The organism is Pseudoxanthomonas indica (genome assembly GCF_900167565.1).
GTDB lineage: Bacteria > Pseudomonadota > Gammaproteobacteria > Xanthomonadales > Xanthomonadaceae > Pseudoxanthomonas_A > Pseudoxanthomonas_A indica.
The window spans coordinates 737,213-961,287 of record NZ_FUZV01000001.1 but is presented as its reverse complement, the minus strand read 5'-3'; the positions used below and the strand labels follow the sequence as shown (position 1 = coordinate 961,287).

The window sequence follows — 224,075 nt, the reverse complement described above, 5'->3', positions numbered from 1 at the left end:
TATTCGTTCACCGAGAAGAAGCGCATCCGCAAGGACTTCGGTAAGCAGCGCTCGATCCTTGAAGTTCCCTTCCTGCTTGCCATCCAGGTCGACTCCTACCGCGAATTCCTGCAAGAGCACGTTGATCCCGCCAAGCGCGAGGACCGTGGCCTGCACGCTGCGTTGAAGTCGGTGTTCCCGATCTCCAGCTACAGCGGCAACGCGGCGCTGGAGTACGTGGGCTACAAGCTGGGCGATCCCGTGTTCGACGAGCGCGAGTGCCGCAACCGTGGCCTGAGCTACGGCGCACCGCTGCGCGTCACCGTGCGCTTGGTGATCTACGACCGCGAGTCGTCGACCAAGGCCATCAAGTACGTGAAGGAGCAGGAAGTCTACTTGGGCGAAATTCCGCTCATGACCGACAACGGCACCTTCATCGTCAACGGTACCGAGCGCGTCATCGTCTCGCAGCTGCACCGTTCGCCGGGCGTGTTCTTCGACCACGATCGTGGCAAGACCCACAGCTCGGGCAAGTTGCTGTACAGCGCCCGCATCATTCCTTACCGCGGCTCATGGCTGGACTTCGAGTTCGACCCCAAGGATGCGCTGTTCACCCGTATCGACCGTCGCCGCAAGTTGCCGGTGACGATCCTGCTGCGTGCGCTGGGCTACTCCAACGAGGAGATGCTCAACGAATTCTTCGACATCAACACCTTCCACATCCTGCCGGAAGGCGTGCAGCTGGAGCTGGTGGCCGAGCGCCTGCGCGGCGAAACGCTGAACTTCGATCTGGCCGATGGTGACAAGGTCATCGTCGAAGCCGGCCGCCGCATCACCGCGCGTCACGTCAAGCAGCTGGAACAGTCGGGCATCGCTGCCCTGGCCGTGCCGGACGAATACCTGGTGGGCCGCATCCTGTCGCACGACGTGATCGACGGCAACACCGGCGAACTGCTGGCCAACGCCAACGACGAAATCACCGAAGAGCAACTGGCCAAGTTCCGCAAGGCCGGCGTTGATGCGGTGGGCACGCTGTGGACCAACGATCTGGATCGCGGTCCGTACCTGTCCAACACGCTGCGCATCGATCCCAGCCGCACCCAGTTGGAGGCGCTGGTCGAGATCTACCGCATGATGCGTCCCGGCGAACCGCCGACCAAGGATGCCGCGCAGAACCTGTTCCACAACCTGTTCTTCACCTTCGAGCGCTACGACCTGTCCAATGTCGGCCGCATGAAGTTCAACCGTCGTGTCGGCCGCAAGGAAGTCACCGGCGAAGCCGTGTTGTACGACAAGAAGTACTTCGGTGCCCGCAACGACGAAGAGGCCAAGCGCCTGGTCGCCGAACTGGGCCAGACTTCGGACATCCTGGAAGTCATCAAGGTCCTGACCGAGATCCGCAATGGTCGCGGCACCGTCGACGACATCGATCACCTGGGCAACCGCCGTGTGCGTTCGGTCGGCGAAATGGCCGAGAACGTGTTCCGCGTGGGCCTGGTCCGCGTCGAGCGCGCGGTCAAGGAACGCCTGTCGATGGCCGAGTCCGAGGGCCTGACCCCGCAGGAACTGATCAACGCCAAGCCGGTGGCCGCCGCGATCAAGGAGTTCTTTGGCTCCTCGCAGCTGTCGCAGTTCATGGATCAGAACAACCCGCTGTCGGAAGTCACCCACAAACGCCGCGTTTCCGCGTTGGGCCCGGGCGGCCTGACCCGCGAACGAGCCGGCTTCGAAGTGCGCGACGTGCACCCGACCCACTACGGCCGCGTCTGCACCATCGAAACGCCGGAAGGCCCGAACATCGGCCTGATCAACTCGCTGGCCGTGTACGCCCGCACCAACAGCTATGGCTTCCTCGAGACGCCGTACCGCAAGGTCGTGGATGGCACGATCACCGACGAAATCGAATACCTGTCGGCGATTGAAGAGAACGAGTACGTCATCGCCCAGGCCAACGCCCTGCACGATGCCAAGAGCCGCCTGACCGAGCAGTTCGTGCCGTGCCGTCACCAAGGCGAATCGCTGCTCAAGCCGCCGGGCGAAGTGGACTACATGGACGTCTCGCCGATGCAGACCGTGTCGGTCGCCGCGGCGCTGGTGCCGTTCCTGGAACACGATGACGCCAACCGCGCACTGATGGGCGCCAACATGCAGCGCCAGGCCGTGCCGACGCTGCGTGCGCAGAAGCCGCTGGTGGGTACCGGTATCGAGCGCGCCGTGGCGCGTGACTCCGGTGTGACCGTCAACGCCCGTCGTGGTGGCTCGATCGTGCAGATCGACGCCGGCCGCATCGTGGTAAAGGTCAACGAAAGCGAAATCTCCGGTGAGCACGATGCCGGCGTGGACATCTACACGCTGATCAAGTACACCCGCTCCAACCAGAACACCTGCATCAACCAGCGCCCGCTGGTCAATGTCGGTGACGTGGTGGCGCGTGGCGACGTGCTGGCCGACGGTCCGTCGACCGACATCGGTGAGCTGGCCCTGGGCCAGAACATGCTGATCGCCTTCATGCCCTGGAACGGCTACAACTTCGAAGACTCCATCCTGCTCTCCGAGCGTGTGGTGGAAGAGGATCGCTACACCACGATCCACATCGAAGAGCTGACCTGCGTTGCGCGTGACACCAAACTGGGTCCGGAAGAAATCTCGGCCGACATCCCGAACGTCTCCGAACAGGCGCTCAACCGCCTGGACGAGAGCGGCGTGGTGTACATCGGTGCGGAAGTGCGCGCCGGCGACATCATGGTGGGCAAGGTCACGCCGAAGGGCGAAAGCCAGCTGACCCCGGAAGAGAAGCTGCTGCGCGCCATCTTTGGCGAGAAGGCTTCGGACGTTAAGGACAGCTCGCTGCGCGTGCCCCCGGGCATGGACGGCACCGTCATCGACGTGCAGGTCTTCACCCGCGACGGCATCGAGAAGGACAAGCGTGCGCGTCAGATCGAAGAGAACGAGATCAAGCGCGTCAAGAAGGACTTCGACGATCAGTTCCGCATCCTGGAAAGCGCCATCTACGCGCGCCTGCGTTCGCAGCTGCTGGGCAAGGTCGCCAACGGCGGTCCGAACCTGAAGAAGGGCGATGCGATCAGCGACGAGTACCTGGACAGCCTGAAGAAGGCCGACTGGTTCACCCTACGCATGAAAGACGATGACGCCTCTGACGCCATCGAGCGCGCGCAGAAGCAGATCCAGGCGCACGAGAAGGAATTCGAGCGTCGCTTCGCCGACAAGCGCGGCAAGATCACCGCGGGCGACGATCTGGCTCCGGGCGTGCTGAAGATGGTCAAGGTCTACTTGGCCGTGAAGCGTCGCATCCAGCCGGGTGACAAGATGGCCGGCCGCCACGGCAACAAGGGTGTGGTGTCGACGATCGTTCCGGTCGAAGACATGCCCTACATGGCCAACGGCGAGACCGTGGACATCGTGCTCAATCCGCTGGGCGTGCCTTCGCGTATGAACATCGGCCAGGTGCTGGAAGTGCATCTGGGCTGGGCTGCCAAGGGCCTGGGTCGCAAGATCCAGAACATGCTCGAAGCCCAGGCCAAGGTGGCCGACCTGCGCAAGTTCCTGGAGCAGATCTACAACCACGATCTGAAGCTGGGCGAAGACCGCGTCGACCTGTCGCAGTTCAGCGATGACGAGCTGATTGCCCTGTCGCACAATCTGACCGACGGCGTGCCGATGGCCACCCCGGTGTTCGACGGCGCGGCGGAAGCCGAAATCAAGCACATGCTTGAGCTGGCGGACCTGCCGACCAGCGGCCAGACGCAGTTGTACGACGGTCGCACCGGCGAAGCCTTTGATCGCCACACCACGGTCGGCTACATGCACATGCTGAAGCTGAACCACCTGGTGGACGACAAGATGCACGCCCGTTCGACCGGTCCGTACTCGCTCGTTACCCAGCAGCCGCTGGGTGGCAAGGCGCAGTTCGGCGGCCAGCGCTTCGGTGAAATGGAAGTCTGGGCGCTGGAAGCCTACGGCGCGGCGCACACCCTGCAGGAAATGCTGACGGTCAAGTCGGACGACGTGCAGGGCCGCAACCAGATGTACAAGAACATTGTCGACGGCGAACACGAGTTGGTCGCGGGCATGCCGGAATCCTTCAACGTGCTCGTGAAGGAAATCCGCTCGCTGGCCATCAACATGGAACTGGAAGAGTAAGCCGACGGACGGGCAGGGGAGATGGCTGGCGAATCGCTGCCATCTCCGCCCGGACTGCTTGCACCTTCCGCCACCGACAAGAATTTCCTCCTGACGGAGAAACAAAATGAAAGACCTGCTCAACCTCTTCAATCAGCAGCGCCAGACGCTGGATTTCGACGCGATCAAGATCGCGTTGGCATCGCCGGACCTGATTCGTTCCTGGTCCTACGGCGAAGTGAAGAAGCCGGAAACCATCAACTACCGTACCTTCAAGCCCGAGCGTGACGGCCTGTTCTGCGCCGCCATCTTCGGACCGATCAAGGACTACGAGTGCCTGTGCGGCAAGTACAAGCGCATGAAGCACCGCGGCGTGGTCTGCGAGAAGTGCGGCACCGAAGTGACCCTGGCCAAGGTGCGCCGTGAGCGCATGGGCCACATCGACCTGGCTTCGCCGGTCGCGCACATCTGGTTCCTCAAGTCGCTGCCCTCGCGCATCGGCCTGATGCTGGACATGACCCTGCGTGACATCGAACGCGTGCTGTACTTCGAAGCCTACGTCGTCACCGAGCCGGGCCTGACCACGCTCGAACGCCGCCAGCTGCTCACCGAAGAGCAGTACATGCAGGCGCGCCAGGAGCATGGCGACGACTTCGACGCCGCGATGGGCGCCGAAGCCGTCTACGACCTGCTGCGCACGATCGACCTGCAGGCCGAGATGGTGAACCTGCGCGAGGAAATCGCCAGCACCAACTCCGAGACCAAGCTCAAGCGCCTCACCAAGCGCATCAAGCTGATGGAAGCGTTCCTGGAATCGGGCAACCGTCCGGAATGGATGGTCATGACCGTGCTGCCGGTGCTGCCGCCGGATCTGCGTCCGCTCGTTCCCCTGGATGGTGGCCGTTTCGCGACCTCGGATCTGAACGACCTGTACCGCCGCGTCATCAACCGCAACAACCGTCTGCGCCGCCTGCTGGAGCTCAATGCTCCGGACATCATCGTGCGCAACGAAAAGCGCATGCTGCAGGAATCGGTTGACGCCCTGATGGACAACGGCCGTCGCGGCCGCGCCATCACCGGCACCAACAAGCGCCCGCTCAAGTCGCTGGCCGACATGATCAAGGGCAAGCAAGGCCGCTTCCGCCAGAACCTGCTCGGCAAGCGCGTCGATTACTCCGGCCGTTCGGTCATCGTGGTCGGTCCGTACCTCAAGCTGCACCAGTGCGGCCTGCCAAAGAAGATGGCGCTGGAGCTGTTCAAGCCGTTCGTGTTCGCCAAGCTGCAGCGTCGTGGCCTGGCCACCACCATCAAGGCCGCCAAGAAGCTGGTCGAGCGCGAAGAAGCCGAAGTCTGGGACATCCTGGAAGAGGTCATCCGCGAGCATCCGGTGTTGTTGAACCGTGCGCCGACCCTGCACCGCCTGGGTATCCAGGCGTTCGAGCCGGTGTTGATTGAAGGCAAGGCGATACAGCTGCATCCGCTGGTCTGTACTGCGTTCAACGCCGACTTCGACGGTGACCAGATGGCCGTTCATGTGCCGCTCTCGCTGGAAGCCCAGCTGGAAGCGCGTGCGCTGATGATGTCGACCAACAACATCCTGTCGCCGGCCAACGGCGAGCCGATCATCGTGCCGTCGCAGGACGTCGTGCTGGGTCTGTACTACATGACCCGTGCGTTGGAAAACAAGAAGGGCGAGGGTATGGCCTTCGCGAACATCGCCGAAGTCAAGCGCGCCTACGACAGCCGTACCGTCGAACTGCACGCCAAGGTCAAGGTACGCATCACCGAAACCGTGACCGACGACGACGGCAGCAAGCGCAAGCAGGCGACCATCGTCGAGACCACCATCGGCCGCGCCTTGCTGGCGGAAATCCTGCCGGACGGCCTGCCGTTCGCGCTGGCCAACACCGAGTTGAACAAGAAGGCCATCAGCCGTCTGATCAACTCCAGCTACCGCATGCTGGGCCTGAAGGACACGGTCGTGTTCGCCGACAAGCTGATGTACACCGGCTTCGCGTTCGCAACGCGCGCCGGCGTCTCCATCGGCATCGACGACATGCTGATCCCGGCCGAGAAGAAGGGCATCCTGGGCGAAGCCGAACAGGAAGTGCTGGAAATCCAGGAGCAGTACCAGTCGGGTCTGGTCACCGCCGGTGAGCGCTACAACAAGGTGGTCGACATCTGGTCGCGCACCAATGAGCGCATCGCCAAGGCGATGATGGACACCATCGGTACCGACAAGGTGCAGAACGCCAAGGGCGAGACCATCAACGAGAAGTCGATGAACTCGCTGTACATCATGGCCGACTCCGGCGCCCGTGGTAGCCAGGCACAGATTCGCCAGCTGGCGGGTATGCGTGGCCTGATGGCGCGTCCGGACGGCTCGATCATCGAGACGCCCATCAAGGCGAACTTCCGCGAAGGCCTGAACGTGCAGGAGTACTTCAACTCCACCCACGGTGCCCGTAAGGGTCTGGCCGATACCGCGTTGAAGACCGCCAACTCCGGTTACCTGACCCGTCGCCTGGTCGACGTGGCGCAGGACGTGGTGATCACCGAAGTCGATTGCGACACCCGCGAAGGCCTGATGATGGCCCCGATCGTGGAAGGCGGCGACGTCGTCGAACCGCTGCGCGAGCGCGTGCTGGGCCGCATCGTGGCCGAAGACGTGTTCCTGCCGGGCAACGACGAAGATCCGATCGTCACCCGCAACACCCTGCTGGACGAAACCTGGGTGCAGAAGCTGGAAGACGCCGGCGTGCAGTCGATCAAGGTCCGTTCGACCATCACCTGCGAATCCAATTTCGGCGTCTGCGCGCACTGCTACGGTCGCGATCTGGCCCGTGGCCACATCGTCAACATCGGTGAAGCGGTGGGCGTCATCGCCGCGCAGTCGATTGGTGAGCCCGGCACCCAGCTGACCATGCGTACGTTCCACATCGGTGGTGCGGCTTCGCGTGCGGCGGCGGTGGACAACATCACCGTCAAGACCACCGGCTCGATCAAGTTCAACAACCTCAAGTACGTTGAGCACGCCAATGGCAGTCTGGTCGCGGTTTCGCGCTCGGGCGAACTGTCGGTGCTCGATGGCCATGGTCGCGAGCGCGAGCGTTACAAGCTGCCCTACGGCGCCACCATCAACGTCAAGGACAGCGACCAGATCACTGCTGGTCAGGCCGTGGCGAACTGGGATCCGCATAACCACCCGATCGTGTCGGAAGTGGCGGGCTTCGTACGCTTCGTGGACTTCGTCGACGGCGTCACCGTCATCGAGAAGACCGACGAACTGACCGGCCTGGCATCGCGTGAAATCACCGATCCCAAGCGTCGTGGTTCGCAGGGCAAGGATCTGCGCCCGATCGTCCGCATCGTCGACAAGGACGGCAAGGATCTGAGCATCCCGGGTACCGATCTGCCGGCGCAGTACCTGCTGCCGCCGCGTTCGATCGTCAACCTGCAGGATGGCGCGCCGGTCGGCGTGGGCGACGTGGTCGCCAAGATCCCGCAGGAAGCCTCCAAGACCCGCGACATCACCGGTGGTCTGCCGCGCGTGGCCGACTTGTTCGAAGCGCGCAAGCCGAAGGATCCTGCGATTCTGGCCGAGCGCTCGGGCATCATCAGCTTCGGCAAGGACACCAAGGGCAAGCAGCGCCTGATCATCAAGGACACTGATGGTTCGGAGCACGAGGAGCTGATTCCGAAGTTCCGCCAGATCATCGTGTTCGAAGGTGAGCACGTGACCAAGGGCGAAACCGTGGTGGACGGCGAGCCGAGCCCGCAGGACATCCTGCGTCTGCTGGGTGTCGAGCCGCTGGCGGCTTACCTGGTCAAGGAAATCCAGGACGTCTACCGCCTGCAGGGCGTGAAGATCAACGACAAGCACATTGAAGTGATCACCCGTCAGATGCTGCGCAAGGTGGAAATCACCGATGCCGGCAACAGCAAGTTCCTGTCGGGCGAGCAAGTCGAGAAGCAGCGCTTCATCGAAGAGAACGCCAAGCTGCTTGCGCGCAATGAACTGCCGGCCAAGTACGATCCGGTCCTGCTGGGCATCACCAAGGCCTCGCTGGCAACCGAGTCGTTCATTTCGGCGGCTTCGTTCCAGGAGACCACCCGCGTGCTGACCGAGGCTGCCGTCCGCGGCACCCGCGACAACCTGCGCGGTTTGAAGGAAAACGTGATCGTGGGTCGCCTGATTCCTGCCGGTACCGGCCTGGCGTACCACAACCAGCGCCGCCGCAACGCCTCGGGTCTGACCGAGGCGGAAGTGGATGCCCTGGCAGGCCCCGCAGCAGTTGCAGAACCGGCGGCTCCGGCCACCACCGCGGCCATCATTGAAGACGTCTCGGGCGAGGGGTCCAGCGCCAGCTAAAAACGGCACTACGGCGAGCCTTCGGGCCGCCCCAGACCACGAAAAGAGGGGCAGGGAGCCCCTCGTTTTCGGCCCAAGGATGGGCGGGATCGCAAAACCATACTGGCCCCGACGAAACCGTGTTTGACGGTATCGCCGGGTGCCAGCTATACTTTTCCGTCTCGGTGGGCCCGTTTTCGGCCTACCGTTCGTTTTTCACGAATCCAGGCCTCGGCCTTACATCCAAAGAATCCAAACATGGCAACCATCAACCAGCTGGTCCGCAAGCCGCGGCAGGCAACCACTTACAAGAGCGCCTCGCCGGCGCTGGACAAGTGCCCGCAACGTCGTGGCGTGTGCACGCGCGTCTACACCACCACCCCGAAGAAGCCGAACTCGGCCCTTCGCAAGGTCGCCAAGGTGCGCCTGACCAACCAGGAAGAGATCATCAGCTACATCGGTGGCGAAGGTCACAACCTGCAGGAGCACTCCGTGGTCCTGGTGCGTGGCGGTCGTGTCAAGGACCTGCCGGGTGTGCGCTACCACACCGTTCGCGGCTCGCTGGACGCCTCGGGCGTCGCCAAGCGTCGCCAGGGTCGTTCCAAGTACGGCGCCAAGCGTCCGAAGGCATAAGGGAGAAGAACTATGTCGCGTAAAGGCTCAACTCCCCAGCGTGAAGTCCTGCCGGACCCCAAGCACGGCAGCCAGACGATCGCCCGTTTCATCAACATGGTCATGCTGAGCGGCAAGAAGTCCGTCGCCGAGAAGATCGTGTACGGCGCCATGGACGTCATCGGTGAAAAGAATCCGAACGCCCTGGAACTCGTCGAGAAGGCACTGGACAACGTATCGCCGACCGTCGAAGTGAAGTCCCGCCGCGTCGGCGGTGCGACCTACCAGGTGCCGGTTGAAGTGCGTTCGACCCGTCGCCTGGCGCTGGCCATGCGCTGGCTGATCGAATCCGCGCGCAAGCGTGGTGAAAACTCGATGCCGCGTAAGCTGGCAGCCGAGCTGCTGGACGCCTCGGAAAATCGTGGCGGCGCCATCAAGAAGCGTGAAGAAACCCACCGCATGGCGGAAGCGAACAAGGCGTTCGCGCATTACCGCTGGTAATAGCCTGGCCCCCTTGTTTCCGGGGGCCTTCGGCACCATCTAGGTGCCCTTGGCGGCCGGCCCGCCATCCACCGAAGGCCGCCGAAAGGCGGCGTTCGGCCATATAGATTGCCCTCCACGGGACACCTGAGGCTCAGCCCGGTTTCCCCACCAGAAAAGAGAGACTGTCGTGGCTCGCACCACTCCCATCGAGCGTTACCGCAACTTCGGCATCATGGCCCACATCGATGCTGGCAAGACCACCACTTCCGAACGCATCCTGTTCTACACCGGCGTGAGCCACAAGATCGGCGAAGTGCATGAAGGCGCTGCGACGATGGACTGGATGGAGCAGGAGCAGGAGCGCGGTATCACCATCACTTCCGCCGCCACCACGGCGTTCTGGAAGGGCATGGACAAGTCGCTGCCCGAGCACCGCTTCAACATCATCGACACCCCCGGACACGTCGACTTCACCATCGAAGTCGAGCGCTCGCTGCGCGTGCTCGACGGCGCGGTGTTCGTGCTGTGCGCCGTCGGTGGCGTGCAGCCGCAGTCGGAGACCGTGTGGCGTCAGGCCAACAAGTACTCCGTGCCGCGCATGGCCTTCGTCAACAAGATGGACCGTACCGGCGCCAACTTCGACAAGGTTGTGGAGCAGCTGAAGTCGCGCCTGGGCGCGTACGCCGTGCCGATGCAGGTGCCGATTGGCGCCGAAGACGGCTTCGAAGGCGTGGTCGACCTGCTCAAGATGAAGGCCATCCATTGGGATGTGGCTTCGCAGGGCACCAAGTTCGAATACGGCGACATCCCGGCTGACCTGCAGAGCAAGGCCGAGGAAGCGCGCAGCTTCATGATTGAAGCGGCTGCCGAAGCGTCCGAAGAACTGATGGACAAGTACCTCAACGAAGGCGAGCTCAGCGAAGCCGAAATCGTTGCGGGTCTGCGCGCGCGCACCCTGAAGGTGGAAATCGTGCCGGTGTTCTGCGGCTCGGCGTTCAAGAACAAGGGCGTGCAGGCCATGCTGGACGGCGTCATCAACCTGCTGCCGTCGCCGGCGGATCGTCCGCCGGTGCAGGGCATCAATGACGACGACAAGGAAGACAGCCGCAAGGCGTCGGATACCGAGCCGTTCTCGGCGCTGGCGTTCAAGATCATGACCGACCCGTTCGTGGGTTCGCTGACGTTCTTCCGCGTCTATTCGGGCGTGTTGAATTCGGGTGACCAGGTGTACAACCCGGTCAAGTCGAAGAAGGAGCGCGTGGGCCGCATCCTGCAGATGCACGCCAACCAGCGCGACGAAATCAAGGAAGTGCGCGCTGGCGACATCGCAGCTGCGGTCGGCCTGAAGGACGTCACCACCGGCGACACGCTGTGCGCGCAGGACCACATCATCACGCTGGAACGCATGGTGTTCCCGGAGCCCGTCATCTCGATGGCGGTGGAGCCGAAGACCAAGTCGGATCAGGAAAAGATGGGTATCGCCCTGGGCCGTCTGGCGCAGGAAGATCCCTCGTTCCGCGTGCGTACCGACGAAGAATCCGGCCAGACCATCATCGCCGGCATGGGCGAGCTGCACCTGGACATCCTGGTTGATCGCATGAAGCGCGAGTTCAACGTGGAAGCCAACGTCGGCAAGCCGCAGGTGGCCTACCGCGAGACCATCCGCAAGGCGGTCAAGCAGGAAGGCAAGTTCGTGCGCCAGTCGGGCGGTCGCGGCCAGTACGGCCACATCGTCATCGAGATGGAGCCGCAGGAACGTGGTGGTGGCTTCTCGTACGAGAGCGCCATTGTCGGCGGCGTCGTGCCGAAGGAATACGTGACGGCTGCGGGCAAGGGCATCGAAGAAGCGCTGAAGAATGGCGTGCTGGCCGGCTTCCCGGTCGTGGACGTCAAGATCACCGCTGTCGATGGTTCGTTCCATGATGTCGACTCCAACGAAATGGCGTTCAAGGTCGCCGGCTCGATGGCGTTCAAGGAAGCTTTCAGCAAGGCCAGCCCGGTCCTGCTTGAGCCGATGATGAAGGTCGAGATCGTCACTCCGGAAGACTATCTGGGTGACGTGATGGGTGACGTGAGCCGTCGTCGCGGCATCCTGCAAGGTCAGGATGACAGCCCGTCGGGCAAGGTCATCAACGCGATGGTGCCGCTGGGCGAAATGTTCGGCTACGCCACCACGCTGCGTTCGATGTCGCAGGGTCGCGCCACCTTCACGATGGAATTCGATCACTACGCAGAGGCACCGGCCAACATCGCCGACGCCGTCGTCAAGAAGGGCTGAGCCTCGCTCAGCCCCACCCCTGATTACAAACTTTTAAGGTAGAAGAACATGGCAAAGGGTAAATTCGAACGCACCAAGCCGCACGTCAATGTGGGCACGATTGGTCACGTTGACCACGGCAAGACGACGCTGACCGCGGCGCTGACGAAGGTGGGTGCCGAGCGCTTTGGTGGCGAGTTCAAGGCGTACGACGCGATTGACGCGGCGCCGGAAGAGAAGGCGCGCGGCATCACGATTTCGACGGCGCACGTGGAGTACGAAAGCCCGACGCGTCACTACGCGCACGTGGACTGCCCGGGTCACGCCGACTACGTGAAGAACATGATTACCGGTGCAGCGCAGATGGACGGCGCGATTCTGGTGTGCTCGGCCGCTGACGGCCCGATGCCGCAGACGCGCGAACACATCCTGCTGTCGCGCCAGGTGGGCGTGCCGTACATCGTGGTCTTCCTGAACAAGGCGGACATGGTGGACGACGCCGAGCTGCTGGAACTGGTGGAAATGGAAGTTCGCGAGCTGCTGAGCAAGTACGACTTCCCGGGCGATGACACCCCCATCATCCACGGTTCGGCGCGTCTGGCGCTGGAAGGTGACCAGTCCGAGATTGGCGTGCCGGCGATTCTGAAGCTGGTCGAAGCGCTGGACTCGTTCATTCCGGAACCGCAGCGTGACGTGGACAAGCCGTTCCTGATGCCGGTGGAAGACGTGTTCTCGATTTCGGGCCGCGGCACCGTGGTGACCGGTCGTATCGAGCGCGGCGTCATCAAGGTGGGCGAAGAAATCGAGATTGTCGGTATCCGTCCGACCCAGAAGACGACGGTGACGGGCGTGGAAATGTTCCGCAAGCTGCTGGACCAGGGCCAGGCGGGCGACAACGCCGGTCTGCTGCTGCGCGGCACCAAGCGTGACGACGTGGAGCGCGGCCAGGTGCTGTGCAAGCCGGGTTCCATCACCCCGCACACCGAGTTCGAAGCCGAGGTGTACGTGCTATCGAAGGACGAGGGCGGCCGTCACACGCCGTTCTTCAAGGGCTACCGTCCGCAGTTCTACTTCCGTACCACCGACATCACCGGTGCGGTGACCCTGCCGGAAGGCGTGGAAATGGTGATGCCGGGCGACAACATCAAGATGGTGGTGGCGCTCATCAACCCGGTGGCGATGGACGAAGGCCTGCGCTTCGCCATCCGCGAAGGTGGCCGCACCGTCGGCGCCGGCGTGGTTGCCAAGATCATCAAGTAAGTCCATAATGTCGGGCTCGGGCGGCCTTTCTGGTCGCCCGAAGTTTCGATAGACGCCGGCGCCCCCTGGGAGGATTGCCGGCGATACCGCGAAAAGAAGCACAGGATGTGCTTCGTGTTCGCCAGACACGGATAGTCGCGTGCCAGCCTGCTGTTTATCAGCAGGGCCGGGCCCCGCTTGACGGGGCTGGTCACGCGTCCTATACTTTTCTGTCTGGGCGGGCCGGTTTACCGGCCTGCCCAGTCTTTCAGGATGAAACCCCAGGCCGACAGGCTCATCGGTATTTCGCCGATACGGGGCTGAACGTCTGGACCCACCAGGGGCAAGGCATCCCAGAGGCCGCGCCCGTCGCTCTTTAACGAAGGAAATTTCCGTCATGGCGGACCAAAAGATCCGAATCCGGCTCAAGGCGTACGATCATCGCTTGATCGACCGCTCGGCCAGCGAGATCGTCGAAACGGCCAAGCGGACCGGCGCGCAAGTGCGCGGCCCGATCCCGCTGCCCACCAAGATCGAGCGCTACACCATCCTGGTTTCGCCGCACGTCGACAAAGACGCTCGCGACCAATACGAAACCCGCACGCACAAGCGTGTACTCGACATCGTCGACCCCAACGACAAGACCGTGGACGCGCTGATGAAGCTCGAACTCGCGGCTGGCGTCGACGTCCAGATCAAGCTGACCTGAGGCACACGACCATGACCGCGAAGAAATATTCGTTGGGTCTCGTTGGCCGCAAGGCTGGCATGACCCGAGTGTTCACCGAAGATGGCAAGGCCATTCCGGTGACGCTGATTGAAGCCACCCCCAATCGCATCACCCAGATCAAGACCCAGGAGACCGACGGCTACAGCGCCGTGCAGGTGGCCGTGGGCAACCGTCGCGCCTCGCTGATCACCAAGCCGGTCGCCGGCCACCTGGCCAAGGCCAAGGTCGAAGCCGGTCGCGGCCTGTGGGAACTGCGCGTTGAAGCCGACAAGCTGGGCGACTTCGCCGTCGGCGCCGAAATCAAGGCCGACATCTTCGAAGTGGGCCAGATCGTCGACGTCCAGGGTGTGACCAAGGGCAAGGGCTTCCAGGGCACCATCAAGCGCTGGAACTTCACGATGGGTGACGCCACCCACGGTAACTCGCTGTCGCATCGTTCGCCGGGTTCGCTCGGTCAGCGTCAGACGCCGGGTCGCGTGTTCCCGGGCAAGAAGATGTCCGGTCACATGGGTGCCGTGCAGCAGAGCACGCAGAACCTTGAAGTGGTTCGCGTCGATGCCGAACGTGGCCTGATTGCAGTCCGCGGCGCCGTGCCGGGTGCAGCCGGTGGCGACGTGATCGTGCGTCCGGCGAGCAAGGGTTAAGGAGTAAACAATGGAACTCGCCATCACAGGTAGTGCCAACAAGCTGTCGGTTTCCGACGCCGTGTTTGGCCGCGAATTCAGCGAAGACCTGGTTCACCAGGTTGTCGTTGCCTATCGCAACGCCGGTCGTGCCGGCACCAAGGCGCAGAAGACGCGCGCCGAAGTCAACGGCACCACCAAGAAGTCGAAGAAGCAGAAGGGCGGCGGCGCGCGTCATGGCGCATTGACGGCCCCGATCTTCGTCGGCGGCGGTGTGACCTTCGCGGCCAAGCCGCGCAGCTTCGAGCAGAAGGTCAACCGCAAGATGTACCGCGCTGCGGTCTGCGCCATCCTGTCCGAGCTGAACCGTCAGAACCGCCTCACGGTGGTTGACTCGTTCGACCTGGACAGCACCAAGACCAAGTCCCTGATTGAGAAGTTGAAGGGTCTTGAAGTCGGTCAGCGTCCGCTGATCGTGACTGAAGAAGCCTCCGAGCATCTGTATCTGTCCGCGCGCAATCTGCCCTACGTGGAAGTGCGCGACGTGCAGGGCCTGGACCCGGTCGCTCTGGTCGGCGCGGACAGCGTCATTGTCACCGCCGATGCCATCAAGAAGATCGAGGAGTGGCTGGCGTGAACAACGAGAAAATCTTCAGCGTACTGCGTGCCCCGCGTGTCTCCGAAAAGACCGCGCGCCTGCAGGAAGTTTCCAATCAATACGTCTTCGAAGTTGCGAACGACGCCACCAAGGCCGATGTGAAGGCCGCCGTGGAGAAGTTGTTCGACGTCAAAGTCGAGGCAGTCAATGTGGTCAACGTCAAGGGCAAGAACAAGTCCTTCCGTAACCGCAACGGCCGCCGCGGCGACTGGCGGAAGGCGTACGTGCGTCTGGCTGAAGGCCAGGCCATCGACGTAACGGCCAAGGCCTGAGGTAGACCCACATGCCATTGATGAAATTTAAGCCCACTTCGCCCGGTCGCCGTTCGGCGGTCCGTGTGGTGACGCCGGACCTGCACAAGGGTGCCCCGCACGCTGCGCTGCTCGAGAAGCAGAGCAAGACGGGCGGTCGCAACCACCATGGCCGCATCACCACCCGCCACATCGGCGGCGGTCACAAGCAGCACTACCGCATGATCGATTTCAAGCGCGACAAGGAAGGTATTCCTGCCCGCGTCGAGCGAATCGAGTATGACCCGAACCGCACCGCGCACATCGCGCTGCTGTGCTACGTCGACGGTGAGCGCCGCTACATCATCGCCCCGAAGGGCCTGAAGGCTGGCGACCAGGTCATCGCCGGCAGCGACGCGCCGATCAAGGTCGGCAACACGCTGCCGCTGCGTAATATCCCGGTCGGTACCACGGTCCACGGCATCGAACTGAAGCCGGGCAAGGGTGCCCAGATCGCCCGCGCCGCCGGCGCCGGCGTGCAGCTGGTCGCTCGTGAGCAGGGTTTCGCGACCCTTCGCCTGCGTTCCGGCGAAATGCGCAAGGTGCAGGTTGAATGCCGCGCCACGGTGGGCGAAGTCGGCAACGACGAGCACAGCCTGGAGAAGTTGGGCAAGGCCGGTGCCAAGCGTTGGCGCGGTGTGCGCCCGACCGTTCGCGGCGCCGCCATGAACCCGGTTGACCATCCGCACGGCGGTGGTGAGGCGAAGGCCGGCCAGGGCAACCCGCATCCGGTCACCCCCTGGGGTGTTCCGACCAAGGGTTACAAGACGCGCAAGAACAAGCGCACTCAGCAATTCATCGTCCGCGATCGTAGGGGCTAATCGACCATGGCACGTTCACTCAAGAAGGGCCCGTTCGTCGATCACCACCTCGTCAAGAAGGTGGAAGCTGCGGGCGGTAGCAAGCGACCGATCAAGACCTGGTCGCGTCGTTCGATGATCCTGCCGGATATGGTGGGTTTCACGATCGCCATCCACAACGGCAAGAACCATGTTCCTGTACTCGTTAACGAGAACATGGTCGGCCACAAGCTCGGCGAATTTGCCGTCACCCGTACCTTCAAGGGTCACGGTGGCGACAAGAAAGCCGGCGGCAAGAAGTAAGGAGAGATGACCATGGAAGCGAAAGCCATCCTGCGCACCGCGCGCATCTCCCCGCAGAAAGCCCGTCTGGTCGCTGACCAGGTGCGTGGCTTGTCGGCCGAACGCGCCGTCAACCTGCTGAAGTTCTCGGACAAGAAGGCCGCCCACCTGATCAAGAAAGTGGTCGAGTCTGCCATTGCCAATGCCGAGAACAACCAGGGCGCCGACGTCGACGAGCTGAAGGTCAAGACCATCATGGTCGACGAAGGTCCGGTGCTGAAGCGTTTCATGGCCCGCGCCAAGGGCCGTGGTACCCGCATTCTTAAGCGCACCAGCCACATCACTGTGGTCGTGGGCGAGGGCAAATAAGTATGGGTCACAAAGTTCATCCGATCGGAATCCGCCTCGGCATCGCCAAGGACTGGAATTCCAAGTGGTTCGCCAACAAGCGCGACTACGCCGACTACCTGGCTGCCGACCTCAAGGTGCGCGAAATGCTGCGCAAGAAGTTGGCGCAGGCAGGTATCTCCAAGATCCTGATCGAGCGTCCGGCGAAGACCGCCCGCGTGACCATCCACACCGCCCGTCCGGGCGTGGTGATTGGCAAGCGTGGTGAGGACATCGAGAAGCTGCGCAAGGAAGTCAGTGACCTGATGGGCGTCCCGGCGCACATCAACGTGACCGAAGTGCGCAAGCCCGAGCTCGATGCACAGCTGGTGGCCGAGTCGATCGCCCAGCAGCTGGAGCGCCGCATCATGTTCCGTCGCGCCATGAAGCGCGCCGTCGGCAACGCGATGCGCCTGGGTGCCCTGGGCATCAAGGTCAACGTCGCTGGCCGCTTGAATGGTGCGGAAATCGCCCGTTCCGAGTGGTACCGCGAAGGTCGCGTGCCGCTGCACACCCTGCGTGCGGACATCGACTACGGCTTCGCTGAAGCCAAGACCACGTACGGCATCATCGGCATCAAGGTGTGGGTCTACAAGGGCGAAATCTTCGATTTCAGCCAGGTCGGCCAGGAAAAGCAGGACGATACGCCGCGCAGTGACCGCAATGAGCGCAACGACCGTCCGCGTGGTCCGCGCCGTGATCGTGAGGCGAGGGAATAATCATGTTGCAACCCAAGCGAACCAAATACCGCAAGATGCACAAGGGCCGCAACGACGGCCTGAGCTGGAGCGGCAACCTCGTCAGCTTTGGCGAGTATGGCCTGAAGGCCACGGCGCACGGTCAGCTGACCGCGCGCCAGATCGAAGCGGCTCGCCGCTCGATCAGCCGCTACGTGAAGCGCGGCGGCAAGATGTGGATCCGCGTGTTCCCGGACAAGCCGATCACCAAGAAGCCGATCGAAGTCCGAATGGGCTCCGGTAAGGGCAACGTGGAGTACTGGGTTGCCCAGATCCAGCCCGGCCGCATGATTTATGAAATCGAAGGCGTCAGCGAAGACATCGCGCGCGAGGCGTTCCGCCTGGCCGCCGCCAAGCTGTCCGTCACCACCCAATTCGTAGCCCGGACGGTGCGCTAATGGAACTCAAGCAACTCCGCGAGAAGTCGGCTGACGAGCTGAAGGCCCATCTGGTCGACCTGCACAAGGAGCAGTTCTCGCTCCGCATGCAGAAGGTCACTGGCCAGCTGCCGAAGACCCATGAAACCCGTCGGGTGCGCCGCGAGATTGCTCGCGTCAAGACCCTGCTCGGCAGCAAGAAGTAAGGAGCGCCCAAGATGAGCGATAACAAAGACAAAGCGCAACGCACCATCGAAGGTCGTGTCGTCAGCAACAAGATGGACAAGACGGTCACCGTGCTGGTGGAGCGTCAGGTCAAGCACGCGCTGTACGGCAAGTACATCCGCCGCTCGACCAAGCTGCACGCCCATGATGCTGAAAACAGCTGCAAGGAAGGCGACGTGGTGCGGGTGGTGGAAATCGCCCCGCTGTCCAAAACCAAGAACTGGCGTGTGGTGGAAATCGTCACCCGCGCGGCTGAATAAGAGGAGATCTGAATCATGATCCAGATGCAGAGCTACCTTGACGCGGCCGACAACTCCGGCGCCAAGGAACTGATGTGCATCAAGGTGCTGGGCGGCTCGAAGCGCCGTTACGCAGGCATCGGCGACATCATCAAGGTGACCGTGAAGGACGCCATTCCGCGTGGCAAGGTCAAGAAGGGCGAAGTCTATGACGCCGTCGTCGTGCGTACCCGCAAGGGTGTGCGTCGTCCGGACGGTTCCTTGATTCGCTTCGACGGCAACGCTGCCGTGCTGTTGAACAACAAGCAGGAGCCGATCGGCACCCGCATTTTCGGACCCGTGACCCGCGAGTTGCGTTCCGAGAAGTTCATGAAGATCGTTTCGCTCGCGCCTGAAGTGCTCTGAGCGGAGGACATAGAAATGGCTAATCGAATCAAGAAGGGCGACCACGTGGTCGTCACCGCCGGCAAGGACAAGGGCAAGCAGGGCGATGTAGTGCGTGTGGACGGTGACCGCGTGGTCGTCTCCAACGTCAACATCGTCAAGCGCCACACCAAGCCGAATCCGCAGGCCGGCGTGGCTGGCGGCGTGGTCGAGCGTGAATCCTCGATCCACATTTCGAACGTTGCTCTGTTCAACCCGGCTACCGGCAAGGGCGAGCGCATTGGTTTCAAGGTCCTGGAGGATGGACGCAAATTGCGTGTGTTCCGCTCCAGTGGTGAGGCGCTCGACGCCTAAGGAATGTTATGACCACCCGTCTCGAAAAATTTTACAAGGAAGAAGTGGCGCCGGCTCTGATGAAGAAGCTTGGCTACACCAATCCGATGGAAGTGCCGAAGATCACCAAGATCACCATCAACATGGGTGTGGGTGAAGCGGCTACCAACAAGAAGATCCTGGAAAACGCCGTGGCCGACCTGGCCAAGATCACCGGCCAGAAGCCGATCACGACCAAGTCCCGCGTGTCGGTGGCTTCGTTCAAGATCCGCGACGGTTGGCCGATCGGCTGCAAGGTGACCCTGCGTCGCGCCAAGATGTACGAATTCCTGGATCGCCTGGTCAACATCTCGCTGCCGCGCGTGCGTGACTTCCGTGGTCTGTCGGGTCGTTCGTTCGACGGCCGTGGCAACTACAACATGGGCGTGAAGGAACAGATCATCTTCCCGGAAATCGACTTCGACCAGGTCGACGCGCTCCGCGGTATGGATATCGCCATCACCACCACCGCCAAGAGCGACGCCGAAGCCAAGGCGCTGCTGGAAGCGTTCAAGTTCCCGTTCCGTAACTGATACGCCAGGAAACCAATAATGGCCAAGACCTCAATGGTGAACCGCGATATCAAGCGGGCCAAGCTTGCCAAGCAGTTCGCCGCAAAGCGTGACGCGCTGAAGCAAATCATCTCCGGCACCACCGCTTCGTACGAAGAGAAGCTGGAAGCCGCGACCAAGCTGCAGAAGCTGCCGCGCGACTCGTCGCCGAGCCGCCAGCGCAACCGTTGCGAGCTGTCCGGTCGTTCGCGCGGCGTGTACCGCAAGTTCGGCCTGGGTCGCAACAAGCTGCGCGAAGCCACCATGCGTGGTGACGTGCCGGGCCTGCGCAAGGCCAGCTGGTAATAAAGAAGGCGTCCCGGGCGTGAGTCCGGGGCCAATTCAGACAAGTCCGGCACTCGCCGGACTTGTTGCTGTATACTTTCCAGTTCCCGCGGGCAACCGTGGCCCTGGTCCCGGACGGGACTGCCTCCCTGGGGGTTCTCCAGGAACAATCAGATTTTCGCGAAAGCGGATATCGGTGCTACTCAAAGGTAAACACTATGAGCATGACTGATCCCATCGCCGACATGCTGGTCCGCATCAAGAATGCGGCCGCTGTCGGTAAGCAGACGGTGAAGATGCCGTCGTCCAAGATCAAAACGGCCATCGCCAACGTGCTGAAGGCCGAAGGCTATGTCGGCGACGTCCGCGTGACGAAGACCGAGAACAACAAGGCCGAACTCGAAATCGTGCTGAAGTATTTCGAAGGCAAGCCTGTCATCGAAAAGCTGTCGCGCGTTTCCCGCTCGGGTCTGCGCCACTACCGCGGCAAGGCCGAACTGCCGAAGGTTCTCGGCGGTCTGGGCATCGCCATCATCTCCACTTCCAAGGGCATCTTGACTGATGCGCAGGCGCGCCAGCAGGGCGTCGGCGGTGAAGTCCTGTGCTTTGTGGCCTAACGGAGTAAACCCATGTCCCGTGTAGCCAAAAAGCCGATTTCCCTGCCGAAGGGCGTTGAGTTCAAGCAGCAGGATGACACCCTGACCGTCAAGGGCGCCAAGGGCACCTTGTCGATCGCCAAGCCGGCCGGTGTGGAAGTGAAACTTGAGGACGGCGTCCTCAATCTGTCGCCGGAAACCATCGAGCACGACGCCATCACCGGCACCATCCGCGCGATCCTGGCCAACATGGTCAAGGGTGTGTCGGACGGTTTCGAGCGCAAGCTGGAGCTGGTCGGCGTGGGTTACCGCGCTGCCATGCAGGGCAAGGACCTGAGCCTGTCGCTCGGTTTCTCGCACCCGGTCGTGTTCCAGACGCCGGAAGGCATCACCATCGCAACCCCGACCCAGACCGAAATCCTGGTGCAGGGCGCCGACAAGCAGCGCGTGGGTGAAGTTGCCGCCAAGATCCGCGGTTTCCGTCCGCCGGAACCCTACAAGGGCAAGGGCGTGAAGTACTCCGACGAAACCATCATCCGTAAGGAAGCGAAGAAGGCGTAAACACGCCTTCGGCTTCGAGGAACCAGATCATGAGCATCAAGAACACCGCCCGCCTGCGTCGCGCCAAGTCGACCCGTTCGCACATCCGCGTTCTCGGCGTGCCGCGCCTGTCGGTGCTGCGCACCGGCCAGCACATTTACGCCCAGCTGTTCACCGCCGACGGTGGCAAGGTCATCGCCTCCGCCAACACCCTGCAGGCCGACGTCAAGGAAGGCCTGAAGAATGGCAAGAACAGCGACGCCGCCGCCAAGGTCGGCAAGTTGATTGCCGAGCGTGCCAAGGCTGCCGGCATCGAGAAGATTGCGTTCGACCGTTCGGGTTACCGCTTCCATGGCCGCATCAAGGCCCTGGCAGAAGCGGCTCGCGAAGCCGGCCTGCAGTTCTGATTCACGCGCCGCCGGGCTCAGGCCTGGCGGCGTCTTTCCGCCGGCGCGGTGATGCGCCGGACGTCCAGCATCTTTTGCATGCTGATGCGGAACACCGAAGTACTCCACAACCATAAGTGGCGAAGCCACAAATTCCCATCAACCAAGGATTTATCGAAATGGCAGAACAACGTGAACCGCGGGGCCGCGATCGCGACCGCAACCGCGAAGAGAAAGTCGACGACGGCATGATTGAAAAGCTGGTCGCGGTCAACCGCGTCAGCAAGACCGTCAAGGGCGGTCGCCAGTTCACCTTCACCGCTTTGACGGTGGTCGGTGACGGCGCTGGCCGCATTGGCTTCGGCTACGGCAAGGCGCGTGAAGTGCCGGTTGCCATCCAGAAGTCGATGGAATACGCCCGCAAGAGCATGTCCACTGTCGAACTGAACAACGGCACCTTGTGGCACCCGGTGAAGGCCGGTCACGGCGCAGCACGTGTTTACATGCAGCCTGCCTCGGAAGGTACCGGCGTCATCGCCGGCGGCGCCATGCGTGCCGTGCTGGAAGCCGTGGGCGTCAAGAACGTGCTGGCCAAGGCCGTCGGTTCGCGCAACCCGATCAACCTGGTTCGCGCTACCCTGCGTGGTCTGACCGACATGCAGTCGCCGACCCGCATTGCGGCCAAGCGCGGCAAGAAGGTGGAGGAACTCCTCAATGGCTAATGAGTCCAACAAGACCGTCAAGGTCCGCCTGGTGCGTGGCCTGCGTGGCTCCCAGTCCCGTCACCGCCTGTCGGTGAAGGCGCTGGGCCTGAACAAACTCAACGATGTGCGTGAACTCAAGGACAGCCCGCAAGTGCGCGGCCTGATTGCCAAGGTTCACTACCTCGTCAAGGTCGAGGAGTAATCAACATGCGTCTGAATTCTTTGAAGCCCGCTGACGGCGCCCGTACCGAACGCACCCGTGTTGGTCGCGGTATCGGTTCCGGCCTGGGCAAGACCGCGGGTCGCGGTCACAAGGGCTCCTTCGCCCGTTCGGGCAAGGGCAAGATCAAGGCGAAGTTCGAAGGCGGCCAGATGCCTTTGATCAAGCGCCTGCCCAAGGTCGGCTTCCGTTCGAAGCTGAAGGGCGACACCGCTGAAGTGCTGTCCTACCAGCTGGACAAGCTGGAAGCCGGTGAAATCGACTTCGCAGTGCTGCGTGCGGCCAAGCTGGTTCCCAGCACCGCCAAGCGCGCGAAGATCGTCGTCAAGGGCGAGCTGACCAAGAAGTTCGTGCTCAAGGGCGTGCTCGCTACCGCGGGTGCCAAGGCTGCCATCGAAGCTGCTGGCGGCAGCGTCCAGGAGTAACGACGGATGGCGCAGGGGAATGCCGCTGCCGCACTGGCAGGCGCAGGCAAGTTCACGGAACTTCGTCAGCGCCTGCTGTTCGTTCTGGGTGCACTGATCGTCTACCGGATTGGCTGTTTCATTCCGGTGCCGGGCGTCAACCCGGACGCGATGCTGAAGATGATGGAAAGCCAGGGCGGCATCGTGGACATGTTCAACATGTTCTCCGGTGGCGCGCTGCACCGTTTCAGCCTGTTCGCGCTGAACGTGATGCCGTATATCTCGGCCTCCATCGTCATGCAGCTGGGCGTGCACATCTTCCCGAGCCTGAAGGCGATGCAGAAGGAAGGCGAGTCCGGTCGCCGCAAGATCACCCAGTACTCGCGCATTGGCGCGGTGTTGCTGGCGGTCGTGCAGGGCGGCAGCATCGCGGTCGGCCTGCAGAACCAGATGGCGCCGGATGGTTCGCCGGTGGTTTACGCACCGGGCATGGGCTTCGTGCTCACGGCCGTGGTTGCGCTGACGGCGGGCACCATCTTCCTGATGTGGCTGGGCGAGCAGGTGACCGAGCGGGGCGTCGGCAATGGCGTTTCGATGATCATCTTCGCTGGTATCGTGGCCGGCTTGCCGGGCGCCGTATTGAGCACGCTGAAGGCGTTCCAGGGCGGCTCGTTGAGCCCGATCGCGCTGATCATCATCACCCTGGTCGTGCTGGGCTTCACCTATTTCGTGGTGTTCGTGGAACGCGGGCAACGACGAATTACCGTGAATTACGCGCGCCGCCAGGGTGGTCGCAGTGCGTACATGAACCAGACCTCGTTCCTGCCCCTGAAGCTCAACATGGCGGGCGTGATTCCGCCGATCTTTGCCTCGAGCATCCTGGCGTTCCCGGCCACCCTGGCCATGTGGTCGGGGCAGGGCAGTGGCGCCAGCACGTGGCTGCAGCGCATTTCGCAGGCGCTGGCGCCGGGTGAACCGCTGCACATGATCGTGTTCGCTGCGATGATCATCGGCTTCGCGTTCTTCTACACGGCGCTGGTATTCAATTCGCAGGAAACCGCCGAGAACCTGAAGAAGTCGGGCGCGCTGATTCCGGGCATCCGCCCGGGCAAGGCCACCGCCGACTACGTCGATGGCGTACTGACCCGTCTGACGGCGGCTGGCTCGCTCTACCTGGTGGCGGTGTGCTTGCTGCCCGAGGTGATGCGGACCCAGATGAACACCTCGTTCTACTTCGGCGGCACGTCGCTGTTGATCGTGGTCGTGGTGGTGATGGACTTCATTGCGCAGGTCCAGGCCCACCTGATGTCCCATCAGTACGAGAGCCTGTTGAAGAAGGCCAATCTGAAGGGCGGTTCCCGCGGCGGCCTTTCGCGCGGATAATGCATGACCTGGCGCGGACCTTTCCCGCGCCCCCGGCCTGAAGGGCCGGACTACCAGAAAGGGCGGCCTGGGCGGCGATCTCGCGCACAGGTGTGAAGCGGTTTGTCCTGCGCCAGAGTAGCGCGGGCGGGGTCGGCACCGGGGTAACCCGGGGTTGGCACCAGACGGCTTCCGGCGCCGGAGCATGGGCACACTCCCTATGCCGGGCTTCGTGTCAGTCCCCGGACTGGCACGGGCTTCCCAGTAACCCGAGATCTTTGCTAAAATTTCCAGTTCACTCTGTCCGTCTGCCCGTTCCCCGTAGGGGGAGGGGGCTTGCCGGACCATCAAACACAGTTGGAGACCGCGTCATGGCGCGTATTGCAGGTGTCAACCTGCCTGCCCAGAAGCATGTCTGGGTCGGTTTGCAAAGCATCTACGGCATTGGCCGTACCCGTTCCAAAAAGGTCTGCGAAGCCGCTGGCGTCGTTTCGACCACCAAGATCCGCGACCTGTCGGAGCCTGATGTCGAGCGTCTGCGTGCCGAAGTCGGCAAGTATGTCGTCGAAGGCGACCTGCGTCGTGAAATCGGCATCGCGATCAAGCGCCTGATGGACCTGGGTTGCTACCGCGGTCTGCGTCACCGTCGCGGCCTGCCGCTGCGTGGTCAGCGCACCCGTACCAATGCCCGCACCCGCAAGGGTCCGCGCAAAGCCATCAAGAAGTAAGGGGCGAACCACATGGCCAAGCCAGCTGCTACCAAAGTCAAGAAGAAGATCAAGCGCGTCATCACGGATGGCGTTGCCCACGTCCACGCTTCGTTCAACAACACCATCGTCACCATCACCGACCGCCAGGGCAATGCACTTTCCTGGGCGACCTCGGGTGGTGCCGGTTTCCGCGGTTCGCGCAAGTCGACTCCGTTCGCTGCACAGGTTGCCGCCGAAAAGGCTGGCCGTGCCGCTCTGGATTACGGCGTGAAGTCGCTGGAAGTCCGCATCAAAGGCCCGGGTCCGGGCCGCGAATCGGCCGTGCGTTCGTTGAACAACGTCGGCTACAAGATCACCAACATCATCGACGTGACGCCGATTCCGCATAACGGCTGTCGTCCGCCGAAAAAGCGTCGCGTCTGAGGAGCTGAAGAGAGATGGCTCGTTATATTGGTCCCACCTGTAAGCTCGCGCGCCGTGAAGGCGCCGACCTGTCCCTCAAGAGCCCGGCCCGTGCGCTGGACTCCAAGTGCAAGCTGGAGCAGAAGCCCGGCCAGCACGGCGCTGCCCGCAAGGGCAAGCTGTCGGATTACGCCACCCAGCTGCGTGAAAAGCAGAAGGTCAAGCGTATCTACGGCTTGCTGGAGCGTCAGTTCCGCAACTACTACAAGAAGGCCTCGACCAAGAAGGGCAACACCGGCGAGAACCTGCTGCAGCTGTTGGAAACCCGTCTGGACAACGTCATCTACCGCATGGGTTTTGCGGTGACGCGTCCGGCTGCCCGCCAGCTGGTTTCGCACCGTGGCGTGTTGGTCAATGGCAAGCCGGTGAATCTGCCGTCCTACCAGATCAAGGCCGGTGACGCGATTGCGTTGTCCGAGCGCGCCCAGAAGCAGCTGCGTGTGCAGGAGTCGCTGACCCTGTCCGAGCAGCTGGATCTGAGCCCGTCCTGGATCGAAGTCGACTCGAAGAAATTCAGCGGCGTCTTCAAGGCCGTGCCGGAACGTTCCGACCTGCCTGCAGACATCAACGAAGCGCTGATCGTCGAGTTGTACTCGAAGTAATCCATTCACGCACCCCCGATGCCCCCGTCGGGGGTCTGCAGGAGAAAAAGCAACATGACGGGAATTACTCAGCAAGTGCTGCGCCCGCGCGGCCCGCAGATTGAGCGCCTGACCGAAAACCGCGCCAAAGTGGTCATTGAACCGCTGGAGCGTGGTTACGGCCACACGCTCGGTAATGCGCTGCGCCGCGTGCTGCTCTCGTCCATCCCGGGCTTCGCGATCACCGAAGTAGAGATCGACGGCGTGCTCCACGAGTACAGCACCATCGAAGGTCTGCAGGAAGACGTGCTCGAAGTCCTGCTGAACCTCAAGGATGTGGCCATCCGCATCCACACCGGCGACTCGTCCACCCTGACCCTGAGCAAGCAGGGCCCGGGCGTGGTGACCGCCGCTGACATCAAGACCGACCACAACGTCGAAATCCTCAACCCGGACCTGGTCATCTGCAATCTGACCAAGGACACCGCGGTCAACATGCGCCTGAAGATCGAGCGTGGTTTCGGCTACCAGCCGGCGGCCGCGCGTCGTCGTCCGGACGAGGAAACCCGCAGCATTGGTCGCCTGGTGCTGGACGCCTCGTTCTCGCCGGTCCGTCGCGTCGCGTATGCGGTGGAAGCCGCCCGCGTCGAGCAGCGCACCGACCTGGACAAGCTGGTCCTGGACATCGAAACCAACGGCACCATCGACGCTGAAGAAGCCGTCCGCACTGCGGCCGACATCCTCAGCGACCAGCTGTCGGTCTTCGGTGACTTCACCCACCGTGATCGCGGCGCGGCCAAGCCCGCCAGCAGCGGCGTGGATCCGGTCCTGCTGCGTCCGATCGACGATCTGGAACTGACCGTGCGTTCGGCCAACTGCCTCAAGGCCGAGAGCATCTACTACATCGGCGATCTGATCCAGAAGACCGAAGTGGAACTGCTCAAGACCCCGAACCTCGGCAAGAAGTCGCTGACCGAGATCAAGGAAGTCCTGGCGCAGCGCGGTCTGTCCCTGGGCATGAAGCTTGAGAACTGGCCGCCGGCCGGTGTCGCCTCGCACGGCATGCTCGGCTGATAGCCAAGTCAAAGTGTCAAAGGACCCGCCTGCTTCGGCAGGCGGGTTCGATTCAGAGAAACGCAGTACCCGCAACACAGTGCCGACGAGTTGAAACTCGCGGACAGTCCGGCCACGGATGCCGGTCAAGGGCCAACGCAGTCCAAGTTTCAACGCCAGGATGGCGACAGCGAAATCCAGCAGTTCCAACATTTCATAAGGAATCCAACCCATGCGTCACCAAAAAGCCGGCCGCAAGTTCAGCCGCACCAGCGCTCATCGCCAGGCGATGTTCAGCAACATGGCCGCCTCGCTGATCAAGCACGGCCTGATCCGTACCACCCTGCCGAAAGCCAAGGAACTGCGCCGCGTTGCCGAGCCGCTGATCACCCTGGCCAAGGTCGACGGCGTTGCCAATCGCCGCCTCGCTTTCTCCCGCCTGCGTGACAAGGAAGCCGTCGGCACCTTGTTCACCACGCTGGGTCCGCGTTACCAGTCCCGTCCGGGCGGTTACCTGCGCATCCTGAAGTGCGGCTTCCGCGCCGGCGACAACGCTCCGATGGCCTACGTCGAGCTGATGGATCGCCCCGAAGCGGCCGAGTAATCGCCGGCTCAAGCGTCCCCAGAAACCCCGGCCCAGGCCGGGGTTTTTGTTTTTTGCTTTCACGTGGCGATAATGCGGGCTGACTCCGTCTTTCCCCATCCCATGAATCCTTCCCGTTGGTCGTTCCGCACGCAGTTCCTGCTGGGTTTCCTGGCCTGTGTCGCTTTACTGGCGTATGCGCTGTATCTGGAGCATGTGCAGGGCCTGATACCTTGCCCGCTCTGTACGTTTCAGCGTGGCGCCTTTGCGCTGCTCGGCATCGTGTTCCTGGTGGGGGGCCTGCACGCGCCGGGGAGCAAGGGCGGGCGCGGCTTCTACGGCTTGCTGGGCCTGGCTGCCGCAGGTTTGGGCATCTCCATCGCCGGTCGCCACGTGTGGTTGCAGAGCCTGCCGCCGGACCAGGTGCCCGCCTGCGGTCCCGACCTGGGCTACATGATGGAAGCCTTCCCGTTGGGCGACGTGGTCCGCAAAGTGCTCACCGGCTCCGGCGAATGCGCCAAGGTCGATTGGACCTTTCTGGGCGTCTCGATGCCGGGCTGGGCGCTGGCCTGCTTCGTCGTCTTCGCGGTGTGGTCCTTGTACGCCGGGTTCAAGCGGCGCAAGTCGCGTTACTACTGAGTTTGACGCGGCGCAGCATTCTGTCACCATGACGCTCCGCAAGAGGAAGTCCCCATGAGCGATCGCAAACTGCAGGCAGTGAGCCTGCCGGCCAACTGGGCTCCGGAATCGTGGCGCGAGCGACCCGCTCTGCAAATGCCCACGTATCCGGATTCGGATGCGCTGGATACGGCGTTGACCGAGCTGCGTTCGTTGCCGCCTCTGGTCACCTCGTGGGAAATTTTTGCGCTCAAGAAGCAATTGGCCGAGGCGCAGGAAGGCAAACGTTTCCTGCTGCAGGGTGGCGACTGCGCCGAGAGTTTTTCGGATTGCGAGTCCGGGCTGATTTCCAACCGGCTCAAGGTGCTTTTGCAGATGAGCCTGGTGCTGGTCCACGGGCTACGCCTGCCGGTGGTGCGCGTCGGCCGGTTTGCCGGTCAGTACGCCAAGCCGCGCTCCACTGACACCGAGACGCGGGACGGCGTGACGCTGCCCAGCTATCGCGGTGACCTGGTCAACCAGCCCGAATTCACCGCGCAGGCCCGAATCCCGGATCCGCGTCGCATGATCAAGGCGCACGCCCGATCGGCGATGACGATGAACTTCGTACGTGCGCTGATTGATGGTGGTTTTGCCGACCTGCATCATCCGGAGTACTGGAACCTGAGCTGGGTGGGTTACTCGCCGCTCGCCGCCGAATACCAGGACATGGTGCGCTCGATCGGCGACGCCGTGCGCTTCATGGAGACGCTGTCCGGCTCGGAGGTGCACAACCTCAACCGCATTGATTTCTACACCTCGCATGAAGCCTTGCTGCTGCCCTACGAAGCGGCATTGACCCGCGAGGTGCCGCGGCAGTGGGGCTGGTTCAATCTCAGCACGCACTACCCGTGGATTGGCATGCGCACCGCGGCCATCGATGGCGCGCATGTGGAGTACCTGCGCGGCGTGCGCAATCCCATCGCCATCAAGATTGGTCCTTCGGTCAGCGCGGATCAGCTGCTGCGACTCGTCGACGTCCTCAATCCGGAAGACGAACCCGGGCGTTTGACGTTCATCCATCGCATGGGCGCCGCGCATATCGCGGAAAAGCTGCCGCCGTTGCTGGAGGCGATGCGTCGCGATGGCCGGCGTGTGCTGTGGGTCTGCGACCCTATGCACGGCAACACCGAAAGCACGGCGAACGGCTTCAAGACGCGCCGCTTCGACAATGTCCGCAGCGAAGTCGAGCATTCGTTCGACCTGCACGCCGCCGCCGGAACCCGCCTCGGTGGCGTCCATCTGGAACTAACTGGTGAAGATGTCACCGAGTGCACGGGCGGCGCACGTGAACTGACGGACGCGGATCTCGAGCGTGCCTACCGTTCCACCGTCGATCCGCGCCTGAACTACGAGCAGTCGCTGGAAATCGCGATGTCGATTGTGCGCAAGCAGAACCAGGTCAGTCCGCCCGCGCTGAGTTGATGCGGGCGGGCGATGGGCGCGGACGGGCGATGCAGACGCCCGCTCACGACCAATGCATGTGCATGCCGCGAGGCGGCTCCGGCATCGGCCAATGCGGTTGCTTGGCCATCATCTCGGCAAAGTCGCTGGCAGGCATCGGGGTACTGAAAAAGTTGCCCTGCAACTCGTCGCAGCCATTGGCCACCAGCCACGCCAGCTGCGCTTCCGATTCGACACCCTCGGCGACGGTGCGGCACTGCAGCTGCGCGGCCAGGCTGATGATGGCACGGGTGATCGCGCCCTGGTTGGGTTCCGTCACATCGCGCACGAACGACTGGTCAATCTTGAGCACATTGAAGCCGTAGTTGCCCAGGTAGCTCAGGCTGGAGAAGCCAGTGCCGAAATCGTCGATGGCGATTCGCACGCCCAGGTTCTTGAGCGCACGCAGGATGCGATCGGTGCGCTGCACATCGCGCATCAGGGTGGTTTCGGTCACTTCGAGCTCGAGCAAATCGGGCGGCAGGCCACTTTCGTGCAAGGCAGCCGTCACCGTTTCCACCAGTGAATCGGTGTCGAAATTGGCGGCTGCCACGTTGACCGATACCCGGATCGGCGGCAAGCCTGCATGCTGCCACTGCCGACTCTGACGACATGCCTCGCGAATGGCCCACTGATCGATATCCACGATCAAGTTGGTTTCCTCGGCGATCGGCAGGAACTCACCCGGCAACATCAGGCGCTCGCCACGCCGCCAGCGCACGAGTCCTTCCACGCCCACCACGTTGCCGGTGCTGCGGTCGATCTGCGGCTGATAGAACAGGGTCAGATCGCCATTGCGCAGACTGCGGCGCAGGGCGCTTTCCAGCTCGATGCGTGCATCCACGCTGGAGGCCAGTTCGTGGGTGTAGAAGCGGAATGCATTTCGACCGTTGCGTTTGGCCAGGTACATGGCGGCATCGGCGCGCATCATCAGGGTCGAGGCGTCGTAACCGTCTTCCGGAAACAGGCTCACGCCGATGCTGAAAGCCTGATGCAACTCGTGCGAAGCGACCGGGTAGGGCGTACCCGCTATCGCCAGCAGGCGCTCGGCCACTTGCGCCACGCTGGCACGGGTGACCACGTTGTCCAGCAGCACCACGAACTCATCGCCGCCCGTGCGGTAAACACTGCCCAAGTTGCCGATGTTGCGCTGGATTCGACGCGCAACCTGCTGCAACAGCTGATCGCCAATGTGATGGCCGAGGGCGTCGTTGACGTGCTTGAACAGGTCCAGATCGATGAACAACACCGCCACCCCGGTGCCGAGGTGAGTGGCCTTGGCGATCAGCTGCGCCAGCGTTTCGTTCAACTGCAGGCGATTGGGCAGGGCGGTCAGCGAGTCGTGATGGGCCAGATAGGCCATGCGCGCGCTCAGCACGCGCGCCTCGGTGATGTCGCGCAGCACCATCACCGAACCGATGGCGGTTTCGGCGCGGTCATACAGTGGCGATAGCGAACGCTCGACGACGATGCGGTGACCATCGTGCCGGGTCAATTCCAGATCACCGGCCACCACGGCCAGGACCGGGCTTCCATCCTCTGCGGGCGACTCGCGTCCGGGTCCGACCGGTACCACCACGTCCAGCGGCAAGCCGCGCGCATCGTCCAGCCGCCAGCCGCTGATCGCTTCGGCGGCCGGATTCATGTAGTTGACCCGGGAGTCGATGTCGGCCGTGATCACCGCCTCGTTGATGGAAGACAGCGTGACCTCGGCGCGTGCATTGGCGTCGAACAGCGCATTTTCCAACCGGGCCTTCTCGCTGATGTCGATCGACATCACGAAGAAGCCCACCACCGCCCCGGTTTCGTCCACGTCGGGCGTGTAGTACGTATGCATCCGGCGTGGTCCGTCCGGAGTGGGGAAGGTGGTTTCGAAGTCGACATCCCGGCCGGCCAGCACCGCATCGATGTACGGCTTGCGGCGGCCGTAGCGCTCTTCGCCGAACAGGTCACGGATATGGATGCCGGCGCGGTAAGGTCGTTGCCAGATGACCAGCTCGGCGCAGGCGCGATTGAAGAACACGGCGCGCTGGTTGCGATCGTACTGTGCGATCAGCGCCGGCAGTTTGTCGGTGACCCTCTGCAGGTGATCACGCGCCATCGCCAGGTCGCGCTGGGCGCGTTTCTGCTCGCTGTTGTCGGTGATCATCAAGTACCAACCGGCGATGCTGCGGTCGGTTTCCACGTCCGGAACCAGGTGGACCTGGACCGAACGCTCGGGTCGGCCGAGGACCGTCTCCCAGACGGTCGCATGATCGGCGCTGGCATCGCGCATGGCCTGCTTCAACTCGGCCAGGAAGTTCGGGTCTTCGGCGTGGACTTCCTCGATGCCACGTTCGTTCCAGGCCTTGCCGGCGCTGAACCAGTCGCGTGTGGCGCGGTTGGCGAAGCCGTAGCAACCATCCTTGTCGAGGTAGGCGATCAGCGCGGGCAGATGATCGGCCACCGCGTCGAGCAAGGCGCGGCTGCGCCGGTCGGTACGCGCCACGTTGCGCAACAGAAAAAACAGCAGCAGTCCAAAGGCGATGCCTGCCGCGGTGAGACCCAGGATCGGCAACAGCCCGGGTATCGCCACCCGCGCCGGCGGCGAGCTCATGCTCAGTTCCCAGCTGTTGCCGAGGAAGCGGATCGGAACGCTGTGGCGGAACGCCGGCCGCATGGACGGGCCGTAGCGCGAGATCACCGGCGTGCGTTCGTAAATCGTCTGCAAGGTGTCACGGTCGACCCGCGCCACCAGACGCACGTCAAACGCCGATGCTTCCGACTCGCCCATCGCTTCTTCCATCACCCGGCTCCAACCGAAGCCGGCCGACGCGTAGCCGCGCAACGCGGCGCGACGGGTCCGCACATCGGCGTCGGCCGTCAGCGGAGTGGCGTAGACGGGCGCGTACAGCAGGAAGCCCGGCAAGCCCGGTTGACCACGCGAGCTGTCGGTCAGCGAAACGCGCGCCGCACTGGTGAGTTGTCCGGTGTCGCGTGCCCGTTCCATCGCCGCGCGTCGCTGTGGTTCGGCAAAGACATCCTTGCCCAGCAGACTGAGCATGCCCCGGCGTTCCGGGTAGATCAGATCGATGATGGCGTATTCGCTGCGCACGCCGCTCGGGTACACATGGAACTCGGCACCGTAGTCCGCCTGGCGCTCCAGTTCATAGGCGCCCAGGTCCGCGGCCATCACCCGGCGGGCAAAACCCAGACCGTGCACACCGGCCGGCCGACTGGGAATCCGCAGTTTTTCCACGAAGGCGCGGAAGCCGTCGCGGTCAATGCGCGGATGGGCTTCCAGCACGGCCGCCGCCGAACGCACGGTGTCTTCATAGGCGTTCATGTGCGTGACCAGCGCGGTCGCGACGGCATTGGCGTGCGCGGAGAAACGCGCTTCGGCGCTGGATTGCGCCTGTTGCCAGGACGCCACGCCAAACCACAATGACAGCAGCAATGACAGCAGCAACACGACCCAGGCCATGACATCCAGGCGCCGCCGCCGGTCTGCGGCGGATGAGCGCGAGCCGCTCAATGCGCGGCGTTCGGATGCACGCTCCAAATCAAACTCCATCGACTCTTCCCCAGTACTGCCTGCGCAGTCTTGGCCGCCATGCTACGCCGCCGATCCGGCTGCCGCCATGACAGCGTCAGCGTTTCGACCAAGGTCTGACTCACTCGCGCGACTTGCGTGCAGGACGGGCCTGCAGCGACGGCCAGTACTCCGGCGGCTTGCGGGCGCGGGTCAGCTGCTCGTAGGCATAACCCAGTTCGATCAAGCGACCTTCACTCCATGCCGCGCCCATGAAGACGATGCCCAATGGCAGGCCGTCGCTGTGCCCCATGGGCACGGTCAGGCTGGGGTAGCCGGCCACCGCGGCCGCACCATATCCGGCGCCCGGAAAATGATCGCCGGCCTTGAGATCGGTCAGCCAGGCGGGTCCGGTGGCGGGTGCGATCAACGCATCCAGCTGTTGCGCCTTGAGCGTCGCATCGATGCCTTCGGGTCCGGCCAGTCGCCGCGCCAGGCTGCGTGCGCTGATGTAGCTGCTGTCACCCAGGCCGCCCTTGGCATTGGCCTGCTCGAACAATTCCTGGCCGAAGTAGGGCATCTCCGATGTCGTGTATTGCTGGTTGTAGCCAATCAGTTGGCTCAGCGTCTTGACCGGTGCATCGTGGCGGGCGAGATAGCGCTCCAGTCCGGCCTTGAATTCGAACAGCATCAGTTCCAGTTCGGCATCGTCCCACTGGCCATCGGTGGGGATTTGCGCATCGACGACGGTGGCGCCCGCATCGCGCATCACCTTGATCGCCCCTTCCATGGCCGCCGCCGCATCCGGATGGATGGCGAACTTGCTGCGTAACACGCCAATGCGTGCGCCTTTGAGGCCGTTGGCCTTGAGCCGGGTGTGGTAATCCAGCGTGCTGTTCCAGGCCGCGTTGGTGGTGGCCGGATCAGCAGGATCGCGACCGGCCAGCGCAGTCAGCAACAGCGCTGCGTCGGAGACGCTGCGGGTCATCGGGCCCGCGGTGTCCTGGCTGAAGGAAATCGGGATGATGCCGTCTCGGCTGACCAGTCCCACCGTGGGCTTCAGTCCCACGACGCCGTTGACCGCCGCCGGACAGATGATGCTGCCGTCGGTTTCGGTGCCGATCGTGGCAGCCGCCAGGTTGGCCGACACGGCCACGCCGCTGCCGGCGCTGGAACCGCAGGGATTGCGATCCAGCACATAGGGATTGCGCGTCTGGCCACCGCGCGCACTCCAGCCGGAAGTGGAATGGGTGGAGCGGAAATTGGCCCATTCACTCAGGTTGGTCTTGCCGAGGATCACGGCGCCGGCTTCGCGCAGCCGGCGTACCAGGAAGGCATCGGTGGCGGGGCGAAAATCCTTCAGCGCCAGCGAGCCGGCCGAATTGACCATCGGCGTGGCGTCGATATTGTCCTTGAGCAGGATCGGTATGCCGTGCAGCGGACCACGCACTGCATTGTTCTTGCGCTCGGCGTCGCGCAAGGCGGCTTCCTTGATGGCATCGGGATTGAGCTCGATGACCGAATTCAGCTGGGGGCCGCCCTGATCGATGGCCGCGATGCGGTCCAGATAGGCTTGCGTCAGCGTCCGGCTGTCCAGTTCACCGCGCTGCATCCGCGCCTGCAGGTCGCTGATGTCCATTTCCGCGTAGGCGAAATCGGTGGGCGCATCGGCGGGGGCGTTGCTGGACGAATCATCTGCGCGCTGGCAGGCCACCAGGGGCAGGCACAGCAGCAACGCAAGCGACAACGGCAACCGGTACGAACGATTCATGGCAATCCCCGAAAGCGTGTCCGTGAGGCTAGCAGGCCTCCGGCGGCTGTCAATTACGCCGGCGCTTGATCAGGTCACGTCCAAGAATGGCCACCACGGCCAAGTTGATGACCAGCACCGTCCAGGTATGCCAGCCCGGGTGGTGGTAGAGCGCGTACAGGTCCAGTGGCAGATATGCGGCCGAGCCGATGCAGCCCAGCCATGAGGCCCAGGCCTTGGCGCGCCACAGACCCCAGGCCTCGGCCAGGCGCATGGCCGCATAGACCAGCACGACCAGCACCGCCAGGTGTACGGCCTGCGGATTGATGGATTGCAACAGGCCGGGCAGGACCCCGTGTTGGGGATCGAGGTGGAAGCGCGATATCAACGCTTCCACCCAACGCCGCAATGGCAGCGGACCGACCAGGACCAGCCCGGTCGCCGCAGCCAACGCCAGCACGCCCTTCAGACCTTCGAAGATCGCAATGGCGTGCAAGCCCGGATGCGCTTTGGGATCCGGGTTGTAAGGCGCGTCCGTCATGGACGATTAGGCAGCTCGCGAGGCGCGCTTGCGATCGTTCTCGGAACGGTACTTCTTGCGCAGGCGGATGGCCTGCGGGGTCACTTCCACCAGTTCGTCGTCGTCGATGAATTCCAGCGCCTGTTCCAGCGACAACTTGATCGGCGGAATCAGGCCTTCGTCGTCATCCTTGCCGGAGGCGCGGAAGTTGGTCAGCTGCTTGCCGCGCAGGGCATTGACGGTCAGGTCGTTGTCCTTGGAATGGATGCCGACGATCTGGCCTTCATAGATTTCTTCGCCCGGCTCGATCATCAGGCGGCCGCGCTCCTGCATGGCCATCTGCGCGTAAGCCGGCGAGGGACCGGTACCGTTGGAGATCAGCACGCCGTTCTGGCGCTGGCCGATGGTGCCGTCAGCCTTCGGACCGTAGTGGTCAAAGACGTGGAAGAGCAGGCCGGTGCCGGCAGTCAGGGTGCGGAACTCGGTCTGGAAACCGATCAGGCCACGCGCCGGAATCATGAACTCCAGGCGCACGCGGCCCTTGCCGTCCGGTTCCATGTTCTGCAGCAGGCCCTTGCGCTCGCCGAGGCGACCCATCACGCCGCCCTGGAAGTTTTCTTCCAGGTCCACCACCAGCTGCTCGTACGGCTCCTGCATGATGCCGTCGATTTCCTTGATGATGACTTCCGGACGCGACACGGCCAGTTCATAGCCTTCGCGACGCATGGTTTCGATCAGGATCGACAGGTGCAGTTCGCCACGGCCGCTGACCTTGAACTTGTCGGCGTCTTCGGTGTCTTCCACCTTCAAGGCGACGTTGTGCTGGGTCTCGCGGGTGAGGCGATCGCGCAGCTGGCGGCTGGTCAGGAACTTGCCGCCCGAACGATCCTTGACGCCGGCGAACGGCGAGTCATTGACCTGGAAGGTCATGCTGATCGTCGGCTCGTCCACGGTCAGTACCGGCAGCTGCTCGACAGCGGCGGGATCGCACAGGGTGTCGGAGATACCCAGGCCTTCGATGCCCGAGATCGCGATGATGTCGCCTGCGCGTGCTTCCTTGACCTCATGGCGCTCCAAGCCGTGGAAGCCCAGCACCTGCAGCACTTTGCCGTTGCGGGTCTTGCCGTTGCGATCCATGACGCTGACATTCATGTTGGTGCGGATGGTGCCGCGCTGGATGCGGCCCACGCCGATGATGCCGACGTAATTGTTGTAGTCCAGGCTGGTGATGCGCATCTGGAACGGGCCGTCCAGATCCACCGGCGGCTCCGGCACGTGCTTGATGATGGTTTCAAACAGCGGGGTCATGTCGCCCGAGCGCACGTCTTCGGTCAGGCCGGCATAGCCGTTCAAGCCCGAGGCGTAGACCACCTGGAAATCCAGCTGCTCATCGGTCGCGCCCAAGCGATCGAACAGGTCAAAGGTCTGGTTGAGCACCCAGTCCGGACGCGCGCCCGGACGGTCGACCTTGTTGATCACCACGATCGGCTTGAAGCCCATCGCAAAGGCCTTCTGGGTGACGAAGCGGGTCTGCGGCATCGGGCCATCCATCGCGTCGACCAGGATCAGCACCGAATCGACCATCGACAGCACGCGCTCCACTTCGCCGCCGAAGTCGGCGTGTCCGGGGGTGTCGACAATGTTGATGCGGAATTCCTCGCCTTCCGGCGACTTCCAGCGGATGGCGGTGTTCTTGGACAGGATCGTGATGCCACGTTCCTTTTCCAGGTCGTTGCTGTCCATGACGCGCTCGGCGACAACGGCACGATCGCTGAAAGTGCCCGACTGCTTGAGCAGCTGGTCGACGAGGGTGGTCTTGCCATGGTCGACGTGGGCGACGATGGCGATATTGCGAAGGTTCTGGATGGACATGCGGAAAGGCGCGCCGGATGCGCGCAAGGGACCATGGGGAAAGGCGCGTATTATAGCCGGCCAACCCCGCCTGGCGGGCTCGCCGGTCAGCAAAAAAAGCATGAAAATGAACGCGCGAGCCACCCGGAGACCCGCTTGGGGCATTCCGGGGCGGTCATCGACAGGTCCAGCCGGCTTGGATTGGCTGTCCGTGCCCTCATCCAAGGGGGGCCACCGCCCGGTGACGGCACCCGTCCGGCCCGGTGCGGCCCAGCTTCCCACCCGATTTTTCACCAGGAGTTCCGTTCCATGTCCCTAATTGCCACTTTTGACACCTCGCGCGGCCCGATCAAGATCGAGCTGTACCCGGACAAGGCGCCGCTGACCGTGGCCAACTTCGTCAACCTGGCCAAGCGTGGCTTCTACGATGGCCTGAATTTCCACCGCGTGATCGCCGACTTCATGATCCAGGGCGGTTGCCCGGAAGGTTCCGGCCGCGGCGGCCCGGGCTACCGTTTCGAAGACGAGACCAACAATGGCGTGCGCCACGAGCGTGGCGTGCTGTCCATGGCCAATGCCGGTCCCAACACCAACGGCAGCCAGTTCTTCATCACCCACGTGGCCACCCCGCACCTGGACGGTCGCCACACCGTGTTCGGCAAGGTCACCGAAGGCCAGGACATCGTTGATTCGGTCAAGCAGGGCGACCTGATCAACCGCATCACGATTGAAGGCGATGCCGATGCCGCGCTGGCCGCCAAGGCCGACCGCGTGAGCGAGTGGAACCGCATCCTGAGCGCCTGACCTGCGCCTGCCGGCGGTCCGGCCAGGACCGCCGGTGCAGACCAAAGGTGTAGCGCCACGACCCGGCCGGGTGGTGGCGCCGTGATAAAATCGCGCGCCGCATTTGGCGCACGTACCCCTCCCGCACACGTTCACTTGCGAGGTTCTGCAATGCCCCAGCTTGCCCGGCGCATCGGTCGCGCCAAGCCCAGCGCGATCATGGCGGTCGCGGAAAAGGCGAAGAAGCTCAAGGCCGAAGGCCGCGACATCATCAGTTTCTCGATTGGTGTGCCCAACTTCCTGCCCGGCGACCATGTCTACGAAGCCGCGCGCAAGTCGCTGGACCACGACTCCGGCCAGTACGGCTCCAACCGCGGCACCGACGCGCTGCTGGATGCCTTCCTGCACCACCTGCAGGGCAGCGGTCTGGACGGCTATACGCGCAAGAACATCGTGGTGGGCGTGGGCGCCAAACACGTGCTCTACAACCTGGCCGAAGCGTTGCTGGATGAAGGCGACACCATCGCCTATCCCACCCCGTACTGGACCACCTACCAGGACATCGCCGACATCGTCGGCGCGGTGTCGCTCAAGTTGCCGTGCCCGCCGGAGCAGAACTACAAGCTCACCCCGGCGCAGCTGGAACAGGCCCTGGCGCAGAAGCCGAAGGTGTTCCTGTTCAACAATCCATCCAATCCGACCGGCATGGTCTACTCGCAGGACGAAATCGCCGCCCTGGCCGATGTGCTGGTGCGTTACCCCGATACCTGGATCCTGCTCGACGACATCTACAACCGCCTGGTGTTTGATGGCGTGGGTTACCACAACTTCCTGCACGTGAAGCCGGAACTGCGCGAGCGCACCGTGGTGATCGACTCGCTGTCGAAGACCTACGGCATGCCGGGCTGGCGCGTGGGCCTGATTGCCGCGCCCGAAAACGTGGCGCAGGCCTTGGTCGCGCTCAACTCCAACCACATCACCAACCTGCCGGAAGTGGTCACCGCCGCCGCCGTGGCCGCGTTGACCGGGCCGCAGGACATCCCGCAGCAGAAGTGCGCTGAGTTCGCCGGCAAGCGTGATCGCGTGCTGGCCGCGCTCAACGCCATTCCGGGTGTGGTTTGCCCGCGACCGCAGGGCGCCTTCTATGCCTTCCCGGATATCTCGGTGGCATTCGGCAAGCGCCATGGTGAAGCCGTGATCGGCAACGATGTCGACTTCTGCAATGCGCTGCTGGAAGCCAAGGGCGTGGCCTGCGTGCCGGGTTCGGCATTTGGCGAGCCGCGCGCGCTACGCATTTCCTACACCTGTGCCGACGCCCAGCTCAGCGAAGGGCTCTCGCGCATCCAGGCCTTTTTTGCCGAACTCGTCTGAGTCCGGCCTTCATTCCATCGGAGAACGACCATGAAAACCCCCGTCCGTGTTGCAGTGACCGGCGCCGCCGGCCAGATCGGTTACGCCCTGCTGTTCCGCATCGCCTCGGGTGAAATGCTCGGCAAGGATCAGCCGGTGATCCTGCAGCTGCTGGAATTGCCCATCGACAAAGCCCAGGCCGCGTTGAAAGGCGTGATGATGGAGCTGGAAGACTGCGCATTCCCGCTGCTGGCCGGCATGGTCGGCACCGATGATCCGGAAGTGGCGTTCAAGGATGCCGACGTCGCCCTGCTGGTCGGCGCGCGTCCGCGCGGCCCGGGCATGGAGCGCAAGGACCTGCTGCTGGAGAACGCCAAGATCTTCACCGCCCAGGGTGCTGCACTGAACAAGGTCGCTTCGCGCAACGTCAAGGTGCTGGTGGTCGGCAATCCGGCCAACACCAATGCTTACATCGCGATGAAATCGGCGCCGGATCTGCCGGCCAGGAACTTCACCGCCATGCTGCGCCTGGATCACAACCGTGCGTTGAGCCAGCTGGCCAACCAGGCCAACGTGGCCGTGGGCGATATCGAGAACCTGATCGTGTGGGGCAACCACAGCCCGACCATGTATCCGGACTACCGCTTTGCCACCGCCAAGGGCAAGTCGCTGAAGGATGCGATCAACGACGCCGACTGGAACGCCAATACCTTCATTCCGCAGGTCGGCAAGCGTGGCGCGGCGATCATCGAAGCGCGCGGCCTGTCGTCGGCGGCGTCGGCGGCCAACGCCGCGATTGACCATGTCCGTGACTGGCTGCTGGGCAGCAATGGCAAGTGGGTGACCATGGGCGTGCCTTCCGATGGCAGCTACGGCATTCCGGAAGGTGTGATCTATGGCGTGCCGGTCATCACCGCCAATGGCGAGTACACCCGCGTCGAGGGCCTGGCCGTGGACGACTTCAGCCGCGCCGCCATGGACAAGACCCTGGCCGAGCTGGAAGAAGAACGCGCCGGCGTGGCCCACCTGTTGGGTTGATCAAAACCGCCAACGCTGTCAGAAGAAACGCCGGAGATTCTCCGGCGTTTTTTTATGCGCTTGCTGCGCATTTCTGGAACGATTTCAATCGTTCGCGTTGATGGAACCTGCCGCGCATTCCTCAACTTTGCATGCATTGCGCCAAGACCTTCACTTTTCCGTCGATTGCTTAAGTGCATGCCGGCGATTGAGTTCGATCATGGTGGACGCTCTGGAACGGGTACTAGGTTTTCGCCCACTAGCCTACTTGTTCAAAGTTTGAGATCACTATGAAACAACAGAAGTGTGGCGCGAGCACGTTGCACGTTACGCGCATTGTCTGGTTCGTCTCCCTGTCTGGCATGACACTCCCGGCGTTCGCTGCTGGCGCAGGTGTCCAGGGCGTCATCGCGGAAGTCATTTCCTGGGTCGTACTCATTGTCAGTCCCGTGTTCACCCTGTGGGCGTTCTGGAAGGTTCACATCGTTCCCGAACTGATGGCCGAGAAGCGCCAACACCCGCAGAAGGAAGCGATCAAGGTGCTGTGCCTGCTGTCGCTTTTCTTCGGCGGCCTGCTTTGGCCTTTGGCCTGGCTGTGGGCCTACACGAAACCGGTGTTTTACCGCGCCTCGTACGGCCGGGATAAACACGATGACTACTACGCCGAGGAATCCCACTTGAGCGATACCGACAAACAACAAGCCGCTCTGGTGATGCGTGATCAGATCGCGGACCTGCAGCGCAAGCTGACCGCCATCGAGGGAGCAGGCGCCTTGAATGTTTCAGTTGCAGGGGGGGGCGCGTCATGCTTGAGCTCATTGCCATCATCTATGCGCTTATCGTCTGGCTGATCTTCATCAAATTCAAACTGCTTCCCTGGAACATCAAGAGTCAAGTTGCCTGTGTGGCCGTGGGCCTGGGTGGAATTGCCGTGTTGGTCTTCACAATCAACATCACCACGCCCCAGTCCAATGACATCCGGGTGATGAACTACGTTGTCGAGGTCATTCCACGTGTGAATGGACGAATCATCGAAGTGCCCATCGAAGGAAACAAACTGATTCACAAGGGTGACGTGCTGGTTCGCATCGATCCCGCGCCGTTCGAGATGAAAGTGCGCGAACTGACCGCCAAGCTGGTGGATGCAGAAGGTACAGCCGCCACGCTGCAGTCCGAGGCCGCCGTTGCCAAGGGCGCTACGGGACAGGTATTGGCGCAGCTGCAGCTGGCGCAAACGCGGCTGAAGGAAGCCAGGGATTTGGCGCGCCACGGAGCCGGGCCGGAATACGACGTGCAGTCGTTCGCCGCCCAGGTGGCACAGCTGGAATCCAGTCTGGCCTCGGCCCGCGCGGCCGAAGCCAAAGTCCGGACCCAGCTGGATGCCAAGGTGGGCGCGGATCGCGCTTCCGTTGCCGCGGTGCGCGAGCAGCTGGCGCAGGCCAAATGGGAACTTGAACAGACCGTCATCTATGCGCCCTCCGATGGCTACGTGGTCAACCTGCAGGTCAGGCCAGGCTCGTACGCCGTGTCCTTCCCGCTGCGTCAGCTCATGAGCTTTGTCGAGCTGGAACAGCGTGTCATCGGCTTCTATGACCAGAACCAGCTGATCAAGGTCAAGGAAGGCGACCGCGCTGAAATCGTCCTGCGTTCGCGCCCGGGCAAGGTGCTGTATGGCCACGTGGAGTCGATCATCTGGGCAAACGCGTCCGGGCAACTGCAAGCCAGCGGCGTCATTCCCACGATGGCGCCGGAAGGAACACGCGCGCCTCCCCTCAAGTATGCAGTTCGCTTCAAGATGGAAGATTCGCAACAGCTGAAAATGGCGATGGGTTCATTCGGTGAAGCCGCCATCTTCACAGACAGCATGAAGATGTTCTCCGTTGTCCGCATGGTGATCATGCGCATCAAGACGAAGATCAACTATCTCGTCTTCAAGTTGGAGTAATACGATGCGAAATGCACAACTCCACGCGGTGTCCGAATCGCGCGCGGCTTCTGTCGCCAAGCCCTTGCGCGGCATGCTGCTGGCCTGCAGCATCGCCGTCGCACTGTCTGCTTGCGCGCACCTAGACGCCCCGGATCCGGGCACGACGTATGAAAAGGCGATGCGGGGTACGGAAGTACCCTCGAGGTGGGCCGCGAGTGATGAAAGTCAGCAGGCAGCCTTTCAGCCCAGTTGGATTGGCTTTGGCGACAGCGGCGAATTGGCTGCCTTGATTGCGGAAGCGCTCGAACACAATCGCGATCTGCAGGCGGCGGCAACGCGCGTGGAATCCGCGCGGTTGTTGTCGGAATTGGCCGGTGCCCGACTGAAACCCAACGTCGATCTGAACGGGCGTTACTCCACCGACGCAACCGAGCTGCCGCAAGCCCAGGGCTATCTCAGCATGAGCATGGTCCAGATGAGTTGGGAGCTGGACCTGTGGGGCATGGCGCGTGCGGGCATCAAGTCCGAGGAGGCGAATCTACGGTCGGTCTCTGCAGACTACGCCTACGCACGCGAGTCCATTGCGGCAGCGGTGGCGCGCGCGTGGCTGCTCGTGATCGAAGGTCAGCAGCAGCAGGAATTGGCCCAGCGGTTGGAAGACGATGCACGCGAGTACGCCAAGTTGCTCGCGACCAGCCAGCGCATCGGCAAGGCGTCGGAGTTGGACGTGGCCCAGGCCGAGGCGCAGGTGCATGCCTATGCCGGCGCCGTTCGCCGCTGGGAACAGACGCAACTGCAGGCACGTCGTGCACTTGAGGTTCTCCTAGGGCGCTACCCTTCCGCTTCGATCGCCACACGCGAAGAACTCCCGGAACTGGATTCCAGCCTGCCGGCGGGCCTGCCGCTGGCGCTGATCGAGCGTCGGCCCGATCTGGTGGCCGCGCGGCAGCGATTCGAGTCTGCGTTCTTCAAGTCAGAGCAGGCACGTGTGGCCAAGCTTCCCAACGTGATGATGACGATGGGGGCCGGCAACGTGTCGTCTGACTATGCGCTCTTCAAGGGCGGCATGGACAAGTTCGTTTCACCCATCGGCCTGCGCTTCTCGTTGCCCATCTTCGATGGTGGTCGTCGTCAGACAGTCCTTGAAATTCGCAACTCGGAACAGGAACAGGCCAACGTCCTGTATGCGCGGACCATACTCCGCGCCATGCAGGAGGTGGAGAACGCCATGTCCGCAGAGAACCTGCTTGCCCTGCGCGCCAATGAACTGTCCGAACAGGTTGGCGATGTCGAGCGCACAATCGGATTGGCGAAAGTGGCGCACGAAGTGGGCAAGGTGGATCGATTCGAGATCCTGCAGCGTGAGATGAGCTTGTATCAGGCACGTTCAACCTTGCTGGGCGTGCGCTCGCAGCGCTTGGCGGAACGTGTGAATCTCCATCTGGCACTGGGTGGCAGTTTCTCGGCCAGCACACCGGGCTGACGCAGACCGTCGGGTTGTACCCGTCGTTGCCCCAGCGACTGCATGCGCGTCGCTGGGACTGGGCCAGCCAGCCATGGTGCCCGAGGCGGGGCGGGCCATGCGACCAAGGTCGCAGGGAGTCCGCACGGACGCGGATCTATGCTCCGGATGTCGCTACGGCTGGAGAGGGCCGCCCATGGCCTACGAAGAAGTCTATCGCCGCTCAATCGAGCAACCAGAAGCCTTTTGGGGTGAAGAGGCACGTGCCATCCATTGGCACGTGCCCCCGCAGCAGATCCTCGACTATTCGCGCCCGCCGTTCCGACGCTGGTTTGTCGGCGGGCAGACCAACCTCTGTTACAACGCGGTCGACCGACATCTGGATGCGCGCGGCGACCAGCCTGCCTTGATCGCGATCTCCAGCGAAACCCGGGAAAGCCGCAGCATCAGCTTCCGGCAGCTGCACACCGAGGTGAATGCGTTCGCGGCCGTGCTGCAGCGCCTGGATGTGGGCCGGGGCGACCGCGTGGTGATCTACATGCCAAACATGGCCGAGGCGGTGTTCGCCATGCTGGCCTGCGCACGTATCGGCGCCATCCACTCGGTCGTGTTTGGTGGGTTTGCGGCGCACAACCTGGCGCTGCGGATCGATGATGCGCAGCCCAAGCTGCTGATCGCCGCCGATGCAGGCATGCGTGGCGGCAAAGTCATTCCCTACAAGCCGCTGGTGGACGAAGCCTGCAGCAAGGCAGCGACGCCGCCGCCCAAGGTATTGATTGTCTCGCGTGGTCTGGACGCGGCGGAGCCGCGCGTGGCCGGTCGCGATGAGGACTACGCCGCGCTGCGCGCCAGCGTGGGCGATGCGCATGTGGAGGTTGCCTGGCTGGAATCCAACGAACCCAGCTATCTGCTTTACACCTCCGGCACGACCGGCAAACCCAAGGGCGTGCAACGCGACGTGGGCGGGTATGCCGTGGCGCTGGCGCTGTCGATGCGCACGGTCTTCGACGTGGGTCCGGGCCAGGTGATGTTCTCCACCTCGGATGTGGGCTGGGCGGTCGGCCATTCCTACAACGTCTACGGGCCGTTGATCGTGGGCGCGACCTCGTTGCTGTACGAAGGATTGCCCATCAATCCCGATCCCGGTATCTGGTGGTCGCTGTGCGAGCGCCATGGCGTGCGCACGATGTTTTCCTCGCCCACCGCCATTCGCGTGCTCAAGAAGCACGATGTGGACTTCATTCGCCGACATGATCTTTCGGTGCTGAAATATCTGTTCCTGGCCGGCGAGCCATTGGACGAGCCCACCGCGCACTGGATCACCGACGCACTGGAGAAACCGGTCATCGACAACTACTGGCAGACGGAGACCGGCTGGCCTGCGCTGACCCTTTTGCCGGGTCTGGACATGAAACCGGTGCGCTTTGGTTCACCGGGATTCCCGAACCTGGGCTACAAGATGAAGGTGATCGACGAAACCACCGGCGAAGAAGTGGGGCCGCATCAGAAGGGCGTGCTGGTGATGCAGCCGCCCCTGCCGCCAGGGTGCATGACCACGATCTGGAATGACGATCAGCGCTTCCTGTCCAGCTATTTCGGGCATTTCAAGGAGCTGCTCTACAGTTCGCTGGACTGGGCGATTCGCGACGAGCAGGGCTACACGTTCATCCTCGGGCGCACGGACGATGTCATCAATGTGGCGGGCCATCGCCTGGGCACGCGCGAAATCGAAGAATCGGTGTCCGCATTTCCGGCGGTGGCCGAAGCGGCCGTGATCGGCGTCAGTGATGAACTCAAGGGGCAGGTGCCGGTCGTTTTCGCCACGCTGCGCCAATCCACCGACGAACCGCACGAACGCGTGCGCGCGGCCGATGGCATGCGCCGCACGGTGGAGCAAAGCCTGGGCGCCGTGGCGCGGCCGGCCCGCGTCTATATCGTCAACGCCCTGCCCAAGACCCGTTCGGGAAAACTCTTGCGCCGCTCTCTGCAGGCGCTTGCGCAGGGCTCGGATCCGGGGGATCTATCCACGCTGGACGATCCCAATGCGCTGGAAGAAGTGAAGCGCGCGCTGACCCGCGGGCCTGACGTGGGCAGCTGACGCTCATTCCAGCGCGGGCGGTTCGCCCGCATACGACGCGCGTGGTCGAATCAAGCGGCCCTGCGCCTGTTGCTCCAGTGCGTGGGCCAGCCAGCCCGCCAGGCGGCCGGCGGCAAACAGGATCAACGCCGGGGCTGCGGGCAGCTCATGGACCCGGCAAATCGCGGCCAGCATCAGATCGACATTGGGTCTGAGTCCGGTGATATCTTCGGCCGCACTGATCAGGGCTTCGAGCCGTTGCATTGCTGCGGCATCAGCGGAGGGGGACGCACTCAAGCGCAGCCACAGTTCCGCCGCCCGCGCATCGCCATGGGGATAGAGCGCGTGACCAAAGCCGGGCAGGTCGTCGCCACGTTGCCAGCGCTCGGCGATCACGTCGCGGGGTGAAGCAGCCAAGTCGGCCGACTCGATCAGAGCGTAGGCGCGAGCAGTAGCGCCGCCGTGACGCGGCCCGGACAAGGCAGCCAATCCGCTGCAGACAGTCGCGTGCAAGTGGGCGCCGGTGGAGGCGACGACGCGCGCGGCAAAGGCCGAGACATTCAACTCGTGCTCGGCGCACAGCACCAGCGCGGCGCGCACCAATTCGGCAAATTCGTAATCGTCGGGACGCCAGGTACCCGCCAGCAAGTGGTGGACCGGTCCGCGAAACGGAGGCTGCGCGACCAGCAGGGCTGCGTTGTGCCGTAGCAGGGCAGCGGCGATTTCATGCCGCACGGGCGCCGAAGGAGCCGGGGCCTGGCGCGTTTCCAGGCCCAGCAGCGGCAGCGCCGCCATGGCGCGCACCAGCGGGGGCAGTTCGGCGTTGTTCGCGATCGGGGCCACGCTGGTCGGCCAGTGAGCGGGCAGGGTGGTGGCGAAGGGATCGGTGTCGCCGCAGTCCCACAGCAGGCGCGCCATGTCTTCCAGAGTGGCGCCGGCGCGAACCGCCGCAATGGCCGACTGGCCGCGATAGTAAGGGCCGTCTGGACGGATCAGCGAGATGCGTGTTTCCAGTACCGGCAGGCCGCGGTCCAGGCTTTGCGCCGCACCACGCGCCGCGCCGCGACCCGCGCGTTTGCGCTGCGCCAGCCGTTCCACATCCTGACGCGGATACAGGCGGCTGCGATGGTCGGCTCCGGGACGCGACTCCAGCAGGCCCCGGCTGACGTAGGCGTAGAGCGTGGCCTGGCTGATGCCCAACAGGCGGCAGGTCTCGGCGGCGGAAAGCAGGTCGGTATCCATGCCAATAGATTGATTGATTTGATCAAGATTGATCAACTGGTCGGACGGTGCCAGATTGTGCGCACCGGAGGCGTACCATTCGCGCACCTCTGGACCCGGCGGGCGCTCGCCCGCGGGATGCATGCCCCAAGCAGGAGAACGCTGCATGAGCCAGAACACCGCAGGCGCCCGATTCCGCGCCGCGCTCGCCGAAGAATCACCCTTGCAGGTGATCGGCGCCATCAACGCCAACCACGCGCTGCTCGCCCAGCGTGCGGGTTATCGCGCCATCTATCTGTCCGGAGGCGGCGTTGCCGCTGGCTCGCTGGGACTGCCGGACCTGGGCATCAACACCCTGGAAGACGTGTTGATCGATGTCCGTCGCATCACCGATGTCTGCGACCTGCCGTTGATGGTGGATATCGACACCGGTTTCGGGCCCAGCGCCTTCAACATCGCACGCACGGTCAAGTCGTTGATCAAGGCCGGCGCCGGCGCCTGCCACATCGAAGACCAGGTGGGCGCCAAGCGTTGCGGTCATCGTCCCGGCAAGGAAATCGTCTCGGCCGGTGAAATGGTCGACCGCGTCAAGGCGGCGGCCGATGCGAAGACCGACCCGGACTTCTTCTTGATTGCCCGCACCGATGCCATCCAGGTGGATGGTGTGGACGCCGCCATCGAGCGCGCCATCGCCTGTGTCGAGGCTGGCGCCGACGGCATCTTTGCCGAAGCGGCCTACGACCTGCCGACTTACCGCCGCTTCGTCGATGCAGTGAAAGTGCCGGTGCTCGCCAACATCACCGAGTTCGGCAAGACGCCGCTGTTCACCGTCGAAGAGCTGAAGACGGCAGGCGTGGGCATCGTGCTGTATCCGCTGTCGGCCTTCCGCGCCATGAACAAGGCCGCCGAGGCCGTGTACACCGCGATCCGCCGCGACGGTCATCAGAAGAACGTCATCGATCACATGCAGACGCGCGAGGAACTGTACGAGCGCATCGGCTACCACGATTTCGAGCAGCGGCTGGATGCGCTGTTCGCGTCGAAGAAGTAACGACTCCGATCATCCCGAGGTTCCTGCAATGTCCGAATCCGCTGTCACCTTCAAACCCAAGAAATCCGTTGCGCTCAGTGGCACGGCCGCAGGCAACACTGCGCTGTGCACGGTCGGCCGTACCGGCAACGATCTGCACTACCGTGGCTACGACATCCTCGACTTCGCCAAAGCCAGCGAGTTCGAGGAAATCGCCTATCTGCTGGTGCACGGCAAGCTGCCCAACCGCGCCGAACTGGCTGGCTACAAGGCCAAGCTCAAAGCCCTGCGCGGAGTCCCGGCGGCGGTGAAAGCCGCGCTGGAGCAGCTGCCGCCGTCGGCGCACCCGATGGACGTGATGCGTACCGGTGTATCCGTGCTGGGCTGCGTCGCACCGGAAAAAGATGATCACAACCATCCGGGTGCGCGCGACATCGCCGACAAGTTGATGGCCTCGCTCGGCTCGATGCTGCTGTACTGGTACCACTACAGCCACAACGGCAAGCGCATCGAGGTCGAAACCGATGACGACTCCATTGGTGGCCACTTCCTGCATCTGCTGCATGGTGAGAAGCCGCGCGATTCCTGGGTCAGCGCCATGCACACCTCGCTGATTCTGTATGCCGAGCATGAGTTCAATGCGTCCACCTTTACCGCCCGGGTGATCGCCGGCACCGGCAGCGATCTGCATTCGTGCATCGCCGGCGCCATTGGCGCATTGCGTGGGCCCAAGCACGGCGGCGCCAACGAGGTGGCGTTCGAAGTGCAGAAACGCTACGAAACGCCGGATGAGGCCGAGGCCGACATCAAGGCACGGGTGGAGCGCAAGGAAGTGGTCATCGGCTTTGGCCATCCGGTCTACACCGTGGGCGATCCGCGCAACGATGTGATCAAGCAGGTGGCCAAGGAACTGTCCGACGAGCAGCGCAGCACCAAGATGTACGACATTGCCGAACGCCTGGAAACGGTGATGTGGGACATCAAGAAGATGTTCCCCAATCTGGACTGGTTCAGCGCCGTGAGCTATCACATGATGGGCGTGCCGACCGCGATGTTCACGCCATTGTTCGTCATTGCCCGCACCAGCGGCTGGAGCGCGCACATCATCGAGCAGCGCATCGACGGGAAAATCATCCGTCCGAGCGCAAACTACACCGGACCGGAAAACCTGGTCTTCGTCCCCATCGATCAGCGCGGTTGAACCGTTCTGGCGGGGCCGGATACGGTCCCGCCGGCTCCCGATTCTCGCCACGCCCACGTCAGCACCACGTCGCGCAGCCATGAATACCCAATACCGAAAACCCCTGCCGGATACGTCTCTGGACTACTTCGACGCGCGTGCCGCTGTCGAAGCACTCGCGCCCGGCGCCTACGACGCCTTGCCCTACACCTCGCGTGTGCTGGCGGAGAACCTGGTGCGCCGTTGCGACCCGGTCATGCTCGATGCCGCCTTGCTGCAGCTGATCGAACGCAAACGCGACCTGGACTTCCCCTGGTTTCCGGCGCGCGTGGTATGCCACGACATCCTGGGGCAGACCGCGCTCGTGGATCTGGCAGGTTTGCGCGATGCCATCGCCGATCAGGGTGGTGACCCGGCGCAGGTCAATCCAGTCGTGCCGGTGCAGTTGATCGTCGATCACTCGCTGGCCGTGGAATGTGGCGGCTACGATCCCGATGCGTTCGCCAAGAACCGCGCGATCGAAGACCGGCGCAACGAAGACCGCTTCCATTTCATCGAGTGGACGCGACATGCCTTCGAGAACATGGAGGTCATTCCGCCAGGCAACGGCATCATGCACCAGATTAACCTGGAGAAGATGTCGCCGGTGATCCAGGTACGGCAGGGCGTCGCCTTCCCCGACACCTGCGTGGGCACCGACAGCCATACGCCGCATGTTGACGCGCTGGGCGTGATCGCCATCGGCGTGGGTGGGCTGGAGGCGGAGAACGTGATGCTCGGACGCGCGTCCTGGATGCGGTTGCCCGACATCGTCGGCGTCGAGTTGACAGGAAAACCGCAGCCCGGCATCACCGCAACCGACATCGTCCTGGCGCTGACCGAGTTCCTTCGCAAGCAGAAGGTGGTGGGCGCCTATCTGGAGTTTCGCGGCGAGGGCGCGGCGGCGCTTACCCTGGGTGACCGGGCCACGATTTCCAACATGGCGCCGGAGTATGGCGCCACGGCGGCGATGTTCTTCATCGATCAACAGACCCTGGACTATCTGCGCCTGACCGGTCGTGAAGAACAGCAGGTGCAGTTGGTGGAGCACTACGCCAAAACCACGGGACTGTGGGCATCAGCGCTGGAAGGCGCGAAGTACGAGCGCAGTCTGCATTTCGACTTGAGCAGCGTGGGGCGCAACATGGCGGGCCCTTCTAATCCGCACGCACGTGTGGCGACCGCCGATCTGGCGGAGAAGGGCATTGCCGGCAACCTTGAAGCAGCCCGTCAGCAGGAGGCCGACGGCCTGATGCCTGACGGCGCCGTGGTCATCGCCGCCATAACCAGTTGCACCAATACCAGCAATCCCCGCAATGTCATCGCCGCTGGCTTGCTGGCGCGCAACGCCAATCGCGCGGGGCTGACGCGCAAGCCTTGGGTCAAGTCGTCCCTGGCTCCCGGGTCCAAGGCCGTCGCGCTGTACCTGGATGAGGCGCAACTAACCAGTGAGCTCGAACAACTGGGGTTCGGCGTCGTGGCGTTTGCCTGCACAACCTGCAACGGGATGTCGGGAGCGTTGGACCCTGCCATCCAGCAGGAAATCATTGATCGCGATCTCTATGCCACCGCCGTGCTGTCAGGCAATCGCAACTTCGATGGGCGTATCCATCCCTATGCCAAGCAGGCATTCCTGGCTTCGCCGCCGTTGGTGGTGGCCTACGCGATTGCCGGCACCATCCGTTTCGACATCGAGAAGGATGTGCTGGGCGTTCACCAGGGACGCGAAATCCGCCTGAAGGATATCTGGCCCAGCGATGCCGAGATTGATGCGGTGGTCAAGGCAGCGGTCAAGCCCGATCAGTTCCGTCGCATCTACAACCCGATGTTCAACGTGCGCGTGGAAACTGGTGCGCGGGTCGAACCCCTGTATGCCTGGCGCCCGCAGAGTACCTACATACGTCGCCCGCCGTATTGGGAAGGCGCGCTTGCGGGCGAGCGGACCCTGCGGGGGATGCGCGCGCTTGCGGTGCTGGGTGACAACATCACTACCGATCACCTGTCTCCTTCGAACGCGATCTTGCCCGGTAGTGCCGCAGGCGAGTACCTGGCCAAGATGGGTTTGCCGGAGGAAGACTTCAACTCCTATGCCACCCACCGCGGCGATCACCTGACCGCGCAACGCGCCACCTTCGCCAACCCGAAGCTGTTCAATGAAATGGTGCGCAATCCGGACGGCAGCGTGAAGCAGGGTTCGCTCGCGCGCGTCGAGCCGGAGGGCCTGGTGATGCGCATGTGGGAGGCGATTGAACTCTACATGGAACGCAAGCAGCCTCTCTTGATTGTCGCCGGGGCAGACTATGGCCAAGGTTCCTCGCGTGACTGGGCGGCAAAGGGTGTGCGATTGGCGGGTGTGGAGGCCATCGTCGCCGAGGGCTTCGAACGCATCCACCGCACCAACCTGATCGGCATGGGCGTGTTGCCGCTGGAGTTCAAGCCGGGCACCACGCGCAGCACTCTGGGCATTGACGGTACGGAGACCTTCGACGTTCTGGGCGCACGCACGCCGCGCGCCGACCTGGAACTGGTCATTCTTCGACGCGATGGCAGCCGCTTGGAAGTCCCCGTCACCTGTCGCCTGGACAGCGACGAAGAAGTATCCATCTACGAAGCCGGAGGAGTCCTGCAGCGCTTCGCGCAGGACTTCCTGGAATCCTCCTCACAGGCGGCGTAATCGGCCGTGCACGGAAATCTGTCATGACGCGTCTGCCTCAACTTCGCGTACCCGCCACCTACATGCGGGGCGGTACCAGCAAGGGCGTGTTCTTTCGCCTGCAGGATCTCCCCGAACAGGCGCAGGAACCCGGCGCACTTCGTGACGCCTTGTTGCTGCGGGTCATCGGCAGTCCGGACCCTTATGGCAAGCAGATTGATGGCATGGGAGGCGCGACTTCCAGTACCAGCAAAGTGGTGATCGTCTCGCCGAGCCTGCGTGCCGATCACGATGTGGACTATCTTTTTGGACAGGTCTCCATCGACACGGCGTTTGTGGACTGGTCGGGCAACTGCGGCAACCTGTCGGCAGCCGTGGGATCTTTCGCCATTGCCGGCGGCTTGGTCGACCCGGCCGGAGTTCCGCTTGAGGGGCACTGCACGGTCCGAATCTGGCAGGCCAACATCGGCAAGACCATTGTTGCCCATGTTCCGATGAAGGGCGGACAAGTCCAGGAGTCCGGTGATTTCGAACTGGACGGGGTGACGTTTCCCGCCGCGGAAGTGCAACTGGAGTTCCTCGACCCCGCGGACGAAGGGGAGGGTGACAGCGCCGGCGCGATGTTTCCGACAGGCAACGTGGTCGATACGCTGGACGTGCCTGGCGTAGGCAGTTTCCGCGTCACGATGATCAATGCGGGGATTCCGACCATCTTCCTCAATGCGGAAGATTTGGGCTACTCCGGCAGTGAGCTGCAGGAGGACATCAATGGGGACCCCGCAGCATTGACCCGCTTCGAACTGATTCGTGCAAGCGGGGCAGTCCGCATGGGTCTCATTGATCATCCGGCCGAGGCGGCGCGACGACAGCACACGCCCAAGATTGCCTTCGTCGCACCTCCCGCGCCCTACCGGGCATCCAGCGGAAAGGAAGTGGCAGCATCGGATATCGACCTGCGCGTACGTGCGCTATCGATGGGCAAACTTCATCACGCCATGATGGGAACCGCCGCCGTGGCCATCGGCACAGCGGCCGCCATTCCCGGCACCCTGGTCAACATCGCCGCCGGTGGCGGCGAGCGACAGGCCGTGCGTTTCGGACATCCCTCCGGGACACTGCGCGTGGGCGCGGAGGCTCAACTGAACGACGGACAGTGGCGCGTCAGCAAAGCCATCATGAGCCGCAGTGCGCGCATCCTGATGGAAGGAAACGTGCGTGTTCCCGCGGAGACGCTGGATTCGGCTTGAGGCCTAGCGTCCGTCGTTCGGGTGTGCAACGTCGCTGCGCGCCTGCGACGATGAGGCCATGCCGACCAGCAGGCTGTCCGGCCTTAGCGTGCGTCGGCGCATGGCGCCTTGCGGGCTTCGCGTGTTTTCCAGACGAAACCGCGAAGCCGTCATTCCGAAGTTCGCTCGAAACGCCCGTGCGAAACTGCAGCAGTTCTCGAACCCTGCAGCCAGCGCCACGCTGGCGACAGGATCCGCCGTCATGACCAGCAATTCAGCGGCGTATTCCAATCGTATCCGTGCTGCCGTAGCCTGGGGCCGCTCGCCATACACCGCAGTGAATGTGCGCGAGTAGTAGCATGCCGAAAGGCTCGCCAGTGAAGCTAGTTCGGAGCTCCGTACGAGCTGACCCCGATGGCCTTCCATGAACAGGCGAGTCCGCTGCAAACGGCTGAAGACCTGCTGGCGATGCGCCTTGGTGCGGCCCGGGCAGCGTCCCGCATCGCGATGGATGTCCCGCTGCAATTCGCTGAAGTAGTCCAGCAAGTTGCTCGTATCGAGGCCGCGCCCATCCTGCGATGAGAATGCAGCCTCCATTGCCTGCCGCCACAAGCGCATGACCATGCGCCGTTCTTCGGGAGCGAGCGTTCCCCGGCCAACGTAGAGCGGTCGAGTCGAGTCGCCGCTGGCGGCTTGAAGGTCGCTGGCGCAGATGCTCAGGCCGACGCAGAGCCCGGTTGCGCCCGTCTGGATGGTCGGCCGCGAGTCCCGATCCAGCACCAGCCAGTCACCCGCCTGCAGACGGAACTGCCCCTCCAGCGCCTGGACCCGACTTTTTCCCCGCAACTGTGCCACCAAGGTAATCTGCTGCACCTGGACGCGCAGACTGCCCATGCGCGAGATTCCAATGCACTTTGATTGCAGCGGGGTGGATCGCGGCAATATTTCAACAAGGCGGCCGCGGTCGGCCCAGTACCATTTCTGTGTCATACCTGCTCCATCGCCGTGACAGATTCGTCATGCGATTTGTCGATTCCAATGGCAGGTAGAGTCGCCTCAAAAGTGAGTCCTTTGAATCGGACGATTCCGAAAACATCGGTACGCCGCCTCCGGCCAGACTCCGCCGGTTGGTCAGATATGTCAGTGATCTGCTTCGTAGCTGGAAAGGAATCCTTCGAGCCGCATGAGTCGTTTCCTGATTTGGTCCTCACGCGCAGAGGAATCCTGAAACAGTACGGGCACCATGGGTTCCACCTCGGGAAGCTTCACGATTCGCAGGGCCCCTTCGATACGGTGAAGCAAGTCACGGCGGGCTTGGCCTGCACTGAAGGGCAGGGCAGACAGCATTTTCAGATCTTCATGTGTGGTCAGAATTAACTGCCTTGCAAGATCCCTTCCCGCCTTCTGACTGCCGAAATCACGACACAGTTGAGCAATCGGGTTGGATGCTTGAGACAAAGCCATCATTTGCGAAGGTTTGTCCAAGTCTTCTGCTTCGGGGGGGGCGCCGACTGACTGCTCGAACAGCGCGTAGCAACCCACAGAGCGTGGCAGAAAATGCTCAAGCTTCTCTTTCAACTGTTCGAACTGCACGGGCTTGGCAAGAAAGGCATCCATGCCAGCGTCGACGCACCGCTGCACTTGCTCCGGAAGTGCGCTGGCGGACAGGGCAATGATCGGAAGATGACCCTCCCGTGACTCCCGTCCGCGAATGCGGCGGGTCAAGGCATACCCATCCAGATAAGGCATGTGGCAGTCGGTGATCAGCAAATCAAAGTCGATTGCAGCCATGGCGTCCAACGCCTGTTGGCCATCCTCGACCAGCGAGTAATCGTAGCCCATCGCCTCAAGCTGACGGGCAATGACGGCGCGGTTAGTAGGATGGTCCTCGGCAACCAGAATCATGCCTTTCCAGCCATGATCCGGGAGTGGGGCAGACATTGGTACCGTCACTTCGCGCCTACCCATTGCGGTCATGCAAGCGTCACCAAGCACGTGCCAAAGCACGGGATTGCAGGCCAGGAGAACGCCGTCCGAAGTCACTTCCATCTGCGATCCCGCCAGGCTTTCATCGATGAGAATGACGGGAACGTTGGCTTCCCTCACCTTGTACGCTTCGGCGACATCGGCATCAACAACAATGAGGGCAAGATCGTCGAACTCGCCTACACAGGAACCGTCGATGCTTTCGATCACTGTGAATCCCAGCGCAGACAGGGAGTTCGACAGTTCGGGCACACGCTTCGGATTGCCGCAGCCGAGCCAGACCAGCCTGCCATTGGTCTGATCCGAGGCGAGCAGCGGCTCGGCCACTTCAAAAGAGAGCGCGAAGGTGGCTCGGGTACCTAGATGTGGAGTGCTCTCCAGTACGAGATCACCACCCATCAGGGAGGCTAGTCGCCGGCTGATCGCCAAGCCCAAGCCGGTTCCGCCAAATCGCCGGGTCGTCGACTGCTCGGCCTGCACAAAAGGCTGAAATAGCCGTTTGAGGCTCTCGCGCTCAATGCCGATACCTGTATCCTCGACTGCAAACGAAATCACCTGATTCGTTCGCTTGTGGTCCACCAGGGACATGGTCACAGTAATGCTGCCCTGTTCGGTGAACTTGACGGCATTGCTGATCAGGTTGGTCAGTATCTGGCGGATTCGAACTGAATCCCCCATCAATTGACCTGCTACTCGCCAGTCACTTACCAGGTAGAGCTTCAGTGACTTTTCCCTGACCTTGGCCGAGAACAGCCCGGCGACGCTGTCCAGAAGCGTGCGCGGATCGAATGCCGCGTGGGTGATGCTCAGGCGACCCGCTTCTATCCGGGAGTAGTCCAGTATGTCGTCAAGAATCTGCAGCATTGCCTGCGCTGAGTCATTTGCCATATCGAGCATCTGCTTCTGCTCGCGGTCCAGGGGCGTTCGGCCCATCAGTTCCACGAGGCCGAGAACGCCAGCCATGGGCGTACGTATCTCGTGGCTCATCGTAGCCAGGAAGGCGGACTTTGCCGAGGCAGCGGCTTCTGCCTGTGCCTTGGCTACCAGCAAGGCTTCCGCTTGCAGGTGCGCTTGCGTGGTGTCGATCCAGTAGCCGCTCCATTCCACGCCGTAGTCCGGCAGGGCTCGGGGTTGGCCGCCCTCCGCACGCAGCCATCGCCAATCCTCGCGAACCTGGAAACGCATATCCAAAGGTCCCCATGGCTTCATCTCATGATAGGACCGGTAAAGCGCCTCGACGAAAGCAGGCCTGTCATCCTCATGGACCTTGGCAAGGAAGTGTGCCTGGTCTCCCAGTAACCGATCTGCATGAGTGCCCAGCAAGCCTTCCACGTCTCCTGCAAGGTACGTGAACTCCACTCTCTGGTTATGATCCTGTCGGATCTGAAAGACCGTTCCTGGCATGGCCGACGTAATATCCGTCAACCGTTGCTCGGAAGTGCGAGCGCGCGCCTCGGCTTCCCGTATCTCGGTGACGTCGACGAGCGTGCCGAGAAGTGAAACGCCGTGCAACATTGACTCTCTGAATGGATGCATCCACAGGATCATGGTTCGGAGGTGGCCGTTCGTGGCGTCGGGAAGGCGCAATTCCCGTCGAATGCTTTCGCCTTTGGCCATCACGCTGTTCTCTATGGCGAACAGATCGTCAATGTCATGCAGGGGAAGGTGGCGCGTTTCGACCATGGTTCTGCCGAGGAGGTCCGACCGCGGGGAACCAACTTGACATTCATACGCACGATTGACTGCCAGGTACTTGCCTTCGCTGTCTTTGACGAACACCGCGTAGGGTATCGTTTCCAGCAGCGCCTGCTGAAAAGCCAGCTGATTTGCCAGGCCGCGTTCGGCCACCTGCTGGGCGCGCACTGCACTGCGCAAGCGGAAGTATGCAAACAAGATGGTGCCAAGGACAAGGATCGCTCCTGCAGTGATGGCAGCTACCCATCGCAGGGATACTCCATACTGATACTGCGAGGTCAACCAGCGAGCGCGGATGGCTTGCTTGTCACGCTCCTGCATTGACGCCAGAACGTCGTCGAAAAGTGGGAGCAATCTTTCGTAATCTGTACGAACGCCAAAGGCCAGATCCTGGTCGAACCCCGCTGGTCCCACGATGTGGAGCTGCCCCGCATATCGATTCCGTATCAACGCGTCAATCGCCGGAAGCGTTCCGACAAACGCTGCCGCCCTTCCTTGATCGACCAGCTCCAGCCCAGCTTCATTGCTGGGAACCGGAACTATGTGGCTATCCTCGAACTGGGCACGAAGAAGCTCCACGACGCCAGTCTCCGAGCGCACGGCAACCACCTGGCCGGCGAGGTCGGTCGCCGACACAACTGCTGGACCGCGAAGCCGCGTCACAATCACCTCCGGGAAATACTCGTAGGGCTGGCTGAAACGCACAACTTCGGGACTGAAGTCGTTGGATGTTCCGGCCACGATGACGTCGACTCGCCCTGCCGTGACCATACGTTGGAGGTCAGTCCAGTCCTTTGCAGGCACAAACTGGAGCTTGAGGTCGAGTTCTGTCTGGAGAATGCGAAGGTAATCGGCCGCAATGCCGTCGAACTGCCCAACGTTGTTGTTGAAGGAATACGGATAACGGTCAACCTCATAGCCAATCCTAAGAACAGAAAGGCTTTGCAGGACCCCGGATTCCTGTTTGGAGAACTTCTTTCGGGAAACGGCCAGTCGGCTGGCATCATCAGCGCCCCAGCGTGCACGCAGTTCGTCAAGCTCGCGGACACTGATGCTGGATTCCGAACGCTTCAGGATCTGCGCGAGTAGAGGCAAGTCACGTCTGACGGCCGGTGCGATTCCGTAGACAGGCAGCTGGATGTCGCCTCGTAACATCAGATCAGGCGTTGGACGACGGCTTACCAGTGCCCGCGCCCTGACCCAAGTGGGAACGACATACGCATCGACTGCTCCGCTCGCCACCATACTCATGGCGTCGTCGGCCTGATCGGCAAAGACGAGTCTGGCCTCAGGCAACTCGGCTTGAACTTCCCTCGCCTGGATGCTGAATCGTCGCTCCACCACGATGGTCGCCCGACTCAGGTCGACCTTGCCGACCTTCGTACGCACACTGCTTCGCATGATGACGGCAGGAGCGGTGAAAGCATACGGACGAAGCATGAGGAATCTGCCCATGCGGTCGGGCCTCACCGGCTGCGTCAAGAGTAGGTCGAATCTGGCTGCCGGGTCTGATCCAAGTGAAGCGGTATTCCAGTTGGCATAGGGATGGAACTCGAGTTGCATGCCCGCTCTTCCGGCGAGCATGCGAGCGTAGTCAACCGCCATGCCGTCTGGTTGACCACCTCGCCACGCTTCAAAAGGCATGTGGTCACCCGCGAACACGCCAACCCGAATGATCGGATGTGAACGCCGCCATTCTGCTTCATCCCTGGACAGCACAAGGTTGGACTCGGGATGCCAACAGAATGCGTGGCTGGAGAAGAGGGCTGCGCCTGCCAGAATCAAGCATCGGAGGAGACGCAGATGCGAAGTCTTGTGCATGGCTGGATGCCCTAGCGTCATGCTTTGTGGAGTCTAGCCTCACCATAGAGAGGGATCCAGAAAGCAAGCATCGGAATCGTCCTACCAGAGACGGAAGATCGTCTGAGTACGTTCGGCGGAATCAAAGCATCGAAAGTGAATTTAACTGCGCAAGAATCGGAGGATTCCGATTCCCGCGTCCGGAAAGTCGCCTCAAGCTACGTTGGCCGTGAGAGCGGCACCGCGCGTCGGGGGGCGCGCGGTTTCTCTAAAGCTGTTGATTGGAGGATGCATGGACTGTCATTTCCGCCTACCCCGCGATGATGAGCCAGGCAGCGTGGTCACAGCTCACTTTGGGGGGCAGTGCCAAGGTCGGCGAGCAAGTACGTCCCATGGAGCCTTCATCCCTCACCAAGAAGATGAGCAGCTGTGAGTCAGCTGACCACATGTTTGGCTTCGACATGGGTCGGTTCGGCCTGACAGGTGCCTCTTCAATGCCCGCATCCCGAGATTGCCAAACAATGCGCAAAGGAAGCCGTATTGCAGTGATTAAATCTAATGAATCCAGGCCCTTGCAGTCAAATCAGGTCAGCGAGCGAAAGAGTGATCGATACAACGAAATCTTCAAGCGAGCCCAGATCTTCTGCTTTGACGGAGAGGACCTGACGGTCAAGCAGATTCATGCGCGCGTGCCAGCCCTGTCACTGCAGACGGTGAGGAATCACCTCAAATGTGGTCGTCTGACTACCGCAGCGATGCTTACATTCAGTACCGAGGCAGTGAGGACGGCAAACGGAAAGCGGGCAGCGAAACGCTACAAGGCCAGGACGTCATAGCAAGGCAACGTACGTCTCAAGAAAGCAAGCCATTCTCGCGGGCATAGGAATAGATCTCGAGATCTGACTTGAGTCCGAGCTTTGCCATGGCCTCCAACTTTTGGGTGCTTACGGTCTTGACACTTCGATTGAAGTGCTTGGCGATGTCAGTCACGGTTTTTCCCGAGGCAAACAAGCGAATTACCTCGGCCTCACGTGGAGAAAGCGCTACCGTGTGCGTGGCAGGACCTGCCACCGCCCTGGCCAGTAGCTCTCGAGTCGCCAGACTGACGTATCTTTGGTCACGGGATATCACTCGTATCGCCAGAGCCAGCTCTGACATGGCATCTGCCTTGTTTATCAAGGCATTTGCGCCGACATCCAGGATCGACTGGAGGACGCCTGGGTTGGAGATCATCGTGAGGACTATGATCCCCAAGTGTGGCCATCGCCGACGCAGTGTCGCTATGAGAGGGAGTCCATCGACCGAGTCGACCCCAGGCATACTGAAGTCGGTAATCACGATGTCACAGCTTGTTCTCCCCGCAAGATCCACCAGCTCGCGCGCTGACCGTGCAACGCCAAGGATACGAAGATCCGATTCGCGTTCCAGTAGCTGGCGGACGGCATCGCTGACAATTGGATGATCATCCGCTAGCAGGATTCCAATAGTCATTGATATCTCACAAATATGGCGACTTGCTGTTTGTCACATTCTACAGCGCGTCTTCGTGCTGCGCATATGCGCGCTTTCGGCCGTTCACGACTTGGTTCACCGCAATCAATTCCGGCCGGATTGCTTTCTGTACGGCTGCGCCAGGACCACGGACTCCGCCACGCGGCAACTTTCGGAACATTCTTATTTAACTCTGCTTCGTCGCGACCAAGAATGCGCTGGAGGGCCAGGCTGTGAGTGACTCCGCTCAGTACTCCCGGTCGCAGCGAGTTCAATGTCAGTCTGAGTATGGTTATGGAAATGCTTGCCGAAGATAACAATCCAATGTCTGTGCGTCGCCGCGGACGCCCTGCCAAGTCAAGTGAGGACAGTTTGCGTGAATGGCATGTTGGCGTCCGCTTGTCGGCCAGGGAATGGGAACTCATAGCGGATCGTTTGCGCGGTATGGTCGGCGCCCGTGCACGTGGAGAGAAGTCGAGCACGCGTAACTTCGTCGAGGGCGTTCTCTGGGTCGCACAGACGGGCGCGTGCTGGCAATACCTGCCCAAGGCCTATGGGTCAACGCACAGCGTATACGTCAGATTCTCGCGGTGGGCCAAGGAGGGGTGCTGGCAGCCCGTTCTGGACGCCTTGCCTGAGGGAGATTCCCGGCGCGGCGATCTGCGGGAATTGGTCGAAAGTCATCTTGCGTCCGCCTATCGCAAGCGGATTTACGGAGCGATCCAGGAACAGTTCATGAGCGAACGAAAGGTCATCGCATTCCCGATCCGTAGAGACTGATTCGTGTCCATACATTACTCGGCCGTTTCTTCGGAGACCTGTCTCAAGGATTCCACGACCATCACGATTGTCGTGCAGTGTGAAGACAGAAACCTGATGCGGGTGATTCACGAGTTGTGTAGCTCGGCGGTAAAGCGGGCCTTGAAGCCCCTCGATGCGCCGGCGGGTGGGGAGTAGAGGAAACGAAGATGCTGTGTTGGACGTCTATAGAGTTCGTGGCCTCCACATACCAACGAATCAATGTGCGAGCGGGTTACGCGATGTAACGGAACCAATTCCATAGCCGACGCGTCTGCTGACGGTCTGGCAATTCCGATAGCGCAATGGAACTGTTCCATTGCCTGTCTCCCCACACCAAGTGCTCTTTGGTGTAGAGATGGAAGGGGGTGCCATTGGAAGGCTCGAAGAGGGGCGCGCAAGCGCCCCTCTTCTTCTTTGCGGAATTCCCTACGGAGTCCGTGGTCTTAAAAGGGATCCGAACGTCAGGTACCAGGATCCCTGTCCCTCTTCGTTGTACCCATAAGCCAGAAACATGGGCCCTAGGGGCGTATCAACACCGGTGAACAAGCTACCTGCGAGTATCAGGTCGTCTGCGTCGACCAGCCCACGGTCCAACCACGCATTACCCAGCTCGAGACTCGCACCCACGAATAGCGGAAGCGAGAATAGTTGACTCGTATCGCCAGTTCGTCGATAGGCAACGCTTCTGAGCAGTGCGCTCTGGTTCCCGAAAACGGCGCGTTCATGGAAACCGGACAGGTTGAGGAAGCCGCCCATGAACTGTTGGGTGCGGAAGTAGTGGGTGTCGTCCACCGAGCTGGCCAGGTAGGCGCCGAGCAGCAGGTGATACCGCCCCCAAGCGTGGGCCCAATCCACCGTCAGTCTCGCGACATCGTCCTTGATTTCCGTGCCGCCCCACGTTCTGTAGGCTTCCAGTGAGGCGGTGACGCGCAGACCCCTGGTCGGGAAATCGATGTTGTCGAGAGAGTCCCAGGTCGTGCTGTAGACAATGCCGGCGAATGGCTGCTTGTCCCGCTCGAAATCGAGGGGGCTGCCGATCAGGCGGTCGCCCCGATCCTGTCCGGTGATGATATTGGCACTGACGCGAAAGCGTGTGTCCGGCGTATATGCCAGCGCCAGTCCGAGGGCGCGCTTGTTGACCTTGTACTCCGCCAATTGTTCGCCATTCCGCCAGAACGGGAAGATCTCGTTCTGGAAGGAAAGTGAGGGTTGCACGTAGAACGGACTTCCTTCCCCAAGGGGCTGGTGGAACTCGGAGTACAAGCCGCTGATCTCGCCGGCCCTGATGATGTTCAGCCACTCAGCCCCGAAGCGATTGAGGTTGGTGGCGGTTATTTCGGCGGAAACGAGATAGCTGTTGCGCCCATCGAAATCGTCACTCAACTGGAATCCCAGCTTTCCGAATACCGACCAGGGGCGCTCCATCGGACGCACTTCGATACCCTGCCGACCCTCCCGTTCCACCAAGCGATAGTCCAGCTGCTGGAAGTGATTGCTTCCATAGGCCATGCCCAGGTCTTCTTCCAGGGCATCAAGATCCAGGGGCTTGCCCACGTTCGAGGCCAATGCGTTCTCCACGCTGGCCCGCGCCGCAGGTGACTTTCCTTCCACGACATCGAGAAAGCTCACCAACAACGGATCGAAGTCGCGCTTGCGTTGACGCTCCCGATAAGCAGCATAAGTCGCGGGGTCAACCGAGTAGCGGCGGATTTGCGGCAGCGCTGCTTCTGCAGCCAGCTCGCCTTGGCGGATGGCTTCACCTCCGCGATTGAACTGCGCGGCGGTCAGGTCTCCCAATTCCGGTGTGATCAGGATATCGTCCGGGCCCAGGGTGGCCAGCTGTCGCTGCGTCTTTTCTTTCATCAGCGCGCTGATCATCTGGTCCATGATCACCACGGGGTTGGTGAGCGCGGACTCTTCATGCAATGGTGAGCCTACGTCGACAACGATGAGCCGGCTTGCCCCCATGTCGCGGACGACATCGATGGGGACGTTGTCGACCATGCCTCCATCCACCAGCAGGCGGCCGTCCACATTGAGGGGTGCAAACGCCCCCGGGACTGACATGCTGGAGCGTATCGCCAAAGCCAGCTCCCCCTGGTCGAATACCACTTTCTCGCCTGTGCCGATGTCGGCCGCCACGGCGCGGAACGGAATGGGGAGCTTGTTGAAGTCGTGCACGTTCCAACTGGACAGCGTCAGGCGCCGCAGCAGGATCAGCAGTTTCTGGCCCTGCACCAATCCGCCCGGCAGGACGACTTTGCCGTTCGAGAACCCGATCTCCAGATCGAGCAGGTAGCGGAAATCGCCATCCTTGCGATGCATGGGCTGTTGATCGCGGGGCGGGTCATCGACAAACAGATCGGCCCAATCCAGTGTCCCAATGAGATTTTCCAGCTCCTCGGAGGTGTAGCCGCTGGCATAAAGGCCTCCGACGATGGCGCCCATGCTGGTTCCGGCAATCTGGCAGACGGGGACATGCTCGCGTTCCATCACCTTGAGGACGCCGATATGGGCCGCGCCGCGTGCACCGCCACCGCCCAGGACCAGCCCCACGCATGGCGGCTCGGAGGTGGTTGGGGCGGGCGCGCTCGCGGCCAAGGCTGGATGCAACCACGCGGTGCCGACGCTCAACAGCATGGCCAGTGCGAATCTCAGCAGGTAAGACCTGATAGCTGGGAGGCTCGATTGCCGGGCTTGCATGCGCATTTGTTCCTTGTCTTTGAACCGCATGGCTCAGAATGTTACGGCCCAGCGCACGAGTTGCGCGGCCATCCACCTGCGAGCAAACGCAACTGACAGCTCTGCAGATTCACATGATCAACTCGACGCGCGCCAATGACTCAGGCCTGGCGAGCCTTGTGGTCTGATGTCGACAATCCAACATGCTCTTCCCTCATGTTGGTTCGGACTCGAACCTGAAGGTCCCGGTGCGGCGGTTGCGACATGATCGCGAGCTCGCCGCGCCATTCTGGCGAGAACCGGGTCGATGCGCGCTCGGTAAAACTACGGATCCGGGCTCAGGATGATGGCCGAAGGGCTTCCGTCCTCAAGAGGAGGGGACGGAGCGGGGCCCCGTATGGGCAGGCGGACTTCCAGGCGCGAGCCGCCTTCCTCCATCCGCATGACCTGAAAAGTCCCCCCGAGGCTGCGGGCACGTTCTTCCATGCTGATCATCCCGAGTCCACCGCCCAGGCGCCGCCGCAGGTCCTCCGGGATGCCGATGCCGTCATCGTCCACGCGCAGCACGATGTCCTCGCCGTCGCGTGACAGGGAGAGCAGGGCGGCCGTTGCGCGTGCATGCGACTCCACGTTGTGGATGGCTTCCTGTGCGATTCGGAAGAGGTTGAGTTTCTGCTCGTTGCTCAGCGCCATGTCTTCATGGATGGCGCAGTCCACACGCAGGGTGGAAGGCGCGGTATGACTTTCGCAGAGTGCGATGAGCGACGCCGCCAGGCTGGTGTAACGGAGGATGCTGGGGTGCAGATCATGTGAAAGACGACGTATGTCGTCGGATACCGCGAGCAACTGCTCCTGGATTTCGGCCAGGCGTGTTCTCGGTGCAAGCTCCAGATCCTTCTTCAGTCCGCTGATCTGGATGGAAATCGCCGCGACGGATTGGTTGATGTCGTCATGCAGGTCGCGTGCGATTCGGGCGCGCTCTTCTTCCTGCACCAGGAGCATGCGGCCAGTCAGATCGCTCAGGCGTGCGTACGCCTGGGCCAGTGAGAGTCTCAGCCCGGCGCGCTGCTCGGCCACCGCGCTCAATGAAAGCAATGCCAGCGCCATGCCGATGGTCCAGATCTGGATGCTGAGGACCGCCGTATAGCCATCCTGTTCCTGCAGGGGAAACAGCCCGACGTTGCTGGCTTGCATGCAGATCAGCGAGAGCGTGAGCAATGCCGTGAAGGCACCGGCGGCGCCAAACAGCAGCAGTGACCAGACCAGCAGGGTAAACGCCAGCAGCAGGAGGAAGGGGCGCAGCAGGGGCGCGTGGTGGAACGGCATCCAGCAAGCGATGGCGAAGATCGTTGCCATCGCCGTGATGAGCGCAAGGTTGTAGGAACGCCAGGGCGTACCGGACCGCTGCAATGCCGTTTCGTGCAGACCCAGGTAGGCCGGGACCACCAGCACGTAGCTGGCGCAGTGCGACAAGGCCAGATTGAACCAGCCGCCGGGATGCCCGGTAGCGTCCAACTGGATGGCGACCATTTCCGCCCAACTCGCGCCAAGCGCAGGCAGTGCGACGACCGCCAGCAGCAGGAACCCGCCGAGCCACCGGTAACTGGCCAGCGTCTCGCCACGCGTTGAAAGCCGCAAGCGCGTGAGCGCGTACGCCACCGGAACCACGAGCAGGAGCTGCCCGGACAGACCGAGCAGTAACGCCGGCCACGGCTCCGACATGGCCAGCAACACAAGCAGGGACCCCAGGCCCACCGCCAGAACCGTCAATGGCCAGTGTCGCCAATTCAGATTCAACAGAGCGCACATAAGCACCGCGCCGGGCAGCCACAGCAACTGCGCACGCGAACTTTCCACCCAGAGTTCGACCGAGATGAACTGGGCGAAGGCAGCTATCGCGACCAGCAGGAGATAGGGCGACTGGCGGATGCCGCTCTTGGCGTGACTTGCTTGTCGATGCCGCAGCTCCTTGGCCATACACATCCCTGCCCAGCGCAGCGCCCGGACTGGCCCGTGAAGGGGGCAACGAGCTTGGAGTAAGCCGTGTTACCAACCTCTGGACCTGTGCCGCAGTTGGCTTGAAGCGCTATCAAAATGGGTTCACCATGCCGCTGCTATCCGATATCCGACGAGTCCTGGAGGGACCGATGGACGTTGTGACGCAAGGCAAGCTCTATCAACAGATGTTGATTGAAGGCTTCGACGCAGACGCCCTGCTGGGTGTCGTCAAGGACACTCGATTCGAACAGAGGCTGCTGACGGGCGGTCGCTTTCAGGCGCGCGTGCAGCGCATCGAGTTCGGCGGATTCAGTCTGGACTGCGGGCACTATTCATTGCCGGTGTTTGCCTCTGGCAGCTTCGGAGAACGGGTGGTTGCGCTGGCTGTCTCACTCGAATCCGCGCAGCCGATGTGGGCCAATGGTCGTCAGGTGGAATGCGGCAGGCTGATGGTGTTTGCGGAGAACCAGGAATTGGACGTCCGTCCCTCGCCGGGACGGTGGTGCTGGTGTGTGATGCTGGTGCCGCGCGATCGGGTGCAGGCCGAGGCCCTGTACCGGCACGGACGCGAACTGGCCTTGCCCTTGCGCGGCTGGCAGATGCTGGAGCGTGCGCCTGCGCAGAGTGCTTACCTGGCCAGCCATATCGAGCGCGCTTTGTTGGATGCCGCTGCATGGGACGCAGCCACCACCACCTGTCAGGTGGCCGGTGTCGGACAAATGCTGTTGGGCGCCTTTGTCGATGTTCTGGCCGCAGGCCTGCCGCATCGCCATCGACGGGCCAGCACGCCGACCATGCCGATGCGCCACTCGATGCTGATCCGTCGCGCCGAAGCGTTCCTCGACGCGCATGCGGGATCCGATTTCAGTGTGTCCACGCTTTCGGCCGCCATCGGTGTGGGCGAGCGCCAGATGGAACGCATCTTTCGTAGCGCTTATGGGATGGGACCGTGCCGCTGGCACCATGTGGCACGGCTCAATGAGGCGCGCCGCCTGTTGCGGGCGGCGCCGGCGACCGCGCATGTCACCGATATCGCCGGTAGCCTGGGCTTCGGTCATCTGGGACGTTTTTCCGGCGAGTATCGCCAGTTGTTCGGCGAGTCACCCCGGGACACGCTGGCCGGTCGGGCCCGCCTGAGTGAGGCGCCGTAGCCAGCCCGGCAGGTGAGGCGGACCATGCTGCAGGTGCACGAACACATCGACACAGTCTTAATGCTTTCTGGCCGAGACTGCTTCTCTGGACGCCTGCGGTGTCCTGGGGAAACATCACGAACGCCATGAGGTGCATGCCATGGAAGTGAATGGATCGTCGTCATATTCTCCCACTCGCCTGCTGATTGCCGATGATCACCGCGTGGTCGCGCAGGGTGTCGAGCGGCTGCTGCTGGAATGCTTCGAACACGTGGAAGTCGTGCAGTCGGGCGAAGCCATCATTGATTGCGTCCTGGCCGAGCGGACCGACCTGGTGATAGCCGACATCAGCATGCAGGGCATCAGCGGCATCGAGGCCATGCGGCGGGTACGCCAGCTGGGTTACGACACACCTTTCATCTTCCTCACCATGCATGGCGACTGCCGCGTGGCTGCGGAAGCCATCCGATCCGGCGCCAGTGGCTACCTGCTCAAGAGTTCCGCAGGCGAGGAGTTGGTGCGCGCCATACGCGAAGTGCAATCGGGCCGGAGTTACGTGACGCCCACCCTGGCCGGGCCGACCATCTTTGCTTCCGAACAATCCGTGGACTGCAATCTAACGGAGAAGCAGCAGCGAATTCTCGACTACGTGGCGCAAGGACTGCGTTCCAAACAGATCGCCTACGAACTGGGAATCTCCGTGCGCACCGTGGAGTCGCACAAGTACGCAATCATGCAGCAGTTGGGTGTACACGGCACGGTGGAGCTGGTGCGCAAGGCAGAACAACTGGGATTACTGCCGGGCTCTCCGCGCCAGCGCAGCGCTGCATGACGGTGCAAGCCGGCCAGTAGTTTTACTTGCGGGATTACCGCTTATTTCCTGATTGGCAAATCGTCAAATCCGCCACACCATCGTCAAAACGGTGTAGGTGGACCCAATGAAGCGTCCCGGGGTCATGTTGGTTGAGGACAATCCTGCAGTTGCGCGACAACTGCAGAATCTGCTCGCCAATGAATTTGACATTACCGGCTGGGTCGACAATGGCCTGAGCATGCTGGGGCTGGCGCGCACCACCTTGCCGGACGTCATCGTCACGGACATTTCGCTACCCGGCATGGATGGCATGGCAGCCGCCGAAATACTGTGCCAGGAGCGGCCCGAGCTGCGCATCGTCTTCATCACCGTCCACACCGACACATCGCTGGTGCAACGGGCCTTGCGTCTGGGCGAATGCGGTTACGTACTGAAGGCCGATGCCGGCGAGGATCTCCTGGCGGCCGTGCATGGCGTCCTGGCCGGCAGTACCTACCTGTCACGGTCCATCGCCGGACATGAAGGTCGGCTCACACGAGGATAGACACCAGCTTGGACGCCAGCTCGTCCAGCGACATCACGAAGAACACCAGTGGGACCAGCGGCAACGCGGCCGCCACCAGCATGCCGACCAGGTTGCGACGTGTCATCGGCACCACGAACATGCCGGACACGGTGGCGTACACCGCGGCGAAGTCGGCCAGCGCCGAGGGATTGGCACTGTCGATCAGCGAACTCCTGTCCGCCGGTTCGCCGCGCTTCCAGCGCTGCTCGAAATGGCCGATGGCGCGATGCCCGAGGATCCCGTACTTGCCGAGCGCATGTCGCTTCGCCTGCATCAGTGACGGCGTCATCAACAGCAATGGCGCCAGCAGCAGGAGGCTGGCAATCACGACATAGCCACCCAGCAGCAGGTGCAGGCTGGAGAAGGTGGCGCCCGTATAGAGCAGATGATTGATGCAACTGCCGCAGACAATCAGCGAGCCCGCGATGGCCAGCGTGGAGAAGCGCATCTGCGCGTTGCCCAGAAAGGCCAGACCGCCCGCTCCGTCCGGATGTGGCGCCGGCAGGTTCAGCTGCAGCCGCGAGAACTTCCACAACATCCAGATCCACAGCAGGAATCTCCACAGCCACAACATCGCAACGAATCGGAACAGGGGCGCCGAGACGTGTCCGAACCACAGCGCGGCCCAGCTCGCTGCCTCTCCCTCGGAGCCGGCCCAACTGCTCAGATGAGCCAGTTCAGGCATGTGCGGTGACTTCTTCACTGGCAGGATCGCCAGCACGAGTATCAGCACCTCGGGTACCCAGGAGTCGCGCATCCGCTTGGCCGCATCCAGGATGTGCTGGAATTTTCCCTGCTCGTCGGCACGCACAAACCCGCCCCGGGAAAACTGTCGAATGGCGGCGCGCAGCAGATGGTCGGCCAGCGGAGCGGACAGGATCAGCATGGGCAGGGCACCCAGCATCCGAAACGTCAGTGCGTAATCGCCCAACAGCGTGATGCGCACATGCGTACCGTACAAGGTGCCATCCAGCGCCGTGGCCACGGCCAGCGGCAGGAACACAAGGCACACCACCAGTACAGCGATGACCCGGCTCAAACTCAGCCGCGGCCGCAGAGCGCCGCTCCAGCTCAGGAACCGATGCACCGCGCCACCTCGCATCAGCGAGAAATTGTCCTTGCTCATGCAGCGCATCGTAGCGGGGCACAGCGTGGAGAGCACATCGCCGGGTTTGTCGGACTGCAGTAAAAATACTTAGGCCGGCACAGTAGTAATCGCGGTTGTGCACCTCTGCGCTTGCGTCGATGCTGTCAGCCGGGCAGAGGAGGCAATGGTGGACGGATTCGTCGAGTACCTGCATCGCTTCGCATCCGATCTGATCCACAGGTCAGATGGCCCGATGACATTCCGCCTCTACCTGCAACCGACCATGGCCTTCATCGCGGCGTTGCATGACGGCATCAAGGATGTCCGGCTCGGGCGGGCGCCCTACTGGGTCCGCTTCATCCGCTCCAATCTACAGGGCCGCATTACCTCCTGGCACGAGTCGGTGACCGCGGTGACACGCGTGCTGCTGCTCGGCGTGGTGATGGATGTGATCTACCAGTTCCGTGTGTTCGGTGCGTTCGACTATCCGCTGGAAACGTTCGTCATCGCGGTCGTGCTGGCGTTCGTGCCCTACATCCTGCTGCGCGGGCCGGTGGCTCGGGTCGCCCGCCGCTGGTTCAGCCGTCATCCCCAGGAGCGACGCCCATGAGCGAGCAACTGCAGAAACCGGAAGCGAACTTGCAGCGGCCGGAGCATATACCGGTGACGCCTGTGCCGCCGATTCCGCAGGTGGACGAGACCAAGGCCGATCTGGCGTCGGTGAAGTACTCGGCCTACCGCACGGGCCTGTCCAACCATCGCACCGGCTTGTCGGAGCATCGCACCGACCTGTCCGAGTTCCGCACCGATCTGTCGATGCATCGCACCGACCTTTCCGAATACCGGACGGACCTGTCCACCAACCGCACCGAGATGTCGATGCGGCGCACGGGCATGTCGTTTCAGCGCACCCGCATGAGCGCGGATCGCACCCTGATGTCGATCATGCGTACCGCGCTGTCGCTGATCAGCTTCGGCTTCACCATCTTCCAGGTGTTCAGCAAGCTGGTGAAGCTGCCCGATCTCAACATGCAGGCGCACGCGCCGCGCAACTTCGGCCTGGCCATGGTGGTGCTGGGCATGCTGCTGCTGAGCGTGGGCATCTATTACCACGTGAGCTTCATGAAGGGCCTGCGCCTGGAGCGCAGCCACATGGTGCGCGGTGGTCTGCTGCACGGCGAAAGCGCGTATCCGATTTCGCTGACCTTGATCACCGCCAGTCTGCTGTGGCTGATCGGCCTGGTGGCCATCGTCAGCATGGTCTTCAACGTTGCACCGTTCAACTGAATCGACCGTACCGCTGTCGCCCCCCGGCGACGCATCGCAAACAGGAGTTCGACCATGGCAACCAAGAAAGCCCCGGCAAAGGCCGCTCCCAAGGCCGCTGCACCCGCCAAAGCCAGCAGCAGAACCGCCGGCAAGCCTGGCGGCAAGCAGCCCAACATCCTGGTGATCTGGGGCGATGACATCGGCATCAGCAACCTCAGTTGCTATACCAAGGGCCTGATGGGCTATCAGACGCCCAACATCGACCGCATCGCCAACGAAGGCATGCTGTTCACCGACAGCTATGGCGAGCAGTCCTGCACCGCGGGTCGATCCTCTTTCATCACCGGGCAGAGCGTGCTGCGTACGGGTCTGTCGAAAGTCGGAGCGCCGGCCGCGCCGGTGGGCATGAGCGAGAAGATCGTGACGATTGCATCGCTGCTCAAGGACCAGGGCTACACCACCGGCCAGTTCGGCAAGAACCACCTCGGCGACTTGAACCATATGCTGCCCACCAACCATGGCTTCGACGAGTTCTACGGCAACCTGTACCACCTCAATGCCGAAGAAGAACCCGAGATGTACGACTACTACCCGGAGAAGGACTTCCCGAACTTCCGCAAGAAGAACGGCCCGCGTGGCGTCGTCCATTCCTGGGCCACCAACGTCGACGATTCCACCACCCACGAGCGCTGGGGCAGGGTGGGCAAGCAGAAGATCCAGGAAACCGGTCCGCTCACCAAGGAGCGCATGGAAACCTGCGACGACGACTTCGTCGACAAGGCATCCTCTTTTATCCGCAAGGCGGACAAGGCCGGCACGCCGTTCTTCGTGTGGCTCAACACCACCCACATGCACATGTTCACCCACACCAAGAAGTCCAGCCTGGGCCAGGCGGGTCGTTGGCAGTCGCCTTATCACGACACGATGATCGACCACGACAAGAACGTGGGGCAGATGCTGGATCTCCTCGATGAGCTGGGCCTGGCCGAAGACACCATCGTGGTGTACTCCACCGACAACGGTCCGCATCGCAATTCGTGGCCCGACGGCGGCATGACCCCGTTCCGCAGCGAGAAGAACAGCAACTGGGAGGGCGCCTTCCGGATACCGGAGATGGTGCGCTGGCCCGGCAAGATTGCCGCTGGCGTGGTTTCCAACGAGATCATCCAGCATCACGACTGGCTGCCCACGTTCCTCGCGGCCGCGGGCGACACCACCGCAGTGGACAAGCTGAAAAAGGGCGCCACAGTCAATGGGCGCAAGTACAAGAACCACATCGACGGCTTCAACCTGCTGCCGTACCTGACCGGCCAGGTGAAAGAGAGCCCGCGCAAGCTGTTCGTCTACATCAGCGATGACGGCGACATCCTGGGCGTGCGCTACGACAACTGGAAGATCGTGTTCATGGAACAGCGGTGCAAGGGCACCATGGCCATCTGGGCCGAGCCCTTCACACCGCTGCGGCTGCCCAAGATCTTCAACCTGCGAACCGATCCGTACGAGTTTGCGGACACGACGTCCAATTCCTACTACGAGTGGTACCTCTACCACGCCTACATCTTGTACGGAGCATGGGGTCTGGCGGGCCAGTTCGCCGACACGTTCAAGGAGTTTCCGCCGATCCAGAAACCCAATACGTTCACCATCGACGACGCCATTTCGAAGATGGCCGAAGCCTCGGGCGGCGGTTGAGGCCAGGGCCGACGATGGATGCCTGGCTACCGTCCTGGAACGAAGGCACGGCGAAGTCGACCATCGTCGGCTTCGTCGACCGGGTCTGCGCGACTGGCGGCAGCGACTTCGTGCCGCCGGCGGAGCGCATCGCCGTGTTCGACAACGATGGCACGCTCTGGTGCGAGTATCCGATGCAGGTACAGGTGTTCTTCGCCCTGGCCGAAGTGCATCGCCTGGTCACCCAGAATCCCGGCCTGCTGGCCAAGCCTGCCTTCAAGGCGATGGTGGACGGTGACCTGAAGGCCTTGGCGACGCTGCCGAAGAAGGAGGTCTTCGAGCCGGTATTCGCCACTCATGCCGGCATGACCGTGGACGAGTTCCGGACGAAAGCGCGTGCGTGGCTGCATGCGGCGCGCCATCCCGGGGTCGGCCAGCTGTTCACCCAAGGCGCCTTCACGCCGATGCGCGAACTGCTGGACTACCTGGGCGCACACCAGTTCCGGACTTACATCGTCACTGGTGGCGGAGTAGAGTTTGTCCGCGCCTTTGCCGAGTCGCTGTACGGCATTCCGCCCGAGCAGGTAATCGGTTCCAGTACACGCATGCAGGCCGAAGTGCAGGGCAAGGACATCGTGCTGCGCAAGCGTGCCGAGTTGGGCAGTTTCGATGATCGCGAGGAGAAGGTGGTCAACATCGCCCTCCACATCGGTCGACGTCCGATCTTCGCCTTCGGCAACTCCGACGGCGATCTGGCCATGCTCCGCTACACCCTCGGTGGACCAGGGCCGCGCCAGGCCTGGTATCTGCACCATGATGACAGCGAACGCGAGTTTGCCTATGACCGCGAGTTCAAGCTCAGCCCCTTCGCCGAAGGACTGGATCATGCCAACGAGTATGGGATAGGCGTGGTCAGCATGAAACACGACTGGCAGCGCGTATTCGACGATCACGCCGATGCCATTCCCGAAACTGCTTGAGCCAGGAGGCGCCAATGTGCGGAGCCATTGACAGCATGGTGGAGTTGCCCGGCGGCGTGTTCCGCATGGGCTCGGATGCGCATTACCCGGAAGAACGGCCCGCACACAAGGTGCGCGTGGGGCCGTTCCGGATCGACGCCACGCCTGTCACCAACCGCAATTTTTCCCGATTCGTTGAAGCCACCGGCTACGTCACCGCAGCCGAGCGCCCGGCACGGGCCGAGGACTATCCCGGGGCTGACCCCGCCATGCTGGCGCCGGCGTCCGTGGTGTTCGCACAGACCGCCGGTCCGGTGGATCTGCGCAACCATTTCCAGTGGTGGCGTTACGTGCAGGGTGCCGACTGGCGCCATCCGCAGGGTCCGGAGTCGTCCATTGCCGACAAGCTGGATCATCCCGTGGTGCACGTGACCATCGATGATGCGCTGGCCTACGCACACTGGGTCGGCAAGGATCTTCCGAGCGAGGCGGAATGGGAATTCGCCGCGCGCGGTGGCCGCGAGGGCGACAGCGAATTCGCCTGGGGAGACGAGCTGGTGCCCGACGGTCGCTACCAGGCCAATTTCTGGCAGGGCGAATTTCCCTGGCAGAACCTGCAGAGCGATGGCCATGCAGGGACTTCCCCGGTAGGCGCGTTCCCGGCCAACGGCTACGGCCTGTTCGACATGATTGGCAATGTCTGGGAATGGACGAGCGACTGGTACCAGACCCATGACCAGCTGCCGGGCAAGCCCTGTTGCACGCTGGAAAATCCGCGCGGCGGAACCGCCGATAAAAGTGCCGATGCACGCGCCAACGTGGCCATTCCACGGCGCGTCATGAAGGGCGGCTCGCACCTGTGCGCACCCAATTACTGCCGGCGCTATCGTCCTGCGGCGCGCATGGCGCAGCCCGTGGACACATCCACGTGCCATGTCGGCTTCCGCTGCATCATCCGGCTTTGAGCCGGCCCATACGCATCCTCCTTCTGCATTGCGCGAGGTGACAAGGTGTTGAGGGAATGGCTGGTGACCGCGTCCGAGCCGGCGATCGTGCTGATCGACGGCATTGCGATGCTGGTGATTCTGTACGCCACGTTGCGCGCGTTCGTCCAGGTGGTGTTGATGGGCGTGCTTCGCCGCAGCGACGGGCATCACCGGCGCAGCCTGTGGCTGGACTACGGCCGCTGGCTGGTGGCGGGCCTGACCTTCCAGCTGGCGGCCGACATCATCGAGTCTTCGGTGGTGCCCACCTGGGAAGGGATCGGTCAACTGGGCGCCATCGCAGTCATCCGGACGTTCCTGAACTATTTTCTGGAACGCGATATCACCGAAGTGCGCGAGCGGGATCGAGGCGGTCACGAGGCACCCCGTGACGAGCCCGCCTGAATGCCACCGTCGACGCCGTCCCCATTATGAATTGCAAAGGCGTTCGCGCAGGTATTAGAAAAATCCTGTCGACGCATCCAATCCGTTTCTGTCAGGAGAGCGCCATGTACCAAGCCACGCAGAGCTTGCATTGCACGCGAAGCCACCGGATGGGCAGGGCAGCGTCGAAGCACTGGACGCTGGGCATTGCAGCTGCGGGACTGCTTTTCGCCAGCCAGTCCAACGCCACCGAGGGCGCGCTGGGAAGGCCGATTACCGGCATGCAGATCACGCCCTATGCCGGCGTCATTCCGCCGGCGCCGGGTTTGCAATGGTCAGTCAGCTACATCTATTACGACGGCGAGATTTCCGCATCGCGTCCCGCGCCGATTGCAGGGCAGCTGGGCCTGGGGCTCGAAGCCGAAGCCTCGCTGAGCATGCTCACCGGCGTCTATATCTGGCCCACCAAGGCGGGTCGCTGGAACTTCGCCAGCATGGCGTCGCTGCCGTATATCGATCTGGGCACCCAGGTCGATCTGCAGGCCGGGCCCCTGCAGCGCCGCGTCAACCAGAACACCGGCAACCTCTATGACTTCTACTTCGCACCGGTGCTGGCCAGCTTCCACATCGACCAGGTGCGGCACCTTTCGTTCGGTGTCTATATCTTCGCGCCCACCGGCAACTACGATCCCAACCGCATCGCCAATGCCGGCCTCAATGTCTGGACCTATTCGCCGACGTTTGCCTATACCCAGCTGATGCAGAAGGGCACGCTGGAATTCTCGGTGCAGGCTGCCACCGACTGGTACAGCAAGAACGACGACACCAACTACGAGAACGGCGTGGTGTTCCGCAGCGAGGCCTTGCTGATCAAGCGCACCGCCAGTGGCTGGGGCATCGGTGGCGTGGTGGGGTGGATTGAACAGCTGGAGGACGACAAGGGTCCGCTGGCGGATCGCCTCAATGGGTTCAAGGGGCGTTCGCTGGGCGCGGGCCCGGTGATCACCTACAGCAAGAAATGGAAGGGCGGTGAACATGTCGACCTGACCTTCCGCTATGTCAGCGAGTTCAGCGTGAAGAACCGCTTCGAAGGCGATCCGTTGAGCCTGAGCGTGGGCTTCGGATTCTGATGGCACTACGACAGGCTTCAAGGAGCCAGAAATCATGAGACCCCAATCGCATACCTACCCACTTGCGCGGCTCACCGCAGCCTTGCTGCTTGTGCTGCCGCTGACGCTGGCCGCCGCCGACCAGGCCAGCAAGAAAAAGGCAGCGCCTGCCCCCGCTGCGGCTGCCACCGATGCCGCCGTGGATCCGGCCGCCCTGGCCGCGCTGGATCGCATGGGTGAATCGCTGCGCAAGTTGCAGCAGTTCCAACTGGTATCCGATGCCAGCACCGATGTGGTGCTCGATACTGGCCAGAAGATCGAGCTGGACGGCCAGGTCACCTATCGCGTGCAGCGACCCAACCGCATGTTCGTCGAGATCAAGAGTGATCGCCGGCTGCGCCAGCTGTTCTACGACGGCAACACCATGACCGTGTATTCGCCCAAGCTGAAGTACTACGCCAGCGTCGACAACGTGGGCAAGACGCTGGGCGAACTGGCGATTACCGCCCAGCAGGACTACGGCATCGAGTTTCCGCTGGCCGACCTGTTCTTCTGGGGCACCGAACATGTGTCGCGCGATGCCATCAAAGGTGCCCTGTATGTGGGGCCCGGCACGCTCGACGGCGAGGCGGTGGATCAGTACGCCTTCCGCCAGGAGGGCGCGGACTGGCAGCTCTGGTTGTCCAAAGCCAGCGCCTTGCCGCAGAAGTTGATCATCACCAGCCTGGATGATCCGTCCATGCCACAGTACGAAGCGCGGCTGCACTGGAACACCCGGGCCACCGCGGACGCCAAGAGCTTCACCTTCAGCCCGCCAGACGATGCCAAGCGCATCGAGATTATCCCCATCAACGTGGCGGTCATTGAATCGGAGGGCAATTGAGATGAAGACCCCGACCTTATCGAGCCTGGCCTGTGCGGCCGCGCTCACCTTGTTGGCGGGACTGGCGGTAATCCCCGATGCCGTGGCCCAGCACGCCCGCGGCGGTGGGAGCGCCGGTCACGCGCGCGCTTCCGCGCACAGCAGCGTCAACCGTCCCGCGGGTGGACAGAACCGTGCGACGACAAGTAGCCACAACGTCACGCGCAACCAGGGGAGCGCGACCAACCGCAACGTCAGTCGCAGCGTCAACCGCGAACAGGACATCAATATCGATCGCAATGTGAGCGTCAACGTGGACTACGACGACCACAACCACTGGAACGATTGGGACGACCATCCCTTTGCGACGGCCGCGGCCGTGACGGCGGGCGTGGCGGTGACCTCGGCGGTGATCGGCTCCATCGTCAATTCGGTGCCGCCCAGCTGCGTGACCACGGTGGTCAACGGGATCGCCTATCAGCAGTGTGGAAGCACCTGGTACCAGCCCCAGTACTCCGGCACCAACGTGCAGTACATCGTGGTCAACGCGCCCTGAGGCCCGGGCCTGCGTAGTTTTTCTAGCCGGTTACCGTAGAAATTCGCATGGTCAGTGGCGACCGCAGGGCCTACCGTCGCCATTGACCCCACGCTTCATGTCGACTCCAAGGAGACGCAGATGAAAACCCCGATTCTCGCGGTGGTCCTGGCAGGCCTGGTGACGGCCTGCGCCAGCACACCGACGGTCAGCACCGATCACGATCCCAACGCCCAGTTCGGCAACTACAAGACCTATTCCTGGGCGATGAAGCCCGAGGGCGCCTCGCCATTGGCCCAGCAGCGCATCATCTCCGGTATCGAGAGCCGCCTGCAGGCCAAGGGACTGTCGCAGGTCGCCAGCGGCGGTGACCTGGCGCTGGCCGCGCATATCTCCAGCAGCACGAAGACCACACTGGACACCATGTACACCGGCACCGGCATGGGCGGTTGGGGATACCGCGGCGGTTGGGGCGGCGGCATCGGCATGGCGTCGTCCACCACCCAGGTGCGCAACTATCAGGTCGGTACCCTGATCGTCGATCTATTCGATGCCAAGACCCAGCAGGCAGTCTGGCGCGGCACCGCCTCGGGCACCGTGTCCAGTTCACCCGAGAAGAATTCGGCGGCCATCGATGCAGGCCTGGACAAGATGTTCGCCAGCTATCCCCCTGGCGCCGCCAGTCCGTAGTCCTTCTGGCCGATCGTCAAGGTCGTCCTTTCGCGCGGGTCCGGTTCCCCTCTCTCCACTGGTCCTCCCACCAGTTCGACCGGGCCCGCGCTCCCCATCGGCGTCAGCTGGCGCCTCCATGAGGTGGCAGCATGCAAAACCTTCGCGCCGTGGCAGCAACCGTTCTGCTCCTACTGTCTTCGGTGGCATACCAGCCAGCGCAGGCGGGTGCGGCGATCCTGGTCGGCCAAACGGCGCCCGCCTCGGCAGACGGCGGGGCCGCCATCGACGCGCGCCCGTTTCCACGCGATTTCACTGTCGATGGCGTGAGCTTCCAGATCCACCAGCCGCAGCTGGATCACTGGAGCGACAACCAACTCGCCGCGCATGCCGTCATGTCAGTCAAGACCGGCGTGCACTCCGGCGCCGACGGCAAGTCGCAGGACAGCCAGGATTACGGCGTGCTCGATTTCAGCGCCCGCACCGAAGTGGACAAGGATGCGCGCGCGGTCGTGCTGACCGACATCCGCATCACCGAGGCCAACTTTCCGGCCGCCAGTGGCCAGCGTGACAAATACCTGGCCCTCGCGCGCAAGCAATTGCAGGGCAAACGTTCGCTGACGGTGGGCCTGGACCAGCTCGAATCGGCGCTGGCCATCGCCGAGGTGGATCGCAAAACCTCCACGCTGAGCGTACGCAACGATCCGCCCGAGATCCTGTTCACCACCGAACCGGCCGTGCTGGTGTTGGTGGATGGACAACCCGCGCTCAAACCCAGCGGAACCGCCGGCGTGCAGCGGGTGATCAACAGCCGTTCGCTGCTGCTGCAACAAGACGGCAAGTACTACATGAAGCTGGGCGCACACTGGGCCAGCGCGAGCTCGCTCACTGGGCCATGGAGCGCCAGCAGCGCCAACGCCGGCCTGACCGCGGCGGCCAGCCAGGCCGAACAGACCCGCCAGGTGGATGCCATGGATACGCCGCCGGACGCACTCAAGCAGGTGCTGGACGCCGGCAAGTTGCCGGAGGTGTATGTGCGCACCCGGCCGGCCGAACTCATCACCGTGCAGGGCGAGCCGGAATTCCTCGCCATCCCGGGCACCCGGCTCAGTTACATCAACAACACCGGCGCCGATGTGTTCGTGGATGCCGCCGCCGACAACGCCTGGTATGTGCTGGTGTCGGGGCGCTGGTTCACTGCCGCCGGCAGCAAGGGGCCGTGGCGCTACGTCTCACCGCGACAATTGCCGCTGGACTTCGGCAAGATTCCGCCGGACAGCCCCAAGAGTGGCGCGCTGGCTTCGATTCCGGGCACGCCCGAATCGCGCGAATCGCTGATCGCCAATGACATCCCGCAAACAGCCACCGTCAACAAGGCGCAGGCCAAACTGCAGGTGAGCTACGACGGCGCGCCCCAGTTCGCGCCCATTGCCGGAACACCGCTGCAGTACGCGCGCAATACGGCCGTTCCGGTGATCCGGGTGTCGGCCACCGATTTTTACGCCGTCGACAAGGGCATCTGGTTCACCGCGCCTTCCGCGCAGGGCGCCTGGGTGGTGGCGACCAAGGTGCCGGCCGTGATCTACACCATTCCCACCGACTCGCCGCTGCATTACGTCACCTACGTGCGCGTCTACGGCGGCAACGAAGACGAAGTCTACGTCGGCTACACGCCCGGCTATTACGGCACGGTCGTGACCGACAACGTAGTGGTGTACGGCACCGGCTACGCCTGCACGCCGTGGATCGGCGCCTACTGGTATGGCTGTCCGCTCACCTACGGCATGGGCGTTTACTTTGGCTGGAACGCCTGGGTGGGTTGGACGTTTGGCTGGGGCTGGGGCTGGTATGACGGTTGGTACGGTCCCTACAGCCCGTGGTGGGGGCCGTGGTATGGGCCGGCGTATCCGTGGGGCTGGTGGGGCGGCGGCGCCGCGGCCTGGAACGTATACGGCCACTGGGGCAATGCGGCCGTGCGCGGCACCGCCGCCGCATGGGCCGACCCGTGGACGGGCAACGTCGGTCGTGGCGCGCGCGGAGGCTTCTACAACCAGGCCACCGGCGGACGCGGCATGGGCCGCGCCGGCGTCAACACCAACATCTACACCGGCACGACCACCGCAGGCGCGCAGGGTATCCGCTACAACCCGCAAACCGGTCGCGTGGTGGCCGGCGGCGGCGCGGTGGCCGTCAATCCCTACACCGGCCAGGCGGCACGCGCGGGTGAACGCACGGTGGTCAATACCAACACCGGCCGCGTCACCCATGCCGAAGGCGGCGTGGTGGCCGGGCCCAACGGCGCGGCCGGCGCCGGCGGCTTCAATACGCAGGGGCCGCAGGGCGGTGACGCACGCGGCGCCGGTGGTTTCCACTACAACGCCGATACCGGCACCTTGCATCGCGGCGGCGTGGTCGACGTCAACGACAACATCTACGCCGGCCACGACGGCAACGTCTACCACTACGATAACGGCCAGTGGAACGAGGTCAACCGACCTGACAGTTCCAGGAACCTGAGCGGGCAGACGCGCGACAACCTGGATCGCGATCGCATGGCGCGTGAGCGAGGCGGCGAACGCATCAGTGGCCGCGAACCCACGCAAGTGCATTTCCCGCAGGGCGGCGCCAACATGCAGCGCCCGGTCGGTGGCTTCCGGCCGGCACTGGGCGGGGGCGGCATGCGCGGTGGCGGCGGATTCCGTCGCCGATGAAGGGCCATGCGTGGGTTGCGATCGCCGGCCGTGGCCTGGGCGCGCTGATCCTGCTGGGTAGCAGCGCGGTCGCCTGCGCGCAGCAGGTACCGGAAGCCACGCCCACCGAGGTCGCCGGCACGCAGGCCGGCGCGCAGAAGGTCGCCGACGCGAACCAGGACAAGCCGGGACTGATGACGCTGCTGCACGATCCGCAGGATCACAAGTTCGACATGTCGCGCTGGCTGCTGGAACACAAGGGTTTCCTGCCGGTGCCGATCGTCATCAGTGATCCCGCCGTTGGCTATGGCGGCGGTGTGGCGCTGGCGTTCTTCCACAAGCCCAAGGGCCAACCGTTGACCCGCACCACCAGCGACGGTCGCCAGCAGCTGATCCCTCCCAACATCTTCGGCGCCATGGCGCTGAAGACCGAGAACGGCAGCCACGCGTACGGCGCAGGCGCCATGCTGCATTTCAAGGAGGATCGCTGGCGCTACACCGGCGGGTTGGTCAAGGCGTCCTTCAACCTGGACTTCTACACACCGGGCACCTTCATCGAAGCCCTGCCGATTGGCTACAACGTCGATGGCCTGGCTTCGTTTCAAAAGGTCTCGCGTCGGCTGGGCAGCCAGGATCTGTATCTGGGTCTGAGCTGGACCTACATGGATCTGGATCTGGCGTTCGATGTGGATTCGGACAGCGACCGCTTCAGCGATGTCGAAAAATCCGACCGCAGTTCCGGCCTGGGCCTGTCACTGGAGTACGACCAGCGCGACAACCCGTTTACCCCGAGCAGTGGCTGGCTGGGGATGATCGAAGGCAATTTCTATGGCGAGGGCATTGGCGGCGATACCACCTTCCAGAGCTATCGCGCCCACACCTATGTCTACTGGCCGCTGCTCGATGACCGGCTGATCCTGGGCGGTCGGCTGGACGCGCGCTGGGCCAATGGCGACATTCCGTTCTATCGGCTGCCCTACATCGATCTGCGCGGCATTGGTTCGGCCCGCTACCAGGACACGCGCGCCAGCACCGCGGAAACCGAAGTGCGCTACAACCTGACCCAGCGCTGGGCCTTGATTGGCTTTGCCGGCGCCGGCCGAACGTGGGGACGCCGGGGCAGTTTCTCCGACGCCACCAGCCAGGTCGCCAAGGGCGCCGGCTTCCGTTATCTCATTGCGCGCAAGTTGGGCCTGTACACGGGTCTGGACTACGCCTGGGGACCGGAGGACGAGACGTTCTACATCCAGGTCGGCAGCGCTTGGCGATGAGCGGCCCAGTACATTTACCGAGGCGACGCCGCTGGAAATCCGCCAGTTCGCCCGCGCATGCTTGATCCATCAACCAGGAGATACACCCATGACATCCCGCCTCCGACTGCTTGCCCTGTTTCTGCTGATGCTGCCGTTGGCTGCGCTGGCCGATGGCCCCTCCAACAAGTGGCGCATCCAGCTCAACCACAGCGCCAAGGTCGACGGTGAAGTCGAGCTTGCGTTCACTCCCAAGGGCGCCACGGCGACGTCAGTGGTCGTCAAGATACCCGCGGGTACCCATGAGAACCAGGCCGCGCGCCTGATCCGCGATGCCATCCGTACGCAGTTCGGCAAGTCGGTGTACAAGACCGAGATCGACGACGGCGAAGATGTGCTGGTCAAGACGCGCGGCAGTACTCCCAACGTTGAAATCGTGGTGGTCCGCAACACTGCCGAAGGCCTGGGCGTGAATCTGGATCGCGAATAAGCCGCCGTTCCGATGAACCGGACGCCCGGCCCAGGCCGGGCGTTTTCTTGTCCACGCGGAGCGTGGGGTATCATCTCGCGCGTTCATGACGGGTAGGCAGGGAGTGCAGTGTGGCCACGTGGCTGGTGACGGGCGGCGCAGGTTTCATCGGCGGCAATTTCGTGCTGCGGGCCGTGGCGGCAGGCGGCCGCGTGGTCACGCTCGACGCGCTGACCTACGCCGGCAACCGTGACACGCTGGCGTCGCTGGAAGGGCATCCGGATCACCTGTTCGTGCAGGGCGACATCGGCGATCGCCCTCTGGTGGCGGAACTGCTGACCCGGCATCGCCCGCAGGCCGTGCTCAATTTTGCCGCCGAGACCCACGTCGATCGTTCCATCGACGGGCCCGCTGCCTTCATCCAGACCAACGTGGTCGGCACGCTGGCGCTGCTGGAAGCCACCCGCGATCATTGGCGCGCACTGCCCGAGCCGGAGCGCAGCGCGTTTCGCTTTCTGCACGTGTCCACCGACGAGGTCTACGGCTCACTTGGTGACACGGGCAGCTTCAGCGAGACCACCGCTTACGCGCCCAACTCGCCGTATGCCGCGTCCAAGGCCGCTTCGGATCATCTGGTCCGCGCCTTCCACCATACCTACGGCCTGCCGACGCTTACGACCAACTGCTCGAACAACTACGGGCCGTACCATTTCCCGGAAAAACTCATCCCGCTGGTGATCCAGCGCGCCCTGGCGAACCAGGACCTGCCGGTATACGGCGATGGCGGCCAGGTGCGCGACTGGTTGTATGTGGAAGACCATTGCGACGCCTTGCGCGTCGTACTGGCACAGGGGCGGGTGGGGCAGACCTACAACGTGGGTGGCAATGCCGAACGCCGCAACATCGAGGTGGTGCACGCGATCTGCGATCTGCTGGATCAGAAGCAGCCGCGCGCCGATGGTCGTTCGTACCGCGAGCAGATCGCCTTTGTCGCCGATCGCCCGGGCCATGACCGCCGCTACGCGATTGACGCGGACAAGCTGCGCTCGGAACTGGGCTGGCAGCCGCGCCACGATTTCGAACAGGGCATCGCGCGGACGGTGGACTGGTATCTGCACAACCAGGCGTGGGTAAGCCGCGCGCTGGACGGAAGCTACCGGCTCGAGCGCATCGGCGCCGCCGCCCCGCACCCAGGAAGCAAGGCATGAGCACGCGCAAGGGCATCATTCTGGCAGGCGGCTCCGGCACGCGGCTGTATCCGATCACCCAGGCCATCAGCAAGCAATTGCTGCCGGTCTACGACAAGCCGATGATCTACTACCCGCTCAGCGTGCTGATGCAGGCAGGCATCCGCGAAGTCCTGATCATCAATACCCCGCACGAGCAGGCGCTGTTCCGCAACCTGCTGGGCGATGGGTCGCAGTGGGGCATGCGCATCGACTATGCCGTGCAGCCCAGCCCGGATGGCCTGGCGCAGGCCTATCTGATTGGCCGCGATTTCGTCGCCGGGCAACCCAGCTGCCTGGTGCTGGGCGACAACATCTTCCACGGCCATGGCTTTGGCGACATCCTGCGGCGCGCCAACGCGCGCGAGCACGGCGCCACCGTGTTCGGTTACTGGGTGCGTGACCCGGGTCGTTACGGCGTCGCCGAATTCGACAGCTCCGGGCGCGTGATCGGCATCGAAGAAAAGCCGGAGCATCCACGTTCCAACTACGCGGTGACGGGCCTGTATTTCTACGATGGCCGTGCCAGCGATTACGCTGCCGAACTGAAACCCTCCGCACGCGGCGAGCTGGAGATCACCGATCTCAACCGCCGTTACCTGCAGGACGGCGACCTGCACCTGGAGCCACTCGGACGCGGCTATGCGTGGCTGGACACCGGCACCTACCAGTCCTTGCTGGAAGCCGCCACGTTCATTGAAACCATCGAGGCGCGCCAGGGCTTGCGCGTGTGCTGCCCCGAGGAAATCGCCTATGACAATCGCTGGATCGATGCCGAGCAGTTGCAGCGGCTGGCCGCACCGCTGACCAAGAACGGTTACGGTGAATATCTGTTGTCGCTGCTGCAGCGGGGCGCTGTGCCGTGAAAGTGATTGAGACCAACCTGCCGGGCTGCGTGGTCATCGAACCGGCCGTGCATGGCGATGATCGCGGCTTCTTCTACGAAGCCTGGAACGCCGAACGTTTCGCCGCGCACGGCTTGCCGGACCGGTTCGTACAGAGCAACGTGTCCTCATCCACCCGCGGGGTGCTGCGCGGCCTGCATTACCAGTGGCCCAATCCGCAGGGCAAGCTGGTGAGCCTGCTGGAAGGCGAGGTCTATGACGTGGCGGTGGATATCCGTCGCGGGTCGCCGCATTTCGGTCGCTGGACGGCCGTCCTGCTGAGTGCCGGAAACAAACGTCACCTGTGGATTCCGGAAGGCTTCGCGCATGGCTTTGCCGTGTTGTCCGAACGCGCGGTGTTCAATTACCTGTGCACGGCCCCCTTTGATCGCGAGGCCGATGCCAGTATCCGCTGGAACGACGCCACCTTGGCGGTCGACTGGCCGATCAGCACGCCGATACTGTCGGCCAAGGATGAGCGCGCGCCGTGGCTCGAGGATGTGGCGCCCGAGCGGCTGCCGATCTACACGCCATGAAGATTCTCCTGCTCGGCGCCAATGGCCAGGTCGGACATGAACTGCGCCGCAGCCTGGCCACGCGGGCGCATGTGGTCGCCGCCACGCGCGACGGACGACTCGACGACGGCGGCGAATGCGAAGTGGCCGATTTCGATGCACCCGATCAGTTGCCCCGGCTGGTCTCCCGAATCGCGCCTGACGTCGTGGTCAATGCCGCCGCCTACACGGCGGTCGATCGCGCCGAAGAGGATCCGGACGCGGCGTTCCGCACCAATGCGCATGCACCGGCCGCGCTGGCGCGGGCGTGTCTGGAAGCAGGCATCACCCTGGTCCATTACTCCACCGACTACGTGTTCGACGGCCAGGCGGCGCATCCCTACGACGAAAATCACGCCACCGCACCGCTGAGTGTCTACGGCGCGTCGAAGCTCGCGGGGGAACAGGCGATTCGCGACAGCGGCGCACGCCATCTGATCTTCCGCACGGCCTGGGTCTACGGCACGCGAGGTCGCAACTTCCTGCTGGCCATGTTGCAGCGCGCCCGCCAGGGCGAAGCGCTGCGCGTGGTGGCCGATCAGTACGGCACGCCCACGCCGGCCTGGCTGATTGCCGATGTCACCGCACGCGTGCTCGCCGAGCATCCGCACGCCGAAGGCACGTATCACCTCACCGCCAACGGCGGCACCCACTGGCAGGGCTTCGCACAGACGCTGTTGAATGAGGCCGCGGTGCTCGGCCTGCTCGCGCAGGCGCCGAGCGTCACGCCGATTCGCAGCGTGGATTACCCCACGCGCGTCACGCGCCCCAGCTACTCGCGGCTGGACAACAGCAAGCTGCAGAACCTGCTGGGCGAGGAACTGCCCGAGTGGACGACGGCGCTGGATCGCGTGCTGGAGTCGTTGCGCCGCTAGCGGCTCAATGCACGCCGTGCATCATCCGCCGCAGCAGCGGCGAGAACAGCAACGCGATGATGCCGCAGCCAATCCCGATGCCGGTCATCAACCAGAACAGGTCGGCGTACTTGGCGGCGGCATCGGCGACGATTATCGTCTCGCCCTCCGGTACCTCGATCGCCGCCAGTTTGCCGAACAACGCGGCCAGCGCTTCGGAAAACGCCGTGGCCAGGAACCAGGTGCCCATCATCAGGCTCACCACGCGCGGCACCGACAGCTGGGTCACCGCCGACAGGCCGACAGGTGACAGGCACATCTCGCCGATCTCCAGCACCAGGTAGGCCAGCACCAGCCACCAGACGCTGGCCAGTTGCCCGTCCATGCCGACCAGTTTGGCCGCCCAGGCCATCGGGATGAAGGACAGGCCGGCAATGATCAGACCCAGCGAGGACTTGAACGGTTTGGAAGGATCCCGGCCACGTCGGCCCAACCACGCCCACAGCGCGGCAAACAACGGTGCCAGCACCACCAGGAAGAACGCGCCCAGGTAGGTCAGCGAACCGGCGGTCTGCGGCAACACCACGCAGTCGCGCACCAGGAACAGCAGCATCAGCAGTACCACCGCCACGAAGATCTGCCGCGGCAGCCGCGAGTTGGGCCGCTGATCCGACCACTGCGCCGCCACCACGAAACCCAGCGGCGCCAGCAGCAGCGACCAGGTCGACCACGGCGCACGCGCCAGGAAGGTGATCACATCGCGCGCCCAGTCACCGCTCCAGATCACCGTGGCCTGCGCCTGCACCAGCGAGGGCACCACGTCCTTGGTCATCATCCGATCGGTGAAGGTGACCCACGAGCCATAGGTCTGCTCGTACAGGGTAAAGAACACCAGCGCCATGAATATCATCGCCATCAGCGCGAGCATCTGCTGCCGCTGCACCGGCGTGCATTGGGTGGCGAGGAACCAGGCGAACCAGCCCAGCACCACCGCCAACACCAGCAGCATCAGCATCAACGCCAGCGAGATTTCGCCGCCCAGGGCAAACGCGCCATTGGCGGCGGCCCACATCAACCAGGCCACCGGCAGCACGCCGACCAGGGCGATGGCATAGATCAACCATTCGCGCGGCACGCCGAGGACGCATTCGCGCAGGTATTGCGGTTGCGCGGGTTCGGCATGGCCATGCAGGTATTTCTGGCCCCACAGGAACATGCCCAGACCCAGCAGCATGCCGATGCCGGCCGCGCCGAAGCCGTAGCGCCAACCGAGCGTCTCGCCCAGATAGCCGCACACCAGCGAAGCAAACAAGGCACCCAGGTTGATGCCGGCATAGAACAGGCTGAAACCGGCATCGCGGCGATTGTCTTCCGGCGCATACAGGCGCCCGACTATCGTGGAGATGTTCGGCTTCAGGAAACCCACGCCCATGATGATCAGCGCCAGCGAGAGGTAGGTGATGCGCAGCGAACCTTCATCGCGCGACACTACCCCGGCGGCGGCCGTGGCCGCGGTGCCTTCGAACGCCATGCCGATATGGCCGGCCACCAGCAACAGACCGCCAAACACCACCGCCTTGCGCATGCCCAGCCAGCGATCCGCCAGCACGCCGCCGATCACCGGGATGCAATAGACCATGCCGCCATAGGCGCCGAGCAGATCCAGGCCGGCCTTGTCGCCAAACAGGTGGTACTTGGTGAGGTACAGCAGCAGCAGCGCCTTCATCCCGTAAAAGGAAAAGCGCTCCCACATCTCGGTGAAGAAACAAATGTAGACGCCCTTGGGATGGCCCAGGAAGTCTTCGCGGGCGGGCAGGGGAGCGGTGAAATCGCTGACGGCGGAGGACATGGAATCACGGGCGGGAAAGGCCCGGCGAGTATAAGCGGCGGCGATTTGCCATCCCCCTTCTCCCTTCGGGGCAAGGCGCCCGCAGGGCGGACGGGGGTACGGCGGAGCCCATCAAACTGGACTTGCCCGGGCGTTGCCGATAGTTTGTCGGGCTTCCGTGAAACTGGAACCCGCTTCATGAATCAGGCCGCGTCGCCGCCCCAGCTAACCTTCCGAGCCGTCGTGCTGGCCATCGTGCTGGCGGTGGTCCTGTCCGCAGCCAACGCCTATCTGGGCCTGTTTGCCGGCCTGACCGTGGCCACCGCGATCCCCGCGGCCGTGGTCTCGATGGGCGTGTTGCGCCTGCTCGGCGGCGGCACCATCCTGGAAAACAACATCGTCCAGACCGGCGCCTCGGCGGGCTCGTCGATTGCCGCCGGCGTCATCTTCACCATCCCCGCGCTGGTGCTGATGGGCTACTGGCCGGACTTCAAGTACTGGTGGGTGCTCGGTATCGCCGGCCTCGGTGGCCTGCTCGGCGTGCTGTTCTCGGTGCCGCTGCGCCGTTCGATGATCGTCGAAGACCCGCTGCCCTTCCCGGAAGGCAAGGCCGCGGCCGAAGTGCTCAAGGCCGGTGAGAACCCCGGCCCGGGCCTGAAGATCCTCGGCATCTCCGCCGCGCTGGGTGCGCTGGTCAAGCTGTCGGCCGCCAGCGGCCTGCGGCTGATTCCGGACAGCTGGGCACAGGCCGGTTATTTCGCCAACGGCAAGCTGATTGGCTACATCGGCACCGGCCTGTCGCCGGCGCTGCTGGGCGTGGGCTACATCGTCGGCTTGAACGTGGGCATCGTGGTGTTGTCCGGCGCGGTGCTGTCCTGGCACATCGCCATTCCGATCTACAACGCCTTCTACCTGGGCAGCGATCCGGCGTTGGCGCAGAGTATTGCCGGTGCACCGGCGGCCGATGCCGCCTTCGCCATCTGGAGCGCCAAGGTGCGCTACCTGGGCGTGGGCGCGATGCTGGTGGGCGGCGTGTGGACGCTGTTCTCGCTGCGCAAGTCGCTGCTGGACGGCATCAAGAGTGGCTTTGCCGCTGCGCGCAAGGGCAGTGGCGTGGTCACCAGTGAAACCGAGCGCGACCTGCCGATGAAGTGGATGCTGGTGGCGCTGGTGCTGTTCGTGCTGCCGCTGCTGGGCCTGTACCAGGCCATCGTCGGCCAATGGCATGTCAGCGTGCCGATGACGATCATCATGATCGTGGCCGGCTTCCTGTTCGTCTCGGTGTCCGGTTATCTGGCCGGCCTGGTCGGTTCGTCCAACAACCCGGTGTCGGGCATCACCATCGCCACCATCCTGTTCGCCTCGGTGGTGTTGCTGTTCCTGCTCGGCAAGGACGGCAGCCTGCCGGCCGCGGGCAGCGCGGCGCCGCTGGGTGCGGTGGCCGCCATCATGATTGGCGCGGTGGTGTGCTGCGCTGCGGCAGTAGGAGGCGACAACCTGCAGGACCTGAAGACCGGCTACCTGGTCGGCGCCACCCCGTGGAAGCAGCAGTTGATGCTGGCCATCGGTGCGTTCTCCTGCGCGCTGATCATGGCGCCGGTGCTGAACCTGCTGGCCGAAGCCTATGGCATCGGCTCGCGTACGCTGCCGGCCCCGCAGGCCAACCTGATGGCGTCGGTGGCCAAGGGCCTGTTCGGTGGCCAGCTGCCGTGGACCATGATCGCCATCGGCGGCGTGGTCGGCGCGCTGGTGATCGCGCTGGACAACTGGCTGAAGTCGCGCGGCTCGCATTTCCGCGTGCCGGTGCTGGCGGCGGCCATCGGCATCTACCTGCCGCTGGAACTGATGGTGCCGATCTTCCTCGGCGGCCTGCTGGCTCATTTCGTCGAGCGCTTCCACAAGGTGCGCGTGGACGATGAGGAAGCCAAGGATCGCGTGCACCGTCCGGGCGTGCTGTTCTCGGCCGGCCTGATCACCGGCGAAGCGCTGATGGGTATCGCCATCGCGATTCCGATCGTGGTCACCACCAACCCGGAAGTGCTGGCGCTGCCGGTCAACCTGGGCGCATGGGCGCAGTGGGTCGGCCTGGCCGTGCTCGCCTTCGTCGGCCTGTGGCTGTATCGCACTGGCAAACGCGGCGAAGGCGCGGCGTAAGCCGCCCCCCGTTACGCACCTCAGGCGAAGGCGACCGCAAGGTCGCCTTCGTCGTTTCAGGCGTCCTGCCACGGCGGGCGAGTGGTTCCGTGACCTCCCGCCTTTGCGCCGGCCGCGCGTTACGGCCTAACATCGGGGTTTTCCTGCACGCCCGGAGATACCCGGAATGACCTTCCGACTTGCTGTTCTGCCTTTCTGCCTGCTCGCCACGCTGCCGGCGCTGGCCGCCACCCGCGGTCTGGATGTGCGCGACATGGCCGCGCTCGACCGGGTGTCTTCGCCGGTGCTCTCGCCGGACGGCGCCCATGTGGTCTTCGCCAAGCGCCAGATCGACAAGGAGCTGACCAAGGCCAGCACCGGCCTGTGGACGCGCAACCTGTTGACCCGCGACATGGGCCCGCCCAAGCGCCTGACCCCGGAAGGCTGGAACGTCAACTCGCCGAGCTACTCGCCGGACGGCAAGACGGTGTACTTCCTCAGCGGCAAGTCGGGCACGCAGCAGCTGTACGCGATCGCCGCTTCGGGCGGTGAACCGACCCAGCTGACCGCCTTCGTGCTGGATGTCGGCAGCTACCGCATCTCGCCCGATGGCAGCCGCGTGGCGTTCAGCGCCGACACCTTCGCCGACTGCAAGGCCGACTTCGCCTGCACGCAGAAGAAGCTCGACGCCACGGCCGCCAGGAAGGCCAGCGGCGTGGTCTACGACAACATCTTCGTGCGCCACTGGGACACCTGGGCCGATGGCCGTCGCAGCCGTTTGTTCGTCGCCGCATTGCCGGCGGCCGGCAAGACCGTGGCCAGTGCTGTCTCGCTGACCGACACGCTCGATGGCGACGCGCCGTCCAAGCCGTTTGGTGGCTCGGACGAATACACCTGGTCGCCGGACGGCGCGACGATCGTCGCCAGCCTGCGCGTGCAGCCCAAGGGCGAGCCGTGGTCGACCAACTTCGATCTGTATCGCCTGCAGGCCGACGGCAGCGCCGCGCCGGTCAATCTGACCGCGGCCAACCCCGCCTGGGATACCGGCCCGGTGTTCAGCGCCGACGGCAAGACCCTGTACTACCGTGCGATGAAGCGCCCGGGTTTTGAAGCCGACCGCTTCGCGCTGATGGCGATGGACGCCAACGGCGGCGCCGCGCGCGAAATCGCCGCGAACTGGGACAGCTCGGCCGACGGCATCACCTTGTCGGCGGACGGCAAGAGCGTCTACACCACCGCGCAGGACATGGGCGAACACCCGCTGTTCCGTGTCGACATCGCCAGCGGCAAGGCGGAAAAGCTGATCGGCAACGGCAGCATTTCCGCGTTCGAGATCGCCGGCAACACGCTCGCCTTTACCCGCAACTCGCTGAAGAGCGGTGACCAACTGTTCACCACCTCGCTGGAAGCCGGCGCGCCCGAGCGCGCGATCACCCCCAGCGCGCAGGAGGTGCTGAAGGACGTCGCGTTCGGCGACTTCGAGCAGTTCAACTTCAAGGGCTGGAACAACGAGACCGTGCACGGCTACGTGGTCAAGCCGTACAACTACCAGCCGGGCAAGAAGTATCCGGTGGCGTTCCTGATCCACGGTGGTCCGCAGGGCAGCTTCGGCAATGGCTGGAGCTACCGCTGGAACCCGCAGACTTACGCGGGCCAGGGCTACGCGGTGGTGATGATCGATTTCCACGGCTCCACCGGTTACGGCCAGGCGTTCACCGATGCGATCAGCCAGCACTGGGGGGATCGCCCGCTCGAGGATCTGCAGAAGGGCTGGGCCGCGGCGCAGCAGAAGTACAGCTTCCTCAATGGCGACAAGGCCTGCGCGTTGGGCGCCAGCTACGGCGGCTTCATGGTCAACTGGATCGCCGGCAACTGGAACTCGCCGTGGAAGTGCCTGGTCAACCACGACGGCGTGTTCGATCAACGCATGATGGGTTACGCCACCGAAGAACTGTGGTTCACCGAGTGGGAGCAGGGCGGCACGCCGTATGCCGTGGCCGCGAACTATGAGAAGTTCAACCCGGTCAACCACGTCAAGGACTGGAAGAAGCCGATGCTGGTGATCCATGGCCAGCTCGACTACCGCATCCCGGTGGAGCAGGGCCTGGCGGCGTTCACCGCCAACCAGCGCCAGGGCATCGAGTCGAAGTTCCTGTACTTCCCCGATGAAAACCACTGGGTGCTCAAGCCGCAGAACAGCCTGCTGTGGCATGACACCGTCAACGCCTGGCTGAAGCAGCACATCGGCGAGTAAGCACGCACGGCGCGCCGGATTCCCGGCGCGCCGTCTTTCTGTCCGTGTGGCGGGGATGCCGCGCGCACAGCTTCATGCAAGCAAGGGGAATCGCCGATGGCGGTCGAAGCCAGCACCGCGTTCATCAGCAATGACATCATCGTCTTCGGCCTGATCGCCGCCACCCTGGGCGTGATCTTCTGGACGTCCAGCAGCAGCAACCGCCACCTGCAGAAGTTCTACAGTTTCGTGCCGGCATTGCTGCTGTGCTATTTCATCCCGGGTCTGTACAACACCTTCGGTCTGATCGACGGCGAGCACACCTCGCTGTACAACCCGATCGCGCGTGACGTGTTCCTGCCCGCCGCACTGGTGCTGCTGACCCTGAGCATCGACATCAAGGGCATCCTGGGACTGGGCTGGAAGATGCTGGCCATGTACGTCGCCGCGGTGCTGAGCATCATGCTGGGCGCGGTGGTGGCGTTCCAGCTGATGGCCTGGTTCCATCCGGAGACCGTGGCCGGCGACACCTGGGCCGGCATGGCCGCATTGGCCGGCAGCTGGATCGGCGGCGGCGCCAACATGCTGGCGATGAAGGAAATCTTCGAGGTCAATTCCACCACCTTCGGCCAGTTCGCGGTGGTCGATGTCGGCGTGGGCTATGTGTGGATGGCGGTGCTGATTTTCTGCGCGGCACGCGCGCAACGCATCGATCAGCGCAGCGGCGCCGACACATCGGCCATTGACGACCTGCGTGATCGCATCGCCAGTTACCAGGCGCAGCATGCACGCATCCCGACCCTGGCGGACCTGATGATCCTGGCCGGCGTGGCGTTCGGTGCAGTGGGCCTGGCGCATGCGCTGGCTTCGCCGCTGTCGACGTGGTTTGCCGCGAATGTGTCGTGGTCGTCCACGGTGAGCCTGGACAAGCCGTTTGTGTGGGTGGTGTTGCTGGCCACCGCCGTCGGCCTGCTGTTGAGCTTCACCCGCGCGCGCACGCTGGAAGGCGCCGGTGCATCCAAGTGGGGCTCGCTGTTCCTGTACTTCCTGATTGCCTGCATCGGCATGCAGATGGATCTGTTGGCCTTGCTGGAGCGCCCGTGGCTGTTCCTGCTCGGCGTGCTGTGGATCGCCGTGCACATCGTGTTGCTGTGGATGGTCGGCAAACTCTTGCGCGTACCGTTCTTCTATTTCGCGATTGCGTCGCAGAGCAATATCGGTGGCCCGGCCTCGGCGCCGGTGCTGGCCAGCGCCTTCCACCCTGCGCTGGCGCCGGTGGGTGTGCTGCTGGGTACGCTGGGTTATGCGACGGGTACTGGCGCTGCCTACGTGGTCGGCATCACCCTGCGCGCAATGGCGGGGCAGTAACGCCGCCAAGCCTCAGCCCCTCCTACGAAAGGCCGGAAATCGAAAAAAAAAAGCGAAGCCATTGGCTTCGCCCTTTTTGTTTGCATCACGCCGCCTCAACAGCAGCGGAACCCACTCTTGCCGCCGTATCGGGCCTCTTGCCGTTCGCGGAAGAAGGTCTTGTAGTCCATCGGTTCGCGATCCGGATGCTTCTCCAGGATGTGCCGGACATAGTTGTCATAGTCCGGCACGCCGCAGCACAGTCGCGCCGTCTGTACCAGCCGGCGCCAGACGCGCCGGTGTACCTGGTAATGCTCGACAGGAACGAGCGCGGTGCCCATCAGAGGTTGGCCAGCTGCTGCGGATCCACCTGCACGTAGTTGGTTTCCTTGTCGGTGCGGGCAGGGGTGCGGCGGGCGACGATAATCGCCTTGATCGCGTAGATCAGTGTGCTGAACACCACGAACAGGAACAGCGCCGTCAGCCCGGTGTTGACGTAGGCGTTGGTGACGATCTGCTGCATCTGAGCAACGGTCTTGGCCGGTGCGGTGATGGTGTTGCTGGCGATCGCCGCCTGGAACTTGTGCGCCTGTGCCAGGAAGCCCTGGGCCGGATTGCTGTCGAAGATCTTGATGAAGCCCGCCGTGGTGGTGCAGATCAGCAGCCACGTTGCCGGCACCGCGGTGACCCAGGCGTAGCGGTCACGCTTCATCTTGAACAGCACCACCGTGCCCAGCATCAGTGCGATACCCGCCAGCATCTGGTTGGAGATGCCGAACAGCGGCCACAGCGTCTGGATGCCGCCGTAGGGATCCACCACGCCCTGATAGAGCAGGTAACCCCACAGCGCCACGCAACCGCCGGTGGCGATCAGGTTGGCGGTCCAGGATTCGGTGCGGCGCAGCGCCGGCACGAAGTTGCCCAGCAGGTCCTGCAGCATGAAGCGGCCGGCACGCGTGCCTGCATCCACGGCAGTCAGGATGAACAGTGCTTCGAACAGGATGGCGAAGTGGTACCAGAACGCCATCGTGTTCTCGCCCGGCAACACGCTGTGCAGGATCTGTGCGATGCCCACCGCCAACGTCGGCGCACCGCCGGCACGCGCCAGGATGGTGTGCTCGCCGATGTCGCGCGCGGTCGCTTCCAGCACGTCGGGCGTGATGGTGAAGCCCCATTCGCTGACCTTGGCCGCGACCGAGACCACATCCGTGCCCACCACCGAAGCCGGACTGTTCATGGCGAAGTAGATGCCCGGTTCGATGATCGACGCGGCCACCAGCGCCATGATCGCCACGAACGATTCCATCAGCATGCCGCCGTAGCCGATGTAGCGCATATGGCCTTCGCTGGCGAGCAGCTTGGGCGTGGTGCCGGAGGAAATCAGCGCATGGAAACCGGACACCGCGCCGCAGGCGATGGTGATGAACAGGAACGGGAACATGCCGCCCTTCCACACCGGGCCGTCGCCGTTGGTGAACTGGGTCAGCGCCGGCATTTTCAGATCCGGGGCGACGATGATGATGCCGATCGCCAGCGCCAGGATGGTGCCGATCTTGAGGAAGGTGGACAGATAGTCACGCGGCGCCAGCAGCAGCCACACCGGCAGCACCGAGGCGACAAAGCCGTAGCCAATCAGCATCCAGGTGATCTGGGTGCCGGTGAAGGTAAACGCCGGGCCCCAGGTCGGGTGCGCGCCGACCTTGCCGCCCAGCCAGATCGACAGCAGCAACAGGATCAGGCCAACCACCGAGATTTCGCCAATCTTGCCGGGGCGGATGTAGCGCATGTACACGCCCATCAGGATCGCGATGGGCATGGTGGCCATGACCGTGAACATGCCCCAGGGGCTTTCCGCCAAGGCTTTGACCACCACCATGGCCAATACCGCCAGGATGATGATCATGATCAGGAAGGCGCCGAACAGCGCAATGGTGCCGGGCACCTGGCCCATTTCCTCGCGCACCAGATCGCCGAGCGAACGACCATTGCGACGCGATGAAATGAACAGGACCATGAAGTCCTGCACCGCGCCGGCCAGCACCACGCCGACGATCAACCAGAGCAGGCCGGGCAGGTAGCCCATCTGCGCTGCAAGCACCGGGCCCACCAGCGGGCCGGCGCCGGCAATGGCGGCGAAGTGATGGCCGAACAACACATGCTTGTTGGTGGGCACATAGTCCAGGCCGTCATTGTTGATGACGGCCGGCGTGGCCCGGGTGGGGTCCAGCTGCATCACCTTGTTGGCGATGAAGAGGCTGTAGTACCGATACGCAATCAGGTAGAGCGACACCGCGGCGGTGACGATCCAGATGGCATTGATGTGTTCGCCGCGGCGCAGGGCCACGGTGCCCAGCGCGAACGCGCCCAGCACGGCCAGCGCCGCCCAGGCGAGTTTGGAAAGACCTTTCATGAAACACCCTCCGCGGAGACTGCGGCTAGAGTGGTCCGATGCGCCGGGAGGGTCAATCCGTAAGGGTGATTCCGGCCTTCAACTTTGGTCGAAGCAGCCCCTACAGCCAGCGCACCTTCTTGAACAAGGCGTACAGGCCGACACATACCGCCGCCACGCCGACAATCAGCAGCGGGTACGAGTAACGCGTGTGCAGCTCGGGCATGAACTCGAAGTTCATGCCGTACCAACTGGTGATCAGCGTGGGCGCGGCCAGCAGTGCGGCCCACGCACCCAGACGCTTCACCGTTTCGCCCTGCGCCAGTGTGACCAGCGACAGGTTCACGCTCAAGGCGGTGGTCAGCATTTCGCGCAGGGTGTCGGTGGATTCGTTGACGCGCAAGGCATGGTCGTACACATCGCGGAAGTACAGCCGCACTTCTTCGGGAATCAACGCACTTTGGGTGCGACTGAGCTGGGCCAGCACATCCTGCAGCGGCGCCACCGCCAGCCGCATCTTGGTCAGTTCACGCTTGAGCTCGTACAGCCGCACCACGGTCACGCGCCGGTAGGTGTCGGCGAAGATATCCTTTTCCAGCACGTCCAGGGTTTCGCGGAACGCATCGACGATCGGCCGGTAGTTGTCGACGATGAAATCGAGCACGGCATACAGGCCATACGACGGCCCGAGGGCCAGCAGTTCCGGCTCGCGCTGCACGCGCTCGCGCACCGGCGCGTACGACAGCGAGGCGCCGTGGCGCACGGTCAACAGGTAGCGCGGGCCGAGGAAGGCGTGGGTTTCGCCGTACTGGATGCGCTCGTCCACCACCTGCGCGGTGTGCATGACCAGGAACAGTGAGTTGCCGTAGGCCTCGAGCTTGGGCCGTTGATGGGCGTTCTGCGCGTCCTCCACCGCCAGATCGTGCAGGCAAAACTCTTCCTGCAGTTTCTCCAGGATCGCATCTGCCGGTTCGTACAGGCCCACCCAGACGAAGCTGCCGTCATCGATCGCCAGCACGTCGCTAATCTGATCCAGGGTGATGTCACGGCGCGTGCCGTGGGCGTCGTAGACGACGCAGTTGATGACGCAGCTGGGGAGAGTGTGTGCGGTTGCGGTGTTGGTATCAGCCATGGGCTGATCCTGCGCCTGTTGATCGCGCACGGCAAGCCGATGCGAGGATGCGTGGCCCTTGTAGGAGGGGCTTCAGCCCCGAAGCACAGGGCCGGTCAGATGCCGGCCCATCTTGTTTCCACGGGTTGGCACCTTTACATGGGCGATGACAGGTTACGAGCTTCGGGGCTGAAGCCCCTCCTACAGGGGCTTCGCCGCTCTTGCGCTTGCCGCTGAATCACCGCGCGATGAACCGAATCGCCTGCCCGCCACCCGGCGCCAGCTTGAGCGTGAGCGTATCGGCCGAGGTCACTTCACGCTCCTCAATCACGATGTCCTCGCGCGCGGTCTTCCAGTTGGCCTTGTCACCGTCGCGGTAAATCTGCGCGGTGTATTTGCGGCCCTTGTCGAGGAAGGCCAGCGGCGCCTTCAACGTGCGCGCCTCTTCATCCGACACCGCGCCCAGGTACCAGTTGTCGCTGTGGCGATCCTTGCGCGCGATGGTCACGTAGTCGCCCACTTCGCCATTGAGCACGCGGGTGTCTTCCCAATCCACCGGAACGTCCTTGATGAACTGGAACGGACGCGGATTGGCTTCGTAGTTCTCCAGCAGATCCGCGGCCATCTGCAGCGGGCTGTAGATCACCACGTACAGCGCCAGCTGCTTGGCCCAGGTGGTGGCCACGCCATCGGGCGCGCGGGTCTTCATGCCGAAGATGCCGGGCGTGTAATCCATCGGACCGGCCAGCAGGCGGGTAAACACCAGGTTGGCTTCGTGCTCGGGCGGATTTCCGGGGTTGCCCCAGGCGCTGTATTCCATGCCGCGTGCCCCTTCGCGATCGATGGTATTGGGCCAGGTGCGGCGCAGGCCGGTGTCCTTGATCGGTTCGTGTGCGTTGATGCTGATGTGGCGCTTGGCCGCCTCGGTCACCACTTTCAGGTGATGGCGCGCCATGTCCTGGCCCTCATGCCAGGCGTAGTGGCGCTTGCCGTCGGCGCCGATCACCTTGGCTTCGCCGGCGTCGGAGACGTAACCGGTCTTGACCGCATGCACGCCGACCTGCTGGTACAGATCGAACGCGGCTTCCATCTGCGATTCGTAGTGGGCGGCGTTGGCCGAGGTCTCGTGGTGGCCGATGATCTCCACGCCCTTGGATTTGGCATAGGCGCTGAGTTTTTCCAGATCGAAATCCGGGTACGACCGGGTGAAGCTGAAGTCATCGCCATTGCCGAACCAGTCGCCATCCCAGCCCACGTTCCAGCCTTCCACCAGCACGCCGCCGAAGCCGTTCTTGGCGGCGAAGTCGATGTGCTTCATCACGTTCTCGTTGGTGGCGCCGTGGCGCGGACCGGACGACCAGGTCTTCAGATCCTGGTGCATCTCCCACCACACGCCGACGTACTTCATCGGCTTGACCCACGACACATCGCCGAGCACGTTGGGATCGTTGAGGTTGAGGATCAGGCTGGACATCGCCAGCCCGGCGGCGTCATCGGCGATCTGCACGGTGCGCCAGGGCGTGTTGAAGGGCGCCTGCCGGCGCACCTTGACCCCATCCAGGCCCGGCGTGAGCAAGGCCTTGAAGCGGCGGCCTTCCACCCGCGTCAGGTTCATGCCGGAGTAGTCGATCAGCGCGGCTTCGTGGATCGACAGATGCGTGCCGTTGGCCAGCTTGAAGGTGATGGGCGTCTGCGCAATGCCCACTTCCTCCACCGGCGTGCGGTGGTAGAGATACTCCTCTCGGTTCCACTCGCCGGCCGGAATCCACCAGGTGGTGGCCGGCTGCGCCAGCACGAACTCGGTCAGCTCTTCGCGGATGTTGAGCTGCGGCAGCGACGCCTGTTGCGGGAACTCGTAGCGGAAGCCCAGGCCGTCGTCATAGACGCGGAACACCAGGTCCAGACGGCGCGCGGTCTTTGCAGTCTCTTTGAGCGTGACCCGCAGTTCGTTGTAGTGGTTGCGGATCTGCCTGCGTTCGCCCCAGGGCTGTTCCCAGGTTTCGTCGAAGCTGCGCGTGCGCGGCTGGGTCACCGCGAACGCGCGGTCAAGTTTTGGCGTGTCGGCCAGCAGGAAGCCCAGGTGCGAAGGCGCGAGCAGGGCCTTGCCATCGCGGCTGACCGAGTAGATCGGCCGGCCATCGGGATCGGAGCTCAGATCGACGGCAATGCGGCCATCCGGCGAGGTCACCCGCGCCGAGGCGGCCTTGGGTGCGGGTTGCGCCGCCGGTGCGGCCAGTGGAAGCGCCAGGACGGCGAGAGCGAACAGTCGGAGCAGCATGCGGACCCTGTCTTTCGGCAGCGGGGAAGGGCCGCATCCTGCGTCAGCGCACGTGAGGCGGCCGTTTGAATACGTATGCAAGCGCCAGATGGATGGGCGCGAGCAAGGCAATCCAGGTCTGGTTGTACTGGTAGCCGAAGGCAAAAGGCAGCCACTGTACGAACCAGGCGAACAAACCGAGCACCGCCACCGCGATCAGCACGGGCTTGAAGTACGGCGCAGGTTTGCGGCGGCGCAACACCGCGATTGCGCCGGGAATCAGCAGCAGGCACAGCGGATTGAGCAGCAGCAGGTTGTGGTTGCGCCAGGCGGCCCAGTGTTCGCTGAAGCCCCACAGGAAGATCAGCAGGCCACCGCCCACCGTGCACAGCAACCATAACGGCAGCGCGAGCGCGGCGACGGCGCGTGGATGACGACGCCCCAGCACGACCAACGCCACCGCGATGGCCAGGCCGGCCACCAGCCAGGGCGTCCAGCGGCGCGGGGCTTCCGCTGGCTCGGCGCCAATCAGGTGCGGCAGCAATTCCACTTCGGACTGCACCAGCGGCCGGCCGGCGCCGTTGCGTGCCTCGCGCAGGCTGTCGGCCAGGCGCATCGGCACGAAGGCTTCCTCCCAGCGCGACATCGGTTTGTCGGCGTTCGGCCCCAGGCCCAGATCAAAGCCCAGCCACATCCAGGTGGCCGGCGATGCCAGGCGCACGCTTTCGCTGCGGAAGGTGTTGCCGCGTGAACGGCCGGCCAGCTGCGGTTGCAGGCGCCCCCCCATCGCGGTGTCCAGCGCGTCGCGTACCTGGGTGGAGCAGTTGGAGGTGAAGTAGTCGTAGCGGTAGCGGCCTTCGTTGATCTGCGTGCGTGCGGCCAATGCATCGGCCAGGCGCTGTGCTTCCTCCGGCGCCAGATCCAGCCACTGCACGCGCACCCCGCGACCACTCTCGCGGTACTGCGCCAGGTCTTGTTCCAGCGGCAGCGCGACCAGGTAGTACTGCATCACGCCTTTGACGAAGTTGCCGATGAAATCGGATTCGCTCGGGTCGAAGAAGCCGAAGTTGTACGAGGTGGCCGCGCCGGACTGCGGATCCACCACCACGATCGCGTTGTGGCCGAAGCGCTCGAAGAAGATCTCGCCCGGCGCCATGGTCGCCACGCCCACGCGCGGCGCGGCCAGCGCACTCAGCGAACACAGCAGCAACAGGCTGGCGAGCAGCCAGCGATACAGGGACTTAGGCATCCGCCAGCACGGTGACATGGAAGGCATGGATGCGGCGCGCATCGGCGCGCGCCACGCGGAAGGCAAACCGGCCCAGGGTGAGCTCTTCGCCGGTTTCCGGCAGATGGCCGATGGCGGCCGTGACCAGACCGCCGACGGTGTCGTATTCGTCATCCAGGAAATCCGCGCCAAAGCTTTCGTTGAAATCGGCGATCGGGGTCAGCGCATCGACCACGTACTGGCCGTCGGCCTGTACCGCGATCAGGGTCGCTTCGTCCTCGGCCTCGTCGTGCTCGTCGTCAATCTCGCCGACGATCTGTTCCAGCACGTCTTCAATCGTGACCACGCCGGCCACGCCGCCGTACTCGTCCACCACGATCGCCATGTGGTTGCGCGACAGGCGGAATTCCTTGAGCAGCAGGTTGAGTTTCTTCGACTCGGGAATCAGCACGGCCGGGCGCAGCAACTCGCGGATGCTGCCCGGACCGTTGTCGGCGACCACGCCGCGCAGCAGATCCTTGGCCAGCAGGATGCCGAGGATTTCGTCCTTGTTGTCGCCATGCACCGGAAAGCGCGAATGGCCGGACTCCACCACCTGGTGCATCAGATCCAGGAAGCGGCCCTCCACCGGCAGCGACACCATCTGCGCGCGCGGCACCATCACATCGCCCACGGTCAGTTGGGCCACCGCCAGGGCGCCTTCCATCATCCGCAGGGTATCGCTGGCAATCAGGCCGTCGCTTTGCGCATCGCGCAGGACCGCGACCAGGTCGTCGCGTGTGTTGGGTTCACCGGAAAACGCCGAACTCAGGCGTTCCAGCCAGCCGCGCCGTTTACCCCCCGAGCTGGTCTCGTGGTGTTCCGGCGCCGGGGTACTGTCGTCTTCAGACATCTCTTGTAAGGGAGCGCCCGCGCTGCGGGCGACGGGACAGAGTCTAGCAGGCCGGGGCATGGGCCACGGCCGGCGACGGGGTCATGCGCCGGCAGGCGAGGCCGCAGCGGGGCTGGCAGGCACGGCGGTGGGGGCCGGTTCGCCGGCCGGTGCGGCCGAGGGGGTGAGCTCGACCGGGGCTTCTTCTTCTTCCAGCGGATCGATGCTGTAGGTGCAGCCCACCAGGGTCTTGCCGGGGTGCGAGGTCACGTTGGACACGCTCAACACCGCCGAGCGCACCATCGCCTTGCCGGTCTTGGCGTCCTGGAATTCCTCGCTCAGCAGTTCCTTTCCGAACATGGCCTTGTCCGGCGTGTCCACGGCCGTCTCAAGCGCCAGTTCCTTCGCCAGCGGGCGCGGATCGGGCAGGTCGAGGATGGCCATGACTGCCGAGCCGGCAAAGGCGATGCGATCGCTGCGATGGCCAAACACGGTGACCGGCTGGTTGAGCGCGTACTCGGTCATGAACATGTTGGTCTGCGGCAGCGGACGCCAGCCCAGCGACACCGCGTTGAGCGGGTCCTGCACGGCGATGGCCAGCGACAGGAAAGACTCGGGCTGCTGCTCGCAGCTGATCAAGCCAGGCAGATTGACCTTGGCCGGCTCAAAGGGCGGCGCTTCCAGTGCGGCTGGCGGGTCGACGGCCAGGGCGGGCGCGGCCAGGGCCAGCAGCAGGACCGTGCGAATCAGGGCGGACGGGAGCGAAGCGAACGACGGACGGGCTGGCGTCATGTGGCAGGTGCGAATGAATCGGGATGCCCGGCATCCTAGCGCGGACCTACTCGTCCGCGTAGGGATCCTCGATGCCGAGTTCGGCGAGGATCTCGCGCTCCAGCTGTTCCATGCACTCGGCTTCCTTGTCGTCCTCGTGATCCCAGCCCAGCAGGTGCAGGGTGCCGTGCACGGTCAGATGGGCGTAGTGCGCGGCCAGCGCCTTCTTCTGTTCCTTGGCTTCACGCGCCACCACCGGCGCGCAGATCACCAGGTCACCCAGCAGCGGCATCTTCACGCCCTTGGGCAGCTTGACGCCCTCGGCCATCTCGGCCGGGAAACTCAGTACGTTGGTGGCGTAGTCCTTGCCGCGATAGTGGCGATTGAGCGCGCGCCCTTCCTTGGCATCGACCACGCGAATCGCCAGGTCGGCTTCGCGGATACGACCGCGCAGCGCCGCCGCCACCCAGCGGCGGAAACTCACCGCCGCCGGCAGGCCGGCGCGGGGCAGTGCATAACTGACTGAAACTTCCAGCCTTACCGGACCTTGCGTCATGCCTGACCAGTCTCCGAATCCTTGCCGTCCCGCGCATCGTAAGCGTTGACGATGCGCGCCACCAGCGGATGGCGCACCACATCGCGGCTGGTGAAGAAGTTGAAGGAAATGCCGTCGACGTTGCGCAGCACATCCAGCGCATCCTTCAAGCCCGATTTCTGGTGCTTGGGCAAATCGATCTGGGTCAGATCGCCGGTGACCACGGCGGTGCTGCCGTAGCCGATACGGGTCAGGAACATTTTCATCTGCTCGATGCTGGTGTTCTGCGCTTCGTCCAGAATGACAAACGCATCGTTAAGCGTGCGTCCGCGCATGTAGGCCAGCGGCGCGATCTCGATCACGTTTTTCTCCAGCAGCTTGACCACTTTTTCCACGCCCAGCATTTCGTAGAGCGCGTCGTAGAGCGGGCGCAGGTACGGGTCCACCTTCTGGGTCAGGTCGCCCGGCAGGAAGCCCAGCTTTTCGCCGGCTTCCACCGCCGGCCGCACCAGGATCAAACGTTGCACGCGCGATTCGTTCAAGGCCTCGACCGCGCTGGCCACCGCCAGGAAAGTCTTGCCGGTACCGGCAGGACCAATGCCGAAATTGATGTCGTGGGTGGCGATCGCATGCAGGTAGTTGGCCTGGTTGGCGCCGCGTCCGCGCACCGTGCCGCGCTTGACCTTGATCGACACGTCCTGCGGCTCGAAGCCGCCTGCGGCGACGTGCTCGACATTGGATTCGTTCAAGCGCAGGTGGATGGCTTCGCTGTCGAAGATTTCGTTGCCGGCTTCTTCATACAGCGCGTGCAGCAGGCGATCGGCCGCCACCACGGCCTTTTCCGGCCCGGTGACGCGGAAGATCGCGCCGCGATTGGCGATTTCCACGCCCAGGCGCAGTTCGATCTGGCGCAGATGCGCGTCGAAGGGCCCGGCCAGGTTGGCCAGACGTTCGGTGTTTTCAGGTTCCAGGGTGAATTCGCGTTTGCTGGCAGTCATGGGGTTCCGTTGTTGACTAGGCGGATCGCAGCCCGCTGCGGGCGCATGCAAGTGAGCATGACGGGGCAGGGCGGATCACGCGGAGGGATCGAAGTGGCCGGGTCCTCGCACCGATGTGGTGGGGGAGGGCGGAATTTGCAAGCGGCAATCAGCGCAGAAGCTGGATCACGGCGGCGTTCCTCGGCGAGGTCGGGGCGCGCAGGGTAACCGCGCTGGCCGGCCGTCGTCATCCGGCCGCGCCGTTCATCGGCTGCCACTTGCATTAATTAATCGATGAATTAATTATTGCACCCATGAAATCACAGCCCCCCAAAAAGCCCGGCCCGCCAGCGCGCAAGTCCAAGCTCCCTGCCACCCGGGTAGCCCCCGCAGGAGGGGCTTCAGCCCCGACCCTGGCAAGCCCGACGGCTCCCAAATCGCCCAGCAAACGCGGCCGCCCACCGACCCGCGCCGGCAAGGAGGGCACCCGCGCCCCCGGCCGCCCCGCCGCCGATCCCCAGCGCCAGGCCGATCAGCGCGAGCGGATGCTCGACGCCTCCCTGCAATGCTTCGTCCGCATCGGCATCGCCGCCACCTCGCTGCGCCATATCGCCACCGAAGCGGGCGTGACCCCGGCCCTGGTTCACTACTACTTCGGCGACAAGTCGCAGCTGCAGCAGGCCGTGGTCAAGGAACGGCTGTTGCCGGTGGTGGGAGAACTGCAGGCGCCGCTGGGCAAGGCAAGCGAAGGCGATACGGCGGCCTTGATCGCCGGCTTTGTGCAGGGTGTCGGCGCGGTCGTCGAGCGCCATCCCTGGCTGCCCACGCTGTGGGTGCGTGAAGTCCTGCTCGAGGGCGGCGCGTTGCGCGATGTGCTGCTCAAAGAAGTGGGCCCGCTGGTGGCCAAGATGATGGCCGGTCGCTTCGCCCAGGCGCAGCAGGCCGGGCGCCTGAATGCGGATCTCGATCCGCGCCTGTTGATGGTCTCGCTGATTGGCCTGACCTTTTTCCCGCTGGCCAGCGCGCCGATCTGGCGCGCGCTGTTTGGCGCTGACGACATCGATTTCAACGACCTGCGCCGGCACACCCTGGTGCTGCTGGATCGCGGACTGGAGCTCAAAGATGCGAACTGACCTGCGCTGGGCCCTGGCCCTGGCACCTCTGTTGATCGTGGGCTGCGCCGACAAGACACCGCGCGCCTTGGGCACGCTGGAGTGGGACCGCATCACGCTGCCCGCGCCGGCCGCGGAAAAAATCACCCGCATCGATGTGCGCGAGGGCCAGCAGGTCGCGGCGGGCGCGCCGCTGCTGCAACTGGAATTGACCCGCACGCAATCGCAGCTGGCCTCCAGCCAGGCGCAGGCGCAACAAAGTCGCGAGGTATTGGACGAGCTGCGTGCTGGCCCGCGCCGCGAAGCCATTGCCCAGGCGCGCGCCACCCTGGCCTCCGCGCAGGCGCAGGCACTGGACACTCGCGCCTACTACAACCGGCTGCTGCCGCTGGGCCGCCAGCAATTGGTCGCCGCCTCGGAAGTGGATCGCGCACGCGCCGCCGCCGACAACGCCGGTGGGCAGGTGCGCGCCGCGCAGGCGGCGTTGCTGGAACTGGAGAACGGCACCCGCGTCGAGCAGCTGGCGCAAGGGCAATCGGCCGTGGCCGCGGCCGAAGCGCAGGCCAGCGTGCAGGCGGTGACGCTGGAAAAACTGAGCGTGGTGGCGCCGCGCGCCGGCCGCATCGACAGCCTGCCGTACAAGCTGGGCGATCAGGCGCCGGTAGGCGCGCCGCTGGCGGTGATGCTGGTGGGCGATGCGCCTTACGCGCGCGTCTACGTGCCGGAAACGCAACGCACCTACGTCAAGGTGGGCGACCAGCTGCGGGTGCGCGTGGACGGCCGCGACCAGGTCTACAACGGCCGCGTGCGGATGATCCGCAGCGAGCCCAGTTTCACCCCGTACTACGCCTTGAGCGGAAAGGACGCTGCGCGCCTGAGCTACATCGCCGAGGTCAGCCTGCTGGACAAGGACGCCGCGCAGTTGCCTGCCGGCGTCCCGGTGAGCGTGGAGCTTGCGCATGGCCAGCCTTGAGCCGACCGGTCCGGCGATACACGCGCAGGGCCTGACCAAGAAATTCGGTGCGCTCACCGCCGTGGATCACGTCGATCTGCAGGTACCGCGTCGCAGCGTCTATGGATTCCTCGGGCCCAACGGCTCCGGCAAGTCCACCACCATCCGCATGCTCTGCGGCCTGCTCACGCCCACGGCGGGCGAGATTGATGTACTCGGGCTCAAGATTCCCGCGCAGGCCGAGCAACTACGCACCCGCATCGGCTACATGACCCAGAAGTTCTCGCTGTTCGAAGATCTGACTGTGCGCGAGAACCTGGAATTCCTGGCGGCCGTGCAGAACCTGTCCAAGGCGCAGGCGCGCCAGCGTATCGATGAGCTGATCAGCCAGTACCACTTCAGCGATCGGCAGAAGCAACTGGCCGGCACCATGAGCGGTGGCCAGAAACAGCGCCTGGCACTGGCGGGCGCGGTGATCCACGAGCCGGAACTGCTGTTTCTCGACGAGCCGACCAGCGCGGTGGACCCGGAATCGCGCCGCGATTTCTGGGAGAAGCTGTTCGAACTGGCCGATGCCGGCACCACCATCCTGGTGTCGACGCACTACATGGACGAAGCCGAACGCTGCCATCGCATCGCCATCCTCGATCGCGGCATGCTGGTGGCCGACGGCACCCCGGATGATCTGACCGGCGATCTGGCCGGACGCACGCTGGCCGTCGAAGCGCAGCAACCGCGTCAGGCGCAGAAGATCCTGCTGACCCTGCCGGATGTGATCAGCGTGGCGCAGATCGGCAATACCCTGCGCGTGCTGATGGCGCGCAATGGCGATGCCGCCGCGCGCATCGGCCGCGGCCTGGCTGATGCCGGCGTGCAGGCGCAGGTGGGACCGTCCACACCAAACCTGGAAGATGTGTTCGTGGCCGCCACGCGCCGCCAGGCCGCACAGGGTCGCGAGGAGGCCGCATGAACCTGCGGCGCCTGTTGGCGGTGATGCAGAAAGAGGTGCGGCAGATGCGCCGCGACCGCATCACCCTGGCGATGATCGTCGCCATTCCGGTCGCCCAGCTGCTGCTGTTCGGCTATGCCATCAACACCAACCTGCGTGACCTCAAGGCGGGCGTGGCGGATCAATCCAACACCGCGGCCTCGCGTGCGATGGTGATGGATGTGGTGGCGACCACCGTGATCCGTCCGAGCCTGGTGGCGCAGACGCCACAGGAACTGATGGAGGCAATCCGTCGCGGCCAGATCAGCCTCGGCATCGTGGTGCCGCCGGATTTCGAGCGCCGTCGCGCCGAAGGCCGCGAACAGATGCAGGTGCTGGTGGATGGCAGCGACAACGCCGTGCAGGCCGCCGCCGCGCAGATCGCGCAGATGCCGCTGGATGGCAGCTCGGGTGTGGGCGCGCGGGTCGAAAGACCGATCAGCGTGGTGAGTTTCTACAACCCGGAGCGGCGCTCGGCGGTGAACATCGTGCCGGGTTTGATTGGCGTGATCCTGACCATGACCATGGTCCTGTTCACCGGCGTGGCGATCGTTCGCGAACGCGAGCGCGGCAACATGGAGTTGCTGATCGCCACCCCGGTCAGCAGCGCCGAACTGATGATCGGCAAGGTGCTGCCTTACATCGCCATCGGCCTGGTGCAGACCACGGTGGTGCTGGCGCTGGGCACGTGGTTGTTCGAGGTGCCGCTCAACGGCAGCCTGTGGGAGGTTTACCTGGCCGCAATCCTGCTGATCGCCGCCAATCTCACCCTGGGCCTGCTGATCTCCACCGCCGCCAAATCGCAGTTCCAGGCCATGCAGATGACCTTCTTCGTGTTCCTGCCTTCGATCCTGCTGTCGGGTTTCATGTTCCCGTTCTCGGGCATGCCGCAGCTGGTGCAATGGCTGGCCGAAGTCCTTCCGCTGACCCATTTCCTGCGCCTGATCCGCGGCATCATGCTGCGCGGCGCCGGCATCGAAGAGCTGTGGCCGGACGTGTTGGCCATGCTGGCCTTCACCACGGTGATGATGAGCGCCGCGATCCTGCGCTTCCGCAAACGCCTCGATTGATCCCTTACTCGCTGACCGCCACACGCCCGCGCAATGAATTGCTCAATGCCTCGGTGATCACCACGTCGACGAACTGCCCGATCATCCGCGCATGGCCGGGGAAATTGACCGAGCGCATGTTCTCGGTCTTGCCGGTCATCTCGTTGGGATTCTTGCGCGAAGGGCCTTCGACCAGCACCGTCTGCACGCTGCCGATCATCTTCTCGGAGATCCCGGCGGAGTAAGCATTGATGTGCGCCTGCAGGCGCTCCAGGCGCGCATGCTTGACCGCGTCGGCCGTGTCGTCTTCCAGATCTGCGGCTGGCGTGCCGGGGCGACGCGAATAAATGAAGGAGAACGACTGGTCGAAGCCGACGTCTTCAATCAGCTTCATGGTCTTGTCGAAATCGGCATCGGTCTCGCCGGGGAAGCCGACAATGAAGTCCGAGGACACCGAGATGTCCGGCCGCACCGCGCGCAGCTTGCGGATCTTCTGCTTGAACTCCAGCGTGGTGTAGCCGCGCTTCATCGCCGCCAGGATGCGATCACTGCCTGCCTGCACCGGCAGATGCAGGTAGTTGGCCAGTTGCGGCACGTCGCGGTAGGCCTCGATCAACGAGTCACTGAATTCCAGCGGGTGCGAGGTGGTGAAGCGGATGCGGCCCACGCCTTCGATTTCGGCGATGGTGCGGATCAGCAGGCCCAGGTCGGCGATGTCGCCATCGCCATACGGGCCGCGATAGGCATTGACGTTCTGGCCCAGCAGATTGATCTCGCGCACGCCTTGCGCCGCCAGCTGCGCCACTTCCACCAGCACGTCCTCGAACGGACGGCTGACTTCCTCGCCACGGGTATACGGCACCACGCAGAACGAGCAGTACTTGGAGCAACCTTCCATGATCGAGACGAAGGCGCTGGGGCCTTCGGCGCGCGGTTCGGGCAGGCGATCGAACTTTTCAATCTCGGGGAAGCTGATGTCCACCTGCGGCCGGCCGGACTGGCGACGCTCGCGGATCAGTTCCGGCAGTCGATGCAGGGTCTGCGGGCCGAAGACCAGGTCCACGTACGGTGCGCGCTTGACGATGGCTTCGCCTTCCTGCGAGGCCACGCAGCCGCCCACGCCGATCAGCACGGGCTTGCCGTCCTTCTTCAGCGCCTTCCAGCGACCGAGCTGGCTGAAGACCTTTTCCTGCGCCTTCTCGCGGATGGAGCAGGTGTTGACCAGCACCACGTCGGCTTCTTCGGGGTTGTCGGTCAGTTCCAGGCCCTCGGCGGCGGCCAGCACGTCGGCCATCTTGGCCGAGTCGTACTCGTTCATCTGGCAACCGTGGGTCTTGATATAGAGCTTGCCCCGGGCGGGTACGGCCGGGTGGGGGAGATCGGCAACGGGCAAGGAGCCCGTGCGGGCGGTATCAGGAGCGGGCGTCCCGGTCATGGCGCTTATTCCAGTCGGGTGGGCGGGCGGAGGGCGGGCATTTTACCCGGGACGGTCCGGTTTGGCCCCGGTTCCGCGTTAACCAGGGAAGTACCAGGTCGACCGCGAGCGGCGGCGGCCCGCCGATCGGGTTTCCCGATTCCCGACCGCCGGCACAGATCCGAGGATTTCCAGCGTGAACAAAGACTTGGCAACCCCACCCGGATACGGGACACTGCGCCGCATGAAGGGGATGCTGCTGCCATTGGGGATGCTGGCCGCGTGCTTCGCGCTGCCTGCCAGCGCGGGCACGCTGTACAAGTGCACGGGTGCCGATGGTGTGCCGAACTATGTGAGCAAGCGGGTCAGTGGCGCGCAGTGCGAAGTGATCAGTCGCTATACCCCGGACCATGGCGGCGGATCGCGGCTGGCGTCGGTCTCGCGCCCGGCCACCGTCAACAGCAGTCCCGCAGCGACCCCGGCCAAGGCCGAAGGCGGCGTGGACAGCCGTCCTGCGGCCGTGTTGACCTCGGCGTCCGTCGCCCCGACGGCCATCAGCCCCGCCGTGATTCCCGCCGCCAGCTACACCCCGACCCGCCGCGTGGTCAGCGGCCAGGTCTATTCCTACATCAAGGACGGCGTACGCCACTACACCAGCAGCCGGCCCAAGGGCGGCGGCGCGGTGGCCAGCGTGCGCACCATCAAGTACAGCTTCATCGAGACCTGCTTCGCCTGCGGCAATCCGAACCTCAATTTCGGCACCCTGCGCCTCAACACCGCGGCCTACCAGGCGGAAATCGCCTCGGCCTCGCGCGAGTTCGGCGTCGACGAGTCGGTGATCCGGGCGATCATGCATGCCGAGTCCTCGTACAACCCGCTGGCCCTGTCCCATGCGGGCGCGCAGGGCCTGATGCAGCTGATGCCGGCCACCGCGCGCCGTTTCGGCGTGGCCGACTCGTTCAACGCCGGCCAGAACATCCGCGGCGGCGTGCAGTACCTGGCCTGGTTGCTCAAGCGCTTCAACGGCGACCTGCGCCTGGCCGCGGCCGGCTACAACGCCGGCGAGGGTGCGGTGGATCGGCACGGCGGCATCCCGCCGTACAAGGAAACCCAGCGTTACGTGGAGCGTGTGTCGGTGCTGGCCGAACGTTACCGCGGCAGCGTCGCCGCCCGCTGATATCGGGCTCATCGGTTCGCCTTCCTGCGCGCAGCCGCGTGCCGGCGACGCTTCGGACCCTGCGCAAGTCATTGAATCGCCGGCCAACGTTGTCGGCCGATTAAGGCTTCCGTTACACTTGACCGTCTTTGCGGCCCACCCCGTGCCAAGCGGTGTGGGCTTGTTGGCAGCCTTTTAGCTACCTGATTGTTTTGCGGAGTGCCGGAATGGGCAACGATGGGGTCAATGGGCCTGTGAATACAGGCCGACGCCGGTTTCTGACTGCAACCACGGCTGTGGTGGGTGCGGTCGGCGCCGGATTCGCAGCGGTACCTTTTATCAAGTCGTGGAATCCGAGTGCGCGCGCCAAGTTGGCCGGTGCCCCGGTGACCGCCGACATCAGCGGGCTGCAGGAAGGCCAGCGCCTGATCCTGGAATGGCGCGGTCAGCCCATCTGGATCGTCAAGCGCTCCAAGGCCATCCTGGACGCGTTGCCGACCCTGGACAGCCGCCTGCGCGATCCGCAGTCGGCCAACAAGGATCAGCAGCCCGAGTACATCAAGGGTGAGGGCCGTTCGCTGAAGCCGGATATCTCCGTGCTGGTGGGCCTGTGCACGCACCTGGGCTGCTCGCCGGAAATGGTCGCGGAAATCCGCCCCGAGCCGTACGACGCCGACTGGAAGGGTGGCTACTTCTGCCCCTGCCACAAGTCGCGCTTCGACATGGCCGGCCGCGTGTTCCAGGGCGTTCCCGCGCCGACCAACCTGCTGGTGCCGCCGCACTACTACGAGAACGACACCACGATCATCATCGGCGTCGATCCGAAGGGAGCTGCCTAAGCCATGGCCAACATTTTCACCCGTATCGCCGATGGCGCGATGGAATGGTTCACCGCGCGTGCGCCGGGCTTCATGCCCTTCTACCGCAAGCACATGTCGGAGTACTACGCTCCGAAGAACTTCAACATCTGGTACATCTTCGGCGTGCTGTCGTCGATCGTGCTGGTCAACCAGATCCTGACCGGCATCTTCCTGACCATGCACTTCAAGCCGAGCGCGGCGGAAGCCTTCGCCTCGGTCGAATACATCATGCGTGACGTGGAGTGGGGCTGGCTGATCCGCTACATGCACAGCACCGGCGCCTCGTTGTTCTTCATCGTGGTGTACCTGCACATGTTCCGCGGGCTGATGTACGGCTCCTACCAGAAGCCGCGCGAGCTGGTGTGGATCCTGGGCATGCTGATCTACCTGGTGCTGATGGCCGAAGCCTTCATGGGCTACGTGCTGCCGTGGGGCCAGATGTCGTTCTGGGGCGCCAAGGTGATCATCTCGCTGTTCGGCGCGATCCCGGTGATCGGCAACGGCCTGACCGAGTGGATCATGGGCGACTACCTGCCCGGCGACGCCACCCTCAACCGCTTCTTCGCGCTGCACGTGATCGCGCTGCCGCTGGTGCTGTTGCTGCTGGTGGTGCTGCATATCGGCGCGCTGCACGAAGTGGGTTCCAACAACCCCGACGGCGTCGAAATCAAGAAGGGCCCGAAGGGCAACCGCTGGTCACCGACCGCGCCGGCCGACGGCATCCCGTTCCACCCGTACTACACGGTGGGCAAGGATCTGTTCTACGTCTGCATGCTGTTGCTGATCGGCGCCTTCATCATCTTCTTTGCGCCGGCCTTTGGCGGCTGGTTCCTGGAACATGACAACTTCACCGAGGCCAACCGCCTGGTGACGCCGGAGCACATCAAGCCGGTGTGGTACTACACCCCGTACTACGCCATGTTGCGCGTGGTGCCGCACAAGCTCAGCGGCGTCATCGTGATGTTCGCGGCCATCGCGATCCTGTTCGCGCTGCCGTGGCTGGATCGCGGCAAGGTCAAGTCCATCCGCTACCGCGGCCTGGGCTTCAAGATTGCCGTCGGCGTGTTTGCCGTGTGCTTCGTCTGGCTGGGCAAGATTGGCGCCGGCCCGGGTACCGACGTGGTCGAAACCTACATCGGCCGTGTGCTGACCTTCCTGTACTTCGGCTTCTTCGCTTTCCTGTGGGCTTACACATTCTTTGGGTTGGAAAAGACCAAGCCAGTGCCGGACCGGGTGACCACGCATGACTAAGACTTTGACTTCCCGGCTAGCCGTTTTCGCCAGCGGGTTGCTGATCTCGTTCGCTGCGTTGGCCGCCGAAGGCGGCGACAAGCTGCAGGCCGGCAACGACCTGGGTGACCGCGCATCGCTGCAGCGCGGCGCGCAGCTGTACATGAACTACTGCTCCGGCTGCCATTCGCTGAAGTTCCTGCGCTACTCGCGCATGGGCGAAGACCTGGGCCTGACCGAAGAAGAGGTGATGAACAACCTCAACTTCACCGGCGCCAAGTTCGGCGAGCAGATCCTGGTGTCGATGCCGCATGACCCGGCTGCCAAGTGGTTCGGCAAGATGCCGCCGGATCTGAGCACCATCTCGCGCGTGCGCGGCAGCGACTGGGTCTACACCTACCTCAAGTCGTTCTACCTGGACGAATCGCGTCCGCTGGGCTGGAACAACAAGCTGTTCCCGAACGCCTCGATGCCCAATCCGTTCTGGGAACTGCAGGGTCTGCAGCACGCCGAGTACGGCAAGCCGGATGCAACCACCGGCGAGCGTCATGTGGAAGGTTTGAAGCTGGCGCAGCCGGGTCGGTTGAATCCGGCGCAGTTCGACCAGGTCGCGCGCGACGTGACCAACTTCCTCGAGTACGCCGGCGAGCCGGCCGCCCTCAAGCGCCAGAGCATGGGCGTGTGGGTGGTGCTGTTCCTGGCGGCGCTTTCGTTCCTGGCCTATCTGCTCAAGCAGGAGTACTGGAAAGACGTGCACTGACACGTCTGGCGCTCCCTGGCGCCGCCTGGTCTGCGGACCGGGCGGTCAGGCGGTGTCAAGTGGCATGGGAGTCGCTTGGCATTTTCCTGAAGGGATTGCACACTCGGGGACCGTGGCGACCGTCGGCAAGGGGCTGGCGGCGTCGGTGCGATCGGCGGATTCCGATCGTCGGAGAGCCTGATGGCTGCGAGTCCACGTATGCGCAATACACTGACTTTGTTTTCCTCCACCGATGATGTCCTCTGCCACCGCGTCCGCCTGGTGTTGGCGGCCAAGGGTGTCAGCTTCGATTTCGTTCCCGTGGATCCGCAGAATCCGCCGGAAGATCTGATCGACCTCAATCCCTACCACTCGGTGCCGACCCTGGTCGAACGCGACCTGGTCCTGTACGCCGCCTCGGTGGTCAGCGAATACCTCGACGAACGCTATCCGCACCCGCCGCTGATGCCGGTGGATCCGCTGTCGCGTGCGCGCCTGCGTCTGGCGATGCTGCGCATCGAACACGACTGGGTGCCGCAGGTGCAGGCCATCCAGCTGGGCAACAAGCAGCAGGCGGAAGCCGGCCGCAAGCGCCTGAAGGAACTGCTCACCGCCTCGGTGCCGCTGTTCAAGGCCAGCAAGTTCTTCCTCAATCCGGAAATGAGCCTGGCCGACTGCGCGATGGCGCCGATCATCTGGCGGCTGCCGTCGCTGGACATCCCGCTGCCCAAGGATGGCAAGGCGATTGAAGACTATGGCAACCGCATCTTCCGCCACCCGGGCTTCCTGCGCAGCCTGACGGACACGGAACGGAAGTTGAGAGAAATCCCGGTTTGACCCAATGACTGACGAAACGCCCCGCATGACCAGCCATCGCCCCTATCTGCTGCGGGCGCTGGTGGAATGGATTGCCGACAATGGCATGACCCCGCATTTGCTGGTCGATGCCACCCAGGCGGGCGTGCAGGTGCCGAGCAGCGCGGTCAAGGAAGGCAAGGTGGTGTTGAACATCGCCGAGCGCGCGGTGGTCGCCCTGCAGTTGGACAATCACGCGGTCAGTTTCACCGCCCGCTTTGGCGGCGTCAGTTTTCCCGTGTACGTGCCCATTTCCGCGGTGCTGGCGATCTACGCGCGCGAGACCGGGCAGGGCATGGCGCTGCCGGATGATGGCCACGCGGCCGGGCCCGATGATGGCGGCGACGATGAACCACCCACGCCCGATACGCCCAGCGACGACGCGCCCGCGCCGTCCAAGCGTCCGCATCTGCGGGTGGTGAAGTAAGCCATCGCGACCGCTGCGGCGCACGCCGCAGCCGCGCCGTCAGTTCTCGCCGAACGGCACCACGTTCGGACGCACCGGACCCACAAAGGACACCAGTGTGTCGCCGCGCAACACCAGGCGACCGACATGGCGCTCGATGCCGTCGTAGGAATACTCGAAGCGGAACGTGCGCTCGAATCCGAGCCAGCCACTCTCGTGCCGGCACAGGCGCAGGCCGGCGGCATGCACCGTCTGGTCCAGCCAGATGACGCCGGCGGCGGCGCAGGCATTGCGGCCCAGTTCGCCGGCGCGCTCGGCGGCCGCACGTGCGGCATTCCAGTAACCGTAGGCAGCCATGCCCGCAATCATCAGCAATATCAAACTGGGCATGCGCGTACTCAGTTCGGCGCGGGGCCGAGCTTCAACGAAAGATCGATGGCGTGCACATGCTTGGTCAGGCCACCGATGGAAATGCAGTCGACGCCATCTTCGGCAATGGCGCGCACGCCGGCCAGGTCCACGCCGCCTGACACTTCCAGCGGAATCCGCCCGGCGGCGATGCGCACGGCCTCGCGGCGCGTGGCTGGATCGAAGTCATCGATGAGGATGCGATCGCAGCCTACCGCCAGGGTCTCCTGCAATTGATCCAGCGATTCCACTTCGACGATCAGCAGCAGAGTGCCGTGCATGGCGCGCGCGGAATGAATGGCCGCGGTGATCGAGCCGGCCGCACGCACATGGTTTTCCTTCAACATCACCGCGTCGTACAGGCCCATGCGGTGGTTGTAGCCGCCGCCGCAGGTGACCGCGTATTTCTGCGCCACCCGCAGCCCCGGCAGCGTCTTGCGCGTGTCGAGGATGCGCGCGCCGGTGCCGCTGACCGCTTCGACATAGCGCGCGGTGATGGTCGCCGTGCCGGACAGGGTCTGCAGGAAATTGAGCGAGGTGCGCTCGGCACTGACCAGCGCGCGTGAACGACCCGACAGGGTGGCCAGTACGCTGCCGGCGCGGATGCGCTGGCCGTCGGCCGCACGCCAGTCGATGCGCACCTGCGGGTCGAGCGCGCGATGGGCGGCATCGAACCAGGCCGCACCCGCCAGCACGCCGTCTTCCTTGCACAGCAGATAGGCCACGTCCGCCGAATCAGGCAGCAGCGCGGCGGTGACATCGCCGGCGCCCAGGTCTTCGGACAGGGCGCGGCGAACGTCGCCGGCAATCTGGGCGTCGGCGGGCGGGTGCAGGGTCATTTGCCGGGGAAGTCGGCGAACTGCGCGGTGGCGATCGCTTCTTCGGCCAGCAGGACCGGGATGCCGTCCTCGACCCGGTAGATCGTCTTGCGATCCTGGGTCAACAGCGCCTCACGCAACGGTGCGCTCACGGTGGCCCCGTCGGAGCGGGTGGCAGCGCCGGCGCTGATCGCGCGATTGATTACCTCGAGGCCGCGCGAATCCAGCAACGACAGCGACTGGCGAGTGGTCGGGCAGCAGAGAATGTCCAGCAATTTGCGGTCCATGGGTCCAACGGCTTTGAGTCAGGAGGGTAGAATACGTCTTTGCCACTGAGGACGGCCATGACCGCCACCGTGACCAGCCCCCTGGTGGGACTTGTGATGGGTTCCCGCTCCGACTGGGAGACCATGCAGCATGCCGCGCAGAAGCTCGATGCGCTGGGGATTCCCTACGAAGTGAAGGTGGTCTCGGCGCATCGCACGCCGGACGTCCTGTTCTCCTACGCCGAAACCGCCGGCCCGCGCGGCCTGCGCGCGATCATCGCCGGCGCTGGTGGCGCGGCGCACCTGCCGGGCATGCTGGCCGCCAAGACCGCGGTGCCGGTGCTGGGTGTGCCGGTGCAGTCCAAGGCGCTCAACGGCATGGATTCGCTGCTCTCGATCGTGCAGATGCCCGCCGGCATTCCGGTGGCCACCTTCGCCATCGGCAATGCAGGTGCGGCCAATGCCGGCCTGTTCGCGGCGGCACTGCTGGCCACGGATTACTCCGAGATCGGCGCGGCGCTGCTGGCCTTCCGCGCGCGCCAGACCGATGACGTCCTGGCGCACGACGATCCGCGCCAGCCCGCATGACCACCGTCGGCATCCTCGGTGGCGGGCAGTTGGCCCGCATGCTCGCGCTTTCCGGCGCGCCGCTGGGCTTGCGTTTCCTGGTCATGGATACCGAGCCCGACGCCTGCGCCGGCCAGTTCGCGCCGCTGCTGGTGGGTGACTATCGCGACGAAGCCGCGCTGGCCGAATTTGCCGGACGCATCGACGTGGCCACCTTCGATTTCGAGAATGTGCCCGCCGCCAGCGCCGAATGGCTGGCCGCGCGCGTGCCGGTGTTTCCCAATCCGCGCGCGCTGGCCATTGCGCAGGATCGGCTCGCCGAGAAAACGCTTTTCCGCGAACTCGGCATTCCGGTGCCGGAGTTCGCCGCGCTGTCCACGCGTGCGGAACTGGATGCCGCGCTCGCCACGGTCGGCGCACCCGCGATCCTCAAGACCCGCCGCCTGGGGTACGACGGCAAGGGCCAGTTCCGCCTGCGCAGCCTGGCTGACGCCGACGCGGCCTGGGACGCACTGGGCGCGCAGGCCGACAAGGTCGGCTTGATCCTGGAAGCCTTCGTGCCGTTCGACCGCGAACTGTCTGTGGTGGCCGTACGCGGTCGCGATGGCGAATTCCGCGCCTGGCCGATCACCGAGAACTGGCACGTCGATGGCGTGTTGTCGGCCAGCCTGGCGCCGGCACGGGTGTCCGATGCGCTGGCCGACGCTGCCATCGCGCATGCGCGTGCGCTGGCCGAGCGTACCGACTACGTGGGCGTGTTCGCGCTGGAACTGTTCTGCAAGGACGATCGCCTGCTCGCCAACGAAATGGCGCCGCGCGTGCACAACTCCGGCCACTGGACCATTGAAGGCGCCGAGACGTCGCAGTTCCAGAACCATCTGCGCGCGGTGCTGGGTTTGCCGCTGGGCGCCACGCGCATGCTCGGCCATGCCTGCATGTTGAACTGGATTGGCGCAATGCCGGACGCCGGCGCGTTGCTGGGCGAAGCCGGTGGCCACTGGCACGACTACGGCAAGCAGCCGCGCGCGGGTCGCAAGGTGGGGCATGCGACGCTGCGGGCGGATGATGCAGCGGAACTTGCAGCCGCGCTGACGCGCGTGGGTGCGACGCTGGCGCGCGAGGCGCAGGTAGCGCCGGTCGTTGGGCGTTTGACGCAGCCGTGATGTCTTGTTTCCGCGGCTTCGTCGGTCGGGGCTTGAGCCCCGAAACCGATAAACCTTCAGCCAAAAAAAGCCGGGCACTGCCCGGCTTTTTTCATCTCACGTGGTGACAATCGCGAACGACGCAGCGCCTCAGCGCAGATTGCCCGCCACGAAGTCCCAGTTGGCCAGCGCCCAGAACGATTCCACGTACTTCGGACGCGCGTTGCGGTAGTCGATGTAGTAGGCGTGTTCCCATACGTCGATGGTCAGCAGCGGCTTGTCTTCGCCGGTCAGCGGGGTGGCGGCATTGGAAGTGCTGGCCAGGGCCAGCGAGCCGTCCGGACGCTGCACCAGCCAGCCCCAGCCGGAACCGAAAGTGCCGATGGCGGTCTTGGTGAACTCTTCCTTGAACTTGGCGAAATCGCCAAACGCCTTGTTGATGAGTTCCGCCAGCTTGCCGGTCGGCTCGCCGCCGCCGTTGGGCTTCAGGCAGTTCCAGTAGAAGGTGTGGTTCCAGACCTGCGCGGCGTTGTTGAACATGCCGCCCTGCGACTTGCGCACGATCTCTTCCAGCGAGAGGTCGGCGAATTCGGTGCCCTCGATCAGCTTGTTGAGATTGTCCACGTAGGTCTTGTGATGCTTGCCGTAGTGGAAATCGATGGTCTCGCCGGAGATGTGCGGTTCCAGCGCGGTGCGGTCGTAGGGCAGGGGGGGGAGTTCGATGGCCATGGCTTCGGGGTCCTTTGGGCTTGGCTTTTGGGAACACTGGCGTCAGCGGAACGACGCTCAGGGCTTACAATGGCGCCCTCGCCGGGCTCCCGGCGAGACGAAGCGAAAGTGTAACCGACGACGGTTCGCATGCCGTCAAAGCAGGAGAATTCAGCATGCCGGTGATGGAACGCATCCAAGCCCTGGTGGAAGGCCATCCGATCGTGTTCTTCATGAAGGGCACGCCGCAATTCCCCATGTGTGGATTCTCCAGTCGCGCCATCCAGGCATTGCAGGGCGCCGGCGCCGACGCCGACAAGATGTGCATCGTCAACGTGCTGGAAGAGCCGGAGATTCGCGCCAACCTGCCGCGTTTCTCCAATTGGCCCACGTTTCCGCAACTCTTCATCCACGGCGAACTGATCGGCGGCTGCGATATCACCCTGGAACTGCACGAGTCCGGTGAACTCGGGCGTATCGTCGCCGAAGCGCTGGCGCAGTCGGCATGAGTGGACTGCTGGGTTTGCCGACCCGCGCACCGCGCGTGCTCGAAGGTCGCGTGGTGCTGGTCAGTGGCGCGCATGGTGGCCTGGGCAGCGTGGCGTCGGTGGCGTGTGCCGAGGCCGGCGCGACCGTGGTGCTGCTGGGCCGCAAGGTGCCCAAGTTGAATCGCCTGTACGACATGCTCGCGCAAGTCGGGCCCGAGCCCCTGATCTACCCGCTGGATCTGGAAGGCGCCGCGCCGGATGACTACGCCGAGATGGCCGACCGCCTGCGAGCGGAAGTGGGACAGCTGGATGGCGTGCTGTCCTGTGCCGCCGAATTCCGCGGACTGACGCCGCTGGAGCTGACCGACCCGGCCGCGTTCGCGCGCGCGCTGCATATCAACCTCACCGCGCCCTGGTGGCTTGCCCAGGCCTGCCTGCCGCTGCTCAAGCAGTCGGACGACGCGGCACTGGTATTCGCCCTGGACGACCTGCAGCGCGTGGGCCAGGCCTACTGGGGCGGTTACGGCGTGGCCGAACACGGCCTGGCCAGCCTGGTGGGCATGTTGGCGCAGGAACTGAGCAACACCCAGGTGCGCGTATCCGCCCTGCAGCCCGGGCCGATGCGGACCGGCCTGCGTTCGCGCGCCTACGCCGATGACGTCGATCCAGCGCTGCGCGACGCCCACGATTACGCAGCCGCCTGTGTCACTTTGCTGTCATCTGCCGGCGCCGAGCACCGCGGCCAGATCTGGCAGGTGCGTGCATGACCATCCTGGCGGCTGCGCTGACCCTGTTCCTGATCCTGGACCCGCTGGGCAACATTCCCGTCTTCCTGAGCGTGCTCAAGCCGCTGACGCCCAAGCGCCAGCGCGTGGTGCTGGTGCGCGAACTGCTGATCGCCCTGGCCGTGCTGATGGCGTTCCTGTGGGGTGGCAAATACTTCCTGGAGCTGATGCACCTGCGCCAGGAATCGGTCGCCATCGCCGGTGGCATCGTCCTGTTCCTGATCGGCATCCGCATGATTTTCCCGCGGCCGGAAGGCCTGATGGGCGAGATTCCCGGCGGCGAGCCTTTCATCGTGCCGCTGGCGATTCCTTTGGTGGCGGGGCCTTCGGGCATGGCGGCCGTCATGCTGATGGGCAGCAACGAGCCCCATCGCCTGACCGACTGGAGCCTGGCGCTGATCCTGGCCTGGGGCGCCACCGCGGCGATCCTGCTGTGCTCGCCGCTGCTCTACAAATGGCTGGGTCGGCGCGTGTTGACCGCCGTGGAGCGGTTGATGGGCATGTTGCTGGTGGCGCTGTCGGTGCAGATGTTCCTCGACGGCATCGGCACTTACCTCAAATTGCCGGTCTCGATCTGAGGCAAGGCGTGCCCCCACCCCCGACCTCCCCCGCAAGCGGGGAGGGGGCTGATTTGCAAGCCCTTTCGAGCTGCCGAAAACGGTTGCTGCAATGCGGGATTTTTGTCACGGGCCGGTCACAAAATGGTCCTATCGTGTTAACCTGTTGTTAACCAACGCGGCCCGCTCGCGTCGGCGTCAAGGGAACCCAAAGCACGTCTTCGACCGCCCCCGCGGAACACGCATTTGCGTGTCCGGCCAACCGCTTTCGCATCGCCATAACCCGTATCGAGGCTTACACCCATGAATCAATCCCGTTGTCTCCGGATGTCCAAGCTCACCCTTGGTCTCGTTGCCGCCCTCGCGGCCGCGCCGGTCTTCGCCCAGTCCACCTCCGCCGGTGTAGGCGGTGTCGTGACCGGTAGCGACGGCCAGCCGGTTGCGGGCGCCGAAGTGGTCATCACCCACGTCGAGTCGGGCACCGTCAGCCGCGCCAGCACTGACGCCAGCGGCCGCTACTCCGCGCGCGGCCTGCGCGTTGGTGGCCCGTACCAGATCACCGTGACCAAGTCCGGTGCCGGTACCAAGACCGAAGACAACGTGTTCCTGACCCTGGCCCAGGCCAACACCGTCAATGCCGCCCTGACCGGCGACGCCACCACCACCCTGGAAACCGTCGTGGCCGTGGGCGTGGCCGGCGGCGCAGACGTGTTCAGCGCCACCAAGATGGGCGCCGGCACCAGCGTCAGCCGTCCGACCATCGAAGCGCTGCCGTCCGTGGGCGGCAACATCCAGGACTACATCCGCCTGGATCCGCGCATCGCCCAGACCAGCAAGGCCGACGGCAGCATCTCGGCCGGTGGCCAGAATCCGCGCTACAACGCCATCCGCGTTGACGGCGTGTCGATCAGCGACACCTTCGGCCTCGAGCCCAACAGCATGCCGACCCGTCGCCAGCCGGTGTCGATGGAAGCCGTTGAAGCGATCAACGTCGACCTGTCCAGCTATGACGTGACCATCACCGGCGCCACCGGCGCGGTGATCGACGCGGTGACCAAGTCGGGCACCAACGAATTCCACGGTTCGATTTACGGCGCGTACCGCGACGGCGACTGGTTCGGCGACGACCCGGCCACCGGCGCCGCGTTCGACGGCTTCGAGAAGGAACAGTCCTACGGCGCCACCTTCGGCGGCCCGATCGTCAAGGACAAGCTGTTCTTCTTCGCCAACTACGAAAAGCAGGAATGGAAGTCGCCGGGCGCCAGCCTGAGCGACAGCGCCGTGGGCACCGGTGCAATCACCATGGACCAGGTCAACGAAGCCATCGACATCGCCCGCAACACCTGGGGCTATGACGCCGGCGGCGTCGGCGACACCGACGGCAGCACCGAGCTGGAAGAGTACGCGCTGAAGGTCGACTGGAACATCAACGAAAACCACCGCGCCAGCGTGCGTTACAGCAAGGTCGAACAGAGCCAGCTGCGCACCCCCAGCACCGGCGGCACGCTGATCAACCTGAGCTCCACCTACTACCAGCAGCAGAAGACCATCGAGAATTACGTCGCCCAGGTCTTCAGTGACTGGAGCGATACCTTCTCGACCGAGTTCAAGGCGTCGTACCGCGACTACGCCTCGACCCGCATCGCGCCCAACACCCTGGCCAACGTCAAGATCTACTTCGGCGGCGACGAAGGTTCGCCGTCGGGTTCGAACATCCAGATCGGCCAGGACGTGAGCACGCCGATGAACGCGGTGGCCACCGAAACCTGGACCGGCTACGGCGCCGGCATCTGGAACCTCGGCGACCACGAAGTGAAGTTCGGCGTGGACTACGGCGACAACGACGTCTACAACATGTTCGCGCAGAACCTGTACGGCGCGTACGAGTTCTTTGGCCTGGACAACTTCCGCGACGGCATCTGGAGCAGCTACGTGCTGCACGCCCCGCAGCCGGGCCAGGGCTTCGACAGCATCGCCGCCAAGTTCAGCTACAAGGAATACGGCCTGTTTGCGCAGGACACCTGGTACGTCAACAACAACCTGACCTTGACCTTCGGCGTGCGCGCCGACAAGCCCAGCGTTGACGGCGAGCCGGGTTACAACGCGGTGGCGCAGGAAGTGTTCGGCTACGACAACCGCAACGTCGGCAAGAACGACTGGCTGTGGCAGCCGCGCTTCGGCTTCAACTACACCTTCGACTTCGAGCGTCCGACCCAGCTGCGCGGCGGCCTGGGCCTGTTCCGCGGCATTTCGCCGCAGGTGTGGATCGGCAACGCCTTCAGCAACACCGGTTTGAACTACGTGCGTTACGACGAGGACATCGGCGGCGACATCACCTGGGAAGACATCCCGTACCAGCCGGATGGCACCCAGCAGCAGCGCCCGACCGGCGAAGGCGCTGGCGGCGAAATGAACGTCAACCTGGTCGACCAGGACTTCGAACAGCCGTCGGTGTGGAAGGCCAACCTGGCGTTTGAACACGAGCTGCCGTGGAATGGCATGGTGCTGTCGGCTGAAATGCTGTGGACCCAGGTCAAGTCGGGCCTGCTGTACAGCCACCTCAACCTGGGCAATGCAGACGTGACCGGCCAGGACGGCCGTGACATCTACTACAACCCGGCGCGCGTGGGCCGTTCGTGGAATTCGGCCAGCAACCGTTTCGGCCGTGACACCCGCTTCAACCAGGTCTACCTGCTGGAAAACACCGACCGCGGCCAGAGCACCCAGTTCACCGTGGCCCTGCAGAAGCCGTGGACCGAAGGCAGCGACTGGTCCTACAGCCTTGGTTACACCTACACCAACGCTGACGAAGTCAGCGCGATGAGCAACTCCACCGCCAACTCGACCTGGCGCTACAACTACAACTTCCAGGCCAATGCGGAAGCGGTGGGCAACTCGCGTTACGAAATCCGCGACCGCGTGACCGGTACGTTGAACTGGCAGCACAAGTTCTGGGGTGACTACAAGACCTCGGTCGGCCTGTTCTACGAAGGTCGCTCGGGCCGCACCTACAGCTACGTCTACACCAACGATGCCAACGGCGACAGCTACAGCTTCAACGACCTGTTCTACGTGCCGTCGGCTCCGGGCGACGTGCTGTTCGGCAGCCTGAGCTCCACCGGCGAGTTCACCGCGAACCCGGCGATGGAAACGGCGTTCTTCAACTGGCTGAGCAACAATCCCGACCTGGCCAAGTACAAGGGCACCGTGGCGCCGCGCAACTCCGGCCGCGCCGATTTCGTCAACAGCTTCGACGTGCGCTTCAGCCAGGAACTGCCGGGCTTCTTCAAGGGCCACAAGTCGGAAATCTGGGTCGACATCATGAACGTGGGTAACCTGATCAATAAGGATTGGGGCCACATCTATGACTACGGCTTCTTCGCCAACGAAGGCGTGGCTGCAGCCAACGGCATCTACAACGGCAAGTACGTGTACTCGTTCAACGAGGCCAGCGTGACCAAGCCGACCGTGGCCAACAGCGGCGACGGCATCGGCAACACCGGTGTCTCGCAGTGGTCGCTGCAGGTGGGCTTCCGCTACAAGTTCTAAGCGGACCTGCTGGACGCAAGACAAGGAACGGCCGGGGCAACCCGGCCGTTTTTTTATGGGAGCTGACCGCCCCGAGTGCCGCGGCCAGCGGACTGCGCTAAAGTCACCGGTCAATGACAACAACAAGACAGGAAGCACCATGACGAGCAATACGGCAACGAGGGCGCTGCCGGTCCAGGATGCACAGATCCACCCGCGTGGCGCGCTGGACGTGCTGTCGCGGGCCGAAGTGGCGCGCCTGCGCGACGCCTCCGCCGGCGGCATGCACGACCTGCTGCGCCGTTGCGCGCTGGCCGTGCTGACCAGTGGCAGCGCTTCCGACGATCCGCGCGCGGCGCGTGATCTGTATCCCGACTTCGACATCCAGGTGCTGCAGCAGGATCGCGGCGTCCGCATCGACCTGGTCAACGCACCGGCGATGGCCTTCGTTGATGGCGAAATCATCCGCGGTATCGCCGAGCTGCTGTTCGCCGTGGTGCGCGATCTGGCCTACACCGCGATCGAGCTGGGCCCGGACTACGCCGCCGATCTGGAAAGCTCGGGCGGCATCACCAACGCGGTGTTCGGCCTGCTGCGCAATGCGCGCATCCTGCGCCCGGCCGATCCCAACCTGGTGGTGTGCTGGGGCGGCCATTCGATTTCGCGCGACGAGTATCTGTACACCAAGCAGGTGGGCTACGAGCTGGGCCTGCGCGCGCTGGACATCTGCACCGGCTGCGGCCCGGGCGCCATGAAGGGGCCGATGAAGGGCGCCACCATCGCCCATGCCAAGCAGCGTCGCCGCACCACGCGTTATATCGGCATCACCGAGCCAGGCATCATCGCCGCCGAGTCGCCCAATCCGATCGTGAACCACCTGGTGATCATGCCGGATATCGAAAAGCGCCTGGAGGCGTTTGTGCGTGTCGGCCACGGCATCATCGTGTTCCCGGGTGGCGTGGGTACCGCCGAAGAGATCCTGTATCTGCTCGGCATCCTGCTGCGCGAGGAAAACAAGGGCCTGCCGTTCCCGCTGATTCTCACCGGCCCGACGATTGCCGCGCCGTACTTCGAGCAGATTGATCAGTTCATCCGCCTCACGCTGGGTGAAGAAGCCACGCGGCGCTACGAAATCGTGGTCGGTGATCCGGTCGCTGTGGCCAAGAAGATGAGCGCCGGCATCCGCCAGGTGCGCGAGTACCGCATCCAGCAGAAGGATTCGTTCTTCTTCAACTGGGCGGTGGACATCCCCAACGAATACCAGCAGCCGTTCGTGCCCACGCACGAGGCGATGGCCGCGCTGGATCTGCATCACGGTCGTCCGGCGCATGCGCTGGCGGCGGACCTGCGGCGCGCGTTCTCCGGCATCGTGGCCGGCAACGTCAAGGAAGACGGCATGCGCCGCATCGAGGAGTTCGGCCCGTTCGAAATCCACGGCGACCCGGACATGATGCAGGCGCTGGATGCGCTGCTGCGTGCGTTTGTCGAGCAGCGACGCATGAAGATCGCCGGCGAATACAAGCCTTGCTATCGCGTGTTGACCTGATGGCGGCTCGCCAGCGCAGGTGATGCAAGACAAGAGACCCGGCACGCGTGCCGGGTCTTTTTTTTTCAGGCAACCCGTCCAGCGTTCAACGCAGCCTCAGCGTTGCGCCTCCACCGGCAACCGGATCACCGCCACATACCCATCGGCCTCAACCCCCGCCCGCAATTCCCCGCGCCCCTGCGTCAGCGCATGAATCCGCGCCCGCACCGAGCTCTGCCCCACCTGATGACCGCGGGTAGTCGAAGGGCGCGAAGGCAACGAATTGCGCACGGCGATGGTCAACCACGCCCCATCCACTGACACCTCCACCCACACATCGCCGCCATCGGGCTCGGGCTCCACGCCATGACGAATCGCGTTCTCCACCAGCGGCTGGATGGACAGGGTAGGGACGTTCACGGCCGGCAAGTCGTCGGCCACCTGCCAATGCGCGCGCAGCCGATCACCAAAGCGCAGGTTTTCGATTTCCAGATAGCGATGCGCCAGCGCCAGTTCTTCGGCCAGTGGAATCTCGCGCGGCCCGGCCAGCGCGGCGCGGAACAGATCCGCCAGATCCAGCAGCACCCGCTCGGCATCCTGCGGGCGCTGGTGGATCAGCGCCGCGCCGGTGTTGAGCGTGTTGAACAGGAAGTGCGGACGGATGCGCGCCTGCAGCGCTTCCAGTTCCGACTGCTTGGCCTTGACCGCCAGTTGCCGCGCCCGCCAGTGATTGAGGAACGCGGCCAGGCCCAGCAGACCCACGATCAAGGCAATGCCGGTGAAGCGCAGGAACATCGGTATCCAGCCATCCTGCGCCATCGGCCAGACATCCCAGAACACCCACCAGCCGGCCGCGCACACCAGCGCACTGGCCACCACCAGCACCAGCAAGGCCAGGTAGGCCACATAGGTGGGCTTGAGCCGGGCCAGCGGAGAACGGAACAGATAGAGCGTGCCCAGCGTCACCAGCGACACCCATTGCACGATGAAAGAGGTCAGGCCGAAGTGCACCCAACGGCTGCCGCCCATGCTCGATCCCAGCGCCAGCACCGCAGCCACGCCTTCGCCGGCCAGGATCACCCAGAGCATCACCGGACCTTGCCAGAGGGTGTCCAGCGGCGTGGCTTGTTCGTCGCGCGTCATGGCGTGGGCAGCAGGGAAGAAGCCGCATCATGCCGCAGGCCTGTGCCCGCGCACAGGCTCGGGTCCGCTCAATCCGTCCACTGGCCCGTCCATCGGGTCCTGACTGGCGGTGCCGCGCGCGACGGGCCTAGTCTGCCCACACGCTATCTGGGGAAGGATTGCATGAAGCTTTGTCAGCCCGAACGGGCAGGGCAGGATTCCAGGGGAGTCGGCGCGCGCGTGCGCGGCTTCACCCTGCTGGAGCTGCTGGTGACCGTGGCGATTGTCGCCATCCTGGCCACGCTGGCCATCCCCAGCTTCACCGAGGTGATCAACTCCAATCGCCTCACGGCCCAGGCCAACGAATTGGTGACGTCGGTCCAGCTGGCCCGCACCGAGGCCATCCGCCGCAACGCCACCGTCCGGGTCTGCCGCAGCACCGACGGCGCCACCTGCGCCGGCGCTGCCGGCGCCTGGGACCAGTGGCTGGTGATGGCGGGCGCCACCGTGCTGCGCGACTTCCGCAGCAAGGCGCCGGTGGCGGTCACCGCCAGCGCCGACACGATCACGTTCCGCGCCGATGGCCTGGCCCGTAACGCCGCCGGCGGTCTGGCCGCGGAAACCTTCACTGCGTGCATCGTCACGACCCGTCCGGAATTGAACCAGCGTGCCGTCCGCATCCAGAGCGGCAGCCGCGTCTCCACCACGCCCGTCAACGGCGATGGCGCGTGTCCGTAAGCCTCGCCCTCGTCGCCATGAACCCGCAGGACCGTCCAATGCCCGTCGCCTCTCCCCCCCGTCGCCTTGCCTCACGCACGCAACAGCGTGGCGTGAGCCTGCTGGAAGTGATGATTGCCGTGTTGATCATGGGCATCGGCATGCTCGGCATCGCCGCCATGCAGACCACCGCGCTGCGCAACAGCCAGAGTTCGATGGAGCGCAGTCAGGCGGTGATCCTGGCGTACTCGATGTTCGACTCCATGCGCGCCAACCGCGCCGCCGCCCTGGGCGGCGCCTACGACATGGCCAAGACCTGCGAACCCATCGCCACCGGCAGCCTGGCCGACAACGACCGCCGTCTGTGGCTGCAGGCCATCCGCACCAACAACGTGCTGGGCGATGGCGATGAAACCTGCGGCCAGATTGCGTGCCTGGCCAATTCCCCGTGCACGGTCACCGTGTTCTGGGATGACAGCCGTGCGTCCGATGCCGGTGCCGGCGGCGCCATCGTGTCCGGCTTGACCCAGAACTCCGTGCAGGTGACCTCAGAACTATGAAACGAGCAGCCATCCAACGTCGGGTTCCCCGCAGCTGGCCCGCGCGCGCGCACGGCCTGAGCCTGCTGGAAGTGATGATCGCCCTGGTGCTGGGCCTGCTGGTGGTCGCAGCGGCCATCGGCATCTTCGCCTCCAACAAGGCCACGTTCCGTTCCACCGACAGCCTGGGCATCGTGCAGGAAACCGCACGCACCTCGTTCGAGCTGATGGCGCGCGACATGCGCGAGGCTGCGGGCAATCCCTGCGTCAACAACCTGCCCATCGCCAACGTGGTGGTGACCAATGCCACCAGCTGGTGGAGCAACTTCACCGACTGGGGTGCGACCACGCGTGGTTACGGCGCCACCGAGACCTTCCCCAGCCTGAGCTTCGGCACCGGCGAGGGCCAGCGCATCTCCGGCACCGAAGCCCTGCAGCTGATTTCCGGCGACAACAATGTCTCCACCATCAGCGCGCACAACACCGCCGGCGGCGTGTTCACGGTCAACCGCAACGATCACGGCATTGCCGCCGGTGACCTGGTGCTGGTGTGCAATTCGCGCCAGGCCGCGGTGTTCCAGGCCAGCGCCGTCAATGGCGCCAACATCACCTATGCAGCCAGCGGCAGCCCGGGCAACTGCTCGATCAACTTGGGCCTGGTCGGCGTGGGTGAAGCCTGCAGCACGCGCGCGCCGTTCGAATTCGCCGCGCCCAACTCGGTGCTGGTGCGGCTCAATGCCAGCCGCTGGTATATCGCCAACAATCCCAACGGCCGCCCCTCGCTGTACCACACGCGCCTGTCCGGCGGCGGGGTGTCGAACGAAGAAGTCGCCGAAGGCGTGAGCGCGATGAGCGTGACCTACCTGATGCGTACGGGTGTCGAGTACGTGCCGCCGGCCACGGTGGGCGGCAACTGGGCCAACGTGATCGCCGCGCGCATCGCACTGACCCTGGACGGCCAGCCCAACACCGGCACCGGTGGCACGCCGCTGCAACGCCAGACCATCCATGTCGTCAGTTTGCGGAACCGCAACCTATGAATACCCGAATTCTCCGCAGCCGATACCGCCAGGCCGGCGCCTCGCTGGTGGTGGTGATGATCCTGCTGGTGGTGATGACGCTGCTCGGCCTGGCCGTGCTGCGCAGCACCCTGCTGGAAGAACGCATGAGCGCCAACCTGCTGGATCGCAGCTATGCCTTCCAGGCGGCGGAAGCGGCCTTGCGCCAGGGTGAGGTGCTGGCTGGTGCGAGTGGCACGCGTGCCGCGGTGCCCGCCGACGGCTGCGAGAACGGCCTCTGTTCGCTGCCGGTGGCGACCAACACCGATCGCTGGCTGGACACGGGTTTTTCCGCCGACAACTGGGCTGCCGCCAGTGCCGACAGCCGCAGCGAGATCGCGCCGCCGGCCAGCTACATCGTCGAGTACATGGGCGATGCGCCGACGTGGCCGGGCTGCGATCTGGTGGACGAAACCAGCCGTTCGCCGCTGTGCCTGCGTCCGCGTTACCGCATCACCGCCCGCAGTCTGGATGTAAACGGCGGCGAACGCGCCGCGGTCATCCTGCAAACCAACTTCATTGCGCTGTAAGCCGGAGCCACCCATGTCCAGGCAGAATTCCTCCACTCCGACGCTGGCCCAGCGCTTCTGGCGCCGTGTGGGCCCCGGCGCGTCGATGTTCTTCGCCACCCTGCTGGCGTTGCCGGTCAATGCCGGCATCACCTTGCCCACGGATCCGTTGAGCACCGGCGCGCGCGTGCCGCCCAACGTGTTGTTCATCCTGGATGACTCGGGCTCGATGGCATTCGACTACATGCCCGACTCGGTGCCGGCCACCAGCAACATCAACGTGGCGGCGCGCGCATATACGCGCAATACGGTTTTCTACAACCCGATGAACTTGAAGGCCGAGGACAACTACGCGCCATGGACCACCGCCAGCGGTGCGCCGATGACCGGCGGCACCTCCTACGGCTCGGTCTTCGCCAGCTTCAATTTCGCTTCGGGCACCACCATCAACCTGGCCGATCCGGCCAGCTGCGCCCGCTACGACTACAACGGCAATGGCGTCGACGGCAACAGCAATGACACCCTGGTGTGCGGTGGTCCGCAGACCTTCTACGTGCCCAAGGACACCAGCTACACCGCTACGCAACTGGCAGACGGTCGCAACTATTACCGCTACCAGATCATGGATGCGTCGACGATCAAGCGATCCGAGTACACGACGCTGACCCAGGAAACCACGGTCAACACGCCGACCGGTTTTCCGAGGACTGGCCAGAACCGCACTTCGTCCGGCTACGCCGCCACCTACACGTTTGACTTGCCCGAGCATGTCTACGCCCTGACGGTGACCACCACGGGTGGATCATTCACCCGCAACGGCGCCGACATCTATCTGCGCCGCGGCGCCGAGCCGGACATCGACAACTATGATCGCCGGGCGGCCACCAGCGCCAACGCCGAAACCCTCACCTGGGACTATGCGCCGGCCGGCAGCTACCAGGTCCGCCTGTACGCCGATCGTAGCGGCAACAACAACAGCACTTTCAGCAATGTCACACTGCGGGTCACCTATCGCCTGAGCAACGCCTGCGGGTCCGGCGATACCGGCACCTCCGGTGGCTGGACCGGCTGTGTCGACGCACTGCCCAACCCGAGCGTGCGCAATTCGGTCTCGGCCGAAATCGCCAACTACGCCACCTGGTTCTCCTACCATCGCACCCGCATGAAAGCGGCCAAGGCTGGCGCCAGCGCCGCCTTCAGTGGCATTACCGCCGACATGCGCGTGGGTTACCGCACGATTTGGGGCGCTGCCCGCGATCCGGCCAACCCGGCCGCGAACTCGCCGACCTACGCGGTGCCCATCCCGGTCAACCACAACTTTGGCCTGTTCCTGGACACGCCGGACGCGAACAACCGTACGCGCTGGTACAACCGCCTGTTCGCTACCTATGGCAACGACGGCACGCCATTGCACGGCGCGCTGCAGAAGGCTGGCGACTACTTCAGCAGCGACGCCGCCAACGGCCCCTATGGCCCGGGCACCGGCAACGACCAGCTGGCCTGCCGCAAGAACTTCACCATCCTGACGACCGACGGTTACTGGAACAGCGCGTCCAACTACACGACTGGCACCGGCAATGCGGACGGCACGGCGGGCGCGACCATTACCCAAGGCACGCAGAGCTACCAGTACACGCCGGCGGTTCCATTCACCGACGGCTACAGCACGTCCTATCTCGGCCAGGCCGCCAATGCATCGCAGATCGACGCGACGCTGGCCGACGTGGCCATGAAGTACTGGAAGACGGATCTGCGACCGGGCATGTCCAACATCGTGCCCTCGTCGCCCAACAATCCGGCGTTCTGGCAGCACATGGTCACCTTTGGCATCGCCATTGGCCTGAGCGGCACCGTGGATCAGAAGTCAGTGGCCGCGGTGATGTCCTCGACCACAGGCGCGACCGTGAACGGCGTGGCCGGCTGGCCGCAACCGCGCGGCGACGGCAACACCACCATCGATGATCTGCTGCATGCGGCCGTCAACGGACGCGGCAACTTCGTCGCCGCAGGCAATCCCAAGCTGTTCAAGGAGGGCCTGAGCGCGGCGTTGGCACAGATCAGCACGGAGGTGGGTTCGTTCTCCAACATCGCGGCCAACTCGGCCTCCTTGAGCAACAATTCCAGGCTGTTCCAGGCCAAGTATCAGGCCGGCTACTGGACCGGCGAAATCCTGTCCTATACCAAGCGCGCCAACGAATCGGGTTTCAACACCACGGCCTCGTGGACCGCTTCGGCCGGCATTCCCACCACCAACCGCAAGGTGCTGACCTCCAGTGGCGGCATTGGCGCCGACTTCCCGACCGAGGCGCAGATCACCGCGCTGGATCGCAACGGCACCAATGACGAATACAAGGCGACCGGCGCGCAGAATGCGGCCTACATCAAGGGCGACCGCAGCCGCGAAGTCCAGCATCAAGGCAACCTGCGCGATCGCGTCCACCTGCTCGGCGACATCGTCAGTTCCTCGCCGGCGTATGCGCCCAACACCGATACGCTTTACGTGGGCGCGAATGACGGCATGTTGCACGCCATCAACGCCGCCACTGGTGCGGAGCGCTTCGCCTTCATCCCCGCCGGCATCAGCCTGAGCGACCTGAGCACGATCAGCCGTCCGGACTATTCGCACCGCTTCTTTGTCGATGGCCCCATCATCGTCTCCAACCGCACCCAGACGCCGGGCAACAACATCCTGGTCGGTGCGTTGGGCAAGGGCGGCAAGGGCCTGTTTGCCTTGAACGTCAACGACCCCGATGCGGTGACGGCGACCAACATCCTGCGTTGGCAGCGTTTTGAATCCAACCAGAACAACATGGGCCTGGTCCAGTCGCGCCCGTTGATCGTCAAGCTGAACAACGGTACGACCGGACTCATCGTTCCCAATGGCATCAACAGCACCAACGGCATGGCCGTCTTGCTGGTGCTCAGCCTGAGCGATGGCAGCGTGATTGCCGAACTCAACACCAACGCGGGCGATCCGGCGCAGGACTCGCCCTCTTCCAACGGCCTGACCGGCGCGGTGGGTTGGGATCGCGACGGCAACGGAACCACCGACTATGTGTACGGCGGTGACATGCTGGGCAACATGTGGAAGTTCGATATCAGCTCGGCGACGACCTCAAATTGGGGCGTAGGCAATTCGGGTGCGCCGATCTTTGTTGCGCTGGGACCGGATGGCACCACCCGCCAGGCGATCACCGCCAGCCCGACCGTGGCGCTACACCCGACCACCTACAAGACCTGGGTGTTCTTCGGCACCGGCCGCTTCATGACCAATGGTGACGTGGCAAGCCGGACTGTCCAGACCATGTATGCCGTGGTCGATTCGGGTCCCGCGGCGACCAAGGCGGACATGACCCAGCGCTCGATCATCTACGTCAACAATGAAGATGCCGCCGAGGCGACTCAACGCGCGTTCCAGCAGAACTCGCCGCTGGCGACCGGCAGCCGCGGCTGGTACATCAACCTGATCGATCCCTCACCGGCTGTCGCTTCCGGCGAACGGGTCGTGACCTCGCCGCAGCTGGACGGTACGGTACTCGAGTTCAGCACGATCATTCCGACTTCCACCGCCTGCCAGACCGATGGCCGTGGTTACCTCAATGCACTGGACGCCTTCTCCGGCACCAGCACCACGGTGCCGTACTTCGACGTCAACGGTGACGGTGTGTTCGACCACCGCGATCAAGCGGCACTGGGTGGTGGCGCGACCGCGCCGGTGGGCTCGGTGGATCCGGGCGTGGGCATGGTCACCCAAGGCTCGTTGTTCAGCGGCGACGGTACGGCCGCTGGCGGTGGCCAGGTGTGCGCCGCCGGTTCGGGCGGCACCATGGGCTGCCTGGGCAAGAACGAAGTGAGAAACGTGGGCCGGGTATCCTGGCGAGAGGCCATAAGGAACTGACATGACGAATGCAGCAAGCAAGCAGGCGGGCTTTACGCTGATGGAGCTGATGATCACGGTGGCCATCGTGGCCATCCTGTCGACCATCGCCTACGGCAGCTACTCGGATCAGGTCACCCGTTCGCGACGTGCGGCGGCAGGTGCTTGTTTGTTGGAGCGCGCGCAGTTCATGGAGCGCTACTACACGACCAACATGACCTATGTGGGCGCGCCGGATCCGCTACCGGCATGTGATGCCGACGTCGCCAGCCACTACGGCACGCCGGAGTTTTCGGGTGCGGTGACGCAGAACGCCTACACGCTGCAGATCGTGCCGACCGGCTCGCAGGAAGCCAACGACACCAAGTGCGCCACCTTGCAGGTCGACTCGCGGGGTACGCGCAGCGCCACCGGCACGGCCTCGGCCACGCCGGCCGAGTGCTGGTAAGGTCGGAAGCAGGAACTGGAAAGCCCGCCGAGAAGCGGGCTTTTCTTTGGGCATTGCATGGATGGCGCGCGCAAGCAGACCATCGCGTGCCGCCGGAAACAAAAAAAGACCGCGATCGCTCGCGGTCTTTTCAAATCTGGCGCCCGAAGTTGGACTCGAACCAACGACCCCCTGATTAACAGTCAAGTGCTCTAACCGGCTGAGCTATTCGGGCGGGGTCCGCTATTGTACGCAGGCGGTCCGGGGCCGGCAAGCCTCCCGAAAACCCTTATCGCACGCACGTTGCGCCCGCCCTGAGGCGGTTGACACGCGGGCGACCGGCGTTGTTGACCGCGACCTCGACCAGGACACGGGATTGATCGCAGATTTTCACGGTCAGGTTGCTGCCGGCGCTGCGGCCATCGGGCAGATACCGCAGTTGCGGCCGGCCGCGCGACGAACGCAGCCGCAACGAGGGATGCACGGGAAAGCGTTCATGCCGCAGCACTTCATCGGGCGTGTCAGGCTGGCGATCACCATCGGGGTCGGTGAACATCAACCAGCCATGGCTCCAGTCGCCATCCGAGGTGCACCAGGGTGAGGTGCCATCGGTGGGGCAGACCGAAGTGATCCGGCGATAGGTGACGGCGGTGGCGCGCGCGGAAGCAAACAACGAGGTCAGCAGGTAGGTGGCGGTGTCCGCGCGGTTGCGTTCCATGAAGCGCTGGTAGGACGGCACGGCCAGGGTCAGCAGTATCGCGGTGAGGGCCACCGTGATCATCAGCTCCAGCAGGCTGAGTCCGTGGGGCCGATGGGCCGGCCATGATCGGCGGCGGGATTCGAAATTAAGGCGCGTCCGGCGCATGAAATCTCCAGGCAGTGATGGGAGGGTTCAGCTTCACCGCCACGACAAGGGCACGCCATCGGCGAAATTCTGATCCGCGCGTAGGACTACTCCGCACGTGTCCGTCATCGCTGCGCCGCTATACTCACAGATCGCATCAGAGGCAGGCCCATGTCGGATCGCTTTCAACTGGTATCCCCGTATTCGCCGGCTGGTGATCAGCCGCGCGCCATCGACAAGCTGGTGGCCAACTTTGAAGCCGGCCTGGCCAAGCAGACCCTGCTGGGCGTGACGGGTTCGGGCAAGACCTACACCATCGCCAACGTGGTGCAGCAGATACAGAAGCCCACCTTGGTGATGGCGCCCAACAAGACCCTGGCCGCGCAGCTGTATGGTGAGTTCAAGTCGTTCTTCCCGCACAACGCGGTGGAGTACTTCGTCAGCTACTACGACTACTACCAGCCGGAAGCCTACGTTCCGTCGTCGGACACCTTCATCGAGAAGGACAGTTCGATCAACGAACACATCGAGCAGATGCGCCTGGCCGCGACCAAGACCCTGCTCTCGCGCAGCGATGCGCTGGTGGTGGCGACGGTGTCGGCCATCTACGGCCTGGGTGCGCCCGAGGACTATCTGTCGCTGCGGCTGATCCTGTCGCTGGGCGAGCACATCGACCAGCGCGAACTGATCAAGCACCTGACCCAGTTGCAGTACACCCGCAACGAGTACGAGCTGCAGCGCGGCACCTTCCGCGTACGCGGCGAGGTCATCGATGTACACCCGGCCGAAAGCGACAGCGAGGCGCTGCGCATCGAGCTGTTCGACGGCGACGTGGAAAACCTGACCCTGTTCGACCCGCTGACCGGCGAATCGCTGCGCAAGCTGCAGCGCTACACCATCTACCCGAAGACCCACTACGCCACCACGCGCGAGCGCGTGTTGACCGCGATTGAAACCATCAAGGTTGAGTTGAAGGACCGCCTGGAAAACCTGTACGCGCAGAACAAGCTGGTGGAAGCGCAACGGCTGGCCCAGCGCACCCAGTTCGATCTGGAGATGATGGCCGAAGTCGGCTACTGCTCGGGCATCGAAAACTACTCGCGCCACCTGACCGGCAAGTCGCCGGGCGATCCGCCGCCGACGCTGTTCGACTATCTGCCCGCCGACGCCTTGCTGGTCATCGACGAATCGCACGTGACCATTCCGCAGATTGGCGCCATGTACAAGGGCGACCGCTCGCGCAAGGAAACGCTGGTGGAGTTCGGTTTCCGCCTGCCGTCAGCGCTGGACAACCGGCCTTTGCGCTTCGAGGAATGGGAAGAACGCTCGCCACGCAGCATCTATGTGTCGGCGACGCCGGGCCCCTACGAACTGCGCGAGTCCAACGGTGAGATCACCGAACTGGTGGTGCGTCCCACCGGCCTGGTCGATCCGGAAGTGGAAATCCGCCCGGTCGGCACCCAGGTCGACGACCTGCTATCGCAGATCAACGAGCGCGTGTCCTGGGGGGACCGTGTGCTGGTCACCACGCTGACCAAGCGCATGGCCGAGAACCTGACCGAGTACCTGGGCGAACACGGCATCAAGGTGCGCTATCTGCACTCGGACGTGGACACCGTGGAGCGCGTGGAGATCATCCGCGATCTGCGCCTGGGCAAGTTCGACGTACTGGTCGGCATCAACCTGCTGCGCGAAGGCCTGGACATGCCCGAAGTGTCGCTGGTGGCGATCCTGGATGCGGACAAGGAGGGCTTTCTGCGTTCCACCGGCTCGTTGATCCAGACCATCGGCCGCGCCGCCCGCAACCTGCGCGGCAAGGCCATCCTGTATGCGGACAAGATGACCCGCTCGATGCAGGCGGCCATCGACGAAACCAGCCGCCGCCGCGAGAAGCAGGTGGAGTTCAACGCCGAGCACGGCATCATCCCGAAATCGGTGCACAAACCCATCGTCGACATCCTGGAAGGCGCGCGCGATGCCGGTGAAGCCAAGTCGGGCAAGGGCAAGCGTCGCGTCAGCGAAGATCGGGCCGAGTACGCCCTGCCGTTGAACCCGGCCCAGGCCGCCGCCCGCATCAAGGCGCTGGAGCAGGAGATGTACCAGCACGCGCGCGATCTGGAATTCGAGGACGCCGCGCGCCTGCGCGACGAGATCCGCAAACTCAAGGAAGCCAGCCTGGGCTAGCGCCGACCGGCGACCACACTTGTCGCCGCACCCGGTTCCGGGCTAGAATTCGCGCCCCTGCAAAGGGGCACACCGGGCGGTTAGCTCAGCGGTAGAGCACTACCTTGACATGGTAGGGGTCACAGGTTCGAACCCTGTACCGCCCACCAATTAGACCAATGACTTGCGGCATGTCAGGCTGGTACCCAAGTCGTTCGTACGGAAAATATACGGAAAGCCGCCCCTTCAAACGGGCGGCTTCTTCGTTTCTGGCCATCCGATGTCGCCACTCGACGAGCATCGGCCGCTACCAGCCCGATCCAGTTCCGTCGCCCCAGTCGTGACAGGAAAAGGCGCCGACGTGGAAGTCCGACTCGTCCAGCACGGGCGAGTACGAGTCTAGCTCCTCGGTCCAAGGCAGATCCGGTGGCTGCCAGGCGATGGGGGGCGCTGAGTCATCAAACAGCCATTGCAGCTCGGCGTGTCCAGCCGCGTCTGGATCATCGTTGTCTTGTGATTCGGCCGGGCCAGTAGATTCAGTGGCGGCAGCGACCAGGCCTGCGACAGCAAAAAGGAAAAGGAAACACGTTGCAATCAGCAGGATCGACATCGGCAAGCTCCGTTGGCAGGAGCATCTGATGTAGCTAGTCCAACGGCTCGATCACAGTTGGCGCCAGGTCGCCCGGCAGCCGGCCACCGGAATTCAGGTCGATTTCGGGCCAGATACGGCACGCATGCGCTGCTATCGGCTACTACTGTAATGCTCAGGACAACAACTGGGTACCGGAGGCCGGACACATGCAACACGATCGACTGATCAGAGAGAAGGAAGTCCTTAGGCTGATCGGCTACAGCCGCACCACGTTTCGGTCGGCTTGGTCAGGCGGGCGATTCCCGAAGGGCATCAAGCATGGCGGAATGCGGCTTTGGTCCGAGCAGGAGGTCCAGGCTTGGATCCAAGTTGTGCTGGCTGATCGAGAAAACGTCAGTGGGGAAGCGCCATGTTGAGTCCCCCAAAAGACCGAAGCCCGCCTGGCGGGGCGGGCTTCGGAGAGCAAGAGAATCCTAGCCGGACGTCTCTCGATTCACAGCCTATACGAGTAACTGCGGCGGCGCCATCGTTCCGCAGATCCACTGCCGGGTTAGGTGTTCGCCCTGTGGATCTTGTCGTCAATGGACTCGACGGCGTCCGGAGGAACGGTCCCGGCTGGATGGCTAAGTGCCCGAGCCACCCTGACCGGAAGCCAAGCCTCTCGGTTACGGAGGCGGATGATGGCCGTGTGCTGCTCAAGTGCTTCGCTGAATGTAGCGCACTCGACATTGTGCAATCGCTTGGGCTGACGCTGGCGGACTTGTTCGTCCGCACTACGACGACACACATGTCGCAAAGCGACAGGGCCGAGCTGAAACGCCGACTGGCGGACACGCACCGTGCTGTCGCGATTGATGGCGTTTCTTTCGAACTTGAACTCGTACTTGCGGCTTCTGATACGTTGCGTGCAGGGATACCGCTCTATGATTCAGCGCACGACCGTCTGGCGAGCGCTTGCGAACGGATTGCCATGGCGCGGGAGGTCTTCCGTGTCCGCTGAATCCTTGGAAGAACTCGCCTATAGGCGGCTTGAGGAAGATAGGCGCACGAGGGAAGTGCGCGTCGAAATGGTGCGAACGGACCTCGTCGTGCCGGTGGCGATCTCTTGGGTCTGGCGGGATTTCCTGGCCGGCGGTGAACTGCATCTGCTTGCCGGCGCTCCCGGGTCTGGCAAGACCACCCTGGCCATGGAGGTTGCAGCAGTAGTGAGTCGCGGTGGCACTTGGCCAGACAACACAGTTGCGCCGGCTGGGAAGGTGTTGATCTGGACCGGGGAGGACGGCCTGGAGCACACCTTGATCCCGCGTTTGATCGCGGCGGACGCCGATCGGTCGAACGTGCACGTGATCCAACGTGTCGCGACGGACGAGCGCAGCAGGGTATTCGACCCAGCGTTGGATCTGCCTCTGTTGGAGGAGGCGATGCACCGGATGGGGAATGTCCGGGTGGTCATCCTCGATCCCATCGTCAGCGCGGTCAGTGGCGATAGTCACAAGAACACGGAGGTCAGGCGAAATCTCCAGCCAGTCGTCGACCTTGCCCAGCACACCGGGGCTTGTGTTCTCGGCATCTCTCACTTCTCGAAGGGGACGGCTGGTCGAGACGCCGTCGAGCGGGTCACCGGCAGTTTGGCCTTCGCGGCTGTCGCCAGAGTGGTGCTGGTGACCGTAAGCGGCCGAGGTGACGCGGATGAGAGGCCGCGGGCATTGATTCGAGCCAAGAGCAACCTGGGCCCAGACGGCGGTGGTTTCGGCTACGGCGTCGAGGCCATCGATGTTGCCGAGGGTGTGCCAGCTTCCAGGATCGCTTGGCAGCAGTAGCTGGAGGGCAGTGTCAGCGACCTGATGAGCCAGTTTGAAGACAGAGAGCCTGGCGTGGGCAGAAATTTGGACGAGATCGATGCCTGGCTTAGGTCGTACCTGTCCAGTGGACCGAAGCCCGCCGCGGAGGTTATCGATCAGGCGATGGGTGCCGGATACACCAAGAAGATGGTTCGTCTGGCCAGTGATCGCTTGGCCATCGTTCGTGAACGGGATGGATTTGGTCCGGGCAGTCGGGTGCTTTGGCACATGCCAAGCGCCCATTGATGCCGTCGCAGCCATAGGTGCCTACCCATCGAGTGGGCACCTATGGCGGTTGGGCATCTATGAGGATTGCGGATTGTTCCCTAGATATCCGTCGGCACACCCGCATTAGGGTTCCGTGCTCGGGGTAACCAGATGGAATTGTGCTTGTCGCGGTACATCAGGCTGACCGAGCCGTAGTTGGTCTTTGTCTTGCTGACGAACTGATCCATCGGGTCGACATTGATGGCAACATCGCCGGTCTGCCACGTCAGGAACGTCACCATGCGGTTCTTGCCCGTGCTCTCGATGTACTTGCGCCGCGAGACGTTCTGGTGGGGGGGGGGGGGCGCCGAACTTGGCGATGAGGCCCTGCCCCGCGCTCTCGGTCTGCTCGATTGAGATGCGGTTGAGCGTGATGCTGACCAGTTGGCCGTCGAGGAACTTGGTCACGAGGTGCGCCGAGCCACCCGCGAAGGTTGCGGTCTTGTCGATGCACATCTCGATGCCAGGGGCGCGGGTCTTGCACTCCGAGGCCGGAAACCTGGCCTTGACCTCCTCGATCGTCATATCGAGCTTTAGACCCTTCAGCTCCCAATCGGAGGGACTGGCCGACACTTGTGCGGACGCCCCGCCGCTCGCAGTGGTGCAGATCATGACTAGCAGCAGGGCAGACAGGCGTTCCATGGACTCGGTCCTTTGTGATTAGCGGCGCGTATCTGATTTTCAGATATCTAAAGATCGCATATAGCTTGCATAGCCGCCAAGACCTGTGCGGCCATGCCAAAGACGATTCATCGCCCCGAGTACAGCCTCTTACGCGAACTGGTTCGCGAGGAGCGAGTGCGCGCCGGGGTCACTCAGGCGGAACTTTCTGTTCAGTTGAATCGGAGCCAGTCCTTTGTCTCCGATGTGGAGCGCGGCGTCAGACGGCTTGATGTCATCGAACTGCGTGACATGTGCCAGGTGTTGGGACGTGACTTCCTGGAGGTGGTTGCCGAGTTCGAGGCGCGCACCCGGCGCGATCTAGGGCGCCTGACGCCATCCAAGCGGGCAGGTAAGACGGCCAAGGTTCGTTAGTTCTCCGCAAGCATGGCCTCAAGCGCTTCGGATGAACGAAGCCAGTAGTTGAAGACCGCAACGAACACGACCGTGATGTGCTCTGAAGGCTCGTCTCCGTGAATCTCCCGGAATGCAGCCCACAGGTTCCAGACCAGTCCCTGTTGATCGCAGGACCGCGGGTCGTCCCCGGCATAGATCACACGCCTTGCCCAGGCAAGTGACAGCTCAAAGGCAAACCGCCGATCCGCGGCTTCTGTTCGCCACGGCCATGCCTGAAGCCATTTCACGGCCGCCTGGAACCGAGATTGGAAGTCGGGTTGGTGCATGGGGTTACTGGTGGCCATGGCTCCTCCCGTTGATCTAGGAGTAGCAGCCGGCCACCATGCGCCCGAGACCGGACAGATTCGCCTCGGACGGACGGTTGCTTGTCGGTCTTGGATGCCGCGCAGAAGGAGCGCGACCATGGAACTGCCCGGCGTCAGGAGACTGAAATGAGATCACTCAATGTGTTGAAGCGGCTGGCCCAGCAGCTCTGGACTGAGCTGCGCCGTCCACCGAATGGCTTTGAAGATCCGGCCTTGCATCGGCCGATACCCAAGATGCTTCGGCCAACTCCCCGTCGGATTGTGCCTAGCCGCGCGTTCCGAACACTTGGCAGACGGAATGATCGAGATTCCTGAAGCATCAGCAGCGATGAAATCCCATTTCAGATCAACGTGTTGGGTTCAAGTTTGGCTCCGGCCAGAAAGCCAATGGTCGAGATTTGTGGGCACTCCCCCCAGCACCGCGTCCTCTTTCAGGAAATCTCGACCATTCAAGCGGCGCGTACAGCGCAAGCCTAGCCCCGGCAACGGCTGCAGCCGATTCGAATCTCAACCATTCGCTCCGGCGCATTGAGTAGGCGGGGCGGTCAGCCGAACGAGGATTTCCGCGGGAGACTAGGGTCAGCGGCCCAGTCCATTCGATGCATCCGGATCGCACCTCATGACCAAAATAATGGGGGGTGCTCCTGTAAGAATATAGGGAGGTTGGGGGCGTCCTCCAAAAAGTAGCCGTAGCGCGTGGACCTCCTTTTGTTGGAGCACCCCCCCTGCTCCGTAGAGATAGTAATAGGTGGAAGACGGCCCCTCCGGAAAACGTCTCCTTGCTACGATCGCGTGCAGGGGGACTCATGACTACGACCGACTACCAAGCCAAATACTTCGCGTGGGAACTAACCAGGCGCCGGCGCGGGGGCGACTTGGACCGCATCGGCCAAGCCCTGTTCGATGCAGCGGTAGACCTCAATCCCCACCAGATCGAAGCGGCGCTGTTCGCCCTCCAGAACCCGCTGTCCAAGGGCGTGCTGCTCGCCGACGAAGTCGGCCTCGGCAAGACCATCGAAGCGGCGTTGGTCCTGGGTCAGTATTGGGCCGAGCGCCGACGTCGACTCCTGGTGATCTGCCCCGCGTCCCTCCGCAAGCAATGGGCGACCGAGCTCAGCGAGAAGTTCCACCTGCCCACCCAGGTTCTGGATGCAACCACCTGGAACCAGGCACGCAATGACGGCGTCTACAACCCATTCGACCAGGACGTCATCAGCATCGTCTCAATCCACTTCGCGGCCCGGATGGAGAAGGCCGTCTCATCGGTTCGATGGGACCTGGCCGTCCTCGACGAAGCTCACAAGCTCCGTAACGCGTACCGCGAAAGCCACTACACCGGCCAGTCGATCAAGCGCTCCTTGGCGGGCGCCCGCAAGCTGCTGCTGACCGCCACGCCCCTGCAGAACTCCCTGCTGGAGCTGTACGGCCTGTCGACTCTCATCGACGACCACCTCTTCGGTGACCGGGTCAGCTTCCGTACCCGCTTCATGCGCGGCGACTCGGCCCTGCCTGGCTTGCGTGCCCGCTTGGCGGACTTCACCAAGCGCACCCTGCGTCGCGATGTCCTGGAGTACGTGCAGTACACCGCCCGCAAGGCGTTGACGTTTCCGTTCATCCCGGGCGATGACGAGCAATGTGTCTACGACCTGGTGTCTGGCTACCTGCTCAGGGATGACACGTACGGCGTTCCAGTGCGCCAGCGGCACTTGGTGGGTCTCATCCTTCGCAAACTGCTCGCGTCGTCCACAGAGGCCGTTGTAGCGACGCTGGAGGCGATCCTGACCCGTCTGCGGCGGCTGGAGGACCAGCAGGCCGAACAGGGTGACTGGCTCGCTCAGCTGATCGGGGACGAAGAATTCGATGCGGACATCCTCGATGAGGACGACGAGTCCGCAGAAGACAGCAAACTTGACGGCGGCGGTGCACCCGACATCGATCCGCAGAAGCTCCGTGCCGAGATTGTCGAGCTGGAGCAGTACCTCCTGGTCGCCCGCGGGGTACGCGAGGACCGGAAATCCCACGCGTTGCTGGGCGCATTGGAGACGGGCTTCCAGCGCATGGCTGCCATCGGGGCGCCGCGCAAGGTCGTGATCTTCACCGAGTCCGTCCGGACCCAGGACTATCTCGCCCGCTTTCTGGAAGCCCATGGCCACGCCGGCCGGGTGGTCAAGTTCAGTGGTCGGGCCAATGACCCTGGCCTCAACGGCATCTACCAGCGCTGGCAGACCGCGCATGCCGGCAGCGACCGGGTGACGGGCAGCCATGCCATTGATCGCCGGACCGCAGTCATCGATCACTTCCGCGACCAGGCTGAAATTTTGATCTGTACCGAGGCCGGCGCCGAGGGCATCAACCTGCAGTTCTGTGCCCTGGTCGTGAACTACGACCTGCCATGGAATCCCCAGCGCGTCGAGCAACGCATCGGTCGCTGCCATCGCTATGGGCAGAAGCACGATGTGGTGGTGATCAACTTCCTCAACCAGAGCAACGCCGCCGACCAGCGCGTGCTGGAGCTGCTGTCTGAGAAGTTTCACCTGTTCGACGGCGTGTTCGGCGCTTCCGACGAGATCCTCGGCCGCCTCGAAAGCAGCATCGACATCGAGCGGCGCATCGCCGATATCTTCGACACCTGCCGCACGCCGGTTGAGATTGACACGGCCTTTGCTGCGTTGCGCGAGGAGCTGGACGAAAGCATCCAAGCGCGGATGCGACAAACCGAAGAGGCGTTGCTGGCCACGTTCGATACCGGCGTCGTCGAACGATTGCGTCTGAATCGCGAGCAGGCCATCGTTCAGCTTGATCGCATCAGCGCTCTGTTCTGGCGCCTGACCCACCACGTGCTCGGCGAGCAGGCGCGTTTCGATGACGCCCATCTGTCATTCGTGCTGCCGCAGGCGCCGACGTCCGATGCGTCGACCGGCACCTATCACCTCATCCGCAAGGGCCAGGCGTCGCCAGAGGACGGCCATGTCTACCGGTTAAGCCATCCCTTGGGCGAGCATGTGCTGGACACGGGCCGGCGACTCGACACCCCGGTGGCCGAGATCGCGTTCGACCTCGGTGCCGCCGGTCAGCGCATCGCGGTGCTGGAGCAATTGCCGGCAAAGGCTGGCTGGCTGGAGCTCAATCTGCTCGAACTGGAGAGCTTCCAGCTTGAAGAGCACCTCGTCTTCAGCGCACAGGCCGACGACGGTGCCTGGCTCGACACGGACGTCTGCAGCCGCATGCTGGAGTTGCCTGGCCGGGCCCTCGGCCCAGACGCTGCGAATGCGGCTGCCTTGCCGGCCAACTTCGAGGCCAACGTCCGCCGCCAGATCGATGCGGCCCTGGCCAAGGCGCTGGAAGAGAACAACACCTACTTCCAGGCCGAGCGCGAGAAGCTCGACCAATGGGCCGAGGACCAGTTGCTGGCGGCCGAGCAGTCCCTCCACGACACCAAGGCGCGCCTGAAGGACGCTAAGCGGCGCGCGCGCGCCGCCGGCACCGTTGAGCAGCAGGCGGGCGTCCAGGATGAGATCAAGGCCCTGGAACGCCAGCAGCGCCGCCAGCGGCAGGAGATCTTCGATGTCGAGGACGAGATCGAGGCCAAGCGGGATTCCCTGATCGCGGTCTTGGAGCGGCGGATGAACCAGCGCAGCCATAGCGTGCCCTTGTTCAGGATCCGCTGGCGGCTGACATGATTTATATGCAAAGTAATTTGTTGCTTGCAAAGTAATAAATTACATGCAGAATTCCAGCGTGGGTCTCGAACCGAGGAGGGCGCCGTGGCCGTCACGCTTCAAAAGACGTTGCGCCAGCTGCGAAATACCCGCGAACTGAGAGCGGAGACGTTGGACTTGGCAGCGAGGTTGGCTGTCAATCAGTCCAAGGGGCGGATGACCGTGGTGGACCCGGTGATCAGCGAGACCACCGTCCAGGAAGAGTGGGACCGTCTGCTGCCAGCCATCGCACCTGAGGTGCGCGCCCGCATGATCCTCAGCATCGAGCAAGGGGCCGGGGATTCCATCGAGAAGCAGGCCGGCTACCGCATCGAGTCGGGAATCCTGCCGCTGGATCGACCGAACTACCGTTTCGAAGTGCTGCGCCTCCTGCTGGGTGCCAGCCTGGAAGACGATGGGCCGCAACCGATCAAAGGCCTCGTGGACACGATCGGTGCCTCGCAGACCCCCATTCGCGAAGCGCTGGTGGAACTGAAGCAGGCCGGCGTGGCGCACTCGTGGGGGCGCGGTATCGAAGTGGCTGCCGAGGACGTTTCCGCCGAACTCCTGGCAAAGATCCGTGCCCTGCCGCAAACGCTGCGGTTCCGCTTTGAGCGTGGAGCCCAGATCAAGCCTCCGGCAATGCTGCTGAAGCGCGCTGTGTCTCTGCTGGGGCCATCGTCGCCCTCGGGATGGGAGAAGTTGGCCCTGTCGGGTACGCCGGTTGCGCAGACCGATGCCCCGGAGCTCGACCTGATGGGCATGCCTCGCCTGGACCTGGTGGCCCATGTCCCGCGCGACGCGAAGGCGTTCGACTCGCGACTGCTCCGTCTGCTCGACGATGGTCTGGAGCTGGAGCCCAGCGTTCTTGCGCCAGCGCCGGTGGTTGTCACCCTGGTACGCGCCGAAACCGAGTTCGTGCGCGATGCCGGCTTGGGCCAGGCACGCTGCGCCTATGAGATGGACGTGTTCCTGTCCCTGCTCGACATGGGGCTACGCGAACAGGCTCTGCAGTACGCCAAGGCGGTGCGCCGGTGAGCCAGTACTTGGAGCTGGATGCCGCCAGCCTGCTGAAACGGGTGGCCGAACAAGTCCCGCCCGCCCTGCGCGCCAATGTCGTCGTCATCGGCAGCATCGCCACGGCCTGGGCGTTCCGGGACGTATCGGGCACCCATTCCGTCGCCACCAAGGACATCGACCTGCTGTTGCGTCCCGCCATTGATGCGGTCGCGACGGCGGAAACTCTAGGGCAGGAACTGCTCGAAGATGGCTGGGCGCCGCAGTTCACGCACGGGCGCGAGCCCGGCAATGCCAACACGCCGGACGACGACCTGCCAGCGCTGCGCCTGAGTCCGCCGGAGAGTAAGGACGGCTGGTTTGTCGAGCTTCTGGCCGAGCCACCGCATGGTCAGGCGACGCGCAAGCATTGGCGTCGTTTCCAGACGGGCTTGGGCGTGTTCGGCTTGCCTAGCTTCCGCTACATGCGTGTCGCCGTGCATGGCGCCGAGGAAACAGAGTTCGGCCTGCGCGTGGCGACGCCTGCGCGCATGGCGTTGGCGCACTTGCTGGAGCATGCCGATCCGGACAGGACGCCGATCTCGAATCTGCCTGGCGGTCCGCCGCGCTTTACCAAGGACGTCGGCCGTGCAACCTCGCTGTGGTGGCTGGCGAGAGAACAGTCGGCCATGGCGGGCGAAGTCTGGAAGCGCGAGTGGAGCGAAACGCTGACTGCGCTGTATCCAGATGAATCCGCGGAGATGAAGGCTGCTGCCAGAAGCGGACTAGCTAGTATCGCCGACTACCTGCGTGATGCACACGCGATTGCCCTCAACGGCGTTCTGGCACCGCACGGAACAACGCTCGACGCCTGGCGCCGCGCCTACGCCACCCTACTGCACCTGATTGACCAACTTTGACGCGACGCCATAAGCGCGCACGACGGAAAGCCAAACCGATGACCGACACCAACCCCGCCAAGTTCAAGAAGCTGGTCACCCTGCTCAGGGAGCTGTTCCAGCTCGACCAGCCGGACCTGGATTTCGGCATCTACCGAATCATGCACGCCAAGGCCGGCGAGGTGACGCAGTTCCTGGAGCGCGACCTGTTACCTCAAGTGAAGGATGCTTTCGCTCAGTACCAGTCCGAGGATGGTGCGGAGTTGAAGAAAAAGCTGGAGCAGATGGTCGCGCAGTTGACCGAGGCGGGCGTCGATCCGGAAGCCGCGCCGAAAGTCCGCGAGCTGCGTGAGCAGCTCAAGGGCGCCATCGACATCGGGGCGCTTGAGAACGAGGTCTACGACCAGTTGTACAGCTTCTTCCGCCGCTACTACTCGGAAGGCGACTTCCTGGCCAAGCGCGTCTACAAACCGGGCGTGTACGCCATCCCCTACGAGGGTGAGGAAGTCACCCTGCACTGGGCCAACAAGGACCAGTACTACATAAAGACCAGCGAGTACCTGCGCGATTACGCCTTCCGCCTCAAGCCCGAGGCCGCCGAAGGCGCAGATCCCATGCGCGTGCACTTCAAGCTGGCGGACGCGGCAGAGGGCGAGCATGGCAATGTCAAGGCTGCCGAGGGCAAGGACCGGGTGTTTGTTTTGGCGGGCGAGGATTGCATCGCCGAAGTCGACGGCGAACTGGAGCTGCGCTTCGAGTACCGCCCGGCCATGCTGGAGGACTGGCCCGCCGACCAGCGCGCCGGCAAGAAAAAGCCGCCGACGCAGAAGGATCTCAGCGCGTTCGCAGCGGAGCGCATTCTGGCGTCCGGTGCGGACTTTGCAGACTGGCTGGCGGAGCTGAAGAAGCCGCACATCAAGACCGACGGCGAGCAGGCCGACTACACCCGACTGGAAGCGCATCTGCGCCGTTACACCGCCCGCAACACCTTCGACTACTTCATCCACAAGGATCTGGGCGGCTTCCTGCGCCGAGAGCTGGATTTCTACATCAAGAACGAGGTGATGCACCTCGACGACGTGGAAAGCGAGACCGCGGCCAAGGTCGAGCAGTACCTGTCCAAGATCAAGGTGATACGCCGCATCGCCGGCAAGATCATCGATTTCCTCGCGCAACTGGAGAACTTCCAGAAGAAGCTGTGGCTGAAGAAGAAGTTTGTGGTCGCCTCGGATTGGCTGGTGGCGATCTCGCAGGTGCCGGACGAGCTGCTGCCAGAGGTGTGCGCGAATGCGGCGCAGTTGGAGGAGTGGAAGGCGCTGCACTCGCTGCATGAGTTGCCGGCGGATGTGACTTTACCTGCATATAGCGAGCCGCTGACGCGGGAGTATCTGCGGGCGCATCCGAGTCTGATGGTGGATACGCGCCACCTCGATGCGGGGTTCGCGGCGCGGCTGCTGGAGGACGCTGGCGAGCTCGATGACAAGGCCGATGGGGTGCTTGTGCATAGCGAGAATTTTCAGGCGCTTCACACCGTGAGTGCCAAATACAGGGATTCCGTTAAGTGCATCTGCATTGATCCGCCATACAACACAGGTTCTGATGGATTCGTATACAAGGACAGTTATAAGCATTCGTCATGGCTCTCTCAGCAAAAGCAGACACTTCCTTTTGCATACGGCCTGCTTTCGCAAACCGGGTCCCTTTTTGCCTTCTGCGACGAGAACGAAGTGCATCGGTATGCCCTTTCACTGATTGATGTGTTTGCAGAAGAGAACCTTGTAGAAACAATCACCTGGAATAAGAGAGTCCCGAAGAACGACAAAGGTGTTGGGAACATTCACGACTACGCCTTCTTGTTGAGTAGAGATGCGAAGGCGCGTCGTGACTTGGGAATGGCTTACACCATGCGCAAGTCCGATCTGGAGGAAATCTACGAGTTCGTGAGGAAGGAACAGGTCGGCGGTAGCTCGCTGGCTGATGCGCGCGACAACCTCAAGAAGTTCTATCGGAAACAGGGGTATGACCGCGGGATCACTCTCTATTGCGAGCTGACGCAAGATTTTCGCCTTTGGGGGAAAATCAATATGTCTTGGCCAAATCCAAAGACCGAAGGCCCGAGATATGAGGTGATAAATCCCGTCACATCTAAGCCAACGCCGATCCCGAAGAACGGCTGGAGATGGAAGGAAGACACATTTCGTGATGCCGAGAAGGATGGTGCCGAGTATCACCTCCCGGACGGCAGTCTAGTTAAGGGGCGGATTTGGTATCCGGCCGACACCGCGACGCAGCCTAGTTCAATTACCTACCTCGACGAAGTGGAATCGTTCTTGCTCCGTTCGATCATCAGTACCAAAAGTAACGGAAGTCTCGAGCTCGAAGGCATGGGCTTAGGTGGTCTGGTTGACTATCCAAAGCCGACGACTTTAATTGAGATGTTGTTGCGCTCCGTCGGTGATGGGCCTGGGCTTTATGCGGACTATTTCGGAGGGTCGGGGACAACGGGCCACGCCGTGATGAATCTCCGAAGGGAAGACGGTGTAGATAGGCGCTTCCTGTTGGTCGAGATGAGTAGCTATTTTGAAAGCGCGATCCTTCCGCGCATCAAGAAGGTTGCGTTCGCGCCGGAGTGGAAGGACGGCAAGCCCCTACGCTTGCCAACCACTGGGGAGTCAGATCGCGGCGCGCGCCTGATCAAGGTCCTACGACTGGAATCCTACGAAGACACCCTCAACAACCTTGCCATGTCGCGTAGTTCACAGCAGCAAGGGGTCATCGAGTTTCCAGGTGCCCAAGGCGCCGACGGACTACGCGAGCAGTACCTGCTGCGTTATCAGCTGGACGTGGAGTCCAGCGGAAGTGCTTCGTTGCTCAACATCAAGGCGTTCTCCGACCCCGCTGCCTACAAGCTGCTGATCAAGATGCCTGGCAGCGACGAAAGCCGCGAGGTCAACGTCGACCTGCTGGAAACCTTCAACTGGTTGCTGGGCCTGACCGTGCAGCACATCGCCGCGCCGCGCAGCTTTGCCGCCGAATTCGAGCGCGACAGCGAAGGCCGCCTGCAGCTGAAAGGCCGGCTCAAGCAGGACGTCGCGGGTCCGTGGTGGTTCCGCACCGTCACCGGCACCACGCCGGAGGGCCGCAAGACCCTGGTCATCTGGCGCAAGCTCACCGGAAACGCCGAGCAGGACAACCTGGTGCTGGAAACCTGGTTCCGCGACAAGCAGGCGTTCTCCGTCAAGGACACCGAGTTCGATCTGATCTACGTCAATGGCGACAACACCCTGGAGAACCTGCGCCTGCCCGACGAATCCTGGAAGGTCCGCCTGACCGAGGAAGACTTCCAGCGCCTGATGTTCGAAGGGACGGACTGATATGCCCGCCACCAAAAAAGTGGTTGCAAAGAAGGCTGAAAAGAAAGCCGTACGCAGGGCTGCCACGCCACCGATCGAATTCACCCAGTCGCTGGTACTGAACCAGTGGCTGTTCCGGCTGTTCGGGTTGGACAGTACCGACGGCTACTATCCGCTGGAAGGCGGTCGCAAGGTGCCGCTGCTGGAAGCCTTCAAGCAACGCTTCCAGCTCAACGAGAACAGCGAGGAAGGCCTGGACGAGAACAACGTCCACCACTTCTATCATGCGCTGGTCAACCAGATCACCGGCGAGCTGCCGGGCATCAGCAAGGACGAGCTGCTGGCCTTCGACCAGAACATCGTCCGCCATACCCTGGCGATGAACGAACAACGCGAGCTGCGCCGCGAGCGCCCGGTCGTCTGGAAGTACTACCAGTACCTGGCTCTGCTGTTCGTCGAGATCTATCTGGACCGCTACTTCCGCGATCCGCAGGCGCTGGCGCAGGCGCTCAACGCGCATATCGCCAAGTTCAACGAGGGCAAAGAGGAAGGTCAGCAGCTGCCGCCGCTGGACGAAGGCCGCGATGCTGCGCTGGGCCTGAACAAACTGGCGCTGTGGTGCGCCACCGGCAGCGGCAAAACGCTACTGATGCACACGAACCTGCGCCAGTACCAGCACCATCTTGCGCAGTCGGGCCGCAGCAGCGAGTTGAACCGCATCCTGCTGCTGACCCCCAACGAAGGTCTGAGCGATCAGCACCTGAAGGAATTCGCCGCCGCCGGCATCGAGGCCGAGCTGTTCGACAAGAACGCCCGTGGTCTGTTTGCCGGCAAGGCGGTGGAGATCATCGACATCCACAAGCTGGCCGACGACATGGGCGACAAGACCGTCGCCGTTGATGCCTTCGAGACCGGCAATCTGGTGCTGGTGGACGAAGGCCACCGTGGCGCCTCAGGTGGCGAGGAAGGCAAGTGGTTGGCCCGGCGCGACCAGCTCTGCGAGAAGGGTTTTTCGTTCGAGTACTCGGCCACCTTCAAGCAGGCGGTCAAGGGCAACGTGCCGTTGTCGCGCCGCTACGCCCGCAGCATCGTCTTCGACTATTCCTACCGGTACTTCTACAAGGATGGCTACGGCAAGGACTACCAGATCCTCAATCTCGATGACGCGCTCGAACAATCCAGCCTGGATCGTTACCTGACCGCCTGCCTGCTGGCGGCCTACCAGCAACGGCGCATGTTCGACGACAAGCAGGCCGCGCTGCAACCGTTCAATATTGGGCGGCCGTTGTGGATCTTCGTGGGTGGCAGCGTCAATGCCGTGCGTACAGAGAACCGGCGAACGGTCTCGGACGTGACGGAGATTCTGCTGTTTCTTTCACGCTTCATCGGCGAGCGGGCGCAGTCGGAACGGGCAATCGGTGAGATTCTCAGTGGCGGTTTGGCAACCGCGACGGGGCAGAACCCGTTCGCCAACCGCTTCGGCTACCTGGCGGAGCTTGGGATGTCGCCGACGGAGGCCTTCGCCGACATCTGCATGCGGCTGTTCAATGCGCCTGGCGGAGGCTTGCTGCACGTGGAGTACCTGAAAGGTGCCGACGGCGAGCTGGCCCTGAAGCTCGGCGACAACGATCCGTTCGGCGTGATCAATGTCGGCGATGCGAAGAAGCTCTACGATCTGTGCAACGAGACGCCTGGCTTGGTGGCTGAAGAACGCGACTTTGCAGGTTCGCTGTTCCGCCGGATCAATGACCGCGACAACAAGATCAGTCTGCTGATCGGCTCACGCAAGTTCACCGAAGGTTGGAACAGCTGGCGTGTAAGCACGCTGGGCCTGATGAAGATCGGCCAGAGCGAGGGAGCCCAGATCATCCAGCTATTCGGCCGCGGCGTGCGCCTGAAGGGCTACGGCTACAGCCTGAAACGAAGCAAGGCGATGCGGCTGCCGTCCGGCGTGGACAAGCCTCGCCATATCGAGTTGCTTGAGACGCTGAACGTGTTCGGCATCCATGCCGACTACATGGCCCAGTTCAAGCAGTTCCTGGAGGACGAGGGTCTTCCGCCTGATCAGGATGCCGAGGAGATCGTGCTGCCGGTGGTCCGCAACTTGGGCACGAACAAACTCAAGGTCATCCGACTGAAGCCCGAGATCAACGGTGTCCAGACCTCGTTTGGGACCGCCTTCCGCCAGCTGGCGCCCATCCCCGAGCTTGCGCTGCCGCAGGGCGAGGGCGACCTGTGGCTGCTGCGCAACAAGGTACAGCTCAACTGGTATCCGAAGATCCAGGCGATGAAAGCGGCCGGTCTGGCCGGTGGCGACGGCACCGCGGCGCTGGAACACGGCAAGCTCACGGTCCGCCATGTTGCTTTGCTCGACATCGATCGCGCCTGGTTCGAGCTGCTGCGCTACAAGAACGAGCGTGGCTGGCACAACTACAACATTCCGCGCAGTGCGGTGGAAGCCTTGCTGGCCGAAGGCGATTGGTACGACCTGCTGATTCCCGCGTCGATGCTGGCCATGGACGACTTCGCCAAGGTCATGGTCTGGCAGGAGATCGCCGAGACCCTGCTCAAGAAGTACGCCGAGCGCTACTACAGCTTCCGCAAGAAGGGCTGGGAAGAACCGCACCTGGAGTACGCCGAACTGATGGCTGACGATCTGAACTTCCCTGAAGCCGGAACCGGCGTCGGCGAGGAACAGGGTGTGTACCGCGTGTTGGTGGAGAAGACCGAAGAGACGCTTATCACCCAGCTCAAGCAGTTGGGTGACGAGCTGCGCCGGCGCGTTTCCGTCGCGGACAAGAAACTGAGCGGGGGGCAGGCCGCGGTTGAAGTGGTGTCATTCAAGGGGCACCTCTACGAGCCGCTGATCAAGGCCAGCGGCGCCAGCATCAGCGTAAAGCCGGTGGCACTGAATGACGGCGAGATGCGTTTCGTGCGCCGTCTGAAGGAGTACTGCGCCGCACATCCTGAACAGTTCGAGGGCAAGCCGCTGTTCCTGCTGCGCAACATGAGCAAGGGTCGAGGCGTCGGATTCTTCGAGGCCGGAAACTTCTATCCGGACTTCATCGTCTGGCGCATCGATGGCGACAAGCAGTGCATTACGTTCGTGGACCCGAAAGGTCTGCACAACCTTTCGTGGGAAGGTGAGCCCAAACTGGAGTTTTACAGGACGATTCGCGAGATCGAGAAGCGCCTGGACGATCCGAATGTGGCACTGCAGAGTTTCATCCTGTCCGTGACGCCCGCGGCCGCAATGCGACTTCGCTGGCCCAAGGTCACGGATGAGCAGATGGCCGCACGCAACATCCTCTTCGATGAGGACGAGCATTACGTGGACACTCTGATTCGCGCGACGGCGTCCAATTGACACGGTGCGTGCGCCACGGCGTCGTGGCTCCCTGTCAGTGCAGCCGGAGATGTTCCGTCTCGGGCTTGCTTATGCGCTTCGGGGCGGTGCGTATGGGAGGACGTTCTTCGGCCAATGAATCGTCTTCGGGTATTCGTCCCAGTCCAGCAGCTTCCGATAACAGTTGTGGCTGCCTCTGCGCAAGCATTGATAAGGGATCCAAGGTCATCGGGGTTGATACTGATGTAGTGCTCTTCGCCGTTCTTGTCGGTCGCCGTGATTTGAATTTCGCGATATCCAGGGTATAGAGCGCAGTACACGAAGGTAAGGTTTTTCATTCCTGGTTCCACCGTTAACTGTGAGTGCTAGACGTGGTCAACGTCTGATGCCGCGGTCTCGATCCAAACCCATTGGGGGAGAGTTGTTCGTCAGACCTTGGTCGATGAGGGTTCATTGCTGTTGGAGAAGTCCTATCGCGCGAGCCAAAGTCGTTTTGCGATCGAAGCTGCTGTGCGTTATCGGCGACAAGTCATGGCCTCGACTACTTAATTTCGAAGGACTAGCCAACAGGGAGATCTGGCCGCCAGGGAGAAATAAGCTTCTCGAACTGAGCGCCGTATCCCAGCGTGTCCGGGTAGCTATGCGACTTCAGGATGAGGCCAAGCGTTGTGAGCATGTCGCTGCGGATTGCCTGGTCAACAACCCACAGATCGGTCAGATCAAAACCACCGCAGGAATCGGCGTTCCACCATGCCAGGAGGAAGTTCGCGACACGGCTGCTCTGCCCAGTGTCCTGATTAGCAATGTCGATGAGGCGTTCCATTGCATCGGCTTCCTTGCGGTCCATGTTAGGGACTCCCGGTTGAAGTAGTGTCCCGAAGGGTATTCGCGTGGTGCTGGTTGTTTCTGCCGGAAGTGGCCCGTTATTGGCTTCAATTCCGAGGGCGCCTCATGGAACATCCTTCTATGGACGTTCCAGCACGAATCTGGTGGGTCGTCAGATTGCAATGCGATCCATGTGGGCCACCGCTTGATCTGCCCTGAGGTGGCCGTAATGCTTCTGGATCATCAGCAGCGATGTCCCAGCAACATGTGCGAGATTCATCAAGTCCATGCCACCCGTTGCCAAATCGGTGATAGCGCTATGGCGTAAGGAGTACATGCTGGTGTTCGCGGGCAACCCTGCTGCGGCGGCTGCCTTCTTGAACCCGTCCTTCCAAGAGTCCTTGTTCCAGGGCATTCCATCCCAACGAGTAAACAGGGGAGTTCGGGGAAGCTTGTTCTTGCTGTGCGCCCTTGCGAGCTCAAGCACTACCTTGGGGACCACGAACCTCCGGCCCGCGCCAGCCTTGTCTTTTCGAATGACGGCTTCCCCTGTGGCCAGGTTGATGTCTTCAACATTGACATGGGCTAGAGCTCCTGGCCTCAGTGGGACATTGCAGAGGACGCGGGCAAACGCTCGAAGGTCGGGCGGCATCTGCTCCAGCAAAGCTTTGCATTCTGAGTTGCTCAGGCAAACTCGACGGCCCGGCTGAGTTGGAAGTGGCTACAGCGCGAACTTCCATGCGTGGTCTTCCAGGACTGCCCTTCCCCTGAAAGCTCGATTGAGGGCGGCGCGGACAGGCGCAATGTCGCGATTGATGGTGGCTGGAGACCTGGCGCGAGTCACCGGCTCGCCTTTCTTGCTCCTGCTGATGAGGGCGGGTGTTCTCTCAAGCTGATTGCGCCAAGTGGCGACATGGTGGTCGGTCAACTTGGACAGAGGGATCTTGGCAAACGAGTGGTTGTAGACGTACCGATTGAACCGCTTGGCAGCGTCCGGACGCGTGGCCGCGTACTGCTCACACGCTACCTGGACGGTGATATCCCGGGCCATACCGCCCTTGTCGAGACGCTCGAACCAGCGTCTGGCGGCTTCCAGGGCGGCCGCGTAGCGATCGGTCGCAGGCAACTGGCCGAAGTCGCCGAGCTTGGATTGCAGTTTTCGAGACTGTGCGGAATCGTAGTGCCGGGCGACCCAGCTTCCCCCGGTCTTGCCCTGCCGGTAGCCAAGGGCCCTCCCAGAGCCCAGTTTCTGCCAGTACGGCTCAGGGCGGGGCTTCAGCCCGTTGCGTACGCTGACCTTGCTCAGTTCCATGTGACCTCCTGTTGTGGATTCCTTCCGTACGGAAAAAGATAAGGAAACAACATGGGTCCGCAATGGCCACAAAAGGACGATAAATCGTGCACTTACGTCCTCATAGGACAGCATGGAACAGCCTAGCCGGGCATTGACATGGTAGGGGTCACAGGTTCGAACCCTGTACCGCCCACCACTGCAAACCCAGCAATAGCAAGGGTTTGGGTGGATTCCCGCGACGAGCGGGCCGCGCTACAGCGTGGATGCGGTCTCGGCGCCGCCAGCTTCCAGAAATTCCTTCGCCCGGGCCTTCTGCCAGGCCGACGTGGCGTGCACCACCACCGCCGAATCGCCTTCGCCCAGTGCTTCCTGCACCCGCATCACGTAGCGGTCGTGGTCGGGCCGCAGCGTGACCAGGCCACCCAGCATAAGGCCGAAGATGCCGCCGTACATCACCAGCATCAACCAGGACAGCCAGGGCGACTGGTCCACGGCGGGGATATCGGCCATCCGCAAAGCCACGTACACCATCAGGCCAGCGATGGCGCCAATCACGCCCAGGCGCACGTGCGCCCAAATCATCGTGCGGAAAATGTTGTGGCTTTCCGGCTCGAGTTTGCGGCCAGGATGGCGCTCGCCCGGCACCAGCACCTGGACCTGTCGGGCGGACAGCGACATCGCCTGGCGCAGGCGTTCGGCCTGCCTGCGCGCCAGTTCCGCGCTGGGGTAGATGGCCGCCACCTTGCTGTTGGAAAGCTCTTCGGTGAAAAAGACGGGCCCGGTCATGGTGATGACTCCTGCAATACGTCCGTTGCCAGCTTCCACAGGGGCGCGGGGCAGGGACGTGAAGCGGGACGATTTGGCACTGCGTTGTTGCGAGCAGATTCACGCATGAAAACGATCCGTTAGCGCCGGAACGTCGCGCCGACGGACGGGGCTGTCGGCAGGCCGCCGGTCGAGGGCCCGGGTCCGCTTTGCTGCCGTGAGCCGGTCGTTTACACTGCATCACCCGATTCCCACGAGGTGGCCCGCGGAAGCGCCGGCCGAGCGTGCGACATGAGCACTACCACCTTCTAAACCAGGTACTGCCCGAGGCACTGCATCCACAGGCGCCCTCGCGGCGCTTTTTTGTTGCCCGCCATACGCTTTCCGCGACACCTCTGCCCCGCTGGGCACGGCCTGATTCGCGGCATCCAGGACTCAAGACGCACACCATGATCACGATCACGCTCCCCGACGGCAGCCGCCGCGAATTCCCGCAACCCGTTTCCGTCATGGAAGTGGCCCAATCCATCGGCGCCGGCCTGGCCAAGGCCACCGTGGCCGGTGCGGTCGACGGTCGCCTGGTGGATGCGGTGGATGTCATCGACCACGACGCCAGCCTGCGCATCATCACCCCCAAGGACGAGGAGGGTGTGGAAATCATCCGCCACTCCAGCGCGCATCTGGTCGGCCATGCGGTCAAGCAGCTGTATCCGGACGTCAAGATGGTCATCGGCCCGGTGATTGCCGAAGGCTTCTACTACGACATCTACAGCGAGCGCCCGTTCACGCCGGAAGACCTGGCGGCGATCGAGCAGCGCATGCAGGAACTGATCGCGCAGGACTACGACGTGATCAAGAAGGTCACCCCGCGCGCAGAGGTCATCGACGTGTTCCAGTCGCGCGGCGAAGACTACAAGCTGCGCCTGATCGAGGACATGCCCGAAGAAAAGGCGATGAGCCTGTACTACCACCAGGAATACGTGGACATGTGCCGCGGCCCGCACGTGCCGAACACGCGCTTCCTGAAGGCGTTCAAGCTCACCCGTATCTCCGGCGCCTACTGGCGCGGCGACGCCAAGAACGAGCAGCTGCAGCGCATCTACGGCACCGCCTGGGCCGACAAGAAGCAGCTCGATGCCTACATCACGCGGATGGAAGAAGCCGAGAAGCGCGACCATCGCCGCATCGGCAAGCAGCAGCATCTGTTCCACCTGCAGGAAGAAGCGCCGGGCCTGATCTTCTGGCACCCCAAGGGTTGGTCGATCTGGCAGGTGGTCGAGCAATACATGCGCAAGGTCTACCAGGACAGCGGCTACGGCGAAGTGCGCTGCCCGCAGATCCTGGACGTGTCGCTGTGGAAGAAGTCCGGCCACTGGGACAACTACCAGGAGAACATGTTCTTCACCGAGTCGGAAAAGCGTACCTACGCAATCAAGCCGATGAACTGCCCGGGCCACGTGCAGGTGTTCAACCAGGGTCTGCACAGCTACCGCGATCTGCCGATCCGCTATGGCGAATTCGGCTCCTGCCACCGCAATGAACCCTCGGGCGCGCTGCACGGCATCCTGCGCGTGCGCGGCTTCACCCAGGACGACGGCCATATCTTCTGCACGGAAGAGCAGATCGAGTCGGAAGTGACCGCGTTCCACCAGCAGGCGCTGGCGGTGTACACGGCGTTCGGCTTCGAGGACATCCAGATCAAGATCGCCCTGCGCCCGGAAAAGCGCCTGGGCGAGGACGACACCTGGGACAAGGCCGAGGACGCTTTGCGCGCGGCGCTGCGCAGCTGCGGCGTGGAATGGCAGGAACTGCCGGGCGAGGGTGCGTTCTACGGTCCCAAGATCGAGTACCACCTGAAGGACGCCATTGGCCGGACCTGGCAGCTGGGCACGATGCAGGTGGATTTCATGATGCCGGGCCGTCTGGGCGCCGAATACGTGGACGAAAACAGCCAGCGCCGCCACCCGGTGATGCTGCACCGGGCCATCGTGGGCTCGATGGAGCGCTTCATCGGCATCCTGATCGAACACCACGCCGGCTCGTTCCCGGCCTGGCTGGCCCCGCAGCAGGCGGTGGTAATGAACATTACCGACGCTCAGGCCGATTATGTGGACGAAGTCCGGAAAATCCTTGCAAATCAAGGCTTCCGGGTGATTGCCGATTTGCGGAACGAAAAAATCGGCTTTAAAATCCGCGAGCACACGCTACAGCGCGTTCCCTACCTGCTGGTGGTTGGCGACCGCGAGAAGGAAAATGGCGCCGTTGCCGTGCGCACGCGTTCGGGCGAAGATCTGGGCACAATGTCCGTGGAAGCTTTCGCCGAACGCCTGCGCGGCGAGCACGCGTAACAGATCCGGCCCCCGCCGGGGGCCGGCACGACACCCTCTGGAGACTGCAACATCAGTACCCCTGACAACAAGCAAAACCGCAAGAATCACGAGATCCGCGTGCCGCGAGTGCGCGTGATTGGTTCCGATGGCGAGATGATCGGCGTGCTCACGCGCGACGAGGCTTTGGCCAAGGCCGAGGAAGAAGGCCTGGACCTGGTCGAGATCCAGCCCAATGCGGAGCCGCCTGTCTGCAAGATCATGGACTTCGGCAAGTTCAAGTTCGAAATGCAGAAGAAGGCCAACGAGGCCAAGAAGAAGCAGAAGCAGGTCGAAATCAAGGAACTGAAGTTCCGCCCCGTCACCGATGAGGGCGACTATCAGATCAAGATGCGCAACATCCGCCGCTTCCTGGAAGAAGGCGACAAGGTCAAGGTCAACATCCGTTTCCGTGGCCGCGAAATGAGCCACCAGGAGCTGGGTCGCGAAATGGCCGCGCGCATCGAAGCCGAGCTGGGCGATGAAATCGTCATCGAATCCCGTCCGCGCCTGGAAGGGCGCCAGATGGTCATGATGATCGCGCCGAAGAAGAAGTAAGCCGCGGGCGCTGGCCCCTCAGGCTGACCAGAAGGACCGCCTTGAGCGGTCCTTCTGCGTTCCGGGCCAGGCAGGAGCCTCAGGGGCTGCGCGCAAACCCCCTGATTTGCAAGGATTTCCAAGTCTGGGCATAATGTGCGGCCCAGTTCATCGGGATTGGCTGTTCGCAGCCCAGGAACCTGTCGTGGATTCTTTTTGATTCAACGACTTACAAGCCGACACGGGCAGGACGGAAAGAGTGGCTCTGCCACCGCCCAGGTCAGTGACATAAACCCATCAAGGACATAGCAATGCCCAAGATCAAGACCCACCGGGCGGCGGCCAAGCGTTTCCGCAAGACCGCGTCCGGCAAGTACAAGGCTGGCCACGCCAACCGTAGCCACATCCTCACCAAGAAAGCCACCAAGCGGAAGCGCAACCTGCGCGGCACGAACATCGTTCGCGCCGAGGACAGCAGCCGCCTGGATCGCATGCTTCCCTACCTCTGAGGATTTGAAAAATGGCACGAGTTAAGCGTGGCGTGACGGCGCGTCGCCGTCACAAGAAGGTCCTCCACCTGGCCAAGGGCTACTACAACGCCCGTCGCAAGGTGTTCCGAGTCGCCAAGCAGGCGGTCATCAAGGCGCAGCAGTACGCCTACATCGGCCGCAAGCAGAAGAAGCGCAACTTCCGTTCGCTGTGGATCACCCGCATCAATGCGGCTGCCCGCATCAACGGTCTGAGCTACAGCCGTTTCATGAACGGCCTGCTGAAGGCTGGCATTACCCTGGATCGCAAGGTGCTGGCGGACATCGCCGTGCACGACGCGGCGGGTTTTGCGGCGCTGGCTGAAAAGGCGAAAGGCGCTCTGGCGGCCTGAGGCCGTCTCTCCACCGTAAATGCAGTAGGGCGGTTCGCCGCCTGAAACGTGGGGAAGGGCGCAAGTCCTTCCCCATTTTTTTGGAATCCAGCAGGACTCCCATGAGCGATATCGAATCCGTATCCCGCCAGGCCCTGGCCGACATCGCCGACGCACAGTCGCCGGACGCCGTCGAACACCTGCGCGTGGCCTTGTTGGGCAAGAGCGGCAGCATCACCGCGCAACTCAAGCAGCTGGGCAGCCTGCCGGCGGATCAGCGCAAACAGGCCGGTGAAGCTATCAATCGCGTGCGCGATGAAATCGGCGAGGCGCTCGCCGCACGCAAGCAGTTGCTCGACAACGCAGCGCTGGACGCCCGCCTTGCCGGCGAAACCATCGACGTCACCCTGCCGGGCCGCAACGGCCAGCGCGGTGGCCTGCATCCAATCAGCCGCACCCTTGAGCGCATGGCCGACATTTTTGGCCGCCTGGGCTACGAGTTGGCCGACGGCCCGGAAATCGAGGACGACTGGCATAACTTCGAAGCACTGAACTTCCCGCCGCACCATCCGGCGCGCGCGATGCACGATACCTTCTACTTTGGCGATGGCCGCCTGCTGCGCACGCATACCTCGGGTGTGCAGGTGCGTTACATGGACGCCCATCGTCCGCCGCTGCGCATGATCGCCGCCGGCAAGGTCTACCGCAGCGACAGTGATCAGACCCACTCGCCGATGTTCCATCAGGTGGAAGGGCTGCTGGTGGACGAGCATTCCACCTTCGCGGACCTGAAGGGCACGCTGGCCGAATTCGTGCGCGCGTTCTTCGAGCGCGATTTCGAGATGCGCTTCCGCCCGAGCTACTTCCCGTTCGTGGAGCCCGGCGCCGAGGTCGACATCGCCTGGCAACAACCGGACGGCAGCACCCGCTGGCTGGAAGTGCTGGGTTGCGGCATGGTCCATCCGAATGTGCTGCGCAACTGCGGCATCGATCCGGAGCGCTATACCGGCTTTGCCTTCGGCATGGGCGTGGAGCGCTTTGCCATGCTGCGCTACGGCGTCAACGATTTGCGCGCGTTCTTCGAGAACGACGTGCGCTTTCTGCGCCAGTTCGCTTGAACCCCTGATTATGGCGGGATGCGCATGCGCGTCCTCGAATCTTGATGCTGTGGCGGGCCGAGCCCGCCTGATGGTGAGACCCGATGAAATTCTCTGAAAACTGGTTGCGCAGTCATGTCCCCACCCAGGCCAGCCGTGAGCAACTGGCGGCGGTGCTCACCGCAATCGGCCTGGAAGTGGAAGAAGTGACCGCGCTGGGTGACGGCGTGGCCGGTGTGGTGGTGGCGCGCATCGTCGAATGCGCCAAGCACCCCGAAGCCGATCGTCTGCAGGTCTGCCAGGTCGATGTCGGCGGCGACGCACTCCTGCAGATTGTCTGCGGCGCGCCCAATGCACGCCCGGGCCTGGTGGCGCCGTTGGCCACGGTAGGCGCCCACGTCAATGGCATCGACATCAAGGCGGCCAAGCTGCGCGGTGTCGAGTCCAACGGCATGCTGTGCTCGGCCAAGGAACTAGGACTGGATGCGGACGCTTCCGGCCTGCTGGAACTGCCTGCCAATGCACCCGTTGGCACCGCATTGGCGAATTACCTGGGGCTGCCCGACGCCAGCATCGAAATCAAGCTGACCCCCAATCGCGCGGATTGCTTCAGCGTGCGTGGCATTGCCTACGACGTGGCAGCCGCCCTGGACAGCGCGGTGCAGCCGCTGGCAGGCGAGACAGTGCCGGCGCGGATCGGCAGCGAGCGGGTGGTGGAACTGAGAGCCGGCGAACGCGTGCCGCGTTTCGTCGGTCGCGTGATCGAAGGCGTGAATGCCACCGCGCCCACGCCGGCGTGGATGGCCGAGCGCCTGCGCCGTTCCGGCGTGCGCCCGATCAGCCTGCTGGTCGACGTCACCCAATACGTGATGCTGGAACTTGGCCAACCCATGCATGCCTTCGATCATGACCTGCTGGAAGGCGCCGTTGTCGTGCGCCCGGCTCGCGCCGGCGAGGAGCTCAAGCTGCTCGACGGCCGGACCGTCAAGCTCGATGACGACATGCTGGTGGTGTCCGACGGTCACGGCGGCGCCGCGGCGCGCGCAGTGGCACTGGGCGGCATCATGGGCGGCTACGACACGCGCGTCACCGACAGCACGCGCAACGTGTTCCTGGAAGCGGCGCACTGGATTCCCTCAGCCATCATTGGCCGCAGCCGCAAGCTGGGCCTGCACACCGATGCCGGCCATCGCTTCGAGCGTGGCGTGGATCCGGAGTTGCCGCGCCAGGCGGTGGAATATGCCACCCGTTTGATCCTGGAAATCGGCGGCGGTGCAGCCGGCCCGATCACCGAAGCCGCGTTGCCGGAGCACCTGACGGCGCCCGCACCCATCACCCTGCGGCGCGCACGCGTGCAGCGCGTCCTGGGAATCGCCATCGAGGATGCCGAGATTGCGCGCATCCTGATCGCGCTGGGCATGCAGGTCAGCGCAACCACGGAGGGTTGGCAGGTCGTGCCGCCGTCGCGCCGCTTCGATATCGCCATCGAAGAAGACTTGATTGAGGAGTTGGCGCGCATCCACGGCTACGAGCGCATTCCGACCACGCTGCCCGGCGGCGCCACGCGCATCGCCGGCATCACCGAAACGCGCCTGGATGACGCCACGGTGCGTCGCCAATGGGCCGCGCGCGAGTATTTCGAAACGGTCAACTTCGCTTTCGTCGATGCGCAGTCGCTGCAGCAATGGCAGCTGCAGGCGGGCGGCGTGCCGCTGGCCAATCCGCTGAGCGCCGAGCTGGGTGTGATGCGTACCTCGCTGCTTCCCGGACTGGTGGCTGCGCTGGGACGCAACCTGGCTCGCCAGGCCACCCGTGTGCGCCTGTTCGAGCTGGGCAATGTGTTTGCCGATGCCGGGCAGGGTCAGGCCCCGCGCGAGACCCAGCGCCTGGCCGCTGCGGTCTGCGGCGACGCTTACCAGGAACAATGGGGGCAGACGCCGGCGCGCAAGGTCGACTTCCACGACCTGAAGGGAGATCTGCAGAGTCTGGCTGCTGCGTCCGGCGCGGTCCTGGAGTTCCGTCCCGCGTCGCCGCCCCAGGGCCATCCGGGCCGCTCGGCCGAGGTCTATCGCGACGGGCACTACCTGGGCTGGCTGGGCCAGCTGCACCCCCGTTTGCAGCGGGCGCTGGACATCGATGCCGATGTCTTCGTCCTGGAACTGGACCTGGCGCCGCTGGTGGCCCGGACCGTGCCGCGTGCCGCCGACCTGTCGCGCTACCCGTCCGTCCGCCGGGATCTTGCGTTCGTCGTGTCCGACCACGTCAGCTGGCAAGCTTTGCGCGAGACTGTGGAACAGACAGCCGGGCCACTGCTACGCGAGGTCCAACTGTTTGACCGGTATGTGGGGGCTGGGGTCGAATCCGGTCAAAAGAGTCTCGCTATGGGCTTGATTTTGCAGGACAAATCACGCACTCTGAATGACAGCGACGTCGATTCGGTAGTGGAAGTCGTGGTGTCTGCGCTGGCGCAGGCACATGGCGCCCGAATCCGCGGATAAATGCAAAGCGTTGCGAGCGGTACTGGAAACAAAGACTGGGGAACAGGTGGGCATGGCGTTGACCAAGGCTGAAATGGCAGAGCGGTTGTTCGACGAAGTCGGACTGAACAAGCGTGAGGCCAAGGAATTCGTCGATGCCTATTTCGACGTGCTCCGCGATGCGTTGGAGCAGGGTCGCCAGGTCAAGCTGTCGGGCTTCGGCAACTTCGACCTGCGCCGCAAGAACCAGCGCCCGGGCCGCAACCCCAAGACCGGGGAAGAGATCCCCATTTCGGCGCGGACCGTCGTGACGTTCCGCCCGGGGCAGAAACTCAAGGAGCGTGTGGAAGCCTATGCTGGACCCGGGCAGTAACCGCGAACTTCCGCCGATTCCGGCCAAGCGCTACTTCACCATTGGTGAGGTCAGCGAGCTGTGCGATGTCAAACCGCATGTGCTGCGCTACTGGGAAACCGAATTTCCCAGCCTGGAACCGGCCAAGCGACGCGGCAATCGTCGTTATTACCAGCGCCATGACGTGCTGATGGTGCGGCAGATCCGCAGCCTGCTGTACGAACAGGGCTACACGATCGGTGGCGCGCGGCTGCGCCTGGAAGGCGAGGGCGCCAAACAGGAATCCGCCTTGAGCAACCAGATCGTGCGCCAGGTGCGCATGGAGCTGGAAGAAATCCTGCAGTTGTTGCGCCGTTGATTGGCCCAGCAGCAGAGCCTTGCTAGGAATGGCTCATCGCTTGCGGCTATAATCAGCGCCCGCCTCGCGGCGGCGAATTTTCAGAATTCGGGGTATAGCGCAGCCTGGTAGCGCACCAGTCTGGGGGACTGGTGGTCGTCGGTTCAAATCCGGCTACCCCGACCAAGCAGTACGACAAGACCGTTCCGTCACCTTGCGTGACCGAGCGGTTTTTTCGTTTCAGGGCCTCAGCGCGCCCGTTTTGCTCGAATCGGGCTCGCCATGGTCCAGCCCGGCTTGCGGCATCCCGGCGAGTCGTGTTTAGAATCCCTTCATGCACGCACGCGCCGAAGAGCTGATCCGCACCCTGGACCTGGCCCCTCATCCCGAGGGCGGCTACTTTCGGCGCATTTTTGAATCGAACAAACGCACCGAAGTGAATGGCATCGAGCGTGCCACGCTGACGGCGATCAAGTTCCTCATTACCGAAGGTGTTGTCAGTCGTTGGCACCGTGTGGACGCGACCGAGATCTGGGACTGGGCGGAAGGCAGCGCGCTGGAACTGTCGATGTTCGATCCGGAAACCCGCACCTTGAGCCGCGCTCAGTTGGATACCTCGGCCCGGGGTGGCCAGCAGGTGCAGGTGGTGCAGGCCGGCATCTGGCAGAGCGCGCGCAGCCTGGGCGCCTATACCGTCATGGACTGCTCGGTGTCGCCGGGCTTTGTCTGGAAGGGCTTTCAGTTGCTCGAGCACGACAGCGAGACCGCCCGACATCTGCGCGAAGCCGGTGGCCGCGTCGCCTGACGGAACCATGGCAATTCAGTAAGGTCATACCTGCCGCGCCGGCCATGGCGCGATGACAGGAGTGCAGGGAATGCGTCGAGACTGGCTTGGCCTGCTGCTGGTCATGCTGGCAGCATCGACCGTAGCGATGCGCGGCGATCTGCTGGCGCGGGAAGGCCCCGTGACCGCCGCTCCTGCTGCCGTTGCCTCCCCGAAGCTTCCGCCGGTAACCGCGCCGACCAGCGCCACGGAAGCGCCCGTACGTGAGCTGGAGGCCATCACGGTCAGCGGTGTGCAGCCGGGGCCCGGTTTGTGGCGGGTGCGCAACGGCGATCACCTGCTCTACATCCTGGGTACGCAGTCGCCGCTGCCCAAGCGCATGACCTGGCGCTCGGATGAAGTGGAGCAGGTATTGCAAGTGGTCGACCGCGTGCTGGGTTCGCCCGGCGTGCAGGTAGATGCGGACGTCGGTTTCTTTCGCGGCATGCTGCTGCTGCCTTCGGCCATGAAGGCGGCAAAAAATCCGGGCGACCAACGCCTGCAGGACGTCCTGCCCGCGGACACCTATGCGCGCTGGGCGAGGCTGAAGCAGCGCTACCTGGGACGGGACACCGGCATCGAGAAGAAGCGACCGCTAATCGCCGTCTTCCAGTTGTATCAGGAGGCCTTGTCGCGTTCGGGACTGAAGGAGCGCAACGTGATCGAGCCCGTACTCGAGGCGGCACTGAAGAAGCGCAAGCTAAAAATCACGCCGGCCACCCTCAAACTGATGATTGAGGATCCCAAGCAGGCGATCGCCGACTTCCGCAAGGAGCCGTTGAAGCCGGTGGACCTGGAATGCTTCAACCGGACGCTGGACCGGATCGAGTTCGAGTTACCACGGATGACCGCGCGCGCCAACGCATGGGCGGTGGGCGATGTCGCTGCCCTGCGCAGCCAGCCCACGGAAGCTCAGCAGCTGGCCTGCCTGTCGGCCTGGTTCGATACGGATGTGGCGCGCAAACGTGGCCTGACCGATCTGGATGTGCGCGTGCGCGAGACCTGGCTGGGCCAGGCCGATCTGGCCCTGCGCGAAAGTCGCATCACCTTTGCCACGGTGGGCATCGGTGAACTGCTCAAGCCGGGCGGCTATCTGGCGCAGTTGCAGGCCCGGGGCTACACGGTGGAAGCACCCGAATAACCCCGGAAACGCTCAGCCTGCGGCGATCAACGCTGCCGACTTCGCTGCCAGCGCCGGCCAGCGTTGCAGGATGGCGGCACGAATCCCGGCCGCGTCGATGCCGGCTTCGGCCAGCAGATCTTCCCGGCTGGCATGATGCTGGAAGCTGTCGGGCAGGCCCAGGTGCAGCACGGGCAGGGCGATGCCTTGCTCGTTCAGCAGCTCGGCCACGCCCGAACCTGCGCCACCCATCACCACGTTGTCCTCGACGGTGACAAAGCCTTCGTGGGACGACGCCAGTTCCAGTACCAACGCGCGATCCAGCGGTTTGACGAAGCGCATGTTGACTGCCGTCAGACCGAGCTCGAGTGCCACCTGCTCTGCAGCGGCCACTGTCGATCCAAAGGCCAGCACAGCGACGTTCTTGCCGCGGGCGCGCAGTTCCGCCTGGCCAATCGGCAGGGTGTCCAGATCCGGGGTCAGCGCCACGCCCGGACCCGTGCCGCGCGGATAGCGCACGGCGGCTGGGCCGACATGCTGGTAGCCGGTGCTGAGCATGCGGCGGCACTCGTTCTCGTCGGCCGGCGCCATCACCACCATGTTGGGGACGCAACGCAGGTAGCTCAGGTCGAGATTGCCCGCGTGGGTGGCGCCGTCCGGACCCACCACGCCGCCACGATCGATGGCGAACAGCACGTCCAGATTCTGGATCGCCACGTCGTGCACGAGCTGGTCGTAGCCGCGCTGCAGGAAGGTGGAGTAGATCGCCACCACCGGCTTGCTGCCTTCGCAGGCCATGCCGGCCGCCAGGGTTACGGCGTGCTGCTCGGCAATGGCCACGTCGAAGTAGCGTTCCGGATACTCCTTGCTGAAACGCACCAGGCCGGAGCCTTCCCGCATCGCCGGGGTGATGCCCAGCAGCTTGGGTTCGGCCGCGGCCATGTCACACAGCCATTCGCCGAATACGTCGGTGTAGGTGGGCTTCTTTGCACCGGTCTTGCTGATCAAGCCCTTTTCGGGATCGAACGGGCCCACCGCGTGGTAACCGATCTGGTCGCCCTCGGCCAGCTCGTAACCTTTGCCCTTGGTGGTCAGGATATGCAGCAGCTGCGGACCCTTGAGGGTCTTGAGGGTCTTGAGTGCGCCCACCAGCGCTTCGACATCGTGGCCGTCGATGGGGCCGGTGTAGTGGAAACCCATCTGCTCGAACAGCGTGGACGGCACGAACATGCCTTTCCAATGCTCTTCCCAGCGACGCATGAAACGCGCCGGCGGCTTCTTCTTGTCACCCAGCAGTTTCTTGCCGCCCTCGCGCAAGGCATTGAGCGTGCGGCTGCTGCTGAGACGACCGAGCATCTTGGTCAGCCCGCCGACGTTCTCCGAAATCGACATCTGGTTGTCGTTGAGGATCACCAGCAAGTTGGGTTCCGGCTCCATGCCGCCGGCATGATTGAGCGCCTCGAAGGCCATGCCGGCCGTCATCGCGCCGTCGCCAATCACCGCCACCACCTTGCGGTCATCGCCCTGTTGCGCCAGTGCGATCGCCATGCCCAGCGCGGCGGAAATGGAGGTCGACGAATGGCCGACGCCAAAGGTGTCGTACTCGCTTTCTTCGCGCTTGGGGAACGGCGCCACGCCATCCTTCTGCTTGACCGTATGGATGTCGTCGCGACGGCCGGTCAGGATCTTGTGCGGATAACACTGATGCCCCACGTCCCAGACCAGGCGGTCGACCGGGGTTTCGAACAGGTAATGCAGGGCGACGGTCAATTCGATCACGCCCAGGCCGGCGCCAAAGTGGCCACCGCTCTTGCCGACCGACTCGATCAGGTAGCCGCGCAACTCTTCGGCGATGGCGGGCAGCTCGGCTTCATCGAACTGACGCAGGTCGGCGGGGATGTTGATGCGGGAGAGTCGGGGATAGCGGGCGGCGTCGATCATCGGGCTGGCTTTCATCTGTGCGCCTATTTTCCCCCTCTAGTGTGAAGTGGGGCAAGCGAAGTCGTGAAGCCGAGCGATACGGCAGGCCAGATCCAGGGCTTTTTGCACGACCTGGAGCTCCCGGGGGCGAACGAAGCTACGCGCGTCGGCCCCGGCGAGGCGTGAAGGCGGAGGACCGGACGCGGCTGCGAGCTCAGGCGGAAAGCTTGGAGCGCTTGGGCAGCTGGGCCTTCAGGAAAGCCATCTGATCCGCGAGGATGTTGCGGTTGGACAGGATCAGGTGCTCGATCCAGCTGGGCCGGTAGGGCACCGCCAACAGCGGCATGTTGGCCTGCTGCGGGGTCCGGTTGCTCTTGCGCGAATTGCAGTGGAAGCAGGCGGAGACCACGTTTTCCCAAGTATCGCGGCCACCCTTGGACAGCGGCAGCACGTGATCGCGGGTCAGATGCTGGCGGCCGAAGTCCTGCCCGCAGTACAGGCACAGGTAGGCGTCGCGTGCGAACAACGCCGTGTTGGTCAGAGTCGGCGTGGGCGACAGCGCATGTGCGCGCGCATGCCCACGCGAGGCCACGATGGGATGAAGCTCGATGACGCTTTGCTCGCCGGTCGTGCGGCAGGTGCCGCCATGGACACGCAGGCAGGGTTCGCCCAGCGTCCAGGCCACGGCGCCCCGCGCGTAGAGGCAGGTGGCGTCCTGCCAGTTGATCCAGTCCAGCACCCGGCCATGCGCATCCAGCGACAGCAGGCGCGGGGTAAAGCGGATGGGGGCTTGGGATGCGACGACGAACCGGTCCGTATCGTTGCCGGCGTCCACCAGGTGAAGCTGAGCTCTGTCTGCTTCCATGGGGTATCAGGTTATACCTGATTGATGACAATTTGGATAGCTTGAGGCCGCTATCAGGCATCAACGCGCCACCTGCGAGGTCGACGCGCCTTCCCCGTCGCAGGGAAGGCGCATCCACACCTCGCTCAGGTTCCGAAGCGTTCGTCCGCCATGCTCATCAATGAGGCAGCGCCACTGCGGATGGCGGCCGCATGCGCCAGTGTGCGCGGCAGCAGGCGAGCGAAATAGAACTGCGCGGTCTCGCGCTTGGATTGCTTGAAGCTTTCGCTGTGCGATGAAGCTTCGGCGCTGACCACGCTGCGCGCCCACCAGTAGGCCAAGGCCACATAGCCCGAGTAGAAGAGATAGTCGTAACTGGCTGCGCCGATTTCCTCGGGATCCTGGCTCGCGCGCTGCAGGATCTCGCGGGTGAGCTGGGCCCATTCGGCGGTCTTCTCGCGCAGCGGAGCGACGAATTCGGCCAGCGCCGCATTGTCCTGGTGGGCTTGCAGGAAGGCCTCGATTTCCGCCAGGAACAACTTCAGGCCCGCCGCCTGCGTGCCGGCGGTCTTGCGGCCCATCAGATCCAGCGCCTGGATGCCGGTGGTGCCTTCATAGAGCGTGGTAATGCGCGCGTCGCGCGCCAGTTGCTCCATGCCGTGCTCATGGATGTAGCCATGACCACCGAAGCACTGCAGGGCGTTGTAGGTGTTCTCGATGCTCCATTCGGTCTGGCAGGCCTTGGAAATCGGCGTCAGGAAGCTCACCAGCGTATCGGCGCGCTCGCGTTCGCCAGCATCGTCAGCGTGGCCGGCAACGTCGATCAGCGTGCCGGCGTGCAGGGCCAGCAGGCGGCTGCCTTCGGTCAGTGCTTTGACGGTAAGCAGCATGCGCCGCACGTCCGGATGGACAAGGATCGGATCCGCAGGCTTGTCCGGGACCTTGGGGCCACTCAGCGAGCGCGTCTGCAAGCGCTCGCGCGCGTAGCGCAGTGCGTTCTGGTAGGCACGCTCGCTCAATGCGATGCCTTGCAGACCCACGCCCAGGCGTGCGGTGTTCATCATGGTAAACATCGCCTGCAGGCCCTTGTGCGGCTGGCCCACCAGATAGCCCTGCGCACCATCGAAGTTCATCACGCAGGTGACCGAACCCTTGATGCCCATCTTGTGTTCGATCGAGCCGCAGTGCAGCGCGTTGCGTTCGCCCACGTTACCGTTGCGATCCAACTTGAACTTGGGCGTGACAAACAACGAGATGCCTTTCGCGCCGGCCGGCGCATCCGGCAGTTTCGCCAGCACCAGATGGACGATGTTGTCGGTGAGGTCATGCTCACCGGCGGTGATGAAGATCTTGGTGCCGGTGATCGCGTAGCTGCCGTCGGCGTTGGGTTCGGCGCGGGTCTTCAACAGGCCCAGGTCGGTGCCGCAATGGGGTTCGGTCAAGCACATGGTGCCGGTCCAGCGACCTTCCACCAATGGCTTGAGGAAGACTTCCTGCTGCCAGGCTTCGCCGTGATGCTTGAGCGCTTCAACCGCGCCATGCGACAGCAGCGGGAAGTTGCCCCAGGCCAGGTTTGCCGCGTTGACCATCTCGTTGAGCGGCACCCCCATGACGTGCGGCAGGCCCTGGCCACCGAAGTCGGGCGAGGCGGTCAGGCCGGTCCAGCCGCCGTCGATGAACTGGTCATAGGCCGCCTTGAAGCCCGGCGGTGTGGTGACGTCGTGGGTGGCCGAGTCGAGCTTGCAGCCGACCTCATCGCCCACGCTATTGAGGGGCGCGAGCACGGTTTCGGCGAAGCGGGCGGCCTCGTCCAGCACCGCATCCAGCACGTCGCGCGTGGCCTCGGAGTAACCCAGACGCTCGAACAGCGCCTCCACGTCGAGCACGTCGTACAGGGCGAAACGGATGTCGGACAAAGGGGCGCGGTAGGTGCTCATGGCAGGCTCGGCACGGCTAAGGGAGGGAACGGACTCGCAGGATACTACGGCGTATGGTGGCTGGACGAGCCGAACTCACCCGATACGCCGGCCGGGCGCCGGGAGTGATGAGGTGCATCGCATTGGTGGGTCAGCGAGGAAGCCAAACTTTCTTGGCCTTGCATGCCCACGAGGCTGGCCGAACGCCTGTGAGACGTCTCTCGGAGAGAGTCCATCGACACCCAATACGGCAGCCATTGGCAACCCCTCGGCCACGAATGGCCGCTCCTCCTGGTAACTCCCCACTTGCGCAACTCAGGCCGCAGACAGCCCAGGTCCCGACGCCGCCGCTCGGATTCGATTTCTCATTGCGGGACATTCAGTCATCGCGCGCGATCAGTTGGCGCGCGACGGCACCAGCGGTTTGCCTATTTCTAATCGTGTGGACATTGCAATTCGACTCAGAAACGGCCTTGCGTGCCCGATAGGCACGTCTTTAGGTTGCGGCGCGTCCGGATCGGTTGAAGGCGTCGCATCGCCTCATCGATGGCCGCGCGAGAGTACTTGCGTGGGCGCGACTGATCTTGGGCAACCCGAACCCAATATCGAGAAATCCATTTCATGTCCCGCAAGAAACAACAATCACGTCGAGCATTGCGTCCGCGCCTGCTGACGCATGCCATCATCCTGTCCATCGCCGGCAGTGCACCCAGCCTGGCCTTCGCGCAAGCCGCCTATACCGAGCAAGGCAAGGTCGGCAATGCCGAGAGCTGGCGCAGCGACGAGTTCAAGAAAGACTGGGGCCTGGGTGCTGTCGGCGCCGATCATGCCTACGCCCGCGGGTTGAGCGGCGCTGGCATCAACGTGGGTGTACTGGATGACGGCACCGCCGCCTGGCATTCGGAGCTTTCCGGAAAGACGCACAATCTGCTTGCGCACGACCAGGGATGCAGTTCGCCCACCACGTTCGGTGGCCCGGATGCCTGTTTCTATTCGGACGGCGGCGTTGGCTACACGTACACACGTCCGATGAATCCGGAGCAACGCGCCTTCTTCGAAGGACTGGTCAAAGAGGGCAAGATGCCGCAGAAGGACCTGGATTTCTTGCGGGCAATGGAAGGGTACGTGCAACGCATACATGGCACCCACGTGGGCGGCATTGTGGGCGCCAATCGCAATGGGTCCGGCATGCATGGCGTGGCATTTGGCTCGGAACTGTATAGCGCGGTGACTGACTCGAACCGCGTGCAGAATTTTGAAGCGCTGTGGGGTCGGCCGGGAGGCGAGATGGTGGGTACGGCAGCCAACTCCGAAACTCGTGCCGCCATCCAGAGCGATTTTGCCAAGTCCAACGTGCGGGTGGTCAACAACTCCTGGGGTATGCCGGCGGTTGCCAGGAACGCCAATGAGCTGGATGCCGCCGCAGCCACCATCAAGCAGATGGTGGACGACTACGCCGGGTGGACCCGGACCAATCGCATCATCCAGGTATGGTCCGCGGGCAACAACGCCGGCGCTGTCGCGCATGTACTTGCCGCTGTGCCCCGCTATCACAAGGACGCCGAACCGTACTGGATTGCCACGACCAATCTGACCGCGGAAAAGACAATTTCGCCTGGTTCCAACATCTGTGGTCCGAGCAAGGATTGGTGCATCTCGGCACCGGGTACCGGGATCATCTCCGCAGTGCCGGAAGGCAAGGTGGAAGGGGAAATCCTCCGGGACGCGAAGGGCAACGTGACCGGCATGAAGATCAACAGCGCCGAGCACGTAAGCGGCTACGCCAGCCACGACGGCACCTCGATGGCGGCGCCGCATGTGTCCGGAGGCCTGGCGCTGTTGATGGAGCGCTACCCGTATCTGGACAACGCACAGGTACGCGATGTGCTGTTGACCACGGCAGAGGATCTGGGCGAGGCGGGCGTGGACGAGATTTACGGTTGGGGCCTGATGGACTTGAAGAAGGCCATCGATGGTCCGAGTCAGATGCGGGTGGACAGCGAGGTCAAGATGGACCGACGCGCCGGGGGGGCGAAGGTGTGGTCGGGTGAGGCCTGGGATGACTGGCGCAATGACATCGGCGGCACCGGCAAGCTGACCAAGTCCGGCGAGGGCTGGCTACGCCTGAGTGGCAACAACAGCTTTGGTGGTGTGCTGTTGAAGGAAGGCGTGCTGGAACTGGATGGTCGCAACGCCCTGGCTTCGGCGGTGCGCGTCGACGGTGGCCATCTGCTGCTCGATGGCCAGCTGGTCAAGAGCAATCTTGAGCTGCACGGTGGCCAGGCCACGGTGCAGGGCCAGGTGGAACAGGGCCGGACCCTGGTGGGCAAGGAGGCGCGCCTGCAAGGCACGGGCACACTGGCCGACACACAGGTAGCCGGCATCATCGCTCCAGGCGTCGACGGCATTGGCACCTTGACGGTCAACGGCACCTATACCCAGCAAGCCGGCTCGGTCTACGAAGTGGATGCACAGTCCGGCGGCACGTCCGACTTGGTGGATGTGCGCGGGAAGGCTGCGCTGGAAGGCGGGCAGGTGCGGGTGAGCGGCGCCACGCTGGGCGAGCGCTATCGCATCGTGAGCGCGCAGGAGGTCAGTGGCTCGTTTGCCGGCGCGAGCACGCTCAGCAGCCAGCCGTTCCTGTCACTGAGTCTGAACCACACCCCCCGGCAGGTGAGCATTGATGTGGCGCGCGGCCAGTCGCTGGCCAGTGCGGCGTACACCTCCAATCAGCTGGGTGTGGCGATGGCGGCGGATGCGGCGTCGGACCAGGATGTGGTGTTGCAACGTCTGACCCGTTTGGATGTGCCGCAGGCGCTGTCGGCGTTCGAGCGGTTGAGCGCGGAGACCCATGCCAGCCAGCGTGCGGTGTGGCTGGAGCAGGGCCATGACCTGAACCAGGCGGCGGCGCAACGCCTGCGCAGCGTGCAGGACGCCTTCGTCCAGCAGGCCGAAGGACACAATGGCGTGTGGGTGGATGCGCACGGTCGCGGCGGTCATCTCGACGGCGACGGCAATGCCGCACGCGTCGACTACCAGGGCAGTGGCCTGACCGTCGGGTATGACCGTCGCGTGGGCGCCGACTGGACGCTGGGCGTGTTGGGCGCTACAGGCAAGGGCGAGATTAAGGTGCGTGAGCGTGGCAGCCGCAGCGAAGACCGCAGCCGCCACCTGGGCGTGTATGCGGGCAAGCAGTGGGGCGCGCTGGCGCTGCGCGGGGGCTGGCTGATGTCCGACCATCGCACCGACGCAAACCGCCAGGTGGCCTACGGCACGTTCAACGAACGCCAACAGGCGAGCTATACCAGTCACGGCCAGCAGGGCTTTGTCGAAGCCGGTTACGCGTGGCAGGTGGGCGGGCAGGTGATGCTGGAGCCGTACGCGCAGTGGTCGCATGTGCGGGTCAGCACGCCTCGGTTCCAGGAGCGGGGCGGGCTGACTGCATTGCAGGTGGACGCCGGTCACAGCCAGGTGGACTTTGCCACGGCCGGTCTGCGAATGGCGGCGGACCTGGCGACCGGCGGAGGCCAGGACTGGTTGCAACTGGGCGGCGGGGTGGCTTATCGCCACGCGCAGGGCGACCTGCGTTCCATCGCCACGGCGTCCTGGCAGGGCGGGGCGGACTTCTCCAGCTGGTCGGCGCCGCTGGCCGAAAAGGCCACCTTGTTGAACCTCACGCTGGGCGCTCGACTGAGTCCGCATACCCTGCTGCAACTGGGCTATGACGGTCAGTTTGCTGCCGACGCACATGACCATGCAGTCAACGCGCGATTCTCGCTGCAGTTCTGAATGTTGAACCAGAGCGTGCGTGCCGTCGGGTCACCGAACGGCACGCACGCTCTTCTGTGCTATCGAAGAACGCCGTCCAGGCCCGGTACCGGGCTGAGCGTGTTCTTCCCCTCCACCTTGAATTCTCGAAGCTTGCCTTCTTCCGGCGTGGCGGAGATCGTCCCCTCCAGCGAATACGGCAGCGACCTCCGCGATGCCAGTACGTCGGCAAGTACCATACGGGCACTGGAATCGGGCTGGAACGGTACGGTCACCACGTCAGCCGATTCCGGGCCCACGGAAAGCGCAGGCGTGGCATTGAGCGAGCCGGCGGCCTCACCATCCACCGCCAGCGTCAGCTGAGCACGTTCAAAGCGCATGGGGATGCTGCTGTAGTTCTGCAGGCGCAGATCGATTGACCAGCTGCCGTTGGCGTGGACGGTCAACTGCTGGATGCTGGCGGCAGGTTCGGACACGCGTCGAACCGGGCCGCTGCTGCAAGCGACCAGCAACGCCGAGCCGAGAAGTCCAAGTGCCAGTAAACCGCTACGCGTCATCGTGCCGCTCCGGATCCAGGAAAGCGGCAAGCATAGTACGAACAAGCGGCAAGTCGCAGCAGGTGCGCAGTGGCGTCAGGGCTGGCCGGACGCGCTGTCCTGACCATCCGTCGAGACATGCCGACGGGCAAACCAGGCCGCATACGGTGTGTTCTTGATCAACCTTCTATTGAAGTCGGGCGCGCCGTCATCCCACCAGACCGGTCCACGTTCGCCCAATGCGATCTTGGTGCGGTTCACCGCAGCGCGCGCGCTGGACAGGCTGGCTTGATCGTCCCGGCGCATCGCCAGACCAACCGCGCGCCGTGCCTCCATCAGGGCCTGGGTCAAAGCTTGCTTCTGCTCGGGATCCAAATGCGGATTGGCCGCACGCCACAAGCGGCCGCGCACAATGATGTAACGTCCATCCGGTGTCGTAAGCACGTTCATTGCACCCCCTGATGAGGCACACAAAAACGCAGTTCGCGTCGTAGCAGCGTGAGTGCATTGATGGTCGCGATCGGCAGGCGCCCGCTACGGCATTGGCAGGGCCCACCTGGCCGACTAACATCCCGCGCATGCCCGGCCCCGGACGCCGGATGGATGAGGCTGGCGATGAGGGGATGGACGAAAGTCAGTGCGATCCTGCTGCTGGCGGGCGCTGCCATCGCCGTGGCGGCGATGGTGCGGGGAGCCGGTGGCTTCAGCTGGAACTGGTTCTATCCCTGGGTGCTGCTGCCCTATGTGCTGATGTTTGCCTGTGTATGCTCGTCGCGGCATCCCTCGCGCGCACGTACCCGGGCTGGCGTGATCGCCTCGTTGCTGGTGCTCGCATTCAGCGCATGGTTCTACATCAATGCGATGTGGTTGTCGTCATCGTCGACCGCTGCATTGGTCTTCGTTTTCGCACCCGCCTGGTTGACGCTGGGAGGACTGGTGATCTGGGGATTGGCCTGGTGGCTCGGAACCCTGTGGAATCCACGCGGCCCATCTACGCCCTGACTTCGCGCATTTCCGCCATCCGCGGGTAGGGCCAAAGGCCAATTGTCGCTGTCAGCGGCGTGCGCGACTGTACCGGAGCCCATACTGGTGCGCGCAGGAACCCAACCATGAAATGGCTACTGGTATTGGTGCCGCTGGCCATCGTGCTGGAGCATCTGGCTCCCGGCAACGACCTGTTGATCTTTGCGGTTGCGGCGTTGGGTATCGTGCCGCTGGCGTCGATCATGGCGCAGGCCACCGGCGTGCTGGCCACGCGCCTGGGCGCAGGCCTGGGTGGCTTGCTCAACGCCACTTTCGGCAATGCCGCTGAACTGATCATCGCCCTGGCGGCGCTGCGCAGCGGCTTGCATGAAATGGTCAAGGCCTCGCTGGCCGGCACCATCATCGGCAATGTGCTGTTCGTGCTGGGTGTGGCCATGGTGCTGGGCGGAAGCAAGCATGGCGATCAGCGTTACGACGCGCGTGCCGCGCGTACCCAGGCGACCATGCTGACTCTGGCGGTCATCGCGCTGATTCTGCCAGCGGCGTATTTGAGCATCGTGCCCAAGGCCGAGGGCCAGATGAACTCCATCAGTGCGCTGATCGCCTGCATCATGTTGGCGGTGTATCTGGCCAACGTGGCGTTTGCGCTGGTCAGGAGTGGCGCCGATGTCAGCGCCCAGGCAGCCGATGCCGGCCATGGCCATGTCCACGCGGGGCCGGCGTGGACCCCGCGCAAGGCGCTGCTGGTGTTGTTCGCGGTCACTGCCGGCATCGTCTGGTTGAGCGAGATTCTGGTCGGCACCGTGGAAGCGGCAAGCGAAGCGATGGGCTTCTCCGACGCCTTTACCGGCGTGTTCGTGCTGGCCGTCATCGGCGGTGCGGCCGAGCAAGCCACCGCGATAGTCGCTGCGCGCCAGAACCGCATGGACTTGTCGATGTCGATCACCTTGGGCGCGAGCGTGCAGCTGGCGCTGCTGGTGGCGCCCTTGCTGGTCTTGCTGAGCTACTGGATCGGTCCGCATCCGATGGGACTGGTGTTTGGTCCCGGGCTGGTCCTGACAATCCTGTTCGCGGTGATGATTGCCGGCCAGGTGGCCAGCGATGGTCGCGCGGATTGGCTGCGAGGGGTGCAGTTGCTGGCCGTGTATTTGATCCTGGCGGCGGTGTTCTTCTTCGTGCCGGATGCGGTGGCGTAATCCTGGGGCAGCTCGAGCAACCCTGCGTCGGCACGACGCCTTCCGACCCGACAGCATGCGAAAACAGCCGCTGCGCCATCACGCGAACAAAAAGGGCCTGCATCTCTGCAGACCCTTGATATTCGTGGTGGCCGGGGAGGGAATCGAACCCCCGACACAGGGATTTTCAATCCCTATTCATCTATCCATCGGCGTCCATGCACGTCTGACCCACAGGGATAGTTGACGAAAGGCCTTGATTTTGCGGATTGAGGCGTCTATTTTCGTCTGGAAGGGTCCAGCCCGTAACGGGCACCAAACGGGCACCGGCCGATGCAGGGGGCGAAGTGGCAGACGCAACAGGCACGAAGAAGGGCGCGCTGACCGTAAAGGGCATTGCTGCCTTGGCCGCGGGTGAATGGGCGGCTGATCCGGCTGCCCGAGGTGCTGGCCGACTCCAGGTCCGTAAGCTATCTAGTGGCCAATCGGCCTTCTATTACCGCTATACCGCCCCTGACGGTGAGAGAGTCCGTTTGCCGCTGGGTACCGACTTGTCGTTGGCTGATGCCCGCACACGCGCCGCTGAGCTTTCCAGGCGCTACCAAGACGGTGAGCGCGACCTTCGCGGTGCACTGGACCGCCAGGAGCGCGAACAGGAGCGCCTAAGGGTCGCCACGGAGCAGGCTGCCCTTGAGGAGCAGGCTCGTTCCCGTGCGACGCTTGGTGCGCTACTGGAGGCCTACGTGGCAGATCTGAGGAGGGGTGGAAAGGTCAGCGCCCGGGCAGTAGAGCGTTCCCTGGAGCGCAACCTCAAGGAGGCCATGCCCGAGCTGTGGGCCAAGCGGGCAGCGGACGCCACCGATGACGACCTTCTGGCCGTGGTGGCTCGCCTGGCTGACGGCGACAAGCTTCGCGAGGCTGCAAAGGTCCGTTCGTACCTTCGGGCAGCGTTCGCTGCAGCTTTGAAGGCCCGGCACAACGCGCGTGCCCTGCCTGCGCTCAGGGAACTCGGCATCCGCCACAACCCCGCGGTAGATCTCGTGCCAGTAGATGGCGCGGCGGATGCCGGGGAGCGTGCTTTGTCGGTAGGCGAACTGAGGGCCTACTGGCGCCGCATCGCAGGCCTTGAGGGGCCAGAGGGTGCCGTACTGAGGTTTCACCTGCTGACCGGCGCGCAGAGACTGGCTCAATTGGCCAGGCTGGTTAAGCAGGACTATGACTCCGATTCTCGAACCGTCCGCCTTCGCGATAGCAAAGGGCGTCGCCGCGTGCCTAGGCAGCATGTGGTTCCCCTAATACCCGCCGCGGTAGAAGCGCTGCAGGAAATGGGGGGCGGCAAGGCTGGCCCGCATCTTTTCACCCTCACTGCTGGGTTAGCACCGGCCGACTATTCGTCGCTCCGGCATCGACTCATGCCGGTCATGGCCGCGATGCAAGAGGCCGGTGAGCTGGAGAGCGGCCCTTTTACACTTGGCGACATCAGGCGAACCGTCGAAACCCGACTGGCAGCAGCTGGCTTAAGCCTGGAGGTCCGCGGCCAGTTGCAGTCCCATGGTCTAGGCGGGGTGCAGTCCAAGCACTACGACCGGCATAACTACCTCAACGAGAAGCGCGAAGCGCTTGAGACGCTGTACAAAATCACCACGGGGGAGTCGGCCAGCATCACAGCCATCCGAAAGAAGCGAGTAGCGAAGTAACGCGCCCGAACCGGCGCTTGGCCAATTGGCGTAGAACAGGAGGAAAGGAAAACTACAGAAGCAACGCCGCAATAGAAGCGGCGGAACCGGGTGCGCTAACACCCGGCCCGCCTACCACAACCGACTATCTAGGAGTCAGTCATGGCAACCCGGAATTCTACGGGTAATCGCTTGGCGCGGGCATTCTTGCGCCTCAACAAGGCAACACAACGCGCCCTGCGCCGCACGCAGGCCAACTTTAGCCAGGCGAACGCCTGGCTCGCGGCAGACGGCGACCAAAACCTGGTCCGCTGCATCGTCGCTCTTTCCATCATCGGCTTCGTCCTGGGCCTGCTTGCTGCCCACGTCGACCCGTTGCATCCCCTGAATCTGTCTTTGGCGGGGGTGCCCAATGTCCGCTAACACCTCTCCCACCACACCCGCGCAGGCAGGCATTGCCGATGCCCAGCGCTGGCTGTCCATCGTGGACAAGATCGCCGATACCATCTCACCCGCGCCGCTCGCCACGGTGCAACTGATGGGCCATGCAAACCGCCTCAAGGATGCAACGAGCGCACTCCGCGAAATCCTGGGCGCCGGCCAGTCCAATCCGAACGAACAGCAGATCCTCAGCGTGCAATGCCAGCTCTCGGACATCGAGGCCCAAGCGCGTGTCCTTCGCATAGCCGCAGAAAGCGAAAACCTCGATCAGGACGATGCCGCCACCATCGCCCGGATGATTGAGCGGTTCGCGCTGTGCGCCAACAACGAACTGCACCAGCTGTCGCAGGGCAGCGCGGAGGTGGTCCGTGGGTAACGTCCTGAGTTTCCCAGCTCGCTTGGCAGAAACGCGAGTCACCGCGCCGGCCGTGTGGCAGGAGGAGTCGCCTGCTGGAACTTGGCCGGATGCGGTGCTGAATCGCCTCGTGACCGACCTGGAGAAGGACCGCGGTCTCGACGCGACCTATCGCTCGCTTCGTCGGCAGCTGGACCGCCAAGGCTTCGTCGCGGAATGGATCGACAACTACCTGCGCGTGACGTGCGGGGTCGCATCCGTGCAGTACATGCGCGGCGACGACTACAAGAAAGTCATCCCACACCTGCGGCGCATCGTGGAGGACGCCAAATCGCTGCAGTCCGACATTCAGGTCATTGGCAACCGCCTGCGCGCCGCGTTCTCTCGCTACGTCATCGGAGCGGGTACACCCTGGACGCCTACCATCCAGAAACGGCTGGGCCGGCGATTCGACAAAAGGGTCGAGCGGCTGGACTGGAACGCCATCAAGGCCGAAATCGGTGGCGTGGTGGATGAGGTGTGCGACGAGACGGCATCCCCTTTGGAGCACGAGAGCGACGCCCTATCCGAACTCATCGCGGCGCGAATCAGGCAGAAGATCCGGGACTGGGAGGCCGCATCAGGTCAGCCCGACGAGGAGGCGCTACTACTGCAACGCCTCAGCACCCTGGCGACACGAGAGGGCGGGCTAAAGGCATCGACGGTGCAAGGGCTGCGCGATCTGTCCAAGCACAAGGAGGTGCGCCATGTTTGACCTTGCCACCATCAGCCGGCCCAACGCAAACCAGTTCCTCCGTGAGGAACTGGCCGAGATGCTGGCCGAGAGCGGTCTTCCAACAGTAGAGGAGGCCGAAGCCGCCCTGCGCTGCATAGCCGATGTGCAGGCAGTCGCCGCTTCGCTTGTCCGCTCCCGGGACGCCAACGCCGCCCAGCTCCATCACCACGCCCAACAACTCACCCAGGCTGCAGCTGTGCTGCGCCGCTTCGTGGAGCGCACCTGATGACAAGGCCCTATGACATTCCCATGCTCACCATCGCAAAGGCCGGCGCCACTGCCGCGTTGATGCCCGCGGCCCGGATGCGGGAGGCGGTGCGCGGCTGCATTGGCCAGCTGCATCTGATGGCGGAATTGTTCTCCCACGGTGGGCAGCGAAACACCGATAAGCTGCACCAGCATGCGACCCAGCTGTACGCCATCGCGGCCGAGCTTGAACAGCTGACCGAGCGGATGCCTGTACCCGTCTCCATCCCGTCCGCGCCCGTGTGGGCCTACTCCGACCGGCTGTGTTTCGTGGCCCAGGTCCGGGGCGATGACCTGACGGCCGACGAGTGCCGCGAGCATGCGGCCACGCTACTGGAATACGGGCAAGCAGCGATCCGCTGCGCTGCCGGCAGGGGACAGCACGAGTGCGACCCTGTCGACACCATGACCAACGCCATCAACGGTGCCGACTTCCTGCTTCAGATTGCCCACTCGCTCAACGTGGCAGCTGAGCGGATGGCAGGTGGTTCGGTAGACGCTCCTGTAGACACCCAAACGTCTACCGACACATCTACACGGGATGGGGCGGACGACAAAGTCACCCCCAGGGCGGCCGATAGGGCAGCTCCGAAGCAGACGGAGGCGGCCTGATATGGAAAACAACGCCATCACCAGCCTAGTCGTGGACGAGCGTGCCAGCCTCGTGGATCTCGTCCAGCAGGCGCACGACATCGTGCAGAGCGTCACCCAGGTGCTTGCCGACCATGCGGAACATGGACAGGGCGTGGAAGTGCAGCGCGCACTGTTCGGTGGCCTGTACTTGGCCGAGCAGGCACAGAAGCTGCTGGAGCGCGCCACGGTGTTGACGCCACCTAGCCAAGAAACGACGGGAGCCCAGTCATGACACAGCGCCAGATGGACGCACCCCAGCCGTTGCCACGCTGCAAGCTGGGTCACCCTGTTCGTTACATGTTCGACGCGCGCTGCGCGAAGGCCGGCGGGGGCCATTTCATCGAATGTCGGTGCTGCTCAACCCGGAAGCACCCGTCATTCGCCTTGGCCCTGCAGGACTGGCGCCGAATGCACGGGCTCCGCACGCCTAGGGTGATGCCGACCCAGCCCGGGCAGCGAGCGCTATTTCCCGTCCCATCCCGTGCCGCCTGATGCTCCACGGTGCATGCGATGTTCCACGGGAAACCTATATGTTGTGGGTTACGGAAGCGTACAAGGCCGTCCAGCCCAATATATGGTGGTTCAGTGTTGACACACCCCACGCCCGGTGGCACAACTGCGCTCCGGGCCGGGAATCAGTTGGCGAGACTGACCTAACCGACGATCTACTCCGCACAACCCGCCTAGCTCGACGGAGCGAAAAGCCGGCCACCTACCGGCCTGGCGGGAATCTCACTAGGCTTGGCGCGAGGGCGCGAGATGGACAAAACAAAGGCTCTGCAGAACTACAATCCCGACGAGGCTCTGCTATCTGAAGTAAGTGCCCGTATCAGGGAGGTCGAGCGTATCGCGCTGGCCAAACCCGCTGTTTCCAAGATTTCTGCACTTTTTGACCAACGCACAGTTGAGGCTGCCCAGCGCCATGAAGCGCGGATCGCTCACCTTGCCGAGAAACTCGGCATAGACAAGACAGGTGCGCGACTTACAGCTCGGGCATTGGATTCGCTGGACTCGCTCGCCCTGGAAATCGCAGACAAGCTGGAATGGGATCATGAAGGTGATGCTTTCCAGAAGGCGACGGAGGCTGCGGTTCCTGACGACTGGTCGCCCGAAGGGATGGCTGCACGATTCTTCAATCCCGACTATGAACTTGCCAGCGCCTACCTGCAGGTCCGAAAAATCACGGAATCGGTGGAGCGAGGCGATCTTTTGTGGGCGATTGGTGACCTCGCGGATGTGGCGCGCCGCACACTGGGGGACGACAGTCACAGAGAGTTGTCAGCCACGAATAGCGCTAACGCGAAATCTGGTTGGTCATGGCTTGACGAGGTAGCACAGGTTGCGGTCGACAGACGCAAGGCTGACCTAAAAGATGACCCAGTCAAGTACAAGGCGCGCGCAGCAAGCGTCCGCAAGATGCTGCCTGAGATCAGGGCCCTCTATGACGAGAAAGGGCGGGCCAGGAATGTTCGACTACACAAAGACGAACATCAAGCCTGCCGAACAATCGATGGTTGGCTGGTAGCTGCCGGGATTCGCTAACTCCCCAACTACGTATGCGGGCATACGTAGTACGCATGCGCGCCTACGTACTGCGAATGCGCGCATTCGTTCTATAAGTCACTTCGCTCCATCAATACGCTTCATTTAAGCCGCACAACGGCGTTAAACGGAGCAGCAAAGTGGCAGGGAATTTACTGACAGTCGCCCAGCTGGCAAAGAACAGTGCCTTCACCGAGGGCCAGTGCCGGGGCTGGATACAGAACGCAGGACGGAACGGACTCGCTCACGCAATCGAGCGTGTTGGCAGTCGCGTTCTGATTGATATGGAAAAGTTCACGGAATGGCGCCGGCAGCAAGACGCCAACCGCCGTCCAGGCGGTGACGCTTGAACGCCGCTGCGAACTCCGGCCTTCTGCGTCTTTCGCAGATCGTCAACCAACCCGCCAAGGGAACCCGACCAGCACGCGCTGGCATCGTCCCAGTAAGTGCCGCCACGTGGTGGCAGTGGGTCAAGGCGGGCAGGGCGCCTGCTGCGATCAAGCTCAGCCCCGGTGTGACCGTGTGGCGCGAGGCTGATGTGCGTGCGCTGATCGACCACGCCGCGGCCAATGTCGACCATGCCCAAGGTGCCGCATGACTGCGCCGCTCCCTGACTTCATCCGCCTTCGCGAGCTGGTCAACCACCCGGCGCGCAACGGCAAGCCGGCAACCAAGGGCATCGTGCCGATGGCACAGAGCGCCTGGCTGCGTGGCGTTGCCCGGAACGAGTACCCGGCCCCGGTAAAGCTCGGCCCAGGTATCACGGCTTGGCGTGGCCAGGACATCCAGGCATTGCTGGACCGCTGGAGCGGGAAAGGCGGTGGCGAATGACCCGTCGCAAGTCCACCACCGCGAGCACCCCTCAGCGCCTCAGCACGAGCCGCCGACCCCGCAGCAGCACCACCCTCGCGGGCGGGTGTCTGCGCGCGTCTCCTGGGCCAAATGAGGGCTTGGGCTTCGGGGTTTCTCCCACGGCTATCTGGAATCTGCGCCTATACCTTTATCCGGCGCGGGGGTATGTCACCGACCCGAAAGCCGGAAAAGTCTACGGCCGGCTGGGGAAGGAAGTTGGCGGAGTCGGCCCTGACGGCTACATGCGTACCGGAAGGGTGCAACCCGGGGATGAGCAGTACATCCATCGTTTCATCTGGTCATCAGTACACGGTGACATACCGCCCGGCATGTGCATCGACCACAAGAACGGACAGCGGGCGGACAACCGTATCGCGAACTTACGTTTGGTCACTCCAGCGCAGAACGCGCACTACGCGTGCCTTCGTGGATCCATTGCGACAGGAGAGGACAAGCCGAACGCCGTACTGACCGCAAAGCTCGTCCAGTCGATCCGCGCGAGCCAGAAATCCAACAAGGACTGGGCTACCGAGTTGGGCGTGGCTGCCACGACAGTTCGAGACGCTCGTTCTGGCAAGAGCTGGCGGCACGTCAGGCCGTGTCCACGAATGCGCGCCAAAAGGCGACCACGTTCCAGATAAGCGAAACCCCAAGCGTTGGCGCGCTCGGGGTCTCTGAATGCAATCGGCGAAGAATGCGGGGTCAGTCTAGCGCCGGCCCCTAGAAGGCACAAGGAATGGCTGACAACAAGCAATGGAGCAGGCAAAGGGGGCGAAGCCCAGGTGCCTCGTTCGTGTCGATTCCACATTTCGTCATGGAGTCGACGCAGTACGGCGAGATTGACGCGTTTGCATTGAAGCTCCTCCACGAGCTGGTACGGCAGTACCGAGGGAGCAACAACGGGAACCTTTGCGCTGTCCAGAGCGAACTAGCTCTCCGCTCCCACACTTGGCGGAGCAAGGACGTGCTGAGTCGAAAGCTGGCCTACCTCGAATCCCAAGGCTGGATCATCAAGACGCGGCAAGGGTCGAAACTGGACGGCTGCAATCTGTATGCGGTGACTTGGTGGCCAGTGGACGCGGCGCCCGGGAAGCACCCCTTTCCGCAAGAGCGGAAGCCATCCCACGCATGGAAAAACGCTGACCGTAGTCCGTCTGACGGACCGCGTAAGTCCGCCTGACGGACAGCAAAGGCTCTCGCTCCCCGTATGACGGACGGAAGCCCAACTAAAAAACAAGGAGTTACAAACAGATGAGCGTCGTTTTGCAGTCCGTCAAACGGACCCCCTTATACAATCTAGCCATAGGCGGATCTTTCTCGGGTCTTGATTGCAGCTCTGGATGTGCTGTCTTAAGCGGCGCTTTCCAGAACGAGCCCTCCTACGATGGCGTCGACGAGGTGGGCCAATGACCCACCCACACGTGCCGACCGGCGAAGGCTGGTCTGACCTAGCACCCACTCAACCGGGCAACTACCACTTCACGAGCGCCGAGACAGATGGCGATTGGGAAGTCCTGCGCGTGGACACCTGGCTCGCCTTCCGCTGGCGCGATGACCGAGCCTGGGCCGGCGATCCGTGGGGCCGTCGCATTGGCCTGCACATGGATTGTCCGCACGTAGGCATGACAGCGGTGACGGACTACCACAACGGCTTGACCGAGCCGCGATGGCGCTGGCTGGGAAACCCAATCGGTAACCGAAACGAAACCCAACGAGAACCCAGTTGGTTTTCAGATGCACTGGGCTGAGGTCCCACAAATCGGCGGCATTGGGCACGAAAGGACGCCTAGACAACCGTAGGGCAACGGTTTCGCACCGGTTTTCAAAACTGGGCGAGACGCGGGCAAATCACACACATCGAAGCAAGGAGGCAATGGATGGGTACGCAAGGACAAGGGAGTCAAGATTGGATGGGCAGCGAATTGGTTGACGCTGAGCAATCGTCGACCGATGGGACTTCGGTCGGCGGTGACCACGAATTGGAACATGGGCTTCCCGTCATAGGGACGCCGCTAGTGGAGGAGGCGGCGAGGTGGGAGCTTCACATCAAATTGGGCCTTCCTTATCGCACCAGCTACGAAGCACGCATGCGTCATTTCTTGGCGCTATGTGCCAGGTCTGGAATTCGCGCGAACTCCCTGCAGCTCGTGGTGGCATTCCGGTACGGGTACTGGGCTGCCGCGGGCGATCCAGTTGCCTACGAGCAACAAGAAATGTCGCTGGAGCTGCGGATCAGAAAGCAGACGTTCGGACGCCTCGTGCACCTGGCGACGACTGCGTGGGGCGGAGTCGAACGCGATGATTCATGCAGGGTTTATCCAAACTACGCGTTTGGTGCCTTTTCTGGAGAAACCGGAACTCATACTCGTAATGAGGATGGTGATATTGACGGTGTGATAGGCGGGTGGGGTATGCCCGATCTCCTCACCGAACCGTACATCGACGAGGCGGCGTAGGTCTTTGTGGCTCGAATGGACTCCACGCCTCCATAGGCATTCCCGTGCGCTTATCTCGCGGCGGAGGAAGTAAGTCGACGATTCGCCGCGCCAGAATTCGACTGCAGCCCAAGGCTTCGGTCACTCGCCTGCCTGGCGCCAAGGGTCAACCGCGCCGCCCCGGTGTCCAGGCGGCACTTTCGCTTCGTCCCGACGCAAACGCGTGTGTGTCGTGGCGGGCGGGCGCAATAGCGCCACACCGTGCCGTCCCGGGTTGTAGGGCGGCGATCCGTTTCACCCTGGCCAAAAGACCCCAGGGTTTGGGCGCGCTCCTTCGCGCCCAGCCGCGCCACCCCGGCAAATGGGTGGCAACTACCAAGCCAAAGGAGTGGCACAACAATGACGGACGTACAGATTGGGGGCTGCGCCTTCAAGTTAGCGAGCAGCGCGCTCGAGCTGGTACAGGGTGGGCATGGCGAATGGGGAATCAGCGATATCGCCCCAGGTGAGCCGGCCGAAGGCCTCGCGCCCATATGGGATAAGTGTCTGGGCCTGCTATTCGAATCTGGCTGCGTGCTGTTTGTGGATTTGGGCGATGGGGTGTGGCGCATCGTGGCAAACCTCGATATCTCGGCTGAGGCTGGCCAAGCCACGTTGCGGAACATCCGAACCGCGCTCGCCTATGCTTTCGCGTCTACCAACTGCATGCGAGTTGTCAGCAATTGCCCGGCCGGGGCAGTGTCCTCGGTCGCGGCGGTGGGCCTTTATCCGTACGCCGAGCGCCGGATTGTAGGCGCTGACGGCAAGGCTCTGACCGACGTTCAAGTATCAGCAAACCTGGACGAATGGCTCGAGCTGTTCGGGCCGCGCCTGTTCCATGTGGAGGCATGTCGCTTCGACAACGCCCCCAAAGCAGTTCGGGCGCTCACGAGGTGGGCGCTGCGATACGGCGAAGACCCGATGGACGTGTCCGACTCTGGAAACGGCTTTGGGGTGGATCAAATGGTCGCCGACGCCCGGGAACGCGCGACTTCTGCCGATTTCGAGTGGAAGGAAGGTACGGTCCAGTGGCTGGAACACGTGCCGGACTGCCCCTGGAGCGAGCGTGGAATTTGCAGGTGCGAGCCGCGCGTCGGATTCAGTAACGGAGCCGAGGTGCTGTACGTCCACCCGAGCGGTGCCGTCGAGAAGCGAGTAGTCAGCTAAACCAATCCGCAGGCAGGACGCCAGCGGATAACAACCAGGAGAAGGCAGGGATGCCAGTAGCAGGAGCCGTCATTGGGGCTGTAGGGTCGCTTGCGGGCGGCAAAATGCAGTCCGACGCCGCGGGCAACGCGGCCAACGCACAGACGCAGGCGGGCCGCGATGCGATCAATGCGCAGCTCGCCATGTACAACCAGAACCGCAACGACACCATGCCCTACCAGGCGACGGGCATTGGCGCGTTGAACGCCCTCGCTCAAATGTACGGCCTGCCGACGATGGGATGGGGCGGAGGTTCGGGTGGTATCACCGTTAGCGGGGGTGAGCCGGCGTCGAAAAAGAAGCGCACGCTGTTCGACAAGCTGACCGACCCAGCTAACGCTGCGGGCAGCATGGGCGGCACCAGTTACGACCCCATGGGCTTCTTCAGTGGTGGCGCTGGCCAGTCGACCACGCCACTGCAGTTCGACGTCGGCAGCTCGGGCGGCGGTGGGGTCATGTCAGGCAGTGGCACCGCGGACTTCAGCCAGTTCTACCAGACGCCGGACTACATGGTTGCGATGGAGGAAGGCTTGAATGGCTTGAATCGCCTTGCCGCCGCGCGTGGTGGATTTCGGTCGGGTGGCCACGACGCTGATGTGATGCGATTCGCCAGCAATCTCGGATCGCAGGCCTTTGGCAACTACCAGAACAACCTGTTCCGACTCGCCGGCTTCGGCGGTCAGGCGAATAGCCAACTGAACTCGCTCGGCCAGAACACGGCGAGCGGCGTCAGTAACGCGATGCAGAACATGGGTCAATCGCGTGCGTCTGGCTGGTCATCAATGACATGTGCGCGCATGAGGACTTCATCCCTACGTTTGCGGCAGCCAATGGCGTGCCAGATTTGCCGGAGAAGATGCTCAAGGGCCATGAGCTCAACGGCAAGAAGTTCAAGGTGCACCTAGACGGCAAGAACCTGCTGCCGTTCCTGAAAGGCGATGAGGACAAGAACCCGCGCGAGTTCTTCCCGTACTGGAGCGATGACGGCGACCTGTTGGCCATCCGCGTGCGCCACTGGAAGATCAGTTTTATGGAGCAGCACACCCACGTAAGCCCGAAGACTCCGCTGGGGGTTTGGCAGGGCAAGTTTACCGACTTGCGTGCCCCAAACATCTTCAATTTGCGTTCGGATCCGTTTGAAGAAGGCACCGAAGGTATCTATTACGGCGACTGGCAGGCCCGCCGGATCTTCCTGATCGTTCCCGCACAGGCCATCGTAGCCAAAATGCTGGAAAGCTTTAAGGACTTTCCGCCCCGCGCCAAGGCTGCAAGCTTCACGGTAGGCGATGCGCTGGACAAGATACAGACGGCGAGTCCTAGTCAGAACTAGGCTGGGAGGTGCGGTGCTCCTAGGTATGCCGCGCCGCAAGGCAACGAATTGTCCGCCGCCAACCTGCAGCAAGTAAGTCCGATCGTGAGCCGCCCGAGGTGACCAGCCTCTTACCGCCAGGTATGGAAATGACAGGTCGGACGCGATTCGTCTTTCGCGAGGCGAGTAACTACCAAATTCACGCATGCCACGGTGTCTGGGGTGGTCCCAACCCGCATGGCCAGCTTGAGGCGAGCTTCTACGTTGATTCGCCGCTTCTGCCTGTTGTGGCCAACATGCGCACATCGTCAGAAGTGCCTGGCTTGTCGGTGCTAGAGAGTCAGGACTTTCCTGTCGCGGGGGATGAGGGCGATGTACTACACGCTCGCCGTCTAGTCACGGGCGTCGTTCTCACGCCTGCGGACGCGATTGCCATTGGCGAATGGCTCATCCAGAACGCCACATCAATTCTGGCAATAACGGGTAGGCGCCCTTAGTGTCTACTGCACGTTGCCAAGACGATGCGCCTCATTCGTGCGCAGGAAATCGGACAACGAACTGGCTGCCCTTTCCCCGACCTTCGCTCTTAGCCTGCACTGAGCCGCCGTGCAGTTCTACCGTCTTCTTCACGACCGCCAGCCCTAAGCCGAGTCCAAGTTTGGTTCCCTTGACCCTGGAGTCCGTGAAGAGGTCAAACAGATGGGATAGTTGCTCCGGTGCTATTCCTCTTCCTTCATCTGTCACACGAGTTACAACTTCTAGTCCTTCGACGGTGCCTGTGACCCAGATTCGCCCCGGGTTGGGGGTATAGCGCAAGGCATTGGCTATCAGGTTAACGAAGACCTGCTGCATTCTCATGCCGTCGATGTGCATCTCTATTTCGGCCTTGGGAACGAGCACATGGACATTTCGATTCTCTTGTCCGACTTGGCGCTGCGCGATTTGTGCCGACGACGTTAGTAGATCACGCAGGGTGCACGGGCTTCGGTCGAGGCGAAATCGCGCAGCAGTTATCCGACTGTGCTGAAGCAGGTCGTCAATTAGCCGGCTGGCCAACTTCAGGTTCTCATTTAGCCCTGACATGGGTCGCGCGACGTCAACCTCTTCGGGAATCCGGGAATCGAGCAAGTCCGTGGCCAGCGCAATGCCCGCCAGAGGATTGCGTAGTTCGTGAGCCAGAACAGCGATGGCACCGCTCATATTGTCGGCAGCCTGTACGGCTGACCGCCTGCGCTTCCGGTCGGTCTCCAGCTGCATACGAACTACGGTTAAGTCGCGAAACAATTTCAGATAGGCGCATCCTTCGCAGTCGCCGCCCAAATACACAGCCATTCCTGAAGCCCAAAATCTGGAATGGTCCATTCGTTCCATCCAACGGTCGTCGGACGCTGATCCGCTCGTGAGTGCGACCTCTAACTCGTGGTCTGGTATGCCGTTCTTGATATCAGCCTCGGTGAAGAAGTGCGAGAAATTCATTCCCCTAAGCTCGTCAGCGCTTGCGCCCAGGACAACGCCAGCACCTTCGTTTGCCCACGTGATAGTTCCGGCGCTATCGAGAAGCAGCACAACGTAATCTTGAGTCCGCTGCACGAACTGCCACAGCATCTGCTGGACTTCTTTCTCGTCTATGCTCGGCGGTGTCGAGGGCATGCGCTACTTCCTGCTCATCTGGGCGGAGAGTGACAGTAGTCTCCTCCGGAGATGTGAAGGGACATCACCATCTCGTCGCGAAGCGTGTATACACTTACCTGGGATTCCGACCGAAGGTGACTTCCAGTGGAGCGAGAGGGCACTTTCGAGCTATTCAGTACCGCAGGGCAAATGCTTAGTGATTCAACGCTTTGGCAGGCAACTGGGTATGTATTCGCGAAGGGCGAAGTCGATTGCTTGGAATGCGGCCATGTCGGCGGAGGGTTCCGTAGTCGCGAAGAAGCTGAGATTGCGGCTATTGACGCTGCTCGTGCTATTGCCCGGGGCCTGCCACCCGATGACAGCATTCGGAAGCGAAATGCCGAGTTCCTGCGCAAAGAGTGGGAGAAATAACCCTAAAGCCAGGCTATTCAATTGGCCGAGCGGCGCTGCCCTGCGGCGACGCCTCCGTTAGTTGCAATGCTGCCCAATCGGGCGGCGCGATACCCTCGGAGACGAGCACGGACATGACATCAGCATAGATTTCTTGCGCTGCGCTCTCGTCCATTCCCTGGAGTAGTGGCGCCCATGCCAACTCAAGCCGCTCAAGCAGTTCTTCGCCGGTCAGGGCCTGCTCCTTCATGGCAGCGAGCTTGCCAAGGAAAAGCTCCCAGGCGGTGGCATCAAATATCTCTGGTCGCATGGTCTCGCCCTAGAAGCCTGCGATCAGGAAAACCACCCCAAACACCACCAGAGTGGACACGGCCGCCGCAGCGCTCCAGATGAGTGCCAGCTCGATGCCGTCTTTGCGGCCGGCCGTGGCTGGACTAGATGATTTCCCTTCCATAGACCCTCTTCTCGATGTCGCTCACGCCTCTAGTCTATCCAGAGTGCCTTAATTGGTAAGCCCCTTGGTTGCCAGCCGGCCTCGGCCGCATAGGAAAGCTGGGCAAGTTGACACAGGCCCAGGGCAATCGCGAGTAGAATTTAAAAGGGGGCCGGCTGTAGGGCAGCCGACCCCCAGACGCCGTCAGGCGTTGTACCACTGGTCTTTCGTCTTGTCGTACACCTGAATGCCAGGGATGGCATTCACCACCAAGCGGATACCTGCCAGGCAATCTGCGTGGTTCTTGTACCCTTCACTGCCATCCGCAATCTTTCGCGCATTGGCGGCGTAAAGGGTCCAGCGGAACTCGCCGGCGGTATCCTTGTAGAGCACGAACTGCTTCAGTTCTCCAGCCATTTGCTTCTCCACGTTGCGCAGCCATTCGCTGCATCTTCCACACTACAACCTTCAAACCCGCGAGGGTTGCAGATAAGTCTGTGGGCATCCTGTGGACGTCTCAGCTTCTGCGATTGCGCGGCAGGAACTTAGAGCGCTGCTCCTTCGTGGTGATACTTTCGCCAGAGGCTGGAAATCGAATGGGCGCCATGCGGTGCCCGTCTGCTGGTCCACCTGGACCGGGCACGCCGTTGCCGCGCGCCGGCTGATCTCAGGCGTTGCAATTAGCTGCACGCAGACTGTCGGCATGGACACGAGAAAGAGCCAAGAGGCGCTTGGCCAGGGCTGGGCGCACCTCACCTGCAGGGATAGCCGGACGCCGGAGCAACGCGCTGCGGACGAGCAAAGGGAAAGAGCCAGGCGCCGTGGACGTCGGCGCAAGGAATGGTGGAAGCAAGACATCCCAGGTCAGGAGGCCGACAACCAGTGAAGGAATACCAGAAGGGTGAACCGACGGCAGTTGTCCGCGTGGAGGTGTTCGTGGAATCCCTCAGACTTGGCGCGAAGCTGCTCGACGTGCGGCACGATGGAAAAGTGGCAGAGGAGATTGCGCGCCTGATGGCTGGGCGAGCACTCGATCTGGGTACGGATAGCGTGTCTACGGTTGCGCACAAGACCATCCCCTACGAGTTGCGCGCGATTGGCGCAGAGGAAGTCGGCATCCTGCTGGGTCTGGCACCGCGCACGGTGCTGGAGACGGTGGCATGCCGGCCAGACTTCCCCATCAGGCTAACCAAGCGCCCAGCAACGTGGGTGGCTGGAGAGGTATTGAAATGGCGGGACGCCAATCGAGTCGATTGAGGACGAGAAGGTTCAGGAGTGCATTCGATTCTGCGCACCATCCCCATAGGGCCTTTTCACGTCAGGTCCCGGTTTGGGAGTGGGGCGCTCTCAACGGCTTGGATTCCGGCGATTTGTCCTGACGGAGGAAGATAGAGAGAACCACTATCGCCAGTACAGCCAAGAACTCGCTCTGCCAGTTCTGGAAGGACTCAAACCAAAACTGTGCTCCTTCCAAATGCGTGAGCAGCGAGACCTGAGGTGAGCCTGCTGCAAGGCGCTCGTTGTTCTCGTGCAACCAGCTTCCATATCCGTGCAGAGCGAAGGAAACGGAGAAGAGCAGGAAGAAGGCGAGGGCTAGCGAGTGCGCATAGAGCACCTTTGCAATGCCACCGGCCCTTATGGGCCAAGGAGTTTGGCCCGGATCAACCCTCTCTTCTTCTTCAGCAGGATCGAGGGGGCGAGACTCTGCTGAACCTCGTTGTCTTAGCCAGACCGTTAGAAGAACGTACATCCCCATCTGCAAGAACTCGCTTTCCCAGTTCTCGAATGTAGCGGAGATGAAGTGCCCGCTCGTCAGGTAGAGCGCGAGAGAACCCGGTAGCTCATGGTCACGCAATCTGTCCTCATTCCATGCCGCATGGCCATAAAAAACTTGGGCGACCAGGAAGACCAGGAAGAACGCTAAAAGCGTCAGCGCAAGTCCATTACGCCGCCAGAACGAGAATTGCGCACGAGGGCTCATACGGTCTACAAGTAGTCTTCGCGTGCTTTCTCAGCTCTTGCGGCGCCGATGGCGGTCTCTACCTTCTTCTGTTCCTCAGGAGGGGGCAGAACAGCCGGCATACCAAGGCTCTGGATCCAAAGCTCGCGTGCCCAGCCCATCGTGTGATAGAGGTGGTGGTCCTCATCTTGTTCAACTGCATCGAACGCGGCTTTGAGGACCTTTGCATCGGGTCCACCATTCTCAGCTACCTTGCCGATCAGTTCCCAATTCTGGTGGTCCTTTGTCTCGGCCAGCACCACGCATTCCGCGGCCACCAACTCAGCAGCAGCGGGCTCTGCATTTGCAATCGCCATCTCGATGGCTGCGACCAAGGACTCCCCGTGGTGAGTCACGACGGAGCGGCCTGGACTGGCGGCTTCCGGATCCAGGCCGACCTGCTCGAAAACGCGCAACAATACTTGCTCGTGCGTGCGGGTTTCGTCCAGGTACTCCTGCCACTCCTTCTTCAGGTCCTCGTTAACCGCCGCCTTGATGGCGGCTGTGTAAACCTTGATGCCGCCGCGCTCGGTTTCCAGCGCCTGCAGGAGCAGTTCGGTTACTTGTGCACTATCTTGTTTTCTGGCCATGGGGAGTCTCCTTTTGTGCCATGTTTACGGAGGAGGATGGCAAGGCAACGTGATGCCGCTGCTGGGCGGGGAGGGGCACGGGCGCGGCATTGATGGTCCTTGGGGAGGCGCCTCCTCGGTGCAGTTGCGCGGGGAATTTCGGTAGGTTCCTTTCACGCGGTCTTGCGCGGGGCGGCGCTATGTAAGAGCTTTGCTACTAAGGTCCGGTCAATGAGCGCTTACAAACCCGCCGTGTTGCCGCCTTCGTTTCAATGGGTAGAGCGAGCTCCGTCGACGAAGGTACTTCGCTGCTGCGACAAAGAAATACTTCGCGTGGTGCCCATGAACCGCGGCTGGGTCGTCGAAGTATTGGTCCCCGACGCCGACGGCAACCAACCTCGATTTGTTCCAACATCCAAGGAAGCTGGCGCTTGGTGGGGTGCGAGATGGGCGAAGGATAGGGTTCGCTATCTCGAATGGACTACCCGTCAGGAACCGGCGCTTGAACTGGGGAGCCCGTGATGTCCGACGACTTGACGATGCGGGGCGAACCCGACCGCAGCCGGATTGCTCTTGGCGAAGAACACGAAGTTCGCTACTGGACGAAGAAATTCGGGGTGACCGAGGAAGACTTGCGAGTCGCGATAGACGCGGTGGGAAAAGCTGCAAAAAACGTTGAACTGTGGCTTGCTCGTCGAAAGTGACATTGGGCTTCGGCAGGATTGAATCCACATGAAGTTGAGCATTGCTCCTATCGGAGGCGGCTACCTCATCTATCCAGACGCTTCTGAACTGGAATCCAGGGGAGAGGACACGCAGTGCGTCGATTCCGACGGTCTTCCGCGGCAAGAACTAATTGAGCATGCCATGGCGACCCTTGGGTACCTTTTGCTCGACCGACACCCAATCAGCCAGTTGCCCTTAGCATTCGCGCCGCTGCATGCTCATCTGTGGAGCGAACCCCGTATGGTGAGGCCCCATTCGTTGACCAAGCCAAGAATGCACTTCGGAGCTTTGGTCAGCAAAGCTTCGACATTCGACCGTGCCAAAGGGCGGTGAACGTGCCCGACAGGGGTTGAGCTGCGAAATGCGCAGCGGCGGCCGGTGGGTGTCAGTGTTGAGGCTTCTTTCGTTGTGGGGAGGGCCGAATGAGAGTATGTTTTGTGGGCACTCGGCGTACCTGGCGCCGTGCTCCCTGGGGCCTCCGTGCAGCTTCCTACCGTACCGGATAAGCTGCGATGAGAAGGACTAGAGTAATTCAGCACGCCGCACTGGCCCGCCCATCATTGCATTGCATTCGGTCAACGGGGTGCTTCTCGCCCCTGGGCTACGACAATGCAATCTTTAAACAGCGAATTCCGCGACTGGGTACTTGTAGCTGAGAGCAACTACCTGATCGCCGAACAACTCTGTTCAATTCTGCAGGACTGGGGATTCGTCGCTCTGGCTGCGCCAGATATGAAAGCGGCGGAAGACATGATGGAGAAGTCGCTGCCCATAGCGGCCCTTGTTTGCACACATTTGAACGATGGGCTTTGCTTGGCGCTGATTCGCAGATTGACACGACTGAAGATTCCAATCCTAATCTTGTCCGGATCGACACCTGAGGAAGCGGACATCGAATTGCGATCGTTGCCTTGGTGCACGAAGCCCTGCCGGACCGAAGATATGCGTCAGGCGTTGCTCAACTTGCTGGATCCCGCAGTCACACCGAAGGCCACCACAGGAGGCTGTGCCGATAGAGGAGATCGGTTAGTTTCGAGCCCCGTAGTTCCCACCCGATTTGGCAGTTAGACTGCTACTGCTATTTAGCAAGCACGCCGCCCCTCGCCTTGCTACCGGCCGTTACACTCCGCCTGAACCGGCGACTTCGAGGGCACGGCCTCGCGTTGGGCGGGGAATCTGAATGACACGAAGAACGACGCGTGCGAACGCCAATCTGCGGGCCCCATTCTGCGTCTCCTAGGTGCTTGGCCTAAAGCCCAAGCCAGCGTCGTCCAATAGGCCGGCCGCCCTGTCATACAAGGGAATACGCCGGGGAGGGGACAAGTTACTTGCTGCCGTGCGCACCTCCAGGATGAATTGCTCACGCACGTCATAAGGGTCGAGTCCGGCATGCTGGAGAGCCTGCAGTTTCATTTGCAGGTAAAGGACCGCCGTATTGAGTCTTTCTTCGGTCATGGTCTTGCTAAGCAGTAGCAACTCTATCGGCCAATTTCTGCCGAAATTGAGCCTACTCCGACGAGGCTGAAGATTGGTGTTCTGAGTTGGGAGTTACCTCACTTTGTGACGGTCACTACTTGGAGGCCCGTAGCAAGCGTGAGCGTAAGTGAGCGGGACGCACGCCTGTGGCGGCGTCGCTTCACCGAGCTCATTGGGTGGTCATATTCGGATTAGCGCAGCGCGGACCAGTCGGACGGTGCGATTCCTTCTCTCAGGAGCACTTTCATGACCTCCTCGTACAGTTCACGGCAGGTATCTTCGTCGCGGCCGTCAAAGAGCGGTGCCCAAGCATGTTCGAGCCGTTTCAAGAGTGGGTCACCGACCAGACCCTGTTCGGGGAGCGAAGAAAACTCCCGGAGGAAATGCTCCCAATCCTTGGCGTCGAAGAGTTCCGGTCTCATGCCCTTAACATCGCATTGCTCAGCGATTTTTTTACCTAGTGGCAGCTCGCAGACACACGGACCCTGCTATGCAGCGCAGCCGCAGTTGTAAGTTTGGCGGTGATGGGTTGCCAGAAGCCCGCCGCCGAGTCCGCGGCTCCGGGGGGGGGGGCGCCAAGGCGGATGCGGCGCAGGCAGCGCAAGCGACGAGGGGAGCCGCAAAGGAGGCTTACCTTTTCGGCTATCCGCTGCTGCTGATGGAATTCCAAGGAGCCGCTTGCATCGGGCGAATGGACGCCGCCGGCGGTAGCGCGGACCGACAAGTAGCGATGCGTCCCTCGCGCCAGTGCCGAACATGGCGTCCGTTTGGGGTCGAAAGCGGCCCCGCAATGTTTTCTTAGAACGTTAGCTTGTCACCACCCGCAGGCGCTACGGCTTGTTCCAGCGTTTTTCCTACGGACAGAGGCTTTTTGACCTCTCCACTAGTGACGCGTTCGATCCCCTTATTCACTTCATTTCCGAGGTGTTCGAGGGCATCATCGATATTGCTCGTCTCTTTGTAATCGACATACGCCCTAACTTCGGCCTGAGATAGAGGGACAGGAATGGTGATGGACTTTGCTTCGCCGCGTTGCTTCTTGCGCTCCCCATCAAGCCCACCATTCACATAGCACGACACTGACTCGGATTTCTCCCTTATTTCACCGGACTCATCAAGGTAATAGGCAACCACCGTTGCAACACCTCCAACCCGACCGCCCCAGTTCTTGACGCACTCAAGACTGAAGCGTACAGCGCCACTTCTGCCCATGTTCAAGCTTTCGTAATCTAGTCGCACTCCGCGATTGTCTCGTCCCTTGATGAGGGAGCCGGCGGAAGCGTTTGAAGCCACAAGCAACGGAAGGACACCGAGCGCAGTAAGACAAAGGCGTTTCATAGTTCATCTCCAGCTAGTGTAGAGAGCACAACGGCAGGAAACTGGGCCGGCGGCCAGCCTAAGAGTAGTTGAGTGCCGTTTCCGCACATTCGGTAATGACTGTTACTACCGGTGTCCGGGTTTTCCTGGCCTTTCGTGACTTATCGGTCCTGCCCGAAGCCCCATGCTTTGGCGAACTTCCGAGACCACAAGCCGAAGCGAACGTGCTTGGCATTGCTTCATTGATCGCACAGATCTACGAAATGGGGGGCGTACCAGATTGCGCGCGTCCTCTCTGATACCCATTCCCCGGCTGAGTTCAGCGTCCAGAGGAGACGCCTGTGGGCTCGGCCACGCCTGGTCGCCAAAGGGTAGGAGCGTGGCTCTAGAACAGATACGAATAGAGCGGGGCGGCCACGAATAAAATAGACATTGGAAATTCCCCTGAAAGTGCAGAAGAACACGGCGGGGAACGCAAGGGACGGCGAGGCAATCTCGCCAGCATCACCCGGCTACTGAGCCGGCAGCGGGCAACGCGCCCCAAGAAGATCAACAACCCAAGTTTTCAAAGGCGTGAGTGCGGGTCGACGCAGTCCCACCAAATTTAGTGGGATTGGACATCCGTTCCTTCTGAGTGGGGCAAGCGCGCTAAGGGGCCGGCATACCAATCCCACTAATAGAGTGGGACCGGCGCCCCTCCCACACGAGTAGTGGGACCGCCCTGGCTCTGTCCCGAATCTGGCCGCTTCTCAATGGCCCTTTAGTGGGATTGCATCCAGTCCCACGTAAAGTAGATAGGTGGGGCGAGGAACAAGAGAGAATTGATGCACAAGCGATTGGGCGCAGTCGATCACAGTTGGCACCGAAGGCGTAGTGCCTGTGCATAAGGTCAAGCTACAGGTCGCGACGGAATTCAGTGGCGGCGGTAGCAATGCCCAAACGGGCACCAAACGGGCACCAACTCGGCAAATGACCAAATAAAAAAGGCTCGCATCGCTGCAAGCCCTTGATATACATGGTGGCCGGGGAGGGAATCGAACCCCCGACACAGGGATTTTCAATCAGAGATTCAGGGAGTAGAAATCCCCTGCTCTGTCAGGCGCTTATGGCAGCCCACCGCTCAAAATTCTGGACGCCTTCCCCTGCAGTTTCGCCCAGTTTTTCGCGGGTTCGACATGTTGTTTTTAGCGCCAAGGAGCCCAGTGGACGGCCATATGCCAAAGCCCTGTGAGCACGGTAAACACCGCGAATAGATGCGGCGCCGTGTAGTCAGAGAAGGCCCGTTCCCTGTACATCGCCCGGACATAGCCGAGCAAGTAGACGTGCCAGAACCTGGGCCAGTAGCGTCGATCAAGAGGTGTGGTCGAGGTGCCGAAACTCTCCGTCAGCCTCGTTTCTTTTTTCCCGTTGTAGCGCAAGTCCGCAAGCGAAAGGCTTGGCTTCCACTTCTCAAGCGAGAAGATCGCAATAGGCCCCGTAGGTGTGCGGATCTGCGCAGCGCTTTCATCCGCGCTTCGCGCGTTGCCGTAGAGCTGCGTTGGTCCGGCGTGTTCCGCAGCAAGCTCGCGGCCGGCGCGGCTGTTTCCGGCCTGCCACGTGGCATCCTGATGAAAATCGGCAATTGGCTGTGCTTCGCTGACCAGCCAGAAGCGCCACCAGAAGTAGGCGAAGCCGATCCAGGCTGCCAGCAATACCACCCACGGGTGGCTTAGCTTCACGGGGATGATGCTGGCGACAGTGGTGTCGGATTGGACATAGCCGCCGGCTAAATTGTAGATGCAGAGCCCGATAGCGATTGCGTAGAGATCTCGCCGCTGGCGCAACGCATCGTCAGGTATGTCCCCTCTCGCGGCAATGTTCCGCCGCCCCCTCTCCCTCGCCATAGCTCACCTTGCTGCTGCCACCTTCCTTGGGAGTCGATTGTAGACCCGCTCGAAGGTCTTCCGGTCCATGTGACCCAGCAGCTGCCAGTCGCGGCCGTCGCTGCCGGCCTTGGCCCGCAGGTCGTTGAAGGTGAAGTTCTTCAGCTGGGGATCCGCCTCTTTGGCACGCTCGCGGGCGCGATACCAGAGCGTCCGGAAGCCGCTGCCGGTGTACTTCCGGCCTTCTTCGGTCGCCAGCAGCATGAGCGGGATGAACTCGCGGGTGCCTACCGCCTCCACCACGGCCATGCGCAGGCCATCCGACCACCCTATGACCAAGCCGGCACCGGTCTTGCTGGTCCTGATGGTGAGTCCGTCCGGCCCGAAGTCACTCCGGCGAATTCCAAGCAGGTCGCCTTGGCGTAAGCCGGTGACGGCCGCTAACAGCATTGCAGCGCGCACGATCGGACTTGCGTGCTGGTACACGGCATTGAACTCGGCGTCGGTGACGTAGCGATCGCGCGGCTTTTCCCGGAATGGCTCCAGGTACTTGACCGGGTTGTCATTGAGGCGCCCGCGCTTCACTGCCAGCTTGAAGGCCTCGAACAGGCAGGAACGCTCCCGGTTTGCCTGCACCCGCCCGCTCTCGCCGCGCGCGTCGCGCCACCGGTACAGCATCGGCACGTCGACATCGTCCAGTTTGACCGCCTGCCAAACCACCCGCAGATTTCGGATCCGCCGCGGGTAATCGTCGCCGGTGCCTTCTGACAGGTCGCCGGCCTTCACCCGGTCCTGCACGTCCACCAGCAGCGCGTCCAGCCAGTCGCCGACCGTATCCCCGCCGGACATGGCGGCATCGCCGTGGGTGACGCGCCAAGCGGCCAGCAAGCCTTCCAGGTCGTCGTAGCTCACCCGCCTGTGCTTTGCCTTGCCGGCGGCGTCTACCCCCGCTGGGTGCAGCATGAAGAGCTTCCCGCGCTTGTCGCGGTAGCAGTAGCTCGGCAGGCCAGTGTGATTCGAGCGAGGGCGGCCCATTAGCTCGCCTTCTTCAGCAGGTCGAGACGGGGCTCGGTTTTCGCGCGGGCGCGCGTCGCTGCGCTACTGGGCATCATCTTGGCGCGATACGCCTCCCTGAGAACCTTGACCTTACCATCGACGCCCAGGACAGCGGGAATTCCGTTCTGGAGAAACCATGCCATCTGCTTTGTCCGGTGAATGGCGCCCGTAGCTTCCCGGACTTCGGGTTGCGTGAGAGTCAGAGATTCGTGCATCACGGCACCCCGGCGCCGCGTCGGCGCTTCTGTCGATTCATGGCGAGCATGGTTCGTGTCGCGTGGTACAGCGCATAGTCTTCGTAGTCGTCGTCCGGGTTGAACAACACCCGATGCGGAGTCACCACGATGGCGTTGCGCGGCACGTGTGGGATTGGCTCGTATCGCCAGCGATGCACATCAACCGCCGCCTGGCGCACAGGCAGCAGCGGCCTCGGCTTTAGCATTCCGTGCGTGAGGAACTTGTCAGCCATTTCCGTGCACCATGTCTCGAATTGCGACAGTGAACGGAGCAACAATTACAAGCCCAGAAAGGAGGGCGTTGCCGTGACCATGGATTCCTTCAATGGGTATCGAGTGCTTCCGGCGGTGGCTCGGCATGGGTCGGGTAAGTACGAGGCCACATTCCGCCTTGAGGCCGACGACGGCACCATTCGACAGGTTTGCCTGAACATGTTCTCGTCCAGCGAAGACCTCGCGAGAGACATGGCAGCGATCCGGCGTGAGGATGTGGTCGGCGTCAGCAGGGATGGCGAAGTGCAATGGGATCATTCCTTTCATTCTTTGCTCACCTCTGCTGTTGGGTGAATCCCGCGTACTCTTGCGGCGATACCCGCGACTTTTCTGAGAATCAGGCGAGCCAACGAACGCCACCAGGCGTCCGCAAGCGCGCGCTGAAGCCTTTCAATTTCACTGGCCGCTTGAGCTAGCTCCTCTCGTAGCTGGTCCTTCGTCGGCTGCTTCATCCGGCGACGCGCGCCCTCACGATCTCCTCGCGTCATGCGCGTAGACTCCCGACTGCTGTTGAGAGGTCACCCGCGTGAGCAAAGAAGGTTCGTTTGACCTGTACAGCACGGCAGGACTTGCGGCGGATAAGTCGTCCCTGTGGGAAGCAACTGGCTACGTGTTTGCCGCCGACGAGATCGAGTACTTGGCGCGGGTCCATGTGGGGGGATTCATAAGCAGGCATGAGGCAGAGGCCGCTGCGATTCAAGCTGCCCGATTGATTGCCCAGGGGCTTCCGGCAAGCGACAGTGTCAGGGCACGGTTGGAAACGCTTCTTCGTATCCAATGGGCGAGAGAACATTAGAAGACCTCCGCACTTTCGGTCAGGTGCGCGGCGCGCGGATCGGCTAGGCACTTGTCGGGAACGTCGAAGAACGAGAGCTGCCCACGGAACTGCACCAGCGGCAGCGGGCGCGCGTCCTCGAGCAAGAAGCCGTAGGGGCCATAGAACCAGCTCGAGTTCATGCGGGTGACGCAGTCGGTGATCGTCGCCACGCCGACGATGCCGCCCTTCGGGAATTCGCTGGGCGCCGGCAACTGAATCTCCGGGTAGCACTCGCGCACCACGTCGTAGCCCGCCTGGTCGAACTTCTGCCCGGCGTGGACGAGGAAGGGGCCGCGGAAGCTGGTGGGCCACTTCCGGTTCTCGACCGGCTTGTAGCCGTGGACGATCAGCCAAGCCCAGGGCTGCATGATGCTGAGCGCCCTCATGCGGCCGCCTGCAGGGTTTCGTGCAGATTGCGAAGGCGGGTGACGGCGATCTTGAAGTGCTGGGGATCGCGCTCGATCCCGATGAAGCGGCGACCCTCGAGCAGGCAGGCGGCGCCGGTGGTGCCCGAGCCCATGTAGGGATCGAGGATCATCTCGTCGGGCTGGGTGAAGTCGTAGACGAAGTCCCGGACGAGGGCGAGCGGTTTCTCGGTCGGTACGGTGGCACGGTTGCAGACGTTGTGCCGCCAGGTAGCCGGCCCGCCGCCGCGGTTCCAGGCTTTGCGCCGCGCTCCGGAGTGCATCACCAGCACCGTCTCGTGGCCCTGTGCCGGCCGGTCGCCGGTCAGCTGCGGCATCGGATTGTTCTTCACCCACACGCCCAGGCGCACCAGCTTCGGGTGATCCATGAGCAGCGCGGCGTGGCGCATGTCGACCGTGGCAACTACCCAGCCACCGGCGGCGGCGAGCCACTGCTCGACTGCGGCCAGGAACTGGGAGTCGGACAGGGAGGGGAAGGGCACGAGGCGCTTGCCTTCGGCGCTCTTGCGGTTCGTACGCGCGCCCTGGTGGGTACGCTCTGCATACGGCGGGTCGGTGATCACGCAATCCACCTGGCCGGTAATCTGCGGCACGATCGCGGCGGCGTCGCCGCAGTACAGCCGCAAGGGGCCGATGGTGACCATCTTGGTCTTCATCCGAGGGTTCCTGGAAAGTCGGAGCCCGCGCCGTTCCGTCCTGGCGGCAACGGGCTCCAGGGGGGCGCAGTCAGGGCTTGAAGGTGCCCAGGGTGAGGGTGGCGGCTTCGCCAATGCCTTCGGACAAGGCTTTACGGAAGTCTTCCGCAATGGCTTCGGCGATGGCTTCCGGGTTGACGATCCGGAGGGAGAGCATGGGCTTTTCGTGGCTGGTGATGACGGCCACGCGCAGCGGAAAGTCGCGAGCAGGCAAGCCCGGGTACGGCACGCAACGGAAGACGATCCGCGTCGGCAACTGGCCGGCGCCGCGCGCTTCGACCTGCTCCAGCGCGGTCCGTTCAGCGCGCAGCGCTTCGGTCGTGTGCGAGGTGTTCGTCTTCGTCGAGATCTCCAGGCGACGAATCGCGGCGATCGCCGACGGGAGATGGACAGCGGCCCCGGCCTCGTCGGCAAGGGCGGCGATGTTCGGCTGCCAGTCCTCCAGCCATTCGATCAGGTCGACCTGCTTCAGCTGGCGGCCGTTCACCTGCAGCACTGCGGCGTGCTCGGCGGTCTTCTTCAGCGCCAGCACCGCGGAGTGCAAGGCGTGACCGGGCTGGATGACATCGTCATCGTCCTTCACCAGCAGGTCGAAGATGACGCGGGCAGACATGGAATCCACGTCGACGAAGCCGGCCAGCGCGCCGTCTGCCTGATGCGGGCCAGGGTTCGCGCGCTGGTGCTTCGTGTAGCTGGCGAAGGCTTCGAGGGACGAGGTCGCGAAGACGCCACGGAACTGCGCGCGGTGGAGCTGGTAAGGCTCCAGGTCGTGCAGCGTGTAGTCGTTCGGCAGCACCGCGACGGGCTTGTGCGAATCGATCGAACGCTGACCTTCGGCGTCGACGGCGGTCTTCTGGATGAGCGAGATGGCTTGTGCGTCCATTACTGGTCGGATCCGTTGTTGGCGAAGGGGAACTTGGTCTGCGTGTCCGGCATGAGCGTGAGCCGGCCGCCCGCGTTGACGTGCAGCGGGGTGTCGCCGGAGAGTTCTTCGCCACGCTTGCCCTTCGAGGTGGGGCGCTTGAACGCCAGGGAATGCGTCAAGGCGATCTGGTTGCTCTCGCCGATCCGCGTCATCTTGAATTTCAGCGTGACCTCGCCGGTCTTGCCTTTGTCGCCGAAGTTCACGGTGCCGAGGGCGACGTCGGAGAAGGCCGTGCCCAGCTGCTCCAGGAACACGCCGCCATTGAGGTCGGCGAGCATCTCGGAGACGTTGGTGCCAACCGGGGACAGGGACGCGCGCCCCTGATCCGCCGTCGGCTTCGTTTCACTGCTCATTGCAGATTTCCTTGTGGTTGCGGGTTGCGGTGATGCCGCTGCTCGGCGGCGGGGTGTAGCGCTCGACGTGACCGTCGCGGCTGAGCGCGGAGATCTCGAACGTGCGGAGACGGATGCCTTCGTCGACGAAGTCGCGGTGCTCGTTCGGCGGCGCGGTGATCGCGGCACGCGGGGCAACGCCGCGATGGGTGCGCTCAATGCACGTGGCGGCCAGGTTCATGCGAGCCACCTGCCAATCAGGATCCCGGCTGCAATAGCCCAGCAGAGCAGGCATGCACACACGCCAATTGCTGCCTCGAAGCAGCCAGAGAGCATTCCGCCGCCCTGGCGCTCCGCCCACCAGCCGCCCAGGAACAACGCGAGGAGCCCGAAGAAGAACAGGGCCATCGGGAGCGAGATGGTGACCGTCATGCGCCACCCGGCGGCGTGGTGGGGCGCGCGCCGCCCATAGCCTGCAGGCGCAGCTGGCCGGCCACGTGCTGACCCGTTCGGCCAGCGCGTCGCTCATCGGCAACCATGCGGACGGCTGTCGTGCGGGGAATGCCCAGGCGCGCGGCCTGGTTGCGCGCAGTCTCATACGCGCGGAAGTCGGTGACCTGGCTCATAGGTTCTCCGGGACGTGAGAGGGGAGAGGTTGCGGCGCGCCGTTCCACCAGCTGCTCCGCTCGATGTCGCGATTTCCGGTGATGAGGCCATCGACTGGCAGAACCGAGCCGGCAGGCTCAGGCCATCGCGTGGGGTACGTGCGTCGCTCGAAGTGGGGAAGGGCCTTCATGCTTCACCGCCAGCCCAGGCAGCTACCCGAATCACTTTGATCTGGATGAGGACATCCGCAGGGAAGGAGCGGGCGACCGCGGCATCGTCGAAGTTCCAATCGACCGGCAACTGCGACAAAAGAAGCGCGGCGTGACGCGCCGCATGCTTCGTCAGGCAGTCAGGAACGGCGGCGTACCCAGTGCGGATGTGCGTCACCGACCATCCGCGGCGGAATCGGCGGCAGCCGTCTTTGCGCTTGATGTCTTGCTGGTTGATGATCGCGAACGGGCCGCATCGCTCGCCCTCGACTTCAACCCACCGCACGCTGGAGGGATCGTCTTTACCTCCCCGGTGAGTCACGAGCGGGATGCGTACAGACTCAGCAGCGGCCATCGCAGAGCGCTCCGTGTTTGGCAGCGGCGGCCGCAGCGATGGCTTCGGCGTTGTCGATCGGCTTGGCTTCGGGCTGGCCGGCCAGGCGCGGAACTGCGCGGCGCGGCGGCAGGGCGTCATGCCATTCGCGGACGACCTCGAACATCTGCGGATCGATATCGATGCAGGCTTGATCGCCGACCCAGATGGCGGGGAAGGCACCGTCCTGGAATCGCAGCGTGTCGCCCCAGAGCATGAGAGCGGAGACGGCACGGCCGGCGCTGTAGAAAGTCGCGCTGAATCCTTCGGGCGTGCGCTCGATGCCCAGCGTCAGGCCGGAGACATGCACGTCGATGCGCGGGGCCGGCGATGGCTGCACAACCGCGCTCACGCCGCACCGCCTACGCGGGTGACTTCGACGCTCAGCGCGTCCAGGACTTCGACCGGCACGCAGTAGGTGTCGGTGCCGTCACTGTTCCGCTTGGCCGCATCGAGGCAGTCGCGGGCCGCATGGCCGAGCCGACCGATGGCCTGGGCTGCAGCGTTGATGGAGGTGCTGACGTTGGCAAGCTGCTCGGAGGCGGCGGCCATGTCTTGCTGGAGGCTTCCGGGATTCATGTCGACTGTTCCTGCCGTGGGTGGCGTGGAGTCAGTAAACAAGAAGTTTACTCAAGAGTCAACACAAAGTTGATTTGTTCGTAAACTTACCGACGAGCGGCAGGGTCCAGGCGAAGAAAAACCCCGCCGTGGCGGGGTTTTTGGAAGAGGTGCAGGGTAGGGCGGGGCCGTTAACGGCAGAGGTAATAGCTGGCTGGCATGGTGGTGCTCGCGCCCCAAAGAGTCAGGCCGCCGCTCTGGCTGCTGGAGAAAAGCACCATGACCGAATTGGCGCCCGCTTCGACGGCCTTGGCCTTGTGGGATTCGATGCACTTTTCCGGCGCGCGCGCTGTCTGGCAGGAACTCTCCGACACGTACTGGCAGCTCTCGGCCTGACGCTCCGTGATCAGCCGCACCTTCGTGTAGGTGAGATACGGCTTACCGGTGGCGGCGGCTTCCTGCAGGGTTTCCTTGGCGCCACGGGCATGGCGGGCCAGGTAGCCGATATTGCTGGCGGCCGCCGAGTCAATCAACGGCATGTACTGCAGGTCGCCCGAGCTGGCCAGCGCCTTGACGCTCCAGGCCATCTCCTCCAACTGCGGCGAGTTCTTTGTAAGGCCTTCCATCCCGGTGCGCAGATTGGTGGCCAGCTGTTCGTAAACCGCGGCGCTCTCGATGCCGGCGCCGTAGATATCTTCGGCGGCCCGCGTGCGGGCCTCGGTCGATGGCGACTTCAGCCGGGTGACCAGGGTGTCACTGCCGCGGGTGTCCTGCGCATGCAGGGTGAGAGGGGCGCACGCAAGGCACGCCAGTACGATCCATGTCTTCATGCCGATTCCTGAAAAGAGGTATTGCGGACGAGGCCAACTTCGTCGAAGGAGATCCCCTCGGCGATACATTCGCGGGCGCGCTCCATGTCTTTGTGCAGCGAACGCAGCGATTCGGGGTTTAGGCTCTCAACGCCAGGCACGGTAAAGCAGTGCTGTTCGACGAGCCAATCCAGCTTGTAGGACTTCGCCAGCCAACGGATGCGGCTGATGCGGCTCGCCCTGGTGATCTCGTCGTCTTCAGTGTCGACGATTGCGGTGGGCGCAGCCGAGTTATCGACCAGGCGCAGCTTGGGCTTATCCCGCCGCTGCGCGCCGCTTAGTTCCTCCATGATCATCCGAGTCAGTGCTTCCAGCTTCGACTTGTCCGACATTCTTCTCCCCCTGAACCTGTTTCTTTAGCCTTTCCCCGAGCTCAATCACGTTGACCGGCTCGTCAGAAATCAGAAGGTCGTAGACGCCTGCCGACAGCCTTGCAACACCACGCGAAGTGATGGGTGTTTGGGTGTATAGGAAGACGTCGATTACGTACCCGATCGACGTCTGTAGTTTCTCGATATCCAATCCCACCGACTGAGATGTGGACGACCGAAGCTGCATCTCCCCGATGCCATCGTTCACCCAGTCGACAGAGACGCCGGTTGCGGCCTGGACGGCCAGCCGGTTCTTAGCCGCTATGCGGCCATCCCGGTTGTACCAGTTGTTTACAACCTGGCGACTCACCTGGAGCTGGTCGGCAAAGGCCGCCAGCGTGGTCATGCCGGCGTGCGCAAGCATGGCGTCGAAGCGCTGCTGGAAGGCGTTTTTATCAACCATGTGTTGATCGTCCGGGCGCCGCCGGTCGGCGTCAATGAACTTTGTGTTGACTTCCGTGTCAACAGAATGTTTACTGCGCCCATGAACGAGACCCTCCTCCGAGCGATCAACCACCTGACCCCGCCCACCCAGGCGGCTTTGGCTCGAGTTTGCGGCCAGAAGCCCCAGGCGGTCACCCGCTGGCTCAAGACCAAGGCGCCCGCCAAGCACTGCGTCGCCATCGAGGAGGCCACCGGCGGGGTAGTCACCCGGTACGACCTTCGCCCGGACGTTTTCGGCTCCGCGCCGGTCGGTGGTCAGTCTCGCGCCGCTTAGTTCCATAGCCTCTCTCCTTTTTGGGCGAGGCCAGCTTGCTCCACACGCCATCCACGAACCACGTTCAGGTCACCGCCAAGTGAACATCAAAGACGCAGCCCACAAGACCGTTCACGACTACCCCGGCGGCAGCGTTTCGCTCGCTCCGCGGCTGGGTATGTCCGCCGCCATCCTGCGGAACAAGGTCAACCCCAACAACACCACGCACCATCTGACGCTGGCCGAGACGAGCGAGCTGCTGGGCGTGACGGACGATCACCGCATCCTGCACGCCCTGGCGGCGGAGCACGGCTACACACTGCAGCGCAGTGAAGCGCCGGCGAGTGGCTCGCTGATCCAAGGCATGCTCGCAGCTGCGGCAGGGCAGGGCGATCTGGCCCACATCATCGCGGAGGCTATGGCCGACGGGCGGATCACTCCCAACGAGGTCAGCGCCATCGAGAAGGCCTGCACGGCCCTCCAGCATGTCCTGGCGCATGTCGCCTCGCATGCGGCAACGGCCGCAAGGCAGGGGGCTCCGTGATGGCCTGCAATCGAGAGTTCGTCCGCGCGCTGTTCCGCAAGGTCGAGGGCAACGAGCCGCTGTCGATCGAGGAACTGGCCGCCTACAACAGCCAGCGCGCCGCAGAGATGGCGCGCGCTGAAGCTCGCCGCCATTCCGCACCGGAGCCCGAGCTGCCGCTGGAAGGTGCTGCGTGAGTCGCTATCGCAAAATCGATCCGCGCATCTGGAACGACGCCAAGTTCAACAGCCTCACCGACGACGCCAAGCTGGCGTTCTTCATGCTCCTGACGCACCCCGGCATGACCGCGCTCGGCGCCATGCGGGCGACCGTGCCCGGCCTGGCCGCAGAGATGAAGTGGACGCCGGAAGCCTTCGGGGAAGCCTTCGGGGAAGCCTGCTCGAAAGGTATGGCGGAGCATGACGAAAGCGCCTGCCTGATCGCCCTCCCGAACTTCCTCCGCTACAACCCGCCGGAGTCGCCGAACGTGGTCAAGGCTTGGGTGGGCGCGATCGATTTGCTGCCCGAGTGCCGGCTGAAAACCATTGTCCTGCAACGCGCGGGAGCCTTTGCCGGTGGTATGTCGGAAGCCTTCGGTAAAGCCTTCGCCGAAGCCTTCCCGAAGGCTATGGCTAATCAGGAGCAGGAGAAGGAACAGGAGCAGGAGAAGAGCCTTAGTTCTTCGCTTCGCTCAGAACTTCCCGCCGCCGGCGTTGCCGGCAGCGGCGCGGCTCAGGCAGTCGATCTCGGTCAGAAGCGGGCGGAGAAGGCGAAGCAGCTCGAGCAGCGGCTGGCCCAGGTCACCGACGAAGCCGTCGCTGCCTACAACAGCGCGCTGGCGAAGCCGACCGGACTGCTGGTGGCTGTACATCCGACCATCGGCCGCGAGAAGCGCCAGCAGCAGGTCAAGCGCTGTATCACCCTGGCGCGCCAGATCGCGAAGGACCGATACGGCTCCGACCACATCCCGGCGGAGTTCTGGGCCGACTACTTCGCCGAGTGCGCCCGCGACCCTTTCCGCAATGGGACCGGCCCCTACAAGCCGCCGCATGAGGGCTGGCGCCCCGACTTTGAGTTCCTGACTCGATCCGACGAGATGCTGAAGGTCTTCGATCGCGCCAGCTCTGACGAAGCGGCGGAGGTGGGCTGATGCGCGTTGTCACCATCGGCAGTGCCACCCTGTACCGCGGCGAGGCGCTAGACGTGCTCGACGACTTGGCCCGCAGCCCCATCGTCGACGCAGTGATCACGGATCCGCCGTACAGCAGCGGGGGCCAGTTCCGCAGCGACCGTACGCAGGACACGAAAGCCAAGTACGTGCAGAGCTCCAGCGGCAACCAGGAGGCCCTGCAGAACTTCTCCGGCGACAACCGTGACCAGCGCTCGTTTCACTTCTGGTCCGCGCTCTGGGCGGCGCGCGCGCTTGCCGCGTCCAAGCCTGGCGCTGTGGCCTGCTTCTTCACCGACTGGCGCCAGCTCCCCGTATCCACCGACTACCTGCAGTCCGGCGGCTGGGTATGGCGGGGCGTGGTGCCCTGGGCAAAGATTGGTTCTCGGCCACAGATGGGCAGGTTTGGCGCGGCATGTGAGTACGTGGTCTGGGGCAGCAACGGCCCTATGCCGACGGAACGCGGCGCTGGCTGCCTACCAGGCTTTTTCCAGTACGGCAGTCCGCGCGATCGCGAGCACGTCGCCCAGAAGCCGGTTGAGCTTATGTCCGACATCGTCGAGATCGTCCCGGCTGGTGGGGTGGTGCTGGATCCGTTCATGGGCTCGGGCACCACAGGCGTCGCCGCCGTGGTCAAGGGTTTCCGGTTCATTGGCGTGGAGCAGGACGAGCACAGTTTCGAGGTGGCTTGCCGCCGAATTGAGGAAGCACAGGCCCAGGCCATGCGCGCGCTGCCCGCGATGCCGACCTCTCAAGCGGAGTTGCTGGCATGACGCCGGATCAGCGCGCTGAGCAGCTGCGGGTACCGCCACACAGCATCGAGGCCGAGCAGGCAGTGCTCGGTGCCGTGATGCTGTCCGCTGAGGCATACGACCTCGTCGCCGACCTCTTGGACACGGACTTCTACCGCCGCGACCACCAGCTGATTTGGCGCTCGATTCAGTACATGGCTGAGCGCAATCGGCCGTTTGACGCGGTCACGCTCGGCGAATGGTTCCAGGCCCGCGGTGCAGAGGAACTCGTCGCGGGCGGCGCCTACTTCATTGAGTTGGCCAGCTCGACCCCCTCCGCTGCGAATGTGCGCGCCTACGCCGAGATCGTTCGCGAAGCCCGCCTGCGCCGCGGCATGATCGACGCCGGCACGAAGCTGGTCGCCGACGCCTTCGCGCGTGACGGTCGCGAGGCGACAGAGGTGCTGTCTGCAGGGCAGGCGGCTCTGGGTGACCTGCTGAAGTCTCAGCCATGCGAACTGGAGCCGGCCGGCACGGTGCTGAAGCGCGTCGCGGAAGACATTCGTCGCCGCTACGAAACCGGGGCTGGCGAAATCACTGGCCTGCCGTTCGAGTATGAAGAACTGAACCAGGTCATCTCAGGCATGCAAGCTGGCGACCTGATCGTTGTCGCTGGCCGTCCGGCCATGGGCAAGACCACGCTCGCACTCAACATCGCTGAGCACGTCGCGGTGGCGCAACAGAAGCGCGTCGCGGTTCACTCGCTGGAGATGACCGCCGAGCAACTCATGACCCGCGCCATCTGCTCGATTGGCCGCATCGAGCACGACCATGTAAAGCGCGCCGACCTGACCGACGACGATTGGGGCCGCTTTACCACCGCGTTCGCAGTGCTGAAGAACGCCCCGCTGATGATCTCCCGGCCACGCAGCGCCAGGGTGCAGCAGATCATCGCCCAGACCCAGCGCGAGCACGCCGCCAACCCGCTCGGGCTGGTGGTGCTGGACTACCTGCAGCTGCTCGACACCGCTGGCGCCGAGAACAAGAACGTCGGCATCGGCGAAGCGACGCGCCTGCTCAAGCTCATGGCGGTGAACCTGGGCATCCCCGTGATCGTGCTGTCGCAGCTGTCGCGTGAGTGCGAGAAGCGGACTGATAAACGCCCGGTGCTTGGTGACCTGCGCGACTCCGGCTCGATCGAGCAGGACGCCGACGTGGTCATCTGCCTGTACCGCGACGAGGTCTACAACCCAGCCAGTCCGGACAAGGGCATGACAGAGGTGATCGTGCGAAAGCAGCGATCAGGCCCGCCAGGCACCGCCCGCCTGAAATCACGTCTCGATATCTGCCGCTTCGACCCGCTTGGGGATTGGATGCCAACTGCTGCAACCAATGACGACAAAGACAAGTCCACGCCCCCCCGCCGCGGCTGGCGCAGCAGAGGGGGCGGCGGGGCGCGCGCTGCCGGAGGAGATTGATGGCTGCCGCCTGCATGCAAGTTCGTTGGCCGCATGGCTGGGAGGCGGCCGCACAGGCCGTGCAGAGCCATCTCGCCACGCAGCGCGCCGTTGAGGTCTATCTGGCGCGCGACGGCCGCTTGTGGGTCCGCAACGCACTGAAGGAGCACGCCAACACGCTCCCCGCCGGGTGGCACGTTGGCATCTACCGAAATACCGCAAAGCCAGAGCAGATCGAAGACGACCTGATCTGGCACATGAGGGAGCTTACCCGTGCCGTACATGTTTGAGGGCCGCGAGTTCGCCAGGTTGAAGGACTGGCGTGACGCATTTCCGGCTTATGCCCGCTTCGCAGATCGCCTGAAGGACGGAGTCACGACCGTTATGGGTATGGAGCGCGAGATTTCCGCAGCCAAGGCACGGGCGCGCGCTGCATCCATCGCAGGCGCGCGGAAAGCCGCCCCCTACACCTTCAGCAAGAAGGCCAAGGGGCGCCGCCGTGGGTAGGAACGCGCTTCGATTTTCCAGTCCGGAACAGATGCCCGAAGGCATGCGCCGCCTATTCCAGCAGGCCGAGCGCCGTGCTGCTGGGCAGTTAGAAGCAAGCCCAGAGGTGCGTCGCGCTGTCGAGACGATCGCGAGCGGTGGCACGAAAGAGGGCAGGGCAAGGAAGTACGGGAACGAGATCACCAGCGTTGACGGCATCCGCTTCGATAGCAAGCGCGAGGCCAGGTACTACGAGCAGCTGAAACTAAGGAAGGCGGCCGGCGAGGTATCGCATTGGCTGCGACAGGTTCCGATTCACCTGCCATGCGGCACCCGCTATGTCCTCGACTTCCTGGTCTTCTTCAGCGACGCCGGCCGCGCGCCGGAGTACGTCGACGTGAAGGGCAGGGAGACAAAGGAATTCCGAATCAAGAAACGGGGCGTGGAGCACCACTACCCAATCCGCATCGTTCTGGCATGAAGGGGGATCAATGAGACCAGCAAGCCGACCGTTTGAGCTCAAGGAATATCCCACGATTGCACGCGCCATGAAGATCCTCGCCTGGGTAGACTCGCTGAAGTCGTTCCCCACAGCAGATCAGTTCCAGGACCGCTTCGGCGGAAGCATCGCTACTGCGCATCGAATGTTGAACGCCGTCGAATTGGAGCGGGGCATTGATCGCCCTCGCTTGAGTACCGCAGGCAGGGCAAAGGGGAATCGGAATGCAAGTTGATACGTTCGGCGTGTACGTCAAAGCTCGCCTCGAGGGCTGGGGGCGAGAGTTCGCACTGCACCGGGATTGCGACTACCTTGGTCATCGGTCAAAGGACATGCTCCAAGTTCTGATCGAGCACAAGGGAGAGCTCCCGCCTAAAGTGGTCGGATTCAAGCCGCTCGAAACTGACCCAATGGCGCAGCAGATCGAGGATATCGTCCGCGACATCGCCCGCCACAACGTAGAGCGCGCTTGCATCTTGCGCGGCTACTACTGTGGCATGGGACGAAAGGCCATCGAGCGACGTGAAGTGGCTGAATCCATGATTCGGCGAGTTCTGGACCAGTCCACCTATCGACTCAGCAGGCCGCGATTTTTCGCGGAAGAAGAGCTAGGGAGGGTCGAGATCAGAGGCGTCCTAACCGGCATCTCCCTCGCTGCCTGAGCCGCTACGGACGGCGTCTTCGATCGACGTCAACTTCGCCACCGCCGCCGTTAGTTCCGCATCGTCCTTCATGACATCGGAAAGGCGAACCGCGAACTCAGATAAAACTGTACGAATTGCGGTGGCGCGCTCCAGGCATTCTTCGTCGCTCAGCGCATGTATCCCAACGCTGAGTGCCCCATGTAGCAATCGGAGCGGATCGCGCCCAGCAATCATGAGTGAGTCAGGAAGCGCGTGCTTGATGGCTTCCACGCTCTGGGCAAACTGGCGCGCTGCGCGCGCCGCCTGCAAGTCTGCGATAGCGGGATGACCAGGCGAAACTGAAGACAGCACTCGAATGATCTCGTCGAAGATCCTGTGTCTCTGATTTTCTATCACGCGCCTGTAGTAGCTGAACGCTGCAATGCCCAGCCCTTGCGTCTCACACTGGCGCCCTTTCACGTAGAGGTCGCGATCGGGTCGAACCAAAGAGATCAGCTTTGCCGGATTGGGCGGGCCGAAGGCAGGCACCTCGCCGAATTTGAAAACGTCCGCGTGCTTGCCTGCATGCCTGAGCTCGATCGCAAAAATCTTGTCGGTGGCGCTACAGTTCTTGCACCGATACGTGACGAACTCGCGTACCAGCTTCTTCGGTACGCTGCCGGCGGCGTGCGTGTGCTGTTGCACCTCGATTTGATTCATCGCCGTGAAGAACCGCATCCCGAGACATAGAGAATGATGACAGTACAACTGGATGGCGGGTAGGTCGACGTAGAGGTTGTAATGCCGCTCAACAAAGGCGTTTTCCACCCTTGCTGCCTGAAAGGGTGGCATCCCCTGCAAGAAATGCCCCATGGTCACCACTGGCGGCGTGTTGGGCGCGGGTGCGGATTCCGGCTTCGTTGGGGGCGTACTGGGGGTCATAGAAAATATGTTGACAGGTCTGACTTCCGAGTATAGCTTTTCAGGCACGATGCAATAGAAGCCTCCGGCGAGAGCCGGGGGCTTTTTTGTTGCCCCGAATCGGTCCCCTCGTGCGAAGGCCACCCAGGGCGTCGTGAGACGAACCCGGCCGTGCCGCCAACAACGATCGACCTCACTCCTGTGGATGGAAAGACGCGCAGACCTTGGCGGTTGCGCGCTGGCGGCTATCCAGCGAGGGGACCGGCCTTACACCTGGAACGCTCATGCTGCCTTCGGCGGAAACCCTGATCAAAGCCGTTGGCTGTACGACGCAAGTGGCATCCCGCTTTGTTGGCCCCGTTCGCGAGGCGTGCGAGGCATACACCATCACCTCGCCGAAGCGTCTGGCCGCATTCCTAGCCCAGGTCGGGCATGAGTCCGGTTCATTCGCCAAGCTGGCGGAGAACTTGAACTACTCGCCCGAGCGGCTTGCCGAGATTTGCGCGGGTGCGCCTCGCGCGTCGCGGTGGAACTCTCTGCTTCCGCGCGTCTCCGCACTGGCACGCAATCCCGAAGGCCTTGGGAATGCGGCGTATGGCGGGCGCATGGGAAATCGCGCCGAGGACAGCGGTGATGGCTACAAGTATCGCGGCCGGGGATTGATTGGTAACACCGGTGCTGCGAACTACGAGGCGATCACGGAACTGCTCGCAAGAAAGTTTGGCGGCGTGCCTGACTTCACCCTCCATCCTGAAATGCTCGAAATCCCGCGATGGGCGGCTCTCGCGGCGGGCGCGTTCTGGGAGGCTCAGAACTGCAACAGGCTCGCAGACAGCGATAAGTTTGACGAGATCACGCAGCGCGTGAACGGTGGTCAGCACGGGAAGGCTGATCGCCGTGCCCGCTTCGCGCGCGCGCTGAAGGTGCTGGGAGCATGAGCATGGATAAGTTGAACCGCGACCTGGGGCGTCTCGAAGGAAAGGTCGAGAAGCTGGACGATGACGTGGATGACCTCAAGCGAATGGTGGCCGAGATCCACCAGACGATCAGCGAGGCCCGCGGCGGGTGGAAGACCCTCGTAGTAGTGGGCACCGTCTCATCGGCGCTGACCACCGCAGCAATCAAGGCAATCGCCTGGCTTAAAGGAGCCTGACAATGCACCTCGTTTTCACCATTCTGCTTCTCGCGCTCGTCGCGCTTGCGGTTCTGTTCTATGCCAAGTTCACCCGTTACGGCGCCGTGCCTCTGGCCGCAGCGTGGCGGAGCTACACCGCCTGGCTGTGCCTCGTCGGCATGGCGTTCGGGCAGTTCGTCGTCGACGGCCTGTCCTGGCTGGCTGGATTTTGGGATAGCTTCAGCGCGCAATTCGGCCCGATTCTCGATGCGCCTGCCGCCGGGAAGGCATTGCAATTGCTGAGTGCGTTTTTCTTCCTGCTCCGAATGAAGGGCCAGGGATTCCCCGCGCTCCAGCTGCCGGACTTGCCAGACGACACCGACAAGGCGGGTGCGTGATGCCACTGGACCCGCTCTCACGCTTAATCCTGAAGTGGTGTGCGGTTCTGTTGCTGGTCGTCGCAGTTTGGTTCCATGGCAACGGCCAGGGAGCGGCTCGCTGGGAAGGTAAGTACGACGGCGAGAAGGCGGCACACCAGAAGACCCGCGAAGACCAAGCCTCTGTGCTGCAAGGCCTTGCAGACCTCACCGAGAAGGCGAGGCAGGAGGCGCGTGGCCGTGCCCAGGCATATGCCAGCAGCACAGCGGACAACGATTCCAAGCACAAGAAGGAGATGGCCCATGCGCTGGCTGCGAAAGACCGCGTTATTGATGATTGGCGTTCTGGCCGTCTCCGGCTGCACGATTGGTGGTTCCAAGCGCCCGGAACGCCCCCAACTCTGTCCGGCTCCGCTAACGCCGGAACTCCGACCTTTGCCGGTCGAGATGTTGAGTACGCCGAACTTCGAGCAGCGAGCCTTGCAGAGGGGGTTCAGGACGGAGCCCTCGCAGACGTTTGGATCGGACAGCTCCAGCGAGAACTGATCGCCACGCGGGTCGCTTGCTCGGCGCCGCTGGTGGTTAAGTGAAGCGAGCGCCAAAGCACAATCCATTTCGGGGACATGTCAAGCGCTACATTGCGCCGGAGCCCAGCAGGCAAGCCAGGCGCGCCTTGGCAACGAACAGTGCAGCATGGCGAAAGATTCGCGCATCGAAGTTGGCTCGCAATCCGCTATGCGAGTGCTGCGAGCGGGGTGGATGCCCTAAGTGTGCGAAGAGCGGCATTCGGCCGGCGAACCAGGTCGACCACGTCGACGGCGACGACAGCAACAACGCCGACGAGAATCACCAGAGCCTCTGCGCCTGGTGCCATAGCTACAAGACGAGCACCGAGAATGGCGGATTCGGACACCATCGAACGCCTGCTGCAGGCGATCGCCCAGCAGCAGGCCACAACCGAGAAGCTGACGCGCGCGATTACCGAACAGACTCAGATCACCGCAGGCCTCGTGGCCGCGGTGGCTGAGTTGCTGGGCGAAGAGCTCGGAGCGCCGGTGCCGGAAGGCGCGCAGCCTGTCGTCGCGAACGGCGAGCCGGTCGAAACGGACTGGGACGGAAATCCGGTCTGACCCCCGAACCTGAACGAAAAAGGGGAGGGGGAGGGCAAAAGTCTGAGGCCCTCGGCCTTCGACACGTGCGCCCAGCCATTTATTCGCACCGTCACTTCAGAAAAAACGGTTTTTTCATGGTGGGGATTCCCCGCCGCCCAGGTTCAAGGCCATGCCGAATCCCCGCAAACCCAGCGCGTTGAAAGTGATCGCGGGAACGGACCGGAAGGACCGCGAGCCGGCGGCATCGGTGCCTGCGGTCGACCTACCTCTTGTTGGCGACGTTCCGACGGCGCCGGACTGGATGCCGAATGCGCACGCGATCAAGGAATGGAACCGGCTCGCTCCGATCCTCCATGCAAACAAGCTGCTGACGGAAGCGTCGCTGTCGACGCTCGGGATGCTGTGCGCGCTGCACGGCAACATCTGCCAGCTCCACGCCGCGGGGCTCCCGCCCACGGGTCACATGATGGCGCAGTACCGCAACCTCGCGAACGACTTCGGTCTCACGCCGGTGGCGCAGGGCAAGGTGCGACCCAACGGTGGCAAAGAAGAAAACTCCGGCAACAAGTTCGCCAGGAACGGACGACGGCCAGCGTGACTACGTCGCAATCGCCCTGGCATATGCCGAGGAAGCGATTGCGGACAAGAAGGGCAGGAAGTTCGGCAAGCTCATGCGCCTGGCGGCGCAGCGGTTCATTGGCGACCTGAAGCGAGCCAAAAAGCGTGGCGCGCCGTTCCACTTCGACGAGTGGCATGCCTGCGACGCCTGCGACTTCATCGAGAAGCTCCCCCACGTTGAGGGCGTTTGGAAGAATCCCGACGGGACGATGCAGTCAGAGATTCGGCTGCATCCATCGCACGTGTTCTTTGTGGTGCAGCTGTTCGGATTCCGCAACCCGGACGGCACCCGCCGATTCACGTCAGCGCTCTTCGCGGTGGCGCGCAAGAACGCGAAATCCACGCTGGCGGCGGCGATTCTGCTCTACTGCGAGTGCTGCGAGGACGAGCCGGGCGCGCAGGTAATCAGCGCGGCGACCACGTTTCCGCAAGCATCGATCATCTTTAACGTCGCGAAGCGGATGGCCGAGAAGACCCCGGACCTCCGGGAAGCCTTCGGCCTCCAGATCTTCGCGAAGTCGGTCGCGCGCCTGGACACCGGCGCCAGCTTCAAGCCGATTCACGCCAAGGCGAGCACGCAGGACGGCTTGAACCCGTCGCATGTAGGACTGGACGAGATCCATGCCCACAAGACGGCGGACCTGCTGAACGTGCTCACCTCTGCCGCGGGTGCGCGCAGCTGTCCGCTGTGGCTCTACACGACAACAGAGGGATACACGAACCCCGGCCCTTGGGCCGAGATTCGGCAGTTCGCGAAGCAACTACTGCAAGGGGTGTTCGGCCACTCCGCCGACCACTTCCTCGCGCTGTTCTTCGCCGTGGACGATGACGACGACGAGTTCGACGAGGCCGCATGGGTCAAGGCGAACCCGCTGATCGACAGCAATCCGCATCTTCTGACCGCTATCCGGAAGGAGGCGGTCGAAGCGAAGGCCATGCCGAGCAAGCTGGCCGAGTTCAAGATCAAACGCCTGAATCGCCCGGCGAGCTCGGCGACCGCGTGGGTCGACCTGCTGAAGTGGAAGAAGTGCAAGGGCGACGTCTTCCTGGACGAGCTGGAGAAGTACCCCTGCACCGCGGCGCTTGACCTGGCGTCGACGACGGACATGGTTGCGTGGCGGCTGGTCTGGGAAGTCGGCGACCTACGGGTGACGTGGGGCCGGCGGTGGGTGCCGGAGGACGCGGTGGCGCAGCGCACGGCGCGCGGGACTGTGCCCTATGCCGGTTGGGTGGCTGCCGGCCTGCTCACCCTTACCGAGGGTGAGGTGACCGACTACAACGTGGTCGAGGCGGCGATCCGGGAGGACATCGAACGCTTCAAGCCGTACGCCATCGCGTACGACCGCTGGAATGCGCAAGAGCTGGCGAATCGCCTTATCGAAGACGGGCATCCGCTGCTGGAGTTCGTGCAGGGGACGAAGTCCTATCACCCAGCAATGAAGGAACTCGAACGACTGTATCGAGCTCGGAAGCTGGTGCATGACGCCGACCCCGTACTCGAGTGGTGCGCCTCGAACATGGTCGCTAAGACCGACCAGAACTTGAACACGGCCCCGGACAAGAAGAAGTCCGCGGACAAGATCGACGACATGGCTGCTCTCCTGATGGCGATAGGCGTGGGCCTGACCCCGACGGAGAGCGACGACATTGAACAAGGCTTCGTGGTGATGTGATGGAAAACTCTGCACAGATCGCCCGCGATCGCCTTAGCTCGATCCTCGCCGTCGACCAGGTCGAGCGGGAGCGAGCGCCGCGCGCAGCCGTGCCCGCGGTGGACGTGGACTCGAGCGACGCCGTGCGGATGGGAGAGATCTTTGGCGTCGTGCCGACCGCGGCTGGCGCTGTGGTCAGCCCGTCCTCGTCGATGCGTGTGTCGTCTGTTTATGCTGCCGTGCGCTTGATCGCCGGCGCCATCGCGACGACGCCGTGCAGCTTCTACCGACGCACGAAGGACGGCCGGGAAAAGGCGAACGACCACGATTACTGGTGGCTCTTCAATGAGCAGCCCTGCGGCCGGTTCACCGCTGCGACCATGTGGGAGTTTCTTGCGACGCAAATGCTGCTGCGCGGAGATGGCATCGCCTATCTCGTTCGCGAGAACCGCTACAGCCCGCAGGTGACCGGCGTCATCCCGGTCCCGCGAGATCAGGTGGACATCTTCCGGGTGGGTGACGAGCTGCGTTATCGCATCTACGACCAACTTCCGGACGGCAGTTGGGGCTACTTCGTCGCTTTGCAGGATGACGTACTGCACTTCCCGGGCTTCGGCTTCGACGGGGTTTGCAGCATGAGCGTCATCCAGTGGGGCGCACGCCAGGCCACGGGGATCGCGATCAAGGCCGATGAGCATGCTGGCTCGACCTTCTCCGGCGGCGCCTCGGTGCAGTACGCAGTGAAGGTGCCGGGGAAGATGACCAAGCCCCAGCAGGACGACTTCCGCGAAGCGTGGGTAGCGAAGTACGGAGCAGGGAACGGAGTCAGCAAAATTCCGCTCATCCTGACGGAAGGACTGGCCGTCGAGCAGCTCTCCATGACGTCAGCGGACGCGCAGCTTCTCGAGTCGCGCAAGTTCCAGGTCGTCGACATTGCACGAGCGTTCGGCGTGCCACCGCACATGGTCGGCGAGACCTCCGCATCGACTAGCTGGGGCTCTGGTATCGAGCAGATGAGCCTCGGCTTCATGAAGTGGGGCATGCGCCCCCACCTGGTTCGCTGGGGTCAAGAGCTCAATAGGAAGCTTTTCCCTGTGCGTGCCACCTACTTCGCAGAGTTCAACGTTGACGGTCACCTGGAGGGCGACAGCAAAGCTCAGGCCGAGTACTTCGGGAAGGCGCTCGGCGGCCCTGGTGCGTGTGGCTGGATGACCAGCAACGAAGTCCGCGCTCTGAAGAATCTCCCGCCGTTGCCTGGGGGAGACAAGCTCTTCGATCCCACGAAGGCGGCAGCAAAGCCGACCCCGAAAACCCAGGATGAACCGCAGGAGCCGGAACCCGCATGAACCGCAACCACACCCGCCTGCTCGCCTTGCAGGCAGCGAACCGCGAAGCCCCCCGTGCATACCGCATCGAGGCGGCCGCTGACGAGGCAACGATCTATCTCTACGACGTTATCGGTTACGACTGGTGGACCGATGGCGGTATCACCGCCATGCAGTTCGCCGCCGACCTCAACTCGGTGCGTCACGTGAGTACGCTGCATCTCCGCTTCAACTCCCCGGGCGGTGACGTGTTCGAGGGGCGCGCGATCTGTGCCGCGCTCGACGCGCACCCGGCACGCAAGATCGGGCACGTCGACGGATGGGCTGTCTCCGCCGCGAGCTTCATCCTCATGCACTGCGACGAGATCGAGATCACTGAAGGCGCGATGGTGATGATCCACAACGGATGGACGTGCGCTTGCGGCGATACCCGGGTGATGAGCCAGACGGCCGCGCTGCTGGCGAAGATCGACAACGCAATCGCGGACGACTACCTGCGGCGTATTGAGGATCGCGAACAGATCGTCGCCTGGATGAACGCGGAAACGTGGTTCAGCGCTGCGGAGGCCGTCGAGCACGGCTTTGCCGACCGTATCGCGGGCAAGGATGGCGAGACGGCTCGCGCGTCGTGGAACCTCACCGCGTATGCCAATGCGCCCAAGGCGACGGTCTCGACGCCGCCCGCACCCGAGCCGGCACCGGCTCCGCCCGAACCCACCGACCAGAACAACGGGGAGCAGGCAGAGCGCGCGCACAACGTGCGTCGCGCAGCCATCCCCGAACCCCTCCCCGCGTAGGAATCGCTCCCGCGCAGGAACCGAGCCCGCCACCCGGCGGGCTTTTCATTTCACCAAGAGGAAAAGCACCATGAGCAAGATCAAGGCTCTGCGGGAGCGTCACAACGCACTGGCCCGCGAATTGCAGGACATCACCGAGCAGAATCCGGGCGCAACCTGGAACGCCGAACACCAGGCGAAGTACGACGCCAACATGGCGGAGATCGAGCAGGTCCGCGCCGAGATCCGTCGGCTGGAAGCCGTTGCCGCGCTCGAGGTCGAGGACCGTGCGCGCGAACTGGGAATCGAAATCCAGGATCGCCCCGCCCAGTCCCCGGCTGCCGCAGCCGCCCGTTCGCTGTTGAACAAGTGGCTGCGCGGCGGTGATGGTGCTCTGTCGGCAGAAGAGTGGAACACCGTGCGCAACGCCATGTCGACCGGCACCGCATCGGAGGGCGGTTACACCGTCGAGACCTCTGTCGCCACCGAGCTCATCAAGGCGATGAAGGAATTCGGCGGCATGCGCAGCATCGCCACCCAGTTCGGCACCGACCAGGGCAACCCGATGAACTGGCCGACCATGGACGACACCGGCAACACCGGTGAGCTGATCGCGGAGAACACCACCGCCACCTCGCAGGACGCCGCGTTCAACACCGTGGGCCTGCCGGTCTACAAGTGGAGTTCCAAGATCGTCGCCGTGCCGTTCGAGCTCTTGCAGGACTCGCAGCTCAACATCGACTCGATCGTCGTCGGCCTGTGCGCGACCCGTCTGGCGCGTGTGCAGAACACGTACTTCACCACTGGCACCGGCACCAGCCAGCCGCGTGGCATCGTGACCGCAGCGGGCTCGGGCAAGGTCGGCACCACCGGCCAGACCACCACGGTCACTTACGACGACTTGGTCGATCTGGAGCACTCGGTCGATCCGGCCTACCGGAATCAGGCTGGCGTGGGCTTCATGATGAACGACGCCTCCCTGAAGGTGATCCGCAAGATCAAGGACACCGAGGGTCGCCCGATCTTCGTGCCTGGCTATGAGACCGGCAACCCCGGTGGCGCCCCCGATCGCCTGCTGAACCGTCCGATCACGATCAATCAGGACATGGCGGTGATGGGCGCCAACGCAAAGTCGATCCTGTTCGGTGTGCTGGGCAACTACCGCATCCGCGATGTAATGTCCGCCACTCTGTTCCGGTTCACTGACTCGGCCTACACGAAGCTCGGCCAGGTTGGCTTCCTCGCGTGGCAGCGCGCCGGCGGCAACCTGCTCGACGTGAGCGGCTCGACGGTCAAGTTCTACCAGAACTCCGCGACCTAATCGCGGCAGGACGGTAGCCCAGACGAGCGCCCGGAGACCCGGGCGCTCTTACGTGAAGAGGTGCAACGATGTCGAAGAACAACAATCAGGGCCAGGGTGCGCAGACCATTCTCCATGGCTCGAACACGCTGGCGGCAGTGATCGCACTGGCCGCCGGTATCGAAGTGCAGCTGGGCGCGGTGGTCGCACGTTCCCACAAGGAATCGGGCTTGTCCGCCGAAGACTGGAACAAGCTCGAAGACGCCAAGCGCGACGAGCTGCTCGAAGCCACGATCACCACCATGAAGGCGGAAGCAGAAGCCAAGATCGCAGCCGATGCTGAGAAGCAGGCGCAGGCTGGCAAGAAGGTGAAGGCCCGTGTGCTGGTGGCGTTCGGCGATTATCAGCCGAATGAGGTCGTCAAGGTGACACCCGCCGAGCTGAAGCAGTACGCCGACTCGCTGGACGCCACGCCGGCGGCAGTGTCCTACGCCGAATCACTGGCAAAGGGCGACAATGGCGAGGAAGCAATCGAAGCCTGATCCCAGGGGCCGGGCTTCCGGCCCCTGTCGTGAGTCTTCTGGAGCAATCTCATGCGCTTGCGCCTCATCACTGCCCCGAGCGACCAGGTCGTCACCACGGCCGCTGCTCGCGCGCAGGTGAATGCTTATGGCACCGCACAGGACGCCCAGCTTGAGGCAATGATCGCCGCTGTTGTGTCTGGCCTCGACGGCTATCAGGGCGAGCTGGGGCGAGCACTTGTCGAGCAGGAGTGGGAGCTGGCACTTGATTCGTTCCCGCCTTCGGCAATTTGCCTGCCGCTGCCGCCACTGCTTTCTGTGGCCTCGGTGAAGTACGTCGATCCCGATGGGGTGCAGCAGACAATGGACCCGGCTGGCTACACGACCGAGCCAGGCGAGCATGGCTTCACGATGCCGGTGCATGGCACGTGCTGGCCGGCCACCCGCGCCCAGCCCCTCGCCGTGCGCGTGCAGTTCAAGGCCGGCTACGGAACAACGGGCGACAAGGTGCCGGCGGCAATCCGCTCAGCAATCTTGCTTCGAGTGGCGGATCTGTTCGAGAACCGCGAGTCCTCAATCGTCGGGAAGTCGGTCGCGCCGAATCCGACGTCGGATCTGCTGCTGTTCCCGTTCAAGCTGGTGCGGCCATGAGCGCGGGAAAGTACCGGCACCTGATCCGGCTGCAGGCAAAGGTCGACGCCACCGAAGGCCCGCTTGGCCCGATGCCCGGCGCCTGGGCGGATTGGGAGCCGGAACCGGGGCAGGGCGCAGACATTCCGGCTGAGGTCGTGCCGCTGTCGGGGCGTGACTTCATCGCGGCCGGAGAGAAGCAGTCTGAGGTATCGGCCCGCATTGAAATTCGCTGGGTGCCGGGGGTGCTAGACACCATGCGCGTCCAGTTCGACGGCGCGCCCTACGCGATCGTGGCAGTGCTCCCTGACCCAACCGCGCGCCGACACCTCACGCTGATGTTGAGCAAGGGTGTAACGGATGGACAGTAGCCGCCCCGTCCAAGGGCTTGACGGGCTCCTGGACGCGATGCGGCAGCTTCCGGCCGAGATAGTGTCCAAGAACGGCGGCCCGGCCCGTGTTGCCCTCGCACGGGGCGCCAGGAGGGTCCGTGATGAAGTGCGGGCAAATGCGCCGGAGCGGTCGGGCTTCCTGAAGAAGCAGATCGTGACGCTTCGCAGTCCGCGCCCCCAGGCCTACGGCGGAAGCGAGCTGTATTCGGTGGGTGTCAGAGGCGGGGCGCGGGCGAAGTACGCCAACACGAAGAGGAACCGCAGGAAGGGGCGAGTCGGCAAGACGTACGAAAAACCCTCAAACGCCTTCTACTGGCGGTTCCAGGAATTCGGCGTCCCGTCGCGGAACATCCAGCCGCTTGCCTTCTTCCGTCGGGCCATCCGCAAGCTGGCCGACCCGGTGATCGATCAATTCGCGGCCGACCTGCGCAAGGCGCTGGACCGGATCGCGCGCAAGCTCAGGAGAGCGTGAGTGTTCCCGCCCATCTATCAGCTCGTCGCCGCCGACGCAGCCTGCAAGGCAGTGCTGGGGACGCCTCCCCGCTGCTACTTCGGCTTGGCCGAAGAGAACGCGGCGCGCCCCTATGTAGTCTGGCACCTGGCGGGCGGAAGCCCTGAGAACCTGCTGGACGGACCGCCGCCGCATGACCACTTCGCTGGCCAGGTCGACATCGTCGCCGACGACCAGACCAGCTACATCGCCGCAGTCACGGCCGTGCGCGCTGCGCTTGAGCGCGTCGGCAATGTGACCTCGTACAACCCGGGAGGAAAGAACGCCGAAACCGGGCGCCTCGAGTACTCCTTTGACGCTGAGTTCCACGTAACGCGCTGAACACGCGCTGCAGGAAAGTCCCGCCCGCCTTGTGCGGGCTTTTTTTTGGCCCCTCGCAAGGATCACCACCATGGCAAGTACCAAAACCA

227 protein-coding genes and 3 tRNA genes (2 of these 230 running past the window's edge) are annotated in these 224,075 nt (G+C 63.3%); 164 read left to right on the top strand and 66 right to left on the bottom strand.

Annotation, left to right across the window (positions count from 1 at the left end):
* The 35 genes from rpoB to B5X78_RS04415 all read left to right on the top strand — a co-directional run.
* Nucleotides 1-4,140: the 3' portion of a DNA-directed RNA polymerase subunit beta gene (rpoB, locus tag B5X78_RS04585; protein WP_079723274.1), read on the top strand. It extends 9 nt beyond the left edge of the window; only the last 4,140 of its 4,149 coding nucleotides appear in the window; its start codon lies off the left edge, out of view; it ends in the stop codon at nt 4,138-4,140.
* 106 nt (nt 4,141-4,246) lie between these two features.
* Nucleotides 4,247-8,491, top strand: coding sequence for a DNA-directed RNA polymerase subunit beta' (gene rpoC / locus B5X78_RS04580; RefSeq protein WP_079723273.1), 4,245 nt, complete (start codon nt 4,247-4,249; stop codon nt 8,489-8,491).
* 237 nt (nt 8,492-8,728) lie between these two features.
* A complete protein-coding gene (gene rpsL / locus B5X78_RS04575; protein ID WP_079723272.1) occupies nt 8,729-9,103 on the top strand; it encodes a 30S ribosomal protein S12 in 375 nt (124 codons plus the stop codon).
* Nucleotides 9,104-9,115: 12 nt separating this feature from the next.
* Nucleotides 9,116-9,583 carry a 30S ribosomal protein S7 gene (gene rpsG / locus B5X78_RS04570; protein ID WP_079723271.1) on the top strand — a complete coding sequence of 156 codons (468 nt, stop codon included), beginning with the start codon at nt 9,116-9,118 and terminating at the stop codon, nt 9,581-9,583.
* Nucleotides 9,584-9,752: 169 nt separating this feature from the next.
* Nucleotides 9,753-11,843, top strand: coding sequence for an elongation factor G (gene fusA / locus B5X78_RS04565; RefSeq protein ID WP_079723270.1), 2,091 nt, complete (start codon nt 9,753-9,755; stop codon nt 11,841-11,843).
* A 48-nt stretch (nt 11,844-11,891) separates the two neighbouring features.
* Nucleotides 11,892-13,082 carry an elongation factor Tu gene (gene tuf, locus B5X78_RS04560; RefSeq protein ID WP_079723269.1) on the top strand — a complete coding sequence of 397 codons (1,191 nt, stop codon included), beginning with the start codon at nt 11,892-11,894 and terminating at the stop codon, nt 13,080-13,082.
* A gap of 376 nt (nt 13,083-13,458) precedes the next feature.
* Nucleotides 13,459-13,770, top strand: coding sequence for a 30S ribosomal protein S10 (gene rpsJ / locus B5X78_RS04555; RefSeq protein WP_027070119.1), 312 nt, complete (start codon nt 13,459-13,461; stop codon nt 13,768-13,770).
* 11 nt (nt 13,771-13,781) lie between these two features.
* Entirely contained in the window at nt 13,782-14,435 is a 654-nt protein-coding gene (rplC, locus tag B5X78_RS04550; protein ID WP_079723268.1) for a 50S ribosomal protein L3, read from the top strand.
* A 10-nt stretch (nt 14,436-14,445) separates the two neighbouring features.
* Complete coding sequence (gene rplD / locus B5X78_RS04545; protein WP_079723267.1) at nt 14,446-15,051, top strand: 50S ribosomal protein L4; 606 nt, start codon at nt 14,446-14,448, stop codon at nt 15,049-15,051.
* Nucleotides 15,048-15,344, top strand: coding sequence for a 50S ribosomal protein L23 (gene rplW / locus B5X78_RS04540; protein WP_079724421.1), 297 nt, complete (start codon nt 15,048-15,050; stop codon nt 15,342-15,344). Before rplD ends, rplW begins: the two co-directional genes overlap by 4 nt.
* Nucleotides 15,345-15,355: 11 nt before the next feature.
* Complete coding sequence (rplB, locus tag B5X78_RS04535) at nt 15,356-16,183, top strand: 50S ribosomal protein L2 (RefSeq protein ID WP_079723266.1); 828 nt, start codon at nt 15,356-15,358, stop codon at nt 16,181-16,183.
* 6 nt (nt 16,184-16,189) lie between these two features.
* Nucleotides 16,190-16,465 (top strand): 30S ribosomal protein S19, encoded by a 276-nt coding sequence (gene rpsS / locus B5X78_RS04530; RefSeq protein WP_079723265.1) that lies wholly within the window; start codon nt 16,190-16,192, stop codon nt 16,463-16,465.
* A 12-nt stretch (nt 16,466-16,477) separates the two neighbouring features.
* On the top strand, nt 16,478-16,813 hold the full coding sequence (gene rplV / locus B5X78_RS04525; RefSeq protein WP_079724420.1) for a 50S ribosomal protein L22: 336 nt from the start codon (nt 16,478-16,480) through the stop codon (nt 16,811-16,813).
* Nucleotides 16,814-16,815: 2 nt separating this feature from the next.
* Nucleotides 16,816-17,550, top strand: a complete 735-nt coding sequence (gene rpsC / locus B5X78_RS04520) for a 30S ribosomal protein S3 (RefSeq protein WP_079723264.1) — start codon at nt 16,816-16,818, stop codon at nt 17,548-17,550.
* Between the two features lie 2 nt (nt 17,551-17,552).
* Nucleotides 17,553-17,966 carry a 50S ribosomal protein L16 gene (rplP, locus tag B5X78_RS04515; protein ID WP_079723263.1) on the top strand — a complete coding sequence of 138 codons (414 nt, stop codon included), beginning with the start codon at nt 17,553-17,555 and terminating at the stop codon, nt 17,964-17,966.
* Nucleotides 17,966-18,151, top strand: coding sequence for a 50S ribosomal protein L29 (gene rpmC / locus B5X78_RS04510; protein WP_079723262.1), 186 nt, complete (start codon nt 17,966-17,968; stop codon nt 18,149-18,151). Before rplP ends, rpmC begins: the two co-directional genes overlap by 1 nt.
* 12 nt (nt 18,152-18,163) lie before the next feature.
* Entirely contained in the window at nt 18,164-18,430 is a 267-nt protein-coding gene (rpsQ, locus tag B5X78_RS04505; RefSeq protein WP_079723261.1) for a 30S ribosomal protein S17, read from the top strand.
* A gap of 15 nt (nt 18,431-18,445) precedes the next feature.
* Nucleotides 18,446-18,814 carry a 50S ribosomal protein L14 gene (gene rplN, locus B5X78_RS04500; RefSeq protein WP_013535986.1) on the top strand — a complete coding sequence of 123 codons (369 nt, stop codon included), beginning with the start codon at nt 18,446-18,448 and terminating at the stop codon, nt 18,812-18,814.
* Nucleotides 18,815-18,829: 15 nt separating this feature from the next.
* Nucleotides 18,830-19,147 carry a 50S ribosomal protein L24 gene (gene rplX, locus B5X78_RS04495; protein WP_079723260.1) on the top strand — a complete coding sequence of 106 codons (318 nt, stop codon included), beginning with the start codon at nt 18,830-18,832 and terminating at the stop codon, nt 19,145-19,147.
* Between the two features lie 8 nt (nt 19,148-19,155).
* Nucleotides 19,156-19,698, top strand: a complete 543-nt coding sequence (gene rplE, locus B5X78_RS04490; protein WP_079723259.1) for a 50S ribosomal protein L5 — start codon at nt 19,156-19,158, stop codon at nt 19,696-19,698.
* 18 nt (nt 19,699-19,716) lie between these two features.
* Nucleotides 19,717-20,022 (top strand): 30S ribosomal protein S14, encoded by a 306-nt coding sequence (gene rpsN / locus B5X78_RS04485; protein WP_079723258.1) that lies wholly within the window; start codon nt 19,717-19,719, stop codon nt 20,020-20,022.
* A 197-nt stretch (nt 20,023-20,219) separates the two neighbouring features.
* The gene (gene rpsH / locus B5X78_RS04480) at nt 20,220-20,618 is read left to right on the top strand and encodes a 30S ribosomal protein S8 (protein ID WP_079723257.1); all 399 of its coding nucleotides are present in this window, start codon (nt 20,220-20,222) and stop codon (nt 20,616-20,618) included.
* Between the two features lie 12 nt (nt 20,619-20,630).
* Complete coding sequence (gene rplF / locus B5X78_RS04475) at nt 20,631-21,158, top strand: 50S ribosomal protein L6 (RefSeq protein ID WP_079723256.1); 528 nt, start codon at nt 20,631-20,633, stop codon at nt 21,156-21,158.
* 29 nt (nt 21,159-21,187) lie between these two features.
* The gene (rplR, locus tag B5X78_RS04470; protein ID WP_079723255.1) at nt 21,188-21,544 is read left to right on the top strand and encodes a 50S ribosomal protein L18; all 357 of its coding nucleotides are present in this window, start codon (nt 21,188-21,190) and stop codon (nt 21,542-21,544) included.
* Between the two features lie 158 nt (nt 21,545-21,702).
* On the top strand, nt 21,703-22,245 hold the full coding sequence (gene rpsE, locus B5X78_RS04465; RefSeq protein WP_079723254.1) for a 30S ribosomal protein S5: 543 nt from the start codon (nt 21,703-21,705) through the stop codon (nt 22,243-22,245).
* Entirely contained in the window at nt 22,238-22,429 is a 192-nt protein-coding gene (gene rpmD / locus B5X78_RS04460; RefSeq protein WP_055941302.1) for a 50S ribosomal protein L30, read from the top strand. The genes rpsE and rpmD overlap by 8 nt, the downstream gene beginning before the upstream one ends.
* Nucleotides 22,429-22,872, top strand: a complete 444-nt coding sequence (rplO, locus tag B5X78_RS04455; protein ID WP_079723253.1) for a 50S ribosomal protein L15 — start codon at nt 22,429-22,431, stop codon at nt 22,870-22,872. Before rpmD ends, rplO begins: the two co-directional genes overlap by 1 nt.
* Nucleotides 22,873-22,878: 6 nt before the next feature.
* Nucleotides 22,879-24,234 (top strand): preprotein translocase subunit SecY, encoded by a 1,356-nt coding sequence (gene secY, locus B5X78_RS04450; RefSeq protein WP_079723252.1) that lies wholly within the window; start codon nt 22,879-22,881, stop codon nt 24,232-24,234.
* 350 nt (nt 24,235-24,584) lie between these two features.
* Nucleotides 24,585-24,941, top strand: a complete 357-nt coding sequence (gene rpsM / locus B5X78_RS04445) for a 30S ribosomal protein S13 (protein WP_079723251.1) — start codon at nt 24,585-24,587, stop codon at nt 24,939-24,941.
* A 12-nt stretch (nt 24,942-24,953) separates the two neighbouring features.
* Nucleotides 24,954-25,346 carry a 30S ribosomal protein S11 gene (gene rpsK, locus B5X78_RS04440; RefSeq protein WP_079723250.1) on the top strand — a complete coding sequence of 131 codons (393 nt, stop codon included), beginning with the start codon at nt 24,954-24,956 and terminating at the stop codon, nt 25,344-25,346.
* A 14-nt stretch (nt 25,347-25,360) separates the two neighbouring features.
* Nucleotides 25,361-25,987, top strand: coding sequence for a 30S ribosomal protein S4 (rpsD, locus tag B5X78_RS04435; RefSeq protein WP_079723249.1), 627 nt, complete (start codon nt 25,361-25,363; stop codon nt 25,985-25,987).
* A 54-nt stretch (nt 25,988-26,041) separates the two neighbouring features.
* A complete protein-coding gene (locus tag B5X78_RS04430) occupies nt 26,042-27,040 on the top strand; it encodes a DNA-directed RNA polymerase subunit alpha (protein ID WP_079723248.1) in 999 nt (332 codons plus the stop codon).
* A gap of 211 nt (nt 27,041-27,251) precedes the next feature.
* On the top strand, nt 27,252-27,623 hold the full coding sequence (gene rplQ / locus B5X78_RS04425; RefSeq protein WP_079723247.1) for a 50S ribosomal protein L17: 372 nt from the start codon (nt 27,252-27,254) through the stop codon (nt 27,621-27,623).
* A 102-nt stretch (nt 27,624-27,725) separates the two neighbouring features.
* Nucleotides 27,726-28,241, top strand: a complete 516-nt coding sequence (locus tag B5X78_RS04420; protein ID WP_079723246.1) for a disulfide bond formation protein B — start codon at nt 27,726-27,728, stop codon at nt 28,239-28,241.
* Between the two features lie 54 nt (nt 28,242-28,295).
* On the top strand, nt 28,296-29,684 hold the full coding sequence (locus B5X78_RS04415) for a class II 3-deoxy-7-phosphoheptulonate synthase (RefSeq protein WP_079723245.1): 1,389 nt from the start codon (nt 28,296-28,298) through the stop codon (nt 29,682-29,684).
* Nucleotides 29,685-29,727: 43 nt separating this feature from the next.
* On the opposite strand, the gene B5X78_RS04410 is transcribed toward B5X78_RS04415, so the two are convergent.
* The 4 genes from B5X78_RS04410 to typA form a co-directional block, all read right to left on the bottom strand.
* Nucleotides 29,728-33,255, bottom strand: coding sequence for a bifunctional diguanylate cyclase/phosphodiesterase (locus tag B5X78_RS04410; RefSeq protein WP_079723244.1), 3,528 nt, complete (start codon nt 33,253-33,255; stop codon nt 29,728-29,730).
* 100 nt (nt 33,256-33,355) lie between these two features.
* Entirely contained in the window at nt 33,356-34,960 is a 1,605-nt protein-coding gene (locus B5X78_RS04405) for an amidase (protein WP_079724419.1), read from the bottom strand.
* A 73-nt stretch (nt 34,961-35,033) separates the two neighbouring features.
* Nucleotides 35,034-35,504: a DUF2127 domain-containing protein gene (locus B5X78_RS04400; protein WP_079723243.1), complete on the bottom strand. Its 471-nt coding sequence runs from the start codon at nt 35,502-35,504 to the stop codon at nt 35,034-35,036.
* Nucleotides 35,505-35,510: 6 nt separating this feature from the next.
* Nucleotides 35,511-37,355, bottom strand: coding sequence for a translational GTPase TypA (gene typA / locus B5X78_RS04395; RefSeq protein ID WP_079723242.1), 1,845 nt, complete (start codon nt 37,353-37,355; stop codon nt 35,511-35,513).
* A 288-nt stretch (nt 37,356-37,643) separates the two neighbouring features.
* On the opposite strand from typA, the gene B5X78_RS04390 reads away from it, so the two are divergent.
* The 7 genes from B5X78_RS04390 to prpE all read left to right on the top strand — a co-directional run bounded on the left by B5X78_RS04390 (nt 37,644) and on the right by prpE (nt 45,971).
* Nucleotides 37,644-38,138: a peptidylprolyl isomerase gene (locus B5X78_RS04390; protein ID WP_079723241.1), complete on the top strand. Its 495-nt coding sequence runs from the start codon at nt 37,644-37,646 to the stop codon at nt 38,136-38,138.
* 150 nt (nt 38,139-38,288) lie between these two features.
* On the top strand, nt 38,289-39,488 hold the full coding sequence (locus B5X78_RS04385) for a pyridoxal phosphate-dependent aminotransferase (RefSeq protein ID WP_079723240.1): 1,200 nt from the start codon (nt 38,289-38,291) through the stop codon (nt 39,486-39,488).
* A gap of 30 nt (nt 39,489-39,518) precedes the next feature.
* A complete protein-coding gene (locus B5X78_RS04380; protein WP_079723239.1) occupies nt 39,519-40,505 on the top strand; it encodes a malate dehydrogenase in 987 nt (328 codons plus the stop codon).
* Nucleotides 40,506-40,774: 269 nt separating this feature from the next.
* Entirely contained in the window at nt 40,775-41,335 is a 561-nt protein-coding gene (locus tag B5X78_RS04375) for a DUF3302 domain-containing protein (RefSeq protein WP_217698636.1), read from the top strand.
* Entirely contained in the window at nt 41,290-42,429 is a 1,140-nt protein-coding gene (locus tag B5X78_RS04370; RefSeq protein WP_079723238.1) for an HlyD family secretion protein, read from the top strand. Before B5X78_RS04375 ends, B5X78_RS04370 begins: the two co-directional genes overlap by 46 nt.
* 4 nt (nt 42,430-42,433) lie before the next feature.
* The gene (locus tag B5X78_RS04365; protein ID WP_079723237.1) at nt 42,434-43,894 is read left to right on the top strand and encodes an efflux transporter outer membrane subunit; all 1,461 of its coding nucleotides are present in this window, start codon (nt 42,434-42,436) and stop codon (nt 43,892-43,894) included.
* 175 nt (nt 43,895-44,069) lie between these two features.
* Entirely contained in the window at nt 44,070-45,971 is a 1,902-nt protein-coding gene (gene prpE / locus B5X78_RS04360) for a propionate--CoA ligase (RefSeq protein ID WP_079723236.1), read from the top strand.
* Between the two features lie 3 nt (nt 45,972-45,974).
* On the opposite strand, the gene B5X78_RS04355 is transcribed toward prpE, so the two are convergent.
* Nucleotides 45,975-47,192, bottom strand: coding sequence for a citrate synthase family protein (locus B5X78_RS04355; protein WP_229731031.1), 1,218 nt, complete (start codon nt 47,190-47,192; stop codon nt 45,975-45,977).
* A gap of 145 nt (nt 47,193-47,337) precedes the next feature.
* Between B5X78_RS04355 and prpB the strand changes: the two genes are divergently transcribed.
* The 4 genes from prpB to prpF all read left to right on the top strand — a co-directional run bounded on the left by prpB (nt 47,338) and on the right by prpF (nt 53,320).
* Complete coding sequence (prpB, locus tag B5X78_RS04350) at nt 47,338-48,222, top strand: methylisocitrate lyase (protein WP_079723235.1); 885 nt, start codon at nt 47,338-47,340, stop codon at nt 48,220-48,222.
* A 28-nt stretch (nt 48,223-48,250) separates the two neighbouring features.
* Nucleotides 48,251-49,402, top strand: a complete 1,152-nt coding sequence (prpC, locus tag B5X78_RS04345) for a bifunctional 2-methylcitrate synthase/citrate synthase (RefSeq protein ID WP_079723234.1) — start codon at nt 48,251-48,253, stop codon at nt 49,400-49,402.
* 79 nt (nt 49,403-49,481) lie between these two features.
* Nucleotides 49,482-52,094, top strand: a complete 2,613-nt coding sequence (gene acnD, locus B5X78_RS04340; protein WP_079723233.1) for a Fe/S-dependent 2-methylisocitrate dehydratase AcnD — start codon at nt 49,482-49,484, stop codon at nt 52,092-52,094.
* A 23-nt stretch (nt 52,095-52,117) separates the two neighbouring features.
* Nucleotides 52,118-53,320: a 2-methylaconitate cis-trans isomerase PrpF gene (gene prpF, locus B5X78_RS04335; protein WP_079723232.1), complete on the top strand. Its 1,203-nt coding sequence runs from the start codon at nt 52,118-52,120 to the stop codon at nt 53,318-53,320.
* A gap of 3 nt (nt 53,321-53,323) precedes the next feature.
* Here prpF and B5X78_RS04330 read toward each other — a convergent pair whose 3' ends face one another.
* The 3 genes from B5X78_RS04330 to B5X78_RS04315 form a co-directional block, all read right to left on the bottom strand.
* On the bottom strand, nt 53,324-54,289 hold the full coding sequence (locus B5X78_RS04330; RefSeq protein WP_079723231.1) for a helix-turn-helix transcriptional regulator: 966 nt from the start codon (nt 54,287-54,289) through the stop codon (nt 53,324-53,326).
* Between the two features lie 150 nt (nt 54,290-54,439).
* Nucleotides 54,440-58,801, bottom strand: coding sequence for an ATP-binding protein (locus B5X78_RS04325; protein ID WP_176140774.1), 4,362 nt, complete (start codon nt 58,799-58,801; stop codon nt 54,440-54,442).
* 831 nt (nt 58,802-59,632) lie between these two features.
* Nucleotides 59,633-60,271, bottom strand: a complete 639-nt coding sequence (locus B5X78_RS04315) for a response regulator (protein ID WP_079723228.1) — start codon at nt 60,269-60,271, stop codon at nt 59,633-59,635.
* Nucleotides 60,272-60,565: 294 nt separating this feature from the next.
* On the opposite strand from B5X78_RS04315, the gene B5X78_RS04310 reads away from it, so the two are divergent.
* The gene (locus B5X78_RS04310; RefSeq protein WP_176140773.1) at nt 60,566-61,051 is read left to right on the top strand and encodes a transposase; all 486 of its coding nucleotides are present in this window, start codon (nt 60,566-60,568) and stop codon (nt 61,049-61,051) included.
* A gap of 447 nt (nt 61,052-61,498) precedes the next feature.
* Here B5X78_RS04310 and B5X78_RS04305 read toward each other — a convergent pair whose 3' ends face one another.
* Both B5X78_RS04305 and B5X78_RS04300 read right to left on the bottom strand, forming a co-directional pair.
* Entirely contained in the window at nt 61,499-63,805 is a 2,307-nt protein-coding gene (locus B5X78_RS04305) for a patatin-like phospholipase family protein (RefSeq protein WP_079723226.1), read from the bottom strand.
* 273 nt (nt 63,806-64,078) lie between these two features.
* Entirely contained in the window at nt 64,079-65,731 is a 1,653-nt protein-coding gene (locus B5X78_RS04300; protein WP_176140772.1) for a sensor histidine kinase, read from the bottom strand.
* Here B5X78_RS04300 and B5X78_RS04295 point away from each other — a divergent pair.
* The 3 genes from B5X78_RS04295 to B5X78_RS04285 all read left to right on the top strand — a co-directional run bounded on the left by B5X78_RS04295 (nt 65,701) and on the right by B5X78_RS04285 (nt 68,240).
* Entirely contained in the window at nt 65,701-66,903 is a 1,203-nt protein-coding gene (locus B5X78_RS04295) for an AraC family transcriptional regulator (RefSeq protein WP_139381401.1), read from the top strand. The genes B5X78_RS04300 and B5X78_RS04295 overlap by 31 nt on opposite strands.
* A gap of 139 nt (nt 66,904-67,042) precedes the next feature.
* Nucleotides 67,043-67,714 carry a response regulator transcription factor gene (locus B5X78_RS04290; protein WP_079723223.1) on the top strand — a complete coding sequence of 224 codons (672 nt, stop codon included), beginning with the start codon at nt 67,043-67,045 and terminating at the stop codon, nt 67,712-67,714.
* A 106-nt stretch (nt 67,715-67,820) separates the two neighbouring features.
* On the top strand, nt 67,821-68,240 hold the full coding sequence (locus B5X78_RS04285; protein WP_079723222.1) for a response regulator: 420 nt from the start codon (nt 67,821-67,823) through the stop codon (nt 68,238-68,240).
* Here B5X78_RS04285 and B5X78_RS04280 read toward each other — a convergent pair.
* Nucleotides 68,227-69,387 (bottom strand): hypothetical protein, encoded by a 1,161-nt coding sequence (locus tag B5X78_RS04280; RefSeq protein ID WP_079723221.1) that lies wholly within the window; start codon nt 69,385-69,387, stop codon nt 68,227-68,229. The genes B5X78_RS04285 and B5X78_RS04280 overlap by 14 nt on opposite strands.
* A 148-nt stretch (nt 69,388-69,535) precedes the next feature.
* On the opposite strand from B5X78_RS04280, the gene B5X78_RS04275 reads away from it, so the two are divergent.
* The 17 genes from B5X78_RS04275 to rfbD all read left to right on the top strand — a co-directional run bounded on the left by B5X78_RS04275 (nt 69,536) and on the right by rfbD (nt 85,737).
* The gene (locus B5X78_RS04275) at nt 69,536-69,958 is read left to right on the top strand and encodes a hypothetical protein (RefSeq protein ID WP_139381400.1); all 423 of its coding nucleotides are present in this window, start codon (nt 69,536-69,538) and stop codon (nt 69,956-69,958) included.
* Entirely contained in the window at nt 69,955-70,635 is a 681-nt protein-coding gene (locus tag B5X78_RS04270) for a YidH family protein (protein WP_079723219.1), read from the top strand. Before B5X78_RS04275 ends, B5X78_RS04270 begins: the two co-directional genes overlap by 4 nt.
* A gap of 54 nt (nt 70,636-70,689) precedes the next feature.
* A complete protein-coding gene (locus B5X78_RS04265; protein ID WP_079723218.1) occupies nt 70,690-72,309 on the top strand; it encodes an arylsulfatase in 1,620 nt (539 codons plus the stop codon).
* A 14-nt stretch (nt 72,310-72,323) separates the two neighbouring features.
* Nucleotides 72,324-73,268, top strand: coding sequence for an HAD family hydrolase (locus B5X78_RS04260; protein ID WP_079723217.1), 945 nt, complete (start codon nt 72,324-72,326; stop codon nt 73,266-73,268).
* A 14-nt stretch (nt 73,269-73,282) separates the two neighbouring features.
* A complete protein-coding gene (locus B5X78_RS04255) occupies nt 73,283-74,212 on the top strand; it encodes a formylglycine-generating enzyme family protein (protein ID WP_079723216.1) in 930 nt (309 codons plus the stop codon).
* A 63-nt stretch (nt 74,213-74,275) separates the two neighbouring features.
* Complete coding sequence (locus tag B5X78_RS04250) at nt 74,276-74,635, top strand: DUF1622 domain-containing protein (protein WP_229731029.1); 360 nt, start codon at nt 74,276-74,278, stop codon at nt 74,633-74,635.
* 104 nt (nt 74,636-74,739) lie between these two features.
* Complete coding sequence (locus B5X78_RS04245; protein WP_176140771.1) at nt 74,740-75,744, top strand: SphA family protein; 1,005 nt, start codon at nt 74,740-74,742, stop codon at nt 75,742-75,744.
* A 34-nt stretch (nt 75,745-75,778) separates the two neighbouring features.
* Nucleotides 75,779-76,606 carry a DUF2092 domain-containing protein gene (locus tag B5X78_RS04240; protein ID WP_079723214.1) on the top strand — a complete coding sequence of 276 codons (828 nt, stop codon included), beginning with the start codon at nt 75,779-75,781 and terminating at the stop codon, nt 76,604-76,606.
* A gap of 1 nt (nt 76,607) precedes the next feature.
* Nucleotides 76,608-77,141, top strand: a complete 534-nt coding sequence (locus B5X78_RS04235) for a hypothetical protein (RefSeq protein ID WP_079723213.1) — start codon at nt 76,608-76,610, stop codon at nt 77,139-77,141.
* A gap of 120 nt (nt 77,142-77,261) precedes the next feature.
* On the top strand, nt 77,262-77,810 hold the full coding sequence (locus B5X78_RS04230) for a DUF4136 domain-containing protein (RefSeq protein WP_079723212.1): 549 nt from the start codon (nt 77,262-77,264) through the stop codon (nt 77,808-77,810).
* 182 nt (nt 77,811-77,992) lie between these two features.
* Nucleotides 77,993-80,500 (top strand): hypothetical protein, encoded by a 2,508-nt coding sequence (locus tag B5X78_RS04225; RefSeq protein ID WP_079723211.1) that lies wholly within the window; start codon nt 77,993-77,995, stop codon nt 80,498-80,500.
* A complete protein-coding gene (locus tag B5X78_RS04220) occupies nt 80,497-81,750 on the top strand; it encodes a BamA/TamA family outer membrane protein (RefSeq protein WP_079723210.1) in 1,254 nt (417 codons plus the stop codon). The genes B5X78_RS04225 and B5X78_RS04220 overlap by 4 nt, the downstream gene beginning before the upstream one ends.
* A gap of 88 nt (nt 81,751-81,838) precedes the next feature.
* The gene (locus tag B5X78_RS04215) at nt 81,839-82,219 is read left to right on the top strand and encodes a hypothetical protein (RefSeq protein WP_139381398.1); all 381 of its coding nucleotides are present in this window, start codon (nt 81,839-81,841) and stop codon (nt 82,217-82,219) included.
* 110 nt (nt 82,220-82,329) lie between these two features.
* Complete coding sequence (rfbB, locus tag B5X78_RS04210; RefSeq protein ID WP_079723208.1) at nt 82,330-83,406, top strand: dTDP-glucose 4,6-dehydratase; 1,077 nt, start codon at nt 82,330-82,332, stop codon at nt 83,404-83,406.
* Nucleotides 83,403-84,290, top strand: coding sequence for a glucose-1-phosphate thymidylyltransferase RfbA (gene rfbA / locus B5X78_RS04205; RefSeq protein ID WP_079723207.1), 888 nt, complete (start codon nt 83,403-83,405; stop codon nt 84,288-84,290). Before rfbB ends, rfbA begins: the two co-directional genes overlap by 4 nt.
* Nucleotides 84,287-84,844 (top strand): dTDP-4-dehydrorhamnose 3,5-epimerase, encoded by a 558-nt coding sequence (rfbC, locus tag B5X78_RS04200; protein ID WP_079723206.1) that lies wholly within the window; start codon nt 84,287-84,289, stop codon nt 84,842-84,844. The genes rfbA and rfbC overlap by 4 nt, the downstream gene beginning before the upstream one ends.
* Entirely contained in the window at nt 84,841-85,737 is an 897-nt protein-coding gene (gene rfbD, locus B5X78_RS04195; RefSeq protein WP_079723205.1) for a dTDP-4-dehydrorhamnose reductase, read from the top strand. The genes rfbC and rfbD overlap by 4 nt, the downstream gene beginning before the upstream one ends.
* Before the next feature lie 4 nt (nt 85,738-85,741).
* On the opposite strand, the gene B5X78_RS04190 is transcribed toward rfbD, so the two are convergent.
* On the bottom strand, nt 85,742-87,565 hold the full coding sequence (locus tag B5X78_RS04190; protein ID WP_079723204.1) for a peptide MFS transporter: 1,824 nt from the start codon (nt 87,563-87,565) through the stop codon (nt 85,742-85,744).
* A gap of 177 nt (nt 87,566-87,742) precedes the next feature.
* Between B5X78_RS04190 and B5X78_RS04185 the strand changes: the two genes are divergently transcribed.
* The 3 genes from B5X78_RS04185 (at nt 87,743) to B5X78_RS04175 (ending at nt 93,278) form a co-directional block, all read left to right on the top strand.
* A complete protein-coding gene (locus B5X78_RS04185) occupies nt 87,743-89,698 on the top strand; it encodes an OPT family oligopeptide transporter (protein ID WP_079723203.1) in 1,956 nt (651 codons plus the stop codon).
* A gap of 166 nt (nt 89,699-89,864) precedes the next feature.
* Nucleotides 89,865-91,931 carry a S9 family peptidase gene (locus tag B5X78_RS04180; RefSeq protein ID WP_079723202.1) on the top strand — a complete coding sequence of 689 codons (2,067 nt, stop codon included), beginning with the start codon at nt 89,865-89,867 and terminating at the stop codon, nt 91,929-91,931.
* 96 nt (nt 91,932-92,027) lie between these two features.
* Nucleotides 92,028-93,278 carry a DUF819 family protein gene (locus tag B5X78_RS04175; protein ID WP_079723201.1) on the top strand — a complete coding sequence of 417 codons (1,251 nt, stop codon included), beginning with the start codon at nt 92,028-92,030 and terminating at the stop codon, nt 93,276-93,278.
* A 95-nt stretch (nt 93,279-93,373) separates the two neighbouring features.
* Here the strand turns inward: B5X78_RS04175 and B5X78_RS04170 are convergent, their stop codons facing one another.
* The 9 genes from B5X78_RS04170 to B5X78_RS04130 form a co-directional block, all read right to left on the bottom strand.
* Entirely contained in the window at nt 93,374-93,598 is a 225-nt protein-coding gene (locus B5X78_RS04170; protein ID WP_079723200.1) for a YbdD/YjiX family protein, read from the bottom strand.
* On the bottom strand, nt 93,598-95,667 hold the full coding sequence (locus B5X78_RS04165) for a carbon starvation CstA family protein (protein ID WP_079723199.1): 2,070 nt from the start codon (nt 95,665-95,667) through the stop codon (nt 93,598-93,600). The genes B5X78_RS04170 and B5X78_RS04165 overlap by 1 nt, the downstream gene beginning before the upstream one ends.
* Before the next feature lie 100 nt (nt 95,668-95,767).
* Nucleotides 95,768-96,778: a magnesium/cobalt transporter CorA gene (corA, locus tag B5X78_RS04160; RefSeq protein ID WP_079724415.1), complete on the bottom strand. Its 1,011-nt coding sequence runs from the start codon at nt 96,776-96,778 to the stop codon at nt 95,768-95,770.
* Nucleotides 96,779-96,995: 217 nt separating this feature from the next.
* Complete coding sequence (locus B5X78_RS04155) at nt 96,996-99,035, bottom strand: glycoside hydrolase family 97 protein (RefSeq protein ID WP_079723198.1); 2,040 nt, start codon at nt 99,033-99,035, stop codon at nt 96,996-96,998.
* A 43-nt stretch (nt 99,036-99,078) separates the two neighbouring features.
* Nucleotides 99,079-100,263, bottom strand: a complete 1,185-nt coding sequence (locus tag B5X78_RS04150) for a lipoprotein N-acyltransferase Lnb domain-containing protein (protein ID WP_079723197.1) — start codon at nt 100,261-100,263, stop codon at nt 99,079-99,081.
* A complete protein-coding gene (locus tag B5X78_RS04145) occupies nt 100,256-101,134 on the bottom strand; it encodes a CorC family transporter (RefSeq protein ID WP_079723196.1) in 879 nt (292 codons plus the stop codon). The genes B5X78_RS04150 and B5X78_RS04145 overlap by 8 nt, the downstream gene beginning before the upstream one ends.
* 81 nt (nt 101,135-101,215) lie before the next feature.
* Nucleotides 101,216-101,905: a hypothetical protein gene (locus B5X78_RS04140; protein WP_176140770.1), complete on the bottom strand. Its 690-nt coding sequence runs from the start codon at nt 101,903-101,905 to the stop codon at nt 101,216-101,218.
* Nucleotides 101,906-101,951: 46 nt separating this feature from the next.
* Nucleotides 101,952-102,440, bottom strand: coding sequence for an rRNA maturation RNase YbeY (gene ybeY / locus B5X78_RS04135; RefSeq protein ID WP_079723195.1), 489 nt, complete (start codon nt 102,438-102,440; stop codon nt 101,952-101,954).
* Complete coding sequence (locus tag B5X78_RS04130) at nt 102,437-103,417, bottom strand: PhoH family protein (RefSeq protein ID WP_079723194.1); 981 nt, start codon at nt 103,415-103,417, stop codon at nt 102,437-102,439. Before B5X78_RS04130 ends, ybeY begins: the two co-directional genes overlap by 4 nt.
* Before the next feature lie 524 nt (nt 103,418-103,941).
* On the opposite strand from B5X78_RS04130, the gene B5X78_RS04125 reads away from it, so the two are divergent.
* Genes B5X78_RS04125 through B5X78_RS04110 form a run of 4 tightly spaced genes read left to right on the top strand, consistent with a single transcriptional unit; the run spans nt 103,942 to nt 107,518 of the window.
* A complete protein-coding gene (locus tag B5X78_RS04125) occupies nt 103,942-104,529 on the top strand; it encodes a TetR/AcrR family transcriptional regulator (protein WP_079723193.1) in 588 nt (195 codons plus the stop codon).
* Nucleotides 104,519-105,481 (top strand): HlyD family secretion protein, encoded by a 963-nt coding sequence (locus B5X78_RS04120; protein WP_079723192.1) that lies wholly within the window; start codon nt 104,519-104,521, stop codon nt 105,479-105,481. Before B5X78_RS04125 ends, B5X78_RS04120 begins: the two co-directional genes overlap by 11 nt.
* 16 nt (nt 105,482-105,497) lie before the next feature.
* Nucleotides 105,498-106,430 carry an ABC transporter ATP-binding protein gene (locus B5X78_RS04115; RefSeq protein WP_079724413.1) on the top strand — a complete coding sequence of 311 codons (933 nt, stop codon included), beginning with the start codon at nt 105,498-105,500 and terminating at the stop codon, nt 106,428-106,430.
* Nucleotides 106,427-107,518, top strand: a complete 1,092-nt coding sequence (locus B5X78_RS04110; protein WP_079723191.1) for an ABC transporter permease — start codon at nt 106,427-106,429, stop codon at nt 107,516-107,518. The genes B5X78_RS04115 and B5X78_RS04110 overlap by 4 nt, the downstream gene beginning before the upstream one ends.
* Before the next feature lie 4 nt (nt 107,519-107,522).
* Here the strand turns inward: B5X78_RS04110 and miaB are convergent, their stop codons facing one another.
* Nucleotides 107,523-108,932 carry a tRNA (N6-isopentenyl adenosine(37)-C2)-methylthiotransferase MiaB gene (gene miaB / locus B5X78_RS04105; RefSeq protein WP_079723190.1) on the bottom strand — a complete coding sequence of 470 codons (1,410 nt, stop codon included), beginning with the start codon at nt 108,930-108,932 and terminating at the stop codon, nt 107,523-107,525.
* 223 nt (nt 108,933-109,155) lie between these two features.
* On the opposite strand from miaB, the gene B5X78_RS04100 reads away from it, so the two are divergent.
* From B5X78_RS04100 to B5X78_RS04075, 6 genes are all read left to right on the top strand, one after another.
* Nucleotides 109,156-110,088 (top strand): lytic transglycosylase domain-containing protein, encoded by a 933-nt coding sequence (locus tag B5X78_RS04100; protein WP_079723189.1) that lies wholly within the window; start codon nt 109,156-109,158, stop codon nt 110,086-110,088.
* 206 nt (nt 110,089-110,294) lie between these two features.
* Complete coding sequence (gene petA / locus B5X78_RS04095; RefSeq protein ID WP_079723188.1) at nt 110,295-110,906, top strand: ubiquinol-cytochrome c reductase iron-sulfur subunit; 612 nt, start codon at nt 110,295-110,297, stop codon at nt 110,904-110,906.
* Nucleotides 110,907-110,909: 3 nt separating this feature from the next.
* Nucleotides 110,910-112,178, top strand: coding sequence for a cytochrome b (locus B5X78_RS04090; RefSeq protein ID WP_079723187.1), 1,269 nt, complete (start codon nt 110,910-110,912; stop codon nt 112,176-112,178).
* Complete coding sequence (locus B5X78_RS04085) at nt 112,171-112,917, top strand: cytochrome c1 (protein ID WP_079723186.1); 747 nt, start codon at nt 112,171-112,173, stop codon at nt 112,915-112,917. Before B5X78_RS04090 ends, B5X78_RS04085 begins: the two co-directional genes overlap by 8 nt.
* Before the next feature lie 180 nt (nt 112,918-113,097).
* Nucleotides 113,098-113,733, top strand: coding sequence for a glutathione S-transferase N-terminal domain-containing protein (locus tag B5X78_RS04080; RefSeq protein WP_079723185.1), 636 nt, complete (start codon nt 113,098-113,100; stop codon nt 113,731-113,733).
* A 4-nt stretch (nt 113,734-113,737) separates the two neighbouring features.
* Nucleotides 113,738-114,178 (top strand): ClpXP protease specificity-enhancing factor, encoded by a 441-nt coding sequence (locus B5X78_RS04075; RefSeq protein ID WP_079723184.1) that lies wholly within the window; start codon nt 113,738-113,740, stop codon nt 114,176-114,178.
* 39 nt (nt 114,179-114,217) lie between these two features.
* Here the strand turns inward: B5X78_RS04075 and B5X78_RS04070 are convergent, their stop codons facing one another.
* The 3 genes from B5X78_RS04070 to B5X78_RS04060 are packed head-to-tail and all read right to left on the bottom strand — an operon-like array spanning nt 114,218 to nt 115,670.
* A complete protein-coding gene (locus B5X78_RS04070) occupies nt 114,218-114,547 on the bottom strand; it encodes a DUF3301 domain-containing protein (protein WP_079723183.1) in 330 nt (109 codons plus the stop codon).
* A gap of 8 nt (nt 114,548-114,555) precedes the next feature.
* Nucleotides 114,556-115,404 carry a carboxylating nicotinate-nucleotide diphosphorylase gene (gene nadC / locus B5X78_RS04065; RefSeq protein WP_079723182.1) on the bottom strand — a complete coding sequence of 283 codons (849 nt, stop codon included), beginning with the start codon at nt 115,402-115,404 and terminating at the stop codon, nt 114,556-114,558.
* Complete coding sequence (locus tag B5X78_RS04060; RefSeq protein WP_079723181.1) at nt 115,401-115,670, bottom strand: Trm112 family protein; 270 nt, start codon at nt 115,668-115,670, stop codon at nt 115,401-115,403. Before B5X78_RS04060 ends, nadC begins: the two co-directional genes overlap by 4 nt.
* 57 nt (nt 115,671-115,727) lie before the next feature.
* Between B5X78_RS04060 and purE the strand changes: the two genes are divergently transcribed.
* Together purE and B5X78_RS04050 are read left to right on the top strand one after the other, a co-directional pair.
* Entirely contained in the window at nt 115,728-116,237 is a 510-nt protein-coding gene (purE, locus tag B5X78_RS04055) for a 5-(carboxyamino)imidazole ribonucleotide mutase (RefSeq protein ID WP_079723180.1), read from the top strand.
* The gene (locus B5X78_RS04050; protein WP_079723179.1) at nt 116,234-117,379 is read left to right on the top strand and encodes a 5-(carboxyamino)imidazole ribonucleotide synthase; all 1,146 of its coding nucleotides are present in this window, start codon (nt 116,234-116,236) and stop codon (nt 117,377-117,379) included. The genes purE and B5X78_RS04050 overlap by 4 nt, the downstream gene beginning before the upstream one ends.
* 129 nt (nt 117,380-117,508) lie before the next feature.
* Here B5X78_RS04050 and B5X78_RS04045 read toward each other — a convergent pair whose 3' ends face one another.
* The gene (locus B5X78_RS04045; RefSeq protein ID WP_079723178.1) at nt 117,509-118,087 is read right to left on the bottom strand and encodes a superoxide dismutase; all 579 of its coding nucleotides are present in this window, start codon (nt 118,085-118,087) and stop codon (nt 117,509-117,511) included.
* Between the two features lie 155 nt (nt 118,088-118,242).
* Between B5X78_RS04045 and grxD the strand changes: the two genes are divergently transcribed.
* The 5 genes from grxD (at nt 118,243) to ppnN (ending at nt 124,970) form a co-directional block, all read left to right on the top strand.
* The gene (gene grxD, locus B5X78_RS04040; protein ID WP_079723177.1) at nt 118,243-118,575 is read left to right on the top strand and encodes a Grx4 family monothiol glutaredoxin; all 333 of its coding nucleotides are present in this window, start codon (nt 118,243-118,245) and stop codon (nt 118,573-118,575) included.
* Nucleotides 118,572-119,321, top strand: coding sequence for an SDR family NAD(P)-dependent oxidoreductase (locus B5X78_RS04035; protein WP_079723176.1), 750 nt, complete (start codon nt 118,572-118,574; stop codon nt 119,319-119,321). Before grxD ends, B5X78_RS04035 begins: the two co-directional genes overlap by 4 nt.
* Nucleotides 119,318-119,917 (top strand): YhgN family NAAT transporter, encoded by a 600-nt coding sequence (locus B5X78_RS04030; RefSeq protein WP_079723175.1) that lies wholly within the window; start codon nt 119,318-119,320, stop codon nt 119,915-119,917. The genes B5X78_RS04035 and B5X78_RS04030 overlap by 4 nt, the downstream gene beginning before the upstream one ends.
* A gap of 306 nt (nt 119,918-120,223) precedes the next feature.
* On the top strand, nt 120,224-123,445 hold the full coding sequence (locus tag B5X78_RS04025; RefSeq protein ID WP_079723174.1) for a TonB-dependent receptor: 3,222 nt from the start codon (nt 120,224-120,226) through the stop codon (nt 123,443-123,445).
* Between the two features lie 139 nt (nt 123,446-123,584).
* Entirely contained in the window at nt 123,585-124,970 is a 1,386-nt protein-coding gene (gene ppnN, locus B5X78_RS04020) for a nucleotide 5'-monophosphate nucleosidase PpnN (RefSeq protein WP_079723173.1), read from the top strand.
* 96 nt (nt 124,971-125,066) lie between these two features.
* On the opposite strand, the gene B5X78_RS04015 is transcribed toward ppnN, so the two are convergent.
* Complete coding sequence (locus tag B5X78_RS04015) at nt 125,067-126,092, bottom strand: sensor histidine kinase (protein ID WP_139381397.1); 1,026 nt, start codon at nt 126,090-126,092, stop codon at nt 125,067-125,069.
* A gap of 162 nt (nt 126,093-126,254) precedes the next feature.
* Here B5X78_RS04015 and B5X78_RS04010 point away from each other — a divergent pair, with 162 nt between their 5' ends.
* The 6 genes from B5X78_RS04010 to B5X78_RS03985 are packed head-to-tail and all read left to right on the top strand — an operon-like array spanning nt 126,255 to nt 133,219.
* Nucleotides 126,255-126,809, top strand: a complete 555-nt coding sequence (locus B5X78_RS04010; protein WP_079723172.1) for a GspH/FimT family pseudopilin — start codon at nt 126,255-126,257, stop codon at nt 126,807-126,809.
* A gap of 38 nt (nt 126,810-126,847) precedes the next feature.
* Complete coding sequence (gene pilV / locus B5X78_RS04005) at nt 126,848-127,348, top strand: type IV pilus modification protein PilV (RefSeq protein ID WP_079723171.1); 501 nt, start codon at nt 126,848-126,850, stop codon at nt 127,346-127,348.
* Nucleotides 127,345-128,367, top strand: a complete 1,023-nt coding sequence (locus tag B5X78_RS04000; RefSeq protein ID WP_079723170.1) for a PilW family protein — start codon at nt 127,345-127,347, stop codon at nt 128,365-128,367. The genes pilV and B5X78_RS04000 overlap by 4 nt, the downstream gene beginning before the upstream one ends.
* A complete protein-coding gene (locus B5X78_RS03995; protein WP_079723169.1) occupies nt 128,364-128,915 on the top strand; it encodes a pilus assembly PilX family protein in 552 nt (183 codons plus the stop codon). The genes B5X78_RS04000 and B5X78_RS03995 overlap by 4 nt, the downstream gene beginning before the upstream one ends.
* 13 nt (nt 128,916-128,928) lie before the next feature.
* Complete coding sequence (locus B5X78_RS18360; protein WP_139381396.1) at nt 128,929-132,792, top strand: PilC/PilY family type IV pilus protein; 3,864 nt, start codon at nt 128,929-128,931, stop codon at nt 132,790-132,792.
* Nucleotide 132,793: 1 nt separating this feature from the next.
* The gene (locus B5X78_RS03985) at nt 132,794-133,219 is read left to right on the top strand and encodes a type IV pilin protein (protein ID WP_079723168.1); all 426 of its coding nucleotides are present in this window, start codon (nt 132,794-132,796) and stop codon (nt 133,217-133,219) included.
* Nucleotides 133,220-133,356: 137 nt separating this feature from the next.
* Here the strand turns inward: B5X78_RS03985 and B5X78_RS03980 are convergent.
* Both B5X78_RS03980 and B5X78_RS18725 read right to left on the bottom strand, forming a co-directional pair.
* Nucleotides 133,357-133,433, bottom strand: a tRNA-Asn gene (locus B5X78_RS03980).
* A gap of 54 nt (nt 133,434-133,487) precedes the next feature.
* Complete coding sequence (locus B5X78_RS18725) at nt 133,488-134,063, bottom strand: GspH/FimT family pseudopilin (protein ID WP_079723167.1); 576 nt, start codon at nt 134,061-134,063, stop codon at nt 133,488-133,490.
* A 150-nt stretch (nt 134,064-134,213) separates the two neighbouring features.
* Between B5X78_RS18725 and uvrB the strand changes: the two genes are divergently transcribed.
* Nucleotides 134,214-136,226, top strand: a complete 2,013-nt coding sequence (gene uvrB, locus B5X78_RS03970) for an excinuclease ABC subunit UvrB (protein WP_079723166.1) — start codon at nt 134,214-134,216, stop codon at nt 136,224-136,226.
* A gap of 74 nt (nt 136,227-136,300) precedes the next feature.
* A tRNA-Val gene (locus B5X78_RS03965) sits at nt 136,301-136,375 on the top strand.
* 137 nt (nt 136,376-136,512) lie between these two features.
* On the opposite strand, the gene B5X78_RS03960 is transcribed toward B5X78_RS03965, so the two are convergent.
* Nucleotides 136,513-136,815: a hypothetical protein gene (locus tag B5X78_RS03960; protein ID WP_079723165.1), complete on the bottom strand. Its 303-nt coding sequence runs from the start codon at nt 136,813-136,815 to the stop codon at nt 136,513-136,515.
* A 188-nt stretch (nt 136,816-137,003) separates the two neighbouring features.
* Here B5X78_RS03960 and B5X78_RS18860 point away from each other — a divergent pair, with 188 nt between their 5' ends.
* From B5X78_RS18860 to B5X78_RS03945, 4 genes are all read left to right on the top strand, one after another.
* Nucleotides 137,004-137,213: a helix-turn-helix transcriptional regulator gene (locus B5X78_RS18860; RefSeq protein ID WP_079723164.1), complete on the top strand. Its 210-nt coding sequence runs from the start codon at nt 137,004-137,006 to the stop codon at nt 137,211-137,213.
* Nucleotides 137,214-137,362: 149 nt separating this feature from the next.
* The gene (locus tag B5X78_RS18575) at nt 137,363-137,797 is read left to right on the top strand and encodes a hypothetical protein (protein ID WP_176140769.1); all 435 of its coding nucleotides are present in this window, start codon (nt 137,363-137,365) and stop codon (nt 137,795-137,797) included.
* Nucleotides 137,787-138,617: an AAA family ATPase gene (locus B5X78_RS03950; RefSeq protein WP_176140768.1), complete on the top strand. Its 831-nt coding sequence runs from the start codon at nt 137,787-137,789 to the stop codon at nt 138,615-138,617. The genes B5X78_RS18575 and B5X78_RS03950 overlap by 11 nt, the downstream gene beginning before the upstream one ends.
* A gap of 24 nt (nt 138,618-138,641) precedes the next feature.
* Entirely contained in the window at nt 138,642-138,884 is a 243-nt protein-coding gene (locus B5X78_RS03945; protein WP_079723162.1) for a hypothetical protein, read from the top strand.
* A gap of 105 nt (nt 138,885-138,989) precedes the next feature.
* Here B5X78_RS03945 and B5X78_RS18355 read toward each other — a convergent pair whose 3' ends face one another.
* Nucleotides 138,990-139,547 carry a hypothetical protein gene (locus B5X78_RS18355; RefSeq protein ID WP_139381394.1) on the bottom strand — a complete coding sequence of 186 codons (558 nt, stop codon included), beginning with the start codon at nt 139,545-139,547 and terminating at the stop codon, nt 138,990-138,992.
* A gap of 93 nt (nt 139,548-139,640) precedes the next feature.
* On the opposite strand from B5X78_RS18355, the gene B5X78_RS03930 reads away from it, so the two are divergent.
* Nucleotides 139,641-139,940, top strand: coding sequence for a helix-turn-helix domain-containing protein (locus B5X78_RS03930; RefSeq protein ID WP_079723159.1), 300 nt, complete (start codon nt 139,641-139,643; stop codon nt 139,938-139,940).
* On the opposite strand, the gene B5X78_RS03925 is transcribed toward B5X78_RS03930, so the two are convergent.
* Nucleotides 139,937-140,266 (bottom strand): hypothetical protein, encoded by a 330-nt coding sequence (locus B5X78_RS03925; RefSeq protein WP_139381393.1) that lies wholly within the window; start codon nt 140,264-140,266, stop codon nt 139,937-139,939. The two genes, B5X78_RS03930 and B5X78_RS03925, sit on opposite strands and share 4 nt — an antisense overlap.
* An 827-nt stretch (nt 140,267-141,093) precedes the next feature.
* Between B5X78_RS03925 and B5X78_RS03920 the strand changes: the two genes are divergently transcribed.
* From B5X78_RS03920 to B5X78_RS03900, 5 genes are all read left to right on the top strand, one after another.
* Entirely contained in the window at nt 141,094-143,967 is a 2,874-nt protein-coding gene (locus B5X78_RS03920) for an SNF2-related protein (protein ID WP_079723157.1), read from the top strand.
* Between the two features lie 84 nt (nt 143,968-144,051).
* Nucleotides 144,052-145,023 carry a hypothetical protein gene (locus B5X78_RS03915; RefSeq protein ID WP_139381392.1) on the top strand — a complete coding sequence of 324 codons (972 nt, stop codon included), beginning with the start codon at nt 144,052-144,054 and terminating at the stop codon, nt 145,021-145,023.
* A complete protein-coding gene (locus B5X78_RS03910; protein ID WP_079723155.1) occupies nt 145,020-145,901 on the top strand; it encodes a hypothetical protein in 882 nt (293 codons plus the stop codon). Before B5X78_RS03915 ends, B5X78_RS03910 begins: the two co-directional genes overlap by 4 nt.
* Nucleotides 145,902-145,939: 38 nt before the next feature.
* Nucleotides 145,940-149,254, top strand: a complete 3,315-nt coding sequence (locus B5X78_RS03905; RefSeq protein WP_079723154.1) for a site-specific DNA-methyltransferase — start codon at nt 145,940-145,942, stop codon at nt 149,252-149,254.
* A 1-nt stretch (nt 149,255) separates the two neighbouring features.
* Nucleotides 149,256-152,600 carry a DEAD/DEAH box helicase family protein gene (locus B5X78_RS03900; protein ID WP_079723153.1) on the top strand — a complete coding sequence of 1,115 codons (3,345 nt, stop codon included), beginning with the start codon at nt 149,256-149,258 and terminating at the stop codon, nt 152,598-152,600.
* Between the two features lie 538 nt (nt 152,601-153,138).
* Here B5X78_RS03900 and B5X78_RS03895 read toward each other — a convergent pair.
* The 4 genes from B5X78_RS03895 to B5X78_RS03880 form a co-directional block, all read right to left on the bottom strand.
* Nucleotides 153,139-153,426, bottom strand: a complete 288-nt coding sequence (locus tag B5X78_RS03895) for a DUF7673 family protein (protein ID WP_079723152.1) — start codon at nt 153,424-153,426, stop codon at nt 153,139-153,141.
* A gap of 150 nt (nt 153,427-153,576) precedes the next feature.
* Entirely contained in the window at nt 153,577-154,092 is a 516-nt protein-coding gene (locus tag B5X78_RS03890; RefSeq protein ID WP_268234374.1) for a tyrosine-type recombinase/integrase, read from the bottom strand.
* Between the two features lie 33 nt (nt 154,093-154,125).
* A complete protein-coding gene (locus tag B5X78_RS03885) occupies nt 154,126-154,716 on the bottom strand; it encodes a hypothetical protein (protein ID WP_079723150.1) in 591 nt (196 codons plus the stop codon).
* A gap of 234 nt (nt 154,717-154,950) precedes the next feature.
* The gene (locus B5X78_RS03880; RefSeq protein ID WP_079723149.1) at nt 154,951-155,484 is read right to left on the bottom strand and encodes a hypothetical protein; all 534 of its coding nucleotides are present in this window, start codon (nt 155,482-155,484) and stop codon (nt 154,951-154,953) included.
* Between the two features lie 428 nt (nt 155,485-155,912).
* Between B5X78_RS03880 and thrS the strand changes: the two genes are divergently transcribed.
* From thrS to B5X78_RS03825, 11 genes are all read left to right on the top strand, one after another.
* On the top strand, nt 155,913-157,811 hold the full coding sequence (gene thrS / locus B5X78_RS03875) for a threonine--tRNA ligase (RefSeq protein ID WP_079723148.1): 1,899 nt from the start codon (nt 155,913-155,915) through the stop codon (nt 157,809-157,811).
* A 51-nt stretch (nt 157,812-157,862) separates the two neighbouring features.
* A complete protein-coding gene (infC, locus tag B5X78_RS03870; RefSeq protein WP_229731074.1) occupies nt 157,863-158,387 on the top strand; it encodes a translation initiation factor IF-3 in 525 nt (174 codons plus the stop codon).
* 290 nt (nt 158,388-158,677) lie between these two features.
* Nucleotides 158,678-158,875 carry a 50S ribosomal protein L35 gene (gene rpmI, locus B5X78_RS03865; protein WP_079723146.1) on the top strand — a complete coding sequence of 66 codons (198 nt, stop codon included), beginning with the start codon at nt 158,678-158,680 and terminating at the stop codon, nt 158,873-158,875.
* Between the two features lie 11 nt (nt 158,876-158,886).
* The gene (rplT, locus tag B5X78_RS03860) at nt 158,887-159,246 is read left to right on the top strand and encodes a 50S ribosomal protein L20 (protein ID WP_079723145.1); all 360 of its coding nucleotides are present in this window, start codon (nt 158,887-158,889) and stop codon (nt 159,244-159,246) included.
* Between the two features lie 101 nt (nt 159,247-159,347).
* Nucleotides 159,348-160,343 (top strand): phenylalanine--tRNA ligase subunit alpha, encoded by a 996-nt coding sequence (gene pheS / locus B5X78_RS03855; protein WP_079723144.1) that lies wholly within the window; start codon nt 159,348-159,350, stop codon nt 160,341-160,343.
* 83 nt (nt 160,344-160,426) lie between these two features.
* Nucleotides 160,427-162,820, top strand: coding sequence for a phenylalanine--tRNA ligase subunit beta (gene pheT, locus B5X78_RS03850; RefSeq protein WP_079723143.1), 2,394 nt, complete (start codon nt 160,427-160,429; stop codon nt 162,818-162,820).
* Nucleotides 162,821-162,872: 52 nt separating this feature from the next.
* A complete protein-coding gene (locus tag B5X78_RS03845) occupies nt 162,873-163,172 on the top strand; it encodes an integration host factor subunit alpha (protein WP_079724410.1) in 300 nt (99 codons plus the stop codon).
* Entirely contained in the window at nt 163,153-163,509 is a 357-nt protein-coding gene (locus B5X78_RS03840; protein ID WP_079723142.1) for a MerR family transcriptional regulator, read from the top strand. The genes B5X78_RS03845 and B5X78_RS03840 overlap by 20 nt, the downstream gene beginning before the upstream one ends.
* An 88-nt stretch (nt 163,510-163,597) precedes the next feature.
* Nucleotides 163,598-163,674: transfer RNA gene (locus tag B5X78_RS03835), tRNA-Pro, on the top strand.
* Nucleotides 163,675-163,822: 148 nt separating this feature from the next.
* Nucleotides 163,823-164,293, top strand: coding sequence for a cupin domain-containing protein (locus B5X78_RS03830; protein ID WP_079723141.1), 471 nt, complete (start codon nt 163,823-163,825; stop codon nt 164,291-164,293).
* Nucleotides 164,294-164,420: 127 nt separating this feature from the next.
* Nucleotides 164,421-165,452: a TraB/GumN family protein gene (locus B5X78_RS03825; RefSeq protein ID WP_425478711.1), complete on the top strand. Its 1,032-nt coding sequence runs from the start codon at nt 164,421-164,423 to the stop codon at nt 165,450-165,452.
* A gap of 12 nt (nt 165,453-165,464) precedes the next feature.
* Here B5X78_RS03825 and dxs read toward each other — a convergent pair whose 3' ends face one another.
* From dxs to B5X78_RS03810, 3 genes are all read right to left on the bottom strand, one after another.
* Nucleotides 165,465-167,372: a 1-deoxy-D-xylulose-5-phosphate synthase gene (gene dxs / locus B5X78_RS03820; RefSeq protein WP_079724409.1), complete on the bottom strand. Its 1,908-nt coding sequence runs from the start codon at nt 167,370-167,372 to the stop codon at nt 165,465-165,467.
* A 193-nt stretch (nt 167,373-167,565) separates the two neighbouring features.
* Entirely contained in the window at nt 167,566-168,216 is a 651-nt protein-coding gene (locus B5X78_RS03815) for an HNH endonuclease (protein WP_079723139.1), read from the bottom strand.
* A gap of 125 nt (nt 168,217-168,341) precedes the next feature.
* Nucleotides 168,342-170,132: an acyl-CoA dehydrogenase C-terminal domain-containing protein gene (locus B5X78_RS03810; protein ID WP_079723138.1), complete on the bottom strand. Its 1,791-nt coding sequence runs from the start codon at nt 170,130-170,132 to the stop codon at nt 168,342-168,344.
* A gap of 600 nt (nt 170,133-170,732) precedes the next feature.
* Here B5X78_RS03810 and B5X78_RS03805 point away from each other — a divergent pair.
* Entirely contained in the window at nt 170,733-173,900 is a 3,168-nt protein-coding gene (locus tag B5X78_RS03805; protein ID WP_079723137.1) for an autotransporter domain-containing protein, read from the top strand.
* A gap of 59 nt (nt 173,901-173,959) precedes the next feature.
* Here B5X78_RS03805 and B5X78_RS03800 read toward each other — a convergent pair whose 3' ends face one another.
* Nucleotides 173,960-174,436, bottom strand: a complete 477-nt coding sequence (locus B5X78_RS03800; RefSeq protein ID WP_079723136.1) for an LEA/WHy family protein — start codon at nt 174,434-174,436, stop codon at nt 173,960-173,962.
* A gap of 75 nt (nt 174,437-174,511) precedes the next feature.
* Nucleotides 174,512-174,865 carry a hypothetical protein gene (locus B5X78_RS03795; RefSeq protein ID WP_079723135.1) on the bottom strand — a complete coding sequence of 118 codons (354 nt, stop codon included), beginning with the start codon at nt 174,863-174,865 and terminating at the stop codon, nt 174,512-174,514.
* Nucleotides 174,866-175,030: 165 nt separating this feature from the next.
* Between B5X78_RS03795 and B5X78_RS03790 the strand changes: the two genes are divergently transcribed.
* The 18 genes from B5X78_RS03790 (at nt 175,031) to B5X78_RS03690 (ending at nt 188,104) form a co-directional block, all read left to right on the top strand.
* A complete protein-coding gene (locus tag B5X78_RS03790; protein WP_079723134.1) occupies nt 175,031-175,417 on the top strand; it encodes a hypothetical protein in 387 nt (128 codons plus the stop codon).
* A 107-nt stretch (nt 175,418-175,524) separates the two neighbouring features.
* Nucleotides 175,525-176,595: a calcium/proton exchanger gene (gene cax, locus B5X78_RS03785; RefSeq protein ID WP_079723133.1), complete on the top strand. Its 1,071-nt coding sequence runs from the start codon at nt 175,525-175,527 to the stop codon at nt 176,593-176,595.
* Between the two features lie 326 nt (nt 176,596-176,921).
* Complete coding sequence (locus B5X78_RS03775) at nt 176,922-178,271, top strand: site-specific integrase (protein WP_079723132.1); 1,350 nt, start codon at nt 176,922-176,924, stop codon at nt 178,269-178,271.
* Nucleotides 178,272-178,412: 141 nt separating this feature from the next.
* Nucleotides 178,413-178,673, top strand: a complete 261-nt coding sequence (locus tag B5X78_RS03770) for a hypothetical protein (RefSeq protein ID WP_139381389.1) — start codon at nt 178,413-178,415, stop codon at nt 178,671-178,673.
* Nucleotides 178,663-179,067 carry a hypothetical protein gene (locus B5X78_RS03765; RefSeq protein ID WP_079723130.1) on the top strand — a complete coding sequence of 135 codons (405 nt, stop codon included), beginning with the start codon at nt 178,663-178,665 and terminating at the stop codon, nt 179,065-179,067. Before B5X78_RS03770 ends, B5X78_RS03765 begins: the two co-directional genes overlap by 11 nt.
* The gene (locus B5X78_RS03760) at nt 179,060-179,800 is read left to right on the top strand and encodes a hypothetical protein (protein WP_139381387.1); all 741 of its coding nucleotides are present in this window, start codon (nt 179,060-179,062) and stop codon (nt 179,798-179,800) included. The genes B5X78_RS03765 and B5X78_RS03760 overlap by 8 nt, the downstream gene beginning before the upstream one ends.
* Entirely contained in the window at nt 179,793-180,047 is a 255-nt protein-coding gene (locus B5X78_RS03755; RefSeq protein WP_079723128.1) for a hypothetical protein, read from the top strand. The genes B5X78_RS03760 and B5X78_RS03755 overlap by 8 nt, the downstream gene beginning before the upstream one ends.
* Nucleotides 180,047-180,679, top strand: a complete 633-nt coding sequence (locus B5X78_RS03750; RefSeq protein ID WP_139381386.1) for a hypothetical protein — start codon at nt 180,047-180,049, stop codon at nt 180,677-180,679. The genes B5X78_RS03755 and B5X78_RS03750 overlap by 1 nt, the downstream gene beginning before the upstream one ends.
* Before the next feature lies 1 nt (nt 180,680).
* Complete coding sequence (locus B5X78_RS03745; protein WP_079723126.1) at nt 180,681-180,932, top strand: hypothetical protein; 252 nt, start codon at nt 180,681-180,683, stop codon at nt 180,930-180,932.
* Nucleotides 180,933-181,459: 527 nt separating this feature from the next.
* Entirely contained in the window at nt 181,460-182,242 is a 783-nt protein-coding gene (locus B5X78_RS03735; RefSeq protein WP_079723124.1) for a hypothetical protein, read from the top strand.
* 346 nt (nt 182,243-182,588) lie between these two features.
* Entirely contained in the window at nt 182,589-182,840 is a 252-nt protein-coding gene (locus B5X78_RS03725) for a helix-turn-helix transcriptional regulator (RefSeq protein WP_217698634.1), read from the top strand.
* On the top strand, nt 182,837-183,073 hold the full coding sequence (locus B5X78_RS03720; RefSeq protein WP_139381385.1) for a helix-turn-helix transcriptional regulator: 237 nt from the start codon (nt 182,837-182,839) through the stop codon (nt 183,071-183,073). Before B5X78_RS03725 ends, B5X78_RS03720 begins: the two co-directional genes overlap by 4 nt.
* Entirely contained in the window at nt 183,070-183,735 is a 666-nt protein-coding gene (locus B5X78_RS18855; RefSeq protein WP_079723122.1) for an HNH endonuclease signature motif containing protein, read from the top strand. The genes B5X78_RS03720 and B5X78_RS18855 overlap by 4 nt, the downstream gene beginning before the upstream one ends.
* Nucleotides 183,736-184,500: 765 nt before the next feature.
* The gene (locus B5X78_RS18345) at nt 184,501-184,842 is read left to right on the top strand and encodes a hypothetical protein (protein WP_139381384.1); all 342 of its coding nucleotides are present in this window, start codon (nt 184,501-184,503) and stop codon (nt 184,840-184,842) included.
* Between the two features lie 162 nt (nt 184,843-185,004).
* The gene (locus B5X78_RS03705) at nt 185,005-185,550 is read left to right on the top strand and encodes a hypothetical protein (RefSeq protein ID WP_079723120.1); all 546 of its coding nucleotides are present in this window, start codon (nt 185,005-185,007) and stop codon (nt 185,548-185,550) included.
* Between the two features lie 378 nt (nt 185,551-185,928).
* Nucleotides 185,929-186,735 (top strand): hypothetical protein, encoded by an 807-nt coding sequence (locus B5X78_RS03700; protein WP_079723119.1) that lies wholly within the window; start codon nt 185,929-185,931, stop codon nt 186,733-186,735.
* Nucleotides 186,736-186,839: 104 nt separating this feature from the next.
* Nucleotides 186,840-187,679: a hypothetical protein gene (locus B5X78_RS03695; protein WP_079723118.1), complete on the top strand. Its 840-nt coding sequence runs from the start codon at nt 186,840-186,842 to the stop codon at nt 187,677-187,679.
* Nucleotides 187,631-188,104, top strand: a complete 474-nt coding sequence (locus B5X78_RS03690) for an alkaline phosphatase family protein (RefSeq protein ID WP_079723117.1) — start codon at nt 187,631-187,633, stop codon at nt 188,102-188,104. The genes B5X78_RS03695 and B5X78_RS03690 overlap by 49 nt, the downstream gene beginning before the upstream one ends.
* A 507-nt stretch (nt 188,105-188,611) precedes the next feature.
* Here B5X78_RS03690 and B5X78_RS03685 read toward each other — a convergent pair.
* The 3 genes from B5X78_RS03685 to B5X78_RS03675 form a co-directional block, all read right to left on the bottom strand.
* A complete protein-coding gene (locus B5X78_RS03685) occupies nt 188,612-189,733 on the bottom strand; it encodes a PAS domain-containing sensor histidine kinase (RefSeq protein WP_079723116.1) in 1,122 nt (373 codons plus the stop codon).
* 406 nt (nt 189,734-190,139) lie between these two features.
* Entirely contained in the window at nt 190,140-190,415 is a 276-nt protein-coding gene (locus B5X78_RS03680; protein WP_079723115.1) for a hypothetical protein, read from the bottom strand.
* A 327-nt stretch (nt 190,416-190,742) separates the two neighbouring features.
* Nucleotides 190,743-190,955 carry a YegP family protein gene (locus B5X78_RS03675; RefSeq protein WP_079723114.1) on the bottom strand — a complete coding sequence of 71 codons (213 nt, stop codon included), beginning with the start codon at nt 190,953-190,955 and terminating at the stop codon, nt 190,743-190,745.
* A 465-nt stretch (nt 190,956-191,420) separates the two neighbouring features.
* Here B5X78_RS03675 and B5X78_RS03665 point away from each other — a divergent pair, with 465 nt between their 5' ends.
* Nucleotides 191,421-191,795, top strand: a complete 375-nt coding sequence (locus tag B5X78_RS03665) for a hypothetical protein (protein WP_079723112.1) — start codon at nt 191,421-191,423, stop codon at nt 191,793-191,795.
* A 61-nt stretch (nt 191,796-191,856) separates the two neighbouring features.
* Here B5X78_RS03665 and B5X78_RS03660 read toward each other — a convergent pair whose 3' ends face one another.
* Entirely contained in the window at nt 191,857-192,519 is a 663-nt protein-coding gene (locus B5X78_RS03660) for a DUF6766 family protein (RefSeq protein WP_079723111.1), read from the bottom strand.
* 5 nt (nt 192,520-192,524) lie between these two features.
* Nucleotides 192,525-193,127, bottom strand: a complete 603-nt coding sequence (locus B5X78_RS03655; RefSeq protein WP_079723110.1) for a hypothetical protein — start codon at nt 193,125-193,127, stop codon at nt 192,525-192,527.
* Nucleotides 193,128-193,627: 500 nt separating this feature from the next.
* Here B5X78_RS03655 and B5X78_RS03650 point away from each other — a divergent pair, with 500 nt between their 5' ends.
* Nucleotides 193,628-193,810 (top strand): DUF3606 domain-containing protein, encoded by a 183-nt coding sequence (locus B5X78_RS03650; protein ID WP_079723109.1) that lies wholly within the window; start codon nt 193,628-193,630, stop codon nt 193,808-193,810.
* Between the two features lie 1,689 nt (nt 193,811-195,499).
* Here B5X78_RS03650 and B5X78_RS18340 read toward each other — a convergent pair.
* The 6 genes from B5X78_RS18340 to B5X78_RS18330 all read right to left on the bottom strand — a co-directional run bounded on the left by B5X78_RS18340 (nt 195,500) and on the right by B5X78_RS18330 (nt 200,012).
* Nucleotides 195,500-195,730: a hypothetical protein gene (locus B5X78_RS18340; RefSeq protein WP_139381382.1), complete on the bottom strand. Its 231-nt coding sequence runs from the start codon at nt 195,728-195,730 to the stop codon at nt 195,500-195,502.
* A 376-nt stretch (nt 195,731-196,106) separates the two neighbouring features.
* The gene (locus B5X78_RS18335; protein WP_139381381.1) at nt 196,107-196,646 is read right to left on the bottom strand and encodes a hypothetical protein; all 540 of its coding nucleotides are present in this window, start codon (nt 196,644-196,646) and stop codon (nt 196,107-196,109) included.
* Between the two features lie 1,163 nt (nt 196,647-197,809).
* Nucleotides 197,810-198,343: a hypothetical protein gene (locus tag B5X78_RS03630; RefSeq protein WP_139381380.1), complete on the bottom strand. Its 534-nt coding sequence runs from the start codon at nt 198,341-198,343 to the stop codon at nt 197,810-197,812.
* A 168-nt stretch (nt 198,344-198,511) separates the two neighbouring features.
* Nucleotides 198,512-199,522, bottom strand: a complete 1,011-nt coding sequence (locus B5X78_RS03625) for a site-specific integrase (protein WP_139381379.1) — start codon at nt 199,520-199,522, stop codon at nt 198,512-198,514.
* Nucleotides 199,522-199,758: a DUF4224 domain-containing protein gene (locus B5X78_RS03620; protein ID WP_079723103.1), complete on the bottom strand. Its 237-nt coding sequence runs from the start codon at nt 199,756-199,758 to the stop codon at nt 199,522-199,524. Before B5X78_RS03620 ends, B5X78_RS03625 begins: the two co-directional genes overlap by 1 nt.
* Nucleotides 199,758-200,012, bottom strand: coding sequence for a hypothetical protein (locus tag B5X78_RS18330; protein ID WP_139381378.1), 255 nt, complete (start codon nt 200,010-200,012; stop codon nt 199,758-199,760). The genes B5X78_RS03620 and B5X78_RS18330 overlap by 1 nt, the downstream gene beginning before the upstream one ends.
* 73 nt (nt 200,013-200,085) lie before the next feature.
* On the opposite strand from B5X78_RS18330, the gene B5X78_RS03615 reads away from it, so the two are divergent.
* Nucleotides 200,086-200,346 carry a hypothetical protein gene (locus B5X78_RS03615; RefSeq protein ID WP_139381377.1) on the top strand — a complete coding sequence of 87 codons (261 nt, stop codon included), beginning with the start codon at nt 200,086-200,088 and terminating at the stop codon, nt 200,344-200,346.
* A gap of 498 nt (nt 200,347-200,844) precedes the next feature.
* Here the strand turns inward: B5X78_RS03615 and B5X78_RS03610 are convergent, their stop codons facing one another.
* From B5X78_RS03610 to B5X78_RS03550, 13 genes are all read right to left on the bottom strand, one after another.
* Entirely contained in the window at nt 200,845-201,255 is a 411-nt protein-coding gene (locus B5X78_RS03610) for an ASCH domain-containing protein (protein ID WP_079723101.1), read from the bottom strand.
* The gene (locus B5X78_RS03605) at nt 201,252-201,950 is read right to left on the bottom strand and encodes a DNA-methyltransferase (protein WP_079723100.1); all 699 of its coding nucleotides are present in this window, start codon (nt 201,948-201,950) and stop codon (nt 201,252-201,254) included. The genes B5X78_RS03610 and B5X78_RS03605 overlap by 4 nt, the downstream gene beginning before the upstream one ends.
* Before the next feature lie 70 nt (nt 201,951-202,020).
* Nucleotides 202,021-202,872 carry a DUF2303 family protein gene (locus tag B5X78_RS03600; RefSeq protein WP_079723099.1) on the bottom strand — a complete coding sequence of 284 codons (852 nt, stop codon included), beginning with the start codon at nt 202,870-202,872 and terminating at the stop codon, nt 202,021-202,023.
* Nucleotides 202,872-203,267, bottom strand: coding sequence for a hypothetical protein (locus B5X78_RS03595; RefSeq protein WP_079723098.1), 396 nt, complete (start codon nt 203,265-203,267; stop codon nt 202,872-202,874). The genes B5X78_RS03600 and B5X78_RS03595 overlap by 1 nt, the downstream gene beginning before the upstream one ends.
* Nucleotides 203,257-203,487, bottom strand: a complete 231-nt coding sequence (locus B5X78_RS03590) for a hypothetical protein (protein ID WP_079723097.1) — start codon at nt 203,485-203,487, stop codon at nt 203,257-203,259. Before B5X78_RS03590 ends, B5X78_RS03595 begins: the two co-directional genes overlap by 11 nt.
* Nucleotides 203,484-203,678 carry a hypothetical protein gene (locus B5X78_RS03585; protein ID WP_079723096.1) on the bottom strand — a complete coding sequence of 65 codons (195 nt, stop codon included), beginning with the start codon at nt 203,676-203,678 and terminating at the stop codon, nt 203,484-203,486. Before B5X78_RS03585 ends, B5X78_RS03590 begins: the two co-directional genes overlap by 4 nt.
* The gene (locus B5X78_RS03580) at nt 203,675-203,872 is read right to left on the bottom strand and encodes a hypothetical protein (RefSeq protein WP_079723095.1); all 198 of its coding nucleotides are present in this window, start codon (nt 203,870-203,872) and stop codon (nt 203,675-203,677) included. Before B5X78_RS03580 ends, B5X78_RS03585 begins: the two co-directional genes overlap by 4 nt.
* Nucleotides 203,873-204,038: 166 nt before the next feature.
* Nucleotides 204,039-204,416, bottom strand: a complete 378-nt coding sequence (locus tag B5X78_RS03575; protein WP_079723094.1) for a hypothetical protein — start codon at nt 204,414-204,416, stop codon at nt 204,039-204,041.
* The gene (locus B5X78_RS03570; RefSeq protein WP_079723093.1) at nt 204,403-204,786 is read right to left on the bottom strand and encodes a hypothetical protein; all 384 of its coding nucleotides are present in this window, start codon (nt 204,784-204,786) and stop codon (nt 204,403-204,405) included. The genes B5X78_RS03575 and B5X78_RS03570 overlap by 14 nt, the downstream gene beginning before the upstream one ends.
* The gene (locus tag B5X78_RS03565; protein WP_139381376.1) at nt 204,783-205,013 is read right to left on the bottom strand and encodes a hypothetical protein; all 231 of its coding nucleotides are present in this window, start codon (nt 205,011-205,013) and stop codon (nt 204,783-204,785) included. The genes B5X78_RS03570 and B5X78_RS03565 overlap by 4 nt, the downstream gene beginning before the upstream one ends.
* Nucleotides 205,014-205,183: 170 nt before the next feature.
* The gene (locus B5X78_RS03560; protein WP_079723091.1) at nt 205,184-205,822 is read right to left on the bottom strand and encodes a hypothetical protein; all 639 of its coding nucleotides are present in this window, start codon (nt 205,820-205,822) and stop codon (nt 205,184-205,186) included.
* Nucleotides 205,819-206,151, bottom strand: a complete 333-nt coding sequence (locus B5X78_RS03555) for a hypothetical protein (RefSeq protein ID WP_139381375.1) — start codon at nt 206,149-206,151, stop codon at nt 205,819-205,821. Before B5X78_RS03555 ends, B5X78_RS03560 begins: the two co-directional genes overlap by 4 nt.
* Nucleotides 206,117-206,635 carry a helix-turn-helix domain-containing protein gene (locus tag B5X78_RS03550; RefSeq protein WP_079723089.1) on the bottom strand — a complete coding sequence of 173 codons (519 nt, stop codon included), beginning with the start codon at nt 206,633-206,635 and terminating at the stop codon, nt 206,117-206,119. Before B5X78_RS03550 ends, B5X78_RS03555 begins: the two co-directional genes overlap by 35 nt.
* A gap of 81 nt (nt 206,636-206,716) precedes the next feature.
* Here B5X78_RS03550 and B5X78_RS03545 point away from each other — a divergent pair, with 81 nt between their 5' ends.
* The 10 genes from B5X78_RS03545 to B5X78_RS03505 all read left to right on the top strand — a co-directional run bounded on the left by B5X78_RS03545 (nt 206,717) and on the right by B5X78_RS03505 (nt 212,455).
* Nucleotides 206,717-206,950, top strand: a complete 234-nt coding sequence (locus tag B5X78_RS03545; RefSeq protein ID WP_176140767.1) for a YdaS family helix-turn-helix protein — start codon at nt 206,717-206,719, stop codon at nt 206,948-206,950.
* A 79-nt stretch (nt 206,951-207,029) separates the two neighbouring features.
* Entirely contained in the window at nt 207,030-207,473 is a 444-nt protein-coding gene (locus B5X78_RS03540) for a phage regulatory CII family protein (protein WP_079723087.1), read from the top strand.
* The gene (locus tag B5X78_RS18570; protein WP_176140766.1) at nt 207,473-207,649 is read left to right on the top strand and encodes a hypothetical protein; all 177 of its coding nucleotides are present in this window, start codon (nt 207,473-207,475) and stop codon (nt 207,647-207,649) included. The genes B5X78_RS03540 and B5X78_RS18570 overlap by 1 nt, the downstream gene beginning before the upstream one ends.
* Nucleotides 207,646-208,602: a hypothetical protein gene (locus B5X78_RS03535; RefSeq protein ID WP_079723086.1), complete on the top strand. Its 957-nt coding sequence runs from the start codon at nt 207,646-207,648 to the stop codon at nt 208,600-208,602. Before B5X78_RS18570 ends, B5X78_RS03535 begins: the two co-directional genes overlap by 4 nt.
* Nucleotides 208,602-209,393 (top strand): DNA-methyltransferase, encoded by a 792-nt coding sequence (locus tag B5X78_RS03530; RefSeq protein ID WP_079723085.1) that lies wholly within the window; start codon nt 208,602-208,604, stop codon nt 209,391-209,393. Before B5X78_RS03535 ends, B5X78_RS03530 begins: the two co-directional genes overlap by 1 nt.
* Nucleotides 209,390-210,829, top strand: coding sequence for a replicative DNA helicase (gene dnaB / locus B5X78_RS03525; protein WP_079723084.1), 1,440 nt, complete (start codon nt 209,390-209,392; stop codon nt 210,827-210,829). The genes B5X78_RS03530 and dnaB overlap by 4 nt, the downstream gene beginning before the upstream one ends.
* A complete protein-coding gene (locus B5X78_RS03520) occupies nt 210,829-211,098 on the top strand; it encodes a hypothetical protein (RefSeq protein ID WP_139381374.1) in 270 nt (89 codons plus the stop codon). Before dnaB ends, B5X78_RS03520 begins: the two co-directional genes overlap by 1 nt.
* Nucleotides 211,082-211,315: a hypothetical protein gene (locus tag B5X78_RS03515; RefSeq protein WP_139381373.1), complete on the top strand. Its 234-nt coding sequence runs from the start codon at nt 211,082-211,084 to the stop codon at nt 211,313-211,315. The genes B5X78_RS03520 and B5X78_RS03515 overlap by 17 nt, the downstream gene beginning before the upstream one ends.
* A 31-nt stretch (nt 211,316-211,346) precedes the next feature.
* Nucleotides 211,347-211,775, top strand: coding sequence for a DUF1064 domain-containing protein (locus B5X78_RS03510; protein ID WP_079723081.1), 429 nt, complete (start codon nt 211,347-211,349; stop codon nt 211,773-211,775).
* A 242-nt stretch (nt 211,776-212,017) separates the two neighbouring features.
* On the top strand, nt 212,018-212,455 hold the full coding sequence (locus B5X78_RS03505) for a hypothetical protein (protein WP_079723080.1): 438 nt from the start codon (nt 212,018-212,020) through the stop codon (nt 212,453-212,455).
* Here the strand turns inward: B5X78_RS03505 and B5X78_RS03500 are convergent.
* Entirely contained in the window at nt 212,429-213,289 is an 861-nt protein-coding gene (locus tag B5X78_RS03500; protein WP_079723079.1) for a hypothetical protein, read from the bottom strand. The two genes, B5X78_RS03505 and B5X78_RS03500, sit on opposite strands and share 27 nt — an antisense overlap.
* Before the next feature lie 332 nt (nt 213,290-213,621).
* Here B5X78_RS03500 and B5X78_RS03495 point away from each other — a divergent pair, with 332 nt between their 5' ends.
* From B5X78_RS03495 to B5X78_RS03420, 16 genes are all read left to right on the top strand, one after another.
* Nucleotides 213,622-214,275, top strand: coding sequence for a glycoside hydrolase family 19 protein (locus tag B5X78_RS03495; protein ID WP_079723078.1), 654 nt, complete (start codon nt 213,622-213,624; stop codon nt 214,273-214,275).
* 2 nt (nt 214,276-214,277) lie between these two features.
* Nucleotides 214,278-214,490, top strand: a complete 213-nt coding sequence (locus B5X78_RS03490; protein ID WP_139381372.1) for a hypothetical protein — start codon at nt 214,278-214,280, stop codon at nt 214,488-214,490.
* 2 nt (nt 214,491-214,492) lie between these two features.
* A complete protein-coding gene (locus tag B5X78_RS03485) occupies nt 214,493-214,849 on the top strand; it encodes a hypothetical protein (protein WP_079723076.1) in 357 nt (118 codons plus the stop codon).
* A complete protein-coding gene (locus tag B5X78_RS03480) occupies nt 214,849-215,418 on the top strand; it encodes a lysis system i-spanin subunit Rz (RefSeq protein WP_079723075.1) in 570 nt (189 codons plus the stop codon). The genes B5X78_RS03485 and B5X78_RS03480 overlap by 1 nt, the downstream gene beginning before the upstream one ends.
* A 306-nt stretch (nt 215,419-215,724) precedes the next feature.
* Complete coding sequence (locus B5X78_RS03475; protein ID WP_079723074.1) at nt 215,725-215,958, top strand: hypothetical protein; 234 nt, start codon at nt 215,725-215,727, stop codon at nt 215,956-215,958.
* 151 nt (nt 215,959-216,109) lie between these two features.
* Nucleotides 216,110-216,538, top strand: coding sequence for a hypothetical protein (locus tag B5X78_RS03470; protein ID WP_079723073.1), 429 nt, complete (start codon nt 216,110-216,112; stop codon nt 216,536-216,538).
* Nucleotides 216,480-218,231 carry a terminase large subunit gene (locus B5X78_RS03465; RefSeq protein ID WP_217698633.1) on the top strand — a complete coding sequence of 584 codons (1,752 nt, stop codon included), beginning with the start codon at nt 216,480-216,482 and terminating at the stop codon, nt 218,229-218,231. The genes B5X78_RS03470 and B5X78_RS03465 overlap by 59 nt, the downstream gene beginning before the upstream one ends.
* On the top strand, nt 218,231-219,556 hold the full coding sequence (locus B5X78_RS03460; protein WP_079723071.1) for a phage portal protein: 1,326 nt from the start codon (nt 218,231-218,233) through the stop codon (nt 219,554-219,556). Before B5X78_RS03465 ends, B5X78_RS03460 begins: the two co-directional genes overlap by 1 nt.
* Entirely contained in the window at nt 219,553-220,332 is a 780-nt protein-coding gene (locus tag B5X78_RS03455) for a head maturation protease, ClpP-related (protein ID WP_079723070.1), read from the top strand. Before B5X78_RS03460 ends, B5X78_RS03455 begins: the two co-directional genes overlap by 4 nt.
* 70 nt (nt 220,333-220,402) lie before the next feature.
* Nucleotides 220,403-221,632, top strand: coding sequence for a phage major capsid protein (locus tag B5X78_RS03450; RefSeq protein WP_079723069.1), 1,230 nt, complete (start codon nt 220,403-220,405; stop codon nt 221,630-221,632).
* A gap of 68 nt (nt 221,633-221,700) precedes the next feature.
* Nucleotides 221,701-222,153, top strand: a complete 453-nt coding sequence (locus tag B5X78_RS03445; RefSeq protein ID WP_079723068.1) for a hypothetical protein — start codon at nt 221,701-221,703, stop codon at nt 222,151-222,153.
* 51 nt (nt 222,154-222,204) lie between these two features.
* Entirely contained in the window at nt 222,205-222,783 is a 579-nt protein-coding gene (locus tag B5X78_RS03440; RefSeq protein WP_079723067.1) for a head-tail connector protein, read from the top strand.
* Nucleotides 222,780-223,133 carry a phage head closure protein gene (locus B5X78_RS03435; protein WP_079723066.1) on the top strand — a complete coding sequence of 118 codons (354 nt, stop codon included), beginning with the start codon at nt 222,780-222,782 and terminating at the stop codon, nt 223,131-223,133. The genes B5X78_RS03440 and B5X78_RS03435 overlap by 4 nt, the downstream gene beginning before the upstream one ends.
* Nucleotides 223,123-223,626, top strand: coding sequence for an HK97-gp10 family putative phage morphogenesis protein (locus B5X78_RS03430; protein WP_079723065.1), 504 nt, complete (start codon nt 223,123-223,125; stop codon nt 223,624-223,626). The genes B5X78_RS03435 and B5X78_RS03430 overlap by 11 nt, the downstream gene beginning before the upstream one ends.
* A complete protein-coding gene (gp17, locus tag B5X78_RS03425; RefSeq protein ID WP_079723064.1) occupies nt 223,627-223,986 on the top strand; it encodes a tail completion protein gp17 in 360 nt (119 codons plus the stop codon).
* Between the two features lie 70 nt (nt 223,987-224,056).
* Nucleotides 224,057-224,075 carry the start of a phage tail tube protein gene (locus B5X78_RS03420; protein ID WP_079723063.1) on the top strand. 452 nt of this gene lie beyond the right edge of the window, so 19 of the gene's 471 nt are visible here — the first part of the coding sequence; it begins with the start codon at nt 224,057-224,059; its stop codon lies off the right edge, out of view.

Excerpts from the sequence above, each read along its gene's own strand:
- rpoC (WP_079723273.1), top strand. The coding sequence starts at position 4,247 with ATGAAAGACCTGCTCAACCTCTTCAATCAGCAGCGCCAGACGCTGGAT.
- rpsL (WP_079723272.1), top strand. The coding sequence starts at position 8,729 with ATGGCAACCATCAACCAGCTGGTCCGCAAGCCGCGGCAGGCAACCACT.
- rpsG (WP_079723271.1), top strand. The coding sequence starts at position 9,116 with ATGTCGCGTAAAGGCTCAACTCCCCAGCGTGAAGTCCTGCCGGACCCC.
- tuf (WP_079723269.1), top strand. The coding sequence starts at position 11,892 with ATGGCAAAGGGTAAATTCGAACGCACCAAGCCGCACGTCAATGTGGGC.
- rpsJ (WP_027070119.1), top strand. The coding sequence starts at position 13,459 with ATGGCGGACCAAAAGATCCGAATCCGGCTCAAGGCGTACGATCATCGC.
- rplC (WP_079723268.1), top strand. The coding sequence starts at position 13,782 with ATGACCGCGAAGAAATATTCGTTGGGTCTCGTTGGCCGCAAGGCTGGC.
- rplD (WP_079723267.1), top strand. The coding sequence starts at position 14,446 with ATGGAACTCGCCATCACAGGTAGTGCCAACAAGCTGTCGGTTTCCGAC.
- rplB (WP_079723266.1), top strand. The coding sequence starts at position 15,356 with ATGCCATTGATGAAATTTAAGCCCACTTCGCCCGGTCGCCGTTCGGCG.
- rpsS (WP_079723265.1), top strand. The coding sequence starts at position 16,190 with ATGGCACGTTCACTCAAGAAGGGCCCGTTCGTCGATCACCACCTCGTC.
- rplV (WP_079724420.1), top strand. The coding sequence starts at position 16,478 with ATGGAAGCGAAAGCCATCCTGCGCACCGCGCGCATCTCCCCGCAGAAA.
- rpsC (WP_079723264.1), top strand. The coding sequence starts at position 16,816 with ATGGGTCACAAAGTTCATCCGATCGGAATCCGCCTCGGCATCGCCAAG.
- rplP (WP_079723263.1), top strand. The coding sequence starts at position 17,553 with ATGTTGCAACCCAAGCGAACCAAATACCGCAAGATGCACAAGGGCCGC.
- rpmC (WP_079723262.1), top strand. The coding sequence starts at position 17,966 with ATGGAACTCAAGCAACTCCGCGAGAAGTCGGCTGACGAGCTGAAGGCC.
- rpsQ (WP_079723261.1), top strand. The coding sequence starts at position 18,164 with ATGAGCGATAACAAAGACAAAGCGCAACGCACCATCGAAGGTCGTGTC.
- rplN (WP_013535986.1), top strand. The coding sequence starts at position 18,446 with ATGATCCAGATGCAGAGCTACCTTGACGCGGCCGACAACTCCGGCGCC.
- rplX (WP_079723260.1), top strand. The coding sequence starts at position 18,830 with ATGGCTAATCGAATCAAGAAGGGCGACCACGTGGTCGTCACCGCCGGC.
- rplE (WP_079723259.1), top strand. The coding sequence starts at position 19,156 with ATGACCACCCGTCTCGAAAAATTTTACAAGGAAGAAGTGGCGCCGGCT.
- rpsN (WP_079723258.1), top strand. The coding sequence starts at position 19,717 with ATGGCCAAGACCTCAATGGTGAACCGCGATATCAAGCGGGCCAAGCTT.
- rpsH (WP_079723257.1), top strand. The coding sequence starts at position 20,220 with ATGAGCATGACTGATCCCATCGCCGACATGCTGGTCCGCATCAAGAAT.
- rplF (WP_079723256.1), top strand. The coding sequence starts at position 20,631 with ATGTCCCGTGTAGCCAAAAAGCCGATTTCCCTGCCGAAGGGCGTTGAG.
- rplR (WP_079723255.1), top strand. The coding sequence starts at position 21,188 with ATGAGCATCAAGAACACCGCCCGCCTGCGTCGCGCCAAGTCGACCCGT.
- rpsE (WP_079723254.1), top strand. The coding sequence starts at position 21,703 with ATGGCAGAACAACGTGAACCGCGGGGCCGCGATCGCGACCGCAACCGC.
- rpmD (WP_055941302.1), top strand. The coding sequence starts at position 22,238 with ATGGCTAATGAGTCCAACAAGACCGTCAAGGTCCGCCTGGTGCGTGGC.
- secY (WP_079723252.1), top strand. The coding sequence starts at position 22,879 with ATGGCGCAGGGGAATGCCGCTGCCGCACTGGCAGGCGCAGGCAAGTTC.
- rpsM (WP_079723251.1), top strand. The coding sequence starts at position 24,585 with ATGGCGCGTATTGCAGGTGTCAACCTGCCTGCCCAGAAGCATGTCTGG.
- rpsK (WP_079723250.1), top strand. The coding sequence starts at position 24,954 with ATGGCCAAGCCAGCTGCTACCAAAGTCAAGAAGAAGATCAAGCGCGTC.
- rpsD (WP_079723249.1), top strand. The coding sequence starts at position 25,361 with ATGGCTCGTTATATTGGTCCCACCTGTAAGCTCGCGCGCCGTGAAGGC.
- B5X78_RS04430 (WP_079723248.1), top strand. The coding sequence starts at position 26,042 with ATGACGGGAATTACTCAGCAAGTGCTGCGCCCGCGCGGCCCGCAGATT.
- rplQ (WP_079723247.1), top strand. The coding sequence starts at position 27,252 with ATGCGTCACCAAAAAGCCGGCCGCAAGTTCAGCCGCACCAGCGCTCAT.
- B5X78_RS04420 (WP_079723246.1), top strand. The coding sequence starts at position 27,726 with ATGAATCCTTCCCGTTGGTCGTTCCGCACGCAGTTCCTGCTGGGTTTC.
- B5X78_RS04415 (WP_079723245.1), top strand. The coding sequence starts at position 28,296 with ATGAGCGATCGCAAACTGCAGGCAGTGAGCCTGCCGGCCAACTGGGCT.
- B5X78_RS04410 (WP_079723244.1), bottom strand. The coding sequence starts at position 33,255 with ATGGAGTTTGATTTGGAGCGTGCATCCGAACGCCGCGCATTGAGCGGC.
- B5X78_RS04400 (WP_079723243.1), bottom strand. The coding sequence starts at position 35,504 with ATGACGGACGCGCCTTACAACCCGGATCCCAAAGCGCATCCGGGCTTG.
- typA (WP_079723242.1), bottom strand. The coding sequence starts at position 37,355 with ATGTCCATCCAGAACCTTCGCAATATCGCCATCGTCGCCCACGTCGAC.
- B5X78_RS04390 (WP_079723241.1), top strand. The coding sequence starts at position 37,644 with ATGTCCCTAATTGCCACTTTTGACACCTCGCGCGGCCCGATCAAGATC.
- B5X78_RS04385 (WP_079723240.1), top strand. The coding sequence starts at position 38,289 with ATGCCCCAGCTTGCCCGGCGCATCGGTCGCGCCAAGCCCAGCGCGATC.
- B5X78_RS04380 (WP_079723239.1), top strand. The coding sequence starts at position 39,519 with ATGAAAACCCCCGTCCGTGTTGCAGTGACCGGCGCCGCCGGCCAGATC.
- B5X78_RS04375 (WP_217698636.1), top strand. The coding sequence starts at position 40,775 with ATGAAACAACAGAAGTGTGGCGCGAGCACGTTGCACGTTACGCGCATT.
- B5X78_RS04370 (WP_079723238.1), top strand. The coding sequence starts at position 41,290 with ATGCTTGAGCTCATTGCCATCATCTATGCGCTTATCGTCTGGCTGATC.
- B5X78_RS04365 (WP_079723237.1), top strand. The coding sequence starts at position 42,434 with ATGCGAAATGCACAACTCCACGCGGTGTCCGAATCGCGCGCGGCTTCT.
- prpE (WP_079723236.1), top strand. The coding sequence starts at position 44,070 with ATGGCCTACGAAGAAGTCTATCGCCGCTCAATCGAGCAACCAGAAGCC.
- B5X78_RS04355 (WP_229731031.1), bottom strand. The coding sequence starts at position 47,192 with ATGGATACCGACCTGCTTTCCGCCGCCGAGACCTGCCGCCTGTTGGGC.
- prpB (WP_079723235.1), top strand. The coding sequence starts at position 47,338 with ATGAGCCAGAACACCGCAGGCGCCCGATTCCGCGCCGCGCTCGCCGAA.
- prpC (WP_079723234.1), top strand. The coding sequence starts at position 48,251 with ATGTCCGAATCCGCTGTCACCTTCAAACCCAAGAAATCCGTTGCGCTC.
- acnD (WP_079723233.1), top strand. The coding sequence starts at position 49,482 with ATGAATACCCAATACCGAAAACCCCTGCCGGATACGTCTCTGGACTAC.
- prpF (WP_079723232.1), top strand. The coding sequence starts at position 52,118 with ATGACGCGTCTGCCTCAACTTCGCGTACCCGCCACCTACATGCGGGGC.
- B5X78_RS04330 (WP_079723231.1), bottom strand. The coding sequence starts at position 54,289 with ATGACACAGAAATGGTACTGGGCCGACCGCGGCCGCCTTGTTGAAATA.
- B5X78_RS04325 (WP_176140774.1), bottom strand. The coding sequence starts at position 58,801 with ATGCACAAGACTTCGCATCTGCGTCTCCTCCGATGCTTGATTCTGGCA.
- B5X78_RS04315 (WP_079723228.1), bottom strand. The coding sequence starts at position 60,271 with ATGACTATTGGAATCCTGCTAGCGGATGATCATCCAATTGTCAGCGAT.
- B5X78_RS04310 (WP_176140773.1), top strand. The coding sequence starts at position 60,566 with ATGGAAATGCTTGCCGAAGATAACAATCCAATGTCTGTGCGTCGCCGC.
- B5X78_RS04305 (WP_079723226.1), bottom strand. The coding sequence starts at position 63,805 with ATGCGGTTCAAAGACAAGGAACAAATGCGCATGCAAGCCCGGCAATCG.
- B5X78_RS04300 (WP_176140772.1), bottom strand. The coding sequence starts at position 65,731 with ATGGCCAAGGAGCTGCGGCATCGACAAGCAAGTCACGCCAAGAGCGGC.
- B5X78_RS04290 (WP_079723223.1), top strand. The coding sequence starts at position 67,043 with ATGGAAGTGAATGGATCGTCGTCATATTCTCCCACTCGCCTGCTGATT.
- B5X78_RS04285 (WP_079723222.1), top strand. The coding sequence starts at position 67,821 with ATGAAGCGTCCCGGGGTCATGTTGGTTGAGGACAATCCTGCAGTTGCG.
- B5X78_RS04280 (WP_079723221.1), bottom strand. The coding sequence starts at position 69,387 with ATGAGCAAGGACAATTTCTCGCTGATGCGAGGTGGCGCGGTGCATCGG.
- B5X78_RS04270 (WP_079723219.1), top strand. The coding sequence starts at position 69,955 with ATGAGCGAGCAACTGCAGAAACCGGAAGCGAACTTGCAGCGGCCGGAG.
- B5X78_RS04265 (WP_079723218.1), top strand. The coding sequence starts at position 70,690 with ATGGCAACCAAGAAAGCCCCGGCAAAGGCCGCTCCCAAGGCCGCTGCA.
- B5X78_RS04260 (WP_079723217.1), top strand. The coding sequence starts at position 72,324 with ATGGATGCCTGGCTACCGTCCTGGAACGAAGGCACGGCGAAGTCGACC.
- B5X78_RS04255 (WP_079723216.1), top strand. The coding sequence starts at position 73,283 with ATGTGCGGAGCCATTGACAGCATGGTGGAGTTGCCCGGCGGCGTGTTC.
- B5X78_RS04245 (WP_176140771.1), top strand. The coding sequence starts at position 74,740 with ATGTACCAAGCCACGCAGAGCTTGCATTGCACGCGAAGCCACCGGATG.
- B5X78_RS04240 (WP_079723214.1), top strand. The coding sequence starts at position 75,779 with ATGAGACCCCAATCGCATACCTACCCACTTGCGCGGCTCACCGCAGCC.
- B5X78_RS04235 (WP_079723213.1), top strand. The coding sequence starts at position 76,608 with ATGAAGACCCCGACCTTATCGAGCCTGGCCTGTGCGGCCGCGCTCACC.
- B5X78_RS04230 (WP_079723212.1), top strand. The coding sequence starts at position 77,262 with ATGAAAACCCCGATTCTCGCGGTGGTCCTGGCAGGCCTGGTGACGGCC.
- B5X78_RS04220 (WP_079723210.1), top strand. The coding sequence starts at position 80,497 with ATGAAGGGCCATGCGTGGGTTGCGATCGCCGGCCGTGGCCTGGGCGCG.
- B5X78_RS04215 (WP_139381398.1), top strand. The coding sequence starts at position 81,839 with ATGACATCCCGCCTCCGACTGCTTGCCCTGTTTCTGCTGATGCTGCCG.
- rfbA (WP_079723207.1), top strand. The coding sequence starts at position 83,403 with ATGAGCACGCGCAAGGGCATCATTCTGGCAGGCGGCTCCGGCACGCGG.
- rfbD (WP_079723205.1), top strand. The coding sequence starts at position 84,841 with ATGAAGATTCTCCTGCTCGGCGCCAATGGCCAGGTCGGACATGAACTG.
- B5X78_RS04190 (WP_079723204.1), bottom strand. The coding sequence starts at position 87,565 with ATGTCCTCCGCCGTCAGCGATTTCACCGCTCCCCTGCCCGCCCGCGAA.
- B5X78_RS04185 (WP_079723203.1), top strand. The coding sequence starts at position 87,743 with ATGAATCAGGCCGCGTCGCCGCCCCAGCTAACCTTCCGAGCCGTCGTG.
- B5X78_RS04180 (WP_079723202.1), top strand. The coding sequence starts at position 89,865 with ATGACCTTCCGACTTGCTGTTCTGCCTTTCTGCCTGCTCGCCACGCTG.
- B5X78_RS04175 (WP_079723201.1), top strand. The coding sequence starts at position 92,028 with ATGGCGGTCGAAGCCAGCACCGCGTTCATCAGCAATGACATCATCGTC.
- B5X78_RS04170 (WP_079723200.1), bottom strand. The coding sequence starts at position 93,598 with ATGGGCACCGCGCTCGTTCCTGTCGAGCATTACCAGGTACACCGGCGC.
- B5X78_RS04165 (WP_079723199.1), bottom strand. The coding sequence starts at position 95,667 with ATGAAAGGTCTTTCCAAACTCGCCTGGGCGGCGCTGGCCGTGCTGGGC.
- corA (WP_079724415.1), bottom strand. The coding sequence starts at position 96,778 with ATGGCTGATACCAACACCGCAACCGCACACACTCTCCCCAGCTGCGTC.
- B5X78_RS04155 (WP_079723198.1), bottom strand. The coding sequence starts at position 99,035 with ATGCTGCTCCGACTGTTCGCTCTCGCCGTCCTGGCGCTTCCACTGGCC.
- B5X78_RS04150 (WP_079723197.1), bottom strand. The coding sequence starts at position 100,263 with ATGCCTAAGTCCCTGTATCGCTGGCTGCTCGCCAGCCTGTTGCTGCTG.
- B5X78_RS04145 (WP_079723196.1), bottom strand. The coding sequence starts at position 101,134 with ATGTCTGAAGACGACAGTACCCCGGCGCCGGAACACCACGAGACCAGC.
- B5X78_RS04140 (WP_176140770.1), bottom strand. The coding sequence starts at position 101,905 with ATGACGCCAGCCCGTCCGTCGTTCGCTTCGCTCCCGTCCGCCCTGATT.
- ybeY (WP_079723195.1), bottom strand. The coding sequence starts at position 102,440 with ATGACGCAAGGTCCGGTAAGGCTGGAAGTTTCAGTCAGTTATGCACTG.
- B5X78_RS04130 (WP_079723194.1), bottom strand. The coding sequence starts at position 103,417 with ATGACTGCCAGCAAACGCGAATTCACCCTGGAACCTGAAAACACCGAA.
- B5X78_RS04125 (WP_079723193.1), top strand. The coding sequence starts at position 103,942 with ATGCTCGACGCCTCCCTGCAATGCTTCGTCCGCATCGGCATCGCCGCC.
- B5X78_RS04120 (WP_079723192.1), top strand. The coding sequence starts at position 104,519 with ATGCGAACTGACCTGCGCTGGGCCCTGGCCCTGGCACCTCTGTTGATC.
- B5X78_RS04110 (WP_079723191.1), top strand. The coding sequence starts at position 106,427 with ATGAACCTGCGGCGCCTGTTGGCGGTGATGCAGAAAGAGGTGCGGCAG.
- miaB (WP_079723190.1), bottom strand. The coding sequence starts at position 108,932 with ATGACCGGGACGCCCGCTCCTGATACCGCCCGCACGGGCTCCTTGCCC.
- B5X78_RS04100 (WP_079723189.1), top strand. The coding sequence starts at position 109,156 with ATGAAGGGGATGCTGCTGCCATTGGGGATGCTGGCCGCGTGCTTCGCG.
- petA (WP_079723188.1), top strand. The coding sequence starts at position 110,295 with ATGGGCAACGATGGGGTCAATGGGCCTGTGAATACAGGCCGACGCCGG.
- B5X78_RS04090 (WP_079723187.1), top strand. The coding sequence starts at position 110,910 with ATGGCCAACATTTTCACCCGTATCGCCGATGGCGCGATGGAATGGTTC.
- B5X78_RS04085 (WP_079723186.1), top strand. The coding sequence starts at position 112,171 with ATGACTAAGACTTTGACTTCCCGGCTAGCCGTTTTCGCCAGCGGGTTG.
- B5X78_RS04080 (WP_079723185.1), top strand. The coding sequence starts at position 113,098 with ATGGCTGCGAGTCCACGTATGCGCAATACACTGACTTTGTTTTCCTCC.
- B5X78_RS04075 (WP_079723184.1), top strand. The coding sequence starts at position 113,738 with ATGACTGACGAAACGCCCCGCATGACCAGCCATCGCCCCTATCTGCTG.
- B5X78_RS04070 (WP_079723183.1), bottom strand. The coding sequence starts at position 114,547 with ATGCCCAGTTTGATATTGCTGATGATTGCGGGCATGGCTGCCTACGGT.
- nadC (WP_079723182.1), bottom strand. The coding sequence starts at position 115,404 with ATGACCCTGCACCCGCCCGCCGACGCCCAGATTGCCGGCGACGTTCGC.
- B5X78_RS04060 (WP_079723181.1), bottom strand. The coding sequence starts at position 115,670 with ATGGACCGCAAATTGCTGGACATTCTCTGCTGCCCGACCACTCGCCAG.
- purE (WP_079723180.1), top strand. The coding sequence starts at position 115,728 with ATGACCGCCACCGTGACCAGCCCCCTGGTGGGACTTGTGATGGGTTCC.
- B5X78_RS04050 (WP_079723179.1), top strand. The coding sequence starts at position 116,234 with ATGACCACCGTCGGCATCCTCGGTGGCGGGCAGTTGGCCCGCATGCTC.
- B5X78_RS04045 (WP_079723178.1), bottom strand. The coding sequence starts at position 118,087 with ATGGCCATCGAACTCCCCCCCCTGCCCTACGACCGCACCGCGCTGGAA.
- grxD (WP_079723177.1), top strand. The coding sequence starts at position 118,243 with ATGCCGGTGATGGAACGCATCCAAGCCCTGGTGGAAGGCCATCCGATC.
- B5X78_RS04035 (WP_079723176.1), top strand. The coding sequence starts at position 118,572 with ATGAGTGGACTGCTGGGTTTGCCGACCCGCGCACCGCGCGTGCTCGAA.
- B5X78_RS04030 (WP_079723175.1), top strand. The coding sequence starts at position 119,318 with ATGACCATCCTGGCGGCTGCGCTGACCCTGTTCCTGATCCTGGACCCG.
- B5X78_RS04025 (WP_079723174.1), top strand. The coding sequence starts at position 120,224 with ATGTCCAAGCTCACCCTTGGTCTCGTTGCCGCCCTCGCGGCCGCGCCG.
- ppnN (WP_079723173.1), top strand. The coding sequence starts at position 123,585 with ATGACGAGCAATACGGCAACGAGGGCGCTGCCGGTCCAGGATGCACAG.
- B5X78_RS04015 (WP_139381397.1), bottom strand. The coding sequence starts at position 126,092 with ATGACGCGCGACGAACAAGCCACGCCGCTGGACACCCTCTGGCAAGGT.
- B5X78_RS04010 (WP_079723172.1), top strand. The coding sequence starts at position 126,255 with ATGAAGCTTTGTCAGCCCGAACGGGCAGGGCAGGATTCCAGGGGAGTC.
- pilV (WP_079723171.1), top strand. The coding sequence starts at position 126,848 with ATGCCCGTCGCCTCTCCCCCCCGTCGCCTTGCCTCACGCACGCAACAG.
- B5X78_RS04000 (WP_079723170.1), top strand. The coding sequence starts at position 127,345 with ATGAAACGAGCAGCCATCCAACGTCGGGTTCCCCGCAGCTGGCCCGCG.
- B5X78_RS03995 (WP_079723169.1), top strand. The coding sequence starts at position 128,364 with ATGAATACCCGAATTCTCCGCAGCCGATACCGCCAGGCCGGCGCCTCG.
- B5X78_RS18360 (WP_139381396.1), top strand. The coding sequence starts at position 128,929 with ATGTCCAGGCAGAATTCCTCCACTCCGACGCTGGCCCAGCGCTTCTGG.
- B5X78_RS03985 (WP_079723168.1), top strand. The coding sequence starts at position 132,794 with ATGACGAATGCAGCAAGCAAGCAGGCGGGCTTTACGCTGATGGAGCTG.
- B5X78_RS18725 (WP_079723167.1), bottom strand. The coding sequence starts at position 134,063 with ATGCGCCGGACGCGCCTTAATTTCGAATCCCGCCGCCGATCATGGCCG.
- uvrB (WP_079723166.1), top strand. The coding sequence starts at position 134,214 with ATGTCGGATCGCTTTCAACTGGTATCCCCGTATTCGCCGGCTGGTGAT.
- B5X78_RS03960 (WP_079723165.1), bottom strand. The coding sequence starts at position 136,815 with ATGTCGATCCTGCTGATTGCAACGTGTTTCCTTTTCCTTTTTGCTGTC.
- B5X78_RS18860 (WP_079723164.1), top strand. The coding sequence starts at position 137,004 with ATGCAACACGATCGACTGATCAGAGAGAAGGAAGTCCTTAGGCTGATC.
- B5X78_RS03945 (WP_079723162.1), top strand. The coding sequence starts at position 138,642 with ATGAGCCAGTTTGAAGACAGAGAGCCTGGCGTGGGCAGAAATTTGGAC.
- B5X78_RS18355 (WP_139381394.1), bottom strand. The coding sequence starts at position 139,547 with ATGGAACGCCTGTCTGCCCTGCTGCTAGTCATGATCTGCACCACTGCG.
- B5X78_RS03930 (WP_079723159.1), top strand. The coding sequence starts at position 139,641 with ATGCCAAAGACGATTCATCGCCCCGAGTACAGCCTCTTACGCGAACTG.
- B5X78_RS03925 (WP_139381393.1), bottom strand. The coding sequence starts at position 140,266 with ATGGCCACCAGTAACCCCATGCACCAACCCGACTTCCAATCTCGGTTC.
- B5X78_RS03920 (WP_079723157.1), top strand. The coding sequence starts at position 141,094 with ATGACTACGACCGACTACCAAGCCAAATACTTCGCGTGGGAACTAACC.
- B5X78_RS03905 (WP_079723154.1), top strand. The coding sequence starts at position 145,940 with ATGACCGACACCAACCCCGCCAAGTTCAAGAAGCTGGTCACCCTGCTC.
- B5X78_RS03900 (WP_079723153.1), top strand. The coding sequence starts at position 149,256 with ATGCCCGCCACCAAAAAAGTGGTTGCAAAGAAGGCTGAAAAGAAAGCC.
- B5X78_RS03895 (WP_079723152.1), bottom strand. The coding sequence starts at position 153,426 with ATGGACCGCAAGGAAGCCGATGCAATGGAACGCCTCATCGACATTGCT.
- B5X78_RS03885 (WP_079723150.1), bottom strand. The coding sequence starts at position 154,716 with ATGGAACTGAGCAAGGTCAGCGTACGCAACGGGCTGAAGCCCCGCCCT.
- B5X78_RS03880 (WP_079723149.1), bottom strand. The coding sequence starts at position 155,484 with ATGACCGGGCCCGTCTTTTTCACCGAAGAGCTTTCCAACAGCAAGGTG.
- thrS (WP_079723148.1), top strand. The coding sequence starts at position 155,913 with ATGATCACGATCACGCTCCCCGACGGCAGCCGCCGCGAATTCCCGCAA.
- rpmI (WP_079723146.1), top strand. The coding sequence starts at position 158,678 with ATGCCCAAGATCAAGACCCACCGGGCGGCGGCCAAGCGTTTCCGCAAG.
- rplT (WP_079723145.1), top strand. The coding sequence starts at position 158,887 with ATGGCACGAGTTAAGCGTGGCGTGACGGCGCGTCGCCGTCACAAGAAG.
- pheS (WP_079723144.1), top strand. The coding sequence starts at position 159,348 with ATGAGCGATATCGAATCCGTATCCCGCCAGGCCCTGGCCGACATCGCC.
- pheT (WP_079723143.1), top strand. The coding sequence starts at position 160,427 with ATGAAATTCTCTGAAAACTGGTTGCGCAGTCATGTCCCCACCCAGGCC.
- B5X78_RS03845 (WP_079724410.1), top strand. The coding sequence starts at position 162,873 with ATGGCGTTGACCAAGGCTGAAATGGCAGAGCGGTTGTTCGACGAAGTC.
- B5X78_RS03840 (WP_079723142.1), top strand. The coding sequence starts at position 163,153 with ATGCTGGACCCGGGCAGTAACCGCGAACTTCCGCCGATTCCGGCCAAG.
- B5X78_RS03830 (WP_079723141.1), top strand. The coding sequence starts at position 163,823 with ATGCACGCACGCGCCGAAGAGCTGATCCGCACCCTGGACCTGGCCCCT.
- B5X78_RS03825 (WP_425478711.1), top strand. The coding sequence starts at position 164,421 with ATGCGCGGCGATCTGCTGGCGCGGGAAGGCCCCGTGACCGCCGCTCCT.
- dxs (WP_079724409.1), bottom strand. The coding sequence starts at position 167,372 with ATGATCGACGCCGCCCGCTATCCCCGACTCTCCCGCATCAACATCCCC.
- B5X78_RS03815 (WP_079723139.1), bottom strand. The coding sequence starts at position 168,216 with ATGGAAGCAGACAGAGCTCAGCTTCACCTGGTGGACGCCGGCAACGAT.
- B5X78_RS03810 (WP_079723138.1), bottom strand. The coding sequence starts at position 170,132 with ATGAGCACCTACCGCGCCCCTTTGTCCGACATCCGTTTCGCCCTGTAC.
- B5X78_RS03805 (WP_079723137.1), top strand. The coding sequence starts at position 170,733 with ATGTCCCGCAAGAAACAACAATCACGTCGAGCATTGCGTCCGCGCCTG.
- B5X78_RS03800 (WP_079723136.1), bottom strand. The coding sequence starts at position 174,436 with ATGACGCGTAGCGGTTTACTGGCACTTGGACTTCTCGGCTCGGCGTTG.
- B5X78_RS03795 (WP_079723135.1), bottom strand. The coding sequence starts at position 174,865 with ATGAACGTGCTTACGACACCGGATGGACGTTACATCATTGTGCGCGGC.
- B5X78_RS03790 (WP_079723134.1), top strand. The coding sequence starts at position 175,031 with ATGAGGGGATGGACGAAAGTCAGTGCGATCCTGCTGCTGGCGGGCGCT.
- cax (WP_079723133.1), top strand. The coding sequence starts at position 175,525 with ATGAAATGGCTACTGGTATTGGTGCCGCTGGCCATCGTGCTGGAGCAT.
- B5X78_RS03770 (WP_139381389.1), top strand. The coding sequence starts at position 178,413 with ATGGCAACCCGGAATTCTACGGGTAATCGCTTGGCGCGGGCATTCTTG.
- B5X78_RS03765 (WP_079723130.1), top strand. The coding sequence starts at position 178,663 with ATGTCCGCTAACACCTCTCCCACCACACCCGCGCAGGCAGGCATTGCC.
- B5X78_RS03755 (WP_079723128.1), top strand. The coding sequence starts at position 179,793 with ATGTTTGACCTTGCCACCATCAGCCGGCCCAACGCAAACCAGTTCCTC.
- B5X78_RS03750 (WP_139381386.1), top strand. The coding sequence starts at position 180,047 with ATGACAAGGCCCTATGACATTCCCATGCTCACCATCGCAAAGGCCGGC.
- B5X78_RS03745 (WP_079723126.1), top strand. The coding sequence starts at position 180,681 with ATGGAAAACAACGCCATCACCAGCCTAGTCGTGGACGAGCGTGCCAGC.
- B5X78_RS03735 (WP_079723124.1), top strand. The coding sequence starts at position 181,460 with ATGGACAAAACAAAGGCTCTGCAGAACTACAATCCCGACGAGGCTCTG.
- B5X78_RS03720 (WP_139381385.1), top strand. The coding sequence starts at position 182,837 with ATGACTGCGCCGCTCCCTGACTTCATCCGCCTTCGCGAGCTGGTCAAC.
- B5X78_RS18855 (WP_079723122.1), top strand. The coding sequence starts at position 183,070 with ATGACCCGTCGCAAGTCCACCACCGCGAGCACCCCTCAGCGCCTCAGC.
- B5X78_RS18345 (WP_139381384.1), top strand. The coding sequence starts at position 184,501 with ATGACCCACCCACACGTGCCGACCGGCGAAGGCTGGTCTGACCTAGCA.
- B5X78_RS03705 (WP_079723120.1), top strand. The coding sequence starts at position 185,005 with ATGGGCAGCGAATTGGTTGACGCTGAGCAATCGTCGACCGATGGGACT.
- B5X78_RS03700 (WP_079723119.1), top strand. The coding sequence starts at position 185,929 with ATGACGGACGTACAGATTGGGGGCTGCGCCTTCAAGTTAGCGAGCAGC.
- B5X78_RS03695 (WP_079723118.1), top strand. The coding sequence starts at position 186,840 with ATGCAGTCCGACGCCGCGGGCAACGCGGCCAACGCACAGACGCAGGCG.
- B5X78_RS03690 (WP_079723117.1), top strand. The coding sequence starts at position 187,631 with ATGCTCAAGGGCCATGAGCTCAACGGCAAGAAGTTCAAGGTGCACCTA.
- B5X78_RS03685 (WP_079723116.1), bottom strand. The coding sequence starts at position 189,733 with ATGCCCTCGACACCGCCGAGCATAGACGAGAAAGAAGTCCAGCAGATG.
- B5X78_RS03680 (WP_079723115.1), bottom strand. The coding sequence starts at position 190,415 with ATGCGACCAGAGATATTTGATGCCACCGCCTGGGAGCTTTTCCTTGGC.
- B5X78_RS03675 (WP_079723114.1), bottom strand. The coding sequence starts at position 190,955 with ATGGCTGGAGAACTGAAGCAGTTCGTGCTCTACAAGGATACCGCCGGC.
- B5X78_RS03660 (WP_079723111.1), bottom strand. The coding sequence starts at position 192,519 with ATGAGCCCTCGTGCGCAATTCTCGTTCTGGCGGCGTAATGGACTTGCG.
- B5X78_RS03655 (WP_079723110.1), bottom strand. The coding sequence starts at position 193,127 with ATGGCCAGAAAACAAGATAGTGCACAAGTAACCGAACTGCTCCTGCAG.
- B5X78_RS03650 (WP_079723109.1), top strand. The coding sequence starts at position 193,628 with ATGTCCGACGACTTGACGATGCGGGGCGAACCCGACCGCAGCCGGATT.
- B5X78_RS18340 (WP_139381382.1), bottom strand. The coding sequence starts at position 195,730 with ATGAGACCGGAACTCTTCGACGCCAAGGATTGGGAGCATTTCCTCCGG.
- B5X78_RS18335 (WP_139381381.1), bottom strand. The coding sequence starts at position 196,646 with ATGAAACGCCTTTGTCTTACTGCGCTCGGTGTCCTTCCGTTGCTTGTG.
- B5X78_RS03625 (WP_139381379.1), bottom strand. The coding sequence starts at position 199,522 with ATGGGCCGCCCTCGCTCGAATCACACTGGCCTGCCGAGCTACTGCTAC.
- B5X78_RS03620 (WP_079723103.1), bottom strand. The coding sequence starts at position 199,758 with ATGCACGAATCTCTGACTCTCACGCAACCCGAAGTCCGGGAAGCTACG.
- B5X78_RS18330 (WP_139381378.1), bottom strand. The coding sequence starts at position 200,012 with ATGGCTGACAAGTTCCTCACGCACGGAATGCTAAAGCCGAGGCCGCTG.
- B5X78_RS03610 (WP_079723101.1), bottom strand. The coding sequence starts at position 201,255 with ATGAGGGCGCTCAGCATCATGCAGCCCTGGGCTTGGCTGATCGTCCAC.
- B5X78_RS03605 (WP_079723100.1), bottom strand. The coding sequence starts at position 201,950 with ATGAAGACCAAGATGGTCACCATCGGCCCCTTGCGGCTGTACTGCGGC.
- B5X78_RS03600 (WP_079723099.1), bottom strand. The coding sequence starts at position 202,872 with ATGGACGCACAAGCCATCTCGCTCATCCAGAAGACCGCCGTCGACGCC.
- B5X78_RS03595 (WP_079723098.1), bottom strand. The coding sequence starts at position 203,267 with ATGAGCAGTGAAACGAAGCCGACGGCGGATCAGGGGCGCGCGTCCCTG.
- B5X78_RS03590 (WP_079723097.1), bottom strand. The coding sequence starts at position 203,487 with ATGAACCTGGCCGCCACGTGCATTGAGCGCACCCATCGCGGCGTTGCC.
- B5X78_RS03585 (WP_079723096.1), bottom strand. The coding sequence starts at position 203,678 with ATGACGGTCACCATCTCGCTCCCGATGGCCCTGTTCTTCTTCGGGCTC.
- B5X78_RS03580 (WP_079723095.1), bottom strand. The coding sequence starts at position 203,872 with ATGAGCCAGGTCACCGACTTCCGCGCGTATGAGACTGCGCGCAACCAG.
- B5X78_RS03575 (WP_079723094.1), bottom strand. The coding sequence starts at position 204,416 with ATGGCCGCTGCTGAGTCTGTACGCATCCCGCTCGTGACTCACCGGGGA.
- B5X78_RS03565 (WP_139381376.1), bottom strand. The coding sequence starts at position 205,013 with ATGAATCCCGGAAGCCTCCAGCAAGACATGGCCGCCGCCTCCGAGCAG.
- B5X78_RS03560 (WP_079723091.1), bottom strand. The coding sequence starts at position 205,822 with ATGAAGACATGGATCGTACTGGCGTGCCTTGCGTGCGCCCCTCTCACC.
- B5X78_RS03555 (WP_139381375.1), bottom strand. The coding sequence starts at position 206,151 with ATGGAGGAACTAAGCGGCGCGCAGCGGCGGGATAAGCCCAAGCTGCGC.
- B5X78_RS03550 (WP_079723089.1), bottom strand. The coding sequence starts at position 206,635 with ATGGTTGATAAAAACGCCTTCCAGCAGCGCTTCGACGCCATGCTTGCG.
- B5X78_RS03545 (WP_176140767.1), top strand. The coding sequence starts at position 206,717 with ATGAACGAGACCCTCCTCCGAGCGATCAACCACCTGACCCCGCCCACC.
- B5X78_RS18570 (WP_176140766.1), top strand. The coding sequence starts at position 207,473 with ATGGCCTGCAATCGAGAGTTCGTCCGCGCGCTGTTCCGCAAGGTCGAG.
- B5X78_RS03530 (WP_079723085.1), top strand. The coding sequence starts at position 208,602 with ATGCGCGTTGTCACCATCGGCAGTGCCACCCTGTACCGCGGCGAGGCG.
- dnaB (WP_079723084.1), top strand. The coding sequence starts at position 209,390 with ATGACGCCGGATCAGCGCGCTGAGCAGCTGCGGGTACCGCCACACAGC.
- B5X78_RS03520 (WP_139381374.1), top strand. The coding sequence starts at position 210,829 with ATGGCTGCCGCCTGCATGCAAGTTCGTTGGCCGCATGGCTGGGAGGCG.
- B5X78_RS03510 (WP_079723081.1), top strand. The coding sequence starts at position 211,347 with ATGCCCGAAGGCATGCGCCGCCTATTCCAGCAGGCCGAGCGCCGTGCT.
- B5X78_RS03505 (WP_079723080.1), top strand. The coding sequence starts at position 212,018 with ATGCAAGTTGATACGTTCGGCGTGTACGTCAAAGCTCGCCTCGAGGGC.
- B5X78_RS03500 (WP_079723079.1), bottom strand. The coding sequence starts at position 213,289 with ATGGGGCATTTCTTGCAGGGGATGCCACCCTTTCAGGCAGCAAGGGTG.
- B5X78_RS03495 (WP_079723078.1), top strand. The coding sequence starts at position 213,622 with ATGCTGCCTTCGGCGGAAACCCTGATCAAAGCCGTTGGCTGTACGACG.
- B5X78_RS03490 (WP_139381372.1), top strand. The coding sequence starts at position 214,278 with ATGGATAAGTTGAACCGCGACCTGGGGCGTCTCGAAGGAAAGGTCGAG.
- B5X78_RS03485 (WP_079723076.1), top strand. The coding sequence starts at position 214,493 with ATGCACCTCGTTTTCACCATTCTGCTTCTCGCGCTCGTCGCGCTTGCG.
- B5X78_RS03480 (WP_079723075.1), top strand. The coding sequence starts at position 214,849 with ATGCCACTGGACCCGCTCTCACGCTTAATCCTGAAGTGGTGTGCGGTT.
- B5X78_RS03475 (WP_079723074.1), top strand. The coding sequence starts at position 215,725 with ATGGCGGATTCGGACACCATCGAACGCCTGCTGCAGGCGATCGCCCAG.
- B5X78_RS03470 (WP_079723073.1), top strand. The coding sequence starts at position 216,110 with ATGCCGAATCCCCGCAAACCCAGCGCGTTGAAAGTGATCGCGGGAACG.
- B5X78_RS03460 (WP_079723071.1), top strand. The coding sequence starts at position 218,231 with ATGGAAAACTCTGCACAGATCGCCCGCGATCGCCTTAGCTCGATCCTC.
- B5X78_RS03455 (WP_079723070.1), top strand. The coding sequence starts at position 219,553 with ATGAACCGCAACCACACCCGCCTGCTCGCCTTGCAGGCAGCGAACCGC.
- B5X78_RS03450 (WP_079723069.1), top strand. The coding sequence starts at position 220,403 with ATGAGCAAGATCAAGGCTCTGCGGGAGCGTCACAACGCACTGGCCCGC.
- B5X78_RS03445 (WP_079723068.1), top strand. The coding sequence starts at position 221,701 with ATGTCGAAGAACAACAATCAGGGCCAGGGTGCGCAGACCATTCTCCAT.
- B5X78_RS03440 (WP_079723067.1), top strand. The coding sequence starts at position 222,205 with ATGCGCTTGCGCCTCATCACTGCCCCGAGCGACCAGGTCGTCACCACG.
- B5X78_RS03435 (WP_079723066.1), top strand. The coding sequence starts at position 222,780 with ATGAGCGCGGGAAAGTACCGGCACCTGATCCGGCTGCAGGCAAAGGTC.
- B5X78_RS03430 (WP_079723065.1), top strand. The coding sequence starts at position 223,123 with ATGGACAGTAGCCGCCCCGTCCAAGGGCTTGACGGGCTCCTGGACGCG.